205 protein-coding genes, 9 tRNA genes, 1 other RNA gene and 5 pseudogenes (2 of these 220 only partly in view) are annotated in these 230,686 nt (G+C 26.6%); 107 read left to right on the top strand and 113 right to left on the bottom strand.

Going from position 1 to position 230,686, the window contains the following annotated elements; all coding sequences use genetic code 11:
- A protein-coding gene (gene rpmB / locus DM815_RS02620) for a 50S ribosomal protein L28 (RefSeq protein ID WP_110509172.1) crosses the window boundary here: on the bottom strand, positions 1–162 show its 5' portion. 66 nt of this gene lie to the left of the window's left edge; the window shows 162 of its 228 coding nt (coding positions 1–162); its start codon is at positions 160–162; its stop codon lies off the left edge, out of view.
- 124 nt (positions 163–286) lie between these two features.
- Here rpmB and DM815_RS02615 point away from each other — a divergent pair, with 124 nt between their 5' ends.
- The 3 genes from DM815_RS02615 to DM815_RS02605 all read left to right on the top strand — a co-directional run bounded on the left by DM815_RS02615 (position 287) and on the right by DM815_RS02605 (position 1,385).
- Entirely contained in the window at positions 287–1,003 is a 717-nt protein-coding gene (locus DM815_RS02615; RefSeq protein WP_110509170.1) for a YebC/PmpR family DNA-binding transcriptional regulator, read from the top strand.
- An RNA gene (rnpB, locus tag DM815_RS02610) (RNase P RNA component class A) lies at positions 1,003–1,294 on the top strand. Before DM815_RS02615 ends, rnpB begins: the two co-directional genes overlap by 1 nt.
- A gap of 5 nt (positions 1,295–1,299) precedes the next feature.
- Positions 1,300–1,385 (top strand) — tRNA-Ser (locus tag DM815_RS02605).
- On the opposite strand, the gene DM815_RS02600 is transcribed toward DM815_RS02605, so the two are convergent.
- The 3 genes from DM815_RS02600 to rho all read right to left on the bottom strand — a co-directional run bounded on the left by DM815_RS02600 (position 1,386) and on the right by rho (position 4,282).
- A complete protein-coding gene (locus tag DM815_RS02600; protein WP_110509168.1) occupies positions 1,386–2,555 on the bottom strand; it encodes a DNA recombination protein RmuC in 1,170 nt (389 codons plus the stop codon). It abuts the tRNA gene before it with no gap.
- Positions 2,556–2,598: 43 nt separating this feature from the next.
- Positions 2,599–2,671 (bottom strand) — tRNA-Met (locus tag DM815_RS02595).
- A 57-nt stretch (positions 2,672–2,728) separates the two neighbouring features.
- Entirely contained in the window at positions 2,729–4,282 is a 1,554-nt protein-coding gene (gene rho / locus DM815_RS02590; RefSeq protein ID WP_110509166.1) for a transcription termination factor Rho, read from the bottom strand.
- Between the two features lie 128 nt (positions 4,283–4,410).
- Here rho and DM815_RS02585 point away from each other — a divergent pair, with 128 nt between their 5' ends.
- Together DM815_RS02585 and prfA are read left to right on the top strand one after the other, a co-directional pair.
- Positions 4,411–4,821 carry a DUF4293 family protein gene (locus DM815_RS02585; protein WP_110509164.1) on the top strand — a complete coding sequence of 137 codons (411 nt, stop codon included), beginning with the start codon at positions 4,411–4,413 and terminating at the stop codon, positions 4,819–4,821.
- A gap of 68 nt (positions 4,822–4,889) precedes the next feature.
- Complete coding sequence (gene prfA, locus DM815_RS02580; protein ID WP_110509162.1) at positions 4,890–6,011, top strand: peptide chain release factor 1; 1,122 nt, start codon at positions 4,890–4,892, stop codon at positions 6,009–6,011.
- Here the strand turns inward: prfA and accC are convergent.
- Genes accC through rpmF form a run of 3 tightly spaced genes read right to left on the bottom strand, consistent with a single transcriptional unit; the run spans position 5,980 to position 8,065 of the window.
- Entirely contained in the window at positions 5,980–7,350 is a 1,371-nt protein-coding gene (accC, locus tag DM815_RS02575) for an acetyl-CoA carboxylase biotin carboxylase subunit (protein WP_110509160.1), read from the bottom strand. The genes prfA and accC overlap by 32 nt on opposite strands.
- A gap of 21 nt (positions 7,351–7,371) precedes the next feature.
- Positions 7,372–7,839, bottom strand: a complete 468-nt coding sequence (gene accB, locus DM815_RS02570) for an acetyl-CoA carboxylase biotin carboxyl carrier protein (RefSeq protein ID WP_110509158.1) — start codon at positions 7,837–7,839, stop codon at positions 7,372–7,374.
- 43 nt (positions 7,840–7,882) lie between these two features.
- A complete protein-coding gene (rpmF, locus tag DM815_RS02565; protein ID WP_110509156.1) occupies positions 7,883–8,065 on the bottom strand; it encodes a 50S ribosomal protein L32 in 183 nt (60 codons plus the stop codon).
- A 124-nt stretch (positions 8,066–8,189) separates the two neighbouring features.
- Between rpmF and proS the strand changes: the two genes are divergently transcribed.
- Complete coding sequence (proS, locus tag DM815_RS02560) at positions 8,190–9,662, top strand: proline--tRNA ligase (RefSeq protein ID WP_110509154.1); 1,473 nt, start codon at positions 8,190–8,192, stop codon at positions 9,660–9,662.
- Here the strand turns inward: proS and DM815_RS02555 are convergent.
- Positions 9,659–10,603, bottom strand: a complete 945-nt coding sequence (locus DM815_RS02555) for a dihydroorotate oxidase (RefSeq protein WP_110509152.1) — start codon at positions 10,601–10,603, stop codon at positions 9,659–9,661. The genes proS and DM815_RS02555 overlap by 4 nt on opposite strands.
- An 82-nt stretch (positions 10,604–10,685) precedes the next feature.
- Between DM815_RS02555 and pyrF the strand changes: the two genes are divergently transcribed.
- Positions 10,686–12,053, top strand: a complete 1,368-nt coding sequence (gene pyrF, locus DM815_RS02550; RefSeq protein ID WP_110509150.1) for an orotidine-5'-phosphate decarboxylase — start codon at positions 10,686–10,688, stop codon at positions 12,051–12,053.
- Positions 12,054–12,216: 163 nt separating this feature from the next.
- Positions 12,217–12,798: a MarC family protein gene (locus DM815_RS02545; RefSeq protein WP_110509149.1), complete on the top strand. Its 582-nt coding sequence runs from the start codon at positions 12,217–12,219 to the stop codon at positions 12,796–12,798.
- Between the two features lie 11 nt (positions 12,799–12,809).
- Here the strand turns inward: DM815_RS02545 and DM815_RS03270 are convergent, their stop codons facing one another.
- From DM815_RS03270 to fbp, 3 genes are read right to left on the bottom strand one after another with little or no spacing between them, the layout of a single operon-like run.
- Positions 12,810–12,986, bottom strand: a complete 177-nt coding sequence (locus tag DM815_RS03270) for a hypothetical protein (RefSeq protein WP_410491985.1) — start codon at positions 12,984–12,986, stop codon at positions 12,810–12,812.
- Positions 12,983–13,177, bottom strand: a complete 195-nt coding sequence (locus DM815_RS02535; RefSeq protein WP_110509145.1) for a hypothetical protein — start codon at positions 13,175–13,177, stop codon at positions 12,983–12,985. The genes DM815_RS03270 and DM815_RS02535 overlap by 4 nt, the downstream gene beginning before the upstream one ends.
- A gap of 7 nt (positions 13,178–13,184) precedes the next feature.
- Complete coding sequence (fbp, locus tag DM815_RS02530) at positions 13,185–14,174, bottom strand: class 1 fructose-bisphosphatase (protein WP_110509143.1); 990 nt, start codon at positions 14,172–14,174, stop codon at positions 13,185–13,187.
- A gap of 223 nt (positions 14,175–14,397) precedes the next feature.
- Between fbp and DM815_RS02525 the strand changes: the two genes are divergently transcribed.
- Both DM815_RS02525 and DM815_RS02520 read left to right on the top strand, forming a co-directional pair.
- Positions 14,398–15,165, top strand: a complete 768-nt coding sequence (locus DM815_RS02525; protein WP_110509141.1) for a lysophospholipid acyltransferase family protein — start codon at positions 14,398–14,400, stop codon at positions 15,163–15,165.
- A pseudogene (locus DM815_RS02520) lies at positions 15,162–15,643 on the top strand (ribonuclease HI). The gene DM815_RS02525 and the pseudogene DM815_RS02520 overlap by 4 nt, the downstream one beginning before the upstream one ends.
- On the opposite strand, the gene DM815_RS02515 reads toward DM815_RS02520, so the two are convergent.
- Positions 15,636–16,433: an RNA methyltransferase gene (locus DM815_RS02515; RefSeq protein ID WP_110509139.1), complete on the bottom strand. Its 798-nt coding sequence runs from the start codon at positions 16,431–16,433 to the stop codon at positions 15,636–15,638. The pseudogene DM815_RS02520 and the gene DM815_RS02515 overlap by 8 nt on opposite strands.
- Positions 16,434–16,446: 13 nt before the next feature.
- Here DM815_RS02515 and DM815_RS02510 point away from each other — a divergent pair, with 13 nt between their 5' ends.
- Entirely contained in the window at positions 16,447–16,872 is a 426-nt protein-coding gene (locus DM815_RS02510) for a deoxycytidylate deaminase (RefSeq protein ID WP_110509138.1), read from the top strand.
- A gap of 174 nt (positions 16,873–17,046) precedes the next feature.
- Positions 17,047–17,129: transfer RNA gene (locus DM815_RS02505), tRNA-Leu, on the top strand.
- A 20-nt stretch (positions 17,130–17,149) separates the two neighbouring features.
- Here the strand turns inward: DM815_RS02505 and ureC are convergent.
- Together ureC and DM815_RS02495 are read right to left on the bottom strand one after the other, a co-directional pair.
- Positions 17,150–18,856, bottom strand: a complete 1,707-nt coding sequence (ureC, locus tag DM815_RS02500; RefSeq protein WP_110509136.1) for an urease subunit alpha — start codon at positions 18,854–18,856, stop codon at positions 17,150–17,152.
- On the bottom strand, positions 18,853–19,482 hold the full coding sequence (locus tag DM815_RS02495) for an urease subunit gamma (RefSeq protein ID WP_110509134.1): 630 nt from the start codon (positions 19,480–19,482) through the stop codon (positions 18,853–18,855). Before DM815_RS02495 ends, ureC begins: the two co-directional genes overlap by 4 nt.
- Positions 19,483–19,826: 344 nt before the next feature.
- Between DM815_RS02495 and thrA the strand changes: the two genes are divergently transcribed.
- The 3 genes and pseudogenes from thrA (at position 19,827) to DM815_RS03210 (ending at position 23,481) form a co-directional block, all read left to right on the top strand.
- Positions 19,827–22,280 (top strand): bifunctional aspartate kinase/homoserine dehydrogenase I, encoded by a 2,454-nt coding sequence (gene thrA, locus DM815_RS02490; protein ID WP_110509132.1) that lies wholly within the window; start codon positions 19,827–19,829, stop codon positions 22,278–22,280.
- Positions 22,258–23,243: pseudogene (locus DM815_RS03265) on the top strand (homoserine kinase). The gene thrA and the pseudogene DM815_RS03265 overlap by 23 nt, the downstream one beginning before the upstream one ends.
- Positions 23,244–23,262: 19 nt before the next feature.
- Positions 23,263–23,481, top strand: a complete 219-nt coding sequence (locus DM815_RS03210; protein ID WP_235609999.1) for a hypothetical protein — start codon at positions 23,263–23,265, stop codon at positions 23,479–23,481.
- 168 nt (positions 23,482–23,649) lie between these two features.
- Here the strand turns inward: DM815_RS03210 and DM815_RS02475 are convergent, their stop codons facing one another.
- Positions 23,650–24,444, bottom strand: a complete 795-nt coding sequence (locus DM815_RS02475) for a thymidylate synthase (protein ID WP_110509130.1) — start codon at positions 24,442–24,444, stop codon at positions 23,650–23,652.
- A 35-nt stretch (positions 24,445–24,479) separates the two neighbouring features.
- On the opposite strand from DM815_RS02475, the gene DM815_RS02470 reads away from it, so the two are divergent.
- The 3 genes from DM815_RS02470 to DM815_RS02460 are packed head-to-tail and all read left to right on the top strand — an operon-like array spanning position 24,480 to position 26,550.
- Complete coding sequence (locus tag DM815_RS02470; protein ID WP_110509128.1) at positions 24,480–25,415, top strand: ribose-phosphate pyrophosphokinase; 936 nt, start codon at positions 24,480–24,482, stop codon at positions 25,413–25,415.
- 12 nt (positions 25,416–25,427) lie between these two features.
- The gene (locus DM815_RS02465; protein WP_110509126.1) at positions 25,428–26,087 is read left to right on the top strand and encodes a 50S ribosomal protein L25; all 660 of its coding nucleotides are present in this window, start codon (positions 25,428–25,430) and stop codon (positions 26,085–26,087) included.
- A gap of 13 nt (positions 26,088–26,100) precedes the next feature.
- The gene (locus DM815_RS02460; protein ID WP_410491979.1) at positions 26,101–26,550 is read left to right on the top strand and encodes a nucleoside deaminase; all 450 of its coding nucleotides are present in this window, start codon (positions 26,101–26,103) and stop codon (positions 26,548–26,550) included.
- A 3-nt stretch (positions 26,551–26,553) separates the two neighbouring features.
- Here the strand turns inward: DM815_RS02460 and DM815_RS02455 are convergent, their stop codons facing one another.
- Positions 26,554–27,207, bottom strand: coding sequence for a DedA family protein (locus tag DM815_RS02455; RefSeq protein WP_110509124.1), 654 nt, complete (start codon positions 27,205–27,207; stop codon positions 26,554–26,556).
- A gap of 327 nt (positions 27,208–27,534) precedes the next feature.
- On the opposite strand from DM815_RS02455, the gene aroB reads away from it, so the two are divergent.
- Entirely contained in the window at positions 27,535–28,599 is a 1,065-nt protein-coding gene (aroB, locus tag DM815_RS02450) for a 3-dehydroquinate synthase (protein WP_110509122.1), read from the top strand.
- A 100-nt stretch (positions 28,600–28,699) separates the two neighbouring features.
- Complete coding sequence (gene gyrA / locus DM815_RS02445; protein ID WP_110509120.1) at positions 28,700–31,141, top strand: DNA gyrase subunit A; 2,442 nt, start codon at positions 28,700–28,702, stop codon at positions 31,139–31,141.
- 27 nt (positions 31,142–31,168) lie between these two features.
- Here the strand turns inward: gyrA and DM815_RS02440 are convergent, their stop codons facing one another.
- Positions 31,169–33,259: a carboxy terminal-processing peptidase gene (locus DM815_RS02440; RefSeq protein ID WP_110509118.1), complete on the bottom strand. Its 2,091-nt coding sequence runs from the start codon at positions 33,257–33,259 to the stop codon at positions 31,169–31,171.
- Between the two features lie 56 nt (positions 33,260–33,315).
- Between DM815_RS02440 and surE the strand changes: the two genes are divergently transcribed.
- The 13 genes from surE (at position 33,316) to guaA (ending at position 50,404) form a co-directional block, all read left to right on the top strand.
- Complete coding sequence (surE, locus tag DM815_RS02435) at positions 33,316–34,113, top strand: 5'/3'-nucleotidase SurE (RefSeq protein ID WP_110509116.1); 798 nt, start codon at positions 33,316–33,318, stop codon at positions 34,111–34,113.
- 18 nt (positions 34,114–34,131) lie between these two features.
- A complete protein-coding gene (gene ruvB, locus DM815_RS02430) occupies positions 34,132–35,106 on the top strand; it encodes a Holliday junction branch migration DNA helicase RuvB (protein WP_110509114.1) in 975 nt (324 codons plus the stop codon).
- A 65-nt stretch (positions 35,107–35,171) separates the two neighbouring features.
- Entirely contained in the window at positions 35,172–36,476 is a 1,305-nt protein-coding gene (locus DM815_RS02425; RefSeq protein WP_110509112.1) for an adenylosuccinate synthase, read from the top strand.
- 33 nt (positions 36,477–36,509) lie between these two features.
- The gene (gene purB / locus DM815_RS02420; protein WP_110509110.1) at positions 36,510–37,937 is read left to right on the top strand and encodes an adenylosuccinate lyase; all 1,428 of its coding nucleotides are present in this window, start codon (positions 36,510–36,512) and stop codon (positions 37,935–37,937) included.
- Between the two features lie 38 nt (positions 37,938–37,975).
- A complete protein-coding gene (locus tag DM815_RS02415; protein ID WP_110509108.1) occupies positions 37,976–41,698 on the top strand; it encodes a phosphoribosylformylglycinamidine synthase in 3,723 nt (1,240 codons plus the stop codon).
- 9 nt (positions 41,699–41,707) lie between these two features.
- Positions 41,708–42,193, top strand: coding sequence for a 5-(carboxyamino)imidazole ribonucleotide mutase (purE, locus tag DM815_RS02410; RefSeq protein WP_110509106.1), 486 nt, complete (start codon positions 41,708–41,710; stop codon positions 42,191–42,193).
- 2 nt (positions 42,194–42,195) lie between these two features.
- Positions 42,196–42,933 (top strand): phosphoribosylaminoimidazolesuccinocarboxamide synthase, encoded by a 738-nt coding sequence (gene purC, locus DM815_RS02405; RefSeq protein WP_110509439.1) that lies wholly within the window; start codon positions 42,196–42,198, stop codon positions 42,931–42,933.
- A gap of 38 nt (positions 42,934–42,971) precedes the next feature.
- Complete coding sequence (gene purF / locus DM815_RS02400) at positions 42,972–44,414, top strand: amidophosphoribosyltransferase (RefSeq protein ID WP_110509104.1); 1,443 nt, start codon at positions 42,972–42,974, stop codon at positions 44,412–44,414.
- Positions 44,415–44,419: 5 nt separating this feature from the next.
- Entirely contained in the window at positions 44,420–45,406 is a 987-nt protein-coding gene (gene purM / locus DM815_RS02395) for a phosphoribosylformylglycinamidine cyclo-ligase (RefSeq protein WP_110509437.1), read from the top strand.
- Between the two features lie 10 nt (positions 45,407–45,416).
- Positions 45,417–45,980, top strand: a complete 564-nt coding sequence (locus tag DM815_RS02390) for a formyltransferase family protein (RefSeq protein WP_110509102.1) — start codon at positions 45,417–45,419, stop codon at positions 45,978–45,980.
- A gap of 60 nt (positions 45,981–46,040) precedes the next feature.
- Positions 46,041–47,558 carry a bifunctional phosphoribosylaminoimidazolecarboxamide formyltransferase/IMP cyclohydrolase gene (gene purH, locus DM815_RS02385; RefSeq protein ID WP_110509101.1) on the top strand — a complete coding sequence of 506 codons (1,518 nt, stop codon included), beginning with the start codon at positions 46,041–46,043 and terminating at the stop codon, positions 47,556–47,558.
- Positions 47,559–47,569: 11 nt separating this feature from the next.
- On the top strand, positions 47,570–48,805 hold the full coding sequence (gene purD / locus DM815_RS02380) for a phosphoribosylamine--glycine ligase (RefSeq protein ID WP_110509099.1): 1,236 nt from the start codon (positions 47,570–47,572) through the stop codon (positions 48,803–48,805).
- 45 nt (positions 48,806–48,850) lie between these two features.
- Positions 48,851–50,404 (top strand): glutamine-hydrolyzing GMP synthase, encoded by a 1,554-nt coding sequence (guaA, locus tag DM815_RS02375; RefSeq protein WP_110509097.1) that lies wholly within the window; start codon positions 48,851–48,853, stop codon positions 50,402–50,404.
- A gap of 6 nt (positions 50,405–50,410) precedes the next feature.
- On the opposite strand, the gene accD is transcribed toward guaA, so the two are convergent.
- From accD to DM815_RS03205, 4 genes are all read right to left on the bottom strand, one after another.
- Positions 50,411–51,250, bottom strand: coding sequence for an acetyl-CoA carboxylase, carboxyltransferase subunit beta (accD, locus tag DM815_RS02370; RefSeq protein WP_110509095.1), 840 nt, complete (start codon positions 51,248–51,250; stop codon positions 50,411–50,413).
- A 4-nt stretch (positions 51,251–51,254) separates the two neighbouring features.
- Entirely contained in the window at positions 51,255–52,322 is a 1,068-nt protein-coding gene (gene fbaA, locus DM815_RS02365) for a class II fructose-bisphosphate aldolase (RefSeq protein WP_110509093.1), read from the bottom strand.
- A gap of 50 nt (positions 52,323–52,372) precedes the next feature.
- Positions 52,373–54,001 (bottom strand): hypothetical protein, encoded by a 1,629-nt coding sequence (locus DM815_RS02360; protein WP_235609998.1) that lies wholly within the window; start codon positions 53,999–54,001, stop codon positions 52,373–52,375.
- Between the two features lie 152 nt (positions 54,002–54,153).
- The gene (locus tag DM815_RS03205; RefSeq protein ID WP_235609997.1) at positions 54,154–54,612 is read right to left on the bottom strand and encodes a hypothetical protein; all 459 of its coding nucleotides are present in this window, start codon (positions 54,610–54,612) and stop codon (positions 54,154–54,156) included.
- Between the two features lie 15 nt (positions 54,613–54,627).
- Between DM815_RS03205 and DM815_RS02355 the strand changes: the two genes are divergently transcribed.
- Positions 54,628–57,204 (top strand): UvrD-helicase domain-containing protein, encoded by a 2,577-nt coding sequence (locus DM815_RS02355; protein ID WP_110509092.1) that lies wholly within the window; start codon positions 54,628–54,630, stop codon positions 57,202–57,204.
- Between the two features lie 15 nt (positions 57,205–57,219).
- Here DM815_RS02355 and lipA read toward each other — a convergent pair whose 3' ends face one another.
- The gene (gene lipA / locus DM815_RS02350) at positions 57,220–58,074 is read right to left on the bottom strand and encodes a lipoyl synthase (RefSeq protein ID WP_110509090.1); all 855 of its coding nucleotides are present in this window, start codon (positions 58,072–58,074) and stop codon (positions 57,220–57,222) included.
- A gap of 109 nt (positions 58,075–58,183) precedes the next feature.
- On the opposite strand from lipA, the gene DM815_RS02345 reads away from it, so the two are divergent.
- The 3 genes from DM815_RS02345 to DM815_RS02335 are packed head-to-tail and all read left to right on the top strand — an operon-like array spanning position 58,184 to position 60,696.
- On the top strand, positions 58,184–59,287 hold the full coding sequence (locus DM815_RS02345; protein WP_110509088.1) for a Nif3-like dinuclear metal center hexameric protein: 1,104 nt from the start codon (positions 58,184–58,186) through the stop codon (positions 59,285–59,287).
- Between the two features lie 8 nt (positions 59,288–59,295).
- Entirely contained in the window at positions 59,296–60,090 is a 795-nt protein-coding gene (locus DM815_RS02340; protein WP_110509086.1) for a zinc ribbon domain-containing protein, read from the top strand.
- 39 nt (positions 60,091–60,129) lie between these two features.
- The gene (locus DM815_RS02335; RefSeq protein WP_110509084.1) at positions 60,130–60,696 is read left to right on the top strand and encodes a thioredoxin family protein; all 567 of its coding nucleotides are present in this window, start codon (positions 60,130–60,132) and stop codon (positions 60,694–60,696) included.
- Here DM815_RS02335 and DM815_RS02330 read toward each other — a convergent pair.
- The 4 genes from DM815_RS02330 to DM815_RS02315 are packed head-to-tail and all read right to left on the bottom strand — an operon-like array spanning position 60,680 to position 64,557.
- Positions 60,680–61,687: a DHH family phosphoesterase gene (locus DM815_RS02330; RefSeq protein WP_110509082.1), complete on the bottom strand. Its 1,008-nt coding sequence runs from the start codon at positions 61,685–61,687 to the stop codon at positions 60,680–60,682. The genes DM815_RS02335 and DM815_RS02330 overlap by 17 nt on opposite strands.
- 14 nt (positions 61,688–61,701) lie before the next feature.
- Positions 61,702–63,120 carry a CCA tRNA nucleotidyltransferase gene (locus DM815_RS02325; RefSeq protein ID WP_110509080.1) on the bottom strand — a complete coding sequence of 473 codons (1,419 nt, stop codon included), beginning with the start codon at positions 63,118–63,120 and terminating at the stop codon, positions 61,702–61,704.
- Positions 63,121–63,125: 5 nt separating this feature from the next.
- A complete protein-coding gene (locus DM815_RS02320) occupies positions 63,126–63,710 on the bottom strand; it encodes an L-threonylcarbamoyladenylate synthase (RefSeq protein WP_110509435.1) in 585 nt (194 codons plus the stop codon).
- A 19-nt stretch (positions 63,711–63,729) separates the two neighbouring features.
- Positions 63,730–64,557 (bottom strand): 2,3,4,5-tetrahydropyridine-2,6-dicarboxylate N-succinyltransferase, encoded by an 828-nt coding sequence (locus DM815_RS02315; RefSeq protein ID WP_110509078.1) that lies wholly within the window; start codon positions 64,555–64,557, stop codon positions 63,730–63,732.
- 53 nt (positions 64,558–64,610) lie between these two features.
- Here DM815_RS02315 and ruvX point away from each other — a divergent pair, with 53 nt between their 5' ends.
- On the top strand, positions 64,611–65,039 hold the full coding sequence (gene ruvX / locus DM815_RS02310; protein WP_110509433.1) for a Holliday junction resolvase RuvX: 429 nt from the start codon (positions 64,611–64,613) through the stop codon (positions 65,037–65,039).
- Positions 65,036–65,566: a peptide deformylase gene (gene def, locus DM815_RS02305; protein WP_110509076.1), complete on the top strand. Its 531-nt coding sequence runs from the start codon at positions 65,036–65,038 to the stop codon at positions 65,564–65,566. The genes ruvX and def overlap by 4 nt, the downstream gene beginning before the upstream one ends.
- Here def and rplT read toward each other — a convergent pair.
- The 11 genes from rplT to DM815_RS02250 all read right to left on the bottom strand — a co-directional run bounded on the left by rplT (position 65,556) and on the right by DM815_RS02250 (position 78,694).
- Positions 65,556–65,903, bottom strand: a complete 348-nt coding sequence (gene rplT, locus DM815_RS02300) for a 50S ribosomal protein L20 (protein ID WP_110509074.1) — start codon at positions 65,901–65,903, stop codon at positions 65,556–65,558. The two genes, def and rplT, sit on opposite strands and share 11 nt — an antisense overlap.
- A gap of 13 nt (positions 65,904–65,916) precedes the next feature.
- Positions 65,917–66,105, bottom strand: a complete 189-nt coding sequence (gene rpmI / locus DM815_RS02295) for a 50S ribosomal protein L35 (protein ID WP_110509072.1) — start codon at positions 66,103–66,105, stop codon at positions 65,917–65,919.
- 1 nt (position 66,106) lies between these two features.
- A complete protein-coding gene (gene infC / locus DM815_RS02290; protein WP_410491984.1) occupies positions 66,107–66,637 on the bottom strand; it encodes a translation initiation factor IF-3 in 531 nt (176 codons plus the stop codon).
- A 57-nt stretch (positions 66,638–66,694) separates the two neighbouring features.
- Complete coding sequence (thrS, locus tag DM815_RS02285; protein ID WP_110509068.1) at positions 66,695–67,942, bottom strand: threonine--tRNA ligase; 1,248 nt, start codon at positions 67,940–67,942, stop codon at positions 66,695–66,697.
- Positions 67,943–67,988: 46 nt separating this feature from the next.
- Positions 67,989–68,705 (bottom strand): MIP/aquaporin family protein, encoded by a 717-nt coding sequence (locus tag DM815_RS02280; RefSeq protein WP_110509066.1) that lies wholly within the window; start codon positions 68,703–68,705, stop codon positions 67,989–67,991.
- Between the two features lie 33 nt (positions 68,706–68,738).
- Positions 68,739–70,235, bottom strand: coding sequence for a glycerol kinase GlpK (gene glpK / locus DM815_RS02275; RefSeq protein WP_110509064.1), 1,497 nt, complete (start codon positions 70,233–70,235; stop codon positions 68,739–68,741).
- A gap of 34 nt (positions 70,236–70,269) precedes the next feature.
- The gene (locus DM815_RS02270; RefSeq protein WP_110509431.1) at positions 70,270–71,874 is read right to left on the bottom strand and encodes a glycerol-3-phosphate dehydrogenase/oxidase; all 1,605 of its coding nucleotides are present in this window, start codon (positions 71,872–71,874) and stop codon (positions 70,270–70,272) included.
- Positions 71,875–71,983: 109 nt separating this feature from the next.
- The gene (gene ffh, locus DM815_RS02265; RefSeq protein WP_110509062.1) at positions 71,984–73,333 is read right to left on the bottom strand and encodes a signal recognition particle protein; all 1,350 of its coding nucleotides are present in this window, start codon (positions 73,331–73,333) and stop codon (positions 71,984–71,986) included.
- A 23-nt stretch (positions 73,334–73,356) separates the two neighbouring features.
- Positions 73,357–75,117 (bottom strand): arginine--tRNA ligase, encoded by a 1,761-nt coding sequence (gene argS, locus DM815_RS02260; protein ID WP_110509429.1) that lies wholly within the window; start codon positions 75,115–75,117, stop codon positions 73,357–73,359.
- Positions 75,118–75,122: 5 nt separating this feature from the next.
- Entirely contained in the window at positions 75,123–76,184 is a 1,062-nt protein-coding gene (locus DM815_RS02255) for a branched-chain amino acid aminotransferase (RefSeq protein ID WP_110509060.1), read from the bottom strand.
- Between the two features lie 71 nt (positions 76,185–76,255).
- Positions 76,256–78,694: a thiamine pyrophosphate-dependent enzyme gene (locus DM815_RS02250; RefSeq protein ID WP_110509427.1), complete on the bottom strand. Its 2,439-nt coding sequence runs from the start codon at positions 78,692–78,694 to the stop codon at positions 76,256–76,258.
- A 102-nt stretch (positions 78,695–78,796) separates the two neighbouring features.
- Between DM815_RS02250 and ndk the strand changes: the two genes are divergently transcribed.
- The 3 genes from ndk to DM815_RS02235 all read left to right on the top strand — a co-directional run bounded on the left by ndk (position 78,797) and on the right by DM815_RS02235 (position 80,731).
- Complete coding sequence (ndk, locus tag DM815_RS02245) at positions 78,797–79,261, top strand: nucleoside-diphosphate kinase (RefSeq protein WP_317046296.1); 465 nt, start codon at positions 78,797–78,799, stop codon at positions 79,259–79,261.
- Positions 79,262–79,343: 82 nt separating this feature from the next.
- Positions 79,344–79,949, top strand: coding sequence for a LemA family protein (locus DM815_RS02240; protein WP_110509058.1), 606 nt, complete (start codon positions 79,344–79,346; stop codon positions 79,947–79,949).
- Between the two features lie 26 nt (positions 79,950–79,975).
- Positions 79,976–80,731: a TPM domain-containing protein gene (locus DM815_RS02235; RefSeq protein WP_110509056.1), complete on the top strand. Its 756-nt coding sequence runs from the start codon at positions 79,976–79,978 to the stop codon at positions 80,729–80,731.
- 1 nt (position 80,732) lies between these two features.
- Here DM815_RS02235 and DM815_RS02230 read toward each other — a convergent pair whose 3' ends face one another.
- Positions 80,733–83,378 carry a valine--tRNA ligase gene (locus DM815_RS02230; protein WP_110509054.1) on the bottom strand — a complete coding sequence of 882 codons (2,646 nt, stop codon included), beginning with the start codon at positions 83,376–83,378 and terminating at the stop codon, positions 80,733–80,735.
- A gap of 32 nt (positions 83,379–83,410) precedes the next feature.
- Here DM815_RS02230 and DM815_RS02225 point away from each other — a divergent pair, with 32 nt between their 5' ends.
- A complete protein-coding gene (locus DM815_RS02225) occupies positions 83,411–83,908 on the top strand; it encodes a dihydrofolate reductase (protein ID WP_110509052.1) in 498 nt (165 codons plus the stop codon).
- A gap of 3 nt (positions 83,909–83,911) precedes the next feature.
- On the opposite strand, the gene DM815_RS02220 is transcribed toward DM815_RS02225, so the two are convergent.
- Entirely contained in the window at positions 83,912–84,526 is a 615-nt protein-coding gene (locus DM815_RS02220) for a bifunctional nuclease family protein (protein WP_110509050.1), read from the bottom strand.
- A gap of 162 nt (positions 84,527–84,688) precedes the next feature.
- On the opposite strand from DM815_RS02220, the gene DM815_RS02215 reads away from it, so the two are divergent.
- Positions 84,689–85,297 (top strand): hypothetical protein, encoded by a 609-nt coding sequence (locus DM815_RS02215; protein WP_110509048.1) that lies wholly within the window; start codon positions 84,689–84,691, stop codon positions 85,295–85,297.
- A 102-nt stretch (positions 85,298–85,399) separates the two neighbouring features.
- Positions 85,400–86,380: a pyruvate dehydrogenase complex E1 component subunit beta gene (locus tag DM815_RS02210; RefSeq protein ID WP_110509046.1), complete on the top strand. Its 981-nt coding sequence runs from the start codon at positions 85,400–85,402 to the stop codon at positions 86,378–86,380.
- Between the two features lie 2 nt (positions 86,381–86,382).
- On the opposite strand, the gene metF is transcribed toward DM815_RS02210, so the two are convergent.
- Positions 86,383–87,342: a methylenetetrahydrofolate reductase [NAD(P)H] gene (gene metF, locus DM815_RS02205; protein ID WP_110509044.1), complete on the bottom strand. Its 960-nt coding sequence runs from the start codon at positions 87,340–87,342 to the stop codon at positions 86,383–86,385.
- A gap of 11 nt (positions 87,343–87,353) precedes the next feature.
- Positions 87,354–88,625, bottom strand: coding sequence for a serine--tRNA ligase (gene serS, locus DM815_RS02200; protein WP_110509424.1), 1,272 nt, complete (start codon positions 88,623–88,625; stop codon positions 87,354–87,356).
- Between the two features lie 86 nt (positions 88,626–88,711).
- Here serS and rsmA point away from each other — a divergent pair, with 86 nt between their 5' ends.
- A complete protein-coding gene (gene rsmA, locus DM815_RS02195; RefSeq protein ID WP_110509042.1) occupies positions 88,712–89,482 on the top strand; it encodes a 16S rRNA (adenine(1518)-N(6)/adenine(1519)-N(6))-dimethyltransferase RsmA in 771 nt (256 codons plus the stop codon).
- Positions 89,479–90,357, top strand: a complete 879-nt coding sequence (locus tag DM815_RS02190; RefSeq protein WP_110509040.1) for a bifunctional 5,10-methylenetetrahydrofolate dehydrogenase/5,10-methenyltetrahydrofolate cyclohydrolase — start codon at positions 89,479–89,481, stop codon at positions 90,355–90,357. Before rsmA ends, DM815_RS02190 begins: the two co-directional genes overlap by 4 nt.
- A gap of 549 nt (positions 90,358–90,906) precedes the next feature.
- Here the strand turns inward: DM815_RS02190 and hisIE are convergent.
- Genes hisIE through hisG form a run of 8 tightly spaced genes read right to left on the bottom strand, consistent with a single transcriptional unit; the run spans position 90,907 to position 98,119 of the window.
- Positions 90,907–91,530: a bifunctional phosphoribosyl-AMP cyclohydrolase/phosphoribosyl-ATP diphosphatase HisIE gene (hisIE, locus tag DM815_RS02180; RefSeq protein ID WP_110509038.1), complete on the bottom strand. Its 624-nt coding sequence runs from the start codon at positions 91,528–91,530 to the stop codon at positions 90,907–90,909.
- Positions 91,531–91,540: 10 nt separating this feature from the next.
- On the bottom strand, positions 91,541–92,302 hold the full coding sequence (gene hisF / locus DM815_RS02175) for an imidazole glycerol phosphate synthase subunit HisF (RefSeq protein ID WP_110509036.1): 762 nt from the start codon (positions 92,300–92,302) through the stop codon (positions 91,541–91,543).
- A 3-nt stretch (positions 92,303–92,305) separates the two neighbouring features.
- On the bottom strand, positions 92,306–93,043 hold the full coding sequence (hisA, locus tag DM815_RS02170) for a 1-(5-phosphoribosyl)-5-[(5-phosphoribosylamino)methylideneamino]imidazole-4-carboxamide isomerase (RefSeq protein ID WP_110509034.1): 738 nt from the start codon (positions 93,041–93,043) through the stop codon (positions 92,306–92,308).
- Between the two features lie 18 nt (positions 93,044–93,061).
- On the bottom strand, positions 93,062–93,652 hold the full coding sequence (gene hisH, locus DM815_RS02165) for an imidazole glycerol phosphate synthase subunit HisH (RefSeq protein WP_110509032.1): 591 nt from the start codon (positions 93,650–93,652) through the stop codon (positions 93,062–93,064).
- A 21-nt stretch (positions 93,653–93,673) separates the two neighbouring features.
- Positions 93,674–94,816: a bifunctional histidinol-phosphatase/imidazoleglycerol-phosphate dehydratase HisB gene (hisB, locus tag DM815_RS02160; RefSeq protein ID WP_110509030.1), complete on the bottom strand. Its 1,143-nt coding sequence runs from the start codon at positions 94,814–94,816 to the stop codon at positions 93,674–93,676.
- A gap of 21 nt (positions 94,817–94,837) precedes the next feature.
- Positions 94,838–95,944 carry a histidinol-phosphate transaminase gene (gene hisC / locus DM815_RS02155; protein WP_110509422.1) on the bottom strand — a complete coding sequence of 369 codons (1,107 nt, stop codon included), beginning with the start codon at positions 95,942–95,944 and terminating at the stop codon, positions 94,838–94,840.
- Positions 95,945–95,955: 11 nt separating this feature from the next.
- On the bottom strand, positions 95,956–97,248 hold the full coding sequence (gene hisD, locus DM815_RS02150) for a histidinol dehydrogenase (RefSeq protein WP_110509028.1): 1,293 nt from the start codon (positions 97,246–97,248) through the stop codon (positions 95,956–95,958).
- A 13-nt stretch (positions 97,249–97,261) separates the two neighbouring features.
- The gene (gene hisG / locus DM815_RS02145; protein WP_110509026.1) at positions 97,262–98,119 is read right to left on the bottom strand and encodes an ATP phosphoribosyltransferase; all 858 of its coding nucleotides are present in this window, start codon (positions 98,117–98,119) and stop codon (positions 97,262–97,264) included.
- 210 nt (positions 98,120–98,329) lie between these two features.
- Here hisG and DM815_RS02140 point away from each other — a divergent pair, with 210 nt between their 5' ends.
- The gene (locus tag DM815_RS02140; protein WP_110509024.1) at positions 98,330–99,106 is read left to right on the top strand and encodes an exodeoxyribonuclease III; all 777 of its coding nucleotides are present in this window, start codon (positions 98,330–98,332) and stop codon (positions 99,104–99,106) included.
- Here DM815_RS02140 and DM815_RS02135 read toward each other — a convergent pair.
- Positions 99,099–99,171: transfer RNA gene (locus DM815_RS02135), tRNA-Lys, on the bottom strand. The two genes, DM815_RS02140 and DM815_RS02135, sit on opposite strands and share 8 nt — an antisense overlap.
- A gap of 61 nt (positions 99,172–99,232) precedes the next feature.
- Here DM815_RS02135 and DM815_RS02130 point away from each other — a divergent pair.
- The 4 genes from DM815_RS02130 (at position 99,233) to DM815_RS02115 (ending at position 102,867) form a co-directional block, all read left to right on the top strand.
- Positions 99,233–99,745, top strand: a complete 513-nt coding sequence (locus DM815_RS02130; RefSeq protein WP_110509022.1) for a shikimate kinase — start codon at positions 99,233–99,235, stop codon at positions 99,743–99,745.
- Between the two features lie 2 nt (positions 99,746–99,747).
- The gene (gene tilS, locus DM815_RS02125) at positions 99,748–101,073 is read left to right on the top strand and encodes a tRNA lysidine(34) synthetase TilS (RefSeq protein ID WP_110509020.1); all 1,326 of its coding nucleotides are present in this window, start codon (positions 99,748–99,750) and stop codon (positions 101,071–101,073) included.
- A gap of 61 nt (positions 101,074–101,134) precedes the next feature.
- Complete coding sequence (gene serC / locus DM815_RS02120; RefSeq protein WP_110509018.1) at positions 101,135–102,199, top strand: 3-phosphoserine/phosphohydroxythreonine transaminase; 1,065 nt, start codon at positions 101,135–101,137, stop codon at positions 102,197–102,199.
- 2 nt (positions 102,200–102,201) lie between these two features.
- On the top strand, positions 102,202–102,867 hold the full coding sequence (locus DM815_RS02115) for a YggS family pyridoxal phosphate-dependent enzyme (protein ID WP_110509016.1): 666 nt from the start codon (positions 102,202–102,204) through the stop codon (positions 102,865–102,867).
- Here DM815_RS02115 and trpA read toward each other — a convergent pair.
- The 7 genes from trpA to DM815_RS02080 are packed head-to-tail and all read right to left on the bottom strand — an operon-like array spanning position 102,857 to position 109,227.
- Positions 102,857–103,618, bottom strand: coding sequence for a tryptophan synthase subunit alpha (gene trpA, locus DM815_RS02110; protein ID WP_110509420.1), 762 nt, complete (start codon positions 103,616–103,618; stop codon positions 102,857–102,859). The two genes, DM815_RS02115 and trpA, sit on opposite strands and share 11 nt — an antisense overlap.
- On the bottom strand, positions 103,602–104,783 hold the full coding sequence (gene trpB / locus DM815_RS02105) for a tryptophan synthase subunit beta (protein WP_110509014.1): 1,182 nt from the start codon (positions 104,781–104,783) through the stop codon (positions 103,602–103,604). Before trpB ends, trpA begins: the two co-directional genes overlap by 17 nt.
- Positions 104,784–104,799: 16 nt before the next feature.
- Entirely contained in the window at positions 104,800–105,393 is a 594-nt protein-coding gene (locus DM815_RS02100; RefSeq protein WP_235609996.1) for a phosphoribosylanthranilate isomerase, read from the bottom strand.
- Positions 105,394–105,453: 60 nt separating this feature from the next.
- Positions 105,454–106,245 (bottom strand): indole-3-glycerol phosphate synthase TrpC, encoded by a 792-nt coding sequence (gene trpC / locus DM815_RS02095; protein WP_110509011.1) that lies wholly within the window; start codon positions 106,243–106,245, stop codon positions 105,454–105,456.
- Positions 106,242–107,228 carry an anthranilate phosphoribosyltransferase gene (trpD, locus tag DM815_RS02090; protein ID WP_110509418.1) on the bottom strand — a complete coding sequence of 329 codons (987 nt, stop codon included), beginning with the start codon at positions 107,226–107,228 and terminating at the stop codon, positions 106,242–106,244. The genes trpC and trpD overlap by 4 nt, the downstream gene beginning before the upstream one ends.
- Positions 107,228–107,806, bottom strand: coding sequence for an anthranilate synthase component II (locus tag DM815_RS02085; RefSeq protein WP_110509010.1), 579 nt, complete (start codon positions 107,804–107,806; stop codon positions 107,228–107,230). The genes trpD and DM815_RS02085 overlap by 1 nt, the downstream gene beginning before the upstream one ends.
- The gene (locus DM815_RS02080) at positions 107,803–109,227 is read right to left on the bottom strand and encodes an anthranilate synthase component I family protein (protein ID WP_110509008.1); all 1,425 of its coding nucleotides are present in this window, start codon (positions 109,225–109,227) and stop codon (positions 107,803–107,805) included. Before DM815_RS02080 ends, DM815_RS02085 begins: the two co-directional genes overlap by 4 nt.
- Before the next feature lie 267 nt (positions 109,228–109,494).
- Between DM815_RS02080 and DM815_RS02075 the strand changes: the two genes are divergently transcribed.
- The 9 genes from DM815_RS02075 (at position 109,495) to DM815_RS02030 (ending at position 120,992) form a co-directional block, all read left to right on the top strand.
- Positions 109,495–111,387 carry a putative porin gene (locus DM815_RS02075; protein WP_161539542.1) on the top strand — a complete coding sequence of 631 codons (1,893 nt, stop codon included), beginning with the start codon at positions 109,495–109,497 and terminating at the stop codon, positions 111,385–111,387.
- A gap of 614 nt (positions 111,388–112,001) precedes the next feature.
- Positions 112,002–112,406, top strand: coding sequence for a glycine cleavage system protein GcvH (gene gcvH, locus DM815_RS02065; protein WP_110509004.1), 405 nt, complete (start codon positions 112,002–112,004; stop codon positions 112,404–112,406).
- A 46-nt stretch (positions 112,407–112,452) separates the two neighbouring features.
- Positions 112,453–114,678, top strand: coding sequence for a heavy metal translocating P-type ATPase (locus DM815_RS02060; RefSeq protein WP_110509002.1), 2,226 nt, complete (start codon positions 112,453–112,455; stop codon positions 114,676–114,678).
- Complete coding sequence (ccoS, locus tag DM815_RS02055; RefSeq protein WP_317046295.1) at positions 114,679–114,849, top strand: cbb3-type cytochrome oxidase assembly protein CcoS; 171 nt, start codon at positions 114,679–114,681, stop codon at positions 114,847–114,849.
- A 15-nt stretch (positions 114,850–114,864) separates the two neighbouring features.
- On the top strand, positions 114,865–117,060 hold the full coding sequence (gene ccoN / locus DM815_RS02050; protein ID WP_110509000.1) for a cytochrome-c oxidase, cbb3-type subunit I: 2,196 nt from the start codon (positions 114,865–114,867) through the stop codon (positions 117,058–117,060).
- A gap of 12 nt (positions 117,061–117,072) precedes the next feature.
- On the top strand, positions 117,073–117,252 hold the full coding sequence (locus tag DM815_RS02045; protein ID WP_110508998.1) for a cytochrome oxidase: 180 nt from the start codon (positions 117,073–117,075) through the stop codon (positions 117,250–117,252).
- Between the two features lie 8 nt (positions 117,253–117,260).
- A complete protein-coding gene (locus DM815_RS02040) occupies positions 117,261–118,142 on the top strand; it encodes a cbb3-type cytochrome c oxidase N-terminal domain-containing protein (RefSeq protein WP_110508996.1) in 882 nt (293 codons plus the stop codon).
- Between the two features lie 56 nt (positions 118,143–118,198).
- A complete protein-coding gene (locus DM815_RS02035; protein WP_110508994.1) occupies positions 118,199–118,651 on the top strand; it encodes a FixH family protein in 453 nt (150 codons plus the stop codon).
- A gap of 61 nt (positions 118,652–118,712) precedes the next feature.
- The gene (locus DM815_RS02030) at positions 118,713–120,992 is read left to right on the top strand and encodes an NADP-dependent malic enzyme (protein WP_110509414.1); all 2,280 of its coding nucleotides are present in this window, start codon (positions 118,713–118,715) and stop codon (positions 120,990–120,992) included.
- On the opposite strand, the gene murI is transcribed toward DM815_RS02030, so the two are convergent.
- The 3 genes from murI to DM815_RS02015 form a co-directional block, all read right to left on the bottom strand.
- Positions 120,979–121,794 (bottom strand): glutamate racemase, encoded by an 816-nt coding sequence (gene murI / locus DM815_RS02025; RefSeq protein WP_110508992.1) that lies wholly within the window; start codon positions 121,792–121,794, stop codon positions 120,979–120,981. The genes DM815_RS02030 and murI overlap by 14 nt on opposite strands.
- A 120-nt stretch (positions 121,795–121,914) precedes the next feature.
- The gene (gene rpsT / locus DM815_RS02020; protein WP_110508990.1) at positions 121,915–122,166 is read right to left on the bottom strand and encodes a 30S ribosomal protein S20; all 252 of its coding nucleotides are present in this window, start codon (positions 122,164–122,166) and stop codon (positions 121,915–121,917) included.
- Positions 122,167–122,187: 21 nt separating this feature from the next.
- Positions 122,188–122,259, bottom strand: a tRNA-Glu gene (locus tag DM815_RS02015).
- A 311-nt stretch (positions 122,260–122,570) separates the two neighbouring features.
- Between DM815_RS02015 and DM815_RS02010 the strand changes: the two genes are divergently transcribed.
- On the top strand, positions 122,571–122,957 hold the full coding sequence (locus tag DM815_RS02010; protein WP_235609995.1) for a C40 family peptidase: 387 nt from the start codon (positions 122,571–122,573) through the stop codon (positions 122,955–122,957).
- On the opposite strand, the gene DM815_RS02005 is transcribed toward DM815_RS02010, so the two are convergent.
- The 4 genes from DM815_RS02005 to DM815_RS01990 are packed head-to-tail and all read right to left on the bottom strand — an operon-like array spanning position 122,942 to position 126,383.
- A complete protein-coding gene (locus DM815_RS02005; RefSeq protein WP_110508986.1) occupies positions 122,942–124,192 on the bottom strand; it encodes a 3-phosphoshikimate 1-carboxyvinyltransferase in 1,251 nt (416 codons plus the stop codon). The two genes, DM815_RS02010 and DM815_RS02005, sit on opposite strands and share 16 nt — an antisense overlap.
- 5 nt (positions 124,193–124,197) lie before the next feature.
- Complete coding sequence (locus DM815_RS02000) at positions 124,198–124,527, bottom strand: MazG nucleotide pyrophosphohydrolase domain-containing protein (protein WP_110508984.1); 330 nt, start codon at positions 124,525–124,527, stop codon at positions 124,198–124,200.
- A 7-nt stretch (positions 124,528–124,534) separates the two neighbouring features.
- On the bottom strand, positions 124,535–125,506 hold the full coding sequence (locus DM815_RS01995) for a transketolase family protein (RefSeq protein WP_110509412.1): 972 nt from the start codon (positions 125,504–125,506) through the stop codon (positions 124,535–124,537).
- Between the two features lie 7 nt (positions 125,507–125,513).
- Positions 125,514–126,383, bottom strand: coding sequence for a transketolase (locus DM815_RS01990; protein WP_110508982.1), 870 nt, complete (start codon positions 126,381–126,383; stop codon positions 125,514–125,516).
- Positions 126,384–126,436: 53 nt separating this feature from the next.
- Between DM815_RS01990 and smpB the strand changes: the two genes are divergently transcribed.
- Positions 126,437–126,874, top strand: coding sequence for an SsrA-binding protein SmpB (smpB, locus tag DM815_RS01985; RefSeq protein WP_110508980.1), 438 nt, complete (start codon positions 126,437–126,439; stop codon positions 126,872–126,874).
- A gap of 63 nt (positions 126,875–126,937) precedes the next feature.
- Complete coding sequence (locus DM815_RS01980) at positions 126,938–128,197, top strand: OmpA family protein (RefSeq protein WP_110508978.1); 1,260 nt, start codon at positions 126,938–126,940, stop codon at positions 128,195–128,197.
- 33 nt (positions 128,198–128,230) lie between these two features.
- On the opposite strand, the gene tatC is transcribed toward DM815_RS01980, so the two are convergent.
- Positions 128,231–129,034: a twin-arginine translocase subunit TatC gene (gene tatC / locus DM815_RS01975; protein ID WP_110508977.1), complete on the bottom strand. Its 804-nt coding sequence runs from the start codon at positions 129,032–129,034 to the stop codon at positions 128,231–128,233.
- Positions 129,035–129,203: 169 nt separating this feature from the next.
- On the opposite strand from tatC, the gene DM815_RS01970 reads away from it, so the two are divergent.
- Positions 129,204–130,202, top strand: coding sequence for a redox-regulated ATPase YchF (locus DM815_RS01970; protein WP_110508975.1), 999 nt, complete (start codon positions 129,204–129,206; stop codon positions 130,200–130,202).
- Here the strand turns inward: DM815_RS01970 and DM815_RS01965 are convergent.
- The gene (locus tag DM815_RS01965) at positions 130,192–131,289 is read right to left on the bottom strand and encodes a M42 family metallopeptidase (RefSeq protein WP_110508973.1); all 1,098 of its coding nucleotides are present in this window, start codon (positions 131,287–131,289) and stop codon (positions 130,192–130,194) included. The two genes, DM815_RS01970 and DM815_RS01965, sit on opposite strands and share 11 nt — an antisense overlap.
- A gap of 12 nt (positions 131,290–131,301) precedes the next feature.
- Positions 131,302–132,105 (bottom strand): diaminopimelate epimerase, encoded by an 804-nt coding sequence (gene dapF, locus DM815_RS01960; RefSeq protein ID WP_110508971.1) that lies wholly within the window; start codon positions 132,103–132,105, stop codon positions 131,302–131,304.
- A 101-nt stretch (positions 132,106–132,206) separates the two neighbouring features.
- On the opposite strand from dapF, the gene DM815_RS01955 reads away from it, so the two are divergent.
- Entirely contained in the window at positions 132,207–133,709 is a 1,503-nt protein-coding gene (locus DM815_RS01955) for a Do family serine endopeptidase (protein ID WP_110508969.1), read from the top strand.
- On the opposite strand, the gene DM815_RS01950 is transcribed toward DM815_RS01955, so the two are convergent.
- The 4 genes and pseudogenes from DM815_RS01950 to DM815_RS03190 form a co-directional block, all read right to left on the bottom strand.
- The gene (locus tag DM815_RS01950; protein WP_110508967.1) at positions 133,706–134,797 is read right to left on the bottom strand and encodes an LptF/LptG family permease; all 1,092 of its coding nucleotides are present in this window, start codon (positions 134,795–134,797) and stop codon (positions 133,706–133,708) included. The genes DM815_RS01955 and DM815_RS01950 overlap by 4 nt on opposite strands.
- 27 nt (positions 134,798–134,824) lie before the next feature.
- A pseudogene (locus DM815_RS03200) lies at positions 134,825–135,082 on the bottom strand (tRNA-guanine transglycosylase).
- 519 nt (positions 135,083–135,601) lie between these two features.
- Positions 135,602–135,760 carry a queuine tRNA-ribosyltransferase family protein gene (locus DM815_RS03195; RefSeq protein WP_235609994.1) on the bottom strand — a complete coding sequence of 53 codons (159 nt, stop codon included), beginning with the start codon at positions 135,758–135,760 and terminating at the stop codon, positions 135,602–135,604.
- Between the two features lie 48 nt (positions 135,761–135,808).
- Positions 135,809–135,931: a queuine tRNA-ribosyltransferase family protein gene (locus tag DM815_RS03190; RefSeq protein ID WP_235609993.1), complete on the bottom strand. Its 123-nt coding sequence runs from the start codon at positions 135,929–135,931 to the stop codon at positions 135,809–135,811.
- 123 nt (positions 135,932–136,054) lie between these two features.
- Between DM815_RS03190 and rsmH the strand changes: the two genes are divergently transcribed.
- Genes rsmH through hisS form a run of 13 tightly spaced genes read left to right on the top strand, consistent with a single transcriptional unit; the run spans position 136,055 to position 151,988 of the window.
- Positions 136,055–136,969 carry a 16S rRNA (cytosine(1402)-N(4))-methyltransferase RsmH gene (gene rsmH, locus DM815_RS01940; RefSeq protein WP_110508965.1) on the top strand — a complete coding sequence of 305 codons (915 nt, stop codon included), beginning with the start codon at positions 136,055–136,057 and terminating at the stop codon, positions 136,967–136,969.
- 14 nt (positions 136,970–136,983) lie between these two features.
- The gene (locus DM815_RS01935; protein ID WP_110508963.1) at positions 136,984–137,322 is read left to right on the top strand and encodes an FtsL-like putative cell division protein; all 339 of its coding nucleotides are present in this window, start codon (positions 136,984–136,986) and stop codon (positions 137,320–137,322) included.
- Positions 137,319–139,307 (top strand): penicillin-binding protein, encoded by a 1,989-nt coding sequence (locus tag DM815_RS01930; protein ID WP_110508961.1) that lies wholly within the window; start codon positions 137,319–137,321, stop codon positions 139,305–139,307. Before DM815_RS01935 ends, DM815_RS01930 begins: the two co-directional genes overlap by 4 nt.
- Positions 139,304–140,773, top strand: a complete 1,470-nt coding sequence (locus DM815_RS01925; protein WP_110508960.1) for a UDP-N-acetylmuramoyl-L-alanyl-D-glutamate--2,6-diaminopimelate ligase — start codon at positions 139,304–139,306, stop codon at positions 140,771–140,773. Before DM815_RS01930 ends, DM815_RS01925 begins: the two co-directional genes overlap by 4 nt.
- 12 nt (positions 140,774–140,785) lie before the next feature.
- Positions 140,786–141,982, top strand: coding sequence for a phospho-N-acetylmuramoyl-pentapeptide-transferase (mraY, locus tag DM815_RS01920; RefSeq protein WP_110508958.1), 1,197 nt, complete (start codon positions 140,786–140,788; stop codon positions 141,980–141,982).
- A gap of 13 nt (positions 141,983–141,995) precedes the next feature.
- Positions 141,996–143,372, top strand: coding sequence for a UDP-N-acetylmuramoyl-L-alanine--D-glutamate ligase (gene murD / locus DM815_RS01915; protein WP_110508956.1), 1,377 nt, complete (start codon positions 141,996–141,998; stop codon positions 143,370–143,372).
- A complete protein-coding gene (locus DM815_RS01910; protein ID WP_110508954.1) occupies positions 143,344–144,558 on the top strand; it encodes an FtsW/RodA/SpoVE family cell cycle protein in 1,215 nt (404 codons plus the stop codon). Before murD ends, DM815_RS01910 begins: the two co-directional genes overlap by 29 nt.
- The gene (murG, locus tag DM815_RS01905) at positions 144,536–145,651 is read left to right on the top strand and encodes an undecaprenyldiphospho-muramoylpentapeptide beta-N-acetylglucosaminyltransferase (protein ID WP_110508952.1); all 1,116 of its coding nucleotides are present in this window, start codon (positions 144,536–144,538) and stop codon (positions 145,649–145,651) included. Before DM815_RS01910 ends, murG begins: the two co-directional genes overlap by 23 nt.
- Before the next feature lie 7 nt (positions 145,652–145,658).
- A complete protein-coding gene (gene murC / locus DM815_RS01900) occupies positions 145,659–147,035 on the top strand; it encodes a UDP-N-acetylmuramate--L-alanine ligase (protein WP_110509410.1) in 1,377 nt (458 codons plus the stop codon).
- 4 nt (positions 147,036–147,039) lie between these two features.
- Positions 147,040–147,759: a cell division protein FtsQ/DivIB gene (locus DM815_RS01895; RefSeq protein WP_110508950.1), complete on the top strand. Its 720-nt coding sequence runs from the start codon at positions 147,040–147,042 to the stop codon at positions 147,757–147,759.
- Positions 147,760–147,763: 4 nt separating this feature from the next.
- Complete coding sequence (ftsA, locus tag DM815_RS01890; RefSeq protein ID WP_110508948.1) at positions 147,764–149,143, top strand: cell division protein FtsA; 1,380 nt, start codon at positions 147,764–147,766, stop codon at positions 149,141–149,143.
- Positions 149,144–149,146: 3 nt separating this feature from the next.
- Positions 149,147–150,547 carry a cell division protein FtsZ gene (gene ftsZ, locus DM815_RS01885; RefSeq protein ID WP_110508946.1) on the top strand — a complete coding sequence of 467 codons (1,401 nt, stop codon included), beginning with the start codon at positions 149,147–149,149 and terminating at the stop codon, positions 150,545–150,547.
- A 22-nt stretch (positions 150,548–150,569) separates the two neighbouring features.
- Positions 150,570–151,988 carry a histidine--tRNA ligase gene (hisS, locus tag DM815_RS01880; RefSeq protein ID WP_110508944.1) on the top strand — a complete coding sequence of 473 codons (1,419 nt, stop codon included), beginning with the start codon at positions 150,570–150,572 and terminating at the stop codon, positions 151,986–151,988.
- Between the two features lie 43 nt (positions 151,989–152,031).
- Here the strand turns inward: hisS and pnuC are convergent, their stop codons facing one another.
- Positions 152,032–152,658: a nicotinamide riboside transporter PnuC gene (pnuC, locus tag DM815_RS01875; protein WP_110508942.1), complete on the bottom strand. Its 627-nt coding sequence runs from the start codon at positions 152,656–152,658 to the stop codon at positions 152,032–152,034.
- 12 nt (positions 152,659–152,670) lie between these two features.
- Positions 152,671–153,300, bottom strand: a complete 630-nt coding sequence (locus DM815_RS01870; RefSeq protein WP_110509408.1) for a 4'-phosphopantetheinyl transferase family protein — start codon at positions 153,298–153,300, stop codon at positions 152,671–152,673.
- A gap of 109 nt (positions 153,301–153,409) precedes the next feature.
- Between DM815_RS01870 and DM815_RS01865 the strand changes: the two genes are divergently transcribed.
- The gene (locus DM815_RS01865; RefSeq protein WP_110508940.1) at positions 153,410–154,444 is read left to right on the top strand and encodes an Mrp/NBP35 family ATP-binding protein; all 1,035 of its coding nucleotides are present in this window, start codon (positions 153,410–153,412) and stop codon (positions 154,442–154,444) included.
- A gap of 21 nt (positions 154,445–154,465) precedes the next feature.
- Here DM815_RS01865 and DM815_RS01860 read toward each other — a convergent pair whose 3' ends face one another.
- Positions 154,466–155,269, bottom strand: coding sequence for a purine-nucleoside phosphorylase (locus DM815_RS01860; RefSeq protein WP_110508938.1), 804 nt, complete (start codon positions 155,267–155,269; stop codon positions 154,466–154,468).
- 149 nt (positions 155,270–155,418) lie between these two features.
- A complete protein-coding gene (gene murB, locus DM815_RS01855; RefSeq protein WP_110508936.1) occupies positions 155,419–156,444 on the bottom strand; it encodes a UDP-N-acetylmuramate dehydrogenase in 1,026 nt (341 codons plus the stop codon).
- Positions 156,445–156,530: 86 nt separating this feature from the next.
- Between murB and DM815_RS01850 the strand changes: the two genes are divergently transcribed.
- Positions 156,531–156,794, top strand: a complete 264-nt coding sequence (locus tag DM815_RS01850) for a YtxH domain-containing protein (protein WP_110508934.1) — start codon at positions 156,531–156,533, stop codon at positions 156,792–156,794.
- 339 nt (positions 156,795–157,133) lie between these two features.
- Positions 157,134–157,895: a 23S rRNA (guanosine(2251)-2'-O)-methyltransferase RlmB gene (gene rlmB, locus DM815_RS01840; RefSeq protein ID WP_110509406.1), complete on the top strand. Its 762-nt coding sequence runs from the start codon at positions 157,134–157,136 to the stop codon at positions 157,893–157,895.
- 5 nt (positions 157,896–157,900) lie between these two features.
- On the opposite strand, the gene pheS is transcribed toward rlmB, so the two are convergent.
- Together pheS and DM815_RS01830 are read right to left on the bottom strand one after the other, a co-directional pair.
- Positions 157,901–158,896 carry a phenylalanine--tRNA ligase subunit alpha gene (gene pheS, locus DM815_RS01835; RefSeq protein ID WP_110508930.1) on the bottom strand — a complete coding sequence of 332 codons (996 nt, stop codon included), beginning with the start codon at positions 158,894–158,896 and terminating at the stop codon, positions 157,901–157,903.
- A 21-nt stretch (positions 158,897–158,917) separates the two neighbouring features.
- Positions 158,918–159,289, bottom strand: a complete 372-nt coding sequence (locus tag DM815_RS01830) for a hypothetical protein (protein WP_110508928.1) — start codon at positions 159,287–159,289, stop codon at positions 158,918–158,920.
- A 43-nt stretch (positions 159,290–159,332) separates the two neighbouring features.
- On the opposite strand from DM815_RS01830, the gene DM815_RS01825 reads away from it, so the two are divergent.
- Together DM815_RS01825 and DM815_RS03185 are read left to right on the top strand one after the other, a co-directional pair.
- Positions 159,333–159,848 carry a CvpA family protein gene (locus DM815_RS01825; RefSeq protein WP_317046294.1) on the top strand — a complete coding sequence of 172 codons (516 nt, stop codon included), beginning with the start codon at positions 159,333–159,335 and terminating at the stop codon, positions 159,846–159,848.
- A gap of 4 nt (positions 159,849–159,852) precedes the next feature.
- The gene (locus DM815_RS03185; protein ID WP_235609992.1) at positions 159,853–160,002 is read left to right on the top strand and encodes a hypothetical protein; all 150 of its coding nucleotides are present in this window, start codon (positions 159,853–159,855) and stop codon (positions 160,000–160,002) included.
- Positions 160,003–160,297: 295 nt separating this feature from the next.
- Here the strand turns inward: DM815_RS03185 and DM815_RS01815 are convergent, their stop codons facing one another.
- From DM815_RS01815 to der, 3 genes are all read right to left on the bottom strand, one after another.
- Positions 160,298–162,625, bottom strand: coding sequence for an inorganic phosphate transporter (locus tag DM815_RS01815; RefSeq protein ID WP_110508924.1), 2,328 nt, complete (start codon positions 162,623–162,625; stop codon positions 160,298–160,300).
- Positions 162,626–162,737: 112 nt separating this feature from the next.
- The gene (gene ruvA, locus DM815_RS01810; RefSeq protein WP_110508922.1) at positions 162,738–163,340 is read right to left on the bottom strand and encodes a Holliday junction branch migration protein RuvA; all 603 of its coding nucleotides are present in this window, start codon (positions 163,338–163,340) and stop codon (positions 162,738–162,740) included.
- 48 nt (positions 163,341–163,388) lie between these two features.
- Positions 163,389–164,711 carry a ribosome biogenesis GTPase Der gene (der, locus tag DM815_RS01805; protein ID WP_110508920.1) on the bottom strand — a complete coding sequence of 441 codons (1,323 nt, stop codon included), beginning with the start codon at positions 164,709–164,711 and terminating at the stop codon, positions 163,389–163,391.
- Positions 164,712–164,794: 83 nt separating this feature from the next.
- Between der and trmD the strand changes: the two genes are divergently transcribed.
- Positions 164,795–165,451 (top strand): tRNA (guanosine(37)-N1)-methyltransferase TrmD, encoded by a 657-nt coding sequence (gene trmD, locus DM815_RS01800; RefSeq protein ID WP_110508918.1) that lies wholly within the window; start codon positions 164,795–164,797, stop codon positions 165,449–165,451.
- 10 nt (positions 165,452–165,461) lie between these two features.
- On the opposite strand, the gene argH is transcribed toward trmD, so the two are convergent.
- Complete coding sequence (gene argH, locus DM815_RS01795) at positions 165,462–166,802, bottom strand: argininosuccinate lyase (protein ID WP_110508916.1); 1,341 nt, start codon at positions 166,800–166,802, stop codon at positions 165,462–165,464.
- Positions 166,803–166,902: 100 nt separating this feature from the next.
- Here argH and gyrB point away from each other — a divergent pair, with 100 nt between their 5' ends.
- The 3 genes from gyrB to truB are packed head-to-tail and all read left to right on the top strand — an operon-like array spanning position 166,903 to position 170,361.
- Positions 166,903–168,837: a DNA topoisomerase (ATP-hydrolyzing) subunit B gene (gene gyrB, locus DM815_RS01790; protein WP_110508914.1), complete on the top strand. Its 1,935-nt coding sequence runs from the start codon at positions 166,903–166,905 to the stop codon at positions 168,835–168,837.
- 10 nt (positions 168,838–168,847) lie between these two features.
- Positions 168,848–169,696, top strand: a complete 849-nt coding sequence (locus tag DM815_RS01785) for an undecaprenyl-diphosphate phosphatase (RefSeq protein WP_110508912.1) — start codon at positions 168,848–168,850, stop codon at positions 169,694–169,696.
- Positions 169,696–170,361, top strand: a complete 666-nt coding sequence (truB, locus tag DM815_RS01780; protein WP_410491983.1) for a tRNA pseudouridine(55) synthase TruB — start codon at positions 169,696–169,698, stop codon at positions 170,359–170,361. The genes DM815_RS01785 and truB overlap by 1 nt, the downstream gene beginning before the upstream one ends.
- A gap of 38 nt (positions 170,362–170,399) precedes the next feature.
- Here truB and rpsP read toward each other — a convergent pair whose 3' ends face one another.
- On the bottom strand, positions 170,400–170,738 hold the full coding sequence (gene rpsP / locus DM815_RS01775; RefSeq protein ID WP_110509404.1) for a 30S ribosomal protein S16: 339 nt from the start codon (positions 170,736–170,738) through the stop codon (positions 170,400–170,402).
- A gap of 232 nt (positions 170,739–170,970) precedes the next feature.
- Here rpsP and DM815_RS01770 point away from each other — a divergent pair.
- The 4 genes and pseudogenes from DM815_RS01770 to DM815_RS01755 all read left to right on the top strand — a co-directional run bounded on the left by DM815_RS01770 (position 170,971) and on the right by DM815_RS01755 (position 173,715).
- Positions 170,971–171,041: transfer RNA gene (locus DM815_RS01770), tRNA-Gln, on the top strand.
- Positions 171,042–171,079: 38 nt separating this feature from the next.
- Positions 171,080–172,489: a dicarboxylate/amino acid:cation symporter gene (locus tag DM815_RS01765; RefSeq protein ID WP_110508908.1), complete on the top strand. Its 1,410-nt coding sequence runs from the start codon at positions 171,080–171,082 to the stop codon at positions 172,487–172,489.
- 36 nt (positions 172,490–172,525) lie between these two features.
- A pseudogene (locus DM815_RS01760) lies at positions 172,526–173,589 on the top strand (diphosphomevalonate/mevalonate 3,5-bisphosphate decarboxylase family protein).
- Positions 173,590–173,638: 49 nt separating this feature from the next.
- Positions 173,639–173,715 (top strand) — tRNA-His (locus DM815_RS01755).
- Between the two features lie 9 nt (positions 173,716–173,724).
- Here DM815_RS01755 and DM815_RS01750 read toward each other — a convergent pair.
- Positions 173,725–174,921, bottom strand: a complete 1,197-nt coding sequence (locus DM815_RS01750; RefSeq protein WP_110509402.1) for a pyridoxal phosphate-dependent aminotransferase — start codon at positions 174,919–174,921, stop codon at positions 173,725–173,727.
- 56 nt (positions 174,922–174,977) lie between these two features.
- Between DM815_RS01750 and rsmG the strand changes: the two genes are divergently transcribed.
- Both rsmG and DM815_RS01740 read left to right on the top strand, forming a co-directional pair.
- Positions 174,978–175,598: a 16S rRNA (guanine(527)-N(7))-methyltransferase RsmG gene (gene rsmG, locus DM815_RS01745; RefSeq protein WP_110509400.1), complete on the top strand. Its 621-nt coding sequence runs from the start codon at positions 174,978–174,980 to the stop codon at positions 175,596–175,598.
- A 39-nt stretch (positions 175,599–175,637) separates the two neighbouring features.
- On the top strand, positions 175,638–176,597 hold the full coding sequence (locus DM815_RS01740; protein ID WP_110508906.1) for an amidohydrolase family protein: 960 nt from the start codon (positions 175,638–175,640) through the stop codon (positions 176,595–176,597).
- An 11-nt stretch (positions 176,598–176,608) separates the two neighbouring features.
- Here DM815_RS01740 and lysS read toward each other — a convergent pair whose 3' ends face one another.
- Entirely contained in the window at positions 176,609–178,123 is a 1,515-nt protein-coding gene (lysS, locus tag DM815_RS01735; protein WP_110508904.1) for a lysine--tRNA ligase, read from the bottom strand.
- A 98-nt stretch (positions 178,124–178,221) separates the two neighbouring features.
- Here lysS and lipB point away from each other — a divergent pair, with 98 nt between their 5' ends.
- Positions 178,222–178,944 (top strand): lipoyl(octanoyl) transferase LipB, encoded by a 723-nt coding sequence (gene lipB / locus DM815_RS01730; protein WP_110508902.1) that lies wholly within the window; start codon positions 178,222–178,224, stop codon positions 178,942–178,944.
- On the opposite strand, the gene mtaB is transcribed toward lipB, so the two are convergent.
- The 10 genes from mtaB to DM815_RS01680 all read right to left on the bottom strand — a co-directional run bounded on the left by mtaB (position 178,937) and on the right by DM815_RS01680 (position 189,695).
- On the bottom strand, positions 178,937–180,256 hold the full coding sequence (mtaB, locus tag DM815_RS01725; RefSeq protein WP_110508900.1) for a tRNA (N(6)-L-threonylcarbamoyladenosine(37)-C(2))-methylthiotransferase MtaB: 1,320 nt from the start codon (positions 180,254–180,256) through the stop codon (positions 178,937–178,939). The genes lipB and mtaB overlap by 8 nt on opposite strands.
- Before the next feature lie 41 nt (positions 180,257–180,297).
- Positions 180,298–180,924, bottom strand: coding sequence for a peroxiredoxin (locus DM815_RS01720; protein ID WP_110508898.1), 627 nt, complete (start codon positions 180,922–180,924; stop codon positions 180,298–180,300).
- Between the two features lie 108 nt (positions 180,925–181,032).
- A complete protein-coding gene (dnaG, locus tag DM815_RS01715) occupies positions 181,033–182,877 on the bottom strand; it encodes a DNA primase (protein ID WP_110508896.1) in 1,845 nt (614 codons plus the stop codon).
- Positions 182,878–182,918: 41 nt separating this feature from the next.
- Complete coding sequence (gene rpe, locus DM815_RS01710) at positions 182,919–183,575, bottom strand: ribulose-phosphate 3-epimerase (protein ID WP_110508894.1); 657 nt, start codon at positions 183,573–183,575, stop codon at positions 182,919–182,921.
- A gap of 42 nt (positions 183,576–183,617) precedes the next feature.
- Entirely contained in the window at positions 183,618–184,418 is an 801-nt protein-coding gene (locus DM815_RS01705) for an enoyl-ACP reductase (RefSeq protein WP_110508892.1), read from the bottom strand.
- 39 nt (positions 184,419–184,457) lie between these two features.
- On the bottom strand, positions 184,458–185,714 hold the full coding sequence (metK, locus tag DM815_RS01700) for a methionine adenosyltransferase (protein ID WP_110508890.1): 1,257 nt from the start codon (positions 185,712–185,714) through the stop codon (positions 184,458–184,460).
- 52 nt (positions 185,715–185,766) lie between these two features.
- Positions 185,767–186,843: a bifunctional 3-deoxy-7-phosphoheptulonate synthase/chorismate mutase type II gene (locus tag DM815_RS01695; RefSeq protein ID WP_110508888.1), complete on the bottom strand. Its 1,077-nt coding sequence runs from the start codon at positions 186,841–186,843 to the stop codon at positions 185,767–185,769.
- Positions 186,844–186,877: 34 nt separating this feature from the next.
- Positions 186,878–187,711, bottom strand: coding sequence for a prephenate dehydrogenase (locus DM815_RS01690; protein WP_110508886.1), 834 nt, complete (start codon positions 187,709–187,711; stop codon positions 186,878–186,880).
- Positions 187,708–188,862, bottom strand: a complete 1,155-nt coding sequence (locus DM815_RS01685) for a pyridoxal phosphate-dependent aminotransferase (RefSeq protein ID WP_110508884.1) — start codon at positions 188,860–188,862, stop codon at positions 187,708–187,710. The genes DM815_RS01690 and DM815_RS01685 overlap by 4 nt, the downstream gene beginning before the upstream one ends.
- Positions 188,862–189,695 (bottom strand): prephenate dehydratase, encoded by an 834-nt coding sequence (locus DM815_RS01680; RefSeq protein WP_110508882.1) that lies wholly within the window; start codon positions 189,693–189,695, stop codon positions 188,862–188,864. The genes DM815_RS01685 and DM815_RS01680 overlap by 1 nt, the downstream gene beginning before the upstream one ends.
- Positions 189,696–189,926: 231 nt before the next feature.
- On the opposite strand from DM815_RS01680, the gene DM815_RS01675 reads away from it, so the two are divergent.
- Complete coding sequence (locus tag DM815_RS01675; protein ID WP_110508880.1) at positions 189,927–191,261, top strand: Nramp family divalent metal transporter; 1,335 nt, start codon at positions 189,927–189,929, stop codon at positions 191,259–191,261.
- A 2-nt stretch (positions 191,262–191,263) separates the two neighbouring features.
- On the opposite strand, the gene rplI is transcribed toward DM815_RS01675, so the two are convergent.
- Genes rplI through mnmE form a run of 5 tightly spaced genes read right to left on the bottom strand, consistent with a single transcriptional unit; the run spans position 191,264 to position 195,369 of the window.
- Positions 191,264–191,713 (bottom strand): 50S ribosomal protein L9, encoded by a 450-nt coding sequence (gene rplI, locus DM815_RS01670; RefSeq protein WP_110508878.1) that lies wholly within the window; start codon positions 191,711–191,713, stop codon positions 191,264–191,266.
- Position 191,714: 1 nt separating this feature from the next.
- Positions 191,715–192,023: a 30S ribosomal protein S18 gene (gene rpsR / locus DM815_RS01665; RefSeq protein WP_110508876.1), complete on the bottom strand. Its 309-nt coding sequence runs from the start codon at positions 192,021–192,023 to the stop codon at positions 191,715–191,717.
- 11 nt (positions 192,024–192,034) lie between these two features.
- Positions 192,035–192,376 carry a 30S ribosomal protein S6 gene (gene rpsF / locus DM815_RS01660; protein ID WP_110509398.1) on the bottom strand — a complete coding sequence of 114 codons (342 nt, stop codon included), beginning with the start codon at positions 192,374–192,376 and terminating at the stop codon, positions 192,035–192,037.
- Positions 192,377–192,417: 41 nt separating this feature from the next.
- The gene (gltX, locus tag DM815_RS01655; RefSeq protein WP_110508874.1) at positions 192,418–193,950 is read right to left on the bottom strand and encodes a glutamate--tRNA ligase; all 1,533 of its coding nucleotides are present in this window, start codon (positions 193,948–193,950) and stop codon (positions 192,418–192,420) included.
- 15 nt (positions 193,951–193,965) lie between these two features.
- Positions 193,966–195,369 (bottom strand): tRNA uridine-5-carboxymethylaminomethyl(34) synthesis GTPase MnmE, encoded by a 1,404-nt coding sequence (gene mnmE, locus DM815_RS01650; RefSeq protein ID WP_110509396.1) that lies wholly within the window; start codon positions 195,367–195,369, stop codon positions 193,966–193,968.
- A 71-nt stretch (positions 195,370–195,440) separates the two neighbouring features.
- Here mnmE and DM815_RS01645 point away from each other — a divergent pair, with 71 nt between their 5' ends.
- From DM815_RS01645 to DM815_RS01625, 5 genes are all read left to right on the top strand, one after another.
- Entirely contained in the window at positions 195,441–196,328 is an 888-nt protein-coding gene (locus tag DM815_RS01645) for a N5-glutamine methyltransferase family protein (protein ID WP_110508872.1), read from the top strand.
- 12 nt (positions 196,329–196,340) lie between these two features.
- A complete protein-coding gene (ligA, locus tag DM815_RS01640) occupies positions 196,341–198,380 on the top strand; it encodes an NAD-dependent DNA ligase LigA (protein ID WP_110508870.1) in 2,040 nt (679 codons plus the stop codon).
- 150 nt (positions 198,381–198,530) lie between these two features.
- The gene (gene lon, locus DM815_RS01635) at positions 198,531–200,933 is read left to right on the top strand and encodes an endopeptidase La (RefSeq protein ID WP_110508868.1); all 2,403 of its coding nucleotides are present in this window, start codon (positions 198,531–198,533) and stop codon (positions 200,931–200,933) included.
- 62 nt (positions 200,934–200,995) lie between these two features.
- A complete protein-coding gene (gene lysA / locus DM815_RS01630) occupies positions 200,996–202,213 on the top strand; it encodes a diaminopimelate decarboxylase (protein ID WP_410491978.1) in 1,218 nt (405 codons plus the stop codon).
- 7 nt (positions 202,214–202,220) lie between these two features.
- Positions 202,221–202,308 (top strand) — tRNA-Ser (locus DM815_RS01625).
- Between the two features lie 541 nt (positions 202,309–202,849).
- On the opposite strand, the gene metG is transcribed toward DM815_RS01625, so the two are convergent.
- Positions 202,850–204,535 carry a methionine--tRNA ligase gene (gene metG, locus DM815_RS01620; RefSeq protein ID WP_110508864.1) on the bottom strand — a complete coding sequence of 562 codons (1,686 nt, stop codon included), beginning with the start codon at positions 204,533–204,535 and terminating at the stop codon, positions 202,850–202,852.
- A gap of 78 nt (positions 204,536–204,613) precedes the next feature.
- On the opposite strand from metG, the gene DM815_RS01615 reads away from it, so the two are divergent.
- Entirely contained in the window at positions 204,614–205,513 is a 900-nt protein-coding gene (locus DM815_RS01615; protein ID WP_110508862.1) for a 5'-3' exonuclease H3TH domain-containing protein, read from the top strand.
- Positions 205,514–205,531: 18 nt separating this feature from the next.
- Here the strand turns inward: DM815_RS01615 and nadD are convergent.
- Both nadD and DM815_RS01605 read right to left on the bottom strand, forming a co-directional pair.
- A pseudogene (nadD, locus tag DM815_RS01610) lies at positions 205,532–206,118 on the bottom strand (nicotinate (nicotinamide) nucleotide adenylyltransferase).
- 69 nt (positions 206,119–206,187) lie between these two features.
- On the bottom strand, positions 206,188–207,327 hold the full coding sequence (locus DM815_RS01605; protein ID WP_110508860.1) for a porin: 1,140 nt from the start codon (positions 207,325–207,327) through the stop codon (positions 206,188–206,190).
- A gap of 90 nt (positions 207,328–207,417) precedes the next feature.
- Here DM815_RS01605 and DM815_RS01600 point away from each other — a divergent pair, with 90 nt between their 5' ends.
- The 3 genes from DM815_RS01600 (at position 207,418) to ribB (ending at position 211,352) form a co-directional block, all read left to right on the top strand.
- Positions 207,418–209,316, top strand: a complete 1,899-nt coding sequence (locus tag DM815_RS01600) for a DNA translocase FtsK 4TM domain-containing protein (RefSeq protein WP_110509394.1) — start codon at positions 207,418–207,420, stop codon at positions 209,314–209,316.
- 47 nt (positions 209,317–209,363) lie between these two features.
- Positions 209,364–210,671 carry an LptF/LptG family permease gene (locus tag DM815_RS01595; protein ID WP_110508858.1) on the top strand — a complete coding sequence of 436 codons (1,308 nt, stop codon included), beginning with the start codon at positions 209,364–209,366 and terminating at the stop codon, positions 210,669–210,671.
- 129 nt (positions 210,672–210,800) lie between these two features.
- Positions 210,801–211,352, top strand: coding sequence for a 3,4-dihydroxy-2-butanone-4-phosphate synthase (gene ribB / locus DM815_RS01590; RefSeq protein WP_235610023.1), 552 nt, complete (start codon positions 210,801–210,803; stop codon positions 211,350–211,352).
- 31 nt (positions 211,353–211,383) lie between these two features.
- On the opposite strand, the gene DM815_RS01585 is transcribed toward ribB, so the two are convergent.
- From DM815_RS01585 to dnaE, 11 genes are all read right to left on the bottom strand, one after another.
- Positions 211,384–211,457 (bottom strand) — tRNA-Asp (locus tag DM815_RS01585).
- A gap of 5 nt (positions 211,458–211,462) precedes the next feature.
- Entirely contained in the window at positions 211,463–211,789 is a 327-nt protein-coding gene (gene trxA, locus DM815_RS01580) for a thioredoxin (RefSeq protein ID WP_110508854.1), read from the bottom strand.
- A gap of 47 nt (positions 211,790–211,836) precedes the next feature.
- Positions 211,837–212,919 (bottom strand): M20 family metallo-hydrolase, encoded by a 1,083-nt coding sequence (locus DM815_RS01575; protein WP_110508852.1) that lies wholly within the window; start codon positions 212,917–212,919, stop codon positions 211,837–211,839.
- Positions 212,910–213,701: an acetylglutamate kinase gene (argB, locus tag DM815_RS01570; protein WP_110508850.1), complete on the bottom strand. Its 792-nt coding sequence runs from the start codon at positions 213,699–213,701 to the stop codon at positions 212,910–212,912. Before argB ends, DM815_RS01575 begins: the two co-directional genes overlap by 10 nt.
- Positions 213,698–214,657 carry an acetylornithine carbamoyltransferase gene (locus DM815_RS01565; RefSeq protein ID WP_110509393.1) on the bottom strand — a complete coding sequence of 320 codons (960 nt, stop codon included), beginning with the start codon at positions 214,655–214,657 and terminating at the stop codon, positions 213,698–213,700. The genes argB and DM815_RS01565 overlap by 4 nt, the downstream gene beginning before the upstream one ends.
- 4 nt (positions 214,658–214,661) lie before the next feature.
- Positions 214,662–217,886 (bottom strand): carbamoyl-phosphate synthase (glutamine-hydrolyzing) large subunit, encoded by a 3,225-nt coding sequence (gene carB, locus DM815_RS01560; protein ID WP_110508848.1) that lies wholly within the window; start codon positions 217,884–217,886, stop codon positions 214,662–214,664.
- A gap of 1 nt (position 217,887) precedes the next feature.
- Positions 217,888–219,009, bottom strand: a complete 1,122-nt coding sequence (carA, locus tag DM815_RS01555) for a glutamine-hydrolyzing carbamoyl-phosphate synthase small subunit (protein WP_110508846.1) — start codon at positions 219,007–219,009, stop codon at positions 217,888–217,890.
- On the bottom strand, positions 218,996–220,144 hold the full coding sequence (locus DM815_RS01550; protein ID WP_110508844.1) for an aspartate aminotransferase family protein: 1,149 nt from the start codon (positions 220,142–220,144) through the stop codon (positions 218,996–218,998). The genes carA and DM815_RS01550 overlap by 14 nt, the downstream gene beginning before the upstream one ends.
- A gap of 9 nt (positions 220,145–220,153) precedes the next feature.
- On the bottom strand, positions 220,154–221,128 hold the full coding sequence (gene argC, locus DM815_RS01545; RefSeq protein WP_110508842.1) for an N-acetyl-gamma-glutamyl-phosphate reductase: 975 nt from the start codon (positions 221,126–221,128) through the stop codon (positions 220,154–220,156).
- Complete coding sequence (locus tag DM815_RS01540) at positions 221,128–222,897, bottom strand: argininosuccinate synthase domain-containing protein (RefSeq protein ID WP_110509391.1); 1,770 nt, start codon at positions 222,895–222,897, stop codon at positions 221,128–221,130. The genes argC and DM815_RS01540 overlap by 1 nt, the downstream gene beginning before the upstream one ends.
- 121 nt (positions 222,898–223,018) lie before the next feature.
- Positions 223,019–227,323: a DNA polymerase III subunit alpha gene (dnaE, locus tag DM815_RS01535; protein WP_110508840.1), complete on the bottom strand. Its 4,305-nt coding sequence runs from the start codon at positions 227,321–227,323 to the stop codon at positions 223,019–223,021.
- Positions 227,324–227,574: 251 nt separating this feature from the next.
- Between dnaE and rpsA the strand changes: the two genes are divergently transcribed.
- Entirely contained in the window at positions 227,575–229,392 is a 1,818-nt protein-coding gene (gene rpsA, locus DM815_RS01530) for a 30S ribosomal protein S1 (protein ID WP_110508839.1), read from the top strand.
- 26 nt (positions 229,393–229,418) lie between these two features.
- On the top strand, positions 229,419–230,686 hold the 5' portion of the coding sequence (locus DM815_RS01525; protein WP_110508838.1) for a ribonucleoside-diphosphate reductase subunit alpha. It continues 424 nt past the right edge of the window; 1,268 of the gene's 1,692 nt are visible here — the first part of the coding sequence; the start codon lies at positions 229,419–229,421; its stop codon lies beyond the right edge, outside the window.

Below are 230,686 nucleotides of genomic sequence, written 5' to 3'. Positions count from 1 at the left end.
AGAAGTACAAATTTTTAAAGTAATCCATTTTTTTTCTTTTGTTAAAAAAAAACGTTTTTTGCATAAATTTATATTGAAACGACGTTTATTTTTATTGTTAGCATGAGAAACTCTATTACCTACCATTGCCCTCTTTCCTGTAAGTTCACAAACTTTTGACATAATTATTTTTTTTATTAAATTGCTTTTCCAATTTTTTATTTTATAGTTAGTGATCTTCTAGCGAAGATAGATAAAAAAAATCTGTTTATTCAAAAGAACTTTATAAAAAATTATAAAAATTTCCATGTCAGGACATAGCAAGTGGACAAATATACAACATAGAAAATCTAATCAAGATTTTAGAAAATCTAAAAAATTCTCTAAAATTATTAAAGAAATTTCTATGGCAGTTAAAGAATCAGGATCAAATAAAAATTCTTTTCGTTTAAGAAAAGCTATTATCAATGCAAAATCAATAAATATTCCCAAAATTACTATAGAAAAAGCTATACAAAAAGCTTCACAAACTAATACAAATAATTACAAAAATTTAAATTTAGAGGGACAAATAAAAGGGATTAGTCTAATTATAGAATGCATGACGGACAATAGTATTAGAACTACTTCCAGTGTGAAAATTTTTTTTAACAAAAATGGAGGAAGATTATTTCATAATGGAGAGTTGACTCATTTATTTAATCGGATAGGTTTTTTTTCGATAAAAAAAAAGGATATTCCTTATTCAATGGATAATTTTGAACTGATGTCCATAGATTTTGGAGCAAAGGATATCAGAAAGGATGAAAAAAAAATGTATATCTATACAGATTTTGAATATTTTGGTTTTATGAAAAATAATTTTGAAAAATTAAAAATTTTTCATAGTTCTATAGTAAAACGAATAGCTAAACATCCTAAATTTCTTTCCGAAGAAAATGGTAAAAAAATTTCAAATTTTATTGAAAAACTTAAAGAAAATAAAAATATAAAAAATATTTACTCCAATATGGTAATAAAATAAAAGTAAGACGTCCTATCGCATTAAAAAAAATGAGGAAAGTCCGGGCACCATAGAGCAGTACAATGGATAATCCCCATCCACCGTAAGGTGAGGAATAGTGCAACAGAAAGAAAGTACAGATAATATTGCTGTAGTGAAATCATGTAAACTCTGTACGGTGAAATGCCATATATACCGGAAAACTGACTCGGTTGATACCGGGGGGTAGGCAGATAGAGATAGTGGGTAACCAGTATCCTAGATAAATGATAGGTATAAAAACAGAATCCGGCTTATAGTCTTACTTTTATTGAATAGGAGAGATGGCCGAGAGGATTAAGGCGCACGCCTGGAAAGCGTGTTCACTAAAAAAGTGTCAAGGGTTCGAATCCCTTTCTCTCCGCTAATAATTCTCTATATCTCTTAATTTTTTTTCAATTAAATTTTTCCTAACTCCCATTACTTTATCTATATCTTTGGCTGCTGATTGCAATTTATCTTGTGCTTGATGAAGCAATGATCCAAATTTTGTAAATTCTTTTTTTACAGTTTCTAAAATTTTCCATACTTCAGAACTTTTTTTCTGAATAGCTAAAGTACGAAATCCGATCTGTAAACTATTTAACATAGCCGCTAATGTAGAAGGCCCTGTAATTACAATTTTATATTTTCTTTGTAATTCTTCTAATAAGCTTGAATTTTTCACTATTTCAGCATATATTCCTTCAAAAGGCAAAAAAAGAATGGCAAAATCAGTAGTATTTGGAGGATCTATATATTTATCCTTAATATCCTTAGACATTTTTTTAAGAACAGATACCATATTTTTTTTAGCTATTTCTATATTTTTTTTTTCTCCTAAATTATAAGCCATTTGTACTTTTTCATAAGTTTCTTTTGGAAATTTTACATCAATCGGTAACCATATAATATTTCCATCTCCAAGTCCTGGAAGCTTAATAGCAAATTCCACTACAAAATTTGTATTAGATTTAGTAACTACGTTACAGGCATACTGTTCTGGGGATAGAATCTGTTGTAAAAGCATAGATAATTGCATTTCACTAAAACTTCCACATATTTTCACATGATTTAAAGTTCTTTTCAAAACATTTACATCCTGTGCTAAATTTTTCATATCTCCCAACCCTTCCTGTAAAAAAGACAATTGATTCCCAATTATTTCAAAAGATTTACCCAAATGTACATTCAAAGAATTTTGAAGTTTTTCATTCACATTTTCTTTGATTTCTTCTAATTTTTTCTCTGTCATTCTAACCAGTTTTTCTTGTTCTAAATGAATAAAATTTAATTTATTAGATTGACTTTCAATATAAAATTGAATTTTACCATCAATAGAATTTTGAAAATCTATTATAGATTGTATAATTCCATTCTTAATTTCTTTTAAAGAATTTCCAAATTCAATTATATCATATTGAGACATTTTTTGGATTTCATTTCGATGATCTTTTAACTTTTCCATCAAAAAGAATTCCAACTTTCTAAAAAAATAGATGAATATAAAAAAAATAAAACAGCATAAAATTCCAAAATAATAATAGAATATCATAAACAAAAAAAGTATATTAAGAATTTTATGAAGCTAAAAAAAATAGCGGGAATAGGACTCGAACCTATGACCTTCGGGTTATGAGCCCGACGAGCTACCAACTGCTCCATCCCGCGATTTTCATAATATAATGTTTTTCAATCACAAAATCAAATACCCATAAAAAATTATTATCATCCATTCATTGATATTAAAAATTCTTCATTGTTTTTAGTTCTAGACATACGTGATCTTAAAAATTCCATGGCTTCTACTGGATTCATATCGGAAAGATGTTTTCGTAAAATCCACATTCTTTGCAAAGTATTTGTATCTAACAATAGATCATCTTTCCTTGTACTGGATGAAACAAGATCAATAGCTGGATAAATTCGTTTATTAGAAATTTTTCTATCTAATTGAAGTTCTTTATTTCCAGTTCCTTTAAATTCTTCAAAAATAACTTCATCCATTTTTGATCCTGTATCAATCATAGCAGTAGCAATAATAGATAAAGATCCTCCATCTTCTATATTTCTAGCCGCTCCAAAAAACCTTTTTGGTCTATGCAAAGCATTGGCATCTACTCCTCCTGACAAAACTTTTCCAGAGGCAGGAGAAACAGTGTTATATGCACGTGCTAAACGTGTTATAGAATCTAATAATATCACAACATCATGAGAACATTCTACCATTCTTTTAGCTTTTTGTAATACAATATTAGCTACTTTTACATGTCTATCTGCTGGTTCATCAAAAGTAGAGGCGATTACTTCTCCTTTAACATTTCGTTGCATATCTGTAACTTCCTCTGGTCTTTCATCAATAAGTAAAATAATCAGATAAACCTCTGGATGATTAGCCGCAATTGCATTAGCTATTTCTTTTAATAAAGTAGTTTTTCCTGTTTTTGGGGGAGCTACAATCATACCTCTTTGTCCTTTTCCTATTGGTGTGAAAAGATCTACTATTCTTGTAGAAAGAGTAGCGTTTTTTTCAGCTAGTTTAAATTTTTCATTTGGAAAAAGGGGAGTTAAATGTTCAAAAGAATCTCTTTCTCTTACAAAAGAAGGATGTCTTCCATTTATTTCAAGAATTTTAATTAAAGGAAAATATTTTTCTCCCTCTTTAGGAGGACGAACTTCTCCTCTTATAGTATCTCCTGTTTTCATTCCAAAAAGTCTAATTTGAGATTGAGAAACGTAAATATCATCAGGAGATGATAAATAATTAAAATCAGAAGATCTTAAAAATCCATAGTTCTCTTGCATAATATCTAGTACTCCTTCACTAATTATAATTCCCTCAAATTCATATTCAGGAGTACGATATTTATTGGATACTTTTTGTAAAACACCACTTTCTGTCCCAATAGTAGTTTGAAATTCCGATCTATCAATTTTTTTCCAACTTGGAAAGTATTTTTTTTGATATTTACCAGTTTCTTCTGGAATTTTGGGGGATATCTTTAAATGTTCCTTAGAAAAGGATTTCTTTTTTTCATTAATATTTTCTGAAAATAGTATCTTGGATTCTATTTTTTTTCGAATTTTAAATCCTTTTTTTAATAAAGAATTTTCTATCTTTGAAGAAGACATTGTAGGAGATTTTTTTTTCTTTAAAATGGAAATTATTTTTTCTAGGAGTTCGTTTTTTCGTAATTGTGTACATTTTTTTAATCCTGAAGAACGAGCAATCTCCTGTAATTCAAAAAGTTTTTTACTTTTTAATTCAGTAATATCATACATAAAGTAATTGGGTTAGATTTTATATATGCCAATTTTGGCTTTTAAGATAGTATCTCTTCTCTATAAATGCAATTATACAAATTAATTTGAATTTCAATTAAGAAATTATAAAATATTTTTTTAATCTTATGTTATACCGAATACAAACTTTTTATTTATTTCTATCCATATTAATTTCTTCTACTTCTTTATACATTTATTCTTATGAACAAAAAGAAATAAAAAATTCCTTTTTTCTAGATAAAATATTTTTAATTTTTTTGATTATAGCTTTAATTTTATCTATTATAAGTCTTCTTTCTTTTCAAAAAAAAGAAATACAAATTTTGTGTAATAATTTAAATATACTTATAAATAGTGCCACTTTCATATACATTCTTTTTTTTTCGTATTATTATAAATATTTTTTAATAAAAAAAAACTTTATTCTTCTTATACTTTCTCTTCTTATATTATCAACGATATTATTTTTGTATCTTTCTAATAAAGAAATAAAAAGAGATATAGAATCAATTCGTTCTATGAATAGAATACGATAATAAATATCGGAAATCATAAACAAATAATTAAGAATAAGCATATTTTTTTCACTTAATGAAAAAAAAGAATGAAAAAAACTTCATTGATTAATAAATTTGAAGTCTTTGAAAAAGAATTTCAAAAAATATCAAATTCTATTTTAGAGCCTAAAATTATATACAATCAAAAAAAATATAAGATATACTTGAAAAGATATCGAATATTGAAAAATATAATGAATCTTTATGAAAGATACAAAAAAAAATTATCCTCTCTTCAAGAAGCGAACGATATTTTAAAAAACGATTCTGATCCTGAAATGAAAGAAATAGCTTCTTTAGAAAAAAATCAAATTTTAGAAGATTTATTTTCTATTGAAAAAAAATCATATAATATTCTATTTTCTAATACAAATACAGAAGAGAACAATGAGGACCATAGAAATGCAATTGTAGAATTACGTTCTGGAACAGGAGGAAATGAAGCATGTCTTTTCGTAGAAGATATCCTACGAATGTATATAATGTATTTTAAACAAGTAGGTTGTAAATATGAAATTATAAATGTTCAAAAAGGAGGAATTAAAGGATACAAAGAAATAATTTTAAATGTAAGTGGAAATAATATAAAAGGAGGAGTTTATGGAAATTTAAAATTTGAATCTGGAGTACATAGAGTGCAAAGAATTCCAAAAACTGAATCTCAAGGTAGAATACATACATCGGCTATCACAGTGGCTGTTCTACCTGAAGTAAAAGATATAGAGATGAACATCCATTTATCTGATATAAAAAAAGATACATTTCGATCTAGTGGTGCTGGAGGACAACATGTAAATAAAACAGAATCCGCTGTACGGTTAACTCACTTGCCAAGTAAAATTACAGTAGAATGTCAAGAGGGACGCTCTCAACATAAAAATTTTGAAAAAGCTATGAACGTTTTACGATCACGTCTTTATCAAAATGAAATGGAAAAACAATCCAAAGAACGATCTATAAAAAGAAAATCTTTAGTCTCTACAGGAGATAGATCCGTAAAAATACGGACCTATAATTATCCTAAAAAAAGAGTAACAGATCATAGGATTCATAAATCCATCCATGATCTTGTAGGATTCATGAATGGAAATATTCAAGAAATGATTGATTTTTTAAAATTTTTTGAAAAAAAACAAATTAACAATTTGAATGATCATTGTCAAATTTAGAATCTAAGTGAAGTTTTTTTAAAAAATTTGTATTATAATTTCCTTTTAAAAAATCATTATTTTGCATAAGTTGTCTGTGAAAAGGAATAGTAGTACGAATCCCTTCTATTACAAATTCTTCTAAGGATCTACGCATTTTTTCAATAGTTTCTTTTCTACTTTTTGCAGTGGTGATTATTTTTGCAATCATAGAATCATAATAATGTGGGACTCTATATCCAGCATAAACATGCGTATCTATTCGTACTCCTTTACCTCCTGGAAAATGTATTTGAATAATTTTTCCAGGAACAGGACGAAAGTCTTGATAAGGTTCTTCTGCATTAATTCTACATTCTATTGAATACATTTTTGGATAATAATTTTTTCCAGAAAGTTTTTTCCCATAAGCTAAAAAAATTTGTTCTTGTACAAGATCTAACCCTGTTATTTCTTCGGTAATAGTATGTTCTACTTGAATTCTTGGATTCATTTCCATAAAATAAAAATTCCTATTTTTATCTACTAAAAATTCTATAGTTCCGATCCCTTCGTAATGAATAAATTCAGCTGCTTTTACAGCTTCTTCTCCCATTTTTTTTCTCAAAGAAATGGTTAGAAAGGGCGAAGGAGCCTCTTCTACCAATTTTTGATTTCTTCGTTGAATTGAACAATCTCTTTCGGATAAATGACAGGATTTTCCATATCGATCGCTAATTATTTGTATTTCTATATGTCTTGGATCTATAATTAATTTTTCTATATAAATATCTGTTTTTCCAAAACATGCTAAAGCTTCTTTTTTCGCTTCTTCCCAAGATTTTTTTAATTTTTTTTTATCTAAAACAGATCGTATTCCTTTTCCTCCACCTCCATAAACTGCTTTAATAATAATAGGATATCCTATTTCTTCTGCTATTTTTTCTACTTCCTTATAAGAAGATTCAACAGAACAATCCGATCCAGGTAAACACGGAATTCCAGCATTTTCCATAGTTTTCTTAGCTGATATTTTATTACCCATCTGAATTATTTGATTTGGAAGTGGTCCTATAAATTTAATTCTATGTTTTATGCACATAGATGAAAAATAGGCACTTTCGGATAAAAATCCATATCCAGGATGAATGGCATCTGCATTAGTAATTTCAGCAGCAGATATTAAATTTGGAACATTTAGATAAGATTGATAAGAATAAGGAGGGCCAATACATACAGCTTCATCCGCGAAATAAACATGAAGACTATATTTATCTGCAGTCGAATAAACAGCTACTGTTTTTATTCCCATTTCTTTAGCTGTTCGTATAATCCGTAAAGCAATTTCACCACGATTAGCTATTAATATTTTTTTGAACATATATTTATTGGAATTAAAAGACTAATAATCAGGATCTAAAAGAAATAAAGGCTGATCATAATCAACTGGAGAAGAGTCCTTTACAAGAATTTTAATAATTTTTCCATCTACTTCAGATTCTATATCATTAAATAATTTCATGGCTTCTATTACACAAACTTTTTTCCCTATTTTTATTTTATCTCCAACATTAACAAAAGGATCTTTATCTGGATGTGGTCTACGATAAAAAGTTCCAATCATAGGAGACTTAATGGTTATATAACGATTTTTTTCTTCTAATTTAGAAAACCTATCGGAAAAATCAGAAAGATGAGAAGATATTCTTCTATTATTATTGGAAAAAATAGGATTCAATGGATTTTTTTTCTTTTTTCTAAATATTTTATTTTTAATATGAATTTTTGTTTCTCCTATTTTGATCATTATTTCATAAATATCAGACTTAGAAATAAATTGAATAAGCGATTTAATATTTTTGTAATCCATAAATTTTTCTATATAATTATCTATATAATTAAATAAATATGGATTATTTTTCTTTCAATACCTTTTTCCCTCTGTAATAAAGGTTTTTTTCATACCAATAAGCGTTATGATATAAATGCTTTTGATGAGTCAAAGAACATTTAACTAATAAAGGTTCCTTTATTTTTAGATGAGTTCTTCTTTTATTTTTTCTGGATTTAGATTGTCTTCTTTTAGGATGTGCCATGATAATATAACGTATCGATTGATTTAATTAATTACTAATTTAGAAATAAAATCAAATGTATATATAAAATAATTTTTTTATATTTATCATATCCTTTTGATTTTCAATATTACTAAAAATCAATATGCATCAATTAACTAAACGTAATAAGGATTATTCCAAATGGTATAATGATATTATCATTAAATCTGAATTAGCAGAATTTTCTGGAGTCCGTGGATTTATGATTATTAAACCATATGGATTCTCTATATGGGAAATAATGAAAGAAAAATTAGACAAAATGTTTAAAGAATCTGGGCATAAAAATGTTTATTTTCCCTTACTAATTCCTAAATCTTTCTTTTCAAAAGAACGAAAACATATTGAGAATTTTTCGAAAGGATGTGCTATAGTAACCCATTATAAGTTGAAAAAAAATAAGAATCAAGAAAAATTAACGATTGATCCAAAATCTAAATTACAAGAAGAATTAGTAATTAGACCTACTTCTGAAAGTATCGTATGGAAAACTTACAGACGTTGGATTCATTCTTATAGAGATCTTCCTATTCTTTTTAATCAATGGGGAAATGCTATAAGATGGGAAATGCATACTCGTTTATTTTTAAGAACTTCTGAATTTTTATGGCAAGAAGGTCATACTGCTCATTCTACAAAAAAAGAAGCTATAGAAGAAACTAAAAAAATATTAAATATTTATACACAATTTTCAGAAAATTTTATGGCTATTCCTGTATTGAAGGGAATAAAACCTTATATGGATAAGTTTTCTGGATCTGTAACTACTTATTGTATTGAAGCACTTATGCAAGATGGAAAAGCTCTACAAATTGGGACTTCCCATTTTCTGGGACAAAATTTTTCAAAAGTTTTCGATGTAAAATTTACTAATCAAAATGGGGAAAAAGAATACGTATGGTCTACCTCTTGGGGAGTATCTACTAGATTAATAGGTGGATTAGCAATGTTACATTCAGATGATCACGGGTTGATCTTACCTCCAAGAATAGCACCCATACAAACTGTTATTATTCCTATATATAAAAACAAAAAAGAATTAGTTAAGATAAATGAAATAGTTGAAAAAATTCAAAAAATTTTTAAAAATAAAGGAATTAGTATAAAATATGATAATAGAGAACTTTTTACTCCAGGATGGAAATTTCATGAATATGAAATGAAGGGAATTCCCATAAGGATTAGTATTGGAAAAAAGGAAATAAAAATGGAAAAAGTAGAAGTGTTTAGAAGAGATACTTACGAAAAAGTACATATATCTTGGAATAATTTAATAAAATTGATTCCAGAACTTCTTGAAAAAATCCAAAAAAATATTTATCAAAAAGCTTTAAATAGAACAAAAAAATTAACTATTATATCAGATAATTATGAAGATTTTAAAAAAAAAATAAAGGATACAGGTGGTTTTATTCTGGCTCATTGGGATGGTAAAATTAGTACGGCCAAAAAAATTCAAAAAGAAACAGAAGCTACTATACGTTGTATTCCTATTCCAAATGAAAAAAAAATTGGAAAATGTATTTATTCTGGGTCCCCTTCTAATCAACGAGTTATTTTTGCTAAATCTTACTAAAAATCATTTAATTTTCCTTTAAAACTATTTATAGATGAATAATTTTTCTTTTTTAGAATAGAAATTAATTCCTTGATTAATCTATCAAATACAGGAATCCCTTCTTTTAAAAATTGAGTTCCAATCTGGACTGCAGATGCTCCACACAATATATATTCAAATACGTCTTTTCCAGTACAAATACCTCCACATCCTATTATAGGGATATCTTTACGAAGATAAGTATAAAATTTACGAACATTAGCAAGTGCAAATGGTTTTATAGATAAACCTCCTATTCCACCAAATCCTTTTTTTGGATGAATTACTACAGATTCTTGATTTATATCAATATAAATCCCATTTGGTAAACTATTGATACAAGTAACAAAAAAAATAGGGTATTTATTTAATATAAAAGCCATTTTTTTAAAATGAAAATCTTCAAAATAAGGAGGTAACTTAACTCCTAAAGGTTTTTTATAGAATTGAAATATATTTTCTAAAAAATCCGAAATCTTAGAAAAATCGTAACCCAATATTTTATCTCTTTCCAATATATTTGGACAAGATAAATTTAATTCTATAGCATTAATATTTGAAGAAAGATTCGCTTTACGAAGAATAATATAGTTTTCTTCGATAGAAAGACCTGATATAGATAATAAAAAAGGTTTTTTAGAATTTTTTTTTTCTAAAAAATCTAAATAAAAATCTATTCCAAGATTTGGCAATCCCATAGAATTAATACTTCCTCCCTTCCATTCAAAATATCTTGGTTTTAAATTTCCCTTTCTTGGTGTCATAGTACAACTTTTTGTCACAACAGCTCCTGAAGAACTAATCATAAGATTGTAAAGTTCTTTTTCTGTACAACATAGAATCCCTGAGGCATTCATGATACATGATGAAAATTTTATTCCATTTATATTAGTGGAAATATCTATTTTTTTCATAATCATAACATATATTGTGTAATATTACAAACGAATCCTAAAAGTATAAAATTATAAAATTTTTAACTTTACCAAAAAAGGTTTCCTTATGAAGGAAAAAGAACAGTTTTTTTTAAAAATTTATAATTTAGGGATTATTAAATTTGGTCATTTTACCTTAAAAAGTGGAATGAATTCTCCCATATATATAGATTTCAGGCCAATTGCTTCTAGACCAGATTTATTAATAAAACTATCGGATCTTCTTTTAAATGAAGTTCCATCTCATACATTTGAATTAATTTGTGGAGTTCCCTATGCGGCTTTACCTATAGCTACTACTTTATCCTTAAGATCTAATATTCCTTTAATTATTAAAAGAAAAGAAAATAAAGGTTATGGAACAAAAAGAATGATAGAAGGAATTTACAAAAAAGGACAAAATTGCCTTCTCATAGAAGATGTAATCACTAGTGGAGATAGTTTGTTAAAAACTGTAATAGATATTGAGAAAGAAGGATTGATTATAAAAAATATTTTATCTATTCTTGATCGTGAACAAGGAGGAATAGAAAATATAAAAAATAGAGGATTTAATATACGATCTTTATTTCGTATAGGAGAAGTTTTAAAAATATTAGAAAAGAAAAATCTTTTGAAAAAAAAAGAAATACATATAATTCAGTTTTTTTTCAAAAAAAAAAATATAAAAAACATTCAGGAAAAACGTATTTCTTATGAAGAAAAAAAAGAAAAAATTTATCATCCAATAGGGAAAAAACTTATTGATATAGCATTGAAAAAAAAAACTAATTTGATCGTTTCAGCAGATTTAATACATTCTGAAAAAATTTTAGAGTTGGTAAATTTAATTGGGGATCAAATTTGTGGATTAAAACTTCATGTAGATATTATTAGTGATTTTTCATTTTCATTCATAACCTTTCTTAAAAAAATTTCTGTAAAAAAGAAATTTTTGTTATTTGAAGATCGAAAATTATGCGACGTAGGACCTACTAATTATCTTCAATTACATCATGGAATCCATAAAATTTCTTCTTGGGCAGATGTGATCACAGTACATGTACTTGCAGGAAGTGAAAGTATAAAAAATTTGAATATTCCTTCTAATATTGGGTTAATTACTATATCTGAAATGTCTTCTTCTGGAAGATTATCTGATGATAACTATATAAGAAAAGCATTAAATATTTCTTTGAAAAATTCAAAAGTAATTGGAACAGTAGCACAAAGAAAAGTTGACAATAGATTATTATTATTTACTCCTGGTATACATTTTTCTGATTCAAGAAAAAACTATGAAGGGAATCTTTACATTCATCCTAATCAAGCTTTTATAAAAAACAATAGCGATTTCATTATTGTTGGAAAAGCTATTTATCAATCCGATAATCCAAAAATAGTTGCAGAAAAATATAGAGAAGCAGGATGGAAAGCATATGAAAATAGCTTTTAAAAAAGTAAGAAAAATGAAAAAAAAAATCTATTTAAATTTTTTTTTTAAAAATAATAAGAATGATTGTATTTTTGTTTAATTTGTGGTTAAATATAGGATTATTATATACATATAATAATCCTATATTAACTCTATTAAAAAATTTTATGAATATATTTTGAATATGGAATGGATAAATTCATTAATAAGTTGTTTTATGATACTTTTTAGTATTATAGATATACTAGGAAATGCCCCTATAATTATGGGGTTTAAATCTAAAGGGAACCTCATAGATACTAAAAAAGTAATAATATCTTCTTTTGTGATATTTTTATCTTTTTTATTTTTAGGACAGCCTATGTTAAAAATTATTGGTGTAGATATCTATTCTTTTTCTGTAGCAGGATCTATAGTTTTATTTTTAATTGGGCTAGAGATGATATTAGGTGTAGATATTCATAAAGTAACCAAAAATGCTCAAACTTCTATCGTTCCAATAGCCTTTCCACTTATAGCTGGACCAGGATCTTTAACCACTTTAATTTCATTAAGGACAACTTATAATGTGAACATTATTCTTTTATCTTTAATTCTTAATATGATAGTGGTTTATTTTGTTATAGATAGATGTGATTTTATTGCTAAAACAATAGGAAATAATGGATTAGATATCCTAAAAAAAATATTTGGAATAATTTTACTAGCTTTTGCAGTAAAAATATTTGGAGCGAATGCAGGTCAATTATTTCAACAAGGATTATGATCCATTATTATTTATTCCCATTGGATTATATCATAAAATATTTTTTTCATAGAATGATTAATTTCTTCGAATTTTGGTAAAATCACTCCTTTATAAAGGAAAACAATATGATAGCTTTTATATTTCTCTTTTTTTTCTTCTAAAATAAATTTGTTCAATAAAAAAGCAGATCGTAATAAACGTTTTATTCTATTTCTATGAACCGATTTTTTAAAATTTTTTTTTTTACTAAAGTCCCAATTAGTTTTATTCCTTCCTGATATTTTTTATTTGAATGTAAGAGTACGTATGTATAAATTGGAAAAAAAAATAAGGATTTTCCGTATTTAATGGTATTAATAATATTTTTTTCTCCTTTTCCTTTTAATTGAACTTTCATATTTTACTTATGGATTTATAAATTCTTCTAATTTAGAAACCATACCTACAGGTCCACAAATAAATGGCGTTCTTTGATGTAAATTTGAAGGTTCTATATCTAGAATCCTTTTTTCCCCATCAGAAGCTTTTCCACCAGCTTGTTCCGTTAAAAATGCCATAGGATTACATTCATAAAGTAATCTCAATTTTCCTTTTGGGGAATATGCTGTTTTAGGATAAATATAAATACCACCTTGTATCATATTTCTATGAAAATCTCCTACTAAAGAACCAATATAACGTGCTGTATAAGGACGATTCCCTTCTTTTTCTTGACAATATCTTATAAATTTTTTTATTTCATTAGGAAATCTAGCATAATTTCCTTCATTAATAGAGTAAATTCTTTCTATTTTAGGAAAACGAAGATTCGGATGAGATAAATAAAAGGTACCAACAGAAGGATCCAAAGTAAAACCATGGACTCCATTACCTGTAGTATATACTAATATTGTAGATGATCCATAAATAATATACCCTGCTAAAATTTGTTGATTACCTCTCTGTAAAAAATCTTCCATTGTTAAATTCATAGAAGATTTTCTCCTATATACTGAAAATATAGTCCCAATGGATACATTTACATCTATATTAGATGAACCATCTAGTGGATCTATTAAAACAATATATTTTTTTTGAAAAGAATTTTCTTTTTCTCCCTTTAAAACTATAAAATCTTTGCTCTCTTCTGAAGCTATTCCACAAACTATATTTCTACTTTTAAAGGATTCTATGAAAACTTTATGTGCAAAATTATCCAATTTTTGTTGATTTTCTCCTTGTATATTAGTAATTCCAGAACTTCCTATAATTTCTTCTGTTAACCCTGCTTTATTAACTTCCTTATTAATAGCCTTAGCCGCTAGCTTTATAGAACTAAATAAACGCAATAGTCCTTCTGTAGAATACGAAAAACGATCTCTATTTTCTATAATAAATTCTCCCAATGTATACATGTATTAGGAAATACTTGATATATAAATATCAGATTTTTTTTATAAAAGAATTATACAATTTTTATAGAAAAAAAATTTCTTGAACTATTTTTTAAACATTAAAAAAAAAGTTTTAAATTTTTTAAAATTTATCTTCAAATAGTAAAAAAAATAAAAAAAAATACATTATGATAAATCATAGGGTGATGAGGAATTACAACATATTCATTAATTTCGTTAATTAATGAAAGTTATTCAAGCATCATTAATATTATTATGGCGTGTATGGTTTTTTCTAATAAATATATTTCTAATACCATTATTGGCAGGAGCTTCTATCCCATTTCTTTTTAAGGATAAATATTATTATATCGCATATTGGTTTCACCAAATTTGGGCTAGAAGTAATCTTTTTCTCATGGGTTTTTGGTATGTATTAGAAAAAGATAAAGAAATTTTAGATAAAAAAAAACAATACATGATTATCAGCAATCACAGTTCTATCATGGACATTATGTTGATTTATTCTTTGATGAGAAATCATCCTTTAGTTTTTGTAGGAAAAGAGGAATTAGCTAAACTTCCTTTTTTTGGATTCGTTTATAAACGAAGTAATATATTAATAAATAGAAAAAATTTATCTAGTTGTATGCAAGTATTTAAACAAATACAAAAAAAAATAGATTCTGGAAAAAGTGTCTGTCTTTTTCCAGAAGGTGGAGTTCCTCATCCCTCTATTTTATTAGATCATTTTAAGAGTGGGGCTTTTTATATAGCCATAATAAAAAAAATAGAGATTATTCCATTTACTATAGCTGATATAAAAACAAAATTTCCTAGATCTCCTATAAAAGGAGGACCTGGAAAAATACGAATAAAACAACACCATTCTATTTTAACAAAAAACTTATCCTTAAAAGAAAAAAACTTTCTAAAAGAAAAATGTTTTAATTTAATCCAATTTCAATTAGAAAAATTTGAACGTGAAAAAAATAAACCGATAAATTCGTGAATAAAAAAATTCATATTTACACTGACGGATCTTCTAAAGGAAATCCTGGTCCAGGAGGATATGCTATTTTTATAGAAATAGCCGGGACTTCTTATTGGAAAGTTATTTCCGAAGGATTTCGTTATACAACTAATAATAGAATGGAACTATTAGCCATAATAGTTGGTCTAGAAAAAATCACGAAAAAAAAACAAAATATTATTGTTTTTACTGATTCTAAATATATAATAAATTCTATTCAAAAAAATTGGATTTTTAAATGGGAAAAAAACAACTTTAAAAAAAAAAAAATGTGGATTTATGGATACGATTTTTAAATTTATTTCATAAACATTTCATTATTTTTCAATGGGTTAAAGGACATCATCTTCATTATATTAATGATTATTGCGATCGATTATCTGTAGAAGCTTCAAAAAGTAAAAATTTGAAAATAGATCATGTATATGAAAAACAAAATTTAAAAAAAATTATTTAGAAAACTTACATGTATTTCTTTGTCTAATTATTTCATATATAATTATAGATGTCGCATTACTTACATTCATAGAATCTATAGATCCAAACATGGGAATCGTTATTATTTTATCGGATATATTTAACCATATATTGGATACTCCTTTACTTTCGGACCCTAAAACAATAGCTAAATGTGAAGAAAATTTAGTTTTATATAATGTTTCAGATTTTTTATTATGGAATCCTGTTACTGCAATTTCTATGTTTTTTTCTTGTAACCAATAAATAATTGATTTTATTTTTTCTATAAAAATTTTTTTTGTAAAAACGCATCCTAGACTACATCTAATTACATTAGGATTAAAAATATATGTTTTCGTATTACATAATATAATAAAATGTACTCCTGCTGCATCAGCTGTCCTTAATATAGATCCCAAGTTACCAGGTTTCTCTATTCCATCCAATATAAGAATAAAAGGATTTTTAGGAACTTTTATAGTTTCTAGACTAGAAAATTTTTTTTCCTTAAACAAGGCAATGATTCCACCTGAATTTTTTCTACATGCTAATTTTTGAAAAGCTTTTATATTAATAAAAAAAACAATGTTATTAAACGATTTAATCATATTATATTGATGAAATATATTTTTACATACAAATATTCCTATTGGTCTATAATTTCCTATTATAGCCATTTCAAATTCTTTTACTCCTTCAACAATAAACATTTTATTGTCCTTTTTTTTTTTATAAATTTTTATTAAATTTTTAATTTTTATATTACGTGATCCATATATTTTTTCCATAAAATATATTATAATGAATTGTGAAATTTATAAAAAAAAGGATATCATTTATATGAATAAAGCCATAAAATGGTCTAAATTATCTTATTGCAAAAATAAAAAGGTAGGAGCTATTATAGTTAAAAATAATCGGATTATATCCGATGGATATAACGGAACTCCAAGTGGGTTTGATAATATATGTGAAGATCAATATGGAAATACTAAATGGTATGTTCTACATGCAGAAGCAAATGCCATATTAAAAATGGCTTTTTCTTCGAAATCTTGTAAAGATTCGTATTTATATATTACACATTCTCCATGCAAAGAATGTAGTAAATTGATTCATCAATCTAAAATTAAAAGAGTTGTATATTTACATAAATGTTCCGAAAAAAATGATGGATTAAATTTTTTGAAAAAATCCAAAATTATAATAGATAAACTTATTTATTAAAGTTTATTAAAGATAATCCTTGAAATATATTGACATTATTTTAATTATTTATATTCTATAATACAGATATACATGAAAAAAATCTTATTTCATATGATTAATCATTTTTATCCTACTTTATAATTTATTATAAAAAGATCAAAAAAAAATATATATACTCTAAAAGATAAAAGAATCCAGATGGCGGAATAGGTAGACGCGCTAGACTCAAAATCCAGTGATTTTAAATCATGCGGGTTCGAATCCCGCTCTGGGTATTTTTTTTTATATTATATTATTAGAATAAAAAATATCTTTGAGAAAGAGGTAAAGTATCCGATGGATTGGATCTTATTTTTTCTCCATCTATATAAACGCTATAGGTTTTTGGATCTATCTTTATATCTGGAATCTCTCCATTTAATATCATATCTTTTTTAGATAAACCCCTACATCCTTTTACTATCTTAAGTCGCTTTTTTATTTCATTTTTTTCGATGAACCCATCGTTGATCGCATGTATAGAAATAAAAAGACTACTCAATTTTGGTTCAAAAAAACCAAACATTTTACGATACATAAATGGTTGTGGTGTAGGTATCGTCGCATTAGGATCACCCATACTTGCGTATACGATCATTCCACTTTTTATTACCAATTCCGGTTTTACTCCAAAAAAAGATGGTTTCCATAAAACCAAATCTGCCATTTTACCAAGATGAATTGAACCAACATACTCTGAAATTCCATGAGTAATAGAAGGATTTATAGTATACTTGGAGATATATCTTTTTACTCTAAAATTATCATTCTTATGAGAATCATTATTTAGAGATCCTCTCTGTTTTTTCATTTTATCAGCAGTCTGCCAAGTACGTTTTATTATCTCTCCAATTCTTCCCATAGCTTGAGAATCGGAATTGGTCATACTAATAGCTCCTATGTCATGTAACACGCCCTCTGCACTAATCGTTTCAGATCTAATACGTGATTTTGCAAAAGCAATGTCTTCTGGAATATTAGAATCTAAATGATGACATATCATTAACATATCTAAATGTTCATCGACAGTGTTACAAGTATAAGGCATAGTTGGACTTGTTGATGATGGTAAAACATTAGAATAAGATATGACCTTCAATAAATCAGGAGCATGCCCCCCTCCGGCTCCTTCCGTATGATAAGTATGAATTGTTCTATTTTTAAATATTTTTAAGGTATCCTCCACATAACCTGATTCGTTTAAGGAATCTGTATGAATATTTACTTGTACATCTAATTTTTCCGATACTTCTAAACACTTATCTATAACATATGGAGTACTACCCCAATCTTCATGAATTTTTAATCCACCTGCACCGGCCTTTATTTGTTCAATTAATGCTTCAGGATGAGAACTACTACCACTCGCAAGAAAAACAAAGTTTATAGGAATGTGATCTGTACTTTTTAACATTTGTTGAATATTCCATACTCCAGAAGTACAATTAGTTGCTATAGTACCTGTAGTAGGTCCTGATCCTCCACCAACAATAGTTGTGGTCCCATTTTCTAATGCTACTTCAAATAATTGAGGACATATAAAATGAACATGACTATCGACACTCCCCGCTGTAACAATCATCTTCTCTGAAGAGATCACTTCAGTCCCTACTCCAATATGCATATTGGGATTTACACCATCCATAAAATATGGATTTCCAGCTTTTCCAATACCAACAATAGATCCATTTTTTATTCCAATATCTGCTTTTACGATCCCCCAATGATCAATAATAACGGCATTAGTTAATACTAAATCTAAAACTCCTTCATTTTTCGTTGCCAATGGATGTTGTCCCATTCCATCTCGGATTACTTTTCCTCCTCCAAAAATACATTCGTCTCCATAAATGGTATAATCTTTTTCAATTTCAATCCATAAAGATGTATCTCCTAAACGAATTTTATCTCCTTTTGTAGGTCCATACATACTTGCATAAGATTCTCTATCTATTTTTTTCATATTTTTGTATTTTCTTTTCCAGAAAAACCATAAATTTTTTTACTTCCTCCTATTTCTACCAAAGAAATTTCTTTTTTTTCTCCTGGTTCAAAACGTATAGACCTTCCAGAAGGAATATCAAGTCTATATCCTTTAGTTCCATTTCTATCAAAATGAAGAGAAAGATTGGTTTCATAAAAATGAAAATGAGATCCTACTTGTATAGGACGATCCCCCGTATTAGCAACTATTCTTTTTATACGAGATCTACCAGGGAATAAAACAATATCCTCTTGAAGAAGTTCATATTGTCCTGGAATGAAATTCGATTTTTTTTTAAGTCTTTTTTTAATAGGATTGTGTATAGTTACTAATTTTGTTCCATCAGGAAAAGTGGCTTCTATTTGAACATTATTAATCAATTCATATACTCCATCCATAACTTGACCATCGTGAAGAATATTTCCTGCTTCATACATAAGTTTTTTAACGGTTTTTCCATCACGTGCGCCTTCCATAACATAATGAGTGATTAAAGCTACAGATTCAGGATAATTCAATTTTAATCCTCTTTTCAAACGTTTTTTTGCTAATTCTCCAGCCATGTGTAGAAGAATTTTTTCCTTTTCATAAGAATTTAAGTGCATACTTTCTTTATATTTTTATTCATATTCATAAAAAACGAACATTCTACAAATTTAAAGTTATGAAATATATTTATTTTTCATTTTGAAAAAAAGAATAGAGTAATATAAAAATTAAACGATTTTTTTTATAATATTAACAGTATAAAAAGCCTTATTCCAAAAAATGTTTATTATATATTTTTAGATATTTTAAGAATTTTATATTTCCTAATCTTATGGAATTTCTTATGGAAAAAAAAGTTGAAAAATAGGAATTTATTCTTACTACAAAAAAATACTCCTATTTATCATTATTTTTATTATCACCTTTAACAGGTGAAAATTATTAAATAATTCATTAAGAAATGCAAGTTTTAAAATTTGGTGGAAGTTCCGTCGCTCATTCTGATTCCATAAAACGTATTTGTTCTTTATTAGAAAAAAAACCAAAAGGAAGATATGCTATCGTGGTATCTGCATTAGGAAATATAACCGATCAATTAATCCAATGTGGTAAATTAGCTTCTGAAAGAAATAATGTTTATAAAGATATTATAGAAAAAATAGAAATTCGTCATTTTAATATTATCAGAGAGTTATTCCCTATCTCCTATCAAAGTAATTTAATTAGTTGGATAAAAAAAAATATCAATGATTTAGAAAGTTTATGTGACGGTATTTTTCAAGTAGAAGAACTTTCAAAACGTTCTTTAGATAAAATTATGAGTTTTGGTGAACTTTTTTCTTCCTTTCTTATTGCAGAAAAATTAAAACAATCTGGATTAGATACTATTTGCAAAGATAGCAGGGAATTAATTATGACAGACTCCAAGTTTGGATGTGCAAAAGTAGATTTTATTACAAGTAATAACCATATTATTCAATTTTTTAGTGAAAAAAAATCAGAATATGTTGTTTTACCTGGTTTCATAGGATCTAATTTAAAAAACGAAACAACTACTCTTGGAAGAGGAGGATCTGATTATACTGCAGCTATTTTAGCTTCTGCTATATCTGCTAGTTTACTTGAAATATGGACTGATGTAAGTGGAATGATGACAGCAAATCCAAAAATGGTTAATCAAGCTTTTCCTATAAAAGAAATTTCTTATGAAGAGGCAATGGAATTATCGCATTTTGGAGCAAAAGTAATTTATCCTCCAACGATACAATCAGCTATGAAAAAAAATATTCCTATACAAATTAAAAACACCTTTTATCCCAAAGATCCAGGAACTTTAATTTATATTAGTAATAAAAGAACAAATATAAGTCAACCAGTTACTGGTATTTCTGGAATTCAAAATTTAGCTTTGTTAACTCTTGAAGGAAGTGGAATGATAGGTATACCAGGTTATTCCAAACGTTTATTTGAAGCTTTATCACGTGAAAAAATAAATGTAATTTTCATTACCCAAAGTTCTTCAGAACATTCCATTACTACAGGAATTCATGAAATGGATGTCATTAAAGCAAAAACGGTAATAGATAGTGAGTTTTCTCAAGAAATATATCAAAAATATATCAATCCATTAAAAATAGAAAAAGATCTTTGTATCATTGCTGTAGTAGGAGACAATATGAAAAATCTTCATGGAACAAGTGGAAAAATGTTTTCTTCTTTAGGAAGAAATAGCATTAATGTAAGAGCTATTGCACAAGGTTCTACGGAAAAAAATATATCAGCCGTTATTCAAAAGAAAGATTTTAAAAAAGCTTTGAATACTTTGCATGAAGCCTTTTTTGAAAGGCCTCCAAAACAAATTAATTTTTTTATTTGTGGAGTTGGAAAAGTAGGAAGTAAATTACTTGAACAAATTGATCAACAGAAAAATTATTTGCTTGAAGAATTAAAACTTCAAATGAGAATAATTGGATTATCGAATAGCAAAAAAATGTATTTCGATAATAATAATGGAATAAATTTATCTCAATGGAAATCCAATCTTAATAAAAAGGGTCTTAAAATGAATATCTATTCATTTATGGAAAAAGTATGGAAATTTAATTTAAGAAATAGTTTATTTGTAGATAATACAGCTAGTGAAGAAATGGCTATGACTTACGAAAAATTTTTACAAAATGGAATTGGAGTTATTCCTTGTAATAAAATAGCTTGTTCTTCTGATTATGATCATTATAAAAGATTAAAAACTATTTCTAGACATTTTAAAGCTCCATTTTTATTCGAAACTAATGTAGGAGCTAGTCTACCAGTTATTAGTACTCTTAACGATCTTATAAACAGTGGAGATAAAATAAAAAAAATAGAAGCTGTATTATCTGGAAGTTTAAACTTTATTTTTAATCATTTTATAGGAGAAAAATCTTTTTTAGAAGTAGTGAAAGAAGCCCAATCAAAAGGATACACGGAACCAGATCCTCGTATTGATCTTAGTGGATTAGATGTAATGAGAAAAATACTCATTTTAGCAAGAGAATGTGGATCTCCATTGGAACTAAATGATATTCTAAATAACTCTTTTTTACCTAAAAGTTGTTCAACTGTTATTTCAATTGAAAATTTTTATCAAGAATTGCATAAATATAGAGACTACTTTTCTGAAAGTAGAAAAAAATCAGAAAAAAAAAAAAGACGCTTACGTTTTATTGCTCGTTATGAAAAGGGAATCGCTTCGATAGGGTTAGAATCCATTAAAAAAAGTCATCCTTTTTATCAACTAGAAGGAAAAGATAATATGGTTTTATATAATACTTATCGTTATGATGAACAACCTCTGATGATAAAGGGAGCAGGAGCTGGAGCAGAAGTTACTGCTTCTGGAGTATTCTCGGATATTATTAAAGTTACTAAATAAGGGTATTAAAATATTTTCACCAGCTACTGTGGCTAATTTATCTTGTGGTTTTGATGTTATTGGTTTAGCTTTAAATATTCCAGTAGATGAAATTTTTTTATACAAATAAAATTGTTCAGGAATACGTATTATCAATCAAATTCATCATGGAAGTCCTATTCCTTATGATCCTAAAAAAATGTAGCTTTTGTAGCTATACAAGCTTTATTAAAAAAATATAAGCAGAAATTTGAAAAAGAAAAAAATAGGATTTGAAATAGAATTAATTAAAAATATACATCCAGTAAGTGGGATAGGTGGGATAGGATCTAGTTCCGATAGTGCTTCTGAAGTAGTTTTTGGTTCTAATCTTCTACTAGGTAACCCATTTATCCTATATGCAACTTATTCGTTTTGCGATGGAAGGAGAACGTCTAGCAAGTGGATCCGGATCATGCTGATAATGTTGCTCCTGCTATTATGGGAGGTATAAGCTTGATTAGAAGTTATAATCCTTTAGATATTACCAAATTACATTATCCAAAACCAATTATGGGTAAGTATTATACATCCAAAAATTGAAATAAAAACTTTGGATGCAAGAGAAATCCTAAAAAAAAATATATTAATGACGGATGCCATACGACAGTGGGGAAATATAGAGGAGCATTAGTTGCTGGACTATATAAAGAAGATTATGAATTAATTAGTAGGTCTCTAGAAGATTTCATTGTTGAACCTATACGTTCTATTCTAATTCCAGGATTTCAAGAATTAAAAATAAGATGTAAAGAAATAGGAGCTTTAGGTGGAGGAATATCTGGATCCGGTCCTTCAGTATTTATGTTTAGCAAAGGAAATCATATTTCAAAAAGAGTTAATGAGGTGATGAATATCGTTTATTCTTCATTAAAAGTAGATTATAAAACTTATACTTCTTCTATTAATCAAAAAGGAATAAAATGGTCTGAAATTATTTTATAAACAGAATAAAATTTTTATTATGTTCTATTATAGTTTAGAAAATAAAAAAAAATTATCTTCTTATCAATTTACAGATAAAGAAACCTTATCCATTATAGAAATGGTATGGAAAAAACATAAATATATACTAGATCCACATGGATCTATTGGTTATTTAGGACTTATAAAATATTTACAAAAAGTTAAAGATCCTTCATCAAAAACAGCTGTTTTTTTTAGAAACCGCTCATCCTATTAAATTTTTAGATCATATGCCATATTCTTTACGAGAAAAAATTTCTATCCCTAAAAAATTAGAAGTTCTTTTAAATTAAGAAAAAAGAAAAACCATATCTATGTCCCATAATTACGATAATTTTAAAAATTGGTTACTAGAAAAATAATTTTCTAGTTTTTATAAAATTGATCAAATAGCTACGTCCCCTTTTATATGAGGATAAGGATTATAATTTTGTAATTCAAAGTCGTCGAAATTAAATTTAAAAATGTTCTTCACAGAAGAATTTAAAATAATTTTTGGCAATGGTTTTGGGATACGAAGTATTTGAATTTTAATTTGTTCTATGTGATTATTATATACATGGGCATCTCCTATAGTATGAATTAATTCTTTTTCTCTAAAATTTAGCGTTCTAGCTATCATAGTAAGCAATAAAGCATAAGAAGCTATATTAAAAGGTAATCCAAGAAAAATATCTGCACTTCTTTGATATAATTGCAACGATAATTTTTTTTCATAAACATAAAATTGAAAAAGTAAATGACAGGGAGGTAATGCCATATTTTGAATCATACCTACATTCCAAGAAGAAACTATTAAACGTCTTGAATTAGGATTTAATTTTATTTCTTCTATAAGATTAACTATCTGATCAATATAACGACCATCATAAGTAGGCCATTTACGCCATTGTAATCCATATATTGGACCTAGATCTCCATTTTTATCGGCCCATTCATCCCAAATAGATACTTTATTTTTTTTTAAATACTTTATATTCGTATCTCCTTTCAAAAACCATAATAACTCATAGATAATAGAACGTATATTTAATTTTTTGGTAGTTAAAAGAGGAAATCCTTTTTTCAAATCAAATTTCATTTGATATCCAAATATACTTTTCGTCCCTATACCAGTACGATCCATTTTATTTATCCCATTTTTTAATACGTTTCTTAATAGATTTAAATATTGTTTCATCTTTAAAAAGTATTTTTGCATAAAAAAATATAATTATGAATCAAAAGGTACTCTTCTTTTCTACAAGAAGTGGATTAAAACTATCAGAGAAGATAGCCTATTATTATGGTAATTTTCTTGGAAAAATTCGTTTTTTAGAATTTAGTGATAGAGAATATACACCATGTTTTGAACAATCTGTTCGTGGATCACGAGTTTTTTTGATTGGATCTACTTTTCCTCCAGTAGATAATTTAATGGAATTACTTTTAATGTGTGATGCAGCACGTAGGGCCTCTGCTCATAATATAACACTTGTTATTCCCTATTTTGGATGGGCAAGACAAGATCATAAAGATCAACCAAGAACTCCTATTGCCGCCAAGCTTGTAGCTAATTTAATGGTGGCCTCAGGAGCTACTAGGGTCATGACGATGGATCTTCATGCAGATCAAATTCAGGGATTTTTTGATATTCCTGTAGATCATTTGTATGCATCTAGAATATTTATTGATTATATTAAAAAATTAAATATGGACCAACTAACCATTGCTTCTCCAGATATGGGAGGAGCAAAAAGAGCTAGGAGTTATGCTGGTTATTTAGGAACAGATGTAGTTATATGTTATAAAGAAAGAAAAAAAGCAAATGAAATAGAATTTATGAATCTTATTGGAAATGTGAAAGAAAAAAATATCATACTCATAGATGATATGGTGGATACAGCTGGAACTTTAACAGAAGCCGCTAATCTAATCAAAAAAAAAGGAGCTAAAAGTGTACGTGCTATAGCTACTCATCCAGTTTTATCAGGATATTCATATGAAAAAATAAGGAAATCATATCTTGAAGAATTGGTAATAACAGATTCTATTCCTTTAAAAATAAATAAAGTATCTAAAATAAAGATATTATCCTGTGCTCCACTTTTTGCAGAAGTAATGAAATCTGTACATAATGACGAATCTATAAGTAAAAAATTTATAATTTAAATTTAATTTGATATGCAATATATAAATATATACGGAAAAAAAAGAAATATAGGAAAAAAATCGATTGAATCAATTCGATCTTCCGGAGAAGTTCCTTGTATTTTATATGGAAAAAATATCAACATTCCATTTTCTACTTCATTAGAAAGTTTCAAAAATTTAGTATATACATCAAAAATACATTGGGTTAACATTCAAATAGAAGGAGAAAATATAAAGGCCGTTCAAAAAGAAATTCAATTCGATCCTATTAGTGAAAAAATATTGCATGCTGATTTTTGTAAAATTGAGGAAAAAAAATCTATTATATTAGAAATTCCTGTAAAAACCTTTGGAAGACCTATTGGTGTTTCTAAAGGAGGAGAATATTATTCTCCGATTAGAAAATTAAAAGTAAAAGCTATTCCTTCTTTTTTTCCAGAATATATAAAATTGGATATTAGTAATTTAGATATAGGAGGAAAAATTACAGTGAAAGATATATATCCAAAAGGATATACTATTTTACATCCTATAAATACTCTTATAGCGAGAGTTAAACACTCTCGTATAACTACTGAAACTGAAGAAAAAACAACGGATCCTAGCAGTAAAGAATCTCAAGAATCTCAAGAATCTCAAGAATCTCAAGAATCTCAAAAAGACAACAAAAAAAAGAAGATAAAAAAATAAAGTTTTGATTCTAATGATAATAAAGGATCTTTATTTTATGAAAATTGCTCTTGAAGAGGCTTTGATCGCTTTTCATGAAAATGAAGTTCCTATAGGAGCTGCAATTACATATGAAAATGTGGTCATAGCTAGAGCTCATAATTTAACCGAAACTTTAGGTGATATAACCGCACATGCAGAAATGTTAGGAATTCACTTAGCTTCTAATTTTTTAGGAAAAAAATATATACGAGAATGCACATTATATGTAACTATCGAACCCTGTATTATGTGTGCAGGTGCCTTATTTTTATCTCAAATTGGGAGAGTTGTATGTGGAGCAAAAAATTCTAAAATGGGATTTTTATATACAGGTATAAAATTGCATCCAAGAACGAAATTTTTATCTGGAATTATGAAAAATCAATGTAGTAGTCTTCTAAAAAAATTTTTTTTCTTTAAAAGAATTCATAAATATTCATAAATATTAGATAAGGATTTTTTTCTTTTTGTTTATTTTTAATTTAAGTAATATTGGTAATGTAGTCATCAGAACAATCAACAAAATAATCCATTCTAGATGATTTTTTAATTCTGGAAAATTTTTGTCTAGGTAATGTCCAGCTAACATAATCGAAAAAGTCCAAGAAAGAGCTCCAATAATATTATAGATCATAAATTTTTTAAAGTCAATACGTATTGCACCTGCTACAATGGGAGCAAAAGTACGAAGAATTGGAAGAAAACGACTCATGATCAGCGCTGTTGTTTTATATTTATTATAAAATAATTTTGCTATGATAAGATGTTTTTTCTTAAAAAGAAAGGTATCTTTCTTTTTATACAATAAATTTCCAGATTTATATCCAAGCCAGTATCCTTGCATATTTCCAAGAACAGCTACTCCTGCAACAATTAAAATAATTACAAAAAATGGAACATTATAAAAATTTTTGCATAAATCTTCTCCGAAAATTCCAGCAGTGAATAACAAGGAATCACCTGGTAAGAAAAACCCAATAAAAAATCCTGTTTCTGCAAAAACAATGGCTAAAAGAATAAATAAAGCTGTATTTCCAAAATATAAAAAAATCCATCTAGGATTGAATAAGTGCTGAAAGAAATCCCAAATATCTGACATTTTATTATGTTGAATATGATATTCTTATAAACTTAAAAGAAAAATTAAATATTTTCATTTCTTTCAATAGAAGTTAAAAAATATTTATTTTTAATTAAAAACATTATATTTTTTTTATGGAATTTTTATTCAAATTTATTAATATTTTAGGATGGGGTCCAAATATATTTTTTATAATCGTTTTTTTTATCTTTATGATTTTTTGGTTATACCAAATATTTCACTTTATTGATTAATCTTGATTATAATCATCTTTATTTCTATTATCTATTATAATAAATTGGTTAATTTTGTTGGTATTAAGTATAAAAAAACGACTTTATTTTTATGTTTTGTGATAATACAAAAATTCTATTCTTTAATGAAAAAGCTTATCAAAAATTGGAAAATTATCTACTTAATCATATAGATTCCATAAAAAATACATTTATTCTAGTAGATCATTGTACCTATATTCATTGTCTTCCAATTCTTTTCCATCATATAAATTTTTTAGAAAAATCTAACATTATTCAAATTAAACCAGGAGAAAAAGAAAAAAACATTTATACATGTATTCGAATATGGAAATATATGGAAAATTTTAAGGCAAATAGAAGTAGTTTAATTATTAATTTAGGAGGTGGGGTGATTACAGATATTGGTGGATTTGTGGCTTCTGTGTTTAAAAGAGGAGTTCGTTTTATTAATATTCCTACAACGTTATTAGGGATGGTAGATGCCTCTATAGGATCTAAAACTGGAATTAATTTAGAATCTATTAAAAATGAAATAGGGACTTTCTATTGTCCAGAATTTTTAATGATTGATCCTTTTTTTTTAAAAACTCTTCCTGAAAAAGAATTTATTTCAGGAATGGCAGAGATGTTTAAACATGGATTAATAGCAGATGAAAATTTTTGGATTGATATGAAAAAATATCAAATGAATAAGGATCAAAATAAATGGAAAGATTTAATCTATCAATCTATATTGATAAAAAATAAAATTGTAGAAAAAGATCCTAAAGAAAAAGGATTAAGGAAAATTCTTAATTTTGGGCATACTATAGGTCATGCTTTAGAAAGTTATTTTCTAGATTCTAAAAAAGAAAAACTTTTACATGGTATCGCAATCGCTATGGGAATGATATATGAATCTTGGCTATCTTACAAAATCAATGGATTGTCTATAAATGATTATCAAGAAATAAAATCGATTCTTTCTAGATTTTATCCAATTGAAAAAATATATAATTTAGAAATTGATAAACTTTTTTTTATCATGGAACATGATAAAAAAAATGAGAAAAATAAAATTCAATTTTCTTTATTAAAAAAAATAGGAATTTGCTCTTACAACTGTCAAGTCCCTTATTCCTTAATCAAGGAAAGTTTTTTCCAAAAAAAATAAAGATTTATTTTTTTTTCTTAATTGATTAATATTTTTTATATTAATGATCTATTTTTCTTTACTTTACTTATACTTATGCTAAATAATACAACTATATAAAATGGGAGAAAAATTAATTCCTATTAATATTGAAGAAGAAATGAAATCCTCTTACATAGACTATTCTATGTCAGTGATTGTATCCAGAGCTCTTCCTGATGCAAGAGATGGATTAAAACCTGTACACAGGAGAGTTCTATATGGAATGTTCCAATTAGGAATTTTTTCTAAAAATTCTTATAAAAAATCGGCTCGTATTGTTGGAGAAGTACTAGGGAAATACCATCCACATGGAGATATTTCTGTTTATGATACTATGGTTCGTATGGCGCAAAAATGGATTCTTCGTTATCCATTAATAGATGGACAAGGAAATTTTGGTTCATTAGATGCGGATCCACCTGCAGCAATGCGTTATACGGAAGTTAGAATGAAAAAAATATCTGAAGAAATGTTATCGGATATAAAAAAAGATACGGTGGATATGAAACTTAATTTTGATGATTCTTTAGAAGAACCTACGGTATTACCTACACGTATTCCAAATCTTTTAATTAATGGTTCTTCGGGAATAGCCGTAGGAATGGCTACCAATATTCCACCTCATAATTTAAAAGAAACTATTAAAGCAATTTGCGCATATATTGATAACAATCATATATCTATAGAACAAATAATGGAATATATTAAAGCTCCAGATTTTCCTACAGGAGGAATTATTTATGGATATGATGGAGTAAAAAAAGCCTTTCATACTGGAAAAGGTCGTATTGTATTACGCGCAAAAGTTCATTTTGAAGAAATTCAGGGTAGACAATGCATCATTGTAGATGAAATTCCTTATCAAGTCAATAAATCAGAAATGATTAATAGAACTGTAGAGTTAATGAAAGAGGGAAAAATGGATGGAATCTATCAAATTCGTGATGAATCTGATAGAAATGGATTACGAATAGTATATATGCTTAAACAAAATACAAATTCTAATGTATTATTGAATAATTTATTCAAATATACTTCTTTACAAACTTACTTTAATGTTAATAATATTGCATTAGTTAATGGGAAGCCCGTTCAACTAAATATTAAAGATCTCATACAACATTTTGTCGCTCATCGTCATGATGTTATTATTCGTCGTACTCAATACGAATTGAAAAAATATAAAGATAGAGTTCACACTTTGATAGGTTTTTTAAAAATATTAGATCATTTAGATAAAATGATTGAATTAATTAAAGAATCTAAAGATCATAATGAAGCTTGTGATAGACTTATTCAAAAATTTAAATTATCTAAAAATCAATCTAAATCTATTTTAGATCTTCGCTTACAAAGTCTTACTTCTTTAGAAATTAATAAAATTAAAAAAGAATATGAAGAATTAGTCCAAAATATAGAATTTTTGGAAAATGTTTTATTAAAACATTCTATAAGAATGCAAATTATTAAAAAAGAACTTTTAGATATCAAAGAAAAATATCAAGATGGGCGTCGTACAAAAATAGATTACTTAGGAAATGAAGTCCACATAGAAGATCTTATTGATGACGAACAGGTCGTCCTTACTATTTCTCATGCTGGATATATAAAAAGGACTTCTTTATCGGAATACAAATGTCAAGGAAGAGGAGGCGTAGGAAATAGAGGAGCTACTGCTAGAGAATCGGATTTTTTAAATCATCTTCTCATAGCTACTAATCATCAATATCTACTTTTTTTTACAGAAAAAGGGAAATGTTTTTGGTTAAGAGTCTATGAAATACCAGAAGGATCTAAAATTTCTAAAGGAAGAGCTATACAAAATATGATTCATATACAAAAAGATGATAAAGTAAATGCATACATATTAACTGGAAATCTTACAGATAAAAAATATGTTCAGAATCATTCTGTTATTATGGTTACTCAAAAAGGAATTATTAAAAAAACATCTTTAGAAAACTATTCACGTCCTAGAAAAGATGGAATAAAGGCTATTATAATTCGAGAAGGAGATTCCTTATTAGAAGCAATTTTAACTAAGGGGAAAAGTCATGTTTTTATTGCTGTAAAAAGTGGAAGGATCATTCGTTTTTCAGAGAATAATGTTCGTACAACTGGAAGAACTTCTTCTGGAGTAATAGGGATTAATCTAAAAATAGATGATATTGTAATTGGAATGATATGCGTAAAAGAAGAGGAAAAAGGAAATGTTTTGGTTGTTTCGGATAAAGGGTATGGAAAAAGATCAAATCTAAAAGATTATCGAATTACTAATCGTGGAGGAAAAGGGATAAAAACTATAAATATTACTAAAAAAACAGGTAGTTTAATTTCTATAAAACATGTAAAGGATCCAGATGATTTAATGATTATTAAAAAATCGGGAATAATCATCCGTATTCCAGTATCGGATATACGAGTTATGGGTAGATCCACACAAGGGGTAAGATTAGTAAATATAAAAGAAAATGATGCAATTGCTGATGTAGAAAAAATTTATAAAAAACAGGTAATTTAAAAAATAGAAAAAATTAAGATGACTTTTTTATTCATTAAAATCCCGTAAAATATTCACACATTCTGCTATATGAAAGTCTTTCAATAAATTATTTTCCCACTCTTTTTTTTCCAATTTATATTTTGAAATAATTTTATAAGATGGAGGATAAGCTCGCAATCCATATATATTTAAGTAATTTTTTAACTTTTGAAAGTTTTCATTCCTTTTTTTTATTTTTAAATTATCATAATAGAAATCTTTCCAATTTAGAGGAAAGTTTCTTTTCTTTAGAAATTTTTTTTCTAATAATTGTATAGTTTTATATATAGTATTTATTTCCTGATGTTTTTTCAAACGATTTAGACTTTTTAACTTTATTTTTTCCAAATCTATTTTTCCTTTCCAAGGTTGATAAGGAATAGAATCAATACGATCCCATATCATGGAATTTGGTTTATCTTTTTCCATAAAAATGATGGAAAAAGGAATATTATCTGGGATAACTATATCTGAATTTACGCCTTTTAATTGAGTAGAACTTCCATTTACGCGATAAAATTTATTCATGGTAAATTTTAAATAACCCAATTCTTTCTTAGAAAATAAAAATCTGTTTAATGGATAAAATGTTTGAACAGTCCCTTTTCCATATGTTTGATCGCTTCCAACAATGATTCCTCTTTTATAATCTGCTATAGAAGCAGCGAGTATCTCTGATGCAGAAGCAGATAATTTGTTTACAAGAATAACGAGTGGTCCTTTCCAAAGGACATGATCCTCTTTGTTTTTGATGATCTTCTTCTTTCCATAAGATAGCCTTACTTGTACTATAGGGACTTTCCCTAAGAATAAACCTGAAATTTTAACAACAGTATCTAAAGAGCCTCCTCCATTGTTTCTTATATCAAGAATAAGACCTTTAATTTTTTCTTTTTTTAATTCTTGAATGATGTTTTTCATATCTTTAGCTGCATTTCTTCCATTTTTATTTTCAGGATTAAAATAAAATTCTGGCAAATGAATTAAACCATATTTATTTTTATTATTATCCAATAATATGACACTTTTTGCGAAAGTTTCTTCTTTTTCAATAATATCCCTAATAATTATAACTTCTTCTATAGAACCATTTTTTTTTTGAATTGTTAATTTTACTTTACTTCCTTTTTTTCCTCTTATAAGACGAACGGAATTTTCTAATAACATTCCTATAATATTTTTAGATTCTGAATTTGGATTTTTTGCTACTCGAATAATTTTATCTCCTATATCTATTCTTTTACTTTTCCATGCAGGTCCACCAACAATGAGTTTTACAACAGTGGCATAACCTTTATAATCTTGTAATTCAGCACCAATTCCTTCTGTTTTACCAGATATATTCAGATCAAAATTTTCCTTTTCTTTAGTAGAAAAATAAATAGTATGAGGATCATACTGGGATATAATAGTATTTACGTACATAGGAAACCAGTCTATTTTTTTTTTCATTTTTAATTTTCTGAAATATTCCCGGATATCCTCTTCCACTTTTTTTCTTGATTTCTTTTCTTTATTAAGAAAAAGATTCTTCCAAATATTCTTTTTGGAATTTTGAAAAATCTTTTTCTTTGTATTTATTGAAGTGGCTATTTCCATAAGAGTTAAATATTTTAAATATTTTCTCCATTCTTCTATCCATTCTTTTTTATTTTTAGGATAAAAATATTTATATTCTCCAGGGACAAACATTTCTTTTTTATTGAAATCAAAAGGTTTTTTTAAAATTTCAAAACAAAAATTTTCCACTTCTTTTATTCTTTGATAAAAACGATTTATCGTAATATTAAAAAATATTGGGTCTCCATTTATCCAATAATCATCTATTTTTTCTCTATAGTAAGAGATATATTCTAGATCTTTCTTAAGAAAAAAACGTTTTTGAAAATCTAAATTTTCAAAATATTTTTGATATACTTTTTTGGAAAAATCATTATTAATCTTAATAGGACTAGGGTGTAAAAAATAAAGTATTTTGTATATTTTTTTTAGTATAATACTATTATTTTCTTCTTCTCCTTTGGGAGAACAAAAACTTAATAAAAAAGTAGAAATAAAACCAATTATTATATTTTTAAATTTAAAATCTACAATCATACTGATACTGATTAATAAATAATAAAATTACAAATATTTATATCCTTTATGAAAAAATGAAAAAAAAACCAATTATTTTAGTGACAAACGATGATGGAATTATCGCTCCAGGTATTCGAGCTCTTGTTCAGGTTATGAATTCTTTAGGAGAAGTCTATGTTGTTGCTCCAAATAAACCTAAATCTGGAGTAGGACATGCCATAACTATGGATACAGTTTTATATTGTGATTCTGTACAAATAGATAATGGATGTCAAAAAGAATGGGAATGTTCAGGGACGCCTGTTGATTGTGTAAAATTAGCCATTAGTAACATACTTCCAAGAAAACCTGATATTTGTGTTTCTGGAATTAATCATGGATCGAACTCTTCCATAAATATTATGTATTCTGGAACAATTTCTGCAGTAATAGAAGCTGGAATAGAGGGTATTCCATCTGTTGGTTTCTCTCTTTTGGATTTTGATTGGAACGCAGATTTTGAACCATCCAAAAAATATGTATGTAAAATTGTAAAAACAATTCTTTATAATCCTATCTCAAAAGGGTGCATTAGTCTTAATGTAAATATTCCAAAAAAAAAAATAAAAGGAATTAAAATATGCAGGCAGGCAGAAGCGAAATGGAAAGAAAGTTTTGATAAACGTTGTAATCCAAAAGGAAGAACTTATTATTGGTTAATTGGAGATTTCATTAATTTTGATAAAAAATCAGATACGGATGAATGGGCATTAAAAAATGGATACGTTTCTATCGTTCCTATAAAATTTGATTTAACAGATTATCCAATCTTAAATATTTTGAGAGCCTGGAATTTTATATTATTATTTATTTGTTTGGATCCAATATTATGAACAAAAAATTTATATATAGTGTCAACTATTTTAGAAGTAACTTTAAATCCAAAAAAAATTCAAGAATTTGTTGGACAACGTGATATTTTAGAAAATTTAAAAATTTTTATTCAAGCCGCTAAAAAAAGAAAAGAATCCTTAGATCATATTCTATTTCATGGTCCTCCAGGATTAGGAAAAACCACTCTTTCTCATATCGTTGCTAATGAATTGGGCGTTAATATCTCTGTAACTTCAGGATCAGTTTTAGATAAACCAGGAGATTTAGCGGGTCTACTCATTCATTTAAATTTAAACGATGTTCTATTTATAGATGAGATTCATCGTCTTTCTCCTATAGTTGAAGAATATTTGTATTCTGCTATGGAAAATTATAAAATTGATATTATAATAGATTCTGGATCTAATGCACGATCAGTTCAAATTGATTTATCTCCTTTTACTTTAATAGGAGCTACAACAAGATCTGGATTATTAACAGCACCTATGCGTTCTAGATTTGGAATTAATTTCCGTTTAACTTATTATCAAAAAGAATTATTAAAAATAATTATAGAACGTAGTGCAAAAATATTAAACATTCCAATAACCGAAGAATCCTCTTATGAAATAGCAAATAGAAGTCGTGGAACTCCACGTATAGCTAACTCTTTACTTCGTAGAGTTCGTGATTTTGCTCAAATAAAAGGGAATGGAATTATAGATATTAAAATATGTGATTTGGGATTACAAGCACTTAATGTAGATAAACATGGATTAGACGAAATGGATAATAGAATTCTTACATCTATTATTGATCACTTTAAAGGAGGTCCTGTTGGAATAAATACTATAGCTACAGCTGTGAGTGAAAATTCCGATACAATAGAAGAAGTATATGAACCTTTTCTTATTCAAGAAGGATATTTAGTACGAACACCTAGAGGAAGAAAAGCAACGAGGTTAGCTTATCAACATCTTAAACGAGATATTTCCAATAATAAAAAATTTTAGAATTTTTTATTATCTATTTATAAAAAATTAACTTTGTAAAAAAAGTATAAAATTTAAAAAAAATCATGCCTTCAAATGTTATTGTTGGTCTCCAATGGGGTGACGAGGGAAAAGGTAAAATCACAGATTTACTTTCTAAAAATTCAGATTATGTAATTCGTTATCAAGGAGGAAATAATTCTGGTCATTCTATTCATATTAATAATCGTTATTTTATTCTTCATTTAATTCCATCTGGAGTAGTTTATCCTTCCATTAAATGTATTATAGGACCTGGAATGGTTATTGACCCTAAATCCTTGATTCAAGAAATCAAAGAAATAGAATCTATAGGAATAAATACCTCTAGAGTTTTTTTGGCAAAACGTGCACATATAACTATGCCTTATCATCGTTTACTAGATGAATATAAAGAAGAATCTTTAGGTTCTAGATCTATTGGGACTACACATCGTGGAATTGGTCCTACTTATGAAGATAAAATAGCCCGTATAGGAATCCGTTTATTAGATTTTTTAAATCTAAAAGTATTTCATAAAAAATTAAAGGATAACGTAGATTATAAAAATAAGATTATTACAAAAATATATAAAAGAGATCCTATTTATTTTAAATTTATATATGAAGAATATATAGAATATGCTAAGATTCTTTCTCCTCGTATTATTGATTCTGTACATGAAATTCATTATGCTTTTCATAAAAAGAAGAAAATTTTATTTGAAGGAGCTCAAGCTATGTTATTAGATATCAATTATGGAACATATCCATATGTCACTCCCTCTTCAACTTCTACAGGAGGTGTATGTACAGGGACGGGGATCCCACCTCATTTTTTGAAAAATTTTATAGGAATAGCAAAAGCTTACTGTACACGTGTAGGATATGGCCCATTTCCTACAGAAATTAGGAATAAAATGAGTGATATAATACGAAAAAAAGGGAATGAATATGGTTCTACTACAAAACGTCCAAGACGATGTGGATGGTTAGACCTTTTATCTCTAAAATATTCCTGTATGGTTAATGGAATTAATTATTTAATCATTACAAAATTGGATGTTTTAAGTGAATTAGAATTAATTAAAGTATGTATAGAATATCAAAGTAATGGAAAAAAAATACAATATTTTCCAGCCAATATAGAATTGGAAGAAAAAGAAGTAGAAGCTATTTATATAGATTTTCCTGGTTGGAAAAAAGATATCTCTCATATACATGAATATGATGATTTACCTAAAAATTGCAAGAAATATGTTAACTTTATAGAAAGTTATTTAAATTTGGATATTGTATTAATTTCTGTAGGATCTGAAAGAAGTCAAAATATTATCAAAAATAAATCTTCCTTTTTAAAAATTTTTTCTTAGAAAAATATTTCCATTTATAAAAATGATTCTTTTGTGAAAGAATATAAAAATCCTTTAGTAGAACGATACAGTAGTAAAGAAATGTTATATAATTTTTCTCCCAAAAAAAAATTTACTACCTGGAGAAAACTTTGGCTAGCTTTAGCAGAATGCCAGAAAAAATTAGGTTTAAATATTAAGGAGGAACAAATTAATGATTTAAAAAAACATTTAGATGATATTGATTGGAATAGAGTTTCTTTCTATGAAAAAAAATTCCATCATGATGTCATAGCTCATTTATATGCACTTGGAGAAAAAGCCACTATAGCCAAACCTATTATTCATTTAGGCGCTACAAGTGCTTTTTTAGGAGATAATACAGATCTTATTCTCCTCCGTGATGGATTAGAAATTATCCTTAATAAATTAATTAATGTTCTTTTTCGTCTTAGAAATTTTACCTTAGAATATCATAATACTCCTACATTGGCCTTTACTCATTATCAACCAGCTCAGTTAACTACTGTTGGAAAACGTTCTTCTTTATGGATACAAAGTATCCTAATGGACATAGAAGAATTGGAATTTAGATTTCAAAATATCTGTTTCAGAGGAGTAAAAGGGACTGTAGGAACAGCCGCTAGTTTCAAAGAATTATTTGATGGAAATTTAAAGAAAGTAAAATATATGGAAAAAAAATTATCCAATAAATTTGGATTTCAAAAAATTTTTCCTGTTACAGGTCAAACTTATGATAGAAAAGTAGATGCACAAATATTAAATTTATTATCCAATATTTCTCAATCTTCTCATAAGTTTAGTAATGATTTGCGTTTACTACAAAATTTGAAAGAAATGGAAGAACCATTTGATAAAGAACAAATTGGATCCAGTGCTATGGCTTATAAACGAAATCCAATACTTAGTGAACGTATGGCCTCTTTAGCAAAATATGTAATTTCTCTATCAAATAGTTCAGCTATAGTCGCAGCCACTCAATGGTTGGAACGTACTTTAGATGATTCAGCCAATAGAAGATTGGTGATAGCACAATCTTTCTTAGCTACAGATGCTATTTTAATGATTTGGAATAATGTGTTAGAAAATATTGTAGTATATCCTAAAATGATAGAAAAAAATATCTATCAAGAACTTCCATTTTTAATTACTGAATCTATTATTGTAAAAAGTGTAAAAAATGGAGCAGATAGACAAGAAATTCATGAAAGAATACGAATTCATTCTATGAAAACTAATTCTAAAATGAAATTAGAAGGTAAAGAAAATGATTTTATAAAACGTATTTTAAACGATGAAAAAATACCGATTAATGAAAAAGAAGTCAATCAAATGCTTGATCCTAAAAATTTTATAGGTTTTTCTTCAGATCAAGCTTTAGAATTTATTGATAAAAAAGTAAATCCTATTTTGGATCGATTTCATCGTATGATAGACTCAAATAGAAATCTTAAAATTTAAAAAAATTCTATTTTTTATTTTATATCATAACAATTCTAATGAATTTAAGAATTTATATACAAAAAAAAATTTTTTTCGACATTTATTCTAGAAAGTTATATCAAGAATTGAAAGATATGGATATATCTTTATCTGAAGTAATTATTTATCATATATACGATATATTTCAAATAAAAAAAGAAGTTTTTATAGATAGCTTATACAAAATTTTTGTAGATCCTGTAACAGATATTTATCGTAAGAAAATACATTTAAAAAATCCATCTTTTTCTATAGAATATTTACCAGGAAAATATGATCAACGTGCTGACGCGGCTATGCAATGTATAAAAGTTATAGATCCTATATCTAAAGTTTTTATAAAAACAGGTCAATTAATTGAATTAATAGGATTGAATAATCCAGAGGAGGATATTATTAAAATCAAAAAACATTGCATAAATCCAAATATTTGTAAGGAAAAAAATCTTAAAGAAATGCTCTTCCCATGTTTTTCCAATAGAAAATATGTAGAGAAAAAGAATATTAAAATCATAGAAGGATTTATTCATTTTACTTATGAAGAAATAAAAAAAATTCATAAAAAATGGAATTTTTCTATAGAAATAAATGATTTGTTGTTCATTCAAAAATACTTTTCTGAAGAAAATCGTGATCCTAAAGAAGAAGAATTACGGATTTTAGATGCTTATTGGTCTGATCATTGTCGTCATACTACTTTTTTGACTACATTGGTGAATATAAATTTTGATGGAATATTTAAAGATACATATCAGAGTATTTTTAACAAATATTTAAAAGATCGTGATTCAATAGGAAGATCAAAAGATCCTATAAATTTGATGGATTTATCTAATCTCCCTTCTCAAATTCTTTCTAAAAAAGGAAAATTGAAAAACTATGTATTTTCTAATGAACGGAATTCTTGTATAATGAGAATAGACGTAGATATTATAGGAAAAAAAAAGGAGAAATGGTATCTTTTATTTAAAAACGAAACCCACAATCATCCTACAGAAATTGATCCTTTTGGTGGGGCTGCTACTTGTATAGGTGGAGCCATTCGTGATCCATTATCCGGTAGAGCGTTTGTTTATCAATCTATTCGATTAAGTGGAGCCTCTGATCCAACTAAAACAAAAACATTGAATGGAAAAATAGCGCAAAGAAAAATATGCCGTGAAGCAGCTCATGGTTATAGTTCTTATGGAAATCAAGTGGGAGTAGCTACTACTCATATACATGAAATTTATCATAAAGGTTATAAAGCTAAAAGGATGGAAGTAGGAATGGTAATTGGAGCCGTTCCAGTAGATTCCGTAAAACAAAGAAATCCAAGGAAAGGAGATATTATTCTTTTAATTGGTGGATTAACAGGAAGAGATGGAATAGGAGGAGCAACGGAATCTTCTAAAAGATATGAATATAATTTAAAAAATATATCTTACAATATTCAAGTACAAAAAGGAAATCCAATAATAGAACGACAAATTCAAAGATTTTTTCGAAAAAAAAAAGCCATATCTTTGATCAAAAAATGCAATGATTTTGGTGCAGGAGGGGCTTCAGTAGCTATAGGGGAATTGAGTAATAGTTTGATCCTTCATTTAGATAAAATCCCAATAAAAAATACATCTTTAGATTCTATAGAAATAGCCCTTTCAGAATCTCAAGAACGTATGGCCGTGGTTTTAGATCCCTATGATGTAAAAAAGTTTATTAACTTATCTCATGAAGAGAATATCCTATCCATTCCTATAGCCATGATTACGGATAATGAACGTATAATTTTTTATCATCAAAAAAAAGAAATATTCAACTTAAAAAGTTCTTTTTTAAATACAGGAGGATCTAATAAAAAAAAAGTTGTTCAGGTCAATTCTCCAACTTCCATTTCTCCTTTTAAAAAATCAAAAAATATTACTTTCAGTAAAAGAACTTTTTTAAAAACTCTTTCTAAATTAAATATTGCCTCTCAAAAAAGTCTAGTAGAAATGTTTGATAGTACTATAGGTGGGACTACCATATTGATGCCTTTTGGAGGAAAGTATCAAATGACTCCATCTGAAGGAAGTGTACAAAAAATTCCTGTTTCACATGGAGAGACAACAACAGTTAGTTTGGCATCTTGGGGGTTCCATCCAAATATATCTACTTGGAGTCCTCTTCATGGAGGGGCTTATGCTATAGTAGAGAGTGTTTCAAAAATTGTTTCTATGGGAGGCCCTTATAAAAATATCTATTTTAGTTTTCAAGAATATTATCAAAAATTAGGAACCAATCCAAAAAATTGGGGAAAACCATTTGCTTCTTTATTAGGTGCTTATCATGCACAAATGGCCTTTGAATTAGCTTCTATTGGAGGAAAAGATAGCATGTCGGGAACATATAAAAATATACACGTACCACCAACATTAATAGCCTTTGGAGTAAGCATAGGTTCATCTTTGAACATTATATCACCTGAGTTTAAAAAAATAGGAAATAGAATATATTTATATAATCATAAACCATTAAAAAATGAAATGCCAGATTTCGATTCTATGAAAAAGGCATACGATAAAGTTTATGAAGGTATTTGTTCCGGAAAAATAGTTTCTGTCAAAACTATAAAAGATGGGGGAATTTCCATTGCTATTGCAAAAATGTCTTTTGGAAATCGTTTAGGTGTTGTTATTCATTCTAATAATCATTTACTCGAAACAAATATAGGTTCATTAATTATAGAATCCTCATCTTCACTTTCAGAAGAGTTCATCTTAATAGGAGAAGTCGTATCCTCTAAAAATTTAGATTTTAATGGAATTTCTATTGATATAGATGAAGCCATCAAAAATTGGATAAAAACTTTAACTCCTATATTTTCTATAAATAATAGAGATCTAAAATATACTAAAAAAAATATACTACAAAAAAGTAGAAAAGACCATAAATATATTCCATTAAAATGGAAATCAATTAAAAAAGTAGTACCACGTGTATTTATTCCAATATTTCCTGGGACAAATTGTGAATTTGAATCAATTCATGCTTTTGAAAAAGAAGGAGCAATAGTAAAAACTTCTGTATTTAGAAATTTAAGGGATAAAGATATTATTAAATCCATATTTCAAATGGAAAAATATATAAAATCTGTACAAATATTTATGCTTTGTGGAGGATTTAGTGCTGGAGACGAACCAGATGGTTCTGCAAAATTTATAACTTCTGTGTTACATAATCCCTATATAAAAGATTCTATTGAATATTTTCTTGATCATGATGGATTAATTTTAGGTATATGTAATGGATTTCAGGCTCTAATAAAATCTAGTTTATTACCTTATGGTAAAATAAATTTGCGTAATCATAAATCTCCAACTCTTACCTATAATGAAATAGGGAAACATATATCCCAATGTGTTCATATAAAAGTGATTTCTGATAACTCTCCATGGTTAAAAGGAATGAAAAATAAAATATATACTATTCCAGTATCTCATAGTGAAGGAAGGTTTTATTCTAGTGAAAAAATGACTAATCTTTTATTAAGAAAAAATCAAATAGCAGCTCTATATGTAGATTTAAAAGGAAATCCTACTATGGATTTTCCTTATAATCCAAATGGATCTATTGGATCAGTGGAAGGATTATTAAGTGAAAATGGAAAAATTTATGGAAGGATGACTCATCCGGAGCGTTATAATAATGGATTATTAAAAAATATACCTAATATTAACGAGCATTCTATTTTTAGAAATGCTGTGCAATATTTTTTATAAAAAAATAATATGAAAGTAGCTATATTTTGTGGAAGTCTATCTGATAAACCAACGATGAAAATATCGGAAGATATACTAAATAAATTTAATATAAAGAATAAAATTTATGTTATATCTGCACACCGTTTACCAGATCTATTATCAAAAACAATAAAAAAAATAGAATCTTTAGAAGGAATGGAACTTATTATTGCAGGAGCTGGGTTATCTGCTCATTTACCTGGAATAATAGCTTCAAGGACTATTTTACCCGTTATAGGAGTTCCTATTTATGCTAATAATGGATTATTAGGTGGAATTGACGCTCTCCTTTCTATTGTTCAAATGCCTAAAGATGTTCCTGTTGCTACAGTAGGGATCAATAATGCATACAACGCTGCTTTATTATCCGTTCATATATTAGCTATGAAATATAACGAAATAAAAAAATTATTATTAAAATTTAGAATGAAAAAAAAAGAAAAATTAGTTACTGAAATAGATAAATATTTATGATTATGAACAACATAACTAAAAAAAAATATTTATTAGAAGGAAAAACAAAAAAAATATATTCTACAGATAATACCGATGAGATTATTATTCATTACAAAGATAGTATAACTGCTTTAGATGGATTAAAGAAGGAATTATTACAGGATAAAGGAATTTTAAATAATGAAATAACGACATTAATCTTTAAATTTCTTAAAGATTATGGGGTAAAAACCCATTTTATTCGTAAGATCAATAATAGAGAACAATTATGTTATAAAGTGGATATTATTCCATTAGAATTTGTAGTTCGAAATGTTGTTGCTGGAAGTATGTCTAAACGTTTGGGTATAAAAGAAGGGATTACCATAGATAATCCCATTATTGAAATATTTTACAAGAATGATGTATTAAAAGATCCATGGATAAACGACCATCATGCCGTATTCTTAGGTATAATTTCTTATGAAGAATTAAATAAAGTTAATCGAATTGTCTCAAATATTAACAATATTCTGAAAAAATATTTTTTAGATAAAAATATTATATTGGTAGATTTTAAAATAGAATTTGGAAAAGATAAAAAAAATCAAATTTTACTTTCTGATGAAATTAGTCCTGATACATGTCGTCTTTGGGATAAAAAAACAATGAAAAAACTTGATAAAGATAAATTTAGAAATGAATTTAATGAAAAGGAAGAGGTAATAGATACTTATATGGAAATATTAAAAAGGCTAAATGCAGTTTCATCCATTTAAGGGACAAAGATTTTCTTTTTCCAGAAAAAAAAAAGAGGATGTATCAATTATTTCCTATTCTAGAGGAAAAAAAATTTTTTGATAAATTTCATGAGGAATGCGGAGTTTTTGGTATTTATTCTACTCATAAAATCGATACATTTTCTCTCATTCAGTTTGGGTTATTTGCCTTACAACACCGAGGTCAAGAAGCTTGTGGTTTTTCTGTTTTACGAGATGGATTTATTTTATCTCATAAAAGTGAAGGTCTTGTTTTAGATTCCTTTCGAAAAATTTCGAATTCTGAATGTTATCATGGGAATGCTGTTATTGGGCATACACGATATTCTACAGAAGGAGGACAAAGCAAAAAAAATATTCAACCATTCTTTGGAGAAGATTCCTATGGTAAAAGTATCATTTCTATTGTCCATAATGGAAATTTAGTGAATGCTAAAAAGATTCGTAAAAATCTAGAATCGAAAGGGATCAATTTTATATCATCTAATTCGGATTCCGAAGTTATTTTACGTTTGATACAAAAATACTTATCAGAATATGATAATAACCTAAAAATCGCTATTCAAAAAACCACTCTTGATATTCAAGGAGCTTATTCTGTAATAGTTCTTATGGATAATAAAATTGCTGCTTTTAGAGATCCAAATGGAATTCGACCCTTATGTTATGGTATGCTTAATGAAAAAACTTATATATTTAGTTCTGAAACTTGTGGAATAGATTCTGTGGGTGGATATTATGTAAGAGATTTATTTCCAGGAGAAATAGCTATCGTCGATCAAAAATCCATTCAATTTTCTCTTCTTAGAAAAAAAAGGGAGACAAAACGAAGAATATGTTCCTTTGAGTATATTTATTTTTCTCGTCCTGATTCTTTCATTGAAAATATAAACGTTTATGAAGTTCGTGAAAAAAGTGGAGAAATACTTTATGAACAACACCCAGTAGAAGCAGATGTCGTTATTGGTGTCCCAGATTCTGGTGTTCCAGCATCTATTGGATATTCCAAAGCATCCGGAATCCCTTTCAAACCAATTTTAGTAAAAAATAAATATATTGGAAGATCTTTTATTTTACCTAAACAAGAAATGCGTGAAAGAATGGTAAATTTAAAACTAAATTCTATATTAAATGAAATTAGAGGAAAACGTATTGTCATTATTGATGACTCGATTGTTCGTGGGACTACCAGTCGTAGATTAGTTTATATTTTAAGAAAAGCAGGAGCGATAGAAATTCATTTTAGAAGCGCCTCTCCACCTATTATAGCACCATGTTATTTAGGAATAGACACTCCTAGTCAAAAAGACCTAATTTCATTCAATATTGATAAGGAAAGTATAGCTAAGTTTTTAGATGTAGATAGTTTAGAATTTTTAAATATGGATAATTTGATCGATATTCTTGGAAGTAATAATTACTGTTTCGGTTGTTTTACGGGGAACTATCCCATTCCTAAAAAAAATGATTGTATATTATAGTAATAATGAAAGAAAGTAATCGTACCATATATAAAATTAGTCCAATTTTAGAAAAAACTTATAATAATAATGTACTTAGCACATTAGATAATTTTGCGGCTCTTTATAAAATGTCTTCCTATGAGTATAAAGAACCTATTTTGGTGTCTGGTGTTGATGGTGTGGGAACTAAACTACGTTTAGCCATTAATTACCAAAAATATGATGTAATTGGAGAAGATTGTTTTGCTATGTGTGCGAATGATGTATTATGTCATGGAGCCCAACCATTATTTTTTCTAGATTATTTAGCTTGCGGAAAACTGGATTCTAATATTGCAGAAAAAATTATACAAGGGATAGCTACTTCCTGTAAAAAGACGAATACCTGTCTTATTGGTGGAGAAATAGCTGAAATGCCAGGTATTTACAAAAAAAAAGATTATGATATAGCAGGATTTTGTGTAGGGATTGTAGAGAAAAAAAAGATTATAGATGGGAAAAAAAAAATTCAAGAAGGAGATATTTTAATTGGTCTCCCATCTTCAGGTGTCCATAGCAATGGTTTTTCTTTAATTCGAAAGATTTTTGATACAGAAGATTTACTGATGAAAAAATTCCAAAAAAAACCATTTTATGAGACTCTTTTAATTCCAACTAGAATTTATTATTCTACTATTCATCTTTTATTAAAAGAGTTTTTAATCCATGGATTAGTTCATGTTACGGGAGGGGGAATATCCGATAATTTATTTCGTGTTCTTCCAGAGAATTTATTAGCTATAGTAGAGAAAAGAAAAATTCCTATTCTACCTATTTTTAATCATATTCAGGAAAAAGGTTTTTTATCCGATCAAGAAATGTGGAATACTTTTAATATGGGAGTTGGAATGATTATAATAGTATCTATTAAAGATAAAGGTCCTATTTTTCATAAATTACGTTTTTTAGGAGAAAAGCCTTTTGTATTTGGGAATATGGTTAAAGGAGATAAAAGAGTATTTTTGAAATAAAAATATTTTCATGAAAAAACTAGCTATTTTGGTTTCTGGAATAGGGACAAATATGCAGCATATTCTACAATCTATTTCCAATGGTAAACTTTCTCAAGTTAAGATTGATTCAGTGGTTTCTGATAGATATTGTAGAGCTATTCAATATGCATTGAAAGAAAATATTCCAAGTTTTTCTTTAGAAAAGACTAAAAAAAAACTTCTTTCTAAAGAGATAGATAAGATTTTTATAAAATATATTCCAGATATTATAGTACTTTCTGGTTTTCTTTCCATACTTGATTCGGAATTTTGTGATAAATGGGCTGGTAAAATCATAAATATTCATCCATCTCTTTTACCTAAGTATGGAGGGAAAGGGATGTATGGAATGAAAGTACATCAAAGAGTTATTAATAATAAAGAAAAAATATCTGGGGCTACAGTTCATTATGTAACAAAAAATATTGATTCAGGAAATATAATTTTAAAAAAATCATGTAAGATTTCTTCAAATGAAACTCCGATCTCGTTATCTAAAAAAATATCTATCATAGAAAAAGAGCTCCTAATTCAATCTTTAAATAATATTTGACCTATTATATTATTTTTTTTATATCCTATAAAAATTTCGAATTCTTTAATTATTGTATATATGAAAAGAGCTTTGATTAGTGTTTATGAAAAAAATGAAGAATTATTTGATTTTGTCCGTTTTTTAGATAAAAAAGAATACCAAATTCTTTCTACTTGTGGTACCTATCAATACTTAAAAAAAAATGGAATATCTAATGTTCTAAAAATAGAAAATATCATTTCCTTTCCTGAAATTTTAGATGGAAGAATAAAAACTATTCATCCATATATTTATGGAGGGATTCTGGCTAATCGTTCTATTGATAAACATATGAAAAATATTCATTTTCACGGAATTTCTCCTATTGATATTGTATTGGTAAATTTTTACCCATTTTTTGATAAATTCAACAAAAAATCAATTAATTCTATGATTGAATTTATTGATATAGGAGGACCGTCTATGTTGCGAGCAGCAGCAAAAAATTTTTTTCATGTAACCCCTATTACAGATAAAAAAGATTATATCTTAGTAAAAAATGAAATTGAAAACTATGGAAATACTTCATTAAAGTTGAGAAAAAAATTAGCAGGAAAAGTATTTAATCTTACTTCTGCTTATGATTCTGCAATTTCTCAATATCTTTTAATGGAAGAAAATTTTCCTACTTATTTACATTTTTCTTATAAAAAAAGAATGAATCTTCGTTATGGGGAAAATCCTCATCAAAAAGCAGCTTATTATGTTAGTACTATTCATAAGGGGGCAATGTGTAATTTTCATCAATTACATGGAAAGAAACTTTCTTTTAACAATTTAAGAGATATGGATATAGCTTGGAAAGTAGTATCTCAATTTTCTGAACCAGCTTGTTGTACTGTAAAACATGCAACACCTTGTGGAGTCGCATTAGGAAAAAATGTAATAGATGCATTTAAAAAAACTTATTATGCGGATACTATTTCTTCTTTTGGAGGAATTATGGCTATAAATGTACCAATAACAAAAGAATTAGCGAATAAAATAAATAGTCTATTTTTAGAAGTGATTTTATCACCTAGTTATGAAACAGATGTATTGAGTATTTTAAAAATAAAAAAAAATATAAGAATCATTAGTATAAACGAACCTATTTCTGATAAATTGGAATATCTAAAAATAGATGGAGGAATATTGGTGCAACAAGTGGATCCTAATTTATCTTATGATTATCAAATAGTAACCAAAAAAAAGTTTTCTGATCAAGAAATAAGGTCTTTATTTTTTGCTCAAAAAGTAGTAAAATATGTAAAATCGAATGCTATTGTTGTAGCTAAAGGAACACAAACTTTAGGAATTTCTGGAGGTCAAACAAATAGAATTTGGGCAGCTCGTCAAGCTATAGAAAGAGCTTTAGAAAAAAGCAAAGAAAATTTAGTCCTTGTTTCTGATGCTTTTTTCCCTTTTAGGGATGTAGTAGATGAAGCCGCTACATCCGGTAGAATAAGGGCAATTCTTCAACCAGGAGGTTCTATCCGTGATAAAGAATCTGTCCAGGCTTGTGATGAATATGGAATAGCTATGGCTTTTACGGGGAAAAGACATTTTAAACATTAAAAAAAAATATTATGAAAGTTTTAATTCTCGGAAATGGAGGACGTGAACATGCTATTGGGAAAAAATTTTTAAAAGATTTTCCTACCATAGATCTTTATTTTTATCCTGGTAATGGAGGAACAGATCAAATAGGAAAAAATATTAAAAATCATCATACAACTTTAGATTTGTGTTATTACGCTAAAAAAAATGAAATAGATATAACTATTGTTGGTTCCGAAACTTTTCTATTGGATGGTATTGTAGACGTTTTTAAAAATTTTGGACTAAAAATTATGGGTCCCCATTACCTTGCGTCTAGACTAGAAGTAGACCGTGTTTTTTCTAAATCATTTATGAAAAAATACGGAGTACGTACTCCTAAATACGAAGTTTTTTCTTCTTATCAAAAAGCTGTAAATTTTTTAGAAAAAAAAAATTATTCTGTAGCTATAAAAACAAGTGGTATAGCAGGAGGAAAAGGAGTAATATTAGTGAAAAATAAAAACGAAGCAAAGAACGCCTTGACTTCTATTATGATAGATAAAAAATTTGGAAAATCTGGAAATAAAGTTATCATAGAAGAATTTTTGAAAGGGAAGGAATCCTCTATCATATCCATATTTAATGGAAAAGAGATTATTCCTTTTTTATCCGCTAAAGATTATAAAAAAATTGGAGAAAAAGAAACAGGAGTTAATACAGGAGGAATGGGGGCAATAGCCCCTAATCCCTATATGAACAATGAAGTTTGGATAGATTTTAAAAAAAATATATTGGAACCAACTTTAAAAGGATTATTTTTAGAAAAATTAACTTTTTTAGGATTTATTTATTTCGGATTAATGATTACTTCAAATAGTGTATACTTATTAGAGTACAATACTCGTATGGGAGATCCTGAAACTCAGACTTTATTGCCATTAATGGAAAGTAATTTTTTTCAGATAATACAGTCAGTTTTTCTTCAAAAAAAAATATCTATTTCTTGGAAAAAATTATGTTCTTGTTGTATCGTTTTATCTTCAAAAGGATATCCGGAAAAATATGAAAGTGGAAAAATTATAAATGGATTAAATTCTTTAAGAGAACCTTTTTATATAGCTGGTGCTAAAAAAGAAAAAGAAAAATGGATGACATCACATGGACGGGTTTTAAATATGGTAGGAATAGGGAAAACAATTGACGAAGCTAGAAAAATGGCTTATAATAAGGTAAAAAAAGTTCATTTTGAAAACTTGTATTTTAGAAAAGATATTGGATTATAGTTTTTTTTCAAAATTCCAATAATACAAAAATAATTCTAATTTAGAATGAAAAAAGACTCTATTTTAGTATTAGATTTCGGTTCCCAATATAGCCAGATGATTGCAAGAAGAATTAGAGATATAGGGGTATATTCCATTTTATGTCCTTATGATATTTCTATTCGTCATATTTTATCAAAAAAACCAAAAGGGATTGTTTTATCAGGAAGTCCTTTTTCTGTTTATGACGAAAATCCTCCGTTAATATCTAAAAATATATTTCAATTGAATATACCTATACTTGGAATTTGTTATGGAATGCAACTTATTTCTTTTCTTTTTGGAGGAAAAATAGAAAAATCAAAGTATAAAGAATATGGAAAGTCCAGTTTTATTATAGATCATTATAAAAATGATTTATTCCAAGGAATTCCTAAAAAATCTATTGTTTGGATGAGTCATTTTGATGAAATAAAAAATATTCCAAAAGAATTAAAAGTGATCGGCCATACTTCCTCTTGTTCTATTGCTGCTTTAATTCATAAGAATAAAGATATTTATGCAGTTCAATTTCATCCAGAAGTGAATAATACAGAGTTTGGAATCCCGATCATGAAGAACTTTATCCTTCATATTTGTAAATGTTATCCAAATTGGAAACTAAATCATTTTGTGCAAGAAAATATAGAAAAAATAAGAAAACGTGTAGATAATAAAAAAGTAATATTAGGTTTTTCAGGAGGTGTAGATTCTTTTGTATCCGCTTATATAATTCATAAAGCTATTGGCCCCTCTTTACATTGTCTTTTCGTTGATACTGGTTTTCTTTTAAAAAAAGAAAAAGAAAAAATATCTTTTTTGTGTAAAAAAATGAATTTTTTTATTAAAATAATAGATGCTAAAAAACGTTTTTTATCTAGTTTAATTGGAATTATTGATCCTGAAATGAAAAGAAAAATTATAGGAAAAGAGTTTGTTTCTATTTTTCAAGAAGAATCAGAAAAAATTAAAAATGTAGAATTTTTAGCGCAAGGGACCATATATTCAGATGTAATTGAATCTTCTACATATTCCTACTCAAAATTAATAAAAAAAACTTTTTTTATTAAATCTCATCATAATGTAGGAGGATTACCTCCTTCAATGAAATTGAAACTTTTGGAACCATTAAAAGAGTTATTTAAAGATGAAGTACGAAAAATAGGAAAATATTTAGGAATTCCAAAAGACATTTTATACCGACATCCATTTCCAGGTCCTGGATTAAGCATTCGTATTATTGGAGAAGTAAATAAGAAAAAAATTTCTATTCTTAAAGAAGCGGAAACTATTCTTTTGCAAGAATTAAAAGAATATGATCTTTATGAATCCGTAAGCCAAGCTTTTATGGTATTATTGCCTATAAAATCCGTAGGAGTAATGGGAGATAAAAGAACCTATGAATATGTTGCTGTATTACGTGTTACAAATACGGAAGATTTTATGACTGCTACTTTTTCACATTTACCTTACAATTTTTTAGAAAAAGTTTCTAGTAGAATCATTAATGAAGTAGATGGAATCAATCGTTTAGTATACGATATCACTTCCAAACCTCCAGCAACTATAGAATGGGAATAACTTTTTTTACATCATCATAGAAACAAGATTGTAGATATTTTTTTTTAAATCAATTCTAGAAGAAATGAAATCTATAAATCCATGTTCTAGAAGAAATTCTGAAGTTTGAAATCCCTCTGGAAGATCTTTTCCAATAGTTTCTCTAATTACTCTAGGTCCAGCAAATCCAATGAGTGAACCTGGTTCTGCTATATTTATATCTCCAAGTAAGGCATAAGAGGCTGTAACTCCTCCTGTCGTTGGATCTGTAAGAACGGATATATAAGGAATTTTTGAATCACGTAATTGAGTCAATCTAGCTATTGTTTTAGCCATTTGCATTAAAGAGAAAGAAGATTCCATGATTCTTGCCCCACCAGATTTAGATATCAATATATATGGAAACCTTTTTTCAATACAATGTATTATAGCTCTAGATATTTTTTCTCCTACCACAGATCCCATAGATCCTCCTATAAACGAAAAATCCATACAAGAAATAACCATGTAAATACCATTCATTTTTCCAACACCTGTTCTAATAGCATCGTATAAATTTGTTTTTTTTCTTGCTTCCTTGATTCTATCTGTATATTTTTTTCTATCTACCCATTTTATAGGATCTTTACTAATCATTTTAACATTTATTTCTGAAAATTTTCCATTATCAAAAAGAATATCAAAATATTCCTTGCTATGAATTCTTACATGATATCCATCTTCCGGACTCACATATGCATTTTTTTTTAGTTCCTCCGTATCTATAATTTTTCCATTTGGAGTTCTGTACCAAAGCCCTTTAGGTAAATCTTTTCTATCTTCTATAGGGGTAATAATATTTTTTTTCTTTCTTAAAAACCAAGCCATGGTTTTATAAAGTGTTAATATTATTCATTAATTCAAAATATTTTTTTAGTAATTCCTTGAATGATTTTTCTCCTTCCCTAAGCCATACTCTAGGATCATAATAGTTTTTATTTGGAAGATATTTTCCTTCTGGATTTCCTATTTGTTTATCCAAATATTCCTTATTTTTACTCATATAATCTCTAACACCACAGGTAAAAGCATATTGTAAATCTGTATCTACATTCATTTTAACAACCCCATAACTAATAGATTCTTTAATTTCTTTTATGGAAGATCCTGATCCTCCATGGAAAACCAAAAAAACTGGTTTTTCTTTGGTATGAAATTTTTTTTGTATATACTTTTGAGATTCTTTCAAAATACACGGACGTAGAACAATATTACCAGGTTTATATACTCCGTGGACATTTCCAAAAGAAGCCGCTATAATAAATTTTTTGCTTATTTTGATGAATCTTTCATAAGCATACGAGACTTCTTTTGGTTGAGTATAAAGTTTATTGTTTTCTATATTAGAATTATCTACTCCATCTTCTTCCCCACCCGTTACTCCAAGTTCTATTTCAATGGTCATTTGAATTTTATTCATTCTTTCAAAGTATCTTTCACAAGTACTAATGTTTTCTTCTAAAGATTCTTGAGAAAGATCTAACATATGAGAACTAAATAACGTTTTACCAAAATGTTTATAATGTTCTTCATTAGCAATGATTAACCCATCTATCCATGATAGAGATTGTTTAGAACAATGATCTGTATGTAGAATTACAGTAGATTTATAAAATTTAGCTAATTCATGAATATGTTTTGCACAAGCTATAGATCCTTGTATTGCGGATTTTTGTTCGTGATTACTTAATCCTTTTCCTGCGTTGAAAATAGCTCCACCATTGGATATTTGAATAATTACAGGGGAATTAACCTCTGCCGCAGTTTCCATTGCTGCATTCATAGTATTAGATCCAATAACATTTACAGCAGGTATGGAAAATCCTTTTTCCCTAGCATATTCAAATATTTCTTGGACAAGACTACCGGTAACAACTCCAGAAGGAAATTTTTTAGACATTTTTTTTTAATTTAATTAAGGATGAACAAATGTAAAAAAGAAATTTTTTTCTAAAAAGGAGAATCAATTCCAAAATTGATCAATGGTTTTTTTAATTTTATATGATTTATAATCCATCCATTTTTAGATGAGTCATAAAATTTATATAAAAAATCCACAAAAAAAACAAAAAATTTAAGATCATATCGAACTCCTATTCCTCCTTCTAATAAAAATTCTTTATAAAAAGGATTCCATGTAAACTTTCCTATTTTTTTTGAATGATTATTTTCTTTGTTTAACAGTCCTCTATTTTCTAGGTAAAAAAAAATAACTGAAACAAAATTAGAAAGGATTTGATTCCTATATTCGTTGACTAATAAAATTTTATTAAATGATGAATTTTTATCTAAATCTAGATGAATACTATTCGATTCTATATCATTTTTACAAAATTCATATATTCCTGAAAAAGAATTTTTTGGAATATTTTCATAAGTAAAATTCTTTTCAAGAAATAACCTTGATATTAAGGAATTATTTTTAGATAAAAAAAAAGATCTTTTGAAATCTAAATCGTATTTAACAAAAAAAATATTATTCAATAACTTATTTTTATAAGGAAAAAGTAATTTATGAAATAAATAATATAAAATATTTCCAGATATTTCTATATTTCCACGTAATGAAATAGGATTTTTTTTTCTATGATCCAAAAATTGATTTATCTCATAATTATAAATAATAGAATTTATAAAATAATCCTTTATCCTGTTTCTTTTTTTCGTTTTTATAGGATTTTTTGGATCAAAATGATAATTATTTTTTTCTACCCCCTCCCCATTTTTGGAATTAATAATTTTTTTGATCACTTTTAAAGTGCTCATTTTTATTTGGTGTTTTCTATAAGGGCTTACCTTCCATTCATAATTAATAAAATTGGAAAATATGGATTTTCTTATATCCATATTTTTTTTACTTTTTATTTGAAAAATAATCGAAGTATTAGGACTATATAAGGAATACTTAGGAATCATAGATGAGATAAAAGGGAAAATAAATCCTGGATAGATTAAATTTCCTTGCAAGGAAATTTTGGATAGGTTAAAAATTTTTTTTGGAGAATAATTTAAACTTCCTTTTATAGAAAACATAAAATTAGATCCATTTTGTAGGATATTTCTACTTAGTAAAGTGATTTCTGGATTGATTTTTATATCCATTTTTTTGGAGATAGAATTTTCTAAATAAAATTTAAATTCATTATTTTTTAGAGTTTTCAAAAAAATTTCTACATTTACAAAGGCTATTTTTGAATTTAAATTGGGATCTTTTTCTTCTTCTACTTTAAATTGATTAATATTAAAGTTATGCAAAGAATAAATATTTTGTTGAGTACTTAAAACCTCCTTTTTTTTATACAAAGATCCAGGAAAAATAGTTAAAACATCCGTGATTATTTTTGGATTCAATTTTTTATCGGAAGGAACAAAGAATTTATATCCATTGTAAATGAAAAAATTCTTTTTTTCATTATTGATTCTGATCACAATTTTATTGAAAAAATATTTTTTATGATTATGGAAATTTTTTACTTCCATATATAAATTTATTTTTTGATTTCCTATAGGTTTTAGATGAAACTTAATATCGTATACATTAAAATTATAATAACCATGATTTTCATACATTTTTTTCATCCTTTCTATTTCAAATATTATTTTTTTTTCACTGTATTGTTCTCTTTTTTTAATTAAACTAGAATTAATATCATTTATATAAATATCCTTTAACTCTTTTTCTTGAAAATTGTAAATAATTTCGTTTATAAAATAAGGTCTTCTAGTATAAATTATTTTTTTTTTTTTTTTCTAAGAATATAAAAAATTTTTTTATCCTCAAAAAATCCTTTTGAATTAACATTTTTTACATAATTTTCTTTTAAATTATGGTCTTCTATCATTATTTTTTTTTCTCCGTTTTTTAAAAAAAACCAATTCCAATAAATCCTTTCTTTTGTATTTTTTGAAATTCTTGTTTTTAACAATAAAAAATTATGAATTTTTTTATTTGGTTTTTTTATTACATATTTTTCCAAATCAGAAAAATAAACTCTTTTACCGTTTAGAATGAAAATATTTTTTTTCAGTAAATATTTTTCTTTCGGTACTTTTTTTATAATATTACACGATACAAGAAAAATAAATAAAAAAAAAACTAGAAATAATAGATTCATTAAATCTGTTTTTTTACAAGTTTTCTTGATAATTTTAATTTTTTTCTTATTTCGTTTTATCTTTAAAAAAATCATTCGATAAAATTTATTATGCTGATTCCAGCTACATTAAAAATATACAACGCTTCAGCAGGTTCTGGAAAAACTTTTTTTTTGGTAAAAAATTACCTTTTTATTCTGTTTAAAAGTTCTCATTGTGACGAGTTTAAACGTATTTTAGCTTTAACTTTTACCAATAAGGCTACTGAAGAAATTAAAAAAAGGATATTACAATGTATAAAAGAATTTTCTAATCAAAAAATTAGTAAGGAATATCATTCTTTGTTCAATTCTCTAACAGAAGATTTAAAATTAACAAAAAGGCAACTATCCGAACGTGCTAAAAAAATATTATCTGAAATTTTATACGATTTTTCTTCTTTTTCTATAAGCACTATCGATAAATTTACTTATCGGACCATTCGATCTTTTTTTTCTAATAAAAATCTAGATTTAGAAATGGATACCCATAAATTTTTATGGGAAGTGGTAGATAATTTATATAATAGATTAAAAAATTCAGAAAAGGAATCCCATATTTTGATCCAATTTTCTTTGGAAAGATTAAAAGAAGGAAAAAATTGGGATATAAGAAAAGAACTATTTAAAATAGCTAGTCTTATAGTAGAGGAAAATAGTTTTTTTTATATGAAAAAAATTAAAATCCAATCATCCAAAGATTGGATTATACTAAAAACAAAATTATTAAAAAGAACGAAAAAATTTGAAAAAAAATGTAAAAAACAAGGAGAAAAATTTTTTGAATTTTTGAAAAAAACATCCATTCAAAAACATTCATTCCATTATTCAGATTTTCCAAAACTTTTTCAAAAATTACGTGTAAAAGAAATAATACTAAATCCTTTTCATCAACGTATTGAAAAATCTATTCAAAAAGAAGTATTGTATAGTAGTAAAAATACAAAAACAGATATGGATCAAAAGATCCTGATAAAAAGGAACAAAAAAAAAATACTTTCTTTGTATAAAGAAACAAAATTTATATATAAAAAATATATTTCCTCCTATATTTTAGATAAACTTTTTTTAAAAAATTTTCATTTTTTATCTATAATACAGGAAATAGAAAAAGAATTTATTTCTTTAAAAAAAGAAAAAAAAATTATTTTAAATGCAGAATTGAATAAAATACTTCATGAAAGAATTATTCAAGGACCCCTCCCCCTTATTTATGAAAAAATGGGGGTACAATACAAACATTATTTTATAGATGAATTTCAGGATACTTCATTTTTACAATGGTATAATATTCGAATTTTAGTTGAAAATGCTTTATCAGAAAATGGATCAGCTATGATTGTAGGCGATCCTAAACAATCTATATATCGTTGGAGAGGTGGAGATGCTAATCTTTTTCTTCATCTAATTTCTTCTTCATCTAAATCTTATCATAAAAAAATAATTACTATAGAAACTAATTTTCGTAGTTATGAAGAAATTGTAAAATTTAACAATTCACTTTATCAATCAGTATCTAAAATTTTTAATTCTACTATTTACAAAAAGATATATAAGGAATCCAAACAAAAAGAATTTAAAACACCTGGAGGATATGTTGAATTAAATTTTGTTATGGAACAAAAAAATTACAGACAGTCTATTTACTGTAAGATAAAAGAAAAAATAAAAAAATTGTTAAAACAGGAATATAAATTATCGGATATAGCCATCTTAGTTAGAAGTAACGAAGATGGAACTTTTTTATCTGAAAAACTTGTAGAGGACGGATTTATTGTAAATACTTCCGTATCGCTTCTTATAAAAAATCATTTGGAAATAGAAATAATTATACATTTCTTTTATCTACTTCTAAAACCTCATTGTTACCAAAAAAGAGCTACTTTAATTTTATTATTATTGCAAAATAAGTTCATTCATACTAAAAAAAAAGATCATGACTTTATTGTAGAAACTATTTTTTTACCATTTGATCTTTTTTTTAAAAAAATTTTTCTGAAAAAAAATTCATTTTTTTTAAAAAATTTATATAATAAATCTATATACAATATAGTAGAACAGGTGATTTCTGGATTTGGATTATTAAATCAATATAATACGGAATCTATCTATTCTTTTTTAGACTTTGTTCATCGTTCTATGAAAATTGTAGGGAATTCTATTGTAGATTTTTTAGAATACTGGGAAGCCAAAAAAGAAAAGGAAAGTATCATTATTTCTGATAATATAGATGCTATTCGAATTATGACGATTCACAAATCTAAAGGGTTACAATTTCCTGTAGTCATTTTGCCTTTCACAGATTGGAATGCTTTTTCAAAAAAAAAAGAAGGTATTTGGATAGATGTATGTCCTCGTTTATATCATGGTTTGGATACAATATATCTAGAAATAGAACCTTATTTTAAACATATAAATGACCATTTATTCATAAATTTTTATGAAGAATTTTTATCTAAAATAAGAATTGATAATCTAAATTTATTATATGTAGCTACTACACGTCCTATGGAACAACTCATTATTTTTTCTAGATATGGAAAGGCTCAATCTATATCGTTTTATCTTAAAAACTTTCTCCATGAAAAAAAATTATGGAATGATAAAATATTTCAGTATTCTTTTGGAATAGAAAAAAAAAATTCTTAAAAAATATTTTATTTTTTATTTTACATGTTTTTCTGCATGATAAGAAGAACGAACTAGAGGCCCACTTTCTACATATTTAAAGCCTATTTTTAATCCAATTTCTTTCAATTCTTGAAATTCTTCCGGTAAAACAAAAAAACGTACGGAAAAGTGTTTTAAAGAAGGTTGTAAATATTGTCCTATTGTTAAAATATCTACTTGAGAGTCTTTTATCTCTTTCATTGTTTCTAATATTTCTTCTTTTTTTTCTCCCAATCCCAACATAATTCCCGTTTTTGTCCGAATATTTTTATTTTTTTCCTTAATATATTGTAGAACTTTAAGACTACGATCATATTTTGCTTGAATACGAATTTTCTTTGTTAACCTAGGAATAGTTTCTACATTATGAGAAATAACTTCTGGATTAATCTCTATTATTTGATCGATGATTTTTTTTTCTCCTTTAAAATCAGGAATCAATGTTTCTATTGTTATACCTGGATTTAGATTCCTGGTTAGTTTTATGGTTTTTATCCATATAGAAACCCCCATATCTTTTAAATCATCTCTGTTCACAGAAGTGATAACAGCATGTTTAATTTTTAATATTTTAATAGATTTAGCTACTTTTTCTGGTTCTTCCCAATCTACCTTTTCAGGACGTCCTGTTTTTACTCCACAAAATCTACAAGATCTTGTACAAACGTTTCCTAATATCATAAAAGTGGCCACCCCTTTTTCCCAACATTCTCCTATGTTAGGACAACTTCCACTCTGACAAATTGTATTCAGTTTGTGTAAAGAAACTAATTTTTGTAAATTCTTATAATTTCTTCCAATCGGAAACTTCACTCTTATCCAATTAGGTTTTTTTTTAATTAAATTCATGATTATTTATTTTAAATAAAAAATAGAATTTTATGCTTATTCTATAAATATAATAAAATCAATTTTTTTTATAAATTTGTCATACTTTTTCTTTTATATTTTTTTATTAATGGAAGTCTTAGTAAGAAATATCGCTAAAGAGTTAGAAAGTTTAGCTCCTATGGAATATGCAGAATCCTATGATAATATAGGACTGATAGTGGGGTCATATTCTCAAGAAGTAAAAAAAATATTGATAACTTTAGATCTTACTGAGGAGGTTGTTTCAGAGTCTATACATAAAAAATGTAATCTTATTATATCATTTCATCCGGTTCTTTTTAAATCAATAAAAAGTTTAACTGGAAATACTTTTTCAGAAAGAGTTGTAATTTCTGCATTAAAAAATGATGTATCCATTTATGTAATTCATACTAATTTGGATGCAACATGGAAAGGAACTCATTCGTATATATCCAAACTTTTGCAATTAAAAAGAGAAAAATCTTTATTTCCTAAGAAGGGAACTATAAAAAAATTAACAACTTATGTTCCAATTTCTTATGCTGATAAAGTTAGAAATTCTTTATTTAATGCAGGAGCTGGAAAAATATCTAATTACAGTCGTTGCAGTTATAATTTTGATGGTATTGGAAGCTTTATGGGAAACGAAAAATCTAAACCTTTTTTTGGAAAAAAAGGACATTTTCATATGGAAAAAGAAACTTGTATTAATGTAGTTTTTTCATACCATAAATTGAATCTAATTAAAAAAGCCCTTTTTAAAAGTCATCCTTATGAAGAAGTACCATACGAAATTTATAATATTGAAAATATAAATCCCTATATTGGAATAGGAATAATAGGTTTTCTAATAGAGGAAATGAATGAATATGATTTTCTTCTTTATTTAAAGAATAGAATGAATTTATTGTGCATTAGACATTCTCTATTTATAGGAAAAAAAATTAAAAAAATAGCGATGATAGCAGGGTCAGGAAGTTTTGGTATTGAAACAGCTATAAAAGAAAAAGCTCATGTTTTTATATCGTCTGATTTTAAATATCATGATTTTTTCAAATCTGAAAAAAAAATATTGATTGTAGATATAGGACATTATGAATCTGAAAAATTCACTAAAAATTTGCTTAAATCTTTTTTAGATAAAAAATTTACTAATATACCTGTTTATGAATCAGAAATTCATACTAATCCAGTTAAATATTTTTATTAAAAAATATTATGGAAAATAAAATAAAAGTAGCTATTACAATAGTAGATAAATTAAGAGTTTTATATCATCTTCAACTGATAGATTCTCGTATAGATGAAATAGAAAATTTCCGTAAAAATATTCCTATAGAGATTAATAATCTGGAAGAAGAACTTGAAAAAATGAAAAAAAAATTGAAAAAAATTCATGAGGAAATTATTTCTATAAAAGAGGATATTGATCAAAAAAACAAAGAAATTAAATATTCAGAAAATTTGATAAAAAAATATGAAAAACAGAAAGAAAATATAAGAAATAACAAAGAATTCTATTCTATAGATAAAGAAATTGATTATCAAAAACTAGAAATTAGATTATCTGAAAAAAGGATTCAAGAAATGAATTTAAACATTCATAAAAATGAAGAAATTCTAGAAAAAAAAGAAGATATTTTTTTAAATAAAAAAGAACATATTTTTCATAAAAAAAAAGAATTAAATAAAATTTTTTCAGAAAATGAAAAAGAGGAAAAATTTTTACTAGAAAAATCTAGATCTCTTTCTAAAAAAATCGATAATAATTTATTACAAACTTATAAAAAAATAAGAAATAGAGTTAAAAATGGAGTAGCTGTGGCTCCAGTACAAAGAGGTGCGCCATTAGGATCTTATCTTGCTATTACTCCACAAAAATACTACGAGCTTATACAGCGTAATAAACTTTTAATAGATGAAAATAGTGGGAGAATATTAATAGACGAAGAATTAGCTGAAGAAGAAAAGAAAAAATATTTTGTTTTTTTTTCAAAAAAACAGAAAAAATAAACTAAATTTTATCAAAATTATAAAAAAATAAAAAAAATTATGGTGGTAACCTATTCTTCTAATAAAATTAAAAAAATAAAAATAAAAGATTTTAAATTATTAGAATCCTTATCAGGAAAAAAAAAATCTATTCAAGATTTTTTTTCTGGTATAGCAACTGTGATTATGTTTATTTGCAATCACTGTCCGTATGTTAAACATATAAATCCAGAATTAGTCCGTTTAACTAATGATTATCTCCCTAAAGGAATTTCATTTTTAGCTATAAATTCCAATGATATCGAAAAATATCCAGAAGATTCTCCTGAAAATATGAAAAAAATATCTCAAAAATTAGGTTATCCATTTCCTTATTTTTTTGATGAAAAACAAGAAGTAGCTAAATATTATGGAGCTAAATGCACTCCTGAATTTTTTATATTTAATGGTATAGGAAATTTATATTATCATGGACAATTAGATGATTCTAGACCAAAAAATGGAATTCCAGTTACAGGATACGATGTGAGAGAAATATTAAAATCCATTTTAGAGTATGACGGTTTAAAAAAAATATATCCAATAAAAAAACCAAGTTACGGATGCAATATTAAATGGAAAAAATAAGATGTTGATGATAATTAGGAATAATTTTTAAAAAGTATTCAATCGTTTCGGATAGACTTTTTTCTAATATTCCTCCAGCTGCATTTTTATGCCCACCTCCTCCGAAATGTTTTCTAGCAAAAATATTTACATCAAAATTTCCTCTTGAACGAAAAGAGATTCTAATTGGATATTGTTCTTTTTCTTCAAAAAAGAATACGGAAAAAACAATATTTTTTATACCTAATCCATAGGAAATAATACCTTCTGTATCCCCTTTCTTATAAGAATATAAATTTATATCATAAGCATTAATACTGGTATATGCGGTACGATATTTTTCTATTACTTTCAATTTTCCCAAAGCTTTAGACAAAATTTTTAACCTATTTTCGTTGTATCTTTCGTGTAAATGATTATAGATATTTTCCACGTTAATTCCCTTTTCAATTAATTTACCAGCAATAAAATGGGTTTCCGATGTTACGGAAGGAAAACGAAAAAACCCAGTATCTGTCATCATACCTACGTATAAACAGGTAGCTATTTCTTTATCTATTTTATCTAAATTATTCATTTTAGATATAAATCTAAATACTAAAATACTAGTAGCTCCTACCGTTGGATCTGAAAACATAAAATCAAAATAAAAAGGATAAGGATGATGATCGATTAATATTTTTTTTGCTTTGGAAAACGAAAAAAAATTTTTCAAAATTTCTATTCTTGATAAATTATTGAAATCTATAAAAAAAATATAATCGGAATCTACAATTTTTTTCTTTATCAAAGATTGATTTTTTTCAGAAAAAATAATAATATCCTTACTTCCAGGAAGCCATCTAAAAAATTCGGAATATTCTGTAGGAGATATTAAATCTACATCATGTTTTAGTTTTCTTAAATAAAATAATAGAGCTAAAGAAGAACCTAAAGCATCTCCATCTGGATTATTGTGTGGTAACAATACAATTTTTTTTTTTTCTTTTCCGTTAATACTAGAAAACAACATATATTAATTTTTAATTATTTTTTTTTCAATCCTAATTCTTCCCCTTTTTTTAACATAAGAAAATAGGCAGAATGAAATTCATTAGATATTTTCCCTTCTAAAATAGACTCTTTAATAAAATTTTTTATTATTCCTATTTTTTTACATGGATTAATATGAAAAGCATTCATAATATCATTTCCGGATATAGGAGGGCTCCAATTTTGAATACGATCTTTCTCTTCCAATTTTTTAATTCTTTCCATTAAAAGAAAAAAATTTTTTTTATATTGATTTTTTTTTTCTATATTTTTTGTAGTAATATCCGCTATACATAGTTTTATTAAATCTTCCATATCTTCCCCCATATCAAATAATAATCTACGTATTGCTGAATCACTAGAATTATGTTCTATTAACGAAATAGGTCTATAGCTATTCTGGATTATTTTTTTTACGTATTTCATATATTGGCCTTTTGGAAGCTTTAAACGTTGAAATATATTTGGAACCATTTTAGATCCTACAAACTCATGTGCATGAAAAGACCAACCAATTTTTGGAAAAAATTTTTTAGTATAAGATTTTCCTATGTCGTGAAGCAAAGCGGCCCATCTTAACCAAAGAGGATTATTTTCTTCTTGACTAATATTATCCACTACTTGTAAAGTATGATAAAAGTTATCTTTGTGCTTATATCCATTTTTTTCTTCTATTCCTTGCAATAGGATCAGTTCTGGTAATATTATTGATAGTAATCCAGATTTGGATAATAAAAATAATCCTATGGAAGGATTTTTAGATAGAAGGATCTTATTAAATTCTTCTGTAATTCTTTCTACAGAAACAATACTAATTCTATTTTTATTTCTCTGAATAGATTGAAATGAAGATTTATCTATGATAAATTGAAGTTGAGTTGCAAACCGTATAGCTCGCATCATTCGTAATGGATCATCAGAATAAGTAATATCTGAATTTAATGGATTCCTTAAAATTTTTTTTTTCAAATCTAATAAACCTCCAAATGGATCAATCAATTCTCCATAATTATTTTTGTTTAAACTAATAGCTAAAGCATTAATTGTAAAATCTCTTCGATTTTGATCATCTTCCAATGTTCCAAAATCAAGGATAGGATTTCTACTGTAGAAATGATACGATTCTTTTCTAGAACCAACAAATTCTATTTTTTGATTATCATACTCTAACATAGCAGTTCCAAAACGTTTAAATATATTTATTCTAGGAGAGGGTTTTATATGTTTAGAAACTTCTTTAGCTAATTTAATCCCTTCTCCTATTGTTAAAATATCTAAATCTTTGGAAATATTTTTCCCAAGTAAAAAATCCCGAACATAACCGCCTACTACATAGCAATCTTGTCGGATTTTTTCAGAAGAATCACTAACAATACGAAATATATCCCTATGAACAGCAGAAAATAATTTCATGTAAATTACATACGTAATATTTTAACCTTATTTGAAATAATTTTTAGGATAGAAGAACTATTATAATGGGCCTTTTCTTTTCTACGAAAATGAACAGAATAATCAATTTTACTTAAGATAGAAGAACTAATTTCAGAAAAGGATTTAGGAGTTGGAAATCCTGATAAATTTGCAGAAGTAGATATAATGGGTCGGTCTAATTTTTTAATTAAATAAGAACAAAAAGGATCGTTTGTTAATCGGATAGCTAAAGTGTTATCTTGATTATTTATCAAAAACTTAGAAACTGTTTTACGAGGATTTTTATACACTATAGTAATAGGTTTCCCTTTTTTTCTATAATTATCCTGAATAATTTTTTTAACCAAATCAGGAATATTCTCTATTAATTCGTATAAACGATCCATATTTTCTACTAGAATAATCATAGATTTAGAAATATTTCTATTCTTTATTTTATATATTTTTTCTAAAGAATTTAAATTAAAAGCATCACATCCCAATCCCCATACAGTATCCGTAGGGTATAATAGACATTTACCTTTTTCTAATATTTTTACACTTTTTTCTATTTCTTCATAAAAAGACATGATAAATAGTAAAAAAAAATTACAAAACAAGATGATGCGTTCTCAATGCTTCATTTAAAGATGTTTTTTTATTAGTGCTTACTTTTCGTTTTCCTATAATCATTGCACATGGAATATGATATATCCCTGAAGGAAATTTTTTGGGATAAGATCCAGGTATTACTACAGAATATCTAGGAACTACTCCTTTCATCTCTATCGGTTTTTCATTTGTTACATCAAAAATTTTAGTAGAGGAAGTTATAACAACATTTGCTCCTAATACGGATTCTTTCTCTATAAGGACCCCTTCCACTAAAATACACCTAGATCCAATAAAAACATCATCTTCAATAATAACAGGAGTAGCTTGTATTGGTTCTAAAACTCCTCCTATTCCAACACCTCCACTTATATGGACTCTTTTCCCAACTTGAGCACAGCTTCCTACCGTGGCCCATGTATCTATCATTGTTTCTTCTCCTATATAAGATCCTATATTTACATAAGAAGGCATAAGAACAACTCCAGGAGAAATATAAGAACCATAACGTACTACAGCATGAGGAACTACGCGAATTCCTTTCTCTTTAAATTTATTTTTTATCGGTATTTTATCATAAAATTCTAATGGACCCAATTCTATGGTCTTCATTTTTTTAATAGAAAAATACATGATTATAGCTTTTTTTATCCATTCATTTACCCTCCATTTTCCATTTATAAACTCCGAAACTCTTATTGATCCTTGTTCTACATAATCAATAACATGGATTACTATTTTTCTTATACAATTATTTGTAGACCATATTTCTTTTTTTTTATCCCAAGCTTTTTCTATTTCTAATTTTAGTTGATTCACTTTCATAAAAATTGATAAAAAACAAAAGTATAGATAATATAAATATATTTGTTATAATAATGAAAAAAATATTGGGAATAGATTACGGAAAAGTTATAACTGGTTTGTCTATATCAGATTCTTCAAAAGTATTTTCTTTTGGATTAGAAGCCATTCCAACTAAGAAATTAATGAATTTTTTAGATATTTTTATAGTTAATGAACAGATAGAAAAAATTGTTATAGGGTTACCTAAAACATTAAACAATAAAAATTCTTTCATAGAAAAATATATTCAAAAATTTATTTATAATTTTCATAGAAAATACCCTAAAATACTAATAGATAGATTAGATGAACGTTTTACATCTAAAATTGCTTTTTACACAATGATAGAATTAGGTATAAAAAAAAAAAAAAGAAGAAAAAAAAATATTTTAAATAAAATTAGTGCTACCCTAATTTTACAATCTTATCTTGAAAAAAAAAGGAAAAAAATTAATTTATGATCTTACCTATAATACTTTATGGAAATCCTATTTTGAGAAAAAAATGTATAGATATCTATTATCGAGATAGTAGAATTAATAAATTGATTAAAAATATGTTTGAAACTATACATAAAGTAAAAGGAATAGGATTAGCAGCACCTCAAATTGGTAAAAATATACGACTTTTTATAGTAAAAACTCCTTACCTATCAAAAAATGGAAAAAATAATTATAAAGAAGTTTTTATTAATGCTAGAATATTGAAAATATATGGAGAGGAATGTGAATTCAATGAAGGTTGTCTAAGCCTTCCTGGAATCATGGGATATGTAAAAAGAAAATCTCATCTATTAATAGAATATTACGATAATAACTGGAATAAAAAGAAAAGAACTTTAAAAGGAATTTGTGCAAGAGTGATACAACATGAATATGATCATATTGAAGGTAAACTTTTTATAGATTATTTTTCTTCCATGAAAAGAAAATTAATAGAAAAAAAATTGATGATTTTATTGGAAAGAAAAAAACTATCTATGAGGTAATATGATCCACTATTTTTTTGAAAATATCCGGATGGTTCATAGAAAAATCTGAAAGGAATTTTCTATTAATTTTAATATTTTTATCAGATAATTTTTTCATAAATTCTGAGTAAGATATTCCATATATACGTGATCCAGCATTAATACGTTGAATCCAAAGAGATCTAAAATATTTTTTCTTTTTTTTTCTTCCTGAAAAAGCATAACTAAAAGATTTTTCTACAGCATTTTTAGCAATTGTATAAACCTTACTTCTAGCTCCATAAAAACCTTTCGCTAATTTAAGTATTTTTTTACGTCTTCGTCTGGAGTAAACAGCATTTGTAGCTCTTGGCATTATTTTCTATAATTTATAATTGTTTTTTTATATTTTTTTGATCGGCCTTCTTCAATAGAGAAAATGTAGAAAGTTTCCGTTTTCTTTTTTTTGATTTTTTCGTTAAAAGATGATTTTTAAATGCATGTTTTTTTTTTATATATCCATTAGATGTTTTTTTAAATCTTTTTTTGGATCCTGATTTTGTTTTTAATTTTGGCATACTAAATTTTTTTTGGAGCTAATATCATGTACATTCTTTTTCCTTCCATAACTGGCATTTGTTCTACTCTTCCATATTCTTCAATATCTTCTGCAAATTTTAACAATTTTATTTTACCTTGATCTTTATATACTATAGAACGACCTTTAAAAAAAACAAAAACTTTAACTTTATCCCCTCTCATTAAAAATTTTTCAGCACTTTTTATTTTAACTTTTCCATCATGATCTCCTATTTGTGGTCCAAATCGGATTTCTTTAGTATTTACCTTAATTTGTTTTGCTTTAAATTGCTTCTTTTTTTTCTTTTGTTCATATAGAAATTTTTTATAATCCAATATTTTACATACTGGAGGGTCTACTTTTGGATTAATCTCTACCAAATCTAATCCTTTATCTATAGAGAATTGAATAGCATCCTGAATCGAGAATATTCCATTTTCTATAGAATCACCAACTAAACGAACTTTATTAGAATCTATATGAGCATTAATACGATGTTCCTCCTTCCTTTTTATAAAGGGACGATATATTCTCTTTTTTTTATTTATCCTGAAAAATTTCTTTTTTATGATAATAGTTTTATTAGTTTAATTAATTTCTTTAAAAATGGTATCTATTCCGTTGGAAATGGATAAGATCCCTATATGACCTAAACCATGTTTTCGTAATGAAATAGTTTTAGTAGTTTCTTCTTTTTTTCCCAAAATAATCATATAAGGAATTTTATTTTCTTCCGAATCTCTTATTTTTTTATCAATTTTCTCGTTTCTTCTATCAATAAACACACGAATATTATAATTTAACATCAAATTTAAAATTTTTTTTGCATAAACTATATATTTATCACTTATAGGAAGTATTACCGCTTGATTAGGAACCATCCATAATGGTAGATTCCCTTTGGTATGTTCTATAAGAATGGCTATAAGACGTTCTAAAGACCCAAAGGGAGCTCTGTGTATCATTACCGGACGATGTTTTTCATTATTTTTCCCCTTATAATATAAATCAAACCTTTCAGGTAAATTATAATCTACTTGAATAGTTCCTAATTGCCAATTTCTTCCCAAAGAATCTTTAATAAGAAAATCCAATTTCGGTCCATAAAAAGCCGCTTCTCCATAATGAATAGTAGATTCTATTTTTTCTTCTTTCACCGCTATAAGGATAGCTTCTTCCGCTTTTTTCCAATTTTTTTCAGATCCAATATAATTATTTATTTTTTTTGGATCTCTAAGTGATACTCTAACTGTATATTCTAAAAAACCTAAACGACGAAATACATAAAAAAATAAATTTATTACTTTTTTAAATTCTTCCAATAGTTGATCATAAGTACAAAAAATATGTGCATCATCTTGGGTAAATCCTCTAACCCTTGTAAGTCCATGAAGTTCCCCACTTTGTTCATAACGGTATACTGTACCGAATTCTGCAAAACGTTTAGGAAGATCCCGATAGGACCATTCCTGTGAACGATAAATTTCACAATGATGAGGGCAGTTCATCGGTTTTAAAATAAATTCTTCTTCTGAATTAGGAGTTTGAATAGGTTTAAAACTATCTTTTCCATATTTATTCCAGTGTCCACTTATAACATACAATTTTTTATGTCCAATATGTGGAGTAATAATCATCTCGTAACCGTATTTTTTTTGAAGATCGGTTAAAAAATTTTCTAAATTTCTTCTTAAAATTGTTCCTCTAGGTAACCATAATGGTAATCCTGATCCAACCCTATCAGAAAAAATAAAAAATTTCAGTTTTTTCCCTATTTTTCTGTGATCTATATTGGAATCTTCTTTTGAAAAAGGGGCCGAAGATTTATTATCCATTATTGTACACTTAACTAAAAAAAAGTTACAAATTTTTTTACTTTTATTATGAGAATAACAATAAATATAATGCAGCTGCTCCTGAACTACCTACAATAGGACCTAAAACAGGAATAAAAGCGTAATCCCAGTTACTTTTTCCTTTTCCAGGAATTGGAATTATAGAATATATAATCCTTGGACCTAGATCACGGGCAGGATTAATCGCACAACCAGTAGTCCCACCTAAAGATAATCCAATCCCCAACACAACTAAAGAAGATAAAAAAGCCCCTAAAATACCTAATCCTACAATAGGATATTTTTTGGTAAGGTAACAATTTACCAACATAAAAATAAATGTAGCCAATACTTCACTCAAAAAGTTAGAAAAAAAATTTCTTATAGAAGGTCCGGTACTGAAAACAGATAATTTATCTTGTTCTTTATTAGTTTCCAAAAAATGATCTTTATAGAAAATCCATACTAATAAAGCTCCTAACATCGCTCCAATAAATTGAGAAAAAATATAAAAAGGAACAAGATTCCAATTTAACTTTCCAGCTATGGCAAAACCTATTGTTACAGATGGATTTAAATGCCCTCCACTATAAGGATAAGAAACTAAAATCCCTATAAAAACAGCCAAAGCCCATCCTATAGTAATAGTTAACCATCCTCCACCATTTCCTTTTGTTTTAGACAAAAGTACGTTAGCTACTACTCCATTTCCTAAAAATACTAAAATCATAGTTCCTATAATCTCGGCATATATTTTTGTCATTTTATTTTCATTTTTATAAAAAAATTTTACTTATTACTTACTAGACCAAGAACGGGTTATTTTTATCGCTTTTTTCCAACCTTGAATTCTTTCCAAACGACTTGACATTCCTTTTGGTTCAAAAACCTGTTCCATTTCCCAGTTATCTTGAATTTCTTCAAGACTATTCCAATAATTTACAGCTAATCCAGCTAAATAAGCAGCTCCTGCTGCTGTAAGTTCAGAAATTTTGGATTTAACAACTTTTACATTTAAAATATCAGATTGAAATTGCATTAATAATTTATTTACTGTCGCACCTCCATCTACACGAAGTTCTTTGATAGAAATTCCGGAATCTGCTTCCATTGCTTTTAATACATCCATATTTTGAAAAGCAATACTTTCCAGAGCTGCACGGACAAAATGAGCTGAAGAAGTCCCCCTTGTAATTCCGACAATTGTTCCTCTAGCTCTTTGATCCCAATAAGGAGCCCCCAAACCAGAAAAAGCTGGAACTATATACAATCCTTCTGTATTTTCTACTGAAGAGGCTAGTATTTCTGCTTCACTTGAAGATAAAAGTAAACCCAATCCATCCCTAAGCCATTGTACAACAGCTCCTGCAATAAAAACACTCCCTTCTAAAGCATATTGAACTTTATCTTTAATTTTCCAAGCAATAGTAGTTATTAAATTATTTTTAGAAAAAACAGGATTTTCACCTACATTCATTAACATAAAACAACCCGTACCATAAGTATTTTTTACCATCCCAATTTTTGTGCACATTTGACCAAAAAGAGCGGACTGTTGATCTCCAGCAATTCCAGATATAGGAATTTTATGAGAAAGTATATGACCCGTTGTATACCCAAAAATTTCGCTAGATGATTTTACTTCTGGAAGCATTGTTTTTGGAATATCAAATAAATTTATTAAATCCTGATCCCAACTAAGAGTATGAATATTGAAAAGCATAGTACGAGATGCATTAGTAACATCCGTTACATGAATTTTTTTTCCTGTTAAATTCCATATTAACCATGAATCTATAGTTCCAAAAGCTAAATTTCCAGAATGAGCTCTTTTCTTAGCTCCTGGAATATTTTCTAATATCCATTTTATTTTAGTAGCAGAAAAATATGGATCTATAACAAGACCGGTTTTTTTTCTAATCATTTCAGTTAGTCCATCACACTTTATTTTATCACAATAATTAGATGTTCGTCTATCTTGCCAAACAATAGCATTAAAAATTGGTTCTCCCGTTTTTTTATCCCATACTACAGTAGTTTCTCTTTGGTTAGTGATTCCTATCGAAATAATATTTTCTCCTTCTAAATTTGCTTTTAAAATAGCTTCTAAGGCTACTGAAGCTTGTGTAGACCATATTTCTTCTGCATTATGTTCTACCCATCCAGGATAAGGATAAATTTGTGTAAATTCTCTTTGAGCTACGGAAATAATATTTCCAATTTGATCAAAAATAATAGCTCTAGAACTAGTAGTCCCTTGATCTAACGATAGCACATATTTTTTCATAAACATATAAATAATTACAAAAACTTTTTCCCTTAAAAAATCAAACTACTGGATAATAATATTGCATGGCTAACTCTTTGAAAGAAGCTATCTGTGATTCTTCCCATTCTTCATCTAGAGAAAGTTCTTTAGCCATTAATGATGCTACTATTGGTGCTATATCTATTGCTATTTTAGCATTTAAAAATAATAAACGAAATCTTCTTGCTAAAACATCTTCAATGGTTCTAGCCATTTCATAACGTACCATCCATATCACTTCTGCTTTTGTACAATAATAAGGAGATTGGGAAATTAATGGACTTCCCCATAAAGGATTTTCCTCAATTAATTTTTGAATATGAAATTCTACTTTTCCATATTTATCCCCCAAATTATTATAATTCTTGCATGAAGAAGAAGAATTTCTGGAAGCAAAAATCTTAAGATTTTTGGTTCCAGAAGAAACTTTATTTAATTTTCCTATTTCAATAGCTTTATTGACAGTTTCTTCCGCCATTTTTCTATATGTAGTCCATTTTCCTCCTATAATAGTTACTAGGCCAGAAGGACTAATCATCAATTTATGAGATCTAGAAATCTCTTTAGCAGGAGAATAAGATAAATTAGGAGGAACGAAAAGAGGACGTAAACCAGAAAAAGCACTTAAAATGTCTTTTTTTTTCGGATTATATACAAAATATTGGTTAAAAGTTTGTAAAATAAAATCTATCTCTTTTTCTAAAGGTTTGGGTTCAAGAATACTTTTGTCCAAAAAAGTATCTGTAGTTCCTACTAAAACATGATCATACCATGGTATGCTAAATAGAATTCTTCCATCCGAAGTTTTTGGAATTACTATAGCATCTGAACTGCTAAAAAAAGATTTTTTTAATACAATATGCGTTCCTTGACTAGGCTTTATCAATATAGGACATGTAGAATCATCCATTTTTAAAATAGAATCGGAAAAGACTCCAGTGGCATTAATAACTACTTTTGAATAAATAGAATATTTTTTTTTAGTTTCAAGATCATAAGCTATTACACCAGATATTTTATTTTCTATTTTTTTAATAAGATTTTTCACTTTAAAATAATTTAGTAATACTCCTCCTTGTTGAACACAAGTTTGTGCTAAATCAATAGCTAAACGAGCATCATCAAATTGTCCATCATAATATAAAATACCTCCTTTTAAATTATTTGGTCTAATTTCAGGAAACATTTTTAGTATTTCATTTTTAGATAAAAATTGGGAATTTCCAAAACTCAAGGATCCAGATAACCATTCATAAATTTTTAAACCAGTCCAATAAAAAACTCCCGTTTTCCAACTAAAAATAGGAATAACAAATCGTTTTTTTTTCACCAAATGAGGAGCATTTTTTAATAAAAAACCCCTTTCCTGCAAAGCTTCATAAACTAATTTTATATTTCCTTGAGCTAAATATCGTATTCCTCCGTGAATTAATTTAGTACTACGACTAGAAGTCCCTTTAGAAAAATCATTTTGTTCTAAAAGAAGAGTTTTATAGCCTCTATAAGCGGAATCTAATGCTATTCCTAACCCTGTTGCTCCTCCTCCAACAATAACAATATCCCAAGTATTTATATTTTCTAAAATTCTTAAAAATCTATCTCTATTTAAAAACCCTTTCCTCATGGTTGACTCATTCATATTATTTAAATTGGAATATTGAAACATATAACGAACAAAATTAAAAATATTTTCAATAAAAGAAAACTTTTATTAAAGTTAATCCAATAACTTTTTACATTATATTTTCTTTATTAATAATTTTTGATAAAAAATTTTTTATCATCTTTTTCCCTGAATGATCCTTAATGGTTTTCATTATTTTACTTATGTTAGAAAATTGTTTTAAGAAAAGATCTATCTCTTTTAATGAAATACCAGAGCCATTTGATATTCTTTTTTTTCTTTTTACATCAGTAAATATTTTTGGATGATTTCTTTCATAGGGAGTCATGGATAGAATAATAGATTCTATTTCTTTGAAAGAATCTTTTTTTTCCTTTTTATTATCAATAATTTTTTCCATACCAGGAATCATGGAAACAATATTTTTAATACTTCCTATTTTTTTTACTTGTTGAATCTGCTCTAATAAATCTTCAAAATCAAAACTATTTTTTGAGATTTTTTTATAAATTTTTTTAGTTTTTTCCTCATCAAATTGCTCCTGAACTTTTTCTACCAAAGAAACTATATCTCCCATTCCTAAAATTCTATTAGCTATTCTTTCTGGATAAAAAATTTCCATATTTTCTATCTTTTCTCCATTACTAATAAATTTAATAGGTTTTCCAATGATGCTAGACATAGTAATAGCAGAACCTCCTCTACTATCTCCATCTAATTTAGTCATTACTATTCCATCAATATTCAAAAACTTGGAAAAAAGTTGAACCGTATTTATAGCATCTTGTCCAGTCATAGCATCTACAACAAATAAAGTTTCATCTGGTTTAGAATATTGATAAATTTTTTGAATTTCATCCATCATAATTTTATCAATAGCTAATCTACCTGCAGTATCAATAATAATGACATTGCATTTTTTTTCATAAGCATAAATAAGAGATTTATCAAAAATTTCTATTATATTTTTACTTTCTTTTAAGAAAAAAACGGGAAGATTATCTTTTTCTGCTATAATTTTTAGTTGATCTATAGCTGCAGGACGATGAATATCGGCTGCTACTAATAAAGGGACTTTCTTTTTTTTTCTCAAAAAAAAAGAAAGTTTAGAAGAAAAAGAAGTTTTTCCACTACCTTGTAACCCACAAATTAATATAATAGAAGGATTATTAGAAATATTTATTTCTATGCTTTTTTCTCCCATTAGGGAGACTAACTCATCATATACTATTTTTATGATTAATTGTTTTGGATTTAAAGAAGTGATTACTTTTTTACCAATAGATTTTTCTTTAACCTTTTGAATAAATATTTTAGCTATCTTATAATTAACATCTGCATCAATAAGAGCTTTACGTATCTCTTTCAGTGTTTCTGCTATATTTATTTCGTTTATTCTGCTATGCCCTTTTAAAATATGAAGAGCTTTATCTAATTTTTTTTGTAAATATTCAAACATAAGTGTGTTTATTTATTACATTGTTACATACGGTCAAGCATTTTTATGCCTAATAAACTCATTCCTGATTTTAAAATATTTCCTGTAACATGAATAATATTCATCCTAATATTACTATGAATAACATCTAAAGGATCTATTAATCTTTTATTTTGATAGAGATGGTTAAAAGTTTTAGAAACTTCATAAACATAATTTGCTACTAAAGAAGGATTTAAATAAATTGCTGATTTTTTTAATATTAATGGATATTTTTGAAGAATTTTAATCATATTTTTTTCATAAAGATCGAATTTTATATTCGACCAATCCTCATTAGTTAATGAACATAAGTTTAAAAAATTTCGTTCTAATGAACGAATTCTAGAATAAGCATATTGAATATATGTTCCTGTTTTTCCCTTAAAATCTATAGATTTTTCTGGATGAAAAAGGATCCTTTTTCTAGGATCTACTTGAAGAAAGTAATATTTTATAGCACCCAATCCTATTAATTCAGCATATTTTTCTTTTTCCATATGGGAAATATCCTTTAAAAAATTTTTTTTTACTATGGAATACATTTCTAATATAAAATTATCAGCATCTATAATATTTCCCATTCTAGATTTCATTTTACCACTTGGTAAATCCACCATTCCATAAGAAAGATGAGATAATTTTTTAACCCATATATATCCTAAACGTTTTAATATACTAAAAAGTACTTGAAAATGATAATCTTGTTCTTTCCCTACAATATAAATTAACCTATCTATACAATATTTTTTAAAACGTTCTACAGCAGTTCCTATATCTTGGGTTATATAAACAGAAGTTTCATCCGATCGTAATAAAAGTTTTTGATCAAAACCTTCTTTTTCCAAATTAACCCAAATAGATCCATCTTTTTTTTGAAAAAAAAGACCTTTTTTAAGACCATTTTTTACGATACTTTTTCCAAATTCATAAACTTGGCTTTCATATTCTATTTTATCAAAATTAATACCCAACTTTTTATAAGTTTCTTGAAACCCTTCATAAACCCATTTGTTCATTTTTTTCCAAGTACTTATAGTTTTCTGATCCCCAGATTCCCATTTTTTTAATAAAATTCTTGCTTTTTTTAAAATAGGAATATTTTGATGATTGTAATCTTTATTTTTTTTGGAATAATCTTTAATTTCCTTATGATAAATTTTATCGAATAGACTATAATATTTACCTACGAAATGATCTCCTTTCATTTTTGAACTATTAGGGGTTTCTCCTTTCCCTAATTTTTCCCAAGCGATCATAGATTTACATATATGTATTCCTCTATCATTAATAATCTGAATTTTAGTTATTTTATGTCCCACTATTTTCAGTATTTCGGATATAGAATATCCAATAAGACTATTTCTAATATGACCTAAATGAAGAGGTTTATTTGCGTTAGGAGAAGAGTATTCCACCATTATATTTTCAGATGGTAATTTTAATTTATAAAAATTTTTATTCAACATTCTTTTAAGAATATGAAGATAATAACTATCCTTAAAAATAAAATTTAAAAAACCTCCTATAATAGAGAAAGTGATAAGATCTCCTAATTGATTCTTGACATAATTTCCAATATTCTTACCAATTTGTTCTACAGGTTTTTTCAATTTTTTAGATAAAGGAAATAAAATCAAAGTAATATCTCCTGGATATTCTTTCTTAGTATATTGAAAATTCAAACTGGGACAAGGTTCTAATCTATATAAAATAGATAAAGATTGTTTTGTTATTTGTTCTATGGATTGAAATTCTTCATTCATAGATATTACAAAATCCTTTTTAATTTTAATCTCCATCCAAAAGGATCTTCCGATAAGTTATGTTGTATATCTAATAATCTTTTTCTTAATCGAATTGATATCCTCTCTTCATCTGAAAGATCCGGAAAAATAAAATTTTCACCTTTGTAACTAATTGTTTCAAAATAGTTTACACCTACAGCGGTTCCACAACCAAAAGCTTCTTTTAACATCTTATTTTTCAATCCATCTATAATTTCTGAAACGCTTAATTTTCGCTCCTGTATCTCTAATCCTTCTTTTTTAGCTAAAGAAAGAAGACTTTTACAGGTTATTCCACTTAATATATTCTCATTAGCTAGGGGGGTAATGAGTTTATTTTTTAACCAAAAAAAAACATTCATGGTGCTTGATTCTTCAATCAGTGTATGAGTAGAAGAATCTGTCCATAATATTTGATCAAAACCCTCTTCTTTAGCTAATCTAGTAGGATAAAAAGAAGAAGCGTAATTACCAGAAGCTTTAGTAAACCCGACCCCTCCTGATGCAGAACGACTATATTTTTCTTCTATCTTTATTTTTAAAGGTTTTTTATAATAAAAATCTGAAGGTGTAGATATAATCATAAATAAATAATCATTAGAGGGTTTAGCAGATAAACATCTATCTATTGCAATTAAAATAGGACGAATATATAAAGATTGTCCATACTTTTTTGGAACCCAATCTCTATCTATATCTATTAATTTTTTTAATCCACTCATAAAAATATATTCTGGAATAGTAGTCATTTCCAAACGTAGAGCAGATCTATTTATTCTTTTAAAATTTTCTTTTGGACGAAATAAAAATACTTCTTCATTTTTATCTTTATAAGCTTTCATTCCTTCGAAAACTGATTGACCGTAGTGAAAAACAAGAGATCCAGGAGAAAACATCATATTTCCAAATGGTTTAATAATAGAATTTATCCACTTTCCATTTCGAAATTCCGAACAAAACATATGATCCGAATAATGATTTCCAAAAGAAATATTTTCGAAATCCATTTTTTCTATTCTTGAATGCAAGCTTCTTTCTATTTTCATAATGATAAAAATAAAACTGAATCTTTTTTATCATTCAAAGATAATAATTTTATTACTACTTATTCTTTCTATTAACTATTATGCATTATTTGCAACACTTTTTCTACAATATCTTCGACAGATGGTTTTGAAAAATAATCTCCATCTGATCCATAAGGAGGACGATGGTCTTTAGCCGTAATTGTAATAGGTGGACTATCTAAATAATAGTATCCCTTTTGTTCTTCTAAAATCTTGTGTAGTATATAAGCAGAGGCCCCTCCTGGAACATCCTCGTCTATGATTAATAATCGATTTGTTTTTTTTAAACTTTTTTCAATATCTTTTCGAAGATCAAAAGGTAATAATGATTGAATATCAATTACTTCAATTTCTATATTAATTTTAGATAATTCATTTGCGGCTTCATTAACAATTCTCCATGTAGAACCATAAGTAACTATAGTGATATCTTTTCCTATCCTTGTAACTTCTACTATTCCAATTGGAATTCTAAAATAACCTAAATTTTTGGGTAATTTTTCCTTTATTCTATAACCATTTAGACACTCAATTACTAAAGCTGGATCGTCACCAGCTAACAAAGTATTATAAAAACCAGCTGCTTTTACCATGTTTCTTGGAACAAGGACTAAAATTCCTCTTAAATAATTAATAATTCCTCCCATAGGAGACCCAGAGTGCCATATTCCTTCTAAACGATGTCCCCTAGTTCGAATAATAACGGGGGCTTTTTGTCCTCCTTTAGTTCTATATTGCAAAGAGGCTAAATCATCACTCATGATTTGCAAAGCATAAAGAATATAATCTATATATTGAATCTCAACTATAGGACGAAGTCCTCGCATTGCAAGTCCTATTCCTTGTCCAAGTATTGTAGATTCTCGTATCCCAGTATCGAAAATACGTATTTCTCCGTATTTATTTTGAAGTCCTTCTAATCCCTGATTTACATCTCCAATTTTACCAACATCTTCTCCAAAAATTAAAAGATCCGGATACAGTTCTAATAATTTATCAAAATTATCTCTTAAAATTATCCTTCCATCTACTTCATAATCAGAATAATTTGGATTAACTTCGGTGATTTTTATTGATGATTTTTCAGAAATACTATATAAATTTGAAGAATAATTTTCTTTTTCTTTATTGAATTTTTCTTTTAACCATTTTATCAGACAATTTTTTTGATAGGATTTTTCTTCAGAAAGTAAATATAAAGATCTTCGAATAATACAAAATATGAATTTTTTCGTATGTAAATGTTTATTTCTATGTAATTCTTCGATCTTTTTTTTTATCCATTTTTTACAAGGAAATGCATCCTGCAAATTTTCTAAAACATTTATAGCTTCATTTTTTATTTTTTCAATAGGTTTTTGAAAAGATTCCCAAGCCTTTTTTTGTTCATTCTGAACATATTCTTTTGCTTCTATATCTATTTTATCTAGAGAATGAATATCTGCAATTTTATGAAATATTCCTGGTTCATTTTCAATCCTAAAATTCAAAATCCAATCTCTAAATTTCTTTATTCCATCGTTTTTTTTTTCCCATTCTAAACGTTCTTTGGATTTATATCTTTCATGTGATGAAGAAGTCGAATGTCCTTGTGGTTGAGTTAAGTCAGTAACATGTATTATTACAGGAATGTGTTCATAACGTGCTATTTTATCTGCTTGAATATAAGTTTTTGTAAGATCTATGTAATTGGATCCATTTACACGAATAATTTCGATTCCATTTTCTTTTTTAGTTCTCTGAAATCCATATAAAATATCACTAATATTTTTTTTTGAGAATTGATACCTATTAGGAACAGATATTCCATATTCATCATCCCAAATAGAAATAATGATTGGTATTTGTAATACTGAAGACGCATTCACGGTTTCCCAAAATAATCCTTCAGAAATACTTGCATTTCCGATAGTTCCAAAAGCCACTTCATTTCCATTATGAGAAAATATTTTATGTGTTTTTTTTAAATTTTTTAAATTTTTATAAATTTTGGAAGCTTGAGCTAAACCTAATAATCTTGGCATTTGAGAAGCTGTAGAAGAAATATCTGCGCTAGAATTTTTTTGGTTCATTAGGTTTTTCCAATTCCCATCATAATTTAGTAAACGTGTACCAAAATGAGAGGTCATCATTCTACCCGAAGAAACTGGTTCTTCCTCTAAATCAGAATTAGCATATAACTGAGAAAAAAAACTTCTTACATTTAAAACTCCAATGGCAATCATAAAAGTTTGATCTCTATAATATCCAGATCGAAAATCTCCATTTTTAAAAACTTTAGCCATAGCTAGTTGAGGGATTTCTTTCCCATCTCCAAATATACCGAACTTAGCTCTACCATTTAATACTTCTTTACGACCTAAAATGCTTGTTTCACGACTTATTTTTGCTAATCTATAATCATTTAAAATCATTTTCTGAAACAAATCAAAAGAGGAAACTCCAAAACTTCTAAAGTTAAATTTATTGTTATTTTTTTTTTTATTCATGATCATGAATACTATTTTTTTTTAAAATACAGTAATTTTCACTTTTTCACTTTATTTATTCATTCTAATTGTAGAATTCTTTAAATTAAAAGAAATACAAGTATGATGATTTATCATATCATATTATATATATTATATATGATAATAGGAAAAATAACATTAGCTATTATAAAGCCTGATGCTGTTAAAAACGGATATACAGGACCTATTTTAATTCATATTATGAATGCTGGATTTTTTATAAGAGAAATTAAAATGAAAGAAATTTCCAAAAAATCAGCTAAAAAATTTTATTACGAACATAAAAAAAGTCTGTTTTTCGAATCTTTAGTGAAATTTATGTCTTCTGGACCGATAGTATTGATTATCCTAGAAAAGGAAAATGCAGTAAAAGATTTTAGAATTTTAATAGGAAATACAAATCCAATAAAAGCAAAAGAAGGAACTATACGTAATTTATATGGAAGTTCTTTAGAAAAAAATTCTATTCATGGATCAGATAGCGATAAAAATGCTTTTAGAGAATGTCGATTTTATTTTTCTGATAGAGAAATATTCTTGAAATAATTTTTTAAAAATACTTAGATTAAAAATATAAGAATTAAACATTATAAAAAATTTGTATTTTGTAATAAATATTTAATTTAAAATGAAAAAAGGTTTTTTAATTTCTATTTCCACTATTTTTATAGTTGTATTTTTAATCATTTTTTGGATTACTGGAACATATAATCAATTAGTTCAACTAAACGAAAATATAAAAACACAATGGAGTCAAGTAGAAAATGTTTATCAACGAAGAGCCGATTTAATCCCAAACTTAGTAAATATAGTTAAGGGGTCTTCTAATTTCGAAAAAAAAACCTTGAATCAAGTAATAGAAGCAAGAGCGAAAGCCACCTCCATAAATATAAATCCAGATAATTTAAATCAAAATCAAGTAAGTAGATTTCAAAAATCACAGGAAGGATTAAATAACTCTATCAGTAGATTACTCTTAATTGTAGAAAATTATCCTAATTTAAAATCTACACAAAATTTTTCAGAATTACAAAATCAATTGGAAGGAACAGAAAACCGTATTAATGTGGAAAGAAACCGTTTTAATGATAAAGTCAATAATTTTAATACTTATAGAAATAAATTTCCAAAAATTATAATCTCAAATTTTTTTTATCAATTTAGAGAAAAAGGATATTTTAAATCTAAAATAGGATCGGAAAAAGCCCCTATGGTAGATTTTTATAATTCATGATAGGGTTAAATTGAAAAAAAATCGGAATGAAAAATTTCATAAAAAAAGTTTTTAACTCATTATCTATTTTACTATTTTTCACAAATCTTGCACAAGGACAATTCAATATACCTGAACCTCCAAAAAAAATATATCCTGTTAATGATTATGCAGGTGTCCTATCTAATATTCAAATAGAAAAATTAAATAGAAAACTTATTCAATATTCGAAAACTACCTCAACAGAAATTTTAATTTCTATAGTTCAAGATATATATGGGGAAGATCCTAATTTTTTAGCTTCCAAATGGGGAGAAAAATGGAATATCGGAAAAAAAGATAAAAATAACGGTATTGTTATTTTATTATCTATAAACGATAAAAAAATATCCATTCAAAATGGATACGGAATAGAGCCATATCTTACAGATTTTTCCACTCAATATATAATAAAAAAAATAAAACCTCTATTAAAAAATAATCTTTATTATAAGGCTATAGATATCGGTATTAAAGAAATATTTAAAATTTTGAAAAATAAATATGAATACAAAAAAAAACATAATAAAAACCCTTTTTATATATGGAATTTTTTTATTCCTATTAGTATTTTTTTTATTATGTTTTTTTTATTTCAAAAAAAAGGAATAGAACCTTCATTATTAAATACATTATTTTTAACATATTTTCTATTCAAAGATCGACCTACAAAAAACCAACACGATCATGAAAACGAAGATAATTTTGATGGATTTGGAGAAGGAGGATCCTTTGGAGGTGGAGGATCTAGTGGGAACTGGTAATCTAATTATCCATTTTTTTTAAAATCTCTTTGAGATAAACTATTTTTTTAAAAGTATCATTTTCTTTCTTTTTTTCCTTTAAAAGGAGGTCTTTTGGAACCGATTTTACATATTGATCGTTGGATAAATTTTTACGAATTATAGATAAAAGATTATGAAAATACTGAATTTTTTTTTCAATATTAATTGAATCGTTTTTATCTGAATGATACTTTCTATCTAAAGATAAAAAGTATCTATCCGTTCCAATAAAAAAAGAAAAAAATTGTCCTTTTTTAGGCTTTTTTAAGATATCAATGATTTTAGATAAATTTGCTAATTTTAATATCACTGGATGATATTCTTCTTTCTTTTTTACAGAAAATAAAACCAAACTTTTCTTATAAGGAATATGTATTTTATTTCTTATATTACGTATTTTAGATACAATTTGAATAGCTCTTTCAAAAGAAACTAATAAATTCCAATTATATGATTTTTTTTTAGGCCAAGAAGAAATAATTAAAGCTTCTTTTTCCGTTCTTTTTTTAAGAAGATTCCAAATTTCTTCTGAAATAAAAGGCATATATGGATGTAATAATTTTAAAATATTTTCAAACCATTTAATAGTATTCAAATACACAGTTTTTGATATAAACTTTCCAGAAATAGGTTTAATAATTTCAAGGAATAATGAACAAAAATCATTCCAAATTAATTTATATAAAATCATTAACGATTCATCAAATTTATATTTATTGAAAAATATCTCAAAAATTTCTAATACATAATAAAAACGATTTTCAAACCATATGAGTGCCATATTAGATTCTTCAGGTATATCATCATATATATCCTTATTTTCTTTTATTTCCCAACTTTTTATCAAACGAAAAGCATTCCATATTTTATTAGAAAAATTTCTTCCTTGTAAACAGAAATTTTCCTCAAAATGAAAATCTTTTCCTGCACTAGATCTAAGCATAATCCCCATACGAACAGAATCTGCTCCATATTTTTCAATTAAATCTATAGGATCTGGAGAATTATTTAATGATTTAGATATTTTTTTATTTTTAGAATCTCTCAAAATTCCAGTGAAATAAACATTTTTAAATGGTTCTTTTTTTTTAAAAAAAAGTCCTGCCATAATCATACGGGCTACCCAAAAAAATAATATATCCGAACCTGTTACCAAATTTTCAGTAGGATAATAATAAGATATTTCATGATTATTTGGATTAGAAATTCCATCAAATACAGATATAGGTAATATCCAAGAAGAAAACCAAGTGTCTAAAACATCTGAATCTTGCCAAAGATTATCATAGTCTAAATAGGAATTATGACTCTTAATTTTCGCTTTTTTTAAAGCTGATTCTAAATTTTCTGCAACAACAAAATCATTGGGATAATGACCATAATAATAAACAGGGATACGGTGCCCCCACCATAATTGTCTCGATATATTCCAATCATGAATTTTATCCATCCATTGAAAATAAATTTTTTTAAATCTACTTGGATAAAATTTAATTTTTCCATTTTTAACGGCTTCTATAGCAGGATTCGATATTTTTTTCATTTTTAAAAACCATTGAAGAGATAATTTTTGTTCTACTACGGATTTAGTTCTTTCTGAAATTCCTATTTTTTGATTAAATTCTTCTCTATTTACTATAAATCCTAATTTATCTAACTCTTTAATTATCTTTTTTTTAACTTCAAAACGATCCATTCCTTGATAATGAAGCCCTCTTTCATTGAGAGTGGCATCCTCATTAAAAATATCAATTATATCTAAATGGTATTTATCCGCAATATTTTTATCATTAAAATCATGAGCTGGAGTAATTTTTAAACATCCTGTACCAAAATTTGGATCTACGTATGAATCTTGAATAATTGGAATTACCCTATTTATTATTGGAATAATCGCATATTTTCCCTTTAGATGAAAATAACGTCCATCATCTGGATGAAAACAAACAGCTGTATCTCCGAATATTGTTTCCGGACGAGTTGTTGCAATAGTCACAAAACCTTCCCCCCCTTTTATTGGATATTTTATATAATAAAGAGTTCCAATACTTTCTTTATATACAACCTCTTCGTCAGAAATAGTAGTTCTAGCTTTTGGATCCCAATTAACTACATGATAACTTCTGTATATATATCCTTTTTCATATAAATCTATAAAAATTTTTGTGATAGATTGAGATAATTTTTTGCTCATTGTAAATTGTACACGGGTCCAATCACAAGAACATCCCAATTTTTTTAATTGATTTAAAATAATATTCCTGTGTTTTTTAGACCATTCCAAAACATAGGATAAAAATTTATCTCTTCCTATAATAAATTTGGATAACCCTTTCTTTTTTAATTGATGAACAATCTTCGCTTCTGTTGCAATAGAAGCATGATCTGTTCCTGGAATCCAACATGGATTATATCCTTTCATTCTAGCATATCTAATTAATATATCCTGTATAGTATTATTCAAAATATGCCCTATATGAAGAATTCCAGTAATATTTGGAGGGGGCATTACAATTGTATAAGGTTTTCTATTATCTGGATAGGAAAAAAAGTAATGATTATTGATCCAATAATGATATATTCTTTCTTCTACAGATTTTGGATCATATTTAATTGGAATATCCATATATTAAAAATATAAAAAAAATTAAATTTTTAATGAAAATTGTACTTATCTCTGCTATTTCTAAAAATGGATTTATAGGAAAAAATAATAAATTAATGTGGCATCTTCCTAACGATTTAAAACGCTTTAAAAATATGACTCTTGGAGAAACCGTTCTTATGGGTAGAAAAACTTTTGAATCGATTGGAAGAATTCTTCCAGGTAGAAAAAATATCATACTGACAAAAAAAAATAAAATAAATTTTTCATCTTCTTATAACGGAATTTTTAAAATTTTCTCTTCTTTAAAAGAAGTATATGATTTAAATTATGAAAAAATATTTGTTATAGGAGGAGAAAAAGTATATACTTCTACTATAAATAAAGCAAAAATTCTAGAATTAACCATAATTCATCAAAAATTTTACGGTGATGCGAAATTTCCAAAAATCAATCTTAAAAAATGGGAAAAAAAATATGAATTTTTTTATGAAAAAGATAAAAATCATTTATACAATTACAGTTTTGTTCGATACGAAAAAAAAGATTGATTATTATTCTCTTCTATCTAGTTCTTTCTTTATCCTTGCTGCAAGTTCATAACATTCATTTACTACCGCATGATTCAATAAAGCATTAAGATCTCTTTCTGTCATTTTTTCTAAGTCTTTTTCACTTTTTTCTTTATCAAAAGAAATAGGGGAAGAGGCTTTATTTTCTATTTCTCCTTCAAAATTATCATTTTCAGGAAATCCATTTTCAAAATAAATTCCAGCTTTATCAAAAATTTCTTTTGTAGTATAAATAGGAGCTTGAAATCGTACGGCTAAAGCAACGGCATCCGATGTTTTTGAATCTATCTTATGTTCTTTATTCTCTCTTTCAAACAAAATATAAGAAAAAAATATTCCATTTACTAATTTATATATCACAACTGATTTTAATCTAATATGAAATACTTTTGAAAAAGTTAAAAATAAATCATGTGTAAAAGATCTGGATAGATCTCTTTTACCTATAGCAGAAGCGATAGATTGAGCTTGTAAACTTTCTATAACAATAGGAAGTTTTATTCTTCCAGATTCTTCTTCCAGTAATAAAACATATATCCCAGATTGTATTTGACTTAAGGATATTCCACGTATAGCTAATCTGATAAGTTGTTCCATAGGAAAAAATATATAAATCTTGCTATTGTCATCAAATATACTAAATTTATGTCTTTTTATAAGTTATAAGGAGAAAATATATAGAATTTTTAAAAAAAAGAGAATAGTCATCATCTGTAATAATTTTTTTATATATTTAAACTGTAACTTAAAATTTTTATTATGAATACTTCTATGAGATTTTTAATTCCAACAATATTTCTATCGTTAGGATTTTTTTTTGTATCCTGTAATGATGATGAAATCACTTCTTCTAATGATCCTGTAAATACAAATACTCCCCAATCCCATAATATTCCAAATCCCACTTTTGTAAATACTACTCCTGAAGAAAATCCTGTTCCTCCTAATTTTCCTTTTTTTCCTGAGGAAGTTCCTGATTTTAAAATACCTGCTGATATAAAACCTGAAGAATTATCTAAGAGATTAAAAGATATAGAAGTAAAAATAAAACAATTAGAAAAAGAAAGTAATCTTTATCAGAATGAATATTCTGAAATGATAATTAGTCAGAAAGAAATTTCTGCTGAAATAAAGAGAAAAAGATCGGAAATGAGATCTAAACCTTACGGTTCAGAAGAGCAATTAAAATATAAAAAAGAATTTGAAGAATATAAACAATATGGAAAAGAAAAATTGAGAATTCTTAGAAATAAAATTCTAATTTTAAATGAAATAAATCAATCTATAAAAGACTCTAAAAATGAAAAACTCGCTCTTCAAAAGATGCAGGAAAATTTACAAAAAAAAAATCAAATAACTAATAATTAATTAATTATTCAAAACGGAAAAGGAATAAATTTTATTTCTTTTCCGTTGTTCTTTTTTATATGGAATTTTTACTTATTACTAAACGTTTGATCCAAAAAATATATGAAAGAAATGACTTTTCGTGAAGTAATAGCAGAAGCTATGAGTGAAGAAATGAGAAGAGATGACTCCGTCTATCTTATGGGGGAAGAAGTTGCTAAATATAATGGAGCTTACAAAGCTTCTAAAGGAATGTTAGAAGAATTTGGACCAAAAAGAGTCATTGATACTCCAATATCAGAATTAGGTTTTTCTGGTATAGGAGTAGGATCTGCAATGAACGGTTGTAGACCCATTATTGAATTTATGACATTTAATTTTTCTTTGTTAGCAATGGATCAGATTATCAATAACGCGGCAAAAATACGTTATATGAGTGGGGGTCAATGGAATATACCTATTGTTTTTAGGGGGCCTACTGGATCTGCTGGACAATTAGGAGCTACCCATTCTCAATCTTTTGAAAGTTGGTACGCAAGTTGTCCGGGATTGAAAGTAGTAATTCCCTGTAATCCATACGATGCTAAAGGCCTTTTAAAATCTTCTATTCGAGATAATAATCCAGTTATTTTTATGGAATCTGAACAAATGTATGGTGATAAAATGATGATTCCAGAAGAAGAATACATTCTTCCTATTGGAAAGGCGGATGTAAAAAAAGAAGGAACTGATATAAGCTTGGTCTCTTTTGGAAAAATTATGAAAATGGCTTTAAATATAGCAGAAAAATTAGAAAAAGAAAATATTAGTGTAGAAGTAATAGATATTCAAAGTATTCGTCCATTAGATTATGAATCTATACTTTTTTCTGTAAAAAAAACCAATCGTTTAGTAATTTTAGAGGAATCATGGCCTTTTTCTTCAATAGCTTCTGAAGTTTCGTACATTATACAAAAAAAAGGATTTGATTACCTTGATGCACCTATTAATAGAATCACTTTACTAGATATCCCTGCTCCTTATTCTTCCAACTTGATAAAAAAATGGTTCCCTAATGAAGAAAAAGTAATAAATTCCATAAAAGAAACTCTTTATCTTGTTTAATTTTAATAAATAGCTTGGACTATCTTATAAATATTTTCTGGTTTGTCCATAGTGTAATAATGAATTACTTTTACTCCAGAATTTTTTAGTTCCTTAGACTGTTGTATAGCCCATTCAATCCCAATATTAAAAATAAGTTTTTTATCTTTCGCTTTTTCAATTTCTTTTACTAATTCATTAGGAATATTTAAATAAAAACGAGAAGGTAGACTATTTAACTGAATTTTAGAAGAAATAGGTTTAATTCCAGGTATTATAGGTATAATAATACCTTCTGATCTACATTTTTTTACAAAATTAAAGTATTTTTTATTATCAAAAAACATTTGAGTAACAATATAATTAGCTCCAGCTTCAACTTTTTTCTTCAAGAAAAATAAATCACTTTCCATATTTGGAGCTTCTAAATGTTTTTCTGGATATCCAGCTATACCAATACAAAAATCAAATAATGGATAATTTTTTTTTTCAAAAGTTTTATTAAGATACTTTCCTTTGTTCAAGTTTTTAACTTGTTCTACCAATTCCACTGCATATTTATGTCCATCTTTTTTCGCAAAAAAACTATTTTCTGATTTAATAGGATCCCCTCTAAGAACTAAAACATTATCTATTCCTAAAAAATTTAGATCTATTAAAGCATTTTCCGTCATTTGTCTATTAAAACCACCACAAATAAGATGTGGAACCGCATCTATTCCATATTTATTCATAATTGCAGCACAAATTCCTACAGTTCCAGGACGTCTGGATACCTTTTTTCTTTGTAAAAGTCCATTTTCTTTTTCTACATAAAAAAATTCTTCACGATGATATGTAACATCAACAAAAGGAGGATTAAATTCCATTAATGGATCTAAAGTAGAAAAAATATTTTTGATATCATGTCCTCTTAAAGGAGGTAATATTTCAAAAGAAAATAAACTTTTTTTAGCTTTATTTATATGATCAGTCACTTTCATATATACCTTTTTTATTTAATATTATCAAATCCTGTATAAGGAACTAAAACTTTAGGAATATTAATTTTATTTTCAGTTTGATTATTTTCTAATAAAGCGGCAATAATTCTTGGTAAAGCTAGAGAACTTCCATTAAGTGTATGACATAAATCCATTCTTCCTGTAATGGTTTTATATCGAAGATTTAATCTATTAGATTGAAAATTAGTGCAATTTGAAATAGAACTCACTTCTAACCATTTTTTTTGTGCCATAGAATAAACTTCAAAATCATAAGTTATAGAAGAAGAAAAACCTAGATCTCTTCCAATTAAACGAAGTATTCTAAATGGCAATTCTAAAGATTTTAGAATATTTTTAACATGTAGAATCATTTCCTCTAAATAATAATAGGAAGTGTCAGGGGTGGTAATCTGAATGATTTCCACTTTTTCAAATTGATGTAATCTATTTAACCCTCTTACTTTAGACCCATAAGATCCTGCTTCCCTTCTAAAGCAAGAAGTATAAGTTGTTGCTTTTATAGGTAAATCCGTATATTTAAGTATATTATCTCTATAACAATTAATAAGAGGGATTTCTCCAGTTGGAATAAGATAAAAATTATCTTTTTCTATTAGATACATTTGTCCTTCTTTATCCGGAATTTGTCCTGTTGAATATCCTGATTTTTCATTTATAAGATAAGGGAAACTGTATTCCTTATATGAAGCACGTATATTCTGATCTAAAAAATATTGAATTAAACTTCTTTGCAATTTAGCTCCCTTTCCGATATAAACTGAAAATCCAGATCCACATATTTTCGTACCTAAAAATAAATCGAATAAATGAAATTTTTTAGCTAATTCCCAATGAGTAAGAGCTTCTTTCATTATGGTTGAATGAATAGGACCTTCTTGAAAAAGAATATCATTATTATCTTCATTTTTTTTTACTTTTTCATTGGGTATATTAGGAATTTGATCTAGTTTATTTTCTAAACATTGAATAATATTTTTTAATTGAATATTAAGATCTTTCTTTTTTTTTTTTAGAAAAAGGGATTTTTCTTTTAAAGAATTTATTTTTATACTTTTATCAAAATTCAGAAGAATATGACTTATATTTTTGGATATTGTATTCTCTTTTTCTGAAATTTTATTCAAAACAGTTTTTAATTCCTTTTTTTTTTTATCTAAAGTCAATATTTCATCTATTAAAAAAAATTTATGGAAGTTCCTTTTTTTTAATCCTAATAAAACTTTTTTCCTATTATTACGTATAAAAGAGGGTTGAAGCATAGAAAAAATTAAAATTGTATTTCCAATCTTAATATTACAATAAATATACAAATAATATTAATATATTTCTTTTCTATATTTGCAGAATGCAAGGATCCTTTTTTAAAAAAAAATTCGATCAATATTTTTTAAAAGATAAAAATATAGCTAAGAAAATTGTAAAAAATCTATCTTTTCAAGATTATAATACAGTAGTAGAAATTGGTCCAGGATTAGGAATGTTAACTCGTTATTTATTCTTCTTGTGTAAGAAAATTTTTTTAATAGAAATTGACGAAAAACTCATCTTTTTTTTAAAAAAAAATTTTTCTATTCCTAAAAATCAGATCATACATCAAGATTTTTTAAAATGGAATCCAGAAGAAATAAACCTGAAAAATTTTGCATTAATTGGAAATTTCCCATACGGAATTTCTTCTAAAATATTATTTCATATATTAAAATATAATCAATATATACCAGAATGTATTGGAATGTTTCAAAAAGAATTGGTAGAAAGAATTCTTTCTCATGAAGGAGGAAGTAGATATGGAATTTTATCTGTCTTAGTACAATCATTCTATGATGTAAAATACCTTTTTACTGTACAAAAGCATGTATTTTACCCTATTCCAAATGTAAAATCGGCTGTAATATCCTTAAAAAGAAAAAAATTAGAAATCCTTTGTAATAAGGATCTTCTATTTATATGTGTAAAAATGGCTTTTAATAAAAAAAGGAAAATATTGAAAAATGCACTCCAATATTTTAAAGATATTCCAAATTTTTATGATATTCCATTTTTGAATAAAAGAGCAGAACAATTATCTATAAAAGAATTCCTTCAATTAACAAAAGAAATAGAAATTCGAAAATGACCAAATTATTAAATGGAAATCGATTAGCAATCGAAATAAGAAAAGAAATTTATAAGGAAATAGATAAAAATATACGAAATAAAAAAAAACGTATTCCTCATCTTGGAATTATTTTATTAGGAAATAATAGTTCCAGTATAACATATGTAAATAGCAAAATAAAAGAATGCAAAAATATTGGAATACAATCAACTTTAGTACATCTACCTGTAGAGAGTTCTGAATTTGAATTATTAAAAGAAATTAAAAAAATGAATGAAAATTCATTGATAGATGGTTTTATTGTACAATTACCTATTCCAAAACATATCAATACGGATAATATCATTTTATCGATTAATCCAAAAAAAGATGTAGATGGATTTCATCCAGAAAATTTTGGAAAAATGGCTTTGAATATGAAGGCTTTTTTACCTGCTACTGCATTAGGAATATTAGTTCTTTTAGAAAGATATAAAATACAAATATCTGGAAAATATACTGTAGTAATTGGAAGAAGTCGTATTGTAGGAAGACCCATTAGTATCTTGATGAGCAGAAAAAATAATCTTGGAAATAGCACTGTAACTCTTACCCATAGTAATACACCAAATATAGAAAATTATACGAGAAAAGCAGATATAATTATAATTTCTGTTGGAATTCCAGGGTTTTTAAAAGGAAAAATGATTAAAAAAGGAGCTATAATTATAGATGTAGGCATTAATAAAGTTAAAAATGAAAAAAAATTTCTTTTAAAAGGAGACGTTGATTTTAATAGCGTTTATGGAAAAGCATCTTATCTTACACCTGTCCCAGGTGGTGTTGGTCCTATGACCCGTATGATGCTTATAAAAAATATTTTAATAGCTGCATTAAATAATGAAAAAAACTAATATATCCTTTCCTAATAAAATAGACTTTTTATTCTCTTCAAGGAGAAGGTCATTATTCTTTAATCTCCGCATATTTTATTCGTTTTGGAGGATCTAATATAAAATGTAATTAGTGTGATACTAAAAATAGTGGGAAAATAAAAAAAAATAATTTAAAAAAATTCATCAAATCATCAATAGAATCAATGAAAAATTAAAAACAATCGTTCTTACAGGAGGATAACCTATGATGTGGAAATTATCTACTTTAACAAAAATTCTTAAAAAAAGGATATCGTATTCATGATATTGAAACATCAGGATTCTACAAAATTAATGATGAAAATATAGAGTGGATTACTCTTTCTCCTAAAAATGAATTAAAAGTAATTATTTTTAATGGAATCTATTTTTTTTTAGAATAAAAACAATCTTTTTGTGCTAAAAATTATGATTTTGTATTTTTACTTAAGCCTGAATGGAATAAGATTATAAAAACTATTCCAAAAATAATTTCTTCTATAAAAGATTTAATCATGCAAAAAATTTTTCTTCAAATACAAAAAAATATTAAATATTCCTTAATTCTTTTTTTTTTAAATGTCTTTCTTCTAAAATATTTATAACTTCTTGTATAGTAATTCCTTTTTTATGTAAAAGAATAAGATAATGAAATAACAAATCGGCAGATTCATTTAAGAAAAAATTTTTATCATTATCTTTAGATTCAATGATCATTTCTACGGATTCTTCCCCTAATTTCTGAGATATTTTATTAATTCCTTTTTTGAATAGTTGAAAAATGTAAGAATTTTTATATTTTTTATTTATTCTATTAGAAATTATTTTTTCTAAATAAAATAAAAAATTCATTTTATTTATTTCTTTCCAACAAGTATCCGATCCTTTATGGCAAATAGGTCCTGTAGGGACTGCTTTAATCAACAAAGAATCTTGATCACAATCAATTAATACATCTTTAATTAAAAGATAATTATGACTAATTTCTCCTTTTTTCCACAATCTTTTTTTAGATCTACTATAAAAAATAACTTTTTTTTCTTCAATACTTTTTTTATAAGACTCTTGATTCATATAACCCAGCATTAATACTTTACTAGTTTTTGAATCTTGAACAATAACGGGAATTAATCCTTTTTTAAAATTTATTTCTTTTTTTTGAATGAAACTCATTTTTTTTAATTTATTTATTAGTTCTAACAGGTATATTATGATGACTTAAATAATATTTTAAATTAGGAATTTCTATTTCTCTATAGTGAAAAATACTGGCAGCTAATGCGGCATCGGCTTTTCCATTTTTAAAAACTTGATAAAAATCTTCTAATTTACCAGCTCCCCCTGAGGCAATAATAGGTGTAGAAAGTAGGTCCGAAATTTTTTTAGTTATATCTAAAGCAAATCCATTTTTAGTTCCATCATGATTCATCGAAGTTAATAATATTTCTCCAGCTCCTCTATTTACTCCTTCCTTAGCCCAATCTAAAGTTTTTTTTCTGGTTGGAATTCTTCCTCCATTTAAATATACCCACCATTCATTTTTTTCGTATTTTGTATCAATAGCTAAAACAATACATTGACTTCCAAATCTTCTAGAAAGAACTTCTAAAATTTTTGGGCTTTTAAAAGCGGCTGTATTAATAGATATTTTATCTGCTCCTGCATTTAATAATAATTCTACGTCTTTTTCTTCCATTATCCCTCCACCAACAGTAAAAGGAATATTAATACAACGTGAAATTTCTTTCACTAAAGAAAATAATATTTTTCTTTTTTCATTTGTAGCTGTGATATCCAAAAATATCAATTCATCTGCTCCTTGTTTTGTATACCAACGGCTCAATCTTATTGGATCTCCAGCATCTTTTAAATTCTTAAATTTAACTCCTTTTACAATCCTTCCGTTTTTAATATCTAAACAAGGTATAATACGCTTAACCAACATAGTTTATTTTAATTTTTTCTTCCTATCTTCCCAATTGTTAAGTTCTGATAACGATATTTTATTTTCATATATAGCTTTCCCAATAATAACTCCATGACAACCTAAATCATATAATATTTTTATATCGTTCATATTTCTTATCCCTCCACTTGCAATAAGTTCAATATTTGGAAACCTACGAAGGATATCCTTATATAAGGACAAAGATGGACCAGAAAGGTCCCCATCTTTAGATATATCCGTACAAAAAAATTTTTTTATTCCATGACAATTTTTTTCTTCTAAAAAATTCCATAAAGAAATTTCATGAAATTTTGTCCATCCATTCGTAGCAATTTTATAATCCTTAACATCCACTCCAAGAAGTATTTTATCTCTTCCATAAATGTGAATCCATTTCTTTAAAAGAAATGGATTTTTTACAGCAATACTTCCAATAGTAACCATATTACCTCCATTTTCAAATACAATACGTACATCCTCTTCGGTATGAATTCCTCCTCCAAAATCAATGATTAGATGTGTATATTTTGCTATTTTTTCCAAAACATTCCAATGAATGACCTTCCCTTTTTTGGCCCCATCTAAATCTACTAGGTGCAATCTAGATATTCCATTATCTTCTAATAAAAATGCCATATCTAATGGATCTTTATTATAAATTTTTTTTCTTTTATAATCTCCTTGTGTTAAACGAACACATTTTCCATCAATAAGATCTATAGCCGCAATAATATTCATTATAGAAATTTATTTTTTTTATAATCTAATAAAGTTTTCTAATATTTTATGTCCCACATAAGAAGATTTTTCTGGATGAAATTGTACAGCATAAAAATTATTTTTTTGTAGTGCTGAACTATAAGAAACTATATAGTCTGTTTTAGCTATGGTATATTCTCCTAAAGGAGTATAATAACTATGTACAAAATATTGATAACTTCCATCTGGAATATTTTCAAATAAAGGGCCTTTTAGTTTATGAATAGTATTCCAACCAATTTGAGGAATTTTATTATTTTTATTTTCTGATTTAAATTTTTTTACTAATAAATCAAAAATTCCTATACAATTAGTACTACTTTCTTCTGAATATTTACATAGTAATTGCATGCCTAAACATATTCCCAATACAGGTTGTTCCAATTTAGATAAAAGAATATCCAATTTTTTTTTTTTCAAATATTTCATAGCAAAATTTGCTTCTCCTACACCAGGCAAAATTACTTTTTCTGCATTTTTAATAGACTCTTTAGAGTCCGTTACGAAAGCTTCTACTCCTATCCTTTCTAAAGAAAAAAGAACAGATTGTACATTACCAGCAGGATATTTTATAATAATTGTTTTCATAATTTTTTGATTGAAAAATTTTTATAATAGACCTTTAGAACTAGGCAATTTTTTAGTATTGTTTTTTTTTATAGCCATTTTAATAGCTCTAGCAAAAGCTTTAAAAATAGATTCTATCTTATGATGATCATTTTTTCCTGTAGAATGAATATGGATATTACATTTTGCAGAGGAAGAAAAAGACTTAAAAAAATGGATAAACATTTCTGTAGGGACTTTACCGATCTTTTCACTTAAAAATTTTGTTTTCCAAGATAATTCACTTCTTCCTCCAAGATCCAATACTACTGTAGATAAACAATCATCCATAGGAACCGAAAAAAAACCATAACGTTCTATTCCTTTTTTATCTATAATAGATTTATGAAAAATTTCTCCTAAAGTAATTGCAGTATCTTCTATAGTGTGATGTTCATCTATATTCAAGTCGCCCTTAGTATGAATATTCATATCTATCATACTATGAAAAGATAGTTGTTCTAGAAGATGATCAAAAAAATCTAATCCTGTTTTTATATCTGATTTTCCTTCCCCATAAAGTTGAATAGTTATTCTTACATCTGTTTCTAATGTTGTTCTTCTATGTTTAACCAATTTTTTATGAGATATATATTTCAAATATTCGTAAACATTTTTCCAATTATCAGTTTTCAAAACTATTACTTTTTTGAAGTTTTTTTTTTCTATAGAAAACTTTTTTTCGGATAAATTATGATTTTTTCTTATCCATATAGACTTACATCCTAAGTTTTTAGCTAATAAAACATCCGTTATTCTATCTCCAATAACAAAAGAATTAGAAAGATCATAATCCGAATGAAAATAAGAAGTTAACATTCCTATCCCTGGTTTTCTAGTAGAAGAATTTTCTTCTGGAATAGATTTATCTATATGAATAGAAGAAAAATTAATTCCTTCTGTTTTTAATATTTTTAATATATGATTATGTATAGGCCAAAAATTTTTTTCAGGAAATTTTTCAGTTCCTAATCCATCTTGGTTAGTTACCATAACTAAATCATAATCCAATTCATCAACTATTTTAGTTAAAAAAAATATAACTTTTGGATAAAAATTAACCTTTTCAAGAGTATCAATTTGATAAGTAGGTGGAAATTCTTGAATTATTGTTCCATCTCTATCAATAAATAATATTTTTTTCATTGTATTTTTTTATATTATTCCTTATATATACTTATAACATTTTTCGGAATATTTTTTAATTTGATTTATCAAATACTCATTTTCTTCATGAGTTCCTACTGTAATTCTTAAACATTCATTACAAAAAATTATTTTAGAACGATCTCTAACAATAATGTTTTTATCAACTAAATGTTGATAAAGATCTTTTGAAGAAAAAGAAGTTTTAACTAGTAGAAAGTTTGAAGAACTAGGATATACTTTCTGTATAATAGGAATTTTATTTAAAGATTCTTCCATATATTTCCTTTCTGAAAGGATATTTTTTAAATGATAAAAAAATAAATCCTTATTATTAAGAGCTTCAATAGCTATTTTTTGAGATATTTGACTTACGTTATAGGGAAATTTTACTTTATTCATCCATTGAATAATTTCTTCAGAAGCAATAGCTACTCCTATTCTTAATCCAGCTAGTCCCCAAGATTTAGAAAGTGTTTGTAAAATAATTAAATTGGGATATTTATTTATTTCTATGGAAAAAGATTCTTGTTCTGAAAAATCAATATAAGCTTCGTCTAAAACAACAATACCGGTAAATTTTTTTATGATATTTTCAATATCCTCCCTTTTTATATCATTTCCAGTAGGATTATTTGGAGAACAAATAAAAATTATACGACTGTATGGATTAATTGCCTTTTTTATTTTTTTTAAATTTAATTGATATTTTTCTTCCGTTAGAAAAACTTTTACAATATCTACTCCATGAATTTTCCCACTCACTTCATACATACCATATGTAGGAGGAAAAATAATTGAATTATCTATATTTGGACGAGAAAAAATACGATAAATTAAATCAATAATTTCATCACTTCCATTTCCTAAAAAAATTTTGGATGAAGAAATTTTTTTTATTTCTGATATTTTTCTTTTTAATTCTTTTTGCAATGGATCCGGATATCTATTGTAGGAATTAGAAAAAGACAAAGGAGATCCGAAAGAATTTTCATTAGCATCTAGAAAAATAGAATTTTTTTCTTGATAAGAATATTCTTCTCTAGCAGATAAATAAGGATCTATTTTAAAAATATTATCTCTAATTAAGGAATTCAAATCAAAATTTGAAAAATTATCTCTATTCATGCATTCAATATTCATTTTTTTAATCTAATATTAATGGATTTTTTATGTGCTATTAGGCCTTCTTCAGAAGACAATACCTCGACACATTTTGATAAATTTCGCAATCCTTTCTTGGAAATTTTTTGAAAAGTGATTTTCTTAATAAAACTATCTACAGATACACCACTATAAGATTTAGCATAACCATATGTAGGAAGTACATGATTGGTTCCAGAAGCATAATCTCCAATACTTATTGGAGAATAATTTCCTAGGAATATAGATCCAGCATTTTTTATTTTGTTACTCCAATAAGTAGCATTATTACAATTGATAATAAGATGTTCTGGAGATACTTCATTAATCAAGTTAATTCCTTCTTCCAAAGAAGAAAAAACAATGATTTTGCTTTTTTCCAAAGCCTTTTTAATAATATTTTTTCTAGAGGATAGACTAATTAATTGTTTTTTCAATTCACTTTTCACTTTTTCTATCCACCAAGATTCATTTATAGTAACTAAAAGAATATAACTTTCCATATCATGTTCTGATTGAGAAAGTAAATCGGAAGCTACATATTCTGGATTAGCTGTATTATCTGCTAATATAACAATTTCTGAAGGACCTGCGGGTATATCTATAGAAACAATTTCCTTTTGGGATACAATTTGTTTAGCTATTGTGACATAAGAATTACCTGGTCCAAATATTTTATAAACAGATGGAATACTTTCTGTTCCATAAGCCATAGCTGCTATAGCTTGAGCTCCTCCTATTTTATATATTTTTGTAATTCCTATATATTTAGCTGTGTATAAAATAGATGGATGTATTTCTCCATCTTTATTTGGAGGTGAACATAAAATTATATTTTCACATCCTGCTAGTTTACCTGGAATTCCTAACATTAATACAGTCGATAATAAAGGAGCGGATCCTCCAGGGATATAAAAACCTACTTTTTCTATAGGAACAGATTTTCTCCAACAAAAAATTCCTGGGATTACCTCAATTTTAGATTCCTCATGTATTTGTTTTTCATGAAAAAATTTTATGTTTTTATATGCTATTTCAATAGATTTTTTCAAACAATTGGAAATTTGCATACTTGCTTTATTAATATCTTCTTCCGTTACTTGAATATATTTTAGATTAAAATTATCATATTTTTTTGTATAGGTTTTTAAGGCTAAATCTCCATATTTTTTTACGTTATTTATAATAGGAGAAACTAAATCAATTAGTTTAGAACCATTTTTTACAGGTCTTTTTATAAGATATTTCCACGTATTGAATGGAGGATTCATACAAACTTGTATATTCATATATAACAATATATTAAAGTATAATTTTTTCTATTGGAAGTACTAATATATCTTGTGCTCCCAGTGATTTTAAATTTTCTATAATTCCCCAAAAATCATTTTCATTTACTACAGAATGTACAGAACTGCATTTTGAATTTGCTAATGGAAGAATAACTGGACTTTTAATTCCTGGAAGATGAGATATTATTTTTTCTAAGTGTTCATTAGAAACGTTTAAAAGAATATATTTATGATTTTTAGCTTTTTTTACAGATCGAATCCGAAATAACAATTTATCCATTATGATATGTTGTTGTCCTCCCAAATGAAGATTAGAAGCTAAAACAGCTTCAGATTGAAGAATTGTTTCTACTTCTTTTAATCCATTCATAAAAAGTGTAGATCCACTACTTACCAAATCACAAATACAATCGGCTAATCCTATTCCAGGAGCAATTTCTACAGCTCCAGAAATTTCGTGAATTTCTGCTTTTATATATTTTTTTTCGAAAAATTCTCTAACCAAAAATGGATAGCTTGTAGCAATTCTTTTTCCATTTAAATCATTTATTCCATTATAAAACAAAGATTTAGGTATTGCAATAGAAAGACGACATTTTCCAAATCCTAAAGTTTCTTTAATTTTTATTTTTTTTCTTTTTTCCAAAAGGACATTTTTTCCAACAATTCCTATATCGGCTACTCCATCTTCTAAATATTGAGGAATGTCATCATCTCTTAGAAATAGTATTTCTAGTGGAAAATTAAGAGCTGTTGTTTTTAATTTATCTATTCCAATATTAACCTCTATGCTACAATCTTTAAGTAACTTGATGGAGTCATCATAAAGACGACCTGATTTTTGAATAGCTATTTTAAGTTTATCCATCATATAGGAAGGAATAATATATTATATAATAAAAGCTTACTATATTGTAAGCTTTTTCAGTAATTCTTATCTTTATATCTAGATTTGATGAGCAAATATAAAAAACTATTTTGAATATTCTTTAACCTTTTAGAACTCTATTTTTTTATTTATTAGTTAAAAATTATTAAAAATTGAATTATTTTTTTAGTAAAAATTTTTTTAGAAAATATGAAAATTGTTAGTTATAATATTAATGGAATTAGATCTGGAATAAATAAAGGTTTATGCCATTGGATTGAAAAAATCCAACCAGATATTTTATGTTTTCAAGAAATAAAAGCTTTTCCGGAACAAATCAACACCAGTATATTTGATAATTTTGGATATTATCATTATTGGTATCCTTCAAAAAGAAAAGGATATAGTGGAGTAGGTATTTTATGTAAAGAAAAACCAAATCATATAGAATATGGAATAGGAATAGATTCTATAGATCAAGAAGGAAGAATTTTACGCATAGATTTTAAAAAAATATCCGTGATAAGTCTTTATATTCCATCAGGAAAATATATGGAAAATAGGTTAAATTTTAAATTTTATTTTATGGATAATTTCATTTCTTATATAAAAGAAATGAAAAAAAAATTAACGAATCTAATTATATGTGGAGATTATAACATTTGTCATAAAGAAATAGATATTCATGATCCTATAAGAAACCATGAAATTTCCGGGTTTTTACCAAAAGAAAGAAAATGGATGAGTGATTTTTTAAATTTAGGTTTTATAGATAGTTTCAGAAACTATGTTAAAGAATCCAAACATTATAGTTGGTGGAGTTATCGTTATAATGCAAAAAAAAATAATAAAGGTTGGAGAATTGATTATATAATGGTTAGCTATTTTTTAAAGAAAAAAATGATTAATGCTTATTTATTACCTGAAATAAAATATTCGGATCATTGTCCCACTGTATTAGAAATAGAAATAAATGAAATGACCTGACTGGGATTCGAACCCAGGACCCTTACATTAAAAGTGTAATGCTCTACCAGCTGAGCTATCAGGTCTTTATTCCTATATTTGAATTTGATATTTTATGAACAAATATACTATAAATTTTATGTTTTCATGAAAGTAACTTTGATTGGATATATGGGTTGTGGGAAAACTTCTATAGGAAAAATTCTATCCGAAAAATTGAAATTTTGTTTTTATGACTTAGATGCTATGCTTGTCAAAAAAAAAAAGGATTCTATTTATAATATTTTCAAAAAAAAAGGAGAAAAATATTTTAGAAAAATAGAGAATTTGATGCTTAAAAAATTTTTAAAAAAACATAAACAATATATTTTATCTGTTGGAGGAGGGACTCCTTGTTATTATAACAATATTTATTTATTAAATAAATTTTCGAAAACATTTTATCTTAAAACAAATATTTATACATTATATAAAAGATTGTATACAGAGAAAAAAAAGAGACCTATTATATCTCATTTATCTAATAATGAATTATTTATATTTATTATGAAACATTTTTCAAAAAGAATTTTTTTTTATGAAAAATCTTCTAAAAAAATTGACATTACTGGAAAATCCAAAAAAAAAATAGTTCAGGAAATTATAAAATATGTTGAATAATTATGGAAAATAAGCTATATGATCCTTTTTTTTCAGAAAAATTAATAAGAGAATTTTCAATTGAAAATAAAAATGTTTGTGTTGCTGTAAGCGGAGGATTAGATAGTATGGTCCTTCTAAATTTGTTACTTCATATTTCTAATATAACATTAAGTGTAGCTCATTGTAATTTTTCCCTTAGAGATAAAGAATCTAATGAAGATGAAAATTTTGTAAGGAATTTTTGTATGAAAAAAAATATTTCATATCATATTAAACGATTTAATACTTTTGACTTTTCTAAAAAAAAAAAATTATCCATACAAATGTCAGCTAGAAAACTTAGATATGATTGGTTTGAGGAATTGTTAGAAAAAAATTCATATGAATATATTGCTTTAGGACATCATTTAAACGATTCTATAGAAACCTTTTTTATTAATATGATGAGAGGAACAGGAATTAAAGGATTGTTAGGAATTCCTAGAAAAAACAAAAAATTTATTCGTCCTCTTTCTGGTTTTACTAAAAAAGAAATTTTACATTATGCTAAAATAAAAAATATAAAATGGAGATTAGATAGTAGTAATCAAGAGGATAAATATTTAAGAAATAAAATTCGTTTAATAACATCTACTTTTTCAAATTCTTTTTATAAGGGGATAAAAAAAAGTATGGAATATCTTTATAAGGAAAATTTTTTTATAGAGATAGAGGTAGAAAAAGTCCATAAAGAAATTACAGTAGAAAAAAAAAGTAATCCATTCTTATGGAAGATAGAATGCAAAAAAATAAAAAAATTACAACCATTGTCTTTTTATTTATTTAAGTTATTTTTTCCATATGGATTTTATAATATAGAAAATTTAAAAGATCTTATTCATGCACAATCTGGAAAGCAACTTATATCAAAAAAATATCGTATTATTAAAAATAGGAATTATTGGATTTTAATAGAAAATAACTTTTTTGAAAAAAAAAATAAGGTTTACATTATACAGGATATAAAATTTGAAAAAATAGATCATCTTCCTATTGATATACAGTTTATTATCAATCCTAAAAAAGAAAATACAAGGAATATGTCATTCATAGATTTTGATAAAATTAGATTTCCTTTACAATTAAGAACATGGAAAAAAGGAGATTTTTTTTTCCCTTTAAACATGAAAGGGAAAAAAAAATTAAGTAAATATTATAAAGAAAAAAAATTTTCTATTTTGGAAAAGAAACAAATATGGTTATTGATTAATGGAAATGGAAATATTATTTTTGTTATAGGAAATCGTTTAGATGATAGATTCAAAATTACAAAAAAAACAAAAAAAATATTAGGAATAAAGATTTAATTTGGTTATTAAATGAGTATTTTTTTTAATTTTAGAAAGAATTATTTATTCTATTCATGATATGAAAATACATAATTTCAATGCGGGTCCTTCTATTTTACCAAAACAAGTTATTAGAAAATCAGCTAAAGCTGTAATTGATTATAATCAATGTGGATTATCTTTGCTTGAAATATCTCATAGAAGTATAGATTTTGAAAAAATAATGGAAAAAACTACCAATTTGGTAAAACGTTTGATGAATTTAAATAAAGATTATGCGGTTTTATTTCTTCAAGGAGGAGCTACATTGCAATTTACAATGGTACCATATAATTTAATGAAAACAGAAGCAGCTTATTTAGATACAGGTATATGGGCTAATAATGCTATTGAAGAAGCGAAAAAAATTGGAAAAGTAAGAATACTTTTTTCTGGAAGAGAGAAAAAATATTCCTATATATCTAAAAATTATAAAATTCCAGATGAAGTAGATTATTTTCATTGTACTTCAAATAATACTATTGTGGGAACACAAATGAAAATATTTCCTAATACTTCTATACCAATAATTTGTGATATGTCTTCTGATATTTTTAGTAGAAAATTGAATTTTTGTCAATTCGGATTGATCTATGCTTCTGCACAAAAAAATATAAGTTCTGCAGGAATGACTATTGTTATAGTAAAAAAAGAAATTTTAAGAAAAATTAAAAGAAACATCCCTTCTTATCTAGACTATAAAATTCATATCAAAAATAACAGTCTTTTAAATACACCAAATGTATTTTCTATTTATACTTCTATGTTAACTTTAGAATGGATAGAAAATAAAGGAGGAATTTCTATTCTAGAAAAAGAAAATCAACAAAAATCCAAATTATTATATGATGAAATAGATAGAAACAATCTATTTGAAAATAGAATTCATAAGGAAGATCGTTCCAATATGAACGTTACCTTTTTTTTAAAAAAAAAAAATCTAAAAAAAGACTTTGATTATATGTGGAAAAAAGAAAATATTGTTGGATTAGAAGGGCATAGATCTTTAGGTGGGTATCGTGCTAGTATATACAATGCTATTTCATTAGAAAGTGTTCAGTTTTTAATTGAGGTAATGAAAGAATTTGAAAGAATATTTTCATAAAAATGAAAAACATCAAATGTCGTCTTTTTTCCATAAGAAAATCAATACCTAAAAACATAAAAATTTTAGTAGTATCTAAAAATCAAGATATTTCTTCTATAGAAAAAGTTTATCAAACAGGACATATAGATTTTGGAGAGAATTATATTCAAGAAATGATCCCAAAATATGAAAAATTACCAAAGAATATTCGTTGGCATATGATTGGTAGAATTCAAAGTAATAAATTAAAATATATAGTTCCTTTTATTCATTTAATTCATAGTGTTCAAAAAATTAAACATCTTAAAATAATAAATAAAGAAGCTATTAAATATAATAGAGTTATAAACTGTTTATTGCAAATAAAGATTTGCAATGAAAAAAATAAATCCGGAATCAATAATAAAGAAGTTCATGATATTTTGGAAAATAATAATTATAAAAATATGAAAAATGTAAAAGTTATTGGACTAATGGGTATGTCTAGTTTTCATGGATCTATTAAAAAAATACGTCATGAATTTGATTATTTAAACAAAATATACAATGAATCTAAAAATAGATATAAATATTCTGTACTTTCCATGGGAATGAGTAGAGATTATCCTATAGCTATAGAATGTGGGAGCACACTTATTCGGTTAGGAACGTTTTTTTTTGGAAAAAGAAAAAAAACTATCGAATAGATTTTATATATTCTTGAATACTTTCTTCCAATCTTTCTTTTTTTAGTGATTGAATAAAAGAACTTCCAATTATTCCTCCATTTGCGTACTTACATGATTCCTCAAAAGATTTTTTATTTTTAATCCCAAAACCAATCAATTTAGGAACATTGAATTTTTTAACACGTTTAAAAAATGAAATTTGTTCTTCTTCAAATAGAAGACTATCTCCTGTAATAGAATTAGAAGGAACTAAATATAAAAAACTGTCGGTAATATTGCTCAACAAAGAAATTCTATATATATCTGTTTTTTTTGTAACCAAAAATATCATAGATAATGAATATTTTTGAAATATTTTTTGATATTTTTCTACAAAAATATTAACAGGTATATCTGGAAAAATCAATCCAGAAATACCTATTTCTTGACATTTTTTTAGAAATTTTTCTTCTCCAAATTTATAAAATTGATTGTAATATCCCATAAGAATAATAGGAATTTTTATTTTATTTTTAATTCGATTTATTTGCGAAAATAATAAAGAAATATTCATTCCATTTTTCAACGAAATTTGATTGCTTTTTTGAATTACTGGTCCATCAGATAAAGGATCAGAATATGGAATTCCTATTTCAATTAAATCGACAGGAAGATCTTGTAAAGTCATTACTATTTTTTCGGTACTATTTATAACAGGATAACCTGCTGTAAAATAAATACATAATATATTTTTTTTTTTTATTTTAAATAACTCATATATTTTTTTCATAATCATCATAAATATTAATATCCTTATCTCCTCTTCCTGATAAATTTATAATAACAATATCATTCATTTTAAATGGTATTTTTTTTAATGCAGCTAAAGCGTGAGCACTTTCTAAAGCAGGAATAATTCCTTCTAATTGAATTAATTCATAACCTGCTTCTAAAGCTTCTTTGTCTGTAGCATACAAAAAATTTACACGCTTTTTTAAAAAAAGATTAGCATGCATAGGTCCTATTCCTGGATAATCGAGACCAGCGGATATAGAATAAGCAGGAATTACTTGACCTTCTTTATCCTGCAAAAAAATAGTCATACTTCCGTGTAAAATTCCTTTAGTTCCACTATATGTAGAAGCTGCCGTTTTTTTTGTATTTACTCCTAATCCAGCAGCTTCTACTGCAATAAGATTAACTTTTTTATGATCTAAAAAATGATAAAAAGCTCCTGCTGCATTACTACCTCCTCCTATACAAGCAATAACATAATTTGGGAAAGGAGATCCTTCTTTTTCTTCTAGTTGTATTTTTATTTCTTCACTAATAATAGATTGGAAATCTGCAACCATTTTAGGATATGGATGAGGACCTACAGTAGAACCTATTAAATAATAACTTTCTGGATTTTTGATCCAATAACGAATAGCTTCATTTATAGCATCTTTAAGTTTTTTTTCTCCACTGGAAACAGGAATTACTTTTGCTCCAAGTATTTTCATTTTTATAACATTAGATGATTGACGATGCATATCTATTTCTCCCATGAAAATAATACATTCCAAATCCATAAAAGCACATGTAGTAGCCGTTGCTATTCCATGTTGTCCAGCTCCCGTTTCAGCAATAATTTTTTTTTTACCTAATCTTTTAGCCAATAAAGTTTGACCTACCGTATTATTGATTTTATGTGATCCTGTATAATTTAAGTCTTCTCTTTTAAAATAAATTTTAGTATTGTATTTATCAGAATATTTTTTACAAAAAAATAAAGGAGAAGGCCTCCCTACATAGTTTCGGAGTATATTTTTAAATAGATTTTGAAATTCATAACTTTTAATGATTTCTTGATAATTACATTGCAATTCTTTTAGATGATAATGTAATAATTCAGGAACAAAAGATCCTCCAAATTCGTCATAATATCCATTTTTATCTGCTAAGTATTTCATACTTATATTTTATTATTTATTTTCTTATCTTTTTTATAAAAGAATTTATAGCTATACTATCTTTTTTACCTGGAAAAAATTCAAATTTGCTATTAATATCAATTCCAAACATTTTAGAATTCGAACGAGAAAAATTTTTAATTTTATCAATATCCTCTATTCCAATTCCTCCACTTAAAAAAAATGGAATTTCCAAATTATACTCATATAGTAAATCCCAACAAAACTTTTTTCCACTCCCTCCATAAGAAGTCGTTTTAGTATCAAATAAAAAATAAGTACATAAATGAATATAATCCTTCATATTTTTAAAGGGTAAAAATTTATCTATTCTAAAGCTTTTTATTAATTTTAATCCTTTATTAAAAAGGTATTCACAATAAAAGGAACTTTCATTTCCATGCAATTGAACAAAATCTAAACTTTTTTCTTTACTTATTTTTAAGATTTTTTCTTTGGATTCATTAACAAAAACACCCGTTTTTAATATTTTTCTTTTTAATTTTGGAGGGCTAAAATCATAACCAACAAATCGTGGAGAATTAGGATAAAATATAAAACCTATGAAATCAGGAAATAAATCAGATATTTCTAGTATATTAAATTTCATTCCGCATACTTTTATCTTTAATGATATTAATTTCATAATTATATGGAATATAAAATTTTACTATTCATAAATTTTTAATTCATTTATCATATTTTTACAAGTATTTCCAGGATCTTTTGTATTCATGAAATTTTCTCCAATTAAAAATCCTGAAAATCCTTTTTTTCGTAAATACAAAATATCTTTTACATGTTTAATTCCGCTTTCTGCTATTTTTAGATAATTATTAGGAATTTTTGAAACTAATTTTAAACAGTTATTGGTATCTACCACAAAAGATCTTAAATTTCTATTATTTATTCCTATAATATCTAGATTATCGGTTAATTTATCCATTTCATTTTCATTATGGATCTCCACAATAACTTCTAAACCAATTTTTTTAGATAAAATGGAAAAATTATTAATTTCTTTTTTAGAAAGTATTCCTGCAATCAACAAAATAACATCCGCTCCCATGGATTTAGATTCTATGATTTGATATTCGTCAATAATAAAATCTTTTCTCAATAAAGGACTCGTAACAATTGAACGTGTTTTTGTTAAATCTTTTGGTTTACCAGAGAAGAAATAAGAATCTGTAAGAATAGATATTCCACTAACACCTGCCTCTTCATAATCTTTTACTATTTTTTCTACTGATAAAGAATTATTAATTCTTCCAATAGAAGGAGATTTACGTTTAAATTCTGAAATAATTCCAAAAGTATTTTTTTTTGAAATATTCTTAGCTAAAGAAATCCCCTTACGATTAAAAAAAATGCTTTTTTCTAGTTTTTTTATTGGATTAAAAATCTTATTTCTGTATACTTCTTTTTGTTTTATGGAGATTATTTTATCAAGAATTTTCATAAACTTAATAATTTTTTAAGAATCTTTTTAGCCATTCCACTTTTTAGAGAATGTTTCGCTTTTTCGTAATTATTCTTAATACTGTCTTTGTTTAAGATACTTAATGCAAATGTTGCATTTATCAACACTACTTCATTTTGAGCTAAAGTTCCCTCTCCAGATAAAATATTCATAAATATACGTGTGTTTTCTTCTGTATTTTTTCCTCCTTTTAATTCTTCAGGAATTACTTTATTCCTTCCAAAATCTTCTATAGAATAGAAAGTCTCTCCTTTTGGAGTATAACATTTTATATCAGTAGTAAGTGAAATTTCATCATAACCATCTAAACTATGAATAATTGCATAGTTATTTTTTGTTTTTTGATACATATAATAATATATTCTTGCTGATTCTAAATTATTTACTCCTAATAATTGATTTTTTGGATTACTTGGATTGATCAATGGTCCAAGTGTATTGAAAACAGTTTTTATTCCTAATTCTTTTCTAGTAGTAGATAATATATCTAAAGAAGGATGAAAAATCGGAGAATGTAAATAACAAAATCCTACTTTATCTAATTGATTTCTTAATTTTTCTTCTTTATTAGTAAAATCGTATCCCAATTTTTTCAAAATATTGGAAGAACCAGTTCTAGAAGAAAAACCGAAATTTCCATGTTTTATCACTTTTTCTCCTGTTCCCGCTACTATAAAACATGCTACAGTAGATATATTGAAAGTATTTTTTCCATCTCCACCTGTTCCTACAATGTCAATAGCATTAAACTCCGTTAAATTTACTTGTATACATGATTCCATTAAAGCTTGTCTAAATCCTATCATTTCCTCTAAAGTGGGGCTCCTCATGTTATAAACCGTGAGAATAGATATTATTTGACTTTTATTTATTTCTCTTTTTAATAGCTTTCTAAAAAGATTTTTCGCTTCTTTCTTGGTAAGATATTTATCCAAGAATAGGTTATTTAGTGTATTTTTAATCATCTTTTATTTATCCAATTTTCTATAATTTTTTCTCCATATGGGGTTAAAATAGATTCTGGATGAAATTGAACTCCACATACGTCATAGGTTTTATGACGTAAAGCCATTATTTCTCCTTTGTCTCCAACAGCCGTAATTTTAAGTTCATCAAAAGGAAAATTTTTGGAAGATATAATCCAAGAATGATAACGTCCTCCCTGTATTTTTTTAGGAATTTTTTTAAAAATTATTTCTTTTGAATCTACAATTTTGATTAAACTGGCTATACCATGATTAACTTCTTTGGTATTAAGAATAGTTGCCCCAAAAACCTCTCCTATAGCTTGTTGCCCAAGACAAACTCCAAAAATACTTTTTGTGGAAGCATATTTTTTTACTAAAGGTTTTAAAATATGAGCTTCATCAGGTATTCCAGGTCCTGGAGAAAGGAGTATTTTGTTATATTGATCTATGTCAGAAAGTAAAATTTCATTATTTCTATAAACTTTTACAGGATTTTTTGTTATTTTTTTCACTACGTGAACAAGATTATATGTAAAAGAATCATAATTATCCAATATTAGTATTTTATTCATAATCCTTTATTAAGAATAATATTTTCAGCTAATCTTATAGATTTAAATAAGGCCATAAGTTTATTATTTACTTCCTCTAACTCTTTTTTTTCTTTAGAATACGATACAACTCCTGCCCCAGCCTGAAAAAAAAGAGTATTGTTTTTACTAATAAAAGAACGAATAATAATAGCTGTATTAATAGATAAATTATCTAATCCAAAAAAACCAATAGCCCCTCCATATACCCCTCTATGTTGATTTTCAATTTTATCTATTAATTCCATTGCTTTATATTTTGGAGCACCGGAAAGAGTTCCTGCTGGAAAAGAATCTACAAATACTTTTATGATTGAAATATTGTTTTTTATTTTTCCAGATACTTTAGATACCATGTGTAATACATGTGAAAATTCTTGTATTTTTTTTAAATATTCTACTTTTACATCGAATGAATTTTTACTTAAATCATTTCTTGCTAAATCAACTAACATTATGTGTTCTGCATTTTCTTTTGGATTATTAATTAGATATTCATATAATTTTTTATTTTCATTTTCATTTTCGGATTTTCGTATCGTTCCTGCTATTGGATTAATATAGGCTATTTGATCATTAACAACTAATTGTGATTCAGGAGAAGAACCAAATAATTTATAATTTCCGTAATCGAAATAAAATAAATAAGGAGAAGGATTAATAAATCGTAAAGAACGATATACATTAAATTCATCTCCTTTAAATTTTTGTTGAAATTGACGGGATAAAACTATTTGGAAAACATCTCCACGTAAACAATATTTTATCCCTTTAGATACCATTTTTTTATATTCATTATCAGTAATATTTGACGAATAATTTCCTATAGATTTAAAAGGAAAAAATGAATTTTTTTTTTTATTAACTAATTCAATTAATTGATCTATAGAAATATTTTTTACATTAGGAAATTGATGTTCAATCAAATAAATTTCATTACAAAAAGGATGAAATACAATTAAATTTCCATAAAAACCAAATCTAATTTTTGGTAAATTATATGAGTCCTTAATAGGAGAATAAAACTGAATATTTTCAAAATATTGAATACTATCGTAAGATATATATCCATAAAAACCAGAATAATATATAGAATGATTTTCACTTTTAAATTTTTTAAAAAAATCATCTATTAAAACAGGAATATTCAATCTATCATTTATAATAATCTGTTTATGAACAAAATTTGGATATAATATATGCACTACATTTTTATCTAAAAAAAGTTCTGAAATGGGATTTATACAAAGAATAGAAGAATATTTTTTTTGAATCTTATTATTATAATTCTCTAATAATAAAATTTTTGGAAAAAAATCTCTTAATTTTAAATATAATTCTATTGGAGTAGTACTATCAGATAAAATTTTTTTCTGAATAGTTCTAAAATTAAATTTGAACATGATTTATGGTATTTTTACTACATGATAAAAAAAGGCCTTCTTTTCTTAAAAAGAAAGAAAAGAATAACCTCATAAATCTTTTGTAATAGGTATGGTGTATATAGGAGATTCCCCCTCACTAATTAATAAAAATAAATATTGTGGAATGTCTGAATTTGGAAGTAAAACTTTACATTAATAACATTTCACAAAGATAAATAAATTTTTCATATTTAAGTTTATGTTATGTTTCATTTATGTATGGATATTAAAATCAATTTGATTATTATGAAAATATTTATTTTTCCTTTTTTATTTTTTATTTTTTATATTCCTTTTTCTGTTAAATCTATGGGAAAAGAAAGTATAATGGAAAAAAAAATTTTGGATTTGGATATTTATCATCCTATTTCTAGAGATTATAAATATTGGACAGAAGATAACAAAAAAAAAATAAATTTAGATACAAATTCTCTTTCTATAGAAAAATATTATTCTCATAATTTTTTTAGAAAGGATAATTTTGGTTTCTTTAAACTTAAAGAAAAGGATTTAATCATTCCTAATTCTTATCCAGAAAAAAATTTTTCATCATATTGTAATACTATATGGCTTAATAACAATCATATACCTAAAATGTATTTTTTAAACGATATTTTTTTTTCTCGTGATAAAATTCGATATTTTGACGTAAAAACTCCAATATCAGAAATTTTTTATGTAAATGATTCTTTTCAAGAAAAAATACTAGGTGGTCTATTTAGTCAAAACCCCAATAAAAAAATCAATTATTCTATAGAATATAGAAATATTTCTCTTGAAGAAGAATCAAATATAGAACTAAAAAAACATCATAGTTTATTCTTAAGTACATTTAATTATAAAGATTCTGATTCTTATCATGATAAATTAATATGGGGGCATTTTTTGTATCAAAATTTCTATAATAAAAAAAAAATAAAAATTCCTTTTTGGAACACAACGGATAATCCGAATTTTTTTTTTGATACAAAAAATCTTTTTCATAAAAGATTGTATATCAGTTTTTTTCAAAAAATTAATCCTTCATGGATTAAATCAAAAAGTGGAGAAAAATCTATTTTTTTAAAGGGGAATATGGAATATACAAAATATTTTAAATCTTTTTTTTCTTCTAAAGAAGAATTTCAAAACAATACAATCAATTTATCATATTTTAAAAATGAATCTTCTTTAATTTTTGAAATTAAAAAAAAATTAAATATAGAAATAGGTGCTATTTATGACCGAATACATTATCAATTATTTTCATTTCCAAATTATTTTTTTGATCCAGTTTATGAAAATGAAAAGAAAAATTTGAATTTCAATAAAATATATTTAAAAACAAGAATAAATTATTTTATTAATAATATATTTAAAATTAATTCCTACGCAAAATGGATGATATATAAAAATCATTTACAAATATCTACTCAATTGGATACCAATTTATGGTCAAAATTTCAGTTCTTAACCAAATTTAGTATAAATAATAATATTTCTTCTGATTTTATCAATTTCTATATGTTTCAAAAAAATGGAAATTGTTACAATAATCAACAATACAATAACGAAATATCGTATACAAAATCAATTAATTTTTCTTTTTTATCAAATAAAAAGTTGAACATTTCTTTCAATATATATGATATAAACCATCCTTATCAAAAGGATAATCCAAATTTATTATATTGGAAGTATATACGTTCCTGGAATTTAAAAATTAGAACAATTCATGATATATGGAAATTTCAATTTAATAACCTTATTTTATGTCAAAATCAAGAATCTAATCAATTAAATTTTTCCATTCCAAACTTTCTTTCAAGAAGTACAATATCTTACGAAGATAGTTATTTTAATAAAGAATTATTAGTGAATACTGGATTTTCTATTCATTATTTTAATAAATTTTTTCATCAATATTTTTCATATCCTTTTGATTTATTTTCTTTTTATTTAGAGAATGAATGTATTCCTACACAAATAGGAGGGGCCCCTTTTGTAGATTATTTTTTTAATTTTAAGATATTTAGAACTATTTTTTATGGAAGTATACAAAATATAGGATTCTCTTATAAAAAAAAGATTAATAACCAGAAAAAGAAAAAAAAAGATTACTTTTTAAAAGTAGGTATATTGTGGAACCTTTTTACTTAATTCTATAAATTAATCTTTTTTAAAAAAGACGTAATTTTAAGAAAAAAATGAAATAATTTTTTATTTCATTTTTTGATGATCTTTTTATTTTTATTTTCGAAATAAAAATAAAGAAATAGATAATTTTTGGATAGCAATTAATATTAAATTAGGACAAGGTATTTTAGAATCATCCATAAATAATCATTTTTGGATAAGATATAGATAGTAAAAATTGGATTGGATATATTTATTATCATGATGAGGATCTTTCAAAATAATTTTTTAGAAAAAAAAATCTGTTCGAGTTTTTTTTAATGATCATTCAATATTCTTGAAAAAGAATTATAAAGATTGGGCTATAGGTATTGAAAAATCTGGTTATTCTACGTCCTTAAATTATGAAAATTGATTAATCTATCAAATAGAAAAGTATTTTTTATGGAAATGGGATAAAGAAACTTCTAAAAGAATAGAAAAAAGAATGGATAAGTATTTAATTGCAATAAAAAATAAAAATCAAAAATATCCTATATTTGGTTCTTTCTTTTATATTCATATTTTTGATAAAATTTTTATTTTTTTTAAGGAAAAATTAAATTTTTATACGAAAAAAATATTTAATATCTAATAAAATGAACCCCAATAATTTAAAATATAGCAAAAATCATGAATGGATAGGGTTAGATGTTTTTAATGATCATAATAATGAAAAAGCCTATGTAGGAATTACTCATTTTGCTCAAAAGGAGTTAGGAGATATTGTCTATTTAGATATAGAGGAAACTATTATAGGAAAAAAAATAAAAGAAGGAAATATTTTTGGAACAATAGAAGCGGTTAAAACTGTTTCAGATTTATTTATGCCAGTTTCAGGAAGGATACTTGAATTCAATAAAATTTTACTGTCTAATCCAGAATATATAAATAAAGATTCTTATAATGAAGGATGGATCCTTAAAATAAAAATATTGAACAAGAAAGAATACGATCAACTGATGTCAATTAAAGAATATAAAAAATATATAGGAGAAAAATAAAAAAGTTAAGTCTATTTCTAAAATAAATAGAAAATAATACATAAAAATGAAACGAGATGAAAATTTTGAATTTTTGGATGATGAAAAAATTGCAGAAAAAATAATTGATTTTAAAGATCAAGATATTACTTTCGTTCGTTTTTTTATTCCTTCTATTCATTGCAGTTCATGTATCATGATTTTGGAAAATTTATCTAATATTCATAAAAATATTCTTGAATCCACTGTTGATTTTTCCAATAAAACAGTTGGAATAACATTCAATCATTCGGTATTAAAATTAAGTCATTTAGCCATTATTCTTAAAAAAATAGGTTATAAACCTTCTATTAATTTTGAATTAATAGAAAAAAAAAATCATCAAAAAATATTTGATAGAAAATTGATAGGAAAATTAGCTATTTCTTTTTTTTGCTTTGGAAATATTATGCTATTAGCTATTCCAGAATATGTAGGATCTCATGAAGATATATGGTTTTTAGAAAATCGTAATTTTTTCCGTTATTTAATGTTAATTCTTTCTTTACCTGTTGTCTTATTTTCATTCACAGATCATATAAAATATGCTATTTTAGGATTAAAAAAACATATTCTTAATATGGATATTCCTATTTCTATTGGTATATTAGTTCTTTTTTCATGGAGCTGTTATGAAGTATTTTTTGATTTGGGATCTGGATATTTTGATAGTCTCTCTGGATTTTCCTTTTTTTTACTTATCAGCAAAATATTTCAAATTCATACTCATAGTAAAATATTTTCTTTTGAAAAAAGTTATAAATCCTTTTATCCTATTTCAATATCAAGAATTCAAAAAAATAATAAAGAAGAAAATATTTTACTTTCTTACTTAAAAAAAGGAGATCATATTATAATTAGAAATGAAGAAATTATTCCTGTAGATTCTATATTAATAAGAGGAGCCGCTTTATTAGATAATAGTTTTCTTACAGGAGAATCTTATTTAATAAGTAAAAAAATAGGAGAACGAATTTATGCTGGATCTAAACAAAAGGGAGAAGCTATCTATTTAAAAGTAATTAAAAATGTAGATCAAAGTTATCTAAGTTTATTATGGAATAATAAAAAATTCCGTAAAAATAAAAAATTATTTCATTTAAATTCAATAACGAATCAATTTAGTCAATACTTTACTCCTATTGTTTTAATCATTGCTATAATAACTGGAATATATTGGTATTTTATTAATGTATCGAAAGTTTTTCAAACTGTTTTTTCCGTATTAATTATTACTTGTCCTTGTGCTATAGTCCTTTCAACTCCATTTATACTTGGAAATTTCATAAGAATCTTTTCTAAAAAAGGATTTTATATAAAAGATATTTATACTATGGAAAGAATTGCCAATATAAGTACTTTAATTTTTGACAAGACAGGAACTATTACAGATCAAAATAAAGAAAAAATTTCGTTTGTTGGTCCCCATCTCAAATATAAAGAAAAAAAAATTATTTCCTCTTTATTAAGAAATTCAATTCATCCATTAAGTAAAAGAATATTTTCAGAATTGTCTATAAAGGAATTCTATCCTATAAAAAATTTTCGGGAAATAATAGGTCATGGTATGGAAGGGTTTATAAATAAGGTTCCAGTTAAAATTGGATCTTCCAAATATATAGGAGTTACAATAAATAATTGTAAAGGGACCTCGGTGGTTATTTCTATAAATAAAAAATTTATAGGTTATTTTTTATTTAGAAATTATTACCGAAAAGGAATAGAAAAAATATTCCAAAATCTAAAAAAAAAATACAAAATCATTATTCTTTCTGGTGATAATAATGAATTAGAAAAAAAATATTTAGAATCGATTTTACCAAAAAATAGTAAAATTCTTTTTAATCAAAGTCCAGAAAAAAAACTAGACTATGTAAGAAAAATACAAAAAAATGGAGAAAAAGTAATGATGATTGGAGATGGAATTAATGATTCTTCTGCATTAAATCAAAGTGAAGTAGGAGTTTCTATATCAGAAAATCCAAGTAGTTTCTTTCCTAATTGTGATGCTTTTATTCAATCTCATTATTTGAATAAAATCTTTTTATTTTTAAAAATCTCCAGAATATCTATAAAATTGGTTATTGTTAATTTTATGATTAGTTTATTTTACAATTTTATAGGAATCATATTTGCCATAACCGGTCTTTTAAAACCTTTTATCGCGGCTATTTTAATGCCTTTAAGTTCTTTATCCGTAATTATTTTTTCTCTATTATCTACTTGGATGGTTTCACGAAGATTTCTATCTTAGATGAATAAAAAATTTTTTATGGATATATTAATCATTATGATATTATCTAGTATTTCTTTAGGAGGTATTTTTCTTATAATTTTCTTAATCAGTCTTTATTATGGTCAATTTGATGATTATGAATCTCATAAAATTAGAATTTTAATAGATGATCATAAAAAAAACAAATAATAATTATGTTTTATTATGAAAATAGTAACATATTACTACAATAATCGTATTGTAAAAGCTTTTCTATATGCTACAATATTTTGGGCTATTATTGGATTTTTTGCAGGATTAGTTATTTCTCTCCTATTATTTTATCCTGAATTACCTGATTTTATATTAGGAAGCAAACTAAAAAATTCCCAAGGAATAATGGGATTTGGTCGTTGGAGGATGTTACATACTAGCACAGTAGTATTTGCTTTCGTTGGGAATATTATTTTCACAGGATCTTACTATTCTTTACAACGTTTATTAAAAACTAGAATATTTAGTGATTACCTTAGTTGGATTCATTTTTGGGGATGGCAAATTTTTATTCTTTCTACTTGGATTACTTTTTTGTTGGGAATAAATACTAGTAAGGAATATGCGGAACATGAATGGCCTATAGATATAGGAATTTTTTTTATTTGGATGATTTATGGAATCAATATGATTGGAAGCATTTTAAAAAGAAAAATCAAACATTTATATGTAAGTATTTGGTTTTTTTTAGGTACATGGGTTGCGGTAGCCATGTTACACATTTTTAATAATCTTGAATTACCTATTGATATTCTAACTTTTAAAAGTTATTCTATATATGCTGGAGTTCAAGATGCTTTAATGCAATGGTGGTATGGACATAATGCAGTAGCATTTATTTTAACTACTCCTATACTTGGATTAATGTATTATTTTGTTCCAAAAGCCTCTAATCAACCCATTTTTTCCTATAAACTTTCTATTATTCATTTTTGGTCTTTAATATTTATATATATATGGGCTGGCCCCCACCATCTCATGTATACGTCTCTTCCTAATTGGGCTCAAATTTTAGGGACTATTTTTTCCATTATGCTAATAGCCCCTTCATGGGGGGGGATGATAAATGGATTACTGACCTTAAGAGGAGATTGGGAAAAAGTAAAAAAGGATCCTATTTTGAAATTTTTTTCAGTAGGGATTGTTTGTTATGGAATGGCAACTTTTGAAGGGCCTATGTTAGCTACTAAAACACTAAATTCCATTGCTCATTTTACAGATTGGGTTATCGCTCATGTTCACTTAGGAACTTTAGGATGGAATGGATTCATGGCTTTTGGAATAATCTATTGGTTAACACAAAAATTATGGAATACTAAACTATATTCTACATTATTAGCAAATATTCACTTTTGGTTTGGAATATTTGGGATCATACTCTATATTTTTCCACTGTATTTTGGATCCGTATTACAATCTGAAATGTGGAAAAAATTTAATCCTGATGGAACTCTAGTATACAAAAACTTTTTGGATACAGTTTTATCTATTATTCCTTTTTATAAAATAAGATTTATCGGTGGGATCATTTATTTTTTAGGTTTTATTATGATGATTTATAATATTTTTAAAACCATACAAAAAGGATATTTTACTAATAATGAACCCTTTCAAGCCCTCTTATTTCATGATAATGAAAATAAAATAGAAAAAAAGGAAAAGTTTCATAGTTGGTTGGAACAAAGACCTATACAATTTGCTATTCTTTCTTTTATAGCTGTAGCTATTGGAGGATTTATAGAAATAATTCCTACTTTAGTGATAAAATCTAATATTCCTACTATTGATAATGTAAAACCTTATAAGGCCCTTGAATTAGAAGGTAGGGATTTATTTGTAAGAGAAGGATGCAATTCCTGTCATAGTGCACAAGTTCGTCCTTTTCGAGATGAGGTAGTTCGTTATGGAGAATATTCTAAAGCAGGAGAATTTATATATGACCATCCATTTCTTTGGGGATCTAAAAGGACAGGTCCTGATTTAGCTAGAGAAGGGGGTAAAAATCCTAGTTCATGGCATTTTAACCATATGTATAATCCTCGTTCTACATCTCCTAGATCTATTATGCCAAGATATCCTTGGCTTATTTATAATAAATTGGATAGATCTAATACAGAAAAAAAAATAAAAGCTATGGTAAAATTAGGTGTTCCATATACTTTAAAATATATAAAAAATATATATAAGGATATGGATACTCAAGCAATAAAAATTGTATCTGATATTTATCAGGAATATCCAAGTTTAAAAAAAGAAATAGATAAACAGAGAAAAATAGAAAAAGAAAAATTTATTCCTTTGGAAAAAAGAGAGATCATAGCCCTAATTTCTTATTTACAACGTTTAGGTACAGATATTAAATCTTAAAGAAAAAAATTGATGATAAGTTTTTTTAAACAAAATTTTATAACAGAAAAATATATAGGAATATTTCAATCTATTATGTTAATTTTATTTTTTATCGCTTTTTTTTTCATTTTATTTTTGGTATTTGTAAAATCTGAAAAATATTATAAAGAGGTAAGTATAATTCCTTTAGAAGGAGAAGAAAAAAAATAAAAATATTTATGAGATCTAAAATTCCTTCTTTTATTATTATTCCTACTTTTTTATCCGTTATAATATTTATCCTCTATATCCTTTTAGGAATAGATCATCGTTCGTACATAGTTGATCCAATAACTATATTTTTTTTTATTATTATAACAATATTGTTGTTTATTTTAGATTCTATTAATAATTTAATCTATCGGAGAAAATTAAAATTTCTTACAGAAGAAGAAAGACGTAAAATTTTTGAAGAAAATGAAGGAAATTATTTTTATAGATTCTATAAATTTTTATTTCATGATTCCAAAAAAATGAATCAAGGAGTAAAAAAAATAGATCATGGATTTGATGGAATTCTAGAATTAGACAATAAATTACCAATGTGGTGGATTCATCTTTTTTATACTACCATTGTTTTTTCCGCAATTTATTTTTTTTCTTATTTATTCATGGATTTTTCCAATCCTTATAAAGAATATGAAATATCTTATAAAAATCAGTTAAGAGAAATAGATATTTTTGAGAAAAATACCCCTCAAGTAACTATAGAAAATGCTTTTTTTAATCCAAAATTGATTGATAGTGGAAAAATTCTTTTTGAAGAAAATTGTTCTACTTGTCACCAATCTGATGGTAGTGGAAATATAGGTCCTAATTTAACAGATGATTACTGGATAAATATAATAGAAAAAGATTTATTTAAGAATATATTCTCCATTATTTGGTATGGTAGTAAGAATAATCCTACTATGCGTGCTTTTGGTCAATCAGGTGAAATTAAAGGAAATGATATTCATAAAATATCTAGTTATGTTTATTTTATAAATAAAAAATCAAAAAAACCTATAAAATACAAAGCCCCTCAAGGAAAAAAAAATATGGATTGGAATAAAATTTAATTGATTCAATTTTGATTATTCTTTCTGTTTTTTTGGAGTAAACATACACATTAATTATGAAAATTAAATTTAGCTGGGGAACCGGTATTATATTATCTTTTTCCTTTTTTATCATTTTTATCATTTATATTGCGTTTTTCTTTCCTCATGTAGGAAGTCAGCTTGTATCCGATAGATATTATGAAGAAGAAATGAGATATCAAGAAATTATAAATGAGAAAAAAAATGTATTAAAACTTCCTAATAAAATTAAAATATTCATATTATCCTCTGGAATTAAAATTATCTTTCCAGAAGTTTTAGATAATATTCATGGTTTTTTTACTTTATTCAGATTTTCGTCTAAATATTTAGATTTTACTCGATCTTTTAAAATTTTTAAATCTTCAAGTAAGATATTATTTATTCCTAAAAAAATTTTGAAAAAAGGATTTTATAAACTTATAATTAGATGGGAATCTGATAAAAAAAAATATTTTTTTGAGAAAGATTTATTTTGGTTATCCTAATGTTTTTTTTTTAAAACTTATTTTTTTATTTGTTTTCAAAACTATATCAATATTCAGTATAATGAGAAAAGACATAAATAATTTTCGTGAAGAATCTTTAAATTATCATAGTAAATTTCCTTCTGGAAAAATACAAATATCTCCAACAAAAAAATATAATAGTCAAAGAGATTTATCTCTAGCATATTCTCCAGGAGTAGCAGAGCCTTGCAAAGAAATAGCACGTTTTTCTAGAGACGTATATAAATACACATCTAAAGGAAACTTAGTAGCTGTTATTACTAACGGAACGGCTGTTTTAGGTCTTGGAAATATTGGAGCCTTGGCTTCTAAACCTGTAATGGAAGGAAAAGCAATTTTATTTAAAATATTTTCTGGGATTGATGTATTTGATATAGAGATTGATGAATCTGATCCGGAAAAATTTATAAATGTTGTAAAAGCTATTTCTCCAACTTTTGGAGGAATAAATTTAGAAGATATAAAAGCACCAGAAGCGTTTGAAATAGAACGAAGACTAAAATCTGAATTAAATATACCAGTAATGCATGATGATCAACATGGAACGGCTATTATTTCAGGTGCTGCATTACTTAATTCTATCACTTATGTTGGGAAAAAAATACATGATATAAAAATGGTAATTAATGGTGCTGGAGCGGCTGCTATTTCTTGTGCAAGAATTTATAAACATCTTGGAGTAAAATCTAAAAATATCCTTATGTTTGATAGTAAAGGATTATTACATAATTCACGAAAAGACTTAAATAAAGAAAAAAAAGAATTTTCAGTAAATACTTACTATCCTAAAAATTTAGCAGAAGCAATTAAAAATTCGGATGTTTTTATAGGTTTATCCATAGGTGGTATATTAACTCCAGATATGTTAAAAAGTATGGCAAAAGATCCAATTGTATTTGCTATGGCCAATCCAGATCCTGAAATTGATTATGACTTAGCTATAAAAGTACGACCAGACGTTATTATAGCTACAGGTAGAAGTGATTATCCTAATCAGGTAAATAATGTACTAGGATTCCCTTATATTTTTAGAGGAGCATTAGATGTTCATGCAAGTATTATCAATGATGAAATGAAATTAGCGGCTATTCATGCTATTGCTTCTTTAGCAAAAGAACCTGTACCAGAACAAGTTAATATTGTTTATAACAAAAAAAATATTTCTTTTGGAAAAGAATACATTATTCCAAAACCTTTTGATAATCGGTTAATTACTCGTGTATCCCCTGCTGTAGCTAAAGCAGCTATGGATTCTGGAGTTGCTAAAAATCCTATTTTAGATTGGAAAAAATATAAAGAAAAATTGCTAGATAGAATGGGATATGAAAGCAAAATTCTAAGAATGATTCAAAATAGAGCACGTACAAATCCTAAAAAAGTTGTTTTTTGTAATGGAGAAGAATATAACATCCTTAAATCTGCTCAAATTCTTAATAAAGAAGGAATTATTTCTATTCCAATTGTTTTAGGAAATGAAAATCGTATAAAAAATTTAATGAATACAAATAATTTGAATGTAGAACTCAAAATTATAGATCCTGAAAAAGAAAAGAATATAAAAAAAATAGAACATTATTCTCAAATACTTTGGAAAAGAAGAAATAGAAAAGGGTTAACTTTATACGAGTCAAAAATAAAAATGCGTACAAATGATTATTTTGGAGCCATGATGGTAGACCAAGGAGAAGCCGATGCCGTTATGACAGGATATTCTAGGAGTTTTTCATTAAGTTTACGAATTCTATTAGAGGTTATCGGAAGATCGGATACTTTTCATAAGACAGCGGGAATGATGATTTTATTAACCAAACGTGGTCCTTTATTTTTAGCAGACACTTCCGTAATTCCAAATCCAACTAGTGAAGAATTAGCAAGAATTGCTCTTATGGCTTCTTATGTAGTTAAAGATTTTGATATTGAACCACATATAGCAATGTTATCCTTTCAAAATTTTTCATCAAATTCAAAAATTTCTTCTAAAGTATCTCAAACAGTAGCCTTTTTACATAAAAAATATCCTGATTTAATAGTAGATGGAGAATTACAACCTGATTTTGCATTAAATGAATTTTTATTAGCTAGTAAATTTCCTTTTTCCAAACTTGTTAAAAAAAAAGCGAATATTTTTATATTTCCAAATCTTGAATCTGGAAATATGACTTATAAGTTTATTAGAGGATTAGGAAATATTCCAATTATTGGACCTGTAATGTTAGGAATGCGGAAACCAGCACATATTATGCAAATGCAATCAAGTATAGAAGAAATTGTAAATCTTTCAACTTTATGCGTAATAGATGCACAAATTAGAAAAAATTAAGAATAGGTTTTTTAAATAATATTTTTTCTCCAAAGTGAATTCTAACTTGTTCTTTAAAAAATGGAGAAATTGAACTAGATGTATAAAAAATTGTATTATTATTCCATTTTTTGGGATGAATACATAATAAATTATTATCACATAATTTTTTTTTGATTTCCTGAACTACAATTTTTTGTATATCTATTAAACGTACTTTACCATGATAAAAATTATTTATTTTTTTTTTCAAAAATAAGTAATGAGTACAAGCTAATAATAACGTATCTATTGATTGTAGATGATTCAAATAATATTTGATGATAGAATTAATCTTTATTTTTTCAAATCCATTTTCAATTATTGTAGCTAACAAAGGTGTAGATATTTGAATAATATCTAAGTGAGGAAAATATTTCTTAATTTTTTTATGATAAAAATTGGAATGTATGGTAGCCGTAGTCCCCATTATTCCTATTCTTTTAGAAGAAAGAAATATTTTATTTTTTACTATGGGATCTATAACATTGAATATTAATATTTTTTTATAAAATTCTTTTTTAATCAAATCTAAAGCATTAGAAGTTATAGAATTACAAGCTATTACTATAGCTTTACATTTTTTTTTGTAAAGGAAAGAAGCAATTTTTATAGAATTATTTCTAATAAAATCTTTAGACTTATTTCCGTAAGGCATGTTTTTAGTATCTCCAAAATAAATAATCCATTCATTAGGCATATAGGTTTTAATTTCTTTAGCTATAAGAATTCCTCCAATTCCAGAATCAAATATTCCTATCGGAGAATAGGGACTTATTCTCATTTTGTTGATTTTTAGGAAAAACAAAGAAAAAAAGAATTATACTTTTTCTAAAAAGTAGAAAGAATAGTTATAACAACCTATAAAAAAAAAGTACCATCATTATTATTATTCGTTATTGACTTAGGAAAACTTATTGATCAATAAATTTTTTCTTAATTTATTTTTTAACCTTGCTGCTTTATTCATATGTATGATATTTTTTTTAGATAATTTATCTATCATAGAAAAAACCTTAGAATACTCTTCCTTTTTTTTTACCCCTTTTATTAATTGTTTAATAGAAGTTCTTGTGCTTTTATATACATATTTATTACGCAAACGTCTAGTATGATTTTGTCTAATTCTCTTTAATGCAGATAAATGATTTGCCATAGGAATAATCCAGTATTTTGATAGCCCATAGGGGAATCGAACCCCTCTTTCCAGGATGAAAACCTGACGTCCTAACCAATAGACGAATGGGCCAGGATACAAATTTAATTTTTTTTACATTTAATACAAGTATTTTATTTAAATTTGAATCTCTATTAATAATTTATTAGAATTTCTCTTGAAAAAGATAAAAAAAAGAAAAAATTATTCCGATCATAAATTCTAAAATTTTTTTATTTTTTGTATTCTATTCTCATTTTTTTTCTATTCCGTTATTACATGGAGATATGGTATATAAGAAAAATTCTGAAAAAATTTCTTTCAGAAAAAAGAAACAGAATCCATACTACGATAAGAAAGACTATTTTCAAATTATTAAAAATAAATTTTTTCTAAAAAAGAAAATGGATTTTCTTATTGAAGAAGCTAAAAATTATATGTATACTCCATATAGATATGGTGGAAACACTAAAAATGGAATAGATTGTTCTGCTCTCATAAAAAATGTTTTTGCATCTTATAAGATTTCATTACCACGTATATCTTCCAATCAAGCTAAAAAAGGTTTTTTGGTCCCTAAAAAATATATAGAAAAAGGAGATCTCTTATTTTTTGCTACAGGAAAATTTAGAAAAAAAATTAATCATGTAGGAATGGTAATCCATATAAGTCATAATAACATATTCTTTATTCACGCCTCTACATCAGGAGTCCTTATTTCTCGATTGTATCAAAAATATTGGAAAAATAGATTTATTACAGCAAGGAGAATTCTTTATTCCTCATCATAATCAATTGAAAAACCTAAATATTTCAAATCCATCCAAAAATTTGGATATGATTTTTCCACAACTTTTGGTTCCTCTATTTTCAGAGAATAAGATAATCCAAATGAAGAAAAAGCCATAGCCATTCTATGATCTTGATAAGTTTTTATTATGATAGAAGAATCCATTTTTTTTGGAAAAAAATCTATTATTTCTAAACAAGAACTTGTGATTTTGGTAATCACCCCAAATTTTAATAATTCATTTTTTAAAGCTTCCAAACGATCTGTTTCTTTAATTTTTAAGGTTTCTAAACCTTTTAAATAACACTTAACACCAAGAAAAGCACAAGTGACAACAATAGTTTGTGCAAGATCTGGAGTTTTATTTAAATCTAAATTAATGACTCTAGGTTGAGTAAAATTTAACTTCTTACTTAATGTTATTCTACTTTTTTCAAAAATTGTGGATATTCCAAAATATTTTTCATAGATGGAAGAAACTTCTCTATCTCCTTGTAAACTTTCATTTTTATAGTAACTTAAAGTTATATTACTTTTTTTTACTATGCTAGCCATTGAGTAATAATAAGATGCAGAACTCCAATCTGATTCTATAGAAAAATATTTTTTTCCTTTTTCTTTTCCTGGATAAATATGAATGACTTTTTCTTTCCATGATATTTTTATTCCTGCTATAGTTAATAAATCAAAAGTCATTTTTATATATGGCATTGATGTAATATCTTCTTTTAAAGATATTTTTAATCCCATTTTAAATTTACTAGATATTAACATTAAAGAACTAATATACTGACTACTAATTCTAGCATTGATATCTATTTCTCCTCCTAAAATTTTCTTACCAATAATTTTTATTGGTGGATATCCAATTTTTTCTAAATAAATAATTTCCGATCCTAATTTTTTTAAAGAATCTACAAGAACAGATATAGGTCTTTCTTTCATTCTATTTGACCCTGTCAATATGACTTCTTTTCCTTCTTGTATAGACAAATAGGAAGTTAAAAAACGCATAGCAGTTCCGGAATGATGAATGTTTAATATTTTAGAAGTACTATCCAAACTTTTGGCTAAAACTTTTGTATCTTCACAGTTAGAAATATTTTCAATATGAATATCATCTTTATAAATAGCTTTTAAAATTAAAAGACGGTTAGATATACTTTTAGATCCCGTTATAGATATAGAACCGTATAATTTTTTCCTTTTTTTGTGAATTTTTATATAAGAAGGCATATTTCTTATTTTAATTTTTCATTTTTATGGTGTCTTTCATGATCTCTAGATTTTTTTTTTTTTAATTTTTTATGAAAAGATTCTTCCAAATTAATTCCAGTTTGATTAGCTAAACAAAGTAAGACAAACAAAACATCGGATAATTCTTCTCCAAGATCTTCTTTTTCTTTACAATTTTTTTTTAAGGATTGTTCTCCATAATTCCTAGCAATAATTCTAGAAACTTCACCTACTTCTTCAGATAAAAGAATGGTATTGGTTAATATATCAAAATAACGTATTCCATGATTTACAACCCAATTATGAACTAGTTTTTGTATATTTTTGATTTCCAAATTTTTTTTATTGATTCTTTTTTTTTTCTAATAAAATTTTTACATGATTCATAATAGAATCTCGATCAATTTTATATTTTTTTAATAACTCCATCGGTTTCCCACTTTCACCAAAAGTATCGTTAACCGCTACTAAACTTTGATGGACAGAAAGTCTTTTAGTCGTAATTACTCTAGCTATACTCTCTCCTAATCCTCCAAAATAATTATGTTCTTCTGCTGTTACAATACATTTTGTTTTATCAATGGAATTTAAAATTATTTTTTCATCTAATGGCTTTATTGTATGAACATTAATAACTTCACAAGTTATTCCCTTTTTTTCATACAATATCCTAGCCGCCTCTAAAGATTCCCATACTAAATGACCTGTACTTACAATAGTAATATCTTTTCCTTCTGTTAAAAGAACGGCTTTTCCAATTTCAAATATTTGATTTTTATCCGTAAAATTAGCTACGGAAGGCCTTCCAAATCGGAAGTATACTGGTCCTAAATAATTGGCTATAGCTAAAGTAGCTGCATAAGTTTGGTTATAATCGCAAGTATTAATCACTGTCATACCAGGGAGCATTTTCATCATTCCAATATCTTCTAAACTTTGATGTGTAGCTCCATCTTCACCAAGAGTCAATCCGGAGTGAGAAGCACATATTTTCACATTTTTATAAGAATAAGCAATGGATTGACGTATCTGATCATATACACGAGATGTTGCAAAATTGGCAAATGTTCCAGCAAAAGGAATATATTTACCAATGCTTAGGCCCGCAGCTATTCCAATCATATTAGCCTCTGCAATTCCAATTTGAAAAAATCGTTCAGGAAATTCTTTAGAAAAACGATTCATAAATAGAGAACTGGTAAGATCTGCACATAATGCTACTACTTTATTGTTTTTTCTACCTAATAAAGACAAAGCATTTCCAAATCCAGCTCTGGTTTCTTTGAATCCTTTATTTTCATATATTTTTATCATAATCCTTTTATATTTTTGGAAAATCTCCAAAGGTTTCAGGAAGCTGTAATAGTGCTTTTTTTAATTCCTCTTCATTAGGAGATTTTCCATGCCATACATTATTCCCTACCATAAAATCTACACCATATCCCATTTCGGTATATAGGATAATTAAGATAGGTCTTCCTTTTCCAGTCTCATTTTTTGCTTTTTTTAAAATATTAATCACTTTTTCAATATTATTTCCTTTTAATTCTTCTAAAACCTTCCAATCAAAAGATTCGAATTTTTTTTTAAGATTTCCAAGAGGAAGAACTTCATCGGTATTTCCATCTATTTGTTGTCTATTATAATCTACAGTAGCTATATAATTATCTATACCTCTAGATCCTGCATATAAAACAGATTCCCATATCTGTCCTTCATTCAATTCTCCATCTCCATGTAAACTATAAATAATACTATTATTCTCTTTACTAAGTTTTTTAGATATAGCAGCACCAATCGATACAGACATCCCTTGCCCCAAGGATCCTGAAGAAATTCGTATTCCTGGAAGATTTCCATGTACAGAAGGATGTCCTTGTAAACGAGAATTTAATTTTCTAAAAGAAGATAATTCTTTTATAGAAAAAAAACCAGAACGAGCTAATACACTATAATAAACAGGAGATATATGTCCATTTGATAAAAAAAAGAAGTCTTCTTTTTTCCCCTCCATAGAAAATTTTTTTGGATCGTAATGCATTATTTCTTGATATAAAGCAACAAAGAATTCTGTACATCCTAAAGATCCACCAGGATGTCCAGAATTTGCGTTATTTACCATACGTAATATATCTCTTCTTACTTGAGTACATAAGTTTTTTAAATAACGTATACGTAAATTTATATTCATAATTTTAAAAAAATTTATAGAATTTTATTTTTGCACAAAAGTAACAATTAATTATGAGTATTCTAAACAGAAAAGCAAAATTTCAATATAAATTAATAGAAGAATATATAGCTGGAATTCAACTGTTTGGTACTGAAGTTAAATCTATAAGACAAAATAAAGCTAATATAACGGAAAGTTTTTGTCAAATAAAAAATGGAGAATTGTATTCTATTAACATGTATATTTCTGAATATAAGTTTGGAACTACTTGGAATCACCAAAGCAGAAGAGAAAGAAAGTTATTGTTAACTAAAAAAGAATTAATAAAAATAGAAAAAAAGTTAAAATTACCTGGATTAACTATTATTCCTACTAAATTATTTTTTAGTGAAAAAGGATATGTGAAAGTACAAATTTTTTTAGCAAAGGGGAAAAAAATATATGATAAGCGTGAATCTATAAGAAATAGAGATATTGTTCGTGAAATTAGACAATCTTTCAAAAGATAATTTTTAAAATCATATATATAATTTATATTTGTTTAGGTTCAAATTCAAAGAAATTATAATTCTATGAAAAAAAAATTCAATTTTTTTATTATTGCTTTTTTTGTTTTACTTTCGTCTGTATCCTCTCAATATTCTCATTCTAAGAAAAAATGGTCTATTCGAATAGGTGCGAATGATATTAACTATTATCCAAGAAGTTATCCTATTAAATTTTTTTTACACAAAAAAAATAATAGTATCAATCCTATTTTTTCTAATGTAGAATTGGTGCATAATATAAATAAAAATCTGGGGTTATATTTAGAGGGTTCTTTAGGAATGGTAGACAATAATAGATGGAAAATAATAGATGGATTTTTCTTGAAATTTGGTCCTGGAATTAATTTCTATTTTTTACCTCAATATTGGTTTGATCCTTATTTTAGATTAGGAGGTGGTTATCATAAATTTAATTATAAAAATAAAATATTAAGAATTTCAGGATCCAAATTTTATAAATTGAATAAGAAAGATTTTTTTCTATTAGATGGAGGATTGGGTATCAATTTTTGGATTGTATCTAATTTTGGTATTAACATTCAAAGTACCTATAATCATGTATTTGCAACTCATTCAAGAGATTATTTAAATTTTTGTAAACATTCCATGGGTTTAGTATTCCGTTTCGGAGGGGTACATGAAAATTATTCTGATAATTATGATAATAAGGAACAAAAGAAAATAATAGAAATCAATAAAGAAGATTCTTACTTACCTTCTATAATAGAAAAAAAAGAGGAGAAAGAGGATAAAAATATTCTAGAAAATTCGGAATATGAAAATAAAATTTGCTGCGAAAAAGAAGACTTAGATTATGATGGTATTTTAGATAAAGAGGATTCATGTCCTGATAAATTTGGATTAAAAAAATTTAAAGGATGTCCAGATACAGATTCTGATAATATTCCAGATATTGAAGATCTTTGTCCCAACAAATATGGAACAAAAGAAAATAAAGGATGTCCAGATAAAATAATTTTCAATCCTATTTTATTTGATCTTGGAAAAGATACATTATCTTCTAGTTCATTAGGAATTATTGATAATATTTCTGAAATTATGATCAAAAAACTTCCTAATTCTAAATTTTATATAAATGGATATACAGATTCTTATGGAAAATATTCTTATAATAAAAGATTATCCTTAAGAAGAGCGAATTCTGTATTTGAAGCTTTGGTATCCAAAGGAGTAGATCCTTCTAGAATGGAAATTAGAGGATTAAGAAAATATGCAAAAAAGAAGAGTAAAGGAAGATATGTTGAAATAACAATAAAAAAATAATCATAAAAAACCTCTTGATTTTAAAGGGGTTTTTTATTTTCTTTTAGAAAAAGAAAAAGAAATATAAAGACTTAATTCATAAAGAATTAATAGAGGAATTAAAACGATTATCGTACTTAAAATATCTCCAGGTGTAATTGCAGAAGCGATGATTAAGATCATCAAAAAAGCATGTTTTCTATATTTTTTCAAGAATGTATAGGTTATTAATTCTATTTTAGTAAGAAAAAAAATCAAAATTGGGAATAAAAAAGTTATTCCCATAGATAGCATAGAATGCATCATCAAAGATATATAATCCGATAAATCAAATATATTTTTTGGAATGGAACTAATTCTAAATGTATAACCAAAATGAATTAAAAATGGACATAATACAAAATAACCAAAAAGAATTCCAGATATAAATAGAAATGTGACTATAATAATGATTCCCCGAGAATATTTTCTTTCTTCATCAGAAAGAGCAGGTTTTATAAATTTCCAAAATTCATAAAATATGTAAGGAAAAGATAAAATAAATCCTCCGATACAACAGGTCCATATATACATATTAAATTGACCAAATATTTGTCTATTTTGTATTTCTAAATTTTTTGAAAAAAAAGAAATAGGATCATGATTTATTCCAAAAAAAAGAAATTCTAATTTAGAAAATATACGGTAAGTAATGAAATCCGTTTTTGCTGGACCAAAAAGAATATAATCAAATATAACATATTTATTATTCATCAAAATAATAGTTGCAATTATAATTGCACATAAACTATGAATCATATGTTTTCTGAGCTCTTCAATATGTTCCCAAAACGGCATTTCTTTTTTTTCATTTTTCATAATAATATATAGAAATACGATAAAATACTTCTTTTTTATTTACAAAAAATTGTAAATTTCACAGAAAATATTGTTAGTCTAAGTTTTTTTACCCAAAAATAAGAACTAGTATATTATGGATATTCTATTAGTTAAATTTATCAGTGTAAATAAAATATTTTAATCATCAATGAAATGTGGAATTATTGGTCTTCCAAATATAGGAAAATCAACATTATTTAATCTTATTTCTAATTCTAAAGCTTTATCAAAAAATTTTCCTTTTTGTACCATAGAGCCTAATTATGGAATTACGAAAGTTCCAGATCAAAGATTGTATGAATTAAAAACCTTGATTAATCCAAAAAAAATAGTTCCATCCAAAATAAAAATAGTAGATATTGCTGGATTAATTAAAGGATCACATAAAGGAGAAGGATTAGGGAATAAATTTCTATCCCATATTCGTGAAACAAGTGTTATCATCCATATGATTCGTTGTTTTAACGATATTCGTGTACTTCATGTAGAGGGGGAAATAAATCCAATTAGGGATAAAGAAATTATTGATATAGAATTACAATTCAAAGATCTAGAAACGATAGAAAAGAGATTAGAAAAAACTTCTAAAAATAAAAAATCTGTAAGTACTATACTACTAAAAAAAATTTTTTCTTTTCTAAAAGAAGGAAAAAATATTAGAACATTTCCATTTAAAAATAATGAAAAAAAGTACATAGATGATTTACAGTTACTAACAATTAAACCTGTTCTTTATGTATGCAATATAGATGAGGAAAATAATCCTAATCTAAAAAAAATAAAAAAAATGGTAGAAAAGGAAAAATCAACTTTAGTAGTTTTATCGTTGAAAAAAAATCATATTTCAGGAATTGATATGATTATCAAGAAATCATATCAATTATTAAATTTACAAAGTTTTTTTACAATAGGAAAAGAAGAAATACGTGCTTGGTCTATTCCAAATAATTGTACCGCTTACCAAGCTGCTTCTGTGATACATACAGATTTAAAAAAAGGATTTATTTGTGCAGAAATTATTCATTACAAAGATTTTATAAAATATGGATCAGAAGAAAAAGCGAAAAAAGCAGGGAAAACATTTTTAGTAGGAAAAAATTATCTTATTAAAGATGGAGATATTATCCATTTTCGATTCAATCTATGAAAAATTTTTCTTTGGAATAATTAATTCCTTTTAAGGTTTCAAAAATTAATTGTATCGTTTTTTCCACATCTTTTTTATGTACCATTTCTACTGTGGTATGCATATATTTAAGAGGTATGGAAATTAAAGAAGAGGAAACTCCCTTATTAGAATAAGCAAAAGCATCTGTATCGGTTCCCGTGTATCTAGATGAAACCAAACGTTGAAAAGAAATTTTTTGATTCTTAGAAGTATCAATAATGAATTCTCTAAGATTTTTATGTATTGAAGGAGCATATCCGATCACAGGTCCTAAACCACATTTAATATCTCCCTGTATTTTTTTATCAATCATCGGAGTGTAAGTATCATGTGTTACATCAGTAACAATAGCTATATGAGGATTTATTGCATGAGAGATCATTTTAGCCCCTCTCAATCCTACTTCTTCTTGAACAGAATTCACCACATACAATCCAAATTGTAAATCAATTCCATGTTCTATTATCATTTTTGCTACTTCTGCAATTATAAATCCTCCTATTTTATTATCCAAAGACCTGCAAACAAAATAATTATGATTCATAATAAAAAATTCATCAGGATATGTGATGAAACATCCTACATGAACGCCTATTTTTTCTACTTCTTTTTTATCAAAAGCCCCAATATCTATAAAAATATTATCTAAATTAGGGTTTTTTTCTTCTAAAGATTTTCTTGTATGAATAGCTGGCCAACCAAATACACCATCTACTAACCCTTTTTCTGTGTGTATAACGACTCTTTTCGATGGAGCTATTTGATGATCAGACCCTCCATTTCTAGAAACATAGATTAATCCGTCTTCTGTTATATAATTCACATACCAAGATATTTCATCCGCATGAGCTTCAATTATTAATTTGTAAGGAGAATGACTAGGATTAATAACTCCTACAACGGTTCCATACAAATCAGTTTCTATTTTTTCTACATAATAACTAATATAATCTTTCCATATTTTTTGACCTTCACTTTCGTATCCAGTTGGGGAAAAACTATTTAAATATTTATTAAGAAATCTTATAGATTTATCATTTATTGAATAACGGTTTTTATTATCCATAATTTTTTATCATTAAATATTAATATACCCTTCAAAAATAAATTGAACAGAGCCTGTTAAATTTATTTCTTTATATTGATCATGTATTTTTTTAAATGAAATCCATAACTTTCCTCCTAAAGTGTAAGCTAAAACTTTTCCATAAGAATCAAGATATGGAATAGTTCCTGTTTCATAAGCTGCAATAGCAGAAGCTGTAACTCCTGTTCCACAAGATAAAGTTTCGTTTTCCACTCCTCTTTCGTAAGTCCGTACTTTTATCGTATTACTTCCAAGAACTTCCACAAAATTAACATTGACTCCTTCTTCATCATAAGGTTTCTGAACTCTAATTTTTCTACCTTTTTTATAAACGTCTATTTTTTGAATATTTTTTACAAAAAGAACATGATGTGGAGATCCCGTATTCAAGAAAACATATTTTGGATAAATTTTTATCGTATTTATTTCTATATCCATTAGATTCATGGAAATCAAATTTTTATCCTGTATTATTCCATAGTGAATTCCATCTATAGCTCTAAAATAAATTTTATTTTCTTTTGTTATTCCTAATTTTTTTGAAAAAGAAATCGCACAACGTCCTCCATTTCCACACATTGTACTTTCTTTTCCATCAGAATTATAATACTTCATATAAAAATCACTTTTAGAATCATTTTTAATTAAAATAATTCCATCAGCTCCAATTCCAAAACGCCTATTACATAATTTTGTAAAAAAAGTAGGTCTACATTCCGGAATTCTTTTTTTTCGAATATCTAGTATAATGAAATCATTACCTGTTCCTTGGTATTTAAAAAAATTTAATTTCATGAAAAAAATAAGAAAAAGTTAACATTATTTTTTAAATAAAGTTTACTTTTAAGTATCATATTTATATATTTGTGTAGTTAGGATAATTATAAGAAATAAACATGAAGAAAATAGTTGTTTATATTGTTATTAGTAGTATACTTAGCTCAGTAATGACTATTGCAGCATACAAAAAATATACTAAAGAAGAGCCAAAATTTTTTCCATATGGATCTTCGTTCGAAAGGACCCCTCCATCAACCTCATCTTCATTAATTAGTTCTGCTGGATTACCTGATTTTACAAGAGTGGTAGAAAAAACGATACATGCAGTAGTGAATATAAAAAATTATTCTAAAAAATATAGTAATCGATTGAATTTCGATCCATTTGACTTCTTCTTTGGATTTCCTGATGATTTTGGAGGAAGAGGAAAAATACCTAAAAGAAATGATATACCTGGACTTCATGGATCTGGAGTAATAATATCTCCTGATGGATATATTGTTACAAATAATCATGTCATAAAAGATGCAGATAAGATAGAAATAACTCTTAGTGATCAAAGAACTTATAGAGCAAAACTTATTGGAACAGATACCAGTACGGATATAGCTTTATTAAAAATAAATGAAAAAAATTTACCTTTTATTTATTTTTCGGATTCTAATAAAGTACAAGTAGGAGAATGGGTTTTAGCAATAGGAAATCCTTTTGATTTGAATTCTACTGTTACTGCAGGGATCATAAGTGCTAAAAATAGAAGTTTAGGAATATTAAGAGGAGAAACTCAAACAGCTATAGAATCTTTTTTTCAAACAGATGCAGCTGTTAATCCTGGTAATAGTGGAGGAGCATTAGTAAATACAAATGGAGAACTAATTGGAATTAATACGGCTATTTCTTCTAATTCAGGAAATTTTATAGGATATAGTTTTGCAGCTCCTTCAAATTTAGTTGGAAAAGTAATACAGGATATCAAGAAATACGGAACTGTACAACGTGCATATTTAGGAGTTAGAGGAATGGATCTTTCTAAGGCTGAATATTTGAAAGCTTATAACAATGAAACACATCAAAATATAAAACCACAACAGGGGTTCTTGATTGGAGAAGTATTTGACAGAAGTGGAGCCTATGAAGCAGGTCTTAAAAAAGGAGATATTATAAAAAGTATAGACGGTAAACCGATTCAAAACGTGGCAGATTTATCTTTTATTGTTGGAACAAAACATCCAGGAGATAAGGTCAAAGTTAATATTATACGTAACAGAGAGATAAAAACTTTTAACGTTACTTTAAAAGATTCACAAGGAAGAAAAAAAATTAGAAAAAGAGAGGAAATAACACCATCGGAATTACTAGGTGCCACCTTTGAAACTCTTGGAAAAGATTCCAAAAAAGATTTTGGAATTGATTATGGTATTAGAATCACAGAAATAAGAACAGGTCGTTTGAGTTCTATAGGGCTGGAAGAAGGAGACATTATTTTATCTATTAATGGAGAAAAAATGAGAAAACCTAATGATGTAGATCGTGTATTAAAAAGATATTCAGGAGATGTAACTATAAAATCCATTAAACAAAATGGTCAAGTATATATAGCAGGGTTTGAAATGAATTAATGTTTACTTCTATTCCAATAAATGAACAATGTGATTACTCCCATAATTACATTTGGAAGCCAAACAGATAAATAAGAAGGAAAATAATCTTTTGTAGAGTAAACTTTCGATATTTCTATAAAAAAAATATAAAAAAAGGCTAATATAAGTCCAATAATTAGATGACCCCCTATTCCTCCTTTTTTTATTTTTGATGATATCGATAATCCTAAAATAGAAAATATAAAAGTAGAAAAAGGTAAACTTGTTCTTTGATAATACTCATTCAAATGCGTATTTATATTACGGATTCCTTTTCTTTTTTCTATATCTATAAATTTTTTAAGTTCCGAAATAGTCATCGTTTCTGCTATGTATTCTTCCGGTAAAAGTTCTTCCGGAGTCATAGAAAAAAATTTTTTTATATAAAATCCTTTGGATAAGATATCTTTATTCTTTTTTATATAAGTTTCTATATAATCATGTAGTATATATATACGATATTTTTTGGACCAAAAAATATTTTTAGCTTTTAAAATATATACTAATTTTTTACCATTAAATTTTTGATATGTAAATCCTTGTCCAATATTTTCTTTTTTTGAGAAATTTCTAATGAATAGATATTCATTATTTGAAATTTGAGCACTTATTGCCTTACTGTTTTCGTATTTACTTTTTTGTCTTGAACTCAATAAATATTGGTAATGAAATTTATTTTTTATTTTATTAGCCATGGGTAAAAAAGAATAATTAATGATTAAAGAAAATCCTCCTATAATGAAAGCTGAAATTAAATAAGGAATGGTAATTCTTTTGAAACTAATTCCGCTACCTAGAATAGCGGTCATTTCGGAATTTTTAGTTAATCTAGATGTAAAAAAAATAATAGATAAAAAAACGGAAATAGGGGAAAAAGTATTAGCTAACCATATAGACCAAAATGGGTAATAAAAAATTAAAGCCTGTTTTATTGATCCTTGATTATTTTCCAACCTATGCATACGTTGAGAAATATCTATAACTATAGACAGTATCTGTAAAAAAAAAGTAATAAATATATAGTTAACAATAACATTATAAATGATATAACGATCCAGTTTTTTCATTTTAAAAACGTTTTTGTAATGAAGAAATTATAGATTTTTTCCAAAAAAAAAGGGATCTTTAAGAATATGATTTCTTTCTTTTTTTATTAAATTAAAATAAAAATAAAGGTGATGTATAGTATAAATTTTTTTTTCAAAATTTTCTTTGGAATAAAAAAGATGTCTTACATAAGATTTACTATAGGATATATCTACATAAGTATTTCCTAATTTATCTAAAAAGGATAAATCTTTTTCTCATTTTTTATTTTTTATATTCAAAATCCCTTCCCAGGTAAATAACATTCCATGACGTCCGTTTCGTGTAGGAATAACGCAATCAAACATATCTATCCCAAGTAAAATTTATTCTAAAAGATCTACAGGATTCCCTCCCTCCATTAAAAAAATATCTAGGTTTTTTTTAGGAAAAAGATCTGTTACTATATTGGTAATATACTGCATTTTTTCTTTATCCTATCCTAAACTTAATCCACCTATAGAATTTCCTTAAGCTTCCAATAAAGCTATCTTTTCTGCATAATATTTTCTTAGATCAGGATAAATACTTCCTTAAGAAATAGGAAACAAAACTTTGTTTGTAATCATACTTTTAGGTCCTTTTTTCTAAGTAAGAATAACATTTTTTTAACCAAGAATGTATTTTTTTAAAGAATCTTTTTTATCTTTATGAATACATGGAAAAGTAGGGAATTCGTCAAAAGCCATAATCATATCTCGAACTATAAAACGTTAAATTTCCATAGATTTTTAAGGAGAAAAAAAATGGGAAGAACCATTTATAAAAAATTTAAATATTATACCTTATTCGATGATTTTATTCAATTTTTTCATAGAATAAATTTGAAAAAATCCACTATCTGTTAATATGGACTCCTTCCAATTCATAAATGAGTGAATTTTTCCTTCATAGTGTGAGAATTCAATTTTTGGACGGAAATATAAATGGATAGGTATTCCCAAGAATAATCTTAGATCCCAACATCATATAGTTCATGTTTTGGAATAGATTTAACACTTTCTTTTGAAAGCTACTGGAATAAAAATAGGAGTTTCTATTTTTCCATGATCTTTTTCTAGTATACCTGCTATTTCTTTAGAATATTTATTAGTATTGATTAAATCAAATTTCATTTTTAATAAAAATTTTTTCGTAAAAATTAAATAAAAATATTACTGAATCATATGTGAAAAATATGAGGATAAAGCATAATTTCGTTTTCAATAGAAAATAAAAACCTATTCAAAGGGTAAAAAATGAAATTTAAACATTATTATTACCATAAACCAGTCCTCCTCAAAGAGAGTATAGATAATCTGGTTACAGATAAAAATGGAATTTATATAGATGCTACATTTGGTGGTGGGGGACATTCTTATGGAATTTTAAAAAAATTAGATAGAAAAGCTACTTTGATCGCTTTGGATCAAGATGAAGAATCCATAAAAAATAACTTCATAAAGGATAAACGTTTCCATTTATTCCAAAAAAATTTTATACATATAAAACATGTATTGAAAAAACTTCATATCGAAAAAGTATCAGGGTTATTAGCTGATTTAGGTATATCTTCTTTTCAAATAGACAATCCTATAAGAGGTTTTTCTCATCAATTAAACTCTACTTTGGATATGAGAATGAATCAGAAGGAGGATACTTATTCTGCTTTACATGTTATCAATAAATATTCAAAAAATGAATTATTTCATATATTTTACAAATATGGAGAATTCAAAAATGCAGTAAAAATTACTGAAAAAATATTAGAAAGACGTTTAAAAAATCCTATTAGAACTACCTTGGATTTAAAAAATATTTTTTTTATGAAAAAGGCCTCTTTTAAGAAAAGAAAAAAATTTTTTTCTAGACTTTTTCAGTCTATACGAATAGAAGTTAATAATGAAATAAAGATTTTAAAAAATCTTTTACTAGAATCTTCCGAAGTTATCCTACCAGGAGGTAGAATCGCCGTGATTTCATATCATTCAATAGAAGATAGAATCACCAAATATTTCTTTAAAACAGGATTTTTGAAACCCAACAATAGTAGCCCTATCGATATAATTCCATTTAAAATGATCCATAAGAAAGTCATTAAACCCAGTATTCAAGAAATTATGGATAATCCAAGATCTAGGAGTGCTAGGTTAAGAATTGCGGAAAAACTATAAATCAATAATAAATAATGAAGACTAATTTCAAAGATATACTGAAAGGAAAATTTTTAGTGAAGGAAGATGCATATCGTAGTTGGAATTTTATTATTTTTATTACTATTCTTTCTTTAATAAGCATTACCAGTTCCCATATGATGGATCGTAAAATTAGAAAAATTACGAATATAAGTGAAGAAATAAAAGAATTGAAATCTGAATATGCGGATATTCATAGTCAATGCCTTAAAATGCAACTATTTTCCGTTTTAAATAAACTGGGAAATATTAATGGGTTAAAACATTTAGAGGAACCCCCATACGAATTAATTTTAGTCGATAAAAAAAAGATGGATAGAAAAAGAAAATGATGAAAAGAAAAAGATATATTTTATTGTATAAATCCTACTTAATTGGTTTTTTATTCCTTTTTATTGCATCCCTAATTATTTTTAATTTATTCTACATTCAGAATTTTTCAGATAGATATAAAAAGTCTTTTATAGAAAGAACAATTAGAACCAATTTAATTAAGGCAAAACGTGGAAATATTTATGCATCAGATAGCAGTATTTTAGCAATGTCTATCATAAGATATGATATTCATATTGATTTTAGATCTATATCAGAAAAATTGTTTCAAGAAAATATTTCCTTTTTGTGTAATTCTTTAGAATCTTTATTAAAAAAACCAAGAAATTTTTTTTATAAAAAATTTCAATACGAAAAAAAAAAGGGAAATAGATATTTTTTATTAGTAAAAAATTTAGATTATCCACATTTCAAAGTATTACGAAATTTTCCAATTTTCAATAAAGGACAAATACGAGGAGGTTTTATTGTAGAAAAGAAAAATTTCAGAGTTCATACATTAGAAAGTATAGGTAAAAGGACTTTAGGATACGATGATCATAGGGGAAAAGCGGGATTAGAAGGAGCCTTTAGTAAGTATCTTAAAGGAAGAGATGGAGAACGATTAGAACAACGTATTAGTTCTAAAATATGGAAACCATTAAATTCAGGAAATGAAATTGATCCAGAAGATGGAAAAGATGTCTATTCTACTATAGATATATCTTTACAAGATATTGCTTATAATGCATTACTTCATGAATTATCCATTTCTAATGCGGATCACGGATGTGTGATCCTTATGAAGGTAAAAAGTGGTGAAGTTAGTGCTATGATTAATTTAGAGAAAACAAAAAAAAATGCTTATGAAGATTTAAGAAATTTTTCTGTATGGGAATGTAGTGAACCTGGATCTACTTTCAAAACTATGGCTATTCTTGCCGCTTTAGAAGATAAAAAAATAGAAATGGACATGATAGTGAATACTAAAGGTGGTGTTATGAAATTAAGAGGAAAAAAGATACGAGATAGTCATTACAGTGGATATAGGGAAATGAATCCAAAACAAATTTTGGAACATTCTTCAAATGTCGGAATAGCAAAAATGATTTATGAAAATTACAAAGAAAACCCAAAAAAATTCATAGAACATTTTAGAAAATGGAAACTAGATAAAAAAATAGGAATAGATATTCCAGGGGAAAGTGGACCTTTCATTCCTAAACCTGGGGAAAAAAATTGGAGTAGTATTACATTACCATGGATGACTTTCGGATATAATTTAAAACTAACCCCTTTGCAAATTCTAACTTTTTATAATTCTATTGCTAATAAAGGAACAATGATTAAACCTATTTTTATTAGAGATATTAAATTTCATGGAAAAAGTATTAAAAAGTATACTAACCCTATTGTAATGAATCCTTCTATAGCGTCAAAAGAATCTATAAAAAAAATTCAAAATATGCTAGAAGGAGTGGTAAAAAATGGAACAGCTAAAAAATATTATCATCCAGAATATCCTTATGCAGGAAAAACAGGAACGACACAATTAGATTACTGGATAAAAGGGAAACCTTTATCTTACAATAGTTCTTTTGTAGGATATTTTCCTGCAAAAAATCCAAAATATTCTTGTATTGTAGTCATTTCAAAACCAGAAAAAGGATATTACGGAATAGAAGTAGCAGTTCCAGTATTTGATAAAATAGCTAGATATATTTATCCAAAAATAGGAAAAAAGTATCTTAACAATAATAATAAAGTATATATTAATTTTCTAAAAAGAATTAAAGAATCAAAAAATTCTTCATTAATTCATTCTTTTGATCAAGGAATTATGCCTAATATAATTTCTTTTCCAGGAAAAGAAATTATCCCTCTATTAGAAAATAAAGGGATAAAAATACGATATAAAGGGATAGGAAAAGTTTGTTTTCAGTCTGTAAAACCAGGAAATAAATTTAAAAAAAATAAAGTTATATTTCTGAAATTAGAAGAATGAAAAAACTATTAAGGGATATTTTAATAAATGTACATATATTAAAAATAATAGGATATTCTAAAAAATGGATAGAAGGTATTTCTATGCATTCTAAAATGGTAAAAAAAAATACGATTTTTGTAGCTAACAAAGGGAAAATGACAGATGGACATTTATTTATTATAGAGGCTATCCAAAATGGAGCGAATATCATAGTTTGCGAAAAAAAACCTTTTATCATACAGAAATCTATAACCTATGTAATCGTGAAAGATTCAATCTTAGCTTTAGGAACTATTTCTTCTAATTTTTATGACAATCCTACAAAAAAAATAAAATTGGTAGGCATTACGGGAACAAATGGAAAAACCTCCGTGACTACAATTCTTCACTGTTTATTTTATAAAATGGGAGAAAAAACCATACTTATTTCTACTATGGGTATTAAAATTATGTCGAAAAAAATTCCTACGGTACATACCACTCCGAATATTATTGAAATAAATAAATATTTAAATAGATCGATACAAAAAGGATGTAAATATGGATTTATGGAAGTAAGTTCACATGGAATTCATCAAAGAAGAATTTCAGGATTGTTATTTACAGGAGGAGTATTTACTAATATAACACATGATCATTTAGATTATCATAAATCTTTTAAAAATTATCTATCAACTAAAAAATTGTTTTTTGAAAATTTTTTGCATAAAAATACTTTTGCATTAATGAATGTTGATGATAAAAATTCACATAAAATAATAAAAAATGTTTTGGCTAAAACTTATTTTTACGGAATAAAAAAAAAAGCAGATTATAGAATTAAAATTTTAAAAGAAAAAATCAATGGTAACGAATTATTAATGGATAAACATAAGTTTTTTACTAGTTTAATTGGGGAATTTAATATTTACAATCTATTGGCTAGTTACGCTACAGCTAGATTATTGGGGAAAAAAGAACATGAAATATTAAAAAAAATAAAGACTATAAAACCTATAAAAGGGCGTTTTGAACAATTTCTATCCTATTCTGGAATTCGTATAATTGTTGATTACGCTCATAATCCAAATGGAATAAAAACTGTTTTAAAGACCCTGAAAAAAATAAAAAAAAAAGAGGAAAAATTAATTTGCGTAATAGGTTGTGGAGGAAATAGAGATAAAAAAAAACGTTCATTAATGGGAAAAATTGTTTATGATACATGTGATAGATCTATTTTTACATCAGATAATCCTAGGGAAGAAGATCCAGAAAAAATATTAATCGATATGAAAAAGTTTAGATCATATCTAAAGAAAGAGGATATTTTGACAATTGTTAATCGAAAAGAAGCTATTAAAAAAGCAATTCAATTGGCAAAAAAAAAAGATATTATTATTATAGCAGGAAAAGGGCACGAAAATTATCAAGAAATTAAAGGGGAACGTTATCCTTTTGACGATATGAAAATCGCTAAAACGTTATTAAAAAATTCTAATAGATAAGGATTGATATGTATGATAATTTTTCCTATTTTTAAGTATCTTATTTCGAATATTATAATCATAAATTCCATTTTTTACAGAGCTTTAATAGCTTTTATCTTATCTATTTGTATATCCTTGTTTGCCAATAAAAAAATTATATTATGGAATAAAAGAAAAAAAAGTATAGGAGAACGAATACGGGATCTTGGATTAACGGGACAAAAAGAAAAAGAAGGAACTCCTACAATGGGAGGCATAATTATTATAGTATCTGCTTTAATTCCTACAATTTTTTTTTCAAAATTAAATAATTTATATATCATAATTTTGGTAATCACTACATTATGGCTTGGAATTCTTGGATTTATAGATGATTACATAAAAATAAAATATCATAAAAATGGACTTAGTATCATGGGGAAAATATTAGGTCAAATAATCCTAGGAATTTTTATTGGAAGTTTCATGTCTTTTAATAAAAATATCACTATTTTTAATAAAAAAATAGATCCTTTTTCTAAACAAAATCCATCTTTAGTAGTAGTAAGGAAAGAACATAATTTTAAGACCACCTTTCCTATTTTTTCCCCTAAAAATGAATTTGACTATGCCTATTTTTTTAAAAAAAAATGGAAAAAATATACATGGATTCTTTTCATTCCTATCGTTATTATAATTATTACATTTCTATCCAACGGGGCAAATTTAACCGATGGAATTGATGGGTTAACGGCAGGGGTTTCTTCTATTATCTTTGCCACATTATCCTTATTTTCTTTAGTTTCTAGTAGTAAAATTTACTCCTATTTTTTTCATTTTTTGTATATTCCTCATATAGGAGAAATCGCTATATTCTCTTTTTCTTTTTTAGGATCTTTAATTGGTTTTCTTTGGTATAATACATATCCAGCACAAATTTTTATGGGAGATAGTGGAAGTTTAACTATAGGAGGTGTAATTGCAGCAATATCCATCCTCATTAGAAAAGAATTAATACTCCCTATTTTATGTGGAATTTTTTTTATCGAAAATTTTTCTGTAATAGTACAAGTTTTGTATTTTAGATTTTCTAAAAGAAAATATGGAATAGGAAAAAGAATTTTTATGATGGCTCCTTTACATCATCATTTTCAAAAACTAGGTTATCATGAAAGTAAAATAGTATATCGTTTTTTAATCATACAAACGATACTTTCTATGGTGGTATTTATTTTATTAATAACATAAAAAAAACAATACAATGAAAAAAAATTTAATTGTTGTATTAGGTGGAGGAGAAAGTGGAGTAGGGGCTGCTTTATTAGCTAAAAAGAATGGTTTAAAAATATTTTTATCTGATTCTGGAATTATTCTAAACAAATACAAAAAAATTTTAGTAGAAAATAAAATTCCTTTTGAAGAAAAAGGACATACAGAAAGCATAATTCTTAAAGCTATAAAAGTGATCAAAAGTCCTGGAATTTCTAGAGAAAATATCTTGATAAAGAAAATTAATTTTTTAGGGATTCCTATTGTTTCTGAGTTAGAATTTGGAAAAAGTTATCTGAATTCTTCTTATATTATTAGCATTACAGGAAGTAATGGAAAAACTACAACCAGTTCCATTGTGTACAAAATTCTTAAAAAAGAAGGATTTCATGTAGGAATTGCTGGAAATATTGGAAGTAGTTTTTCAAGAGAAGCACTAAAAAAAAAAGAAGTTTATGTATTAGAAGTGAGTAGTTTTCAACTGGATGATTGTTTTAATTTTCGTTCAAATATTGCAGTATTATTAAACATAACAAGGGATCATTTGAATAGATATAAGAATTTTAAAGGATATATATCTTCTAAATTTAGAATTGCGACTAATCAAAATAAGGAAGATATTTTTATTTATAATCATGATGATCCTATCCTAAAAAAGGAATTTAAAAAATATAAAATTTTATCTCATTGTATTCCTTTTTCTATAAAAGAAGAGTTAAACATGGGTGCTTATATAAAATGGAATAATATTTTTTTTCGTAAAAAAGAAAATAAAAAAGAAATATGTCTTCTAAATATAGAAAAAATTCCTTTAAAGGGGGATCATAATTTATACAATATAATGGCTTCAATTCTTGTTTCTAAAACATTGAATGTTAAAAAAAAATCAATTATAAATTCTGTATTGGATTTTTCTACTATAGAACATCGTATGGAAAAAGTATTAAATATTAATGGAGTACAATTTATTAATGATTCTAAAGCTACTAATGTAAATGCCGTTTTTTATGCATTAAAAAGTATGAATTCTCCTACCATATGGATTGCAGGTGGACAAGATAAAGGAAATGATTATAGAGAACTCCTACCATTGGTTAAAGAAAAAGTGAAAGCCATAATTTTTTTAGGGAAAAAAAATAAAAAATTTATAAATTTTTTTCAAGATGTTATTGATATTATTATAGTAACGGAATCCCTTAAAAAGGCTGTTCGCATAGCTTCCCTATTATCTATTCATGGAGATAATATCTTGTTGTCTCCTGCATGTTCTAGTTTTGATCTTTTTAAAGATTATAAGGAAAGAGGTCATAGATTTAAACAAGAAGTAAGAAAAATTTTCTATGAAAAAAATAGATATTTTTTTGAATAGATATATAAAAGGAGATAGATATTTATGGGCTTTTATTACCTTATTAGCTCTATTTTCCTTTTTACCAGTATACTCAGCAAGTACCAATTTGGTTACTACATATGGAGGATCAAATACCGTATTCCGTTATTTATTAAGACATACCATTTTTTTGTTAGTTGGTTTTGGTATTCTTTTTTTAACTCAATTTATAGACTATAAATATTTTTATCGTTTGTCTATACTTACAATTCCTATAGTTTTAATTTTACTGGTTTTTACAATTAGCCAGGGAAAAGAATTAGATGGGGTAAATGCATCTCGTTGGTTGCATATACCCATTATTAATATATCTTTTCAAACTTCCAACATTGCTGGATTAGTTCTTTTTATTTACTGTGCTAGATATTTATCCAAAAAAAATAAAGAAAAAATTAATTTTATTAATTCCTTTTTTTCCTTACTTTTTCCTCTTTTTTTTATTCTTGGACTTATATTTCCCGCTAATGGTTCTACTGCCGTAATTGTTTTTATTTCAGTTTTGATTATTCTTTTTATAGGTGGATATCCTTTTACAGGAATTATAGGAATATTATTTATGGGTATAATAGCAGCAGGAATATATATTTACTCTGTAATAAAATGGGGAGAAAAAAAACCTATAAATAGAGTTTATACATGGAAAAATCGTATAGAAAATTTTTTTGATAATGAATCTGAAGAAAATTATCAAATAAAACAATCTAAAACAGCCATTGTTTTAGGTAATAAATTTGGTCGTGGTCCTGGAAAAAGCGTTTTGAAAGCTTTTCTTCCACAATCTTCTTCAGATTTTATTTATGCTATTATCATAGAAGAATATGGATCTTTTGGAGGAATTATTCTTCTGTTTATTTATATTCTTATTTTGCTTAGAATTATGGTGATTGCTACGAAAGTACAAAATTATTTTTGTACTTTATTGGTGCTTTCTGTAGGGGTTCCTATTATTAATCAAGCACTTATTAATATGGGTATATCTGTAGGTTTATTTCCTGTTACAGGACAAACTTTACCACTGATTAGTGCTGGAGGGACTTCGATGTGGATAACCTTTTTTAGTTTTGGTATAATATTGAGTGTTAGTAGGATCATATATGATGATCCTTATTATAATAACATAGAAAAAAGGAAAAAAAATAATAATGAAGAAGAATTTTCCACCTAGAATAATTATTGGAAGTGGAGGGACAGGTGGTCATATTTATCCAGGAATAGCTATAGCAGATGAACTTAAAAAAAAGATTCCAGAAGTCAATATTTTATTTATTGGATCTAAGAATCACATGGAAATGCAAGAAATACCTAAATTTGGATATCAAATTGAAGGTATTTGTATTTCAGGTGGAAAAAATAAATTTTTTTCTATATCAGGATTTTTTATTCAATCTATAGAATTGGTGTATAGTTTTTTTTTAGCAAATAAAATTTTAAAAAAATTTTCTCCAAATATAGTGATTGGAACAGGTGGATACGTTAGTTTTCCAACTTTATATGCTGCAAAAAAAAATAAAATTCCCATTTTTCTTCAAGAACAGAATTCATTTCCTGGATTTACCAATAGAATATTTTCTCGTTATTCTAAAAAAGTATGTATTGCTTTTGAAGAAGCAAAAAAATATTTTCCTAAAGGAAAAACTATAATAACTGGAAATCCAGTACGATCTGAAATATTACAAAAATTTCCTAGTAAAAAAAATGCTTGTCTTGATTTAGGATTAAAAAGGGATAGACCTATTATTCTATCTATGGGAGGGAGTCAAGGATCCAATAGTATTAACAATGCTTGGATGAATGGATTAAAAAAACTAATCCATTTTGATATACAACTTATTTGGCAAGTAGGAAAATCTAATATTCATAGAATAAAAAAAAACAATACTCTTTCTCATCATAAAAATTTTATTGTAATGGATTTTATTGAAAATATTCAGATATGTTATGCGGCAGCAGATATTATTGTATCTAGAGCTGGAGCTTTAACCATATCAGAAATATGTTTAATAGGGAAACCCTATATATTAATTCCTTTTCCTTGGTCTTCAGATGATCATCAAAATAAAAATGCTAAAATATTGGAGGATAAAAAAGCGGCTATGATAATTAAAAATGAAGAAATAGAGAAAAAATTAGTGGATTCAACAATACAAATACTTAACGATTCTGATATGAAAAAAAAAATGAGGAAAAATATTTTACAATTAGGGAAACCTCAAGCAACAAACGATATTGTTAACGAAATTTTACATATTCTTTTATGATGAATTTATGAATATAAATCAAATTGAGGCTTTTTATTTTTTAGGAATAGGTGGAATAGGAATGAGTTCTTTAGCAAGATATTTTCATTATATGGGTAAAAAAGTTTATGGTTATGATAGATACAAGACCTTTTTAACCAAAAAATTAGAAAAAGAAGGGATATTTATCAATTATAAGGATAATATAGAAATGGTTCCTAAATGGATTCATTCTAAACGATGTCTAATTGTCTATACCCCAGCAATACCATCTACTCATAAACAATGGTTATTTATAAAAAAATATGGGAAAAATATCAAAAAACGTTCTCAGGTATTAGCTTTAATTACAGAAAATAAAATTTGCATAGCTATAGGAGGAACACATGGAAAAACAACTACTAGTGCCTTACTAGGACATATTTTATATAGTTCCGGTAAAAAAATTACGGCTTTTTTAGGAGGAATTTCTGAAAATTATCAATCTAATCTGATTTTGAATGGAACGGAAATTTTCTTGGTAGAAGCGGACGAATTTGATCACTCTTTTTTATATCTATCTCCTAATATAGCATGTATTACTTCTTTAGATCAAGATCATATAGATACTTATCCTAAAAAAGAAGCATTGATAAAAGCTTATGTAAAATTTTCCAATAGATTACAAAATCCATATAAAAAACTCTTTCTTTGTAAAGAAGAATATTTTCCCTATTCTAATAAAAACGCTATATATTATTCGGTAGGAAAAATAGGAAATTATTATTCAAATTGCATTTCTATAAAAGGAAATAAATGGTATTTTGATTTTCATACTCCAAAAGAAACATGGAAATCCCTTTTATTACCTATTCCAGGATTACATAATTTAAAAAATGTAACTGCTGCATTAGCTATATCTGACTATTTGAAAATAGATAGTGAAAATATTCGAAAATCCTTATTTTTATTCAAAGGAATTAAAAGAAGATATTCCATACATTATCAATCTAGAAAAAAAATATATATAGATGATTATGCACATCATCCTACAGAAATTAACGCACTGATTAGTACTATAAGAAAGTGTTTCCCGCATAAAAAAATATTAGGGATTTTCCAACCCCATTTATTTAGTAGAACTAAATTTTTTGAAAAAAATTTTGCAAAAAGTTTAGAAAAACTTGATTTTTTAATTTTGTTGGATATTTATCCAGCCAGAGAATTTCCCATTAAAGGGATTAGTTCTAATAGTTTATTAGAAAAAATAAAAATGAACTCTAAAAATAAAGAAGTTTCTACCCTATCTAGAGTTTTAGAAAAAATTGTAAAAAAAAATTTTGATATTCTACTTACAATAGGTGCTGGGAATATAGATACCTTGATTTTTCCAATAAAAAAGTGGTTATATAAAAAATATGGATAAATAAATGAGAAAACATAAAAAAAATTTTATTCCTACTTTATTGTTTTTATATATGATTTTGATGACATTCCTTTTTTACTTTTCTCAAAAAATACATAAAAATAGAAATTTAGAAAAATTCAATATTATCATGGATCCATTATCCAAAAATCATTTTGTAAATGAAAAAATTATTAAAAATATTTTATTTTCTAGAATAGAAAAAATTGGTCAATTATGTATATTAAGAATGGAACAAAAATTAAATAATTACCCTTTTATAAAAAAATCTGAAGTATTTCTTAGTACAGATGGAACCCTAAATATTAAAATTTGGCAAAAAGAACCAATTTTAAGAATAAAAAATGGAAACAAAGAATATTATCTTACTAAAGAATCTGGAAATTTAGAACTTTCTTCTTTTTATTCGTCAAAAGTTATTTTAGCAAAAGGATCCTTTTCGAAGGAAGAAAAAAAAAATTTATCGGATTTAGTAAAAACCATAAATTCTGATGATTTATTGAAATACCAAATTATTAGTATAAAAAAAACTGTTTCTAACTTATTTATTTTAATTCCAAAAATAGGGAATCATCATATTATATTAGGAAGTCTAAAGGATTTAAAAAGTAAATTGAATAAATTAAAAGCTTTTTACAAGCAGTACTTAAATAAAATAGATATTAATCAATATAAAAGCATTGATTTACAATATAAGGACCAAATAGTCGCAAAAAAAAGATAAGTCTATGGAATATCAAGATATAGCTATAGGTCTTGATGTGGGAACCACAAAGATTGTAGCTATGGTAGGAAGGATAAATGAATATAATAAAATTGAAATTTTAGGCATAGGTAGATCTAAAAGTACAGGAGTACATAGAGGAGTGGTTAACAATATCACTCAGACAATTGAAGCTATTCGTGAAGCTGTAAATGAGGCGGAAAATAGTTCTGGCTTAAAAATAAAAGAAGTTATTGTTGGGATTGCTGGACAGCATATTAGGAGTTTACAACATAATGATTATATTACAAGATTAGATTTTGAAAATGTTATCAATCAAAAAGATATACAAAAATTAATTAACCAAGTACATAAACTAGTTATGCTCCCAGGAGAAGAAATAATTCATGTTCTTCCACAAGAATATAAAGTAGATAGTCAATCAGAAATAGGAGAACCTATAGGAATGTATGGAAGTCGTTTAGAGGCTAATTTTCATGTAGTGGTAGGACAAATTTCTTCAATTAGAAATATTGGAAGATGTGTAAAAGCTGCAGGATTGAATTTATCTGGGATGACTTTAGAACCGTTAGCTTCTGCAGAAGCTGTTTTAAATATAGAAGAAAGAGAAGCAGGAGTCGCTCTAGTGGATATAGGAGGTGGGACCACGGATGTTGCAATATTTAAAGATAATATTATTCGTCACACAGCCGTCATTCCTTTTGGAGGAAATGTAATTACTGAAAATATTAAAACAGATTGTTTAATTATTGAACGACAAGCAGAATTATTAAAAATAAAATTTGGATCCGCATGGCCTGGAGAAAATAAAGAAACCGAAATTGTTTGCATTCCTGGATTAAGAGGTCGTGACCCTAAGGAAATAACCTTGAAACTTCTTTCTCAAATTATTCATACAAGAGTTTGTGAAATTTTAGAACAAGTTAATATAGAAATAAAAAATTATGGAAATGAAGAACAGAAAAAAAGACTTATAGCTGGGATAGTAATGACAGGGGGTGGATCTCAATTAAAACATATTCGACCTTTAACAGAATATATTACTGGAATGGATGTACGTATTGGTTATTCTAATGAACATATTTCAGGAGGAGAGAACGGAATGATAAGTGATCCAGAATATGCTACATCTATAGGTTTAGTTATAAAGGGGATTGAAGATAAAAAAAAATATATTTGCACAGAAATGGAGTCTAGATATGATGATAATTCAGAATTCTTTTCTTCAAAATTATATGATAAAAACCGTAGATTCAATAATAATAAGGAAATAGAGGATACAAAAATTGAGGATACAAAAAAGAAAAAAAATAAAAACAAATCTAAATCTTTTCTTGAAATTTGGGCCGATAAGTTCCGTCAAATACTGAATGATACAGAATAAATAATGAAAAAAGAAAATTTTATACAAAAAAAAGAAAACGTTCCATTTGGATTTTCTAAAAATCGTTCAGCTTCTATCAAAGTTATTGGTGTAGGAGGTGGAGGAAGTAATGCTTTAAGTTATATGTTTGAACAAGGTATTACTGGTGTAGATTTTATAGCGTGTAATACGGATGCACAAGCGTTAAATAATAATCCAGTACCCCTAAAAATTCAATTAGGGGCTTCTATTACAGAAGGGTTAGGAGCTGGAGCTGATCCAGAAGTAGGAGAAAAAGCAGCCTTAGAAAGTCTAGAAGAAATAAAAAGTATTTTAGATTCTAATACAAAAATGACCTTTATTACAGCAGGAATGGGAGGAGGAACTGGAACTGGAGCCGCTCCAATTATTGCAGGTATTTCTAAAGAAAAAGGAATTCTTACTGTAGGGATTGTAACAATTCCATTTCATTTTGAAGGGAAAATGAGATTACAACAAGCTCAAAAAGGAATAGAAACATTAAGAAAAAATGTGGATTCTCTAATTGTTATTAATAACGATAAATTGAGAGAATTGTATGGAAATCTTGGATTTAAAGCAGGATTTGCAAAAGCGGATGAAGTTCTTACTACTGCAGCTAAGGGAATAGCAGAAGTCATTACCCACCATTATAAACAAAATATAGATTTAAGAGATACTAGAACGGTTCTTAAAGAAAGCGGAACGGCTGTCATGGGGTCTGCTATTTCTGTTGGTGAAAATAGAGCAAAAGAAGCCGTTGTACAAGCTTTAGATTCTCCATTATTGAATGATAATAAGATAACCGGAGCAAAAAATGTTCTTTTGCTTATTGTTTCAGGAAAAATTGAAATTACTATAGATGAAATAGGAATTATTAGTGATTATATACAGGCAGAAGCAGGAAATAATGCTAATATTATTATGGGAATCGGAGAAGACGAAAATTTGGAAGAAAGTATTTCAGTTACTATAGTAGCAACTGGGTTTCCAACGGAAGTACAAAGGGCTATTAATCATGAAGAAAAAAAAATATTTCACAGGTTAGAAGAACCTTACAAACAAAGATTAACAAAAATAGAGGAAATCCCTACTTATTATAATTCTAAAAGAATAAAATCTATTTATTCAAAAGAAAAAACTTATAAAAGGGATTCAGTAATAAATTATAATAAGGGAAAATTATCCTTAAATTTAAATCAAAAAAAAAATATTATTAATCATAATGATCCTTCCAGTTCTTTGGTAGAAAAACAATATAAAAGATATATGCTAGAAGATAATTTTGATCTTCCTATTTCCTACGAAGAAAAAAATAAAATATTGAAAAATAATAAAATGAAACGTACACATAACATTTTACTAAAAAAAGAAAATAATAAACATGAAGATATAAAAAATTTTTAGATGAACTATATCCTTATTTTTTATGGAAAATCCTAGTATCCCAAAAGGAACAAGAGATTTTTCATCCATGGAAATGAATAGAAGAAACTATTTAATTCAAATTATTAAAAATGAATTTGAACTTTTTGGTTTCTATCCTATAGAAACCCCTTCTTTTGAAAATATTTCTACCCTTATTGGAAAATATGGAAAAGAAGGTGATTACCTTATGTTTAGGTTACTTCATTCAGGAAATTTTTTAAAAAAAGGAATTTCAGATTTTTTGATGAAAAAAAAAGAAAATAAAGTTGATCTTTTTAAAAAATTATTGACCGAACATATATCCAATAAAGCACTTAGATATGATTTAACGATCCCTTTTGTACGTTATGTAGTGATGCATAGAAATGAAATTTTTTTTCCTTTTAAAAGATATCAAATACAACCTGTATGGCGTGCAGATAAACCACAAAAAGGAAGATTTAGAGAGTTTTATCAATGTGATGCAGATGTGATAGGAACCGAATCCTTATCTTTATGGCCAGAAATTGAATTAATTCAACTATGTGACGAGATTTTTACCAAATTAAATTTTCCTATAATAATCCATATTAATCATAGAGATATCTTAGGAGGATTAGTAGAAATTTCTGGAATAGAAAATAATTTATGGAAAGATTTTACTACTTCTTTGGATAAATGGAATAAAATGGGAAGACATATAGTAAGAAAAGAAATGCTAAGTAAAGGTATTTCTTCCGAATCTTTTGAAAAAATAGCCTGTTTTTTTGATATGAAAGAAAATTTTTCCAAAAAAATAGAATCTTTAACTTTTGCATTAAAATACTCTAAAAGAGGGAAAAAAGGAATACAAGATCTTAGCTTTATCTTTAGAAAGATAAAAAATATTTCTTTAAAAAAGACAAAGTTAGAATGGAATATTTCTTTAGCTAGAGGGATGAATTATTATACAGGAACTATATTTGAAATATTACCAAAGAATAATAAGGAATCTAGTCATCCAAATTCTATTGGAGGAGGAGGAAGATATGATCAATTATCTAGTTTTTTTGGAATGAAAAACTTTTCTGGAGTCGGGGTATCTTTAGGATTAGATAGAATTTATTTATCTATGATAAAAGAAAATTTATTCCAAAATATTTCTAGTGCTCCTTCAAAAGTATTGTTTATTAATTTTGGAGATGAAGAGGTTTTATATGCATATAATATGATCAATTTTTTGAGAAAAAAAGGAATTTCCACTCAATTATATCCTAATGCTGTGAAAATAAATAAACAATTTAGATATGCAAACGATAATAATATTCCATTTACTATTAGTATAGGAAAAAATGAAATAGAAAAAAATAAAATACGGGTAAAAAATATAAAAAAAAGAGTAGAAATAGAATATGATAATATCAATGATTTTTTTCATCAATTAAGGAAGAATTCCTCTTAATTTAACATATAAATACAAAATACACATAAAAATAAATAGACTTTTATTTAGTTATTAGTGCTTCTTTTTTCCAAATAAAATAACCTACTATGGCCAATCCTGCTAGAAAAATAAATAAGAAACCCGTTAATATAAGACCTTTAAAAAAATAAAGAGGAACAGAAATTATGTTTCCAACTATCCAAAATATCCAATTTTCTACTTTTTTCATAGCCATTTGATACATTCCAGAAAAAAATACCCCCGTTGTAAATACATCCATCCAATCGTAATTGGTTTTAAGTTTTCCATTTAAAGAATAAACCGTTATACTGAAAATACAAGTTGATACAAAAAATAAAGCTGTATAGAAATAATCTTTTTTATCGGAATAGGTTATAGGAATTTTTTGTTTTTTTTTATACTTTTTGTAGATCCATACATACCATCCATAAAACCCCATTCCTGTATAATATATATTGATGATAAAATCTCCATAAAGAAAACTTACAAAAGTTAAATAACTGTATATAATGGTACTAAATATTCCTATTGGATATAACCATATATTATTTCTTTGTGCAAATATTACACTAAATATACTAAATATTACAGCTGTTAATTCTAAAATGATATAACCCCAACTCTTATTATGATAAGGGGATAAAAACATATTTATCCATTCATTCATCCTAAATTCTATTTATTTATCTATAATATAAACTAGGTAATGGTCATCTATTTTTCTATAAAAAGCAGAAAATCTTTTACTATAGGAATCTTTCATAATCCAACAGGATATGCGAGAATCCTTTTTTAGGCAAAAAGGAGAAACTCTATAGTGAGTTAAAAAATTTGAGGATGGTCCCCCTTCTAATTTATATAAACTTTCTTTAATTCCCCATATGATATGAAGATAATCTTCTTCGTAATTAGGGTGAATAAAAACTGATTCATCATTTCTAATGAATTTTTTTCTTACTTTTATTATCTTTTTATCTTTTCGTAATTTTTCTATATCTATACCTATATGATAGTAACTAATTGCTATAGCAATTAATTCAAAAGAATGACTTAAAGAAATATACTTTCCTTTAGGAAAAAGAAAAGGCTTTCTTTTTTCATTATAAAAAAGATTCATGTTGATCCCTATATGTCTTAGGGCGTAACGTACTCCTAAAAATTCTTTTTTTCTTTTTTCTGATAAAGATAAAAAAAACTTCCTGTCTTTATCAGAAAAAAGAAATTGTTCCAAAAGCATAGTTTTTAGATGTGGGCATCTAAAAACTATAATCTTCGTATGGAGAGGATGAAATTTATTCAAAATGAACATAGGGAAAAAATACATATTTTTCTTTGTGAAAAAAATTATAAAAATTAAATCTAGTTATTTTTTTGTACTATTGTGAAAAATATCCATATATGGATTATAATTTTTTTGTATGAAACAAAAAATTTCGGAAGCATTAGAAAATGTTTTTATTCTTGAAAATAAAAAAAATATTATTGAGTCTGGAATAGTAAAAAAAATAGATGTATTTAAGGATGAAATAAGAATACATATAAGTTTATCCCATCCGACTATGCATATAAAAAAAACATTAAAAAAAGATATTTTACAAGCTATAAAATATAAAGATGTAGATACAAAAAAAATACGTTTAAAAATAGAAATAAAATTAGAAAATACTGATAAAAAAATACCTGGGATAAAAAATATAATAGCCGTAGCTTCTGGAAAAGGAGGGGTTGGAAAATCTACGATTGCAACCAATATAGCCGTATCTTTAGTAAAGATGGGGTTTCATGTTGGGTTATTAGATGCCGATATTTATGGTCCTTCCATTCCATTAATGTTTAACTTAGAAGAAGATAAGGTACATTCTTCTCTTCTACAAAAGAAGAATAATTCTTATGTAATGAATCCTATCACTAGTTATGGAGTTAAAATTCTATCTTTAGGTTTTTTTTCAAAATCTGGACAAGCTGTGGTTTGGAGGGGACCAATGGCTACTAAGGCTTTAAGACAATTTGTTCATGATACGGATTGGGGATACTTAGATTTTTTAATTATAGATTTACCTCCAGGAACAGGGGATATTCATTTATCTATTTTACAAGATATCCCATTAAAAGGAATTATTCTCGTTAGTACACCTCAAAAAATTGCTTTATCGGATGTACATAGATCTGTAGGGATGTTTCGTATTAGATCCATTCAAGTTCCAATACTTGGAATAATAGAAAATATGTCTTTTTTTCTTGAAAAAGAAACCCAAGAAAAAAAATATTTTTTTGGAAAAAACGGAGTGAAAAACTTTTCCAAAAAAATGGATATTTTCTTTCTTGGAGAGATTCCTATGTTACAAACCATACGAGAATATTCTGATTTAGGGATCCCAGTTGTTTTAGAAAACGATCAAATAAGAAAAATTTTTGAAAAAATAACGAAAAATATAATAAAAAAATTACCCTAAAAAATTTTTACTAAATTGATTCTAGGAACAAAGTTTTATAAATTCTTTGAAAATTAATATTAGAATAGGCATAGATTTTTCGGTTTCATAAAAAAAGGGGGTCAAAAAATTTATGGAATCGGAAGGAGACTCATTATTTTCACATAATTCAACCATAATGGATAGAAAAAAAACGCGTAGATTCATACATCTAGCTGTTATTACATATGAAATGATATTCATTCCAACACTATCTCCTCCCATAGATCGTATCATGGCCTGTTCTGCAGAAGTTTTATAATTTGGATATGGAAATGCTACATATATCCCTTTTTGTATGATTATATTATGATTCATTGAAATATTTTCTGCCATTTCCAGCATCTTTTGATCATATAGCTCAGTAATCCAAAAAAACTTATTCTTTTTTTCTATAAGTTTTCTTATTTTAGGATTTTCTGGAAAAAGATTGATATGATCTTTTACCAAAATTACGTCACCCATTTTATAATTTGGATTTACTCCTCCAGAAATATTAATCAATATTAATTTATCTACTCCAATATTTTTAAAAATTATAATAGAAAAAGGAATCTCTCCATTTTCATAAAATGGTTCTATTGAAAAAATAACTTTTTTATTTTCTATTTCTCCGAAAATAAATTTTCCATAGAAATTTATTTTCTTAAAATTTGGAATTTCTTCGTAAGAAATATATATAGGATTTTTTATTTCTTCTACCAGTTTATTAAACTGATTTTCCAATAATATTATCCCAAAATCAGGTTTTTCTTTGATTTTTTTTTGTATATATTTGGTCGATTTTTCTTCTAAAGTTATTGACATAGATTAAATTTTTTTTTCAATTTCTGTATTCTTTAATAGAATATTTATAAGATAAGAAATAAAAAAAAAGAAAATGATTCTATTGATAGAAGATTGTTACCTTTTTTTTTATTAAGAAAATTTATCTAAAAAAATTTTTTTAGTATTTTTTACTGTATGATATTTACTTCTTTTGATAACACAATACCTAACTTTTTTTTGATTTTTTTCGTTATTTTTTCTGAAAAATAATAAACATCCATTCCACTAGCTTTCCCATAGTTTACTAAAACTATAGGTTTTTTTTCATAAACCCCAACATCTCCTATTTTTTTCCCTTTCCATCCTATTGTTTCAATCAAGGAACTAGCAGATATTTTTACTTTATTTTTAGAAATAAAAAATCCAATAATATTGGGATATTGAGATTGTAATTTTTTTAAATCAAATATTCCTACTATAGGATTCATAAAAAAACTACCAGCATTTCCAATTTTTTTTGGATTTGGAAGTTTTCTATTTCTAATATTAAAGATAGCCTTCCTTAAATCGTAAGGATTAGGTTTTTTTACATTCATGTATTTTAATTCTTTTTGAATTTCAATGGAGTAAATATTCAATTTTTTATATTTTTTCCTTAATAGAAAAGAAACAGATAAAACCAAAAATTTATTTCTAGAATGTGGATTCTTAAAAAAAGAATTTCGATATTCTAGTTTACATTCTTCTCGTGTAAACTTTCGTATTATACCACTATAAAGGTCATATACTTGGACTTCTAATAAAGTATCCTTTACTTCTGATCCATACGCTCCAATATTTTGAATTGGGGCGGCTCCAACTGTACCAGGAATAAACGATAAATTTTCTAATCCATTGAATCCTTTTTTTATAGTCCAATCTACAAATTCATTCCAATTTTCTCCAGCAAAAGCTTTAACAATGACTTGAGAATTGTTTTCCTTCATCACTTTCTTCCCTTTTATTCCCATTTTTATTACTAGTCCTTGATAATAATTTTTTAAAAAAAGAATATTACTTCCATTTCCCAAAAAAAATTTAGGAATGTATGGATATATACAAAAAGTTTTTTTTATATCTTCTAGACTCTTCACATTTACAAAATAATGTGCATAAACATTTATTCCAAATGTATTAAAATTTTTGAGAGAAAAATTTTTTTTAATATCTAACATATAGAAAAATATTTTCATATATTCACAAATACCATTTTGTACGTAAATATTGTAAATTTATCTATAAATATAAAATTGTTTTTTTTATGAAAAAAGGAGGAAGTTTTTTTTGGGGATTGATTCTGGGAACTATCGCAGGGTTAATAGTAGGAATTATTTTATCTACAAGAAAAGAAAATAAAATTAGAAATATACTAGGGGGGAAAACAGAAGAATTAAGAGATAATTTACAAGAAATAGGTAAAAAAATTGGAAAAAAAGTACATAAAATTAAATCTGACATTGAAGCAAAATGGAAAAAAAATAAAATAGATAAAATAGACAAAGTAGAAGAGGAATTGGGGACTTAATAATTCTTTTTTTAATGTTCACATTTATCAAAAATTTGATCAATAAAAAATTGAACTTTTTTAAAAATGAAGTAACTAAAGTTTTAGTCTCCATCATTACAGAAATTTTTCTTAATTTTTGTTTATTTATATTTTTCATAATGATTCTTTTTTTAGGAAGTTTTTCTTTATCTTTTTTTCTATCCTATTATTTTGGAAATTATATTTTAGGATTTGGGATTATTACTATTTTATATATTTTTCTTTTATTCTTTATCTTTTTTTTATGTAAAGATTTTATACGATTTTTTATCAAAGATTTATTTTTTAAAATTTTTGATAAAAAGAAATAGAAAGATTATGAATAAATTAGAAGTTATTTATGGAATACATCCATTAATAGAAGCAATTCAATCCAAAATTACTATTAGAAAACTCTTTTTTCAAAGAGGATGGGAAAAAGGATCTAATACTTATAAAAAAAAATTAATAAATCTTTCCAAAAAAAATAATATCCAAATTCACTCCGTTTCAAAAAAAAAATTTGATCAATGGAAAAATAAAAATCATCAAGGAGTTTTTGCAATTCTTTCACCAATAAAAACTTATCATATAGAAGATTTGCTTCCTATTTTTTATGAAAAAGGAAAAAATCCACTTTTGCTCATTTTAGATCGTATTACCGATGTAAGAAATTTTGGATCTATCATTCGTACTGCGGTATGTGCAGGTGTAGATTCTATCATAATTCCTAAAAAAGAGATGGCTATGATTGGATCTGATTCAATCAAGACCTCTTCAGGTGCTTTATTTAAAGTTCCGATATGTAAAGAAAAAAATATTGGAAAAACTATAGAATATTTGATTAAATCTGGATTAAAAATTGTTTCAGCTACAGAAAAATCTAATAAATATTGGTATGATATTGATTTTTCATTTCCTACTGCTTTAATCCTAGGAAATGAGGAAAATGGAATTTCCCATAAATATTTAGAACTTTCCTATGAAAAGGCAAAAATACCAGCAATACAAGGAATATCTTCTTTAAATGTTTCTGTAGCATGTGGAATCATTTTATATGAAGTAGTACGACAAAGAAAAAAATATTCATTAATAAAATGAATCATTTAAAAATCACTTTGAAATTGTCTTAAAAAACGAATATCGTTATCAAAAAAAAGTCGAATATCATAGATTTGATAAATCAGTATAGCAATTCTTTCTATGCCTACTCCAAAAGCAAATCCAGAATAAATTTCTGAATCAATATTTACGTTTTTCAATACTTTTGGATCTATCATCCCACATCCCATGATCTCTAACCATCCTGTATTATTCTTATTTTTACAATAGATATCCACTTCAGCACTAGGTTCTGTAAATGGAAAATAGGAAGGACGGAATCTTATTTTTACTTCTCCAAAAAGAGATTTTATTAAATACTGAATGGTTTTTTTTAGATCTGAAAAAGATACTTTTTTATCTATAGAAAAACATTCTGCTTGGTGAAACATAAAATGGGAACGTGAGGAAATTGTTTCATTTCTATATACTTTTCCTATAGATAAAATACGAAAAGGGGGACAATTTTTTTTCATATATCGTATTTGAACAGAAGAAGTATGTGTACGTAACAAAATATCTGGATTTTTGTGTATAAAAAATGTATCCTGCATATCTCTTGATGGGTGATCTATAGGAAAATTTAAAGCCGTAAAATTATGCCAATCGTTTTCAATTTCAGGACCTTCTACATAAGAAAAACCTATTTTTCTAAAAATGTTTATAATTCTATTCTTTAGAATAGATATAGGATGTAGAGATCCTATTTCTATAGATTTTCCTGGAACTGTAGGATCAAAATTTAAGATATTTTCCTTTCTAAGAAAATTTTTGGGATGATTCATTTGTATTTTTTCTTGAACCTTTTTTTTTAAATCATTGATTATTTTACCATAAAATTTCCTTTTATGAATGGGTATTTTTTTTAATTCTTTAAATAGAATCGTTAAAATTCCTTTTTTTTTACCCAAAAATTTAATTCTGAATTCTTCTAAATCTTCATATTTTTTAGCCTGAAAAATTTTTATTTCTTCTTTGATTTTATTCATTTTATTATCCATAAAATATGATTATTTATTTTTCTAAATATCATCAAGAATATTTTCTTCAATCATATAACGAATGATTGCTTTTTTAATTAAAAAATATTTTTCTTCCTTTTTTAAAAAGGAATAATTTTTTTTCAATAAATAATGTGGCCATCCTTCTCGATCCCTACCAATAAATACGTAATAACCAAAAGGTTCTAAAATTCTACATATTGCAATATGCAAAATATTTATTTTTTCTTCTCTTTTAAAAAATCTATTTATACCTTTGCCTAGAACTTGAATACCTATAAGGTAAATAATCCCAATAGGATTAATTTTTTCTTTTATGTAAAAATGATTTTGTATATATACAATTACTTTATTCCAATTAATATGAAATTCTCGTATAAATTCTTTTTTCATGTTATGTTATTAGCTTACTAGAAAAATAAGAATATTTATGATGATGATCACAGATATAATTATTCTGATTACCCTTTTATATGGTGGATATCATGGTTATAAAAAAGGGTTATTGTCTCAGTTATTTGTATTCATGATATTTTTTATATTGATATATAAAGGTATCGATATATTTTACTTAGTTTCAGAAATATTACCAAAAAAAGTAAATGGGAGTAATAAAGAACCTTTTTTTATTGGTTATTCTATAATAATTTCATTTTTTTTGATAATTTTAACAGCTTTTTTAACTAAAAAAATTCTAGAATTTTTTTTTATAATTACATGGATACAACCTATTGAAAAATGGTTAGGTGGTATATTAGGATTAATAAAATATTTTTTTTATCTATCAATATGTATTCTTTTACTTAAAGAAGTAAATGAAAAAATAAATTTAATTCCTTATCATTTTTTTCAAAATTCTTTTGAAAAAGAATTTCAATATATTTTCTCCATATATAGAAAAGGACCCCAGTTCTTTTTTAAAAAATTGGAAGAGTTATATTTTCAAATTTAATAAAATGAACTTTAAAAAAAATAAGGAAAATATAAAAAAAGAATATTATAATCATGGAGAAAGGATGAATGAAAGGGGTAAAAAAAAAATAATTCGAAAAGAATTACATCATCTTTTAAAAAATGGTTTTCGTGTAAAAGATATTCATTCGTAATATGGAATGAAAGAATTACTTTCTCACAAGAATATGAAAAAAAAACGGTATATTTCTATGTAAACCTTGGATGAAAGTATACATACGAGACCAAAAAGATTCTTTTCTTTTCTTCATATAGAAAAAAAAACAATAAAATTGATGGAATTGATATTATTGATTTATCCAATTATTTATCTTTTTCTTTTATTTCTACCAATAATTTAGGAAAAGAAGAAATGACGAGGAATTTGAAGTGTTAGGAAGAATGGATTTATCAGATAGATGTACGACGAGGATGCAATATGATGACCTTTTAAATTTTTATATTTTTTAGAACTAAAATGGAAGTGTCTCTTTTTGAAGAAATATGGGATAAAAAATTTTTATATAATAGGATAAGATCTTCTATATTCTCTGTAATCTTTTTTGATTGGATAAGAACGTCTAACATTAATAATGTATTTTTAGTCCCATATTTTTTATGGATAATTCCCTTCACCTGTTGATTTATTTGTTCCTCAATCTTTTTTAGAATATTAATTTTTATTGTATGGCTAACATATTTACAATTTCTATTTATAATAATTTTTTTTAGAATACTGAAATATTCCATCATCAAATGTTCAAGTGTAAGCAAATTCTTTTTTTGATTGTATTTTAAAGGGTTATGGCTATTAATTACATGAAATAAAGTGCAATTGGTAATAATATCTTCGGATTCCAATATTTCTTTAATTTTGTTGTATATACGTATATAAAGTCTTCCAAAAATAGGGTCACTATTCCTCGTTTTTTTTATAACTCTAATCAAAGAGTTCTGTATATACGTAAAATTTTCTTTTACTTTTAAAAAGTTTTTTCTGCTATCTTTAAGGGGTTTCAAGTTTTCTTTAGTAATTCCTTCTATACTATTTTTGTAAATAAGTTCTATAGATTTGAGCATAGGTTCTAAAATATCCGAACTTTCGGAACTTTTGTTTAAATTTATCCATCCTATTATACCAAAAATAGTTTTTTCCTCTTCAACTTTTTGATATTGTATTTTTTGATATTTTTTATAACTTTTGTAAAAAACCAATACCATTAAAAAAATAAAAAATATAAGTGCCCATACCTTTATAAAATACAAAAAATAGGCTATAATTCCTGCCATGGTGAATGCTATAACCCCTGTTAAAAACCATCCCCTTATAACTTTTAAAACTCCTGATATTCGATAAACAGCACTTTCTCTATCCCACGCTCTATCTGAAAGAGAAGTCCCCATAGAGACCATAAAAGTGACAAAAGTAGTAGATAGGGGAAGATTCTTAACGGTAGCTATAGAGATCAATATACTAGATATAGTTAAATTAGAAGAAGCTCTAACCAGATCAAAAGCAATATTTTCCTCAGAAATATTTTCCTCTTTTTGGATTTTTTTCTTAAAATTTTTTTCTATTTTAACAAGAAATCGTTTCGGAAATAAATTAAAAAATTTATTTCCGAAAAATAAAAAAAACCGAACGATTCCTCTTGCAAAAGAATTGGATAAAAATTTTTCGTTTCCTTCATTTTGTCTACTTAAATTAATTTCCGTGCTGGTAATGGTTTTTGTTTTTTTAGAAAACCAAAGTGTTAATATCATAATTATACCTGAAAATATCAGAACAAAAGATGGAATCTGTACATTTCCAGATAAACTTTTCATATTGAATCCTTCTGCAGGAGGACTTCCTGCTTCTTTCCATATGTTATAAGATTGTATACTAGCTATAGGAACTCCTATGAAATTTACTAGATCATTTCCTGCAAAAGCCATAGCTAAAGAAAATGTTCCATATAATACGACAAATTTTAATATATTATATCCTAAAAAAACAAATACTTTAGACACAATAATCCAAGTTGTAAATAATAAAATAAAAAAGAAAAAAAAATTATGATGGATCCACTTTATAAAATGTGGAATCAATAGGGATTGTACTGATAAATTATCATACATGGATCCTTGTAAAGTACTATGAAGTCCTCTTACAATCAAAAAATAAGTCATACTACTCAATGAAATAGAGGCCCATATAACTCCTGCATATTTTAATCTACTTTTATATTCAAAACTTAATAAAATCCGTATAAAATAGTGAATAAAGGCACCAGAAAAAAAAGAAATTATAATAGATAAAAAAATTCCTATACCAATTGTCAATGTTTTTTCCGCTTTAATGTATTGACTTAAATGATGAAGGGGTTCATTACTTAATGGAGAAGAAATTTTTATCATGGAAATACTGAAGGCTCCTCCTAATAAACAAAAAACCATTGATACTGTAGTAGAGGTTGGCAACCCTAAAGTGTTAAAAATATCCAATAAAATAATATCGGATATCATAACTGCTAAAAAAATAAAAATAAGATCTGAAAAATAAAAATAAGACGGATCAAAAATACCTTTTCTTGCTATTTCCATCATTCTACTAGATAAAAAAGCTCCCAATAGAATACCTAAACTAGCAAAAATAATGATAGTCTTACGAGAAGCTACTTTAGATCCAATAGCGGAATTAAGAAAATTTACGGCATCGTTAATCAACCCTACAATAAGATCGAAAATAGATAATATAAAAAGAATGACTATAATTGATGGATAAAAAATTTTCATAATAAAGAGGTAAATATTAATTAATCAATTTCACGAAAAAAACAAAAATATATTATTTTTAGAGTTTGTTTTTTTTTCATCAATTATAAATTGAAAATAATAATTTACGATCTTACAATTTTTTTAAAGAATCTTTGATTAAATTTTCTACAGTAAATTTTGGATTTTTCTCTAAAAGATCCTCTAAAACTTTTTTAGATTCTTTAGGAGAAAAACCCAATACAATCAAAGCCCTTAAAGCTTCTTTTTTTATAATGGATGGTGTATTTTTATCGAATAATGTAACATCTTTTCCTTTTTTAGAAAGAAGACCTATTTTATCTTTAAGTTCTATTATAATTCTATGAGCTGTTTTTATACCGATTCCCTTAATACTTTTAAATACTTCTGTATCTTCTTTAGAAATAGATTTTTCTATTTCATATGGAGTTAATGAAGATAACAATGTTATAGCAGAATTTGGTCCTATCCCATTTACAGATATCAAATGAGAAAATATTTTCCTTTCTATTCTATCAAAAAAACCATACAAAACATGTTTATTTTCCTTTATAAAAAGATAAGTATATATATAGATTTCCTCTTCTACTTTTTTTAATAAAAAAGAAGAATAAGTAGACGAGGATATATGAATATAATATCCTATTCCGTTACAATCTATTATTAAATAAGATTGATCCCTTTCGATTAATTTTCCTCTTAAATGTGTTATCACTATTTTATCAAAACCACTAAGTAAATAAATAGATCAATTATAAAAAAATTATTTTTTTCTGAAAAAAATTTGTATAGGAACTCCTATGAAATCGAAGTGATAACGAATTTTATTTTCAATAAATCTTTTATAAGATTCTTTTATATACTGAGGGTAATTAGAAAAAAAAATAAATTTTGGTGTATATGTAGGCAATTGAGTACAATATTTGATTTTAATCAATTTTTTTTTGATAGTAGGAGGAGGATTTTTTTTAAAAAGGGGTAACATAACTCTATTTAATAAATTCGTTTTTAATCTTTCTTTTCGTTTTCTAAAAATATGATAAGCTATGGGTATAATATTATATATTCCATCCTTATTTTTAGCCGATATAAAAAGTATGGGAACATTGTCAAATGGAGCAATGTTTTTTTTAATAAAAATTTCGAAATTTTTCTGTATAGAAAAATTTTTATTATTATGTAATAAATCCCATTTGTTAATAAGAATTATGACCCCTTTTTGATTTTTTTCAATCAATCTAAAAATATTTCTATCTTGTGATTCCCATCCACGAACCGCATCTACCATCAAAAAACAAATATCTGTGTATTTAATAGTTCTCACCGTTTTCATAGTAGAATAAAATTCAATACTTTCACTTATTTTTGATTTTTTTCTAACTCCAGGGGTATCAACTAAAATACATTTATATCCAAATTTTTTGTAGAAAACATCTAGACTATCTCTTGTGGTACCAGAAATATTTGTGACAATATGATGGTTTTTATCTAAAAAAGAGTTAATTAATGTAGATTTTCCTACGTTGGGTCGCCCAATTACAGAAAAACGTGGAAATCCCTCCCCTTTCTCTACTTTTTTTTCTACTAATCCTTTCAATATTTCTATTAATCTATCCAACATTTCTCCAGTTCCACTTCCATTTATAGCGGATATACAATAATAGTTATTGAATCCTAAACGGAAAAAATCTGTATCATGATATAGATTTTTTCCGTTATCTACTTTATTCACTACTAATAAAATTGATTTTTTACATCTTCTAAGTATTTGAGAAATTTCGATATCTAGATCGAGTAGACCTATTTTCATATCCACTAAAAACAAAATGGCATCAGAATCTTTTACAGCTATTAAAATTTGCTTTCTGATTTCTGTATCGATTATATCTGTATTATTGGGGGGATTATAACCTCCTGTATCTACTACAGAAAAATGGACTCCATTCCATTCAGAATCTCCATAAATTCTATCTCTCGTTACTCCACTTTGACCATGAACTATAGCTTTCCTTTGTCCTATAATACGGTTAAATAAAGTTGATTTTCCTACATTCGTACGTCCTACTATGGAAACTAGGTAACTCATTCTTAAAAATTATTCACAAAGGTAGAATTTTTTAACTATTTTCATTCATAGATTCTTAGTCAAAGTGTATATTACTAAAAAAAATGCGTATAGATATTGTTAGCGTTATTCCTGAAATACTCAAGGGGCCCTTTTCAAATTCTATTATTAAAAGAGCTATAAATAAAAAAATCATAGAAATTTATCTTCATGATTTACGAAAATATGGTTTAGGAAAACGTAAAAAAGTAGATGATTATCCTTATGGAGGAGGATCCGGTATGGTTATTAGAATAGAACCTGTATATCGGTGTTTCCATAAACTTTTTTCAGAAAGAAATTATGATGAAAAAATTTTTATGACTCCTGATGGAAATATTTTTTCACAAAAATATGCTTATGAATTTTCTTGTAAAAAAAATATTATTATTCTTTGTGGTCGTTACAAAGGTATTGATCAAAGAATCCGAGAAAACTTAATTTCCAAAGAAATATCTATTGGTCCTTATGTTTTATCTGGAGGAGAATTAGCCGCTGCTGTTGTAGTAGAGGCTGTAACTAGATTGTTACCTGGAGTACTAAATAATCCAGATTCTATGATTACAGATACGTTTCAAATTGGATCTATACCTCCTCCCCCTCTTTACACTCGTCCACTCATTTATAAAGGCCTATCTGTACCCAGAATACTTTTATCTGGACATCATCAAAAAATAAAAGATTGGTTCTATAAAAAATCTATCCTGAAAAAAAAAATTTGATTTTTAAATTCTAAGTTTTTATTCCATAAATTAATCGTTCTATAACCTTGTTAATTTTTTCTAAATCAATTTTTTTTATTACGTCTTGCATCATTTTCCGAATGTTTTGATTACATAAATTACCTATACTTCCTTCATGAGAATAAATTCCCATCGTAAAGGGTTCAAAACATCCATTTTCTATATTAGAACCAACTTTCTTATAAGCTTCTCTAAATGACATTCCTTCTTTTACAAGTTTATGGACTACTTCTACACTGAATAAGTATTTATACTTATCCTCTTGAAGAATATCATTTCTAATTACGATATGATTTAACATATACCTAAATATAGAAAAACATTTTTTTAATTCATCAAAAATAGGTAAAAATCTTTCTTTAATTATTTGAAAATCTCTATGGTATCCAGAACACAAATTAGATGAAATCAAAGAAATTTCATTTGGGAATGAAGAGATTCTATTACATTTAGCTCTTATAAGTTCAAAAACATCTGGATTTTTCTTATGAGGCATGATGCTTGATCCAGTAGTAAGAAAATCAGGAAAACTAATAAAATTGAAATTTTGGCTCAAATATAAGCAAATATCTTGAGACATTTTACCCAAAGTATTTGCTAAAGAAGCAATGGCTTCTGTAACTATTCTTTCCATTTTCCCTCGTCCCATTTGAGCATATATAACATTATAATTTAAATTTTCAAATCCTAATAATTCCGTTGTCATTGTTCTATTTAAAGGGAAAGTAGATCCATAACCAGCTGCGGAACCTAAAGGATTTTTATTGGTAATACTATAAGCGGTGCTAATTAATAACATATCATCTATCAAACTCTCTGCATATGCAGCAAACCAAAGTCCAAAAGAAGAAGGCATTGCAATTTGATAATGTGTATAACCAGGCATTAATATATTTTTATATTTTTCACTTAATTGTAATAATAAATCAAAAAAAGAATAAACCATTGATACAATTTCTTTGATTTCTGTACGAATAAAAAGTTTTAAATCTACCAATATTTGATCATTTCTAGATCTTCCACTATGAATTTTTTTTCCTACTTCTCCTAATCGATGGGTTAACAAAAATTCTACTTGAGAATGAACATCTTCTATCCCTTCATCTATTTGAAAATTATTTGTTAGTATTTCGTTTATATAAATGTAACGTAATTCCTTAATTAAAATTTCTAAATCTTTTTTAGATAATAATCCAATACTTTCTAACATAATCACATGAGCTATCGTTCCAATGATATCATGTGGAGCTAAAAGTAGATCCAATTCCGAATCTTTCCCTGAGGTAAAATTTTCTATTTCTCTATTAGTCTCTTTTTTCCCAATTTTCACGTGATCACATTTTTTATATTTTTTCTATCTTTATCAAATAGATAAATCAAATATAAAACTATAAATTTTTTAGAAAAAATTTCTAATAAAATTCGTAATTATGAGTAAAAAAACAGATTATACTGCAGATAGTATACAATCTTTAGAAGGAATTGAACATATAAGGATGAGACCTTCCATGTACATTGGAGACATAGGGATGAGAGGCTTACATCATTTGGTCTACGAAGTGATAGATAATTCTGTAGATGAATCCTTAGCAGGTTTTTGTAATAGAATATTGGTTACAATTCATAAAAATGGATTTATTACAGTTATTGATAATGGTCGTGGAATTCCAATAGAAATTCATAAAAAAGAAGGAAAATCAGCTCTTGAAGTGGTAATGACTAAAATTGGAGCAGGTGGAAAATTTGATAAAAATTCCTATAAAGTTTCTGGAGGATTACATGGTGTAGGAATTTCCTGTGTAAATGCCTTATCTAGAACCCTTATTGTTACCATTTATCGTAACGGAAAAATTTACCAACAGGAATATTTTAAAGGAAAAGCCCTTTATGATGTAAAGTGTTTAGGAAACACTAATAAGAGAGGGACCAAAATATATTATATAGCTGATAATTCTATTTTTAGTTCTATAACATATGATTATAACATATTATTCACACGTTTGCAAGAATTATCTTTTCTAAATAAAGGACTACACTTATTTTTAAAAGACGAAAGGAATAACATAGAAATCCAAAAAAAAGAATACTTTTTCTCTAAAAATGGATTAAAAGAATATCTTTCTATTCTAGATAAAAATCAAGAATCCTTAACAAAAAATATTATTTCTTTTGAAGGGGAGAAAGAAAATACCATTATAGAAGTAGCTATGCAATACAATACTTCTTTCAAAGAAAGAATTTATTCTTATGTTAATAATATTCATACTTATGATGGAGGAACTCATCTTTCTGGATTTCGAAGAGCCTTAACCCGAACGTTAAAGAAATACACTGATGGATATGGCCTTTTATCCAACAAAGATAAAATAGAATTTACGGGAGATGATTTTCGAGAAGGAATTACAGTTATTCTTTCTATAAGAGTTATGGAACCAAAATTTGAAGGACAAACTAAAACAAAATTAAGCAATCATGAAGTAGGAGGAATTGTAGAAAAATTTGTTGGGGAAAGGTTGAACAGTTATCTAGAAGAAAACCCTAATGATAGAAAAAAGATTATCGATAAAGTAATATTAGCGGCTAAAGCTCGTCAAGCATCCAAAAAAGCGCGAGAATTGATCCAAAAAAAAAATCCAATCTACAATAATATTTTACCTGGAAAATTAGCTGACTGCTCATTCAATGATCCAGAAAATTGCGAAATTTATTTGGTAGAAGGAGATTCTGCAGGGGGTACTGCTAAACAAGGTAGAGATAGAAATTTTCAAGCTATATTACCTTTACGAGGAAAAATTCTAAATGTAGAAAAAGCAATGGAGTATAAGATATTTGAAAATGAGGAAATAATAAATATATTTACCTCTTTAGGAGTTTTTATTGAGAAAGAAGAAAATAAAAAAAATTTAAATATAAAAAAACTTAGATACAATAAAATTATTATTATGACAGATGCGGATATAGATGGTAGTCATATTTCTACTTTGATTTTAACCTTATTTTTTCGTTATATGAAACCATTAATAGAAAAAGGACATATTTATATTGCTACGCCTCCACTTTATTTAATCCGAAAAGGTAATCGTTCTCAATACGCTTGGAGTGATCAAGAAAGAGAAAATATTATTCATAAATTAGGAGGAAGGAGAAATAAGGTCAACATACAACGTTACAAAGGATTAGGAGAAATGAATGCAGAACAACTTTGGGAAACGACTATGAATCCTAAAAAAAGAACCTTACGAAAGATTAATATAGAAAATATTTCGGAGGCAGATAAAATATTCTCCATTCTTATGGGTGATGAAGTTCCACCACGTAGAAATTTCATAGAAAAAAATGCGATACATGCAAAAATTGATGTTTAGTTAATAATTTATGAATTATATTCAGTCAATCCTATTAGGAATTATTGAAGGAATTACAGAGTTTTTTCCTATTTCTTCTACAGGACATATGATACTTGCATCTTCCTTAATGGGAATTCTAGAGAAAAAGATAACAAAATTATTTCTAATATCTGTTCAACTTGGAGCTATTTTTTCGTTAGTTTTTTTATATGGAAAAAAGTTTTTTTTTCAAAAATGGGATTTTTATTTAAAGATTTTTATAGCTAGTTTCCCCATATTTATTTTTGGTTTTTTATTAAAAAATAAAATAAATTTTTTTTTAGAAAATCCACTTATGGTATCTATTTCTCTTTTTATAGGAGGAATAGTTATTTTGATAGTGGAAAATTTTTATGAAAAAAATTTTTCTAAAAAAAAAGATTACAGAATAACTTATTTTAAAGCTTTTATTATTGGATTAGGTCAATGTTTTTCTATTATTCCTGGAGTATCTAGAAGTGCGACTACTATAGTATCTTGTATGTTACAAAACATTAAAAGAAAAAAGGCTATTGAATTTTCTTTTTTTTTATCTTTTCCTATTATTTTCATTGCTACATGTAAAAAATTATTTGACCATTACTTTCAATTCAAGTATTTCAGTTTTTCATTTAATTTTCGTAGATTTTTTATAGATAATAAATTTTTTTTACAAGAAGATATAAAATTATTATTAGTTGGAAATATAGTAGCTTTTATTACAGGAATTTTATCCATAAAATGCTTTATGTCCTATCTAAAAAAAAATAATTTTAAAATATTCGGATATTATAGAATTATTTTGGGCCTTCTATTCATTATGATACATTATTTTATTAAACCAATTGAAAAGCTTTGATAAAAAATTTTTCAGAATTTGAAAATGGGAAGCTCTTATTAATAGATAAACCTTGGGGATGGACTTCTTTTGAAGTAGTTAAAAGAATTAAGAAAAAAATGATTGGTTTTTATAATAGAATAAAAATAGGACATGCTGGAACTCTAGATCCTCTTGCTACAGGTCTTTTAATTATTCTTACAGGAAAATACACAAAAAAAGTAGATTCTATTCAAAATTATAAGAAAACTTATACAGGTATTATAAAAATGGGATGTGTCACTCCATCTTTTGATTCAGAAACAAAAGAATATAATTTTTCTTCTACCTCCCACATAAATTCTGAACTTATTCAAAAAATATCTCAAAAATTTATTGGTGAAATAGATCAATTTCCACCCTATTTTTCAGCATTAAAAATAGAAGGAAAGAGATTTTATGAATATGCTAGAAAAGGGGAAAAAATAAAAAATATGAAACCTAGACGAGTAAAAATTTATAAATTTCATATCCTAAAAATTGGAATACCCTATATCAAATTTTTTATAGAATGTGGAAAAGGAACTTATATTCGATCTATAGCCCAAGATTTCGGAATAGAGATAAAAAGTGGTGCCTATCTTCTTTCTTTAAGAAGAGAACGTATAGGCCCCTTTTCTATAAAAGATTCTTCTATGGAACTATAACTTTAAAATAAAATTACCATGTTCTCTTTCTATATCCTCTATGATAAGTTCTTATTTTTCCAAATATGAAATTTTTGATGAACTTCTTCCTCACTTAATCCTCCTCTTTTAACTCCTTCTAATAAATGTTTTTTTAGTAATACTCCATTTTTAGAAAAAATGGATCTTACCGTATCAGTAGGTTGTGCCCCTTTGATCAACCATGATACAGCATTTTTCATTTTTAATACTGTTGAAGGAGGATTCGTATTAGGATTATAAGTCCCTATTTTTTCAATAAATTTCCCATTTCGTGGGGAACGAGAATCGGCTACAACTATATGGTAAATAGGCCTATGTTTTTTTCCAATTCTTTTTAAACGTATTTTTACAGACATAATTTGATGAATTCTGGTAATGATCAAAAAAACTTATATTCTAAAAAAATTTTTTTTTAATCTATTCAAAATATCGTTTTTTCCCTTTCTAATATACTAACTAATTTTTTTTCCTATTTTATATGGGAGTCTATTCGTAAATTTTCTAGATGGATCCTATCATCCCAAAAAATATCCTTATCCATAATTGTAATGTTTTTGAAAAAAAATGGTATATATTTACATTTTTCATAGACCCGTTGTGTAACGGTAGCACAGCAGATTTTGGTTCTGTTAGTTGGGGTTCGAGTCCCTACGGGTCTGTTACCGATTATCCTTTTATAGATGTTGAATTTTACAAAATGAGTATTGGAATGAAAGTAAAAAAAGAAAAAATTTTACTAATAGCATTTTTAAGTTTTTTCGCATACGTGTTTATTCACTTATCAAAAAACTTTTTTGGATTAGATAAATTAACTCTTTGCCTGTTTAGATATTTCGTTATTTCTATTTTCATATTTTATGCTTTTTTGAAAAAAGACTTAACCACTTGGATCTTATTATCCATAATCATAGGAATAGAATTCGGTATAGATCACCCTGAAATTGCTGTAGAATTGAGATTTTTATCTCAAATATTTTTGAGACTTATAAAAACTATTATAGCTCCAATATTATTTTCCACTTTGGTAGTTGGTATAGCCAGTCACTCTAACATTAAACAATTAGGAAGTATGGGGTGGAAATCCTTATTGTATTTCGAAATAGTTACTACTTTAGCCTTGTTCATTGGTCTTATTGCCATTAATGTTTCTCAAGCTGGAGTGGGAATTGTTATGCCTTCAGGAATAACTTCACATCAATTTCCAAAAGTAGAAAGTAAAACTTGGCAAGATACCATTCTTCACGTATTTCCAGAAAATTTCATTAAATCTATATATCATGGAGATGTATTGCCTATTGTTGTTTTTTCCGTAATTTTCGGAATATCTATGCTTTTTTTAGATGAAAAAAAACGTAGACCTATATTGTCATTTACAGAGAGTATTTCAGAGATCATGTTTAAATTTACTAAGATAATCATGTATTTTGCCCCTATCGGAGTCGGTTCTGCTATAGCTTATACAGTAGGACATATGGGTTTGGATATATTATATAATCTTTTTCAGTTATTATTTACACTTTATATTGCTTTGTTAATATTTTTGATAGTGGTTTTATTTCCCATTCTTTTATGGATTAAAGTTCCTTTAAGGGGATTTGTAAAAGCTTTAATGGAGCCTGTATCATTAGCGTTTGCCACTACAAGTTCCGAATCTGCTTTACCCCTTCTTATGGAAAATTTAGAAAAATTAGGTGTTCCAAGGAAAATTATTGCTTTTGTGATTCCTACAGGTTATAGCTTTAACTTAGATGGAACTACTCTTTATTTATCTTTAGCCACTGTTTTTGTAGCGCAAGCTTCTGGAATCCCTTTAAGTTTTAGTCAGCAAATATTTATAGGTTTAACTTTAATTTTAACTAGTAAAGGTGTGGCTGGAGTCCCTAGAGCCTCTTTAGTAATTCTTTTAGCAACTGTTTCTTCTTTTGGTCTACCTACTTGGCCTATATTAGCGATTATAGGAATAGATGAATTAATGGATATGGCTCGTACTACCGTAAATGTTATAGGAAACGGATTAGCTAGTTGCGTCATTGCTCGTTCCGAAGGAGAATTAGATGATGAAAAAATGTTAGATTATATAAAAAAAAACCGTGATAACGGTTTATAAAGTTAATAAATTTAATCGTATTTTTTTACAGAACTTTTGAAAAGTAATTGTTTCTTTTATAAGAAAAAAAACTATTCTATAGTTTCAAATGGAGTAGTAACCAAAAAGAGCCATTCAAACATAGCTCTAATAAAATATTGGGGGAAACAAAAAAATAAAATTCAAATACCGTTGAATTCGTCTATTAGTTATTCTCTAGGAGAGGTTTACACGGTAACAAGACTAATTTATCATCTTAGAGATAAAAAAAAAAAAGATCTATAAGAATTTTCTTTTCTGGAAAAGAAAAAACTAATTTTCTTCCCAAAATTTTGGAATTTTTTCATAGAATATCATTTTATTGTTCTTATTTGCGATATTTTAATTTTGTTATAAAAACCGATAATACTTTTCCACACAGTAGTGGAATTGCTTCTTCTGCTTCTTCCATGAGCGCTTTAGCTTTATGTATTATGGAAATAGAAAAAAAATTAGATTCTTCTTTAAAAGAAGATTTTTTTTTAAAAAAAGCTTCTTTTTTAGCTAGATTAGGATCTGGAAGTGCTTGTAGATCTATATATCCTGGACTTGTAGTTTGGGGAAAACATAAATCAATAAAAGGGAGTAATAATCTTTATTCTATCCCTTATCCCTATAAGATACACCCAATATTTACAAAAATGGGGGATACTATTTTGGTAATAGATGAAGAACCTAAAAAAATTTTAAGTTCAAAAGGACATCAATTAATGAATAACCATCCTTATGCTAAGGAAAGATTAAAATGTGCTAATAGAAATATGGATAGACTGATATCCATATTAAAAATAGGAGATTTTACAAAATTTGGAGAATTAATAGAACATGAATCTTTAAATCTTCATGCTATGATCATGACCTCTAATCCCTATTTTTTATGGATGAGACCGAATACCCTTCACGTACTTCATAAAGTATGGGATTTTAGAAAACAAAGCAAAAAAAACATCTATTTTACACTAGATGCAGGTGCAAATGTTCACCTTTTGTATCCTATTCAAGAAAGAGAGGCCATAATAAGGTGGATATATAGTGATCTTATCTATTATTGCAAAAAAATTATAGAAAGTTTTTGTCAATAAATTAATTGATTGTCTATATTTGTTAGAGTATTACTATACACGAATAAATGGTGGATGTAGCTCAGTTGGTTTAGAGCATCAGATTGTGGTTCTGAGGGGCGCCGGTTCGAATCCGGTCTTCCACCCAAAATTAAATTAATTTAATACTTTTTTTATCCTTGTAAGGGCTTCTATAATTTTATCTTCTGTGGAAGCATAAGAAATACGTAAACATTCATTATCCCCAAAAGCACTTCCACTAACAGTGGAAACTTGAGCTTTTTCAAGAAAAAAAGAAGATAAATCCTCCGAATTTTTAATAATTCTTCCATGGAACTTTTTTCCAAAAAGATCTGAAACTTTTGGAAATACATAAAAAGCTCCATTTGGTTTATTTATTATTTGAAATTCAGGAATTTCCTTCATCATATCCAAAACTAAATTTCTTCTTTTTTTAAACTCCTTGATCATATATTCTATTTCAATTGGTGAAGCGTTTAATGCAGAAATAGCTGCACGTTGTGCGATAGAATTAGCACAAGAAGTTATTTGTCCCTGTATTTTATCACAAGACTTAGCAATCCATTCCGGAGCTCCAATATACCCAATTCTCCATCCAGTCATAGAGAAAGCTTTAGATAATCCATTTAGGGTTATTACTCTATCATAAATATCAGTAAAACTGGCAATACTAATATGTTTTCCTGAGTAACAAATGTGTTCATAAATTTCATCAGAAAGAATAATTATTTTTGGATGTCTCTTAAAAATATCTACTAAATTTTTTAATTCTTTATAAGAGTAAACACTTCCTGTAGGATTACATGGTGTATTTAAAATAAATAATTTTGTTTTTGGTGTAATAGATTCTTCTAAATTTTTTGGATTAATTTTAAAATTTTTTTCCATAATTGTTGGAATAATCACAGGAATCGCTTCACATAATTTCACCATTTGATAATAACTTACCCAATAGGGTGCTGGAATAATAACTTCATCCTTTCGATTAAGTAAAGATAAAAGAACATTCATAATAGATTGTTTTCCACCAGTAGAAACCACAATCTGAGATGGAAAATATTTCAATCCATTATCACGATAAAATTTTTTGCATATTACTTCTCTAAGTTCTAAATATCCAGATACGGGAGTATAGTAATGATAGAGCCCTTCATCAATAGCTTTTTTAGCATCGTTTAAAACAAAATTTGGTGGATAAAAATTTGGTTCTCCCAAACTTAAGTTAATAATATCATACCCTTTATTTTTTAATTTTCTAGCTTTATTAGACATAGCTAAAGTTTGCGAATAAGATATATTTTGTAAACGTTTGGATAATAATCTATTTTTCATGGATAGATAATTTGAAATGATTGCAAATCTAAATAAATTTGTATTCATTTATCCATATGGAATTAATTAAAAAGTATTTTCCAAATCTATTGGATCATCAAATACATCAATTATATTCTTTAAAAAATTTATATGAATATTGGAATACTTATGTCAATCTTCTTTCTAGAAAAACATTCTATAATTTTTATCAACAGCATGTTCTTTTTTGTTTAGGAATTGCTAAAGTTTTTCCTTTTTACCCTGGATCCTTTGTTATGGATTTAGGTACAGGAGGTGGATTTCCAGGGATCCCTTTATCTATAATTTTTCCTAATACAAAATTTATATTGGTTGATTCCATTAGAAAAAAAATTAAAATTGTAGAGAAAATAATCTATGATCTACAATTAAAAAATGCACATGCTATTTGTATACGTGCAGAAAAATTAGAATATAGATTTGATTTCGTGGTTAGCAGATTTGTAACAAAAATATCCAAAACTCAAAAATGGATAAAAAATAAATTTAGATACAAATCCAACTATATAATTAAAAATGGATCCTTATATCTAAAAGGAGGTGACCTTTCTAAAGAATTAGAAAAATTTCCTCATGCGGTAGAATATCCTCTAATGAATTATTTTAGAGAACCATTTTTCATTACCAAAAAAGTTATTTGGATTTCCAATATTTAAGATTTTTTTATTATAAAATACCAATTAAAAAAAATAAAGATGAATCCTAAAAAAAATTTTATTGAAAAAGTAAAAAAAAAAGGAGGATGGGTAAATGCGCATTCTCACTTGGATAGAGCTTATACTCTAACGAAAAAAAATTTTAAATATTCTTATTATTCCCTTAATAAAAAATGGTATTTAGTTGATGAAATGAAACGTTTAGCTACAGAAGAAGACATTTATATTAGAATGGAAAAAGCTTTGGAATACTTTTTAAAACAAGGGACACAAGCTTTATGTACTTTTATTGATGTGGATGAAATTATTGAAGACCGGGCATTAAAAGCTGCTAAAAAATTGAGAAATAATTATGGAAATTCAATCCATATTCGTTTTGCAAATCAACTACTTAAAGGGGTTTTGAATAAAAAATCTAAATATTGGTTCGATAAATCAGTAGAATTTGTAGATATCATTGGTGGATTACCTGCTAAAGATTATGGAAAAGAAAATGAACATCTAGATGTATTATTAAAAACAGCTAAAAAAAAGGGAAAATTAGTACATGTACATGTAGATCAATTTAATACAAGTGAAGAAAAAGAAACTGAAAAACTAGCAAAAAAAACTATTGAACATGGTATGCAAGGAAAGGTAGTAGCCATACATAGTATTTCTTTAGCAGCACATGATAGAAAATATCGTTATGAAATATATAGATTAATGAAAAAAGCTAATTTAATGGTAATATCTTGTCCTATTGCTTGGATTGACCATACTAGAAGTGAACGGTTGACACCTAGCCATAATTCTATTACTCCAGTAGATGAAATGATTCCTGAAGGAATTATAGTGGCTTTTGGAACAGATAATATATGCGATATATACAAACCTTTTTCTGATGGAAATCTTTGGATAGAATTACGAGTTATGTTAGAAGCTTGTCATTATTATGACATAGACCATTTGGTTGAAATTTCTACAAAAAACGGATTAAAAGTATTAGGTTTAGAATAGACCTATTTATTTTATTTCTTTTCTGGTCGCATTTGCGGAAAAAATAATACTTCTTGAATAGAACTTTTATTCGTAAATAACATGACCAATCGGTCTATTCCAATTCCAATACCTGCAGTAGGAGGCATACCAAATTCTAAAGCTCGTATAAAATCTTTATCAAGAAACATAGATTCATCTGTATTTTTTTCGGATAATTTTATTTGTTCTCTAAAACGATCAAGTTGATCTATAGGATCATTAAGTTCTGAATAAGAATTAGCAATTTCTTGTCCGTTTATAAGAAGTTCAAAACGTTCTGACAAATTTTTTTTATGACGATGTTTTTTCGTTAAAGGGCTCATTTCTATAGGAAAATCGATAATGTAAGTAGGATTTATGTAATTTTTTTCGCATTTTTCTTCAAAAATGTTTTCAATCATTTTAGCTTTGCTAATTTTTATATTTTCCTCCATCTCTATATGCAATTTTTTACAAACTTTTCTTAACTCTTCCTCTTCCATATCTCTAAGATCAAATCCAGTATGTGTTTGAATAGAATCCAATATAGGGATTCGTGGAAATGGAGTTTTAAAATTAATACTATTTTTTTCTATTAAAATGTCCTTATCCTCTTTTTGAACTTTTTTGTAAATACACTTCATAAGTTCTTCTGTAAATTTCATCATCCAATAATAATCTTTATAAGCAACATAAAGTTCTAATACAGTAAATTCTGGATTATGAATACGATCCATTCCTTCATTTCTAAAATTTTTAGAAAATTCATAGACTCCGTGAAATCCACCAATTATTAGTCTTTTTAAATAAAGTTCATTAGCAATACGTAAATACAATGGAATTCCAAGTGAATTATGATAGGTAATAAAAGGACGAGCTACAGCTCCACCTGGAATAGATTGTAGAATAGGAGTATCCACTTCTAAATAACCTTTATCGTCTAAGAAATTTCTAATTTCTCGTATTATACGAGTCCGTTTTAAGAAAATTTTTCTAACATGATCATTCACAATAAGATCTACATAACGCATGCGATAACGTTGTTCTGTATTAGAAAAAGCATCATATATTTTTTTATTTTTATCTATTTTTACTTGTGGCAATGGTCGTAAAGATTTAGATAAAATAGTTAATCTATGGACATGTATAGTAATTTCATCCATTTTTGTCTTAAATAAAAGACCTTTCACTCCAATAATGTCTCCTATATCTATAAGTTTTTTTAAAAGAATATTGTAGGATTCCTCTTTTCCCATTTTTTCTGAGTAAAAATGATTCTTATTAAAGTATATTTGTATACATCCCGTGTGGTCTTTCATTTCTCCAAACGAAGCTTTTCCTAAAATTCTCAAACGTATTAAACGTCCAGCTATGCTTATGGGGTCTTTTTCTATAAAATTTTTTTTTATATCAAAAATAGTGTTTTTAATGAAATATTCCTCTGGAGGATAAGGATTTATCCCTAATAGTCTTAGTTGATTTAATTTTTTTCTACGTATAATTTGTTGTTCTGATAAATTAGGCATAAAAATATTTCATGCAGAGAATTGTACGTTTATAAAAACAACACGAAGGTACATTTGTTTTTTTTATTGTATTATTAATTTTTCAAAATTAAAAAATTATGAAAAAAAAAATACTCTTTTTCGAAGACTTAGGAAAAAAAGAATATCAAGAAACTTGGAAATATCAAAAAATATTATTTGATGATATTATCCAAAAAAAAGTAAAAAATAGATTTTTTCATACTAAAAAAGAAATAGCAGGATATTTACTATTTGTAGAGCATCCACATGTATATACTATAGGAAAAAATGGAAAATATAAACATTTATTAGTATCATCGGATTTTTTAAAAAAAATAGATGCTACATTTTATCAAACAGATAGAGGAGGAGATATAACTTATCATGGTCCTGGACAATTAGTGGTATACCCCATTTTAAATATGGACTATTTTTTTACTGATATTCACAAATATCTACGTTTCTTAGAAGAAGTAATTATCCATTTTTTAAAAAATCATGGAATAAAAGGGGAACGAGAAAAAGGAAAAACTGGAGTTTGGTTAAAGAAAAAAAACGGTAAATATAAGAAAATATGTTCGATAGGAATTAGAATGAGTCGTTGGGTAACCATGCATGGTTTTGCTCTAAACGTAAATACAGATTTACGATATTTTGATTACATCATTCCTTGTGGTCTTCTCAATAAAGAAGTAACTTCTTTAGAGAAAGAATTAAAAAATAAGATATCCTTTTCCGATACAAAATATCTATTAAAAAGATCTTTTAAAGAAATTTTTAATGTAGAATTTCTTATAAATATAAAAAGAAAAGTTATCTAATAGATTTAGAAATCATGATTCCATCTTTATCTACTTCCGTTAAAAGTACATTTTGTAATGTATTTTGAAATGTGGGATTTGAAGATATCTTTGTTCGAATATAATTTTCTGTATATCCATACAAATATTCGTTATTCGTAGAATCATTCTCAAACAAAACAGTTTTTTTCGTATAAATTTGTCTTTCACAAAAAAAAAGATATTTTTTTTTGGAAAGAATTCTTAATATTTTGTTCCGTTTCCATTGTATTTTTTTAGATACTTTTCCATGTATAGCTATAGATTTAGTATGGGGTCTTTCAGAATAAGAAAATATATGTAAAGAAGAAATTTCTAATTTTTTCAAAAAATGAAAAGTTTCTAAAAAATGTTTATGTGTTTCTCCAGGAAATCCAACAATAATATCTGAACCTATATAAGCATCTGGAATTAAATTCCGGATAATTTTCACTTTTTCTTGATAAAGTTCTCTTCTATAACGTCTTTGCATTTTTCCCAATATATCGTTACTTCCAGATTGTAAAGGAATATGAAAGTGTGGAACAAAATGTTTGCTTTTCGATAAAAATTCAATACATTCTTTTTTCAATAAATTAGGTTCTATTGAAGATAAACGTATTCTACCCTTTTCTTTGATTTGATCTATAGCCTGTATTAAATCAAAAAATGTATAGGGGCGACGTTCATGGATCCCATATATTTTTTTCCCATAGTCTCCAATATTTATCCCCGTTAATACTATCTCTTTGACCCCCTTATTAAAAAGTAGCCTTATTTTTTTCAATATATTTTCTATACTCTCAGATCGAGAGGGCCCTCTTGCCATAGGAATAATACAATAACTACACTTGTAATCACATCCATCCTGTATTTTTAAAAAAGAACGAGTTCTATCTCCAATAGAATACGATGAAAAATAAGAAGATGTTTTTTTTGAAATAATTTTTGCAGGATATCTTTTGAATAAAAGGACTTTATTTAGATAATCAGTTATTTTAAATTTTTCTTCAGAACCCAATACCATGTCTACGCCACGTATATAAGAAATTTCTTTAGGATTCAGTTGTGCATAACATCCTACTGCAATAATAAAAGATTTTGAATTTTTCTTCATAAAAGAACGTACAATGTACTTAAATTCCGAATCTGCATTTTTTGTTACAGAACAACTATTTATCACATAAATATCTGCAACTTCCTTGAAAGAAACATGTTCATAATTTAAATTAGAAAATTTTCTCTCTATAGTGGAAGTTTCTGCATAATTCAGTTTGCACCCCATTGTATAAAATGCAACTTTTTTTTTATCCATTTCTATGAAAAATAATATTATTTACCGGAAATAAACCTTTTTTAAGAAGAGAAATAATCTAAAATTCCACTATGACTAGCAACCATAGATTTTTCCCCTTTTTTCCAATTTGCTGGACAAACTTCTCCAATTTTTTCATAATACTGAAGTGCATCTATCATACGAATTGCTTCATCTACATTTCTACCCAAAGGAAAGTCATTAATTAAAAGATGTCTTATAATCCCCTTTTTATCTATTAAAAACAATCCTCTATAAGCAATCATTTCTCCCGTTGATTTCAATTCTTCATTATTGCAAATCCAATTTGCAGACAAAACTCCATAGTTATGGGATATAGTTTTATTGATATCGGAAACGATAGGATATGTAACTCCATATATACCCCCTTTTTCTTTTGGAATCTGCAACCAAGCCCAGTGAGATTGTTCTGTATCTGTAGATATAGCAATTATTTGTACATTTCTAGATTCAAAATCCTTCATCTTTTCTTGAAATGCATATATTTCTGTTGGACATACAAAAGTAAAATCTTTAGGATAGAAAAATAGCAAGACATACTTCCTTCCCTTAAATTGTTCCAAAGTAAAATTTGGAACAATTTCTTTCCCATTCAATACTGCATTAGCTGTAAAATCAGGCGCTTTTTTTGCAATTAATGTATTCATTTTTCAATATTTTATATGAACGAATTTACCAAAATTCTTATAAGAATCAAAAATAAAACAAGGATTCTATCCTTTTACATAAATTCTAGAAGGAATATTTTTTCATTTTTATACATATCTATGTAATTTTTTATTAAGTTCATTTTTTAAACTTGTTAAATTCATTATCTTTTCCAAAAGATCTTTTTTATTATCAATTTTAATATTTTTTCGAAAATTACTGATCTCTTGTTGAATTAATTTCAAAAAATATTGGGACTTATATTTCAATAAAAGGTCCATAAGATATCGATCTATGTTTTCCTCTTTGGAGGGAACTTCAATTCCTTTTCTATTCCATTTGGATAAGGAATAGGATTTTTGATTTTGATTATCAAAAAATTTCCATTTTTTTATGGGATCTTTTTGTAAACAAATTTGGTCAAATATTTTCTGATGAAAATCCAAAGAAAAACGAAAGTTATGGAATTGAAAAGTCTGGAATATTTTTTCGGAAACTGTAGTCTTGTATCCTTCTATTTTTACCTCCTTATCTCCATAATTTAAAATAAACTGAATCAATTTTTCTTCAATTAGAAGAAGAATATTTTTGTTGTTTTTTTCTGAACTAATACTACTAATAGTCTTATTTTTCTTCTTATAAATTTTTTTATTACTTATTCTTTCCAATTCATAAATTATAATTTCTTTACGAATTTTTAGCTTTTTGGAAGCTTCTTCTATGTATAATTCTCTTTGGATAAGATTGGATACTTTTGAAATGCTCTTCAAAATATTCAAAACTAAAAACGATTTTTTAATTGGATCATCTTGAAAGAATTTTTCAAACATTTTTTGTTTAAAAGAAACAAAATTATAACTTTTTTTTCCTAAAAAATCTCTCAATTGAGAATAAGAATATTTTTTTGAAAGAGTATCTGGATCTTCTCCGTTATGAGTAAATAATATACGTAAGTTCATTTCTTGTTCCAAGAACATATTTATTACTCTTAAAGAAGCTTGAATTCCAGAACGATCCCCATCATAAAAAAGAACAATATTTTTTGTAAATTTCTTGATTAACAATATTTGATCGATGCTCAAGGAAGTACCAGAAGAGGAAACCACATTTTTTATCCCAGATTGATACAAAGAAATTACATCTGCATATCCCTCTACTAAATAACAAAGATTCTCTCTTAAGAGAGTTTTTTTCGCTTGAAATAAACCATACAAAATTTTACTTTTTTGAAAAATATCGTTTTCGGATGAATTTAGATATTTCGTTGTACGGGAATAACTATTAATGGTCCTCCCACCAAATCCTATAACCCCACCTGACAAATCATGTATTGGAAAAATGACACGTTCACGAAAACAGTCGAAATTATTGGATTTTTTTAATCCAGTAAGACCCGATTTTTTTAAATCACATATTTTAAATCCTTTTTTTAAAGCTGTTTCCGTAAATAATTTCCAAGAGGAATTGGCATAACCTAATTCAAATTTATGAATCGTTTTCATATCAAAGCCTCTTTTTTTCATTAAATAATTCAATCCCTTTTCTTGACCTTCTTTTGTGGAATGCAATTGTTTAATGAAAAAACATTTTGCATAATTCTGTATTAAGTATAAAATTTCATATTTTTCATGATTTATTTTCCTAAAATCTGTATTTTTTTCAGATTCATGAATCTTTATATTATACTTTTTAGCTAGATAATGCAAGGATTCTACATAAGTTAATTTTTCGTATTCCATAAGAAAAGTGATGATATTTCCACCTTTTCCAGAACTGAAATCTTTCCATATTTTTTTTGTAGGAGAAACGATCAGAGAAGGTATTTTTTCATTAGAAAAAGGACTAAGACCTCTATAGTTTAGACCACTTTTTTTTAAAAAAACGAAATCTCCGATAACTTCTTCTATCAAAGAAGCAGAAAATATTCGTTTTATAGTTTCTTTAGAAATCATGATTCTTTAAAAAAAAAGAATAAGAATACAAAAATATGATTTTAAATGCTTCCTAATTTCATTCTATGAATAATTTTTTTTGGATTAGAATTCGAAAAAATAGTAGTTCCTGCTACCAATATGTCTGCTCCATTTTTGAATAATAAAGAAGAATTTTCTAAATTAATACCTCCATCTACTTCGATAAGTGCAGAAGAATTTTTTTTTAAAATCAAATCTTTAGTATCTTCTAGTTTTTGATAAGTTTGATGAATAAATTTTTGTCCGCTAAAACCAGGATTTACGCTCATTAACAAAACAAAATCTATATCTTTAATAACATCTTGTAAAAGAAAAATGGGAGTATGAGGATTTACTGCTACACCCACTTTCATTCCATATTCTTTAATGGCATAAATAGTTCTGTTCAAATGAAGACAAGCTTCATAATGAACATGTAAGTTATCTGCTCCACAGGATTTAAATTCTTCTATATAGTGTTCTGGTTGCATAATCATTAAATGAACATCTATAGGTTTATGGGTATATTTTTTTACATGTTTGATAAACAAAGTCCCAAAAGAAATATTAGAAACAAAAGAGTAATCCATAATATCAATATGGAACCAATCTGCTTCACTTTTATTCAGCATTTCTATATCACGATATAAAAAAGCCAGATCTGCTGAAAGTAAAGATGGAGAAATAATTTTTTTCATATTTTATATTTTTCTAAAAAAATTGAAATGAATCAATAAAAATCATGAAATCATCGTTTCACTAATACCTGTTTTAGAAAAACCTCCATCATGATACAAATTTTGCATTGTTACTTTTCTTGTAAAATCTGAAAAAAGTGTAATTATATAGTTTGCGCAATCTTGTGCAGAAGCATTTCCTAAAGGAGATATTTTTTCAGATAAAATAAAAAATTGATTGAATCCTTTAATAGATTTTGCTGCTCTTGTCACACTAGGAGATTGTGAAACCGTATTAACCCTTACTTTTTTTTTTATTCCCCAATGATAACCAAAATTACGTGTAATACTCTCTAAATAAGATTTATAATCCGCCATATCTCCATAATATGGAAAACTTCGTTGAGAAGCAACATAAGTTAGAGCCACAATAGATCCCCATTTATTCATGGCGTCTTTACTCCAAGCCGTTTGCATGATTTTATGATAGGATACGGCAGATATTTCCCATCCCTTTCTCAAAAATTCATAATTCATAGAGGTATAAGGGATCCCTTTTCGAATATTTATGGACATAGCAATGGAATGCAATAGAAAATCTATTTTTCCTCCAAAATGATCTAAAGTTTTATCAAACAAAAAATTAAGATCTTTAATAGAAGTGGCATCTGCAGGGACTACCATGGATTCTGTTTTATGAGATAATTCATAAATTTTTCCCATTCTTAAAGAAGCCGGGGTATTTGTTAAAATAAAAGACGCTTTTTCTTTATAAGCACGTTCTGCTACCTTCCAAGCAATAGAATTTTCATCAAAAGCTCCAAATATAATTCCTTTTTTCCCTTTCAATAGATTATAAGACATAGTTAAAAATTAAACCAAAAATACCTATTTTTTCTTGAATTAAATCTCAAAAACTTCTTTTATTAAAGGCAAATAGTCCAATTTTTCCCATGTGAAAAGTTCTACTTCTTGTTTTTTTTTATTTCCTTCTATATCCGAAAAATATTTCCATACTTTTTTTGGAATTTTTCCCATATGTCCATAAACAGCCGTTTCCTCATATATTGGGTTACACAATTTTAATCTTTTTGTTATAGAGTAAGGACGAAAATCAAAAATTTTCTTAATTTTTAGTACAATATCTTCATCCATAAGTTCTCTTCTAGAGGACCCATAAGTATTCACAAAAATTCCTATCGGTTCTGCAACACCAACGGCATAAGATATTTGTATCGATAATTCATCGGCGACTCCTGCTGCAACAAGATTTTTTGCAATATGCCTAGCAGCATAAGCCGCCGATCTATCCACTTTAGAAGGGTCTTTTCCAGAAAAAGCCCCTCCTCCATGAGAACCTCTTCCTCCATAAGTATCCACTATAATTTTTCTTCCGGTAATTCCAGTATCTCCGTGAGGTCCTCCAGTAACAAATTTACCTGTAGAATTTATGTAATACTTCGTTCTATCGGTAAATAATTTTTTTATATCCTTCGATAGGATATTATTCTTTACCCTTGGTATCAAAATATTTTTAATATCTTGAACTATCCGTTTATGCATTTTTTCTTTTGTGTCAAATTCATCATGTTGAGTTGAAATTACAATGGTGTGAATATGGATAGGGATATTTTTATCAGAATATTCCATAGTAACTTGCGATTTTGCGTCTGGACGTAAATAAGGCATCTTTTCTCCTTCATTTCGTATGGATGAAAGTTCCCTTAATAGATGATGAGACATTTCTAATGATAAAGGCATATAATTTTCTGTTTCCTTAATAGCATACCCAAATACAATCCCTTGGTCTCCAGCTCCTTGATTTTCTTTTTTCTTATTTTGTATACCCTGGAATAGATCTCTAGATTGTTCTTGAATAGAAGAAATAACACCACAAGAATCTGCATTGAATCTATATTCATTTTTAGTATATCCAATCTTCCTAAGAATATCACGAGCTACTTTTTGAACATTCACCCAAGTTTTAGAATTTACTTCTCCTGCTAATACAATTTGCCCCGTAGTAACTAAAGTTTCTATAGCTACTTTTGCTTCTGAATCATAGGCCAAAAAATGATCTAATATAGCATCCGATATTTGGTCCGATATTTTATCAGGATGTCCTTCTGAAACAGATTCGCTAGTGAATAAATAAGGCATTTTTTTTCTTTGATGACTTAGCTTGTTCTTCTCCTAAATTCTATTTTTTATTTTAAAATTTTTGAATTTTAATGGATTCTTTATGCAATAGTTTGAAAATTTCTTCAATAAGCTCTTCCGAAACACCTAACCCTTTTCCTAATTTTATAGCTTTATTCAAAATATCCTCCCATCTATTTTTCTGTAATAAAGCTATATTATATTCTTTTTTAAGAATTCCTAATTTTTTGGAAATTTTCATTCTTTCTGCTAAAAGAGTAATAATATTTTCATCTATTTCATCAATTAGGATTCTTAAAGAATCTAACTGATTTTGATATTTTTCATCATAATTATTAGAATATATCAAATTTTTTAACATTTCCAAAAGTTTTTCAGGAGTGATTTGTTGTTTAGCATCACTCCAAGCATGATCAGGATCACAATGACTTTCTATCATCAATCCGTCACATCTAAAAAAATGAAAAGCTATTTTGGAAATTTCCAAAATTCCTTTTTTATTTCCACAAATATGTGAAGGATCACAAATAACAGGAATTCTAGGAAGAATACTCCTAAAATTCAATAATATATTCCAGTTAGGTTGATTACGATATTTCGATGTTTTATAGGTATAAAAACCACGATGGATAACCCCTAATTTTTTCACTCCTTTTACAAATAAACGTTCTAAAGCTCCTATCCATAATTCTAGATCAGGATGTATAGGATTTTTTACTAAGACAATTTTATCCTCTTTTCCTTTTAAAGAATCCGCAATTTCTTGAACAGTAAATGGACTTGCTGTACTTCTTGCTCCTATCCAAAGAATATCTATATCAAAAGATAACGCCAATTTTACATGTTCTGCATTGGCTACTTCCGTAGCTACCATTAATCCTGTATTTTTTTTTACATTTTTTAGCCATTGAAGTCCATCTTTCCCAATTCCTTCAAAGTTATTCGGTTTAGTTCTAGGTTTCCATATACCGGCTCTAAATACTTTTACATAGGATTGGTCCAACCTTATAGCTGTTTCTTTTATTTGTTGTTCGCTCTCTGCACTACAAGGACCAGATATGACTAGGGGTTTGTCAAATTTTTCAATCCAAGATCTGTCTATACTATTATTTAGAATATTTTTTTCCATCACAATACAATTTATACATTATACATATTTTTTTTTATTTTATATCATTTGCTTTTTTTATATACCGATCAATTTGATGAAACTCTTTTTTTCTTAAATATTTACGAAATATCTTTAAGTGATCTATATAAACATCCATAGCTTGAATCAGATTATTTCTATTAGAAATAAAAATAGGTAACCACGTTTCAGGTTTGCTTTTTGCTAAACGTGTAGTAGAATCCAATCCGCTACCCATCATATTATTAAAAATTTCTTTTTCATTTTTAAATTTTTCTAAAACGGTGCTAGCTAAAGAAAAAGAAACCACATGAGGTAAATGAGATACGTAAGAAATATAAAAATCATGTTCTTTAGATGTGATATAAATCATACGCATATCCATTATAGAGTAAATTTTTTCTGCCATGAATATCGCATCTGGATCACTAAGTTCAGAATCACAAAGAATACAATTTTTTTTATGGAAAAGATCTGAATGAGCATAAGTAGGTCCAGAATTTTCTACTCCTGCAATAGGGTGTGTAGCCACAAAACGACTTCTTTTTGGATGAGAATAGACACTATTACAAATTTCATACTTAGTAGATCCAGTATCTAAAATAACTGTATCACTACTGATTTTGTTAAGAATGATTGGAAGTATTTTTTCTATTCCATCTACAGGAATGGATAAAATAATAACGGAAGATTGTAGAATAAGATCCTGAAAAGGAATTATTTCATCTACAATTCCAAGTCTTACAGCATGAATAGCATTTTCTTTATTAGAATCTATTCCTATAAATTTATCTCCAAAATTGGATTTTCTTAATCCTAAACTAATAGATCCCCCGATTAAACCTAATCCTATAATTCCAATATTCATGAAAAAATTCTATTTTTTGCTTTTTCCAAAGTTTTTACAGGACAACACATAGAAAATCTTACATACCCTTTTCCATTATTTCCAAAAATGCTTCCAGGTGTAATAAATATGTGATAATTTTTGAGAATTTTATCGGACCATTCACGATCATTTTGATCTAAATCTAGAATTTTAGCCCAAACAAATATTCCGGAACTTTTTCTTCTATATTTTAAATATAGACGATCACATATCTCCAATATAATTTTTTTACGTTTTAAATATTCTATATTGAGTCTTTTAAACCATTCTGAATCTTGATTCATTGCTTCTATAGCCCCAATTTGTATTGGATAATACATTCCAGAATTGATTAGACTTTTTACTTTTAAAATATTTTTAATATATTCTTTTTTTCCTATTATCATTCCAATCCTCCATCCAGCCATATTATAACTTTTACTTAAAGAATTTAATTCTAAAGCAATATCTTTAGATCCTTTAATATTAAATACACTCAAAGGGGGGTTGTTGTTTAATATGAAACTATAAGGGTTATCGTGCACTAGTAAAATACGATTTTTTTTCGCAAAAAAGACTATTTCTTCCAACTTTTCAAAAGTGATAGTTGCACCTGTTGGCATATGAGGATAATTGATCCACATAATCTTCACCTTAGATAGATTTTTCTTTTCCAATAGTTTTATATTAGGGCACCAATCCTCCCTATCATAAAGATCATAATAAATAACTTCCGATTCTAAAAGTTTGGATATGGAAGAATAAATAGGATACCCAGGATTTGGAATTAAAACTTGATTTCCTTTGTCCAAATAAGAAAGGCTTATATCCATAATTCCCTCCTTGGACCCCATCAAAGGCAACACTTCTTTTTGAGGATCCACATCCACTTTATATGTATTTCCATACCAATCAGAAATAGCATTACGTAACCTTTCTATACCTATATAACTTTGATAAGTGTTAGCCTTTTTTATTTCTGATGCTTCTTTCATTTTATGAATAACTCCATTTGGAGGAAGAATATCCGGATTTCCAATTCCTAAATTAATGATATCTATCCCCTTATTTTCAAGAGTCTGAATCTCTTTCATTTTTTCGGAAAAAAAATATTCCGATATTTTATGTATTCTTTTTGCTACAACAATCATTAAGAACTAATTCTGCCATTTTTATATTCCCCCATAATAGAAAGTTTATGAAGACATGGAATCCTTTGTATACGTTTTTTCATTCTCTCATAATCTCTTATATTGTTAAATATAATATCCACATAAAAGGAATATTCCCAAGGTTTTTGTATTATAGGAATAGATTGTATTTTAGTCATATTTATTCCAAGATTCGAGATAAGACTCAATATTTGAGATAAGCTACCAGTAGTATGGAAAATTTTGAATCTTAGTGAAGCTTTATTAAAATTATCTTCTTTATTGGAAAAATTTTTAATAATAAAAAACCTGGTAAAATTTCTTCTAATGGTTTGTATATTTCTAGAAATTATTTCTAATCCATATTCCTTAGAAGCATATTCTGATGCAATCGCAGCTAACCCTTTTTTCTTACATATAGAAATGTATTTAGCGGCAGCAGCGGTATCAGAATACTTGGATATCTTTACATCAGGATGTGAATCTATAAATAACTCACATTGCAAAATGGCCATTGGATGAGAATAAATTTCTTTTATATCTTTCATATTTTGTCCAGGAAAAGCCATCAAATGATGTCTTATAGGCATATATATTTCTCCAACTATTCTTAATTTATATTCATATAAAAGACTATAATTAGTCAATATAGTCCCAGCTATAGTATTTTCTATAGCCATTACACCAATATCTACATTGGATTTAGCGACAGAAAAGGCAAGATCTCTAAAGGAAGAACATTCCATCAATTTGTAATGACATCCTTCAAAATATCTAGAAACTGCAGCATGATGAAAACACCCCTTTATCCCTTGTATAGCTATTTTTTTCATGTAAGAAATATTTAATAAACCTCATAAACCACATAACCGATAAGGAATAAGGAAAGGAGTCCTATTCTTTTTCTTTATTCGCGGAATCAAAATAAAAATTAAAGGTAAAAAATAATTTTATTTTATACAATTCTTTTTAAAAATTTTATCCTAAGGAGATAATCGTAAAAAAAACATAAAAATAGTAAAACGGTTAACTTTATATTTTCATACTCTACTAATTATGTTTTTATGCTAAAAAATAAATATCCAATAAAAGGATGGAGAAAAGAGAATAAGGTTCCTTCCCTTTCTGAGGTTTTTTCTACTGTTTCTGTTCCTAAACAAAAAGGAATATGGAGAAAATTTTTTGCTTTTACTGGACCAGGACTATTAATTGCTGTAGGGTATATGGATCCCGGAAATTGGGCTACAGATATTGCTGGAGGGTCTAAATTCGGATACATGCTTTTGTCCGTTATTTTTATATCCAATATTTTTGCTATCATTTTACAACATTTAGCTTTAAAATTAGGGATTGTTTGTGAACGAGATTTAGCACAAGCCTGTAGGGATCATTATTCTCCCTTTATTAGTTTTATATTATGGATATTATGCGAAGTAGCTATTTCTGCATGTGATTTAGCAGAAATCATTGGTTCTGTATTAGCCTTAAAATTACTTTTTGGAATTCCAATTACGTGGGGGGTATTAATTACGACTATAGATGTTTTGCTCATTTTATTTTTTCAATATAAAGGATTCAGATACATTGAAAGTGTGGTAGCCGTATTAATTTTTACAATTTTGATTTGTTTTGGTTTTGAAATTATTAGTTCTAAACCAGAAATTTTCCCCATTTTAAAAGGAATTATTCCTAATCCTGAAATAATTAAAAATTCACATTCTTTCTACATTTCTATTGGAATCCTAGGAGCAACTGTAATGCCTCACAATCTTTACCTACATTCAAGTATCATACAAACCAGGAACTACCAACGAACTATTGAAGGTAAGAAAATGGCCATAAAATATGCGACTATAGATAGTACATTATCTTTATCCTTAGCATTTTTTATCAATGCATCAATATTAATCATATCTGCAGCGACTTTTCATAAATATGGACATACAGAAGTAGCCGATATTATGGACGCACATAAACTTTTATCTCCTATACTAGGATCTAGTCTTTCAGGAGTTTTTTTTGCACTAGCTTTACTAGCATCAGGACAAAATTCTACACTTACTGGAACTTTATCTGGACAAATTGTGATGGAAGGATTTCTTCATATACGATTAAAACCTTGGGTTAGAAGACTTATAACTAGATTAATAGCTATTGTACCGGCTATGATAGCCTCTATTATTTATGGAGAAAAAGGAACTGCAGAATTACTAATAATTAGTCAAATAATTTTATCAATACAATTAAGTTTCGCCATTATTCCTTTAGTTAATTTTACAGGAGATTATGATAAAATGGGATTATTTGTCAATGGCCCTGTTTTAAAAATATTATCTTGGTTCATCACGATTATCATTGTTCTACTAAATTTATTCTTATTATACAATACCTTTCAATAATATCAGGAAGACAATACTTCAACATTTATAGTGAACTCTTTTTTACGATGTAAACGTATATTGACCTGATGTTTCCCAATTGTTTTAATAACTTTATTACCAGGGATCCTGATAGATTTTTTATCTATAGATATTCCTGTTTTATTTAAAGCTTTCATCAGTTCTTGATTGTTAATGGAACCGAATAGTTTTCCTACTTTTCCTACTTTAGCTTTTATTTTTATAGTTAATTTTTTTAATTTTTTTTCTATTTCTTTGGATTTTTCGATTAAAAAACTTTCCTTTTTATAGCGCTGTTTCAATATTTCATGAATATTTTTTACTGTTCCAGGAAGAGCTAAAATAGCATAACCCTTAGGAATTAGATAGTTTCTAGCATAACCTGGTTTAACATCTAATTCATCGTATTGAAAACCCAAATTTTCCACGTCTTTTTTTAGAATAATTTTCATATTATCTTAAATCATCTGTAACAAAAGGTAAAAGACCTATTTGTCTGCATCTTTTTATAGCAGAATTTAATTTTTTTTGATTTTTTTTTAGAGTCCCTGTGATACGACGTGGTAAAATTTTACCTTGTGCATTCAGAAATTTTATTAAAAATGTAGGATCCTTATAATCTATATACTTTATATTACTTTTTTCAAAAAAACAATATTTTTTTTCTAATTTTGTTTCTATTTTAAGAGGAGATAAGTATCTTAAATCGCTATCTCCTCCTTTTTTTTTTATATTGTTTTGATCGATATCCTCTAAAATCATAATTCTATTCTTTAGTCCTTGTTAAAAAATTTATTTCTTCTCCTTTCTGCATATTCTATCCCATATTTATTTAATTTTACAGTAATAAAACGTAAAATTCGTTCATCTTGTCTTAATTTCAATTCTAAATCAGATACTAAATTAGAATGGAATAAAAATTCAAACAAATGATAACAACCACTTTGTTTTTTTTGAATTGGATAAGCTAATTTTTTTAAACCCCAATGTTCCTGATAAACTATTTTCCCATTTTGTTGTATTAGATAATTTTCATATTCCTTTGCCGTTTTTTTTGCTTGATCATCAGACAAAACGGGTGTAATTATCATGATATTTTCATAATTTTTTAGCATTTGAATTTTTTTTTTGCAAAAATGTAAATCTATATTTTTTTTCAACAAAAAGAATCATTATAAATTTTTTCTTTAATTTTTTTCATCATGTTCTCTATACGTCGTATACTTTCTTCTTTTCCTAGCATTTCCAAAATCATGAAAATATCAGATCCTTTTAAAGAACCTACTAAAGATAAACGAAATAGTTGCATTATTTTTCGTATATTTTTATCGTATATTCTTTTTTTCAACAAAAATCTTAAATTTACGGATGTAAATTTATGAACATCTGATAATGATTCTTTACAAAGGGTTAATTGATCAATAGTATTTTGATGACAAATTTTATCAAAAAAACTGGGATCATAAGAACTAGGAGAAACAAAAAAGTAAAAAGAATGTTCCCAAATTTCATGAATAAAATAGATCCTATTTATTGTTAGATGGATGACTTTCCATAAATAATCTTTTTCATAGAAAAGAGAACGCTTTTGTAGTTCTCTATAAAGAAATGAAAATATTTCTTCTTTTTTTTTATTTAAATATTGTTTATTGAACCAATTTGCCTTCTTTAGATTAAAAAAAACTCCAGATTTATTGATTCTTTCTAAAGAAAAAGAATTTTTTAATTCTTGTAAAGAAAAAATTTCTTTCTTTCCTCCAGGATTCCATCCTAAAAAAGCTAGCATATTAACAAAAGCTTCTGGAAAATAACCTAGTTCTCTGTATCCTTGAATAATGGTTTTATTTCCTGGAACTTTCCATTGCAAAGGAAATATAGGAAAATCTAAACTTTCTGCATTTCGTTTGCTTATTTTTCCTTTTCCATCATCTCTTAATATTAAAGGTAAATGTGCAAAAATTGGAGGGATCCAACCAAAAGAACGATACAACAATATATGCAAGGACATGGAGGGGATCCATTCTTCTCCTCTTATTACATGAGTTATTTTCATTAAATAATCGTCTATAGTATTAGCTAAATGATAAGTAGCAACTCCATTAGATTTTAATAATACTTTATCGTCTAAATTATCTGTATTTACCATAATAGTTCCACGTATCATATCATGTATTTTCAATTTTTCTCCAGGTTTAATTTTAAATCTAATGACATAGGAAGAACCAGAATTTAATTTGTAAGATAATTGTTTTTTTGTCATTCTTAAGGAGTTGTTAAGGAACATTCTTACTCTGGAATTATAAGAAAAAGTTAATCCCCGATCGTAATATTCCTTCCTTTTTCTATTAAGTTCTTGATCTGTATCAAAAGCATAATAAGCCTCCCCTTTTTCTAACAGTTTATTTAGATAAATACGATAAATATCTCCACGTTTAGATTGATAATAAGGAAAATAAAGGCCCCCATAACCAACTCCTTCATCAGGTTCTATCTGGCACCATTTTAATGTTTCCAAAATATACGATTCAGAATTTGGAACAAATCTTTTTCTATCCGTATCTTCTATTCTAAGAATAAATGTTCCTCTATTTTTTTTAGCAAAAAGATAGTTATATAAAGCCGTTCTTATTCCACCTAAATGTAATGGACCTGTAGGACTAGGGGCAAAACGAACTCTTATACATGACATACTTTTCTTGTTTTTTTATTTTCCAATACAAAATTTGGAGAAGATGTTTTTTAGTACCTCTTCATTAGTGATTTCTCCTGTAATCTTTCCTAAATGATGCAAAGCCTCTTTTATATGTATAGAAACTAAATCTTCTGGTATCCTTTTACTTAAAGCTTCATGAGCAAGTAAGACTTCCTTCAAGGATTGTTTCAATGCTTCATAATGTCTGTTTTGTGTCACAATAATATTTTTTTCTTTTAATTTTTCAATGAATAACTTACTTATAGTATAGAGAATTCTTTTTATCCCGTGATGATTTTTTGCAGAAATTTCAAAAAAATAAGCAACCTTTGATTTTAGGTTATAGAAGTCTTTAAAAGAGGATATATCCGATTTATTAGCAATCACTAAAATTTTTTTAAGTGGATTCTTTTCGTGTATAATTTGAATTTCTTTGATAATTTTTTTCTGTTTTTTTCTATCATTTTTAGAGGCATCAAAAAGGTATAATAGGACTTGAGCCTCTTGTATTTTTTCCATAGTCTTTCGAACCCCCATTCTTTCTATTGTATCTTTCGTATCTCTAATTCCTGCTGTATCCACAAAATGAAAATGGATTCCATTCAAAATCAATTCTCCTTCTATACTATCTCTAGTAGTCCCTTCTATATGAGAGATAATAGAACGGTTCTCCTTAATTACGTAATTGAATAACGTAGATTTACCTACATTTGGTTCTCCAATAATTACTACATAAATTCCTTTTTTTATGGAATTTCCTAGAGCAAAAGATTCAATTAAATCTTTTAAGATTTCTTCTAAATCTTTTAAGAAAGAAAAAAGTTCGGATCTTTTTGCAAAAATCACATTTTCTTCAGAAAAATCCAGTTCCAGTTCTAATAAGGAATAAAAATCCAATAATTTTTTCCGTAAATCTTTAATAGTACTAGTTAAGCTCCCCTTTATTTGTTGAAAAGATAATTCATGAGAGGCTTGATTATCCGATAAGATGAGATCTGCTATAGCTTCTGCTTGTGATAAATCCATTTTTTTATTTAAAAATGCACGAAATGTAAATTCTCCAGGACGAGCTAAACGTATTCCTTTTCTGATTAACAATTGTAAAATCTGTTGTTGAATATAATAAGATCCATGACAAGATATTTCTATCATATTTTCTCCTGTATAAGAAAAAGGAGATCTAAATATAGAGACTAAAACTTGATCCAATGAATTCCTTCTATCATCTATATGATCCACAATATATCCTAAATGAATAGTATGTGTGGATTGATTTTCCAATTTTTTTCCAGAATGAACGGAAATAAAAATGGTTTCCACAGTGGATATCGATATTTCTCCAGAAATACGAATAACAGAAATAGCACTGGAACCACTAGGAGTGGCTAAAGCAACAATGGTATCATCATCTAACATAAAAAAATTATTTCTTAATAAAATAAAATTCCACAAAAAATAAGTATTTTTTTTAATTCATTTTTTATTTTATGATTTATTTCTATGAATTTTACCATTTATTTTATGATACTCTTAAAAAAGTATATCCAGAAATAAAGGAATTAAATAATCTATTTTTTATTCTAACCACTCACGTTTTGGAATGCGATAAAACGAAAATTATCTTAAAATTAAGTAGAAAGGAAAAAATAGATGATTTCATATACAAAAAATTGATAAGAAAATTATGGGAATTGAAAAAAAATAGACCCATTCAATATATAATTGGAAAGACCTCCTTTTTTGGAATGGATTTCCTTGTTAATGAAAAAGTTTTTATTCCAAGACCAGAAACAGAAGAACTAGTATCATGGATCATAGAGGATTACAAAATAAAAAATAGTGAAAACGTTCAAATATTTGATATTGGAACAGGAAGTGGATGTATTAGTATTACTTTAAAAAAAAAACTTCCTAAAATACGTTATATTCATGCCATAGATTTTTCTCATGAAGTCCTTTCTATAGCAAGAATAAATTCAAAATTACATAACGTAAAAATTTTTTTAAGAAAAGTTGATATTCTTCATAATTTGATTTTTTTCCAAAGAATAAAAAAATATACCGTTAATATTATCGTTAGTAATCCTCCTTATGTAAGAGTATCTGAGAAAAAATTTATGCATCCAAACATTTTTCAATATGAACCTTTTCAAGCTTTATTTGTTCCAGATGAGGACCCCTTTATTTTTTATAAAAAAATTATTTTTTGGATAAAAAAAATGTTTACTGGTGTAGTAGTATGTGTTTATTTTGAGATAAACCAATTTATTCATTTAGATTTTATTCATTTTATGAAAAAATCAGGCTTTATGGATATAGAAATTAGAAAAGATTTTCAAGGTTTTTTCCGAATGATTCGTGCAACATATTATTAATTATTAAATTAAATGGATAATAGAAAAAAATATATAAAAGAAAAAATAGAAAAACTAAGAAAAGAATTATCAGAATACAATTATCAATATTATATATTGGATACTTATAATGTATCGGATTACGAATTTGATAAAAAATTGAGAGAATTATATTTATTAGAAAAAGAAAATCCAGAATTTTATGATCCTACATCCCCTACAATCAGAATAGGTGGAGGTGTTCCCTCAAAAAAATATGGATCTACAATAATAATTCATCATAAATATAAAATGTACTCCCTTCAAAATACCTATTCCAAAAGAGAATTAATGTTTTGGAAAAATAAAATTGATAAATCTATTTCTTCTTCTTCTTTCGTGTGCGAACTAAAATATGATGGAGTATCCATTAATTTAATCTATAAGAACGGATTATTAACCAATGCCGTAACTCGTGGAGATGGGGAAAAAGGAGAAAATGTTACAGAAAATGTACGAACCATACAATCGATTCCCATAAAATTAAGTGGAGAAAACTATCCTACGTATCTTGAAATACGTGGAGAAATTTTTATTCCTAAAAATAAATTTATAGAAATCAATATAGAACGAAAAAAAAAAGGAAAAATTCCTTATTCTAATCCAAGAAATACGGCTAGTGGAACCCTAAAAATTAAGGATAAAAAAGAAGTCTATAAAAGAACTCTATCTTGTATTGTATACACTGTTATAGGAAAAAATCTTCCTTTTAATACACAATATCAATCTTTCAAATACCTACAAAATTGGGGATTCAAAGTACCAGAAACGGCTATGATTTGTAAAACAAAAAAGGAGATATTTCATTTCATGGATTATTGGAATCGATGGAAGAATCATCTACCCTACCATATTGACGGGATAGTCCTTAAGGTAAATGAGTACCAAAAACAATACCTTTTAGGATGCACGAATAAATATCCACGATGGGCGATTTCTTATAAATTTAGACAAAAATTATCAGAAACCAAGTTATTAAACATAAAATTTCAAGTAGGACGTACTGGGATCATTACCCCTGTAGCTTATGTCCTTCCTACACAGATTTCTGGAACCGTGGTAAAAAGAGTTTCTCTTTATAATGATCGTTTTATACAAAAAATGGACCTCCATTATGGAGATTCTATTTTTTTGGAAAAAGGAGGGGATATCATTCCTAAAGTTACCAAAATAAATGTAAAAAAACGATTAATCAATGCCGATCCTATATTTTTCTTAAAAAAATGTCCATCATGTGATAGCTCTTTAAGAAAAAAAAATAAATTGTTATACTGTCCCAATAGAAACTGTCCTTATCAAAGAATTGGAAAAATAAAACACTTTGTAAGTGTACGAGCAATGAATATACAAGGGATTGGAAGTGAAATGATTCAAAAACTATACAAAAATGGTTTTTTATACAGAATTTCCGATTTATATAGATTAAAAAGAGAAGAATTTCTTCAAATAAAGGGAGTTAAAGAAAAATTAACAGATAAGATAATAAAAAATATAGAAAAATCTAAATACAATTCTTATTATAGAGTTTTATATGGATTAGGAATTCCTCATGTAGGAGAATATATTTCTAAAAAGTTAACAGAAACCTTTCCAGATATAAATCATTTAATAAATGCAGATTATAATATTTTAACGTCTATTTCAGGTATAGGGGGAAAAATAGCAAAAAGTATAAGTACTTATTTTTCAATCATGGAAAACAAAAAAATGGTGGAAAAACTTATAAAATATGGATTAAATTTTTCAAAAAAATATTCTATGATTGAAGGAAAATCTATGATTGAAGGAAAATCTTTTGTTTTTACAGGGAAACTGTCTTGTATGTCACGTAATATCGCTAAAAATATGGTAGAAATTTTAGGTGGAAAAGTATTTAGTACTGTTAATAATAAAATTAATTTTATCGTTGTTGGAAAAAATTTTGGTTCCAAATTAGAAAAAGGGATGAAAAAAGATAATGTGAAAATTTTGACTGAAGATATTTTTATTGAGCTCCTTAAAGAGGAAAAAAAAGAAAAGGAAATCCAATCTTAACAGAATTATTAAGAATAGTATCAAAAAAAAGGGGATCTGGAGTCTATCTTGAAGGTTTTTTTTTTCATATAGAAAACAGTATATTTAGATAGGTGATGATGATTTTATTAATCATCATTTGCATCATTTAAGTAAGAAATCTATTTTTTTATGTTACTAAAAAATATATTTACCGAATCTGGATTCGAGTCTGAAGCAGAATTTATACCTTTAATGAGTCAAGATGAAGAAGACCAGCTTCTTAAAGATGATATCCCAGAACAATTATGTATATTAACAGTGAGAAATATGGTTTTGTATTCTGGGATTGTTTTTCCTATTATAGCAGGGAAAAGTGGATCTATTCAATTATTACAAGATGCTTATGGATTGGATAAAACGGTTGGGGTATTAACCCAAAAAAATTCTGTCATAGAAAATCTTAGTGAAAAAGATTTGTACACTATAGGAACAGTAGCTAAAATATTGAAATTATTAAAAATGCCTGATGGAAATACCACTGTAATTTTACAAGGAAAAAGGAGATTTAAAGTGAACCGTTTTATTCAAAAAGATCCATATTTTAAAGCAGAAATTATAGCGTTAAAAGAAAATAAACCGTCTTGCAAAGATAAGGAATATCTTGCTTTGGTAGAATCAATCAAGGAAATTGCCATAAAAATTATTCAGGATAATCCAAATATTCCATCAGAAGCCAGTATTGCTATTCGTAATATAGAAAGCCCTTCTTTTTTAATCAATTTTGTAGCCGCTAATATGAATTTAGCTACTAGAGATAAACAAAAATTGTTAGAATACAATGATTTAAAAAAAAGAGCCATGGAAACATTACGTTTTCTTAACGTAGAACATCAACAAATAAAGTTAAAAAACGACATTCAGTCCCGTGTTCGTAGTGATATGGATCAGCAACAGAGAGAATATTTTTTACATCAACAAATTAAAGCCATACAAGAAGAATTAGGGGATATATCTTATGAAAAAGAGATTGATGAAATGCGTGCTAAAGCTTCCAGAAAAAAATGGCCTAAAGAGGCTAAAAAACAGTTTGATAGAGAACTACTTAAAATGCAAAGAACTAATCCCCAAATGCCAGAATATACGGTTCAAAGAAATTATCTAGAATTAATGATTGATCTTCCATGGGGTCGATATTCAAAAGATAATTTCAATTTAGAATTTGCACAAAAAATATTGGATAGAGATCATTACGGTTTGGAAAAAGTGAAAGAACGTATTATAGAATATTTAGCTGTCTTAAAATTAAGAGGAGATATGCGTTCTCCTATTCTATGCTTTTATGGTCCACCTGGAGTAGGGAAAACCTCTTTGGGTAGATCTATAGCGACCGCTCTTAAAAGAAAGTATGTCCGTGTTTCTTTAGGAGGATTACACGATGAATCGGAAATACGTGGTCATAGAAGAACTTATATTGGAGCTATGCCAGGTAGGCTGTTACAATCTATACGAAAAGTAGGAACTTCCAATCCTGTTTTTGTGATTGACGAGATCGATAAAATGGGTTTAGGAACTAATGGAGATCCATCTTCTGCAATGTTAGAAGTTTTAGATCCGGAACAAAATACTTCTTTTTACGATAATTTTTTGGAAATGGGTTATGATTTATCAAAAGTATTGTTTATTGCTACAGCAAATTCTCTTTCAACCATACAACCAGCTCTTATAGATAGGATGGAGGTCATAGAAATGAATGGATATACGGTGGAAGAAAAAACTCCAATTGTAAAAAAACATATTCTACCTAAGCAATTGAAAGAAAATGGATTGAAAAAATCGGATTTAATACTTGGGAATAAACAAATTGAAAAGGTCATTGAAAGTTATACCAGAGAATCTGGTTTAAGAACTCTAGAGAAATATATTGCTAAATTAGCACGTTATGCAGCAAAGAATATTGCTATGAATAAAAAATATGTAAAACGTTTAAATATTGAAAAAATAGAGGAAATTCTTGGAATTCCAAATGATCCAGATCGTTATGAAGGAAATAATGTTACAGGAGTAGTTACAGGTTTAGCTTGGACTAATTTTGGGGGAGATATTTTATATATTGAATCCAGTCTTTCCAAAGGAAAAGGAAATTTAAGTATTACCGGAAATTTAGGAGATGTTATGAAAGAATCTGCAACAATTGCTTTGCAATATATTAAAGCTCATTATGAAGAATTTCATATTGATCCTAAAATGTTTGAAGAAAAAAATGTACATGTCCATGTTCCTGAAGGGGCTGTACCTAAAGATGGTCCATCCGCAGGAATTGCTATGTTAACGGCTCTTGTATCCAGTTATAAAAATAGAAAATTAAAACCTCATTTAGCTATGACAGGGGAAATCACTTTAAGAGGGAAAGTCCTACCTGTAGGAGGAATTAAAGAAAAAATATTAGCTGCTAAAAGGGCTAATATAAAAGAAATTATTCTTTCACAGGACAATAAAAAAGATGTAGAAGAAATTAAACAAGACCACTTAAAAGGATTAACCTTTGATTATGTTAGAGACATGAATGATGTCATTCATTTATCCCTATTATAGAATAGATAGATTTTATAGTCCAAATTTCATTCTATTTTTGTTTTTTTTATATGTTGAAAAAGATGAATCATACAGTTCATAGAGAACAGTTAATACAAATAGGAATAAAATACGGGACCCCCCTTTATATATATGATTCTGGAAAAATAGAGATACAATATATAAAGATGAAAAAGGCTTTTAGTAGTGTTAAAAATTTTAGAATTAATTATGCTTGTAAAGCGAACACCAATTTGAATATTTTAAAATTTTTACAAAACTTAGGAAGTGGATTAGATACCGTATCTATTCAAGAAGTAGAACTAGGATTAAAATCTGGATTCCATCCAAAACATATTATATTCACTCCTAACTGTGTTTCTATACAAGAGATAAAACAAGCGGTTGATTTAGGAGTTCGAATCAACATAGATAATCTATCTATTTTAGAACAGTTTGGAGATGATCATCAAGATTATCCTGTAGGAATAAGAATAAATCCACATATTATGGCTGGAGGAAATTCTAAAATTTCAGTGGGTCATGTAGATTCTAAATTTGGAATATCTTACCATCAAATTCCTCATATGAAAAGAATATTAAAAAATACAGGACTTAAAATAGAGGGATTTCATATGCATACAGGATCTGATATTTCAGATATCAAAGCTTTTTTACGAGGAGCTAAAGTTTTATTTCAAATAGCTATCGATTTTCCAAACCTTGATTATATTGATTTTGGAAGTGGATTTCCAGTTCCATATAAAAAAAATGATATCAAAACGGATCTTTATTTTTTAAGTAATTATCTTATAGAGGAATTTCAATCTTTTTGTAAAGATTATGGAAGACAAGTTACTTTGATATTGGAACCAGGAAAATTTTTGGTTAGTGAATCCGGATATTTTTTGGTTAATGTTAATGTGATCAAACATACCACTTCTACCGTATTTGCTGGAGTAGATTCCGGATTTAATCATTTTATTCGCCCCATGTTTTATGAGGCTTATCACTACATTGAAAATATTTCTAATCCGTATGGTCGTTTTCGTTTCTACACAGTAGTAGGATATATTTGTGAATCAGATACATTTGGGTTTAATCGTAAAATTTCAGAAATCAGGGAAGGGGATGTTTTGTGTATTAAAAATGCGGGAGCTTACTGTTTTTCTATGTCCTCCAATTATAATTCTCGTTATAGACCTTCTGAGGTTATGATTATTAATGGAAAAGATTTTCTGATAAGAAGAAGAGAAACTATGCAAGATCTTCTTAGAAATATCGTGGATGTAAAAATATAAAAGAAATGGAGAGATGGCAGAGTGGTTAATTGCGGCGGTCTTGAAAACCGTTGAGGTTTATTATTCCTCCGGGGGTTCGAATCCCTCTCTCTCCGCTATAATTTTCATATGGATTGAAATAAATTTTTATATGATCCCATTCACTACTTAAAAAGTTTTTATTTTCATAAAAATACAAAGAAGAGGATGGAATGAAATTCCTATTTTTTATAGAATATTTTAAATATAATTTATCATTTTTTTTTACTGGAATTTTGAATTCAAAATTACCTTTTAAGTCTAACTTAGAAAGTCTTTTTTTATCCTCATGGAAAAAATCTTTGAAATAATTTTCATATTTTAAGGAATCATTGATAAATACACCTACCCCATAAATGATAGTGTTATATTTTTTTTTTTTATTCTTAATGTTACTCGATCTCATATCCCCAAATATTATAAATTCTCCATCCAAAGGAGCTTTAATAATCCTACTTACACTATTCTTAAAAAATGAATATTTATATATATTTTTTCTATAAAGTAGGAAATAATTATTCCTATTTTGTAATTTTTTTTTGGAATTATTTTCTAATAAAAAATCCTCGTTATTACATGAAAAAAATAAGAAAAAAAATATGAAAATCAATTTATTCCTCATATATTCCTTTTTTCTAATTTTTTTAGTTGTTTTTCAACATTTTCATTTGTTATTTTATTAAATAACAATATGGATTTCCCCAATACATGTCCTGGACATAAAATTTCTTCTGTATTTTCTATTTTTTTCCAAAAAAAAGCTTTCAAACGAAGCATTTTTAATAATTTTTTTGCTGTATATGGAAGAAAAAGCTCTGATAATTGCGCTAACATTCCAACGATTTGGAAAGAGACATAAAGAATGGTTTCTACTCTTTGAGTAGATGGCCCTTTCCAAGGTTCTTCTTTTGTTAAATACTTGTTCCCAATCCTAGCCAAATCCATAAAACATACTAAAGCATCACGAAATCGAAAGGATTCAATCAAATTACCTATATTTTCTGGATATTTTTTTACTTTTTTTAAAATATATTGATCCCTAATCGATAGGATTCCAGGATTTGGAATAATTCCATTATTATATTTTTGAATTAAAGTTATACTTCTATTAACGAAATTTCCTAATATAGCTACTAATTCCGTATTATTTTTTATTTGAAAATCTTTCCAATTAAAATTATTATCTTTTTTCTCTGGCATGTTGGCTATGAGAATATAACGAAGTGAATCCTGTTGATTTGGAAAATCCTCTAAATATTCATGTAGCCATACGCCCCAATTTCTAGAAGTAGAAATTTTCTCATTTTCTAAATGAAGAAATTCATTAGCAATAATCTTATCCGGTAAAATATATCCAAGATTACACGCTTTAAGTATAACTGGAAAAATAATGCAATGAAATACAATATTATCTTTTCCTATAAATTGAATTAATCTAGTATTCTTATCTTTCCAATAAGGCTCCCAGTCTATTTTTTTACGATTTGCCCATTCTATAGTAGAGGAAATATATCCTATGGTCGCCTCAAACCATACATATAGAACTTTTCCTAGTTCTTCCGAAAAAGGAATAGGAATCCCCCAATTCAGATCTCTTGTTATAGCACGAGGTTGTAATCCTTGATCTAACCATGATTTTGATTGTCCATAGACATTGACTTTCCAATCTTTTTTATGATCCGTTAAAATCCATTTTTCTAAAAAATCTTGATATTCGTTTAAAGGTAAATACCAATGTTTGGTTTTTTTTAAAACGGGTAAACTACCACTTATAGTAGATCTTGGATCTATTAATTCATCAGAACTTAACGAAGAACCACAATTTTCACATTGATCTCCATAAGCATCCTTTTTTTTACAATGAGGGCATATTCCGGATATATATCTATCTGCTAAAAATTGTTTAGCTTCGTTATCATAATATTGTTCAGATACTTTTTCAAAAATTTTTTTTTCTTGATAGAGTTTTTTAAAAAAAGAAGTCGAAATTTCGTGATGAATAATGGTAGAAGTTCTGGAATAATTGTCAAAATGTATTCCAAAATTCGTAAAGCTATCTTTAATCATGAAATGATATTTGTTTACTATTTCTTTAGGAGTCGTATTTTCCTTTTTCGCTTGTATAGTAATAGGGACTCCATGTTCATCCGACCCACATATAAAAACAACCTCTTTATTTTTTCGTCTAAGAAAACGAACAAAAATATCTGCAGGTAAATAAACACCCGCCAAATGTCCTATATGTATGGGGCCATTTGCATATGGAAAGGCCGCTGTTACTGTATATTTATTTGATTTTTTCATAAATTATAACTACCTAATCTTGCAAAATTAATAGCATTCTTATGAAAAAGAAATTTTTCATAAAAATTATTATGAAATATGAATAATAAAAAATTATTTTTAATAGATACATATACAATCCTTTATCAAGGATATTATGCTTATATAAAGAATCCTCTTTGTACTTCCAAAGGCCTAAATACTTCTCCTATCCTAAATTTTACTTATTTGTTGATCAAAATCCTGAATGAAGAAAAACCTTCCTATATGGCTGCTATTTTTGATAGCAGTAAACAAACTATTCGTAAAAAAGAATACCATAAATATAAAGCTCATAGAAAAAAAACACCAAAAGATATTTCTATTTCTATTCCTTATATTATAAATATTTTAAAATCTTTTAGTGTTTCCTTTTTTTATGCTAAATATGGCTACGAAGCAGATGATCTTATCGGAACTATAGCAAATAAAGCAGAAAAAAAAGGATATCTAATTTATATAATTACTTTGGATAAAGATTTTTGCCAACTTGTCACAAAAAATATAAAAATTTACAGACCTTCTTTTAAAGGAAATCCAAAAAAAATATTAGGTATTGAAGAAATAAAAGAAAAGTTTGGGGTAAACAACCCAAAACAAGTTATAGATTTATGGAGTATGATGGGGGATTCTTCTGATAATATTCCAGGACTACCAGGAATAGGAGAAAAAAATGCTAGAAAATTTATTCAAAAATATGGAAGTCTTGAAAATTTTTTAAATTCCACTCATGATCTTCGCGGAAAAATTAAAAAAAATATTGAACAAAATAAAGAGTTAGGTTTTTTATCTAAAAGATTAGCAACTATTGTTACTAATATTCCTCTTTTCTATTTTCATGATGAAAAATTTTACATAAAAAAACCAAATTGGAATTCCATAGAAAAAATATTTTTGGAACTAGAATTTAGAATATTATTAAAAAAGGCCTATCAATATTTTCTTTTTAGAATTGGATAAAAAAAATAAAATTAGATTTTATTTTCTATAAAACTTATGTTTTTTTATATACTTCCAAACTTCTGGTTGAAGTAAAGAGTTCATATTTTTTCCTTTTTGAATAGAATTTCGAATGAAAGAAGAAGATATTTCAATAATTGGGGCTTTCAAAAGAAATATTTTATTATGTCTAATAGGTATAAAAAAATGATTAGAGTTAGATAAATAACCAATACGAGGGTATACAAAAATATCATATTTATTTAAAATTATTTTATAATTCTTCCATTTTTTTATAGAAAATAAAGAATCTATTCCTAGAATGAGAGTAAATTTCTCTTTAGGATATTTTTTTTCTATCACATCAAGTGTATGAATGGTATAAGAAGGATAACATCCAGATTCTATATCTAGAACACTCATTTTTTTATAATCTGAAACGGCTATACGAACCATTTTAACTCGATGAACATAATCTAAAAGATTCGTTTTTTTTTTAGTGGATTTTGTGGAGAGACCACGAACCAAATATGATCTATATCTAAAAATTCTACGATATGGTTAGAAAGAATAATATGTCCTAAATGAATGGGGTTAAAGGATCCAAAATAAAGTCCTATTTTCATAATACCGAAAAAGAATAAAAAAAATACCGAGCTGCATTGCAGACTCGATATTTTTTTTTGTGTTATCTTTTAAAGTAACTTCACACGATAACTCAATCCTAAAGAAATAAAATGATTATTTTTATTTTCTTGTTTAATCTTATCCATATATTTTACATATTTTCTTTGATATAAAAAATATAAACTGAGATCCTCATTATGTTTAATAGGTTGGTATTCTATACCCCCATAATAAGTATATCCCTTTTTGAATAATTGATCTTTTACAATAATTTGCTTAATTTCTTTTTTAGATCTTCCTATTTCATACACTCCTTTAGCAAACAAGTTCCATCTTGGAATAAAGTTATACTTAACTTTAAGGAAGTAAGTCCCATATTTTATAGAGGCAAAATCCTGATAATCCTTGGTAATGGAACGAAAAATTTTTGTCAAATTTCCATTTTTTTCTATATCTTCATCACTCAATATATAATCTGATTCCATAGAAACAGGTTTTAAATCTAATTTACTTCCCAATGCTAAAACTTTCCAAAAGTGATCCGGTTCCTTCTCTTGAAAAATAGAATATGACCATCTATTTTGGATTTTTTTATGGAATAAATTCCAATTCCAATTCAAAGAATATCCCATAGGATTCCTTCCTTTTTTAAAGAAATTATTTTCCTTATTCAAATTATTTACAATTTGAAATCGAAATTCCTGATTTTTTTTTGGAGTATAAATAAAATTTATCCCAACAGGATTATCCTCGTTTTTGTATATATCTGGATACTGATAGACCTGAAGATATTTTGAATTATATTCCATACTTCCAAAAGAAATTGGTTGTTTCCCTATCAAAAAAGATAGTTGATCGTTTAATTTGCATTTCAAATAAGCTATATCCATTATTTTTTTATCAATCCTATTAGATTCAGGATACATATTAATTTTTTTTACAAAACGATAATCAATATTTTCATTTGCCTTTCCTATCAAGTCTAATTTCAAAGATTCTTCAGAAAAAATTCCACCATCAAAAACCTCTTTTTCAACTTTAGAATAAATACTACTAATAAAATCTATATACATGTTAAAATTACGATCCTCATGTTTTTCTATGTTTTTTTTTAATATTTCTTCTTTTTTTATTTCGCTATGTATCCCATACAAAGGATAAAAAAAAACTAAAAGAAGAAGAAAAAAGATAGTTTTTATTTTTTTCATTTTTTTCAATATTTTTTTATATAATATAATAATTAAATTTCTTTATCCATAATTAAATTAATTGTGAATAAGAAAATTCAAAATAAAAGAATGTACAAAAATTTTACGAAAAAAAAGGAAAAAAATATTATTGAAACTGTTTTGGGTCTTTTTTTATTAGGGAATAGCCTATTCTTATTTTTAAGCTTTTTTTCTTTTATTTTTCATTGGAAAAATGATCAAAGTCAAATTAACCAACTCTTTGATAAAGATATAGTAGCAGAAAATTTACTTGGAAAAATAGGAGCCACTCTCTCTCACTATTTTATACACTGTGGAATAGGAATTAGTTCCTTTTTTTTTCCAATATTCTTGTTCATAACAGGGTTAAAAATCCTTTTTGGAGGAAGACTTATACTAAATATTTATAAATTCATAACATATAAATTTTTATTTTTTAGCATATGGATCCCAATAACCTTTTATCTAATTTTTCCTAATTATGGAATATTAAGTGGTATTTTTGGTTTTGAAATAGGAAATTTTTTGATCAGTTTATTTGGAAAAGTAGGATTAGGGATCCTAGTATTTACTATTTTATTACTTTATTCCGTAATCATATTTCGTCATATAAAAAATACTAAAAAATTAAAAAAAGAAAAGGAAAAAACTTGCAAAGAAAATAAGGGTGGCCTACTCAAACTATTCCATAATTTAAAAAAAAAATTTTTCAATTATGAAAAATATGAAAAAAAGGAATATGCTATTGATAATCCTCCATTTTTTATTAATCTTAAAGAAAAAAAAAGAAGGATAGATATCCCTATTTTATCTTCTGCTATTTCTCTTCATGAAGAAAAAAAAGAAAAATATCTAGAAAAAGATAATAAAAAAAAAATCATACAAATACTTAACTATTATAAAATAGGAATAGATAAAATAAAGTACACTATAGGACCTAATATCACTTTGTACGAAATATTTCCTAAGGTAGGTGTACGAATTTCAAAAATAAAAAATTTAGAAAATGAGATAGCTTTAAATTTATCTTCTTTAAGTATAAGAATTATAGCTCCCATACCTGGTAAAGGGTCTATTGGAATAGAAGTTCCCAATAATCAACCTACTACCGTATATATGAAAAATATCCTTTCTTCAGAAGAAAGTTTCAAGAAAAGTAGCAATATGGAACTTCCCATTTCCTTAGGAAAAACCGTATTTAATGAAATTTTTATTGTAGATCTAACAAAAATGCCTCATTTGCTTATAGCAGGATCAACTGGACAAGGAAAATCCGTAGGATTAAATTCTATGATTGTATTCTTATTATGTAAAAAAAATCCAGAAGAAATAAAATTTATTTTGATTGATCCAAAAAAAGTAGAATTATCTATTTACAAAAAAATTTCTAAATCTTATTTTGCGATGTTGCCTAATTCCAAAGACCCTATTATTACAAACATATATGAAGTAAAAAATATATTAAATTCTTTATGCAAAGAAATGGATCAACGATATGATCTTTTGGAAAAATCTATGGTAAGAAATATTAAAGAATACAATAGAAAATATGAAAAAAAATATCATTTACCTTATATTATCTTAATTATTGATGAATTTGCAGATTTAAGTCTTTCTTTTCAACAAAAAAAAATAGAAATATATATTACCCGTTTAGCACAGTTAGCCCGTGCTGTAGGTATTCATTTGATTATTGCTACACAACGTCCATCGGTAGATGTGATTACTGGATTAATTAAATCTAATTTTACCGCAAGAATTTCCTTTAGAGTTAGTTCTAAAATAGATTCTAGAACAATACTAGATTGTACAGGAGCGGAACAACTAATTGGAAGAGGAGACCTTTTATTTTCCAATAAAAATGAATTAATACGGTTACAATGTCCTTTCATAGATCTATCAGATCTTCAAAAAATAATTTCTTTTTATGGAAGAAAGAACTTAAAAAAAAACGAATACTTTTTTTTACCGTATCCGGATGAAAAATGAGTAAAATACTTTTCTTATCTTAAGAATAAATTAAGAAAAATAACATAATGTTAAAACTAAAAAAACTGGATCTATATATGATTCGTTTATTTATAGTTCCTTTTTTAGTCATTTTTTTTTCGGTTATTTTTGTATTTATCGTTCAATTCTTTTGGAGTAAAATTGATGAATTAACAGGAAAAAATATTAATATTTTCATCATCCTAAAATTTATATTTTATTTTGGTATTACGATAGTTCCTTTAGTCACTCCTGTTACTATATTGTTAACTTCTATCATGACTTATGGAGAAGTTTCAGAAAACCAAGAACTTATAGCCATTAAATCTTCTGGAATTTCCCTTTTTAGGATTATGAAACCTATTTTAGTTTTAACATTACTCCTTTCCGTAGGTTTATATTTTTTCTCTGATTATGCCATTCCAAGAGCAAAAAGAAAAGCAAAAAAATTAGGTTATCAAATTTCAGTAGCCAATCCCTCTTTAAAGTTAAAGGAAGGAATGTTTGTGAACATTTTTCCAGATCTTTTCATAAAGATAGATAAACAATCAGGAAAAGATAAAAATTATCTGAATGGAATATTCATTTTTTTTTATGAAAAAAATTTATTTATCAATACTATTCTTGCTAAAAAAGGAATTTTGATACCAAATAGAGAAGATGGGTCTTTTCGAATCAAACTAATTAATGGGTTTTTTTATAGTGACCACCATTATGAAAAAAAAGGACCCTCTTATCAAATCGTCCAATTTGATACTTTAATTCAATATTTTAAAATACCTTTGATAGAAGAAAAAATAAAAAAATTAGAGGATTATGATTCTTATCAAACTTTTGATACAATCAATTTGATCGAAAAAATTAATTTTTTAAAAAAAGAAAAGAATAAATTTTATTCTGAATTTAAGAAGGAAAATTACGATTTTCTTTTTTTAAAAAAAAAATTGGAAAAAATTTCAAATAATAGATCTACTATCCTATATAGGATAATGATAGATCGTTTATCCTTTTTGATAGAAAAACTTCAACATCAAAAAAAATTTCTGAAAAAAAGAAAAATATATTTAGCAAAGTATCAATTAGAATTGCAAAAAAAATTTACATTTCCAGTAACATGCATTATAATGTTTCTTACTGGAGCTCCAATAGGAGCTCTTATACGAAAAGGAGGAATTGGTTTACCAACTATTATGGCTATAACCATATTCATCATTTATCATACTTTACTTACCATTACACAAAATAAAGGAGAGAAAGCTGATATTTATCCATGGATAAGTGCTTGGATTCCAAATTTTACTTTTTTTCCTATAAGTATATGGATTACTTATAAAACTGTAATGGATGATTTTTAAATACTAATAAAATAAAAATATAAGAAAATAAAAATAGAGGATTTATATGGCTTTTTATTTTTCTGATAAAAAAAAAACTTTAATCTAAATGGTATTGAAGAAGCCTTACAGGATATCCAAAATGGAAAAATGATTATTGTGGTTGATAATGAAAACCGTGAAAATGAAGGGGATTTCATTGTTGCAGCAGAAAAAGTAACCCCTAAAATTGTAAATTTTCTGATCACTCATGGAAGAGGGTTGGTTTGTGTTTCCTTAACAGAGGAAAAATGTGATCAATTAGAACTTAAAATGATGGTAAAAAATAACACAGATCCTAGAAAAACGGCTTTTACGGTATCTGTAGATGTACGAGGATATGGAGTTAGCACAGGAATATCTGTTTTCGATAGAGCAAAGACTATACTAGCACTAGTCCATGAAGATAACCCAGAATCCTTTAACAAACCAGGTCATATTTTTCCTCTTCGAGCAAAAAAAGGGGGAGTCCTAGAAAGACCAGGACATACAGAAGCTGCGATTGATATAACCAGATTATCAGGATGTACGCCTGGAGGTGTTTTAGTAGAAATTCTTAATAAAAACGGATCTATGGCGCGTCTTCCACAATTAATTCAATTGTCTCAAAAATTTCATATGAAAATTATTTCCATAGAAAATCTCATCAAATATAATAAATAAGCATCATAGAGTCGTTTATTCTTTTTTAATGCGGTCTGGACGGGATTTGAACCCGCGACCCCATGCGTGACAGGCATGTATTCTAACCAACTGAACTACCAGACCAAAATTTATTGAATTTTTATTAAAGAATCTAATTTTTTTCTTATCTCCTCTTTAGAGGCGACTCCAATATGCATATCTTTTTTTTCTCCGTTTTTAAAAAAAAACAGGGTCGGAATACTTCTTATTCCATATTTAGAAGAAATTTTTGGATTGTTATCTACATTTAACTGGAAAACAATAGCTTTTTCTTTATACTCTATGTATAGATCTTTTAATATAGCAGATAAAGTTCTACATGGAGCACACCATGGAGCCCAAAAATCTACTAAAATAGGTTTATCCGATTCAAGAACAACTTTTTCAAAGTTCTCATCGTTTATTTCTTGTATCATACTTTTTTCCGTTTAAATAAGAACAAGACAAATTTACCTTTTTTGTTTTAAAATTGAAAGTCTTTTAACAAACGGATGTAAATATCTATTCCATCTATTATTTCTGAAATAAGAACATACTCATTAGGAGTATGAGAACGTATACTATCTCCTACCCCAATTTTAATAGTGGGAAATGGCATAATACTTTGGTCAGATAGGGTAGGAGATCCATAAGTTTTTAGACCTATGAGTTTTGATTTTAATACAATTGGATGTCTTTGGTTGATGAAAGAAGAATGGGAATGAAAAGAACGTGGTTTTATTTTAGAACGAATTTTTTTTTGGATTATTTCAATTAATTCCTCATTGGAATATAATTCATTGTTTCTAATATCTATGACAAAAGAGCAAAAATCAGGGATAACATTATGCTGTATACCCCCTTGTATTTGAGTGACCGTTAATATTGGAAATCCGAGCAATTTTGATTTTCGATCAAATTGTAAATTTCTTAAACATTCTATGTCTTTTGTAGCAATATATATGGCATTAACCCCTGTATTTCTTGCAGAATGGCCTGTTTTTCCTTCTGAAATTCCATCTAATATGATCAATCCTTTTTCAGCTATTGCCACTTGCATTTTTGTTGGCTCTCCTATTATTCCTAAGTCTATAAATCCCAATTCAGGTAAAATTGATCTTACGCCTAATGGTCCAGAAATTTCTTCTTCTGCAGTAATAGAAAGGATCAATCTGTAAGGTAATACACATAAATTACTTAAATATATAAAGGTAGCAATTAAGGAAACCACGGAAGATCCAGCATCGTTACTTCCTAAACCTATTAACTTATCCTCTTTTTGTATTGAAGTAAAAGGATCCGTTTCCCAATTTTTTCCTGGTTTAACTGTATCATGATGAGAATTCAATAGGATTGTACGAATATTTTCTTTTTTTTTAGTATAATTAGTACTTTCTGTCCATATATTGTTATATTTTCTTTTGATGTGAAATCCATATTTAGAAATATAGTCTTCTATAAGAAAAGATACCTTTTTTTCTTTTTTAGATATAGATGGCGTATTGATTATTCGTATAAGAAGTTGTATAGCTTCTTCCTTTAAAACTTTCAATTTCACTAAAGACATATAATGGTCTTATTCTTAACATCATTTAAATAATAAGGTTGACCGATACTTACCTTAGATACCCCATTTCTTAATGCAAGAAATGCATTTTCTAATTTTGGAATCATCCCATTTTTAATAGTATGATTCTTTCTTATTATTTGAAATAAACGAAAATCTATTCTTTTTAAATAGGAATCTTCATCCTGTAAATCTCGTAATACCCCCTTTTTTTCGAAACAAAAATGTAACTCTATTTCATCCTTAAAATCCTTTTTCAATGAGATGGCAATCCATGCAGCTATACTATCTGCATTCGTGTTTAGAAGATTTCCTGTTCCATTATGAGTGATAGAACATAATACAGGAACAATATTGTTTTTCAAAAGAAATTTTATAAAATACGTATTAACACTTTTATTTGTTATATCCCCTACATATCCATAATCAATATCGGTATTGGTTTTTTTTAAACGGAAGCATGACTGAAGACTATTCCCATCCGCTCCGCACAATCCCAAAGCATTACAATCATAAGATTGTAATTTTGCGACAATATTTTTGTTGATAAGACCTGCATAGGTCATGACAACTAGATCAAGAGTTTCTTTATCCGTAACCCTTCTTCCTTGTATAAATTTTGGAGTAATCCCCATTTTATCAGAAATAAGGGTAGCCTTTCTTCCTCCTCCATGAATTAATATCTTATTTCCTTCTAGTTTTAAAAATTCTTCTAAAGAATAATGAAGCCATTTTTGATCACTAATTAAATTTCCTCCAATTTTTACTATATGTATTTTCATGATAAAGATTGTAAAATTTTCAAGAAAATTATTTGCGAAGAATAAATTCTATTTTCTGCTTGTTGCAAAACAATGGAATTGGGACTATCCAAAACAGAATCTTCCACTACCATATTTCTCCTTACAGGTAAACAGTGCATAAATTTTGCCTTATTTGTTATTCTCATTTTTCTTTCGTTAATCATCCAATCAGAACTATGACAGAGTATTTTTCCATAATTTATATAACTACTCCAATTTTTTGCATAAATAAAATCTGCATTTAAAAAGGCTTCATTTTGGTTATATGTAGTATAAACTCCATTAGAAAATTCTTCATATAAATCGTACTGTTCTGGACAAGTAATGGTAAAATCTATTTCTTTTATTTTGGATATCCATTGGGAAAAGGAATTTGCCACAGAATGTGGCAATGCCTTTACATGAGGAGCCCAACTTAACACGACTTTACATTTTTTTTTAGAAAAAAAAGGGGTAAATTCATAAATGGTCATTAGATCAGCTAATGATTGCAAAGGATGCAAGGTCGCACTTTCCATGTTTACTACTGGAACTTTAGAATAGTTCAATATTTTCTTAAAAAGAACTTCATTATAATCATAATCTCTGTCTATAAGATGAGGAAAAGTTCTTACTGCAAGAATATCACAATATAAACTCATTACAGAAATAGCCTCCTTAAGATGTTCTTGAGTCTCTTTCATCACATTTCCATCTTTCATTTCGATATTCCAGGAATCCCGATGAATATTTAACAACCAAGTATTGCATCCTAAATTAAAAGCGGCTTTTTGACAACTAATTCTTGTACGTAAACTAGGATTAAAAAATACCAATCCAATTGTTTTATTCTTCCCAATATGTTGAAAACAATATGGATCTTTCTTCAAATTGATGGCTTCTTTAATGAGATCATATACGTTTAAGACATCTTTTACGCTAAAAAAATTTTTCATAAATTTATTGATATTCATCCCAAGAATTGATGGATAGCTTATCCATAGATAAATTACAAAAAGCTTGTATAAAAGCTTTAGCCAAACGCGTATTAGTTAGTAGAGGAATATTAAAATCTACGGAACAACGTCTTATCGCATAATCATTATCTAACTCGAATTTACTTAAATTTTTAGGAATATTGATAATAAGATCGAATTTTCTATCTTTGATCAAGTCAATAACATTGGGATATTTTCTTTCATTTGGCCAATGAACCCTTATTGATGGAACTCCACAATCGGATAAAAAATTATTTGTTCCTTCTGTAGCAAATAATATATATCTTTTTTTATGCAAAAGTTTAACCATATTTAACAGATCTAATTTAGAATCAATTGGACCACTAGATATCAGAATATTTTTTTTTGGAATAGTATAACCAACAGAAAGCATGGATTTTAGAAGAGCTTCATCAAAGGTATATCCTAAACATCCGACTTCTCCAGTTGAAGTCATATCCACACCTAAAATAGGATCTGCATCTTGTAAACGGGAAAAAGAAAATTGAGAGGCTTTTATCCCTAAAAAATTCGTAGTAAAAAAATTAGGTTTCGTTTTCTTTTTTTTCTTTCCAAGAAGTACTTGAGTCGCTAGTTCTATCATATTGAACTGAGATATTTTTGATACAAAAGGGAAACTCCTAGAAGCTCTCAAATTACATTCAATTACTTTGACTTCATTTTCTTTAGATAAAAATTGAATATTAAAAGGTCCAGATATATTAAAATATTTTGCTATTTTCTTAGACATACGGATGATTTCCTTTAATGTAGATAAATATAAATTATGTGGAGGATAGACCAAAGTCGCATCTCCTGAATGGACACCAGCAAATTCTACATGTTCTGATATAGCATAATACAATATCTCTCCATTTTGAGAAACAGCATCTAATTCCATCTCTTTTGCATTTCTAATAAACTCCGTAATCACCAATGGATGATCAGGAGAAACCGATTCTTTATTACGAAGAAGATAATGCTGGAGTTCTTCATAATTGGAAATAACATTCATATCCGAACCTGAAAGAACATAAGAGGGTCTAACTAATATAGGATAATCTACTTTTTCTACAAACTGATAAATACTATCAAAATCTGATAATTCTTTCCATCTAGGTTGTCCTATCCCTAAAACATCCATAGCGTTAGAAAATTTATATCTATTTTCCACTTTGTCTATAGAAATAGGAGATGTTCCTAGAATCTTTACTCCTTTTTCATAAAGTTTTAAAACTAAGTTATTGGGTATTTGTCCTCCCATAGATACTATTGTTCCTTTTGGTTTTTCTAAATCAATAATATCTAATACACGTTCTAAAGTTATCTCCTCAAAATATAAACGATCACAAACATCAAAATCTGTGCTAACTGTTTCTGGATTGTAATTAATCATTATTGATCTATAAGATTCTTTATTAATAGTATTTAATGTATTGACACAACACCAATCAAATTCGACACTACTTCCAATTCTATAAACTCCGGATCCTAAAGTTATTACAGATTGATGATCTTTTTCATAAAGAACGTCATGTTGAATAGAATGGTAGGTTAAATACAAATAATTTGTATATGATGGATATTCAGCCCCCAAAGTATCAATTTGTCGAACATATGGAATAATTCCTTTTTTTTTTCTATATTTTCTTATTTTTTCTTCCATAGCATAAATACTCTCTTTATCCTTATCAATAAAAAGGTTAGCAATTTGCATATCAGAAAACCCTTCTTGCTTAGCTTTACGGAATAATTCATCCGGAATATCCCTCCAATCGTCATAAGAAGTAATCTCTTTTTTTGTTTGAAATATGTTATCCAACTGGGATAAAAACCATGGATCTATCTTTGTAAGATCATGTATTTCTTTGATAGAAATTCCTTTTTCGAAAGCTTCTTCTAAAAATAGAATTCTTTGATCAGTTGGGTTTTTCAAAAATTCCTTAAGTAAAAGAGTAGATCCCATTTTTTTTTTAGAATTTATGAATCCTAGCATTCCAATATCTAACATTCTAATTCCTTTTTGTAAGGCCTCTTCAAACGAACCTCCAATAGCCATGACTTCTCCTATACTTTTCATACTACTTCCAATTCTATTGGAAACACCATAAAATTTATTTAGATCCCACCTTGGAATTTTACATACTACATAATCCAATGCTGGTTCAAAAAAAGCATAAGTAGTTTTATTCACAGAATTTTTTAATTCATGCAATCCATATCCTATAGCTAATTTTGCAGAAACAAAAGCTAATGGATAACCAGTTGCTTTAGAAGCAAGAGCGCTAGAACGAGAAAGACGTGCATTCACTTCAATAACACGATAATCTTCCGATCTAGGATCTAATGCAAATTGAACATTACATTCTCCAACTATCTTTAAATCCCTAGCTATATGGATAGCTAAATTTCTTAACCCATAATATTCTGAATTTGTTAAAGTCTGCGATGGGGATACTACAATACTTTCCCCTGTATGAATTCCTATAGGATCAAAGTTTTCCATATTGCATACTGCAATACAATTATTGTATTTATCTCTAACTATTTCATATTCAATCTCTTTCCATCCTTCTAAATATTCTTCTACAACAACTTGAGAGGAATAATAGAAAGCTTTACTGACGATTTCCTTTAAATCATGAATATTTTTTGCGTAACCACTCCCTAAACCTCCAAGTGTATAAGAAGACCTAATTATAATAGGGAACCCAATTTTTAAAGAATAGAATATGGCATGATCCATAGAATGGACTACAAAGCTTTTTGCCGTTTTTATATTAATACGACTTAACCTATTTCTAAATAGATTTCTATCTTCACTGTGAATTATAGATTCAATAGACGTACCTAAAACTTGAATTTTATATTTTTCTATAATTCCTTCTTTAAAAAGTTGTATTCCACAATTTAAGGCAGTTTGTCCTCCAAAAGAAAGAAAAATTCCTTTTGGTTTTTCCTTTTCGATGACGCTTTTTATAAAAAAAAATGTGAGAGGAAGAAAATAAACTTTATCAGCAACTTCTTTCGAAGTTTGAACAGTTGCGATATTTGGATTAATCAATATAGTATAAATTCCCTCCTCTTTAAGAGCTTTTAAAGCTTGTGTTCCAGAATAATCAAATTCCCCAGCTTCTCCTATCTTTAAGGCCCCTGATCCCAGGATAAGTACTTTATCTATTTTCATTTCATACTATTTTTGTAATCAATTTTCTGGAAGATCCAATTGAATTGATAAAAAAATCGAATAAAAATTCGGTATCTGTAGGTCCACTTGAGGCTTCTGGATGAAATTGAACCGAAAAAAAAGGTTTACAATCATGAATGATTCCTTCGCAAGTGTTATCATTTAAATTTTTAAAGAACATCTTCCATTCTCTAGAAATATTGGTAGTGTCCAAAACATATCCATGGTTTTGTGATGTAATAAAATTTTGTCCTGTTTCTAAAAATACAACAGGTTGATTATGTCCCCTATGTGCATACTGAAGTTTATAAGTATATCCTCCTGCAGCAATACCCAAAAGTTGATTTCCTAAACAGATCCCAAATATAGGTCTAGGTCGTTCTTTTTTCATAGCCATACGAATATAGGATATTGGTTTTTCATAAATCTTTGGATTTCCAGGTCCATTAGAAAGGACCAGTCCATCATATTCTTCCTTCGTAAAATCATAATCCCATGGGACCCTTATTATGGTACAATTTCTTCGCAATAAACAACGTAAAATATTATTTTTTAATCCAAAATCTACAAGTAATATTTTATATTTTCCATTTCCATATATGATTTTTTTATAGGTAGAAACTTTTTTAGAAAGATTGTCTTGATTAGGATCATAAAAAGGAATATCTTCTTGTTCCATTATTAAAATTTTCCCTAACATGGATCCTCCTTTATTTCTAAGTTTTTTTGCAATAAATCTAGTATCTATCCCATAGATTCCAGGAATACCATTTTCTTTTAACCAATCCGATAGAGTCGTATACATATTCCAATGATACGGACGGTTGGAATAATATGAAATAATAAGTCCGGACACTTGAACCTTATCGGATTCGTAAAATTCCTGGATAGATTCTTTGGAAGATGGTGAAGGAATACCATAATTCCCGATTATAGGATAAGTATAAGTCAAAATTTGACCTTTGTAAGAGGGATCCGTCATACTTTCCGTATATCCGGTCATAGCTGTATTAAATACTACTTCTCCGGAAGAGGAAACTGGAGCTCCAAAATGATAAGCTTCATACCTAGTTCCATCTTCCAGTATAAGCATAGCATTTCTTCTCCTATTATTTTTTTTCATTCGTTAGATATGCTAAGGCTTTTTTTAGTTTTTTAATAAACAATTTTATATGATTTACGTTGATACTCAGTGGAGGGAGCAATCGTAAAATATATGAGTTATTGGATGTTCCTACAAATACTTTTTCATTGTAAATTAAAATATTTTTTAAATCATGAATAGGAAAATCAAATTCTAACCCTAACATAAGTCCTCTACCACTTATTTTTTTTATTTTAGGAATCATACGTAATTCTTTCAATAGTATTTTTCCCATTTTTTTTGCATTTTCCATTAAATTTTCTTTTAGAATAATTTTTAATACAGCAATACCAGCAACACAAGCTAGATGATTCCCACCGAATGTAGTTCCTAACATACCGTAATATGGCTTAAATTTAGGATGGATAAGGACTCCTCCTATGGGAAATCCATTTCCCATCCCTTTAGCAATAGTAATTAAATCTGGTTTGATAGGATATAACTGGTGAGAAAAAAAAGATCCAGTTCTTCCATATCCACTTTGAATCTCATCAATAATAAAAATTGTGTGATATTTTATACAAAGTTCCCAATATTTACGAAAATAATTTAAACCAGGATCTATAATTCCAGAAACCCCTTGTATTCCTTCCGTTATTAAAGCACAAATATCGCCATTTTTTAATTCCTTTTCTAAAGAATTAAGATCTTTATAATCTATAAAGATAGTTTTATGTTGCGCATTAAAAGGAGATATAATTTTATGATTATCCGTAACGGATAAACTACCGCTCGTCCTTCCATGAAAAGCACCTTTAAAAGCAATAATTTTTTTCTTTCCCGTATGAAAAGAAGCTATCTTCAATGCATTTTCATTAGATTCAGAACCGGAATTGCAAAGAAACAACGAATAGTTTTCATATCCTGAAATATAGCCAAGTAAATACGCCAATTCTTTCTTTTGAGAAATAAAAACACTATTCGAATAATAGGATATCTTATGAATTTGTTCTGTTAAGGCTCTAACATAATATGGATGTGAGTGACCAATGGAAATGACGGCATGTCCTCCATAAAAATCTAAATACATATGTCCTTTTTTATCAAAAACATAGACCCCTTTACTCTTGGTCAATTCTATGTCTAGAATAGGATAAACGTCAAATAGCTCCATTTTTTTTTATTAAAAACGAACGGATTTTAATCTCAAACCACAAGTTTCATCCAAATTAAATAAAAGGTTCATATTCTGTATAGCTTGACCAGAAGCTCCTTTTATAAGATTGTCTATAACACTTATAACAATTAGTTGATCCTTTTCTTTAAGAAGATACAAAATACACTTATTGGTATTTACCACTTGTTTTACATCAACGTTTGTATTCGATATTTCTACAAATGGATGATTTTTATAATATTCCTTATAGATTTCCTTATTCTTTTCTAAAGGAAAACTAGAATAAGTATATAAAGTAACTATAATACCTCTAGAGAAATTTCCTCTATAAGGAATAAGATAAATTTCCGAATGGAAATTATTTTGTATTTGACGAATAGTTTGTTTTATTTCTTTCAAATGCTGATGTTTAAATATTTTATAAGAAGAAATATTATTATTTCTCCAGCTAAAATGATTCGTATCTAGATTTCTTTTACCAGATCCTGTGGAACCAGTTATCGCACTTATATGAATATCCTTTTTTAATAATTTTTCTTTAGCTAAAGGTAAAATAGCTAAAAGAATAGCTGTAGAAAAACATCCTGGATTGGCAATATTACTAGATTTTTTAATGATATCTTTCTGTAATTCTGGTAATCCATAAATAAAATTTCTATCTCTGAAAACTGAATGATTTATAATCCTAAAATCTTGATTAAGATCAATCACTTTTATACTTTCTGATATATTTTTTAATTCTTTTCTAGATTGTCCATGTCCTGAACATATAAATACTACATCAATTTCCTTGCTTAAGGAATCAGTAAACTTAAAATCATCTATTTCCCCTAATAAATCTTGATGAACCGAATGAATTAAATTTCCTGGTTCACTTCGGCTAACCACACTATTGATCCTTGCTTTTGAATGATTAATTATTAATCTAATTAATTCTCCAGAAGTATATCCAGTCCCTCCTATAATGCCTACTTCAATCATTATTCTTTTTTATTTTTATTTAAATTATGATACATTTTCATTTGATTACTCAATATTTTTGTAAAACCTTTAACATCCTCTGCCGTCCAAGCATAATTCATTTCTCCGTATTGAGCCATGTTAGATTCCATTAAATCAAATTCAGATTTAATTCCAACTAAATGAAATCTATAAGGATGTAAAATTATATATACGGTTCCAGTAAGTCTTTCTTGTGTACTGTTTAAAAACATTTCTATATCACGCATGACAGGATCTAAATATTGAGCTTCATGAAGCAACATTCCATACCAATTGGATAATTGATCTTTCCAATAAAGTTGCCATTTTGTAAGAATATGTTTTTCCAACAAATGATGGGCTTTAATAATAATAATAGCTGCAGAAGCTTCAAAAGCCACTCTTCCCTTAATACCTAAAATAGTATCTCCTATATGTATCCCCCTTCCTATAGCAAATTTGGAGGCTATTTTTTCAATTTTTAGGATATTTTTTATAGCGTCTTCCTTTTCTTTATTAACACTTACTAATTCTCCTTTTTCAAATTCTAATTCTAGATTTTCACTTTTTTTTCTGCTTAATTTTGTTGGATAGGCCTCATCTGGAAAATCTTGGTAAGAGGTTAAAGTTTCTTTTCCTCCGATACTAGTTCCCCAAATTCCTTTGTTAATAGAATATTTTGCCTTATCCCAACAAATGTATATACCACTATTTCGTAAATATTCAATTTCTTCTTTTCTGGAAATTCTTAAATCTCTTATAGGGGATAAAGTAATTTTATCTGGACAAATAATTTGAAAAGCTATATCAAATCTAATTTGATCATTCCCGGCTCCTGTACTCCCATGAGCTATCGCTTTTGCCTTAATAAGAGTGGCATATTGTGCAATTTTAATAGCATGAAAAATTCTTTCAGAGCTTACTGAAAGTGGATAGGTATTGTTTTTAAGAATGTTTCCAAATATAAGATATTTTATGCAATTTTGATAATAATCTTCTATAGCATCGATAGTTTTGTGTGATTTAGATCCAATATTTAAAGCTCTTTCTTCAATTTTTTTCAATTCCTCTTCTTTAAATCCTCCTGTATTAATAATCACTGTATGCACCTCGTATCCTTTTTGGATAAGATATTTTAAGCAATAAGATGTGTCTAAACCACCACTATAGGCCAAAACAATTTTATCACCAAGAATTAAATCCTCTAGATTCTTTTTTTTAACGTTTTCATCTTCATAAGATTTATATGGGTTATATAAAAGACCTGTACAAAGACACATTTTTCTTTTATTTCTGGTTAATATATCGAAGTTAGCACAACTTTTACATCCTTTCCAAAATTCTTCTGATTGAGTTAATTCACTAAAAGAAACAGGATTAAAACCCAATTTTGTATTCATTCTAATCACGGAATGGCTTGTTGTAATGCTAAAAATTTTAGAATTTGGAAATTTTTTTCTAGAAAGTTTAAATATTTCAATTTTTATAATATTTGCCAATCCTTTTTTTCTAAATTCAGGAAAAACAATTAAACCAGAATTAACAACAAATTCTTGATTTTGAAAAACTTCAAGGTAAATAAACCCTGCTATTTTTCCATTACAGAAAGCAATTACTGCATTTCCATTAATCATTTTTGATTTAATATATTCTGGATCTTTCTTAGCAATACCAGTTCCTCTAATTTTTGCTGATTCCTGTATTTTTTTGCAAATTAAGGAAGCATATTTTGTATCCTCTTCATGAGATACTCTAACTTTTATTTTCATCTTAAAAAAAACCAATAACTACGAAAAAAAAATGTAATTTATTGATTTATAAATAAATAGATTCATAATATTTACTTTATTCTAAGTGCAAATTTAAGAAAGTCTTATTAATAATTAAGTTTTAATTCAAACAAAAATCCAATCCTTTTATTTTTTCCAACTTTTTTAAAAAACTGGAATTAATATCAACTCCATATTTCTCGGATTCAAAATTTAAAGAAATATGATTTTCTTTATCATAAAGAAGAATATTAAGCTTTTTATCTCCTATATGTTCAGAAAATAATTTTTCTATATCATCAATAATCATGCTGTCTAAGTTTTTTATATTGATCTTTATTACCAATTTATGGGAAAATTTTTTTAAAACATTTTGTAGACTTTCGATATGAAATATATGTATTTTCCCTTCTTTATATTTAGATGGTTCAATAAAAATATATAAATATAATAGGCTATTACTAAATAGTAAATGTTCATACTTTAAATACTGTTGTCCATAAATACGAAACAATTTAGAAGAATGATCATCTTCTAATAAGAAAACGCCATATTTTTTTCCATTTTTTATATATATTTTTTTTTCTATTTTAGATAGAATTCCACATATATATATTTTTTTTCCTATAAGTTTCTGTTCATTTTTATTTAATTGGTATAAAGATAAATTTGTAAAATATTTTCTTTCATAAAAATAATCATCTAAAGGATGTGAAGAAGCGTAAATCCCCAATACTTCTTTTTCTTTATATAATTTATATATATTGCTCCATGGAGGGCATTCTGAAATCATGGGTTTTTCTATTTCCATATTTTTTTTGGAAATATTCTCCCTTTTTTTCATTTTTTGGTATTTAGATCCAAATTGAATGATCTTTTCTAGAGTACTAAACTTACTTTTTTCTTCAAAGTGGAAATACTGTTCTCTACGTAAATGGAATTTATCCAATCCTCCAGATAAAACTAAACTGTCCAAAGTTTTCTTATTCACTATACGTAAATTAATACGTTTTACCAAATTAAAAATAGAAGTGAATGGTCCATTTTTTTCTCTTTCCTGAACAATCATTTTTACAGAATTTTCTCCTACACCTTTTATTCCTCTAAGACCGAATTGAATACAATTTTTATCTTTTACTTTAAAAAAATCATCACTTTCATTAATATTTGGACCTAAAACCGATATATCCATACGCTTACATTCTTTTATAAAGTAAGTAAGCTGTTTAATATTATCCATGTTATTACTTAATACAGAAGCCATATATTCACAGGGGAAATGCGTTTTAAGATAAGCGGTCTGAAAAGCTATATAAGCATAACAGGTAGCATGAGATTTGTTAAAAGCATAGCAAGAAAAAGACTCCCAATCTTTCCATATTTTTTCTAATATATTTTTCGGATATCCTTTTTTCATAGCTTTATGAAGAAACTTATTTTTCATTTTATTTAGTTCCTCTTTTTGTTTTTTACCCATAGCCTTTCTAAGAAAATCGGCTTCTCCTTTGCTAAAATCTGCTATTTTTTGGGATATTAACATCACCTGTTCTTGATATATAGTTATTCCATAAGTTTCTTTCAATAATTCTTCCATTTCTGGTAAATCATAGGTTATCGCCTCTTTTCCATGTTTTCTGGAAATAAAGTTAGGAATGTATTGTAATGGACCAGGTCGGTATAAGGCATTCATTGCAATTAAATCATCAAATTTATCAGGTTTAAGTTGTCGTAAATATTTCTGCATTCCTGGAGATTCATATTGAAAAACAGCTACGGTTTCTCCTTTTTGAAAAAGAGAATAAGTCTTTAAATCTTCTATAGGAAATGAGAATTCTGTAATATTGATGTTTTTTTTGATAAGATTCAAGGAATCTTTAATAATAGTAAGAGTCTTTAATCCTAAAAAATCCATTTTTAATAATCCAACACGTTCTACTACATTGTTATCAAATTGCGTTAACAATAAATCGGATTCTTTGGAAAGAGTAACGGGAATATATTCTTTTATATCGTATGGACTTATAATTATTCCACAAGCATGTATCCCCGTACTTCTTATAGAACCTTCTAAAATTTTTGCTTTCTGCAAAATTTTTCCCTCCAAAGTTTCTCCATTTTCTGCAATTTTTCTAAGTTTTTTTATATTGTCCATTTCTTCCTTACTTCTATTTCCTAGTACCTTATCTTCCGAAGATAAGAGAACTTTTAATGGAATAAAGTTAGGGACCATTTTTGCTATACGATCTGTATCTCTTAAAGATAAATTTAAGACACGAGCCGTATCTCGAATAGAAGATTTTGCTCCCATTGTGGAATATGTTATGATTTGTGCTACTTTATTTTTTCCATATTTTTGGACTACCCATTCAATAATTTCTTCACGCCCTCGATCATCAAAATCGATATCAATATCAGGTAAAGATATTCTGTCCGGATTTAAAAATCGTTCAAAAAGAAGATGATATTTCAGGGGATCTATATCAGTAATTCCTATACAATAGGAAACTATAGATCCAGCAACAGAACCTCTTCCAGGTCCTACTGAAATATTCATTTTTCTAGCTTGAGAAACCAAATTATGAACAATAAGAAAATAACCAGGATATCCAATTTTTTCAATTGTTTTTAATTCGAAGTGAATTCTTTCTTCTATTTCCTTAGTTATATTTTTATAACGTTTTTTAGCTCCTTCATATGTAATCCTTTTTAAAAAAAAATTTTCCCCTCTATTCCCTCCATCTTTTTCATCTAAAGGGGTTTCAAAATGTTTTGGTATTTGAAATTTTGGAAGTAATATTTTTTGTGATAGATGGTAAAATTCAATTTTACTGACTAATTCATCTAAAAAGTCAAAAGATTCTGGAACATCCGAAAATATTTCTTTCATCTCTTCTGTACTTTTGAAATAAAATTCTGGATTTGGAAATCCAAATCTATACCCTCTTCCTCTACCTATAGGAGTGGATTTTTTTTCTCCATTTTTTACGCAAAGCAAAATATCATGAACATAAGAATCTTTTTGATCTAAATAAAAAGTATTATTTTGTATAATATACTTTACATGATATTTTTCGGAAAATTGAAGAAGAATCCTATTAACATAGTCTTCTTCTTCTAATCCATGACGTAATAATTCTATGTAAAAATCTTCTTCAAAAAGTTCTTTCCACCATAGAAAAACCTTTTCTGCTTTTCTTTTTCCTTGATTAAGAATTATCTGTGGAATTTCTGCATTGAGATCTCCGGTAAGAGCTATTAAATTTCCCTTATATTTTTCAATCAAATTCTTTCCAACCCTAGGAATTCCAGCATAAAATCCTTCTATAAATCCATGAGAACAAAGTTTGGATAAGTTATGATATCCTGCTTTATTTTTAGACAATAGAACTTGATGATAACGTTTGTCCGGTTTTTCTTTAGTAAATTTTTTCTGTAAATAGCTTTCGGAAATAAATACTTCACAACCAATAATTCCTTTTATGGATTTTTTTAATGAAGCATATTTTTGGTTTACAGAATGGATAGTATTTAGAAAATGAAAAGTCCCCATCATGTTTCCATAATCTGTTATTCCAATAGCAGGCATATTGCAGGATATAGCTCTATTTATCATAGAGGAAATATCCATAGTTGAAAAAAGAATAGAAAAAGAAGTATGATTATGAAGATGAGAATATCTTTTTTTTTGTAATTTTTCCTTATTATTATTAATTCTTTTATTTTCTATTCTTTTTTCTGTATTTTTTTTTAGATGATGGAGATCAAAAGAGACTATAGAGGAAGAAATAGTAGTATGGAACAATTCTCTAAAATTTTTGATTATTGGTTCATCTATTCCAATATCATTGTAGGATATAACTCCCATACGTAGGAGTTCCAAAAAACAACGAGATGTTGCTTTTACATCATTTTCCGCATTATGATGAAAATTAGATAAATCTATTCCAAATAATTTATAATATAATTCGGTTAATGTAGGCCATTTAAATTTTTTTCTAATACCAGGTAATTTGCAATAATTAACAGAGACTTCTTTAGTATCTAAAAATTTTTTTCTTTTAAAAGAAATTTCTTCTTTTATTCTAAAAAATTCACATTCAATAACTTTTATATCAAAATCCAAATTATGGCCAATTAAACATTTAGATCTTTCAAAGGATTCCTTAAATTTTTTAAGAACAAAATCTAAATTTTGTCCTTCTTTTTCTGCTTTTTCATTAGTAATTCCATGAATTTTAAAAGCATTGTAAGGAATATCATAACCATCCGGTTTTATAATAAAATTTTTAAATTCTATTATTTTTCCTGAAATAGCATGGCACTGCCATGCTATTTGCACTATTCTTGGCCAATTATCGGAATTGGTAATAGGAAGATTATAGGACTCAGGTAACCCTGTGGTTTCGGTATCAACAATGAGATACATTATTTTTTACTTTAAAATCAATCAATTTACACTATCACAATGAATTTATGGAATAAGTTTTTTGTTTTTTCTGATCTTTAAAAATAAAAGAAAGGATCAAAAATTTTATGTTCTGAAAAATTATTAGTTTTGTATTCCTAAACGACCTAAACAATAGACCTAATCATAGTGGATATTTTTAATGTATATTCCTAGTTTATAACCTTGTACGTCAACTAGTGAGGTCCTCTTTATAAAAAATATAAAAATATATGTCTAATCAAAAAGAAGAAACTAAAAAAGGAACCACCCATTCATCTGATAGGATCAATGGGAGTGATAGAAACATAAAATTGAAATATCAGGAAAAAAACAAAAATTTCGATTGGACAAAATACGAAACTCATTTAAATAATGAGATACAAGAAGAAAAAAAAAAGTGGGAAAAAATATACGAAGAAACTTTGCCAGATATACAAGAATTGGAAATATATAAGGGGATTGTTACACATATTATGGATAACAATGTGATTGTAGATATAGGATTCAAAGCGGAAGGGGCTATTCCAATTAGAGAATTTAGAGAAAATTTTAATTTTGAAGTAGGAAGTAATATGGAGGTTATGGTTGTTAAAATGGATTATAAAGGACAATGTATACTTTCCTATCAAAAAGCAAAAACGTTAAGAAATTGGCAAAGGATCAATGAAGCATATATAAAAGAAAAAGTCATTTTAGGTTATGTAGCTGCTAGAACTAAAGGTGGATTAATTGTAGAAATTTTTGATATTGAATGTTTTTTACCAGGATCGCATATTAATGTAAAACCTGTTCGAGATTATGATACTTATGTTGGTAAAACCATGGAGGTCAAAGTTGTAAAAATAAATAAAAAAACAAAAAATGTTGTTGTATCCCATAAAGTTTTAATAGAAAGAGATATTGAAGAACAAAGAAAAGAAATGATTTCTAAGTTAGATAAAGGTCAAGTTTTAGAAGGAAAAATAAAAAATATTCTTCCTTATGGTGCTTTTGTAGATCTAGGAGGAGTCGATGCATTATTGCATATTACCGATATGAGTTGGCATCATATTAATCATCCTACAGAAGTAGTCCAATTAGAACAGGAATTAAAATTTGTTGTTCTAGGTGTAGATAAAGATAAAAATCGTGTACAGCTAGGGTTAAAACAATTGCAACCTCATCCTTGGAATTCTTTGGATGAAGAATTAAAAATAGGAAGTAAAGTTAAAGGAAAAGTTAGTGTTTTAGCTGATTATGGTGCTTTTGTAGAAATTATTCCAGGTGTAGAGGCTTTATTGCATATTAGTGAAATGTCTTGGTACTCCGATTTATCTTCTACACAAGATTTTGTACAAATAGGAGATGAATTAGAAGCGATTATACTGACTATAGATCGTCAAGAAAGAAAAATGTCTTTGAGTATAAAACAACTTACTCCAGATCCTTGGATCGACATTCAAAAGAAATATCCTATAGGATCAAAACATATGGGTTTCGTTCGAAAATTTACTAATTTCGGAGTTTTTTTAGAATTGGAAAAAGGGATATCTGGAATTATTTATACAAATGATCTTTCATGGATTAAGAAGATAAAACATCCTTCTGAATTTTGCCATATTAATGATCAATTAGAAGTAATTGTTCTTTTTTTAGATTCCCAAACAAGAAAATTAAACTTAGGCCATAAACAACTAACGGAAAATCCATGGGATAAATATGAAAAAATTTATTATGTAGGTAGTATTCATAATGGAATGATAGAAAATTTATTTGATAAAGGAGCCTATATCCAATTTATAGATCCAGAAATAGAAGCATTTTCTCCACTTCGTTTTTTGGAAAAAAAGGATGGAAGTATTCTTAAAAAAGGAGAAAAAATTAATTTTAAGGTTATCGAGTTTAATAAAGAAACTAAAAAAATTGTAGTTTCTCATACAGCGATTTATCGTGATAAAGAACAAAAAAAAGAACAACGTATGAGAAATAGAAAATTCGAGAAATCTACTCTTGGAGATATTGTTGGTTTAGCTAAATTAAAAGAAAAAATAGAAAAAGAGAAGAAGTAAAAAAAAAGGAAATTTCAATACTAAAAATGGAAACACACCCTATTGCAGAAAAAAAAGGATGGAAAGTAGGAAAGGATTTACCCGTATGGGCTAATAATGAACTGTATTTAACTACAATTAAAGGTGGATATTTATTAGATGGAGAAACGCCTTTTGAAGGATATAAAAGATTGGCTATTAATGCTGCAAAGATTCTTAAAAAGCCAAATATGGAAGAAAAATTTTTTAACATTCTATGGAGAGGATGGCTCATCCCTTCCACTCCAGTTATGGTTAATTTAGGAACAGAAAAAGGCTTGCCCATTAGTTGTTTTTCTGGACGTATTGGTGATAGTATGTATGAGATATATAGGAAAAATTTAGAAATGGCTATTTTAAGTAAACATGGAGGAGGGACCTCTTATGATTTTAGTTTTGTTAGACCTATAGGAAGTCCTATCAAAAATGGAACATTAGGTTATTCGGATGGAATTATTCCTTTTATTAAGTCGTACGATAGTACCATTATTGCTAGCAAACAAGGAAGAACACGAAGAGGAGCTGTAGCTATTTATTTAAATATAGAACATAAAGAATATCCAGAATTTTTAAAAATAAGAGAACCTAAAGGGGATATCCATCGTCAATGTCATAATGTTCATCAGGGAGCCATTATTTCTAATCCTTTTATGGATAAAATTTTGAAAAAAAATGGAAAAGAAAGATCATTATGGATCAATACCCTTAAAGAACGTGTGAAAACGGGAGAACCTTATCTTTTTTTTAAAGACAATGCTAATAAAAATATACCGGATAATTGGAAAAAACATGGATTGAAAATACATCATAGCAATCTTTGTTCAGAAATTATGTTACCTACAGATGAAAGTCATACTCTTGTATGTTGTCTTTCTTCATTAAACTTATATAAATATGTAGAATGGAAAAATACTAAGACCGTTTTTTATGCTATTTTATTTCTTGATGCGGTTTTACAAGAGTTCATTGATAAAGGAAAAAATATTCGGGGAATAGAAGATTCTGTTCGTTTTGCAGAAAAAAGTAGAGCCCTAGGTTTAGGGGCATTGGGTTGGCATTCTTATTTACAATCTAGAATGATTCCTTTTATTTCCGTAAAATCTGAAATATTGACTCATAAAATATTTAGAAATATACAATTGGAATCTCAGAAAGCTACTCAATATTTGGCGAAAGAATACGGAGAATCCGAATGGAATATAGGAACAGGAAGAAGAAATTTAACTTTAATGGCTATAGCTCCCAATAGAAGTTCTGCTAAATTAGCGGGGGGGTT

The sequence above is a fragment of the Blattabacterium sp. (Cryptocercus kyebangensis) genome (genome assembly GCF_003226855.1).
Classification (GTDB): Bacteria; Bacteroidota; Bacteroidia; order Flavobacteriales; family Blattabacteriaceae; genus Blattabacterium.
Note: the sequence above shows the minus strand (reverse complement) of the source record. Positions and strands in the feature narration are given on the sequence as shown.

What these genes read in the sequence shown, in the direction of transcription:
- purC (WP_110509439.1), top strand. Translation starts at nt 42,196, where the DNA reads ATGAACAACATAACTAAAAAAAAATATTTATTAGAAGGAAAAACAAAA.
- ureC (WP_110509136.1), bottom strand. Translation starts at nt 18,856, where the DNA reads ATGAAAAAAATAGATAGAGAATCTTATGCAAGTATGTATGGACCTACA.
- rpsR (WP_110508876.1), bottom strand. Translation starts at nt 192,023, where the DNA reads ATGATTTTAGAGGATATCGATCAAAACAATATAAAAAAAAAAGGAGGA.
- DM815_RS02315 (WP_110509078.1), bottom strand. Translation starts at nt 64,557, where the DNA reads ATGAAAGTGAATCAACTAAAATTAGAAATAGAAAAAGCTTGGGATAAA.
- DM815_RS02345 (WP_110509088.1), top strand. Translation starts at nt 58,184, where the DNA reads ATGGAAGTCTTAGTAAGAAATATCGCTAAAGAGTTAGAAAGTTTAGCT.
- DM815_RS02100 (WP_235609996.1), bottom strand. Translation starts at nt 105,393, where the DNA reads ATGAAATTTAATATACTAGAAATATCTGATTTATTTCCTGATTTCATA.
- DM815_RS02335 (WP_110509084.1), top strand. Translation starts at nt 60,130, where the DNA reads ATGGTGGTAACCTATTCTTCTAATAAAATTAAAAAAATAAAAATAAAA.
- DM815_RS01695 (WP_110508888.1), bottom strand. Translation starts at nt 186,843, where the DNA reads ATGGAAAAAAATATTCTAAATAATAGTATAGACAGATCTTGGATTGAA.
- DM815_RS02320 (WP_110509435.1), bottom strand. Translation starts at nt 63,710, where the DNA reads ATGTCTTTTTATGAAGAAATAGAAAAAAGTGTAAAAATATTAGAAAAA.
- DM815_RS01720 (WP_110508898.1), bottom strand. Translation starts at nt 180,924, where the DNA reads ATGAATACATTAATTGCAAAAAAAGCGCCTGATTTTACAGCTAATGCA.
- DM815_RS02475 (WP_110509130.1), bottom strand. Translation starts at nt 24,444, where the DNA reads ATGAAACAATATTTAAATCTATTAAGAAACGTATTAAAAAATGGGATA.
- DM815_RS01830 (WP_110508928.1), bottom strand. Translation starts at nt 159,289, where the DNA reads ATGAAAAAAGAATTTATACGAGAATTTCATATTAATTGGAATAAAGTA.
- DM815_RS01575 (WP_110508852.1), bottom strand. Translation starts at nt 212,919, where the DNA reads ATGTCTTTAGTGAAATTGAAAGTTTTAAAGGAAGAAGCTATACAACTT.
- DM815_RS02005 (WP_110508986.1), bottom strand. Translation starts at nt 124,192, where the DNA reads ATGCCTTCTTATATAAAAATTCACAAAAAAAGGAAAAAATTATACGGT.
- DM815_RS01825 (WP_317046294.1), top strand. Translation starts at nt 159,333, where the DNA reads ATGATCACAGATATAATTATTCTGATTACCCTTTTATATGGTGGATAT.
- murG (WP_110508952.1), top strand. Translation starts at nt 144,536, where the DNA reads ATGAAGAAGAATTTTCCACCTAGAATAATTATTGGAAGTGGAGGGACA.
- trpB (WP_110509014.1), bottom strand. Translation starts at nt 104,783, where the DNA reads ATGAAATACTTAGCAGATAAAAATGGATATTATGACGAATTTGGAGGA.
- surE (WP_110509116.1), top strand. Translation starts at nt 33,316, where the DNA reads ATGAAAAAAAAACCAATTATTTTAGTGACAAACGATGATGGAATTATC.
- DM815_RS02525 (WP_110509141.1), top strand. Translation starts at nt 14,398, where the DNA reads ATGAAAGTTATTCAAGCATCATTAATATTATTATGGCGTGTATGGTTT.
- DM815_RS02440 (WP_110509118.1), bottom strand. Translation starts at nt 33,259, where the DNA reads ATGATTGTAGATTTTAAATTTAAAAATATAATAATTGGTTTTATTTCT.
- rpmF (WP_110509156.1), bottom strand. Translation starts at nt 8,065, where the DNA reads ATGGCACATCCTAAAAGAAGACAATCTAAATCCAGAAAAAATAAAAGA.
- DM815_RS02585 (WP_110509164.1), top strand. Translation starts at nt 4,411, where the DNA reads ATGTTATACCGAATACAAACTTTTTATTTATTTCTATCCATATTAATT.
- smpB (WP_110508980.1), top strand. Translation starts at nt 126,437, where the DNA reads ATGAGTATTCTAAACAGAAAAGCAAAATTTCAATATAAATTAATAGAA.
- DM815_RS01925 (WP_110508960.1), top strand. Translation starts at nt 139,304, where the DNA reads ATGAAAAAACTATTAAGGGATATTTTAATAAATGTACATATATTAAAA.
- DM815_RS01680 (WP_110508882.1), bottom strand. Translation starts at nt 189,695, where the DNA reads ATGAAAAAAATAGCTATACAAGGGATAAAGGGGTGTTTTCATCATGCT.
- DM815_RS03185 (WP_235609992.1), top strand. Translation starts at nt 159,853, where the DNA reads ATGAACTTTAAAAAAAATAAGGAAAATATAAAAAAAGAATATTATAAT.
- lysA (WP_410491978.1), top strand. Translation starts at nt 200,996, where the DNA reads ATGAATCATACAGTTCATAGAGAACAGTTAATACAAATAGGAATAAAA.
- trpA (WP_110509420.1), bottom strand. Translation starts at nt 103,618, where the DNA reads ATGAAAAAAATATATGAGTTATTTAAAATAAAAAAAAAAAATATATTA.
- DM815_RS01550 (WP_110508844.1), bottom strand. Translation starts at nt 220,144, where the DNA reads ATGGAGCTATTTGACGTTTATCCTATTCTAGACATAGAATTGACCAAG.
- ftsA (WP_110508948.1), top strand. Translation starts at nt 147,764, where the DNA reads ATGGAATATCAAGATATAGCTATAGGTCTTGATGTGGGAACCACAAAG.
- DM815_RS01980 (WP_110508978.1), top strand. Translation starts at nt 126,938, where the DNA reads ATGAAAAAAAAATTCAATTTTTTTATTATTGCTTTTTTTGTTTTACTT.
- purM (WP_110509437.1), top strand. Translation starts at nt 44,420, where the DNA reads ATGAAAGAAAGTAATCGTACCATATATAAAATTAGTCCAATTTTAGAA.
- DM815_RS02030 (WP_110509414.1), top strand. Translation starts at nt 118,713, where the DNA reads ATGAGAAAAGACATAAATAATTTTCGTGAAGAATCTTTAAATTATCAT.
- DM815_RS02235 (WP_110509056.1), top strand. Translation starts at nt 79,976, where the DNA reads ATGAAAAATTTCATAAAAAAAGTTTTTAACTCATTATCTATTTTACTA.
- DM815_RS02355 (WP_110509092.1), top strand. Translation starts at nt 54,628, where the DNA reads ATGCTGATTCCAGCTACATTAAAAATATACAACGCTTCAGCAGGTTCT.
- hisH (WP_110509032.1), bottom strand. Translation starts at nt 93,652, where the DNA reads ATGAAAACAATTATTATAAAATATCCTGCTGGTAATGTACAATCTGTT.
- dnaE (WP_110508840.1), bottom strand. Translation starts at nt 227,323, where the DNA reads ATGTATCTCATTGTTGATACCGAAACCACAGGGTTACCTGAGTCCTAT.
- ccoS (WP_317046295.1), top strand. Translation starts at nt 114,679, where the DNA reads ATGAATAAAAAATTTTTTATGGATATATTAATCATTATGATATTATCT.
- rpsT (WP_110508990.1), bottom strand. Translation starts at nt 122,166, where the DNA reads ATGGCAAATCATTTATCTGCATTAAAGAGAATTAGACAAAATCATACT.
- DM815_RS02325 (WP_110509080.1), bottom strand. Translation starts at nt 63,120, where the DNA reads ATGAAATTATTTTCTGCTGTTCATAGGGATATATTTCGTATTGTTAGT.
- DM815_RS02460 (WP_410491979.1), top strand. Translation starts at nt 26,101, where the DNA reads ATGATAATAAAGGATCTTTATTTTATGAAAATTGCTCTTGAAGAGGCT.
- DM815_RS02040 (WP_110508996.1), top strand. Translation starts at nt 117,261, where the DNA reads ATGAGATCTAAAATTCCTTCTTTTATTATTATTCCTACTTTTTTATCC.
- DM815_RS01865 (WP_110508940.1), top strand. Translation starts at nt 153,410, where the DNA reads ATGAAACAAAAAATTTCGGAAGCATTAGAAAATGTTTTTATTCTTGAA.
- DM815_RS01815 (WP_110508924.1), bottom strand. Translation starts at nt 162,625, where the DNA reads ATGAAAATTTTTTATCCATCAATTATAGTCATTCTTTTTATATTATCT.
- fbaA (WP_110509093.1), bottom strand. Translation starts at nt 52,322, where the DNA reads ATGTCTAAAAAATTTCCTTCTGGAGTTGTTACCGGTAGTCTTGTCCAA.
- DM815_RS01615 (WP_110508862.1), top strand. Translation starts at nt 204,614, where the DNA reads ATGAATAATAAAAAATTATTTTTAATAGATACATATACAATCCTTTAT.
- murI (WP_110508992.1), bottom strand. Translation starts at nt 121,794, where the DNA reads ATGAGAATAAGTCCCTATTCTCCGATAGGAATATTTGATTCTGGAATT.
- DM815_RS02130 (WP_110509022.1), top strand. Translation starts at nt 99,233, where the DNA reads ATGAAAGTAACTTTGATTGGATATATGGGTTGTGGGAAAACTTCTATA.
- der (WP_110508920.1), bottom strand. Translation starts at nt 164,711, where the DNA reads ATGAGTTACCTAGTTTCCATAGTAGGACGTACGAATGTAGGAAAATCA.
- DM815_RS02515 (WP_110509139.1), bottom strand. Translation starts at nt 16,433, where the DNA reads ATGGAAAAAATATATGGATCACGTAATATAAAAATTAAAAATTTAATA.
- DM815_RS02535 (WP_110509145.1), bottom strand. Translation starts at nt 13,177, where the DNA reads ATGAAAGTTCAATTAAAAGGAAAAGGAGAAAAAAATATTATTAATACC.
- dnaG (WP_110508896.1), bottom strand. Translation starts at nt 182,877, where the DNA reads ATGATTTCTAAAGAAACTATAAAACGAATATTTTCTGCTTCTTTGATA.
- fbp (WP_110509143.1), bottom strand. Translation starts at nt 14,174, where the DNA reads ATGTATACATTGGGAGAATTTATTATAGAAAATAGAGATCGTTTTTCG.
- hisA (WP_110509034.1), bottom strand. Translation starts at nt 93,043, where the DNA reads ATGAATATTATTGCGGCTATAGATCTTATTGATGGAAAATGTGTTCGT.
- DM815_RS01935 (WP_110508963.1), top strand. Translation starts at nt 136,984, where the DNA reads ATGAAGACTAATTTCAAAGATATACTGAAAGGAAAATTTTTAGTGAAG.
- carB (WP_110508848.1), bottom strand. Translation starts at nt 217,886, where the DNA reads ATGAAAATAGATAAAGTACTTATCCTGGGATCAGGGGCCTTAAAGATA.
- DM815_RS01605 (WP_110508860.1), bottom strand. Translation starts at nt 207,327, where the DNA reads ATGAAAAAAATAAAAACTATCTTTTTTCTTCTTCTTTTAGTTTTTTTT.
- DM815_RS02340 (WP_110509086.1), top strand. Translation starts at nt 59,296, where the DNA reads ATGGAAAATAAAATAAAAGTAGCTATTACAATAGTAGATAAATTAAGA.
- hisS (WP_110508944.1), top strand. Translation starts at nt 150,570, where the DNA reads ATGGAAAATCCTAGTATCCCAAAAGGAACAAGAGATTTTTCATCCATG.
- DM815_RS02075 (WP_161539542.1), top strand. Translation starts at nt 109,495, where the DNA reads ATGAAAATATTTATTTTTCCTTTTTTATTTTTTATTTTTTATATTCCT.
- rsmH (WP_110508965.1), top strand. Translation starts at nt 136,055, where the DNA reads ATGAAATTTAAACATTATTATTACCATAAACCAGTCCTCCTCAAAGAG.
- metG (WP_110508864.1), bottom strand. Translation starts at nt 204,535, where the DNA reads ATGAAAAAATCAAATAAATATACAGTAACAGCGGCCTTTCCATATGCA.
- rsmG (WP_110509400.1), top strand. Translation starts at nt 174,978, where the DNA reads ATGGAATTAATTAAAAAGTATTTTCCAAATCTATTGGATCATCAAATA.
- ccoN (WP_110509000.1), top strand. Translation starts at nt 114,865, where the DNA reads ATGAAAATAGTAACATATTACTACAATAATCGTATTGTAAAAGCTTTT.
- lipB (WP_110508902.1), top strand. Translation starts at nt 178,222, where the DNA reads ATGAAAAAAAAAATACTCTTTTTCGAAGACTTAGGAAAAAAAGAATAT.
- def (WP_110509076.1), top strand. Translation starts at nt 65,036, where the DNA reads ATGATCTTACCTATAATACTTTATGGAAATCCTATTTTGAGAAAAAAA.
- DM815_RS01910 (WP_110508954.1), top strand. Translation starts at nt 143,344, where the DNA reads ATGAAAAAAATAGATATTTTTTTGAATAGATATATAAAAGGAGATAGA.
- DM815_RS02600 (WP_110509168.1), bottom strand. Translation starts at nt 2,555, where the DNA reads ATGATATTCTATTATTATTTTGGAATTTTATGCTGTTTTATTTTTTTT.
- DM815_RS02465 (WP_110509126.1), top strand. Translation starts at nt 25,428, where the DNA reads ATGCAATATATAAATATATACGGAAAAAAAAGAAATATAGGAAAAAAA.
- tatC (WP_110508977.1), bottom strand. Translation starts at nt 129,034, where the DNA reads ATGAAAAATGAAAAAAAAGAAATGCCGTTTTGGGAACATATTGAAGAG.
- hisG (WP_110509026.1), bottom strand. Translation starts at nt 98,119, where the DNA reads ATGGATAAACTTAAAATAGCTATTCAAAAATCAGGTCGTCTTTATGAT.
- ligA (WP_110508870.1), top strand. Translation starts at nt 196,341, where the DNA reads ATGGATAATAGAAAAAAATATATAAAAGAAAAAATAGAAAAACTAAGA.
- hisIE (WP_110509038.1), bottom strand. Translation starts at nt 91,530, where the DNA reads ATGAGTTTCATTCAAAAAAAAGAAATAAATTTTAAAAAAGGATTAATT.
- DM815_RS01785 (WP_110508912.1), top strand. Translation starts at nt 168,848, where the DNA reads ATGAATTATATTCAGTCAATCCTATTAGGAATTATTGAAGGAATTACA.
- argC (WP_110508842.1), bottom strand. Translation starts at nt 221,128, where the DNA reads ATGATTGAAGTAGGCATTATAGGAGGGACTGGATATACTTCTGGAGAA.
- DM815_RS02280 (WP_110509066.1), bottom strand. Translation starts at nt 68,705, where the DNA reads ATGACAAAAATATATGCCGAGATTATAGGAACTATGATTTTAGTATTT.
- purH (WP_110509101.1), top strand. Translation starts at nt 46,041, where the DNA reads ATGAAAAGAGCTTTGATTAGTGTTTATGAAAAAAATGAAGAATTATTT.
- DM815_RS01895 (WP_110508950.1), top strand. Translation starts at nt 147,040, where the DNA reads ATGAGAAAACATAAAAAAAATTTTATTCCTACTTTATTGTTTTTATAT.
- DM815_RS01565 (WP_110509393.1), bottom strand. Translation starts at nt 214,657, where the DNA reads ATGAAAAATTTTTTTAGCGTAAAAGATGTCTTAAACGTATATGATCTC.
- lysS (WP_110508904.1), bottom strand. Translation starts at nt 178,123, where the DNA reads ATGCCTAATTTATCAGAACAACAAATTATACGTAGAAAAAAATTAAAT.
- DM815_RS02035 (WP_110508994.1), top strand. Translation starts at nt 118,199, where the DNA reads ATGAAAATTAAATTTAGCTGGGGAACCGGTATTATATTATCTTTTTCC.
- DM815_RS01965 (WP_110508973.1), bottom strand. Translation starts at nt 131,289, where the DNA reads ATGGATAATAAAAACCGTTATTCAATAAATGATAAATCTATAAGATTT.
- mraY (WP_110508958.1), top strand. Translation starts at nt 140,786, where the DNA reads ATGATAATTTTTCCTATTTTTAAGTATCTTATTTCGAATATTATAATC.
- DM815_RS01540 (WP_110509391.1), bottom strand. Translation starts at nt 222,897, where the DNA reads ATGAAAATAAAAGTTAGAGTATCTCATGAAGAGGATACAAAATATGCT.
- DM815_RS02415 (WP_110509108.1), top strand. Translation starts at nt 37,976, where the DNA reads ATGAATTTAAGAATTTATATACAAAAAAAAATTTTTTTCGACATTTAT.
- DM815_RS02270 (WP_110509431.1), bottom strand. Translation starts at nt 71,874, where the DNA reads ATGAGGAAAGGGTTTTTAAATAGAGATAGATTTTTAAGAATTTTAGAA.
- DM815_RS02060 (WP_110509002.1), top strand. Translation starts at nt 112,453, where the DNA reads ATGAAACGAGATGAAAATTTTGAATTTTTGGATGATGAAAAAATTGCA.
- DM815_RS01685 (WP_110508884.1), bottom strand. Translation starts at nt 188,862, where the DNA reads ATGATTGTTGTAGCAAAAAGAATACATAAAATATCGGAATATTTTTTT.
- purE (WP_110509106.1), top strand. Translation starts at nt 41,708, where the DNA reads ATGAAAGTAGCTATATTTTGTGGAAGTCTATCTGATAAACCAACGATG.
- rpsF (WP_110509398.1), bottom strand. Translation starts at nt 192,376, where the DNA reads ATGCTAAAAAATTATGAAAATATCATGATAATTACACCCGTTTTGTCT.
- glpK (WP_110509064.1), bottom strand. Translation starts at nt 70,235, where the DNA reads ATGTTTATGAAAAAATATGTGCTATCGTTAGATCAAGGGACTACTAGT.
- serS (WP_110509424.1), bottom strand. Translation starts at nt 88,625, where the DNA reads ATGCTTCAACCCTCTTTTATACGTAATAATAGGAAAAAAGTTTTATTA.
- rpe (WP_110508894.1), bottom strand. Translation starts at nt 183,575, where the DNA reads ATGAAAAAAATTATTTCTCCATCTTTACTTTCAGCAGATCTGGCTTTT.
- DM815_RS01995 (WP_110509412.1), bottom strand. Translation starts at nt 125,506, where the DNA reads ATGATAAAAATATATGAAAATAAAGGATTCAAAGAAACCAGAGCTGGA.
- tilS (WP_110509020.1), top strand. Translation starts at nt 99,748, where the DNA reads ATGGAAAATAAGCTATATGATCCTTTTTTTTCAGAAAAATTAATAAGA.
- rpsP (WP_110509404.1), bottom strand. Translation starts at nt 170,738, where the DNA reads ATGTCTGTAAAAATACGTTTAAAAAGAATTGGAAAAAAACATAGGCCT.
- metF (WP_110509044.1), bottom strand. Translation starts at nt 87,342, where the DNA reads ATGAAAGTGACTGATCATATAAATAAAGCTAAAAAAAGTTTATTTTCT.
- DM815_RS02115 (WP_110509016.1), top strand. Translation starts at nt 102,202, where the DNA reads ATGAAAAACATCAAATGTCGTCTTTTTTCCATAAGAAAATCAATACCT.
- trpC (WP_110509011.1), bottom strand. Translation starts at nt 106,245, where the DNA reads ATGAAAATTCTTGATAAAATAATCTCCATAAAACAAAAAGAAGTATAC.
- accC (WP_110509160.1), bottom strand. Translation starts at nt 7,350, where the DNA reads ATGTTCAAAAAAATATTAATAGCTAATCGTGGTGAAATTGCTTTACGG.
- DM815_RS03190 (WP_235609993.1), bottom strand. Translation starts at nt 135,931, where the DNA reads ATGAAATTTGATTTAATCAATACTAATAAATATTCTAAAGAAATAGCA.
- DM815_RS01690 (WP_110508886.1), bottom strand. Translation starts at nt 187,711, where the DNA reads ATGAATATTGGAATTATAGGATTAGGTTTAATCGGGGGATCTATTAGT.
- hisF (WP_110509036.1), bottom strand. Translation starts at nt 92,302, where the DNA reads ATGTTGGTTAAGCGTATTATACCTTGTTTAGATATTAAAAACGGAAGG.
- DM815_RS02225 (WP_110509052.1), top strand. Translation starts at nt 83,411, where the DNA reads ATGAAAATTGTACTTATCTCTGCTATTTCTAAAAATGGATTTATAGGA.
- DM815_RS02255 (WP_110509060.1), bottom strand. Translation starts at nt 76,184, where the DNA reads ATGAAAATAGAAAGAAGCTTGCATTCAAGAATAGAAAAAATGGATTTC.
- DM815_RS01705 (WP_110508892.1), bottom strand. Translation starts at nt 184,418, where the DNA reads ATGTCTTATAATCTATTGAAAGGGAAAAAAGGAATTATATTTGGAGCT.
- DM815_RS02080 (WP_110509008.1), bottom strand. Translation starts at nt 109,227, where the DNA reads ATGTTCAAATTTAATTTTAGAACTATTCAGAAAAAAATTTTATCTGAT.
- DM815_RS02250 (WP_110509427.1), bottom strand. Translation starts at nt 78,694, where the DNA reads ATGAATAAAAAAAAAAATAACAATAAATTTAACTTTAGAAGTTTTGGA.
- DM815_RS02085 (WP_110509010.1), bottom strand. Translation starts at nt 107,806, where the DNA reads ATGAATAAAATACTAATATTGGATAATTATGATTCTTTTACATATAAT.
- DM815_RS02210 (WP_110509046.1), top strand. Translation starts at nt 85,400, where the DNA reads ATGAAAGAAATGACTTTTCGTGAAGTAATAGCAGAAGCTATGAGTGAA.
- thrA (WP_110509132.1), top strand. Translation starts at nt 19,827, where the DNA reads ATGCAAGTTTTAAAATTTGGTGGAAGTTCCGTCGCTCATTCTGATTCC.
- DM815_RS01860 (WP_110508938.1), bottom strand. Translation starts at nt 155,269, where the DNA reads ATGTCAATAACTTTAGAAGAAAAATCGACCAAATATATACAAAAAAAA.
- argB (WP_110508850.1), bottom strand. Translation starts at nt 213,701, where the DNA reads ATGAAAATACATATAGTAAAAATTGGAGGAAATTTAATTAGTGATCAA.
- murB (WP_110508936.1), bottom strand. Translation starts at nt 156,444, where the DNA reads ATGTTAGATATTAAAAAAAATTTTTCTCTCAAAAATTTTAATACATTT.
- DM815_RS01740 (WP_110508906.1), top strand. Translation starts at nt 175,638, where the DNA reads ATGAATCCTAAAAAAAATTTTATTGAAAAAGTAAAAAAAAAAGGAGGA.
- dapF (WP_110508971.1), bottom strand. Translation starts at nt 132,105, where the DNA reads ATGAAATTAAATTTTTTTAAATACCAAGGAACAGGTAATGATTTCATT.
- DM815_RS01645 (WP_110508872.1), top strand. Translation starts at nt 195,441, where the DNA reads ATGATTTATTTCTATGAATTTTACCATTTATTTTATGATACTCTTAAA.
- DM815_RS03210 (WP_235609999.1), top strand. Translation starts at nt 23,263, where the DNA reads ATGTTCTATTATAGTTTAGAAAATAAAAAAAAATTATCTTCTTATCAA.
- DM815_RS02555 (WP_110509152.1), bottom strand. Translation starts at nt 10,603, where the DNA reads ATGATTATGAAAAAAATAGATATTTCCACTAATATAAATGGAATAAAA.
- DM815_RS02240 (WP_110509058.1), top strand. Translation starts at nt 79,344, where the DNA reads ATGAAAAAAGGTTTTTTAATTTCTATTTCCACTATTTTTATAGTTGTA.
- guaA (WP_110509097.1), top strand. Translation starts at nt 48,851, where the DNA reads ATGAAAAAAGACTCTATTTTAGTATTAGATTTCGGTTCCCAATATAGC.
- rplI (WP_110508878.1), bottom strand. Translation starts at nt 191,713, where the DNA reads ATGAAAATTATTCTAAAAAAAGACGTGGAAAATTTGGGTTTTCAATAC.
- ribB (WP_235610023.1), top strand. Translation starts at nt 210,801, where the DNA reads ATGATTATTGTGGTTGATAATGAAAACCGTGAAAATGAAGGGGATTTC.
- DM815_RS01850 (WP_110508934.1), top strand. Translation starts at nt 156,531, where the DNA reads ATGAAAAAAGGAGGAAGTTTTTTTTGGGGATTGATTCTGGGAACTATC.
- DM815_RS02470 (WP_110509128.1), top strand. Translation starts at nt 24,480, where the DNA reads ATGAATCAAAAGGTACTCTTCTTTTCTACAAGAAGTGGATTAAAACTA.
- DM815_RS01970 (WP_110508975.1), top strand. Translation starts at nt 129,204, where the DNA reads ATGAAATGTGGAATTATTGGTCTTCCAAATATAGGAAAATCAACATTA.
- gcvH (WP_110509004.1), top strand. Translation starts at nt 112,002, where the DNA reads ATGAACCCCAATAATTTAAAATATAGCAAAAATCATGAATGGATAGGG.
- DM815_RS02425 (WP_110509112.1), top strand. Translation starts at nt 35,172, where the DNA reads ATGCCTTCAAATGTTATTGTTGGTCTCCAATGGGGTGACGAGGGAAAA.
- DM815_RS02615 (WP_110509170.1), top strand. Translation starts at nt 287, where the DNA reads ATGTCAGGACATAGCAAGTGGACAAATATACAACATAGAAAATCTAAT.
- accB (WP_110509158.1), bottom strand. Translation starts at nt 7,839, where the DNA reads ATGGATTACAAAAATATTAAATCGCTTATTCAATTTATTTCTAAGTCT.
- carA (WP_110508846.1), bottom strand. Translation starts at nt 219,009, where the DNA reads ATGAAAAAAAATAATAGGAGAAGAAATGCTATGCTTATACTGGAAGAT.
- mnmE (WP_110509396.1), bottom strand. Translation starts at nt 195,369, where the DNA reads ATGTTAGATGATGATACCATTGTTGCTTTAGCCACTCCTAGTGGTTCC.
- DM815_RS01750 (WP_110509402.1), bottom strand. Translation starts at nt 174,921, where the DNA reads ATGAAAAATAGATTATTATCCAAACGTTTACAAAATATATCTTATTCG.
- gyrB (WP_110508914.1), top strand. Translation starts at nt 166,903, where the DNA reads ATGAGTAAAAAAACAGATTATACTGCAGATAGTATACAATCTTTAGAA.
- purF (WP_110509104.1), top strand. Translation starts at nt 42,972, where the DNA reads ATGTATCAATTATTTCCTATTCTAGAGGAAAAAAAATTTTTTGATAAA.
- DM815_RS01990 (WP_110508982.1), bottom strand. Translation starts at nt 126,383, where the DNA reads ATGAATATAAATTTACGTATACGTTATTTAAAAAACTTATGTACTCAA.
- pnuC (WP_110508942.1), bottom strand. Translation starts at nt 152,658, where the DNA reads ATGAATGAATGGATAAATATGTTTTTATCCCCTTATCATAATAAGAGT.
- DM815_RS01930 (WP_110508961.1), top strand. Translation starts at nt 137,319, where the DNA reads ATGATGAAAAGAAAAAGATATATTTTATTGTATAAATCCTACTTAATT.
- mtaB (WP_110508900.1), bottom strand. Translation starts at nt 180,256, where the DNA reads ATGGATAAAAAAAAAGTTGCATTTTATACAATGGGGTGCAAACTGAAT.
- DM815_RS02220 (WP_110509050.1), bottom strand. Translation starts at nt 84,526, where the DNA reads ATGGAACAACTTATCAGATTAGCTATACGTGGAATATCCTTAAGTCAA.
- DM815_RS02215 (WP_110509048.1), top strand. Translation starts at nt 84,689, where the DNA reads ATGAATACTTCTATGAGATTTTTAATTCCAACAATATTTCTATCGTTA.
- rlmB (WP_110509406.1), top strand. Translation starts at nt 157,134, where the DNA reads ATGAATAAATTAGAAGTTATTTATGGAATACATCCATTAATAGAAGCA.
- DM815_RS02230 (WP_110509054.1), bottom strand. Translation starts at nt 83,378, where the DNA reads ATGGATATTCCAATTAAATATGATCCAAAATCTGTAGAAGAAAGAATA.
- prfA (WP_110509162.1), top strand. Translation starts at nt 4,890, where the DNA reads ATGAAAAAAACTTCATTGATTAATAAATTTGAAGTCTTTGAAAAAGAA.
- pheS (WP_110508930.1), bottom strand. Translation starts at nt 158,896, where the DNA reads ATGGATAATAAAATGAATAAAATCAAAGAAGAAATAAAAATTTTTCAG.
- trxA (WP_110508854.1), bottom strand. Translation starts at nt 211,789, where the DNA reads ATGATACAAGAAATAAACGATGAGAACTTTGAAAAAGTTGTTCTTGAA.
- proS (WP_110509154.1), top strand. Translation starts at nt 8,190, where the DNA reads ATGCATCAATTAACTAAACGTAATAAGGATTATTCCAAATGGTATAAT.
- metK (WP_110508890.1), bottom strand. Translation starts at nt 185,714, where the DNA reads ATGCCTTATTTATTCACTAGCGAATCTGTTTCAGAAGGACATCCTGAT.
- ffh (WP_110509062.1), bottom strand. Translation starts at nt 73,333, where the DNA reads ATGTTTGAATATTTACAAAAAAAATTAGATAAAGCTCTTCATATTTTA.
- DM815_RS02510 (WP_110509138.1), top strand. Translation starts at nt 16,447, where the DNA reads ATGAATTGTGAAATTTATAAAAAAAAGGATATCATTTATATGAATAAA.
- rpmI (WP_110509072.1), bottom strand. Translation starts at nt 66,105, where the DNA reads ATGCCAAAATTAAAAACAAAATCAGGATCCAAAAAAAGATTTAAAAAA.
- rho (WP_110509166.1), bottom strand. Translation starts at nt 4,282, where the DNA reads ATGTATGATATTACTGAATTAAAAAGTAAAAAACTTTTTGAATTACAG.
- murD (WP_110508956.1), top strand. Translation starts at nt 141,996, where the DNA reads ATGAAAAAAAATTTAATTGTTGTATTAGGTGGAGGAGAAAGTGGAGTA.
- hisB (WP_110509030.1), bottom strand. Translation starts at nt 94,816, where the DNA reads ATGAAAAAAATATTATTTATTGATAGAGATGGAACAATAATTCAAGAA.
- DM815_RS02330 (WP_110509082.1), bottom strand. Translation starts at nt 61,687, where the DNA reads ATGTTGTTTTCTAGTATTAACGGAAAAGAAAAAAAAAAAATTGTATTG.
- accD (WP_110509095.1), bottom strand. Translation starts at nt 51,250, where the DNA reads ATGGCTTGGTTTTTAAGAAAGAAAAAAAATATTATTACCCCTATAGAA.
- DM815_RS01600 (WP_110509394.1), top strand. Translation starts at nt 207,418, where the DNA reads ATGTACAAAAATTTTACGAAAAAAAAGGAAAAAAATATTATTGAAACT.
- DM815_RS02390 (WP_110509102.1), top strand. Translation starts at nt 45,417, where the DNA reads ATGAAAAAACTAGCTATTTTGGTTTCTGGAATAGGGACAAATATGCAG.
- ndk (WP_317046296.1), top strand. Translation starts at nt 78,797, where the DNA reads ATGATGATTTATCATATCATATTATATATATTATATATGATAATAGGA.
- DM815_RS02545 (WP_110509149.1), top strand. Translation starts at nt 12,217, where the DNA reads ATGGAATGGATAAATTCATTAATAAGTTGTTTTATGATACTTTTTAGT.
- trmD (WP_110508918.1), top strand. Translation starts at nt 164,795, where the DNA reads ATGCGTATAGATATTGTTAGCGTTATTCCTGAAATACTCAAGGGGCCC.
- lon (WP_110508868.1), top strand. Translation starts at nt 198,531, where the DNA reads ATGTTACTAAAAAATATATTTACCGAATCTGGATTCGAGTCTGAAGCA.
- gyrA (WP_110509120.1), top strand. Translation starts at nt 28,700, where the DNA reads ATGGGAGAAAAATTAATTCCTATTAATATTGAAGAAGAAATGAAATCC.
- DM815_RS02140 (WP_110509024.1), top strand. Translation starts at nt 98,330, where the DNA reads ATGAAAATTGTTAGTTATAATATTAATGGAATTAGATCTGGAATAAAT.
- DM815_RS02010 (WP_235609995.1), top strand. Translation starts at nt 122,571, where the DNA reads ATGGATTTTCTTATTGAAGAAGCTAAAAATTATATGTATACTCCATAT.
- rplT (WP_110509074.1), bottom strand. Translation starts at nt 65,903, where the DNA reads ATGCCAAGAGCTACAAATGCTGTTTACTCCAGACGAAGACGTAAAAAA.
- thrS (WP_110509068.1), bottom strand. Translation starts at nt 67,942, where the DNA reads ATGGATAATAAATCTTCGGCCCCTTTTTCAAAAGAAGATTCCAATATA.
- murC (WP_110509410.1), top strand. Translation starts at nt 145,659, where the DNA reads ATGAATATAAATCAAATTGAGGCTTTTTATTTTTTAGGAATAGGTGGA.
- purD (WP_110509099.1), top strand. Translation starts at nt 47,570, where the DNA reads ATGAAAGTTTTAATTCTCGGAAATGGAGGACGTGAACATGCTATTGGG.
- ruvX (WP_110509433.1), top strand. Translation starts at nt 64,611, where the DNA reads ATGAAAAAAATATTGGGAATAGATTACGGAAAAGTTATAACTGGTTTG.
- DM815_RS02360 (WP_235609998.1), bottom strand. Translation starts at nt 54,001, where the DNA reads ATGAAAAAAATGTATGAAAATCATGGTTATTATAATTTTAATGTATAC.
- DM815_RS02495 (WP_110509134.1), bottom strand. Translation starts at nt 19,482, where the DNA reads ATGCACTTAAATTCTTATGAAAAGGAAAAAATTCTTCTACACATGGCT.
- ftsZ (WP_110508946.1), top strand. Translation starts at nt 149,147, where the DNA reads ATGAAAAAAGAAAATTTTATACAAAAAAAAGAAAACGTTCCATTTGGA.
- DM815_RS01675 (WP_110508880.1), top strand. Translation starts at nt 189,927, where the DNA reads ATGCTAAAAAATAAATATCCAATAAAAGGATGGAGAAAAGAGAATAAG.
- pyrF (WP_110509150.1), top strand. Translation starts at nt 10,686, where the DNA reads ATGAAGGAAAAAGAACAGTTTTTTTTAAAAATTTATAATTTAGGGATT.
- hisC (WP_110509422.1), bottom strand. Translation starts at nt 95,944, where the DNA reads ATGAATAGAGATAATTTTTCAAATTTTGATTTGAATTCCTTAATTAGA.
- rsmA (WP_110509042.1), top strand. Translation starts at nt 88,712, where the DNA reads ATGCAAGGATCCTTTTTTAAAAAAAAATTCGATCAATATTTTTTAAAA.
- DM815_RS01870 (WP_110509408.1), bottom strand. Translation starts at nt 153,300, where the DNA reads ATGTTCATTTTGAATAAATTTCATCCTCTCCATACGAAGATTATAGTT.
- DM815_RS02190 (WP_110509040.1), top strand. Translation starts at nt 89,479, where the DNA reads ATGACCAAATTATTAAATGGAAATCGATTAGCAATCGAAATAAGAAAA.
- DM815_RS01765 (WP_110508908.1), top strand. Translation starts at nt 171,080, where the DNA reads ATGAGTATTGGAATGAAAGTAAAAAAAGAAAAAATTTTACTAATAGCA.
- gltX (WP_110508874.1), bottom strand. Translation starts at nt 193,950, where the DNA reads ATGTCATGTATAAGAGTTCGTTTTGCCCCTAGTCCTACAGGTCCATTA.
- DM815_RS02045 (WP_110508998.1), top strand. Translation starts at nt 117,073, where the DNA reads ATGATAAGTTTTTTTAAACAAAATTTTATAACAGAAAAATATATAGGA.
- rpsA (WP_110508839.1), top strand. Translation starts at nt 227,575, where the DNA reads ATGTCTAATCAAAAAGAAGAAACTAAAAAAGGAACCACCCATTCATCT.
- DM815_RS01955 (WP_110508969.1), top strand. Translation starts at nt 132,207, where the DNA reads ATGAAGAAAATAGTTGTTTATATTGTTATTAGTAGTATACTTAGCTCA.
- DM815_RS01595 (WP_110508858.1), top strand. Translation starts at nt 209,364, where the DNA reads ATGTTAAAACTAAAAAAACTGGATCTATATATGATTCGTTTATTTATA.
- DM815_RS01950 (WP_110508967.1), bottom strand. Translation starts at nt 134,797, where the DNA reads ATGAAAAAACTGGATCGTTATATCATTTATAATGTTATTGTTAACTAT.
- aroB (WP_110509122.1), top strand. Translation starts at nt 27,535, where the DNA reads ATGTTTTGTGATAATACAAAAATTCTATTCTTTAATGAAAAAGCTTAT.
- DM815_RS03205 (WP_235609997.1), bottom strand. Translation starts at nt 54,612, where the DNA reads ATGATTTTTTTAAAGATAAAACGAAATAAGAAAAAAATTAAAATTATC.
- DM815_RS02455 (WP_110509124.1), bottom strand. Translation starts at nt 27,207, where the DNA reads ATGTCAGATATTTGGGATTTCTTTCAGCACTTATTCAATCCTAGATGG.
- serC (WP_110509018.1), top strand. Translation starts at nt 101,135, where the DNA reads ATGAAAATACATAATTTCAATGCGGGTCCTTCTATTTTACCAAAACAA.
- argS (WP_110509429.1), bottom strand. Translation starts at nt 75,117, where the DNA reads ATGAATGAAGAATTTCAATCCATAGAACAAATAACAAAACAATCTTTA.
- lipA (WP_110509090.1), bottom strand. Translation starts at nt 58,074, where the DNA reads ATGAATTTAATTAAAAAAAAACCTAATTGGATAAGAGTGAAGTTTCCG.
- hisD (WP_110509028.1), bottom strand. Translation starts at nt 97,248, where the DNA reads ATGAATATACAAGTTTGTATGAATCCTCCATTCAATACGTGGAAATAT.